Origin of the sequence: Pseudomonas sp. PDM30 (assembly GCF_019218985.1) — a bacterium.
Taxonomy (GTDB): domain Bacteria; phylum Pseudomonadota; class Gammaproteobacteria; order Pseudomonadales; family Pseudomonadaceae; genus Aquipseudomonas; species Aquipseudomonas jessenii.
In genome coordinates this window covers 169,210-398,214 of record NZ_JAHUWM010000002.1, presented here as the reverse complement: position 1 = coordinate 398,214, position 229,005 = coordinate 169,210, and the positions used below count along the sequence as shown (strand labels likewise).

Here is a 229,005-nt window from a genome sequence, read left to right as displayed (position 1 = left end):
CAACGCACGGCCGGGGCTGTGCAGGCGTTCGACATCATTGGCCAGCAAATGCCGGAGCCAGGCTTTTGCCTGGGCGCCACCGACATCGATTACGGTCATGTGGGATACATCGAAGACACCGCAATCGCGGCGCACCTGATGGTGTTCCTCGACCTGCGATCCATAATGCAGAGGCATGTCCCAACCGCCAAAATCGACCATCTTCGCGCCGAGTGCGAGATGAAGGTCATACAGAGGCGTACGCTGTCCCATGGGTTTCTCCTTCCGGGCGTGGCGAAGGTGCGGGCTGGTGCTGCACGGACTGAATGCCTTGAAATAAAGGGCCTTCAACCGATTTCAGCTACCTGGTCTGTCAGACGGACCGCACCGAATGCCGCGCATTGTAGCCGCAAGGTGTAGGACTGACACCTAGCTGTTTCGATGTGCTGAGCGTCGGATCAATCCGATGACCGGTAACAGCCCGACCAGTACCAGAGTCAATGCCGGCAAAGACGCCCGCGCCCATTCGCCTTCGCTGGTCATTTCGAAGATTCGCACCGCCAGCGTGTCCCAGCCAAACGGGCGCATCAGCAAGGTTGCGGGCATTTCCTTGAGCACATCGACGAACACCAGCAGCGCGGCGCTCAACGTGCCGGGTAGCAATAATGGCAGATACACTTTGAAAAACAGTCGTGGCCCACTGACGCCAAGGCTACGTGCCGCTTCGGGCAAAGATGGCCGTATACGCGCCAGGCTGCTTTCCAGCGGTCCGTAAGCCACCGCAATGAAGCGCACCAGATAGGCCAGCAACAATGCCGACAGGCTGCCCAGCAGCAGCGGCTTGCCCGCGCCACCGAGCCAGCTCGAGAGCGGGATCACCAGTTCGCGGTCCAGGTAACTGAACGCGAGCATGATCGACACCGCCAGCACCGAACCGGGCAAGGCGTAGCCCAGGTTGGCCAGACTGACCCCGGAACGAATGATCCGGGTGGGCGCCAGTCGTCGGGCAAACGCCAGTAACAAGGCGACGCTGACGGTGATCAACGCCGCCATACCCCCAAGGTACAAGGTATGGACGATCAACCCGGTGTAGCGCTCGTCAAGATCGAAGCGCCCACGCAGCCAGAACCACACCACCAATTGCAGCATCGGGATAACGAAAGCACAGGCGAACACCAGGCAGCACCACGTCGTGGCCGCCAGTGCCTTGACGCCTCGCAGGTGATACAGCGCCTTGACCCGTGGTCGCTCGTTACTCGCCCGGTTCGCCCCACGGGCACGCCGTTCGCCGTAGAGAACGAGCATCACCACTAGCAGCAACAAGCTGGCCAGTTGCGCGGCGGACGACAGGCTGAAAAAACCGTACCAGGTCTTGTAGATGGCCGTGGTGAAGGTATCGAAGTTGAACACCGACACTGCGCCGAAGTCCGCCAGGGTTTCCATCAGTGCCAATGCCACGCCCGCACCGATGGCTGGCCGCGCCATGGGCAATGCCACCCGCCAGAACGCTTGCCAGGGCGATTGGCCAAGGACCCGCGCGGCTTCCATCAGGCCTTTGCCCTGGGCGAGGAAGGCGGTGCGCGCCAGCAGGTAAACATAGGGATAAAAGACCAGCACGAGCACGACGATCACGCCACCCGTGGAGCGCACGCGCGGCAGCCGCAGGCCACTGCCAAACCACTCGCGCAGCAAGGTTTGCACGGGCCCGGCAAAATCCAGCAGGCCAACGAAGACGAAGGCCAGCACATAGGCCGGGATCGCGAATGGCAGCATCAATGCCCAGTCCAGCCAGCGCCGACCGGGGAATTCGCAAAGGCTGGTAAGCCAGGCCAGGCTGACACCCAGGACTGTCACGCCGACACCGACGCCTAGCACCAGGGTCAGGGTATTGCCCAGCAAACGCGGCATCTGCGTGTCCCAGAGATGAGACCAGATCTGTTGATCGATAGTTTGCCAGGACAGCAGCAGCACGCTCAGGGGCAACAGGACCAGCGCAGCAATGGCGAAGACGACTGGATACCAGCGGCGTTGGGCGGGATGGGCCACAGGCTTGGTTCTCTACTATCTAATGGATGAGATCGACACTGGTAGGAGCGAGCGAGCTCGCGAAAAACGTCAACGATAACGCGGGAAGCCTGACGGTCCGCGGCGCCCTGACGTTCATCGCGAGCAAGCTCGCTCCTACAGCGTCAGGGGTGCGTAACGCAAAAACAAACGCCCCGCCTAGGCGGGGCGCAGCATAACAGCTGGCTCAGTTCCAGCCAGCCTTGTCCATCATGCGAATCGCCTCAGCCTGGCGCTTGCCGGCGATTTCCACAGGCAAGGTATCAGCAATGAACTTGCCCCATGCGGCGACTTCAGCCGATGGCTGCACGGCCGGATTCGCCGGGAACTCCTGGTTCACGTCGGCAAAGATTTTCTGCGCTTCAGGGGTGGTCATCCACTCCACCAGAGCCTTGGCCGCTTCTGGGTGTGGCGCGTGTTGTGTCAGGCCGATACCCGACAGGTTGATGTGTACGCCACGGTCAGCCTGGTTCGGCCAGAACAGTTTCACCGGCAGGTCTGGCTTCTGCTTGTGCAGGCGGCCGTAGTAGTAGGTGTTGACGATACCGACGTCGCACTGACCGGCGTTGATCGCTTCCAGCACGGCGGTGTCGTCGGAGAACACGTCGGTGGACAGGTTCCTGACCCAGCCCTTGAGGATTTCCTCGGTCTTCCCGGCGCCGTGCACTTCGATCATGGTCGCGGTCAGGGACTGGTTGTAGACCTTCTTCGCCGTGCGCAGGCACAGGCGGCCTTCCCATTGCTTGTCGGCCAGCGCTTCGTAGGTGGTCAGTTCACCCGGCTTCACCCGATCTGTGGAGTAGGCAATGGTCCGCGCCCGCAGGCTCAGGCCGGTCCAGGCGTGGGAGGCTGCCCGGTATTGCAGCGGAATATTGGTGTCGATGGTTTTCGAGGTGAACGGCTGGAGGATGCCCATCTGCTCGGCTTGCCAGAGGTTGCCGGCATCGACGGTGAGCAGCAGGTCGGCCGGCGTATTCGCGCCCTCGGCCTTGAGCCGCTGCATCAGCGGCGCTTCCTTGTCGGTGATGAACTTCACCTTCACGCCGGTCTTGGCGGTGTAGGCATCGAATACTGGCTTGATCAGCTCGTCGATTCGCGAGGAGTAGACCACCACTTCGTCAGCGGCCTGGGCGGCGGTGCTGCCGATCAGGGTCAAGGCCAGTGCAGTCAGTAGACGCTTCGGTGCCAACATGGGAGCGGTCTCTCGATTGAAAAATGAGGACAAATGATAAGGACTCACATTTAGCTTCTCAATCGAACCCGCTTGCGGAGGAGTTACCAGATGTTGCACAAGCTGGAATATTGGCTGGCTGAACTGCCGCCATCGCGAGCAAGCTCGCTCCCACAGGGTTCTCCAGCGTTCACACAAATTGCATTAACACCTGAATTCCTGTGGGAGCGAGCTTGCTCGCGATGGGGCCTTTAACCTCAACAAAAATCTCAGGCCTTGGCGAGTGCCGGTAAATCCCCGATCAACCCCAGCGCTTCACGCACGAACAACGCCTTGGCTTCCGGCATTTTCTCCACCACTTTCAACCCGGTATTACGCAACCAGCGCACCGGCAACGGATCGGCCTGGAACAACCGCTCGAAGCCTTCCATCGCCGCCATCAACGCCAGGTTGTGGGGCATGCGCCGACGCTCGTAACGGCTGAGGACTTTCACATCCGCCAGGCGTTCGCCACGTGTTGCCGCTTGCAGCAACACTTCGGCCAGCACGGCGGCATCGAGGAATCCGAGATTCACCCCCTGCCCGGCCAACGGGTGAATGGTGTGGGCCGCGTCGCCGATCAATGCCAGGCCTTCGGCCACATACCGCTTGGCATGCCGCTGACGCAGGGGCACACACAGGCGCGGATCGGCGCTCAGTACTTCGCCGAGCCGACCTTCAAAGGCCCGCTCCAATGCCTTGCAGAAACCTTGCTCATCCATCGCCATCAGACGTTCGGCTTCGCCGGGGGTGGTCGACCAGACGATCGAACACCAATCCTGTTGGCCGTTCCGCTCAAGGGGTAGAAACGCCAACGGGCCGGTGTCGGTGAAACGCTGCCAGGCCGTCATTTGATGCGGTTTGGCGCAACGCACGCTGGTGACGATGGCATGGTGCATATAATCCCATTCGCGGGTCGCCACTCCGGCCAGGCGTCGCACCGCCGAGTTGGCGCCATCTGCCGCGATCACCAGCGGCGCGCGCAGGGTGCGGCCATCGGCCAGGGTCAGCAGCCAGTCATCGCCGGAGCGGCGCATCTGCTCCAGGCGAGCATTGGCCAGCAACCCCAGGTCGCAATCGTGCAAGCGCTCGAGCAAGGCATCCTGGACCACGCGGTTCTCGACGATATGCCCCAGCACCTCGGCATGCACGCTGGGCGCCGAGAAGTGGATTTGCCCGGTGCCGCTGCCATCCCAGACCTGCATGTCGGTGTAGGGGCTGCTGCGCCGCCCGGCGATGCCGTCCCACACGCCCAGGCGCTCGAGAATCCGCTGGCTGGCGGCCGACAAGGCGCTCACCCGTGGCTCAAACGCTGCCTGAGCGTTGAACGGTTTGACGCTCATGGGGCTGCCGTCCAGCAGCAGGACTTCCAGCCCGCTGTCCTGCAACGCCAGCGCCAGGGCGCTACCGACCATTCCGGCCCCGACAATCAGTAGATCTGCGCGCATTTCCATGCTTTAAGCCTGTCTCTCTTGCGGCTTGAGCCGCTCGTAAAGGGTTTTCCCGACCCGCGCCACCAAGTGGCCGGCGCTGTCATGAATGTCGAACCTGCAAGGCAGGTATTTTATCAATCGCGCCTTGCCGAATCGGCGGATCAGCCAGTTACGCATCTGGACGCGTACCCAGCCCCATCGCCTGCCGGGCAAACCAGCGTTTGGCCGGTGGCAGAAGATCGAGGCCGAGCAAGCCGATGTTGCGCCCCAGGGACACCAGCGGCTGGGTACTGCCGAACAGGCGCGTAACCTGATCGGAGAAACCCACGGTGAGGTCCTGATCGAGACGCTGGTGTTCGCGATAGGCCTGCAACGTGGCGAAGTCGCCCAATGGTTTTTCACTGGCGAGCAAGGCATTGGCCAGGGCCTGAGCGTCGCGCAGGGACAGGTTGAATCCCTGGCCGGCAATCGGATGCAGGCTGTGCGCCGCGTTGCCGAGCACCGCCAGATGCGGGCGCACCTGTTCTTCGGCCTCGACCAGTGTCAGCGGATACAGATGCCGCGCACCCACCTGCTTCAATGTGCCAAGGCGATAACCGAACACACCCTGCAACTCGCTGAGGAAGCTGCGCTCGTCGAGGGCTGCCAGGCGTTGCGCGTCCATGCCCAGGCGGGTCCAGACCAATGCGCAGCGATTATCCGGAAGCGGCAGCAACGCCATCGGGCCTTCGTCGGTGAAGCGCTCGAAAGCCATGCCGTTGTGGGCTTCGCTCGGGGTGATGTTGGCGATCAGCGCGCTCTGGTTGTACGGACGCTTGCGGATGCCGATCCCAAGTTGCTCGCGCAGGCCAGAGCGGCCACCATCGGCGAGCACCGCGAGGTCGCATTCCAGGGTGGTTTCATCATTGAGGGTCAGGCGGTAGCCGTCGGTCAGCGGCTCCATGCGGGTGACTTCTGCCGGGCAGTGCCATCTGATCACGTCCTTGTCCAGGCCTTGCCACAGGCATTGGCCGAGCCAGGCGTTTTCAACGACATAACCCAGCGCTGGAACACCCTCTTCCATCGCCGACAACCGCGCCGTCGAGAATCGACCACGGTCGGAAACATGAATCTGCTTGATCGGCTCGGCTCGGCGCGAGACTTCCTGCCAGACACCCAACCGTTGATAGATTTGCCGCGAGCCGAAGGACAACGCCGAGGAGCGGGCATCGTAACTCGGTTGCCAGGTGTCGCCAGGAGCAAACGGTTCGATCAACACGATCTTCCAGCCTCGGGCCTTGGCCCCGGCCTGAAGCGCCAATGCCAGGCTTGCACCGACCAGCCCGCCACCGATGATTGCCAGATTGACTCGACTCATGCTGCCTGTGCCCGCGCGGCGGCCATCAGGGCCTCTATCTCGGCGACGGTTTTCGGCACGCCGCTCGTCAATATTTCACAGCCGGTTCTGGTGACCACTACGTCGTCCTCGATGCGCACGCCGATGCCGCGCCATTTCTTCGCAACATTCTGGTTGTCCGGGGCGATATAGATCCCCGGTTCCACGGTCAACGCCATGCCGACTTCCAGCACGCGCCACTCGCCGCCGACCTTGTATTCGCCGACGTCATGCACATCCATGCCCAGCCAATGGCCGGCGCGGTGCATGTAAAACGCCTTGTAGGCTTCGCTGGCGATCAGTTCGTCAACGTCACCACGCAGCAGACCCAGCTTGACCAGCCCGGCCGTGATGACCCGGACCGTGGCCTCGTGCGCCTGATTCCAGTGCTTGTTCGGGGCGATTTCGGCAAAGGCGGCTTCCTGGGAGGCCAGCACCAATTCGTAGATCGCTTTCTGTTCCGCTGAATATTTGCCGCTGACCGGAAAGGTCCGGGTGATGTCGCTGGCGTAGCAGTCGATCTCGCAACCGGCATCGATCAGCACCAGATCCCCGTCCTTGAGCAGCGCGTCATTCTGCTGGTAATGCAGGATGCAGCTGTTGCGCCCCGCCGCGACGATCGACCCGTAGGCCGGCATCTTCGCCCCGCCCTTGCGGAACTCGTAATCGAGCTCGGCTTCCAGGCTGAATTCGTGCAATCCGGCGCGACAGGCCTGCATTGCCCGTACATGCGCCTGGGCGGAAATCCGCGCCGCCTCGCGCATCACTTTCACTTCTGCCGCCGATTTATACAGGCGCATGTCGTGCAGCAGATGATCCAGGGCAACGAATTCGTTCGGCGGCTGGGCACCGAGGTTGGCCTTGGAGCGGATCACGTTGATCCACTCCATCAGGTGGCGATCGAATTCGGGGTTGCTGCCCATGGCCGAATATACCCGGTCACGGCCTTCGATCAGGCCCGGCAGGATGTCGTCGATATCAGTGATCGGAAAGGCATCGTCGGCACCGAAGTCGCGAATCGCGCCTTCCTGCCCGGCACGCAGGCCATCCCACAGCTCGCGCTCGGCATTGCGTTCGCGGCAGAACAGGATGTATTCGCCATGCACGCGCCCCGGCATCAACACCAATACGGCCTGGGGCTCGGGAAAGCCGCTGAGGTACTGGAAGTCACTGTCCTGGCGGTAGACGTGCTCGACGTCGCGGTTACGAATGGCCACCGCGGCGGCGGGCAGGATGGCGATGCTGTTGGGTTCCATCTGCGCCATCAGGGCCTTGCGGCGACGGCTGTATTCCGATTTCGGGATATGGATCATGGGCAGATGGCGTTCCCTGGCAAACGATTAGTGCAGCGACGGTTTGGCGGCGGCCGGTACGTCTTTTTTGGTCTCGGAGAACAGCAGCAGCGGTGCGACGCGCAGGTACTCCATGACTTCCATGTAGTCGTTTTCGCCGTCGTCGGACTCTTCCAGGGCATCCTGCACCTGGGAAATGGCCGCCAGATCCTGCAGCACCTCGGTGGCCTCGGTACTCAGGGCGCTGCTGTCACGGCAGTTCAGGCCGAAGCCGCTGAGGAAACCCTGGCACCACTGGCCCAGTGCGACGGCACGGTCGGTGAGGGGGGCGTCATCGGTCGGCAACAGCAGAACGACGGTCACGTCATCGCCCGTTAGCTCGCCCTTGACCATCTCTTGCAAGCCGATCAAGGCGTTGCGAACGTTGTCCTGCGGCTCGCTTTCGAGCAGTTCGGCGGCGTCGATCAACCACTCTTCGGCATTGAAACCGGCGCCGGCACAGCTGCGGCCGAGCAGCAGGCCATGCAGTTCGGCAGGCGAGACGTTATGACCGCTGGAAGTCAGCAGGGTGGCGAAGGCTTGGTACGGGGAATTCTGAATGGTCATGGGCAGCTAGGCGCCAGACGGCGCTATGTCTAGAATGAAGGCCTTGTATCCTACATCGACTACCCCTGTAGGAGCGAGCTTGCTCGCGATGGTCGTCAATGATAACGCTGGGTACCTGACACCCCGCGGCGTTCTCGGGTTCATCTCGAGCAAGCTCGCTCCTTCAGTCCGACACCCATCAGACAGTGAAGACAATGGAAGACACCGACCTGCAAGCGCTGATGGCCAGACTCGAACTGCTGATTACCCGAGTCGAGCAACTTAAGAGTCAAAACGGACTCTTACTAGCTCAGGAAAAGACCTGGCGCGAGGAACGCGCGCACCTCATTGAAAAAAACGAAATCGCCCGGCGTAAGGTCGAATCGATGATTTCGCGCCTCAAGGCCCTGGAGCAAGACTCATGAGTTCAAGCAATAGCGTCACCGTGCAGATCCTCGACAAAGAGTATTCGATCATCTGCCCACAGGAAGAGCGCAGTAATTTGATCAGCGCCGCCCGTTATCTGGACGGCAAGATGCGCGAGATCCGCAGCAGCGGCAAAGTCATCGGCGCCGACCGTATCGCCGTGATGGCCGCGCTGAACATCACCCACGACCTGTTGCACAAGGAAGAACGGCCGGATATCCAGGCCAGCGGCTCGACCCGCGAACAAGTGCGTGACCTGCTCGATCGCGTCGATCTGGCGCTCGCCACCGATCCGGATGTCACCAAAGGCTGATTCGCGCCGCCGCTTGCGGTATAATCCCCTCACTCCCTGGGGTGCTTGCCAGTTGGCGATGTCCCTGAGCCGATTTGCTATACCCTGGAGGTTGCACGTTGGGCTGGTGTGCATGTCCGCTAGACGGAAAGCCTTAAAGCCTACTGCATCTTCCACCTTGAACTTTCGGGTTCAAGGGCTAAGTCGACAGCGGCACATTCGGGGAGCCTGATTTCAGTCCAATGCCGGTTTTGATACCGGCATTGGCGTTTTTACGGGTACGCTTCACGTATCCGCATTGTTGAAGCCCGAATACATGACCGAACCTGCGCTGCTCCCCCGCCCGCAACTTCGACGCATGCTGCGCAAGGCCCGCCGCGCACTGACACCCAGTCAGCAACGCCAGGCCGCTCGCGGGCTGTACAAGCAATTGGCCCAGCAACCGCTGTTCCGCCGCGCCCGGCACATCTCCCTCTACCTGCCCACCGACGGTGAAATCGATCCGCGTCTGTTGCTGCGCGCCGCGCAACGCCGGGGCAAAGCCACCTATCTACCGGTGCTGAGCGCCTGGCCGCGAACCAAAATGGTGTTCCAGCGCATCCGTCCCGGGGAAAAACTCAAACCCAACCGCTTCCGTATTCTCGAACCACGGGCCAACCTCGCCCGACAGCGCAAGATCTGGGCGCTGGATCTGGTGCTGTTGCCATTGGTGGGTTTTGACGATGTCGGCGGACGCCTGGGAATGGGCGGTGGTTTCTACGACCGGAGCCTGGCCTACCTGGCGCGACGAAATGACTGGCGCAAGCCGACGCTGTTGGGGCTGGCCCATGAATGTCAGAAAGTGGCGCGATTGGCTCAGGCGAGCTGGGATGTGCCGCTGCAAGGAACGGTGACGGACAAGGCCTGGTATTACGCAGGCTAGGCGCCAGTTCGATCAGTGGCGCCGAGGCAACAGGATCAGCGCTTGAAGGCTGTCGACTGTTGCTGCAACTGGGCGAGCTCGACCGGCGCATCGGTCTTGTTGGCCCATAGGCTTTGGGCATAGCCAGTGGTCACGACGCCAAGGCCAAACAAAATGACCAAAATCCATAGTAAATCCGGTTTGCGTTTCATCGATTGCCCCCCAAAGGCACATCAACACGATGACAGCAGCGGTTTCCGTTTGTAGGCCGTGCAGCAGCGTCAAGCTTTAAAGGCCGGCATTTTGCGACAACGTGAACCGCTGCGCAAATGCTGACGTCAACCGACTGTCGGTTTGTCATAAAATCGCCAACAAGCTGCTCAATCACCACGCAAGGAGCAAAAGACATGGCCTATTGGCTGATGAAATCCGAGCCCGACGAACTCTCGATCAAAGGGCTGGAAAAGCTCGGCAAAGCGCGCTGGGACGGGGTTCGCAACTATCAGGCACGCAATTTCCTGCGGGCCATGGCGGTGGGGGATGAGTTCTTTTTCTATCATTCCAGCTGCCCCGAGCCGGGGATTGCCGGAATCGGCAAGATTGTCGAAGCTGCGTATCCGGACCCGACGGCGCTGGAGCCAGAGAGCCATTATTTTGACCCGAAGGCCACTCCGGAGAAAAACGCCTGGAGTGCGATCGATGTCGCGCATGTCGAGACGTTTGCCCGGGTGCTGAAACTGGATTATCTGAAACAGCAGACGGCGCTGGCCGAGTTGCCACTGGTGCAGAAAGGCTCGCGGTTATCGGTGATGCCGGTGACGCCGGAGCAATGGGCGACGGTGATTGCCTTAAAGCCTTGAGCCATTTGTCGCCTGGACTGGCGTCATCGCGAGCAAGCTCGCTCCCACAGGGGGCTGTGGTGGACATGTGATTGCGCTTCAACACCAATCCACTGTGGGAGCTTGCTCGCGATGACGCCAGCTCAAGCAATAGAAGTCTTACTGAATGATCAGGTTGTTGAACAACAAATCCTCAACCACCGGCTTACCGGTTTCATCGCTCATGATCTGCCGGGTTTGCTTCAGCGCTTCCTGACGCAGCTTTTCCTTGGCCTCGACGTTGTTCATCGTCTCGGTGGTCTGCTGGGCGAACAGTGCGACCAATTGATTGCGGATCAAGGGTTCATTGGCCTTCACCGCCTTGGCGGCCTCGTCACCGGTCACCCGCAACGCCACATCGGCCTTGTAGACCTTGAGTTTCGGCGTGCCGTCCAGCCCGTAGTTACCCACGAACGGCGGGCTCAGGGTGATGTAACTGACCTTCGGAGCTGCATCTTCTTTGGCTTCTTCGGCCACCGCTGCCACAGGCAGAGACAGGGCCAGCATCAACATGATCCACGCTTTCAAAATTCGCTCCTTATCCGGTTTGCGGCCTAGCATAACGACCCGCTGCGCAAGCACAAGCTTATGGCTGACTATCAGGGCCGGGCATGCTCGTTGACCCATCGACCCACACACCTACACTTATCGGCCATCACTCCCAAAGGAATAGCCCTGATGAAAGCCGTGCTGTGCAAAGCCTTCGGCCCTGCCGAATCGCTGGTGCTGGAAGACGTCGCCAGTCCTGTCGCGAAGAAGAATGAAATCCTGCTGGACGTGCACGCCGCCGGGGTGAACTTCCCCGACACGTTGATCATCGAAGGCAAATACCAGTTCAAGCCGCCCTTCCCGTTTTCGCCGGGTGGTGAAGCGGCTGGCGTGGTCAGCGCAGTGGGTGAAAAAGTCAGCCACTTGAAAGTCGGTGACCGGGTCATGGCCCTGACCGGCTGGGGCAGCTTTGCCGAGCAGGTCGCCGTGCCGAGCTACAACGCACTGCCGATCCCGCCATCGATGGACTTCAACACCGCCGCCGCCTTCAGCATGACCTACGGCACCTCGATGCATGCCCTCAAGCAACGCGGCAACCTGCAACCGGGTGAAACCCTGCTGGTACTGGGTGCTTCCGGCGGCGTCGGCCTGGCGGCGGTGGAAATCGGCAAAGCCATGGGCGCCCGGGTGATCGCGGCGGCCAGCAGCGCAGAGAAACTCGCCGTGGCCAAGGCCGCCGGCGCCGACGAACTGATCAACTACAGCGAAACCAGCCTGAAGGACGAAATCAAGCGTCTGACCGACGGCCAGGGTGCCGACGTGATCTACGACCCGGTCGGCGGCGACCTGTTCGACCAGGCCATCCGTGCCATCGCTTGGAACGGCCGCTTGCTGGTGGTCGGCTTCGCCAGCGGTCGCATTCCCGAATTGCCGGTCAACCTGGCCTTGCTTAAAGGTGCGGCAGTGCTCGGCGTGTTCTGGGGCTCGTTCGCCCAACGCCAGCCGCAGGACAACGCGGCGAACTTCCAGCAGTTGTTCGGCTGGTTTGCCGAAGGCAAGCTCAAGCCTCTGGTGTCCCAGGTGTATCCGCTGAGCAATGCGGCGCAGGCGATCAATGACCTTGGCCAGCGTAAAGCGGTGGGGAAAGTGGTGGTGCAGGTTCGCTGAATCTCTCTGCAAAAAAGCGCGGCCATGTAGCCGCGCTTTTATTGCCGTCAAAGCAACACCCGAATCTCCTCCGGCAAAAACCGCACATACCGACTCGCCGGATGTGCGCTACACCGCTGCACAATCGAACGGACGCTGGCATTGAGCTTGGCAATCAGAGCCAGACGTTTCTCTTCCGGCAATTGACTCGGTGAAAGCGAGTGGGTCAGGTAACTGCGGGTCCAGCTGAAAACCGGCAGGTCCACCCACGAGGAAGTGGCGATGCTCAACGATGCCCGTGCGATAGCACTGCATTTCAGCCGCTCCAGCTCCTTGTTGACGTGGAAGGGATGTTCGCTGTCTAGCCTGTATTCCATGGGTGCGACCACGAGGATTTGCGCAGGTTGATCCTTGGTAATTGTCCACGGCTTGAATCGCCATTGGTTGACTGCGGCCAATGACGCCTCTTCGAGTTCCGGATGTGCACTTTGCGCAATCACGGCATTACTGACTGATCCATCGGCCTTCACAGTCATGCTGACACGCACCATGCCAGTGACACCCGCCCGATGCAGCGCCTTCGGATAAATCGGCTTTGGGTTGTTCTCGGGTATCAGAAATACCTCCCCGGCCCTGATATCCGCAGAGACCAGCAACAAAATTCCAACCAACCACCACCGCATGTCCCTCTCCCTTTGTCTGCAACGCCAGACTTGGCAACAGCACAAAGGTTAAGGCGCCGGGCCATTCGACATAACGCCATGACTTCTGCTTTAAACGAAGGATCTTTCCTAAAGTCCTGCCCCATTCCGGGCAGATCAAATGCCCCAAACGAAAACAGGTAACGCTTCCTACAACGCCCTTCACTTACATCTGAGCGACATGTTCATAAAGGAATGCGCGACTTCCAACATTTCCGCTGTTTTGCCGATGAGAACCGGTGCTATTTTCGGTAACGAAACTGTAACATTCGTATCCGCAGTCAAAACAAGAAATCTGGAGCTCTTGAATGTTTGCTTTCTTTCGTCCTGCCGCACATCAGGCTCCATTGCCTGAAGAAAAAATAGACAGTACCTACCGACGCCTTCGCTGGCAGATTTTCGCCGGCATTTTCATTGGCTATGCCGGTTACTACCTGCTGCGCAAGAACTTCTCCCTGGCCATGCCGTACCTGATCGATGAGGGCTACTCCCGTGGCCAACTGGGTCTGGCGATGTCCGCCATCGCGATTGCCTACGGTCTGTCGAAGTTTCTCATGGGCCTGGTGTCCGACCGTTCCAACCCGCGCTTCTTCCTGCCATTCGGCCTTCTGGTGTCGGCTGGGGTGATGTTCATTTTCGGTTTCGCGCCCTGGGCGACGTCCAGCGTGACCATGATGTTCATTTTGCTGTTCATCAACGGCTGGGCGCAGGGCATGGGTTGGCCGCCGAGTGGCCGGACCATGGTGCACTGGTGGTCGCAGAAGGAACGTGGCGGCGTGGTGTCCGTCTGGAACGTGGCGCACAACGTCGGCGGTGGCCTGATCGGCCCGTTGTTCCTGATCGGCATGGGGCTGTTCAATGACTGGCACGCCGCGTTCTACGTACCGGCAGCCGTGGCGCTGGCAGTAGCGGTGTTTGCCTTTGTGACCATGCGCGACACCCCGCAATCGGTTGGCCTGCCGCCGATCGAGCAATACAAGAACGACTACCCGGAAGGCTACGACGCCAGCCACGAAGAGGAATTCAGCGCCAAGGAAATCTTCGTCAAATACGTGCTGCGCAACAAAATGCTCTGGTACATCGCCTTGGCCAACGTCTTTGTCTATCTGCTGCGTTACGGCGTGCTGGACTGGGCACCGACTTACCTCAAGGAAGCCAAGGGTTTCACTGTGGATAAAACCTCGTGGGCGTACTTCTTCTACGAGTGGGCAGGTATCCCGGGCACGCTGCTGTGCGGCTGGATGTCGGACAAGATCTTCCGTGGCAACCGTGGCCTGACCGGCATGGTGTTCATGGCGTTGGTGACGGTCGCGACGCTGGTTTACTGGCTCAACCCGGCCGGCAATCCGATGGTCGACATGATCGCGCTGCTTTCCATTGGCTTCCTGATCTACGGCCCGGTGATGCTGATCGGCCTGCAGGCGCTGGAACTGGCACCGAAGAAAGCTGCCGGTACGGCGGCGGGCTTTACCGGTCTGTTCGGTTACTTGGGCGGGTCGGTCGCGGCCAGTGCAGCGATGGGCTACACCGTGGACCATTTCGGTTGGGACGGCGGTTTCGTGCTGCTGGTCGGTGCCTGCCTGTTGGCGATGGCCTTCCTGGCCCCGACACTACGGCACAAACAAATCGCCAGTCAGGGCCGCGAAGCACTCGCTTGATCGGCCTTTGATTTACAGCGCTTGAGCCGCGCCTCCAGATTCCGGTCTGGCATGGCGTGGCTGCGCAGGGCGTGCGCGGTCTGCTCGACATAATCGCGAGTGGTACCGTAGCGCCCGCAAGCGTTTTCGAACACATGGCTCAGCACATGGTCCGGCAAGTTGCCGGCATAGCTGGGCAGGTGTCGTTCCAGCACAAAACCCAATGCCTGAACCTGGCTGCCATCGTCGAGGCGGCAGTTGAGCCAGTGCGGGCGGTAGGAAGGGAAAGGCATCTCGCGCTGCCAAAGTGCGTAGAGCGAGGCTTCGAGTTGCTCTTCGGGCAAGCGATAGGCGAAACCGCTGCAAGAACCGCCGCGATCCAGGCCAAACACCAGGCCGGGCATTTCCGGGGTGCCGCGATGTTCGTGGGACCACAGGTACAACCCGCGATGGTAGCCATGCACCCGGCCGCGAACCCGCTCAACCGCCGTGCATTCAGGGCGCCAGATCAGCGAGCCATACGCAAACAGCCACACCGGCCCGCCCTTGTGGCGCGCCATGGTCGATTGCATCGAGCTGAGCAGTTGTTCGTGAGTGAGCTGCGGCCCCAGATCGAGCCGCGGAGGGTAAGCCAGATTCAAAAAAGCAGATTCAATGGCGCTCATGGCGAATAGCGTTCAGCTCCCCGCGGGTGAAGAATTACTTAATAGAACGCACGGCTGTAACAATAAGGCACATAAGTTTTAAGGCAATTTAAATGCCATGGCACAGTTCTTAATGAATTGCCTGGACAACATATAACCTACCGATATTTATAAAAATTTATAAATGCCGATTGGCTATATGTGGAGATATATACCTGTAGGAGCGAGCTTGCTCGCGATGGAGTCAAGAACGCTGCGGGCAGCCTGACTTCCCGCGTAATCGTTAACGACCATCGCGAGCAAGCTCGCTCCTACAGGGTGTGCAGCATCAGGATCTAGGTGCGTAGGCAAATACGTCGGCACGCATCTGGTGGGCATCCATTCCCGCTTCCACCAGAGCATCCAGCGTGCCGTAGACCATGGCCGGAGAGCCACTGGCGTACACGTGTAGCGGCTTGAGGTCAGGGAAGTCTTCACAGACCGCTTCATGCAACATGCCGCACCGCCCTTCCCAACCGCATTGATCGCTGACGACCTTGTGCAGGAACAGGTTGGGCAACTTCAGCCATTCGTCCCAATGCTCGATCTGATAAAAATCTTCAGGACGACGCACGCCCCAATACAGATGCACCGGGTGCTTGAAACCCGAGGCCCGGCAATGCTCGATCAGACTGTGGATCTGGCCCATGCCGGTACCCGCGGCGATCAGCACGAGAGAACCTTCCGGCAACTCCTCCAGGTGGGTATCGCCGAACGGCAATTCGACCCGCACCATACTGTTGCGCTGGAGCTGTTCGATCAGGCTCAGCGCACTGGATTCGCGCGCCAGTACGTGGATTTCCAGGTCGCGTCCCGCATGCGGTGCCGAGGCGAGGGAGAATGCGGACTTTTCGCCGTTCTCCCGTTCGATCATCAGGTACTGGCCAGCGTGGTAGCGCGGCGGTTTGCCGGCCGGAGCCCGCAGACGCACGCGCCAGGTGTCGCCGCCCACCTCCTTGCACTCAATGACCTGACACGACACGCTGCGCACCGGCAGTTCTCCCAGCGCGAGCACGCCATCCCACAGCACGATGCAGTCTTCCAGCGGCTCCGCTATGCAAGTGTAGAACTCGCCATGGTCACGCACATTGCCAGCCTGCTCGACCCGGCCTTCTACCAGCAGCGCCGCGCAGACGTGGCAATTGCCGTTGCGGCAGCTTTGCGGGCATTCGTAGCCCAGACGTCGTGCGCCATCGAGAATCCGCTCGCCGGGCAATATCTCAAGTACTGCTCCGGAGGGCTGCAAGGTTACACGCATCAATCTATTCCTAACTGATTCCAGATGGCATCGATCCGCTGGGTCACGGCATCGTCCTTGACGATGACCCGGCCCCATTCGCGAGTAGTTTCGCCCGGCCATTTATGCGTGGCATCGAGGCCCATTTTCGACCCCAGGCCGGAAACCGGCGAGGCGAAGTCGAGGTAGTCGATCGGCGTGTTATCGATCATCACGGTGTCGCGCTTGGGGTCCATGCGCGTGGTGATGGCCCAGATCACGTCGTTCCAGTCCCGAGCGTTGATATCGTCGTCGGTGACGATAACGAACTTGGTGTACATGAACTGTCGCAAAAACGACCAGACACCCAGCATTACCCGCTTGGCGTGGCCCGGATACGACTTTTTCATGGTCACGATGGCCATGCGGTACGAGCAACCTTCCGGCGGCAGGTAGAAATCGGTGATCTCCGGGAACTGCTTCTGCAGGATCGGCACGAACACTTCGTTCAATGCCACGCCGAGGATCGCCGGCTCATCCGGCGGACGGCCGGTGTAGGTACTGTGGTAGATCGGCTTGATCCGATGGGTAATGCGCTCGACGGTGAACACCGGGAAGCTGTCGACTTCGTTGTAGTAACCGGTGTGGTCGCCGTATGGGCCTTCATCGGCCATCTCGCCCGGATGGATCACGCCTTCGAGGATGATTTCGGCGGTGGCCGGCACTTGCAGGTCGTTGTCGCGACACTTCACCAACTCAGTGCGGTTACCGCGCAAGAGGCCTGCGAAGGCGTATTCGGAAAGGCTGTCGGGCACCGGGGTCACGGCACCGAGGATGGTCGCCGGGTCAGCGCCCAGGGCCACGGAAACCGGGAACGGCTGGCCCGGATGCTTTTCGCACCACTCGCGGTAATCCAGCGCGCCGCCACGGTGGCTCAGCCAGCGCATGATGACCTTGTTGCGACCGATCACTTGCTGACGGTAGATACCGAGGTTCTGGCGATCCTTGTTCGGGCCTTTGGTGACGGTCAGGCCCCAGGTGATCAGCGGACCGACGTCGCCCGGCCAGCAGGTTTGCACCGGCAGCATGGCCAGGTCGACGTCGTCGCCTTCGATGACCACTTCCTGGCACACCGCGTCCTTGACGACTTTCGGCGCCATCGAAATGATCTTGCGGAAGATCGGCAGCTTGGACCAGGCATCCTTCAGGCCTTTGGGCGGCTCGGGTTCCTTTAGGAACGCCAGCAGCTTGCCGATCTCGCGCAGCTCGCTGACCGACTCGGCACCCATGCCCATGGCGACCCGCTCGGGGGTACCGAACAGGTTGCCGAGCACCGGGATGTCATAGCCTGTCGGCTTTTCGAACAACAGCGCCGGGCCTTTGGCACGCAGCGTGCGATCACACACCTCGGTCATCTCCAGCACTGGAGAGACGGGGATCTGGATGCGTTTCAACTCTCCGCGCTGCTCAAGCTGCTGCACGAAATCCCGAAGATCCTTGAATTTCATTGATGATGGCACCCGAAAAATAGGCGTACATCCTACCTGCTCTGCCGGCCGCTGGCAGCTTATCGCTGCTTATCTGGATGCATTCACCTGCGGTTTCCCCGGGTTTGCCCTGGCTTGCAGGCTGACAAACAGCGGTTCGAGGATCGGCGCCACGAACCGCGCACCGACTTCCGAGAGGTGATTGTCATCGGTGTACAACGAGTAGCCGCCGCGTTCGGCGCGGCACAGGCCGCTGGCATCACACAGTCTTGGCGCCGGGTCCACCACCTGTACCGCCGGGTCCTGCGCCAGTTGTGCGAACAATTGGCTGATGAATGCCTGGCGCTTGTGATGCTCTGCGAGCGCCAGCCCGACATCGTCGACCGGACGGGCCAGCATTGCCAGACGGGTGAGGCGATACGGTGGGCTGAAGGCCTGCAACGGCGCCTCTTTTACCAGCCAGACCCGATGCCCGCCGGCACGCAATTGCGCGACTCGGGTACGCAAGCCATCGGCCAGACGTTGTTCGGCAATTGCGCGGTCGTAATGCCCGTCAGGGCTTTTCAGAACGTGGCCCAGATCACCTTTGGCATCGCCGTAGAGGTATAGGCTCCAGTGCGCAACCAGCACCACATCGCTGACAGCTTGCGGCTTCAGGGCCTGCTCAACGCGTTGATTGAACCGCGCACAACGCGCATCGTGCTCCAGGCCTTCGACAGGCAAACAGCCAGCAGAACTGGCGAGCATCACATTGACGCCATGGGCCTTGGCACCCTCGTCGAAAACCGGAATCAACGCCGTGGCATGGCTATCGCCCCAGACAAGCGCTGGGGGCAGGCGGTTTTGCGCGCCATAACGGCAGAACAACTTGTCATCCGGCGTCTTGTCATCGGCCAGGCAGGCCATCAGCTCTGGCCGCCATTCGCGACCCTTGGCGTATTGCAGGGCCTGGTCAGACAGACGCCATGGCAAGCCGTCGGTCCATCGCAAGGCTTGTCCGGCCAGGCCGAGCACCAGGACGCCGCAGGCGCCAGCGAGCAGAATCTGCCGGCGCCCGGCGAGCAGGCGACGCTCACGAAACGGGGTTTCGACGAATTTCCAAGACAGATAACCCAGCAACAGCGTCAGTAAAATCAACCCGGCACTGTCGAAAACACTCGTTTCACCGACGCTGGCATAGCTGGAGAATACGAACACCGGCCAGTGCCACAGGTACCAGGAATATGAAATCAGACCGAGGCCGACAATTATCCGACTGCTCAAAAACTGACCAACCCAGGTTTCACGATGACCGTTGGCCAGAATCAGCAGCACCACACCTGACACCGGCAGCAACGCCGCGACACCCGGGAATGGCGTGGCCTTGTCATAACCGAACACCGCCAACAGGATCAGCAACATACCGAGCAGACTCAGCCACTGCGCTGCCATCGGCTTGAGACGCCATGCAGACTTGGGCGCTACCGCCAGCATCGCACCGGCCAATAGCTCCCACGCACGCATAGGCAACAGGAAGAAAGCTTTTTCCGGATGATGGGCGACAGCCCACACGCTCAAACCAAAGGACAGCAGCAATACGCTGAACAGTGCCAGTCGCCAATACTTGAGACGGCTCGACAGCAGTGTCAGCAGCAACGGGAAGACGATGTAAAACTGCTCCTCCACCGCCAGCGACCAGGTGTGCAGCAGAGGCTTGAGATCGGAGGCGACATCGAAATAGCCGTCCTGGCGCATGAACAGGATGTTGGAGACGAACATCACCTGGTAACGCACCGATCGCCCAAGCTCTTCGTAATCCTTCGGTGCCAGCAAAAACCAGCCGACCGCCAGCACCGCAATGATCATCGCGAACAACGCCGGCAAAATCCGCCGCGCACGCCGGGCCCAGAAATCGACGAAGCTGAATTGCCCGGCCTGGCGCTGATTCCAGATGATCGACGTGATCAGGTAACCGGAAATCACGAAAAACACGTCCACGCCGACAAAGCCGCCGGTAAACCCAGGAACGCCAAAGTGAAACAGCACGACGGCGATCACCGCCACTGCGCGCAAGCCGTCGATATCCCTTCGATAAGCCAGTGAGCTCATAAGCATTAAACCAGTCAGATCGTTATTTTCAGCGCGCTTGAGCATCGCCCCCGGAGATGACTGCAAACGCGGCTGGTTGAAGTGCTAACCAACTGACCTTGGCCAATCAAAAACCTCCCATGGCCCAGGCAAAAAAAAGGCGCCCCACCGGGGCGCCATTCTCTTGAACTCAACGGGCGATGTTACTTGCGCTTCATCGACAGGAAGAATTCGTCGTTGGTCTTGGTCGTTTTCAGCTTGTCGACCAGGAACTCGATGGCAGCAATTTCATCCATCGGGTGCAGCAGTTTGCGCAGAATCCACATGCGCTGCAGTTCGTCGTCGGCGGTCAGCAACTCTTCGCGGCGGGTGCCGGAACGATTGATGTTGATGGCCGGGAACACGCGTTTTTCAGCGATGCGGCGATCCAGAGGCAGCTCCATGTTGCCGGTGCCTTTGAATTCCTCGTAGATCACTTCGTCCATCTTCGAGCCGGTTTCAACCAGCGCCGTGGCGATGATGGTCAGCGAGCCGCCTTCTTCGATGTTCCGCGCGGCGCCGAAGAAACGCTTCGGCTTCTCCAGGGCGTGGGCATCGACACCACCAGTCAGTACCTTGCCGGAGCTCGGGATCACGGTGTTGTAGGCGCGAGCCAGACGAGTGATGGAGTCGAGCAGGATCACCACGTCTTTCTTGTGCTCGACCAGGCGCTTGGCCTTCTCGATCACCATTTCGGCAACCTGCACGTGACGGGTTGGCGGCTCGTCGAACGTCGAGGCAACCACTTCACCGCGCACGGTGCGCTGCATTTCGGTTACTTCTTCCGGACGTTCGTCGATCAGCAGCACGATCAGGTGAACTTCAGGGTTGTTACGCGCGATGTTCGCGGCAATGTTCTGCAGCATGATCGTCTTGCCGGCTTTCGGCGGTGCAACGATCAGACCGCGCTGGCCTTTACCGATCGGGGCGCACAGGTCGATGACACGACCGGTCAAGTCTTCGGTGGAACCGTTACCGGCTTCCATCTTCATGCGCACGGTCGGGAACAGCGGGGTCAGGTTCTCGAAGAGAATCTTGTTCTTCGCGTTTTCCGGACGGTCGAAGTTGATCGTGTCGACCTTGAGCAGCGCGAAATAACGCTCGCCTTCCTTTGGAGGGCGGATCTTGCCAACGATGGTGTCACCGGTGCGCAAGTTGAAACGGCGGATCTGGCTCGGCGAGACGTAGATATCGTCTGGACCTGCGAGATAGGAAGCGTCAGCGGAGCGCAGGAAGCCGAAGCCGTCCTGGAGAATCTCCAGCACGCCATCACCGGAGATTTCCTCACCGCTTTTCGCGTGCTTCTTGAGCAGGGAGAAAATCACGTCCTGCTTGCGCGAACGGGCCATATTTTCTATGCCCATCTGTTCGGCCAATTCGAGCAGTTCGGTAATCGGCTTTTGCTTGAGTTCAGTCAGATTCATATAGGAATGACGTAATCATTTATGGAGGGGGGAAATTAAGCTTTTGGCTTAATGAGGCCGCGCCGCGGAGAAGGCGACAGGATCGCGTACTTATTCGAAAAGGAGTGCGTCGGCGACGGCTAGCAGGGGGCAATGGAGAAACCAGTGCGGGGCCGAATGTACCACCTGAGTTTAGGAGCGTCTAGCCCTGAATACGCAAAAAGCCCCGCTATTTGCGGGGCTTTTTCAGGACACTTTGCAACGACGCTTAGATGTTGGCGTCGAGGAAGGCAGCCAGTTGCGACTTCGACAGTGCGCCGACCTTGGTCGCTTCAACGTTGCCGTTCTTGAACAGCATCAGGGTCGGGATACCGCGCACGCCGTGCTTGGCCGGGGTTTCCTGGTTTTCATCGATGTTCAGCTTGGCAACGGTCAGCTTGCCTTTGTAAGTCTCGGCAATCTCGTCCAGAACAGGAGCGATCATTTTGCAAGGGCCGCACCATTCAGCCCAGTAATCGACCAGTACAGCGCCTTCGGCCTTGAGTACGTCGGCCTCGAAGCTAGCGTCGCTAACGTGTTTGATAAGATCGCTGCTCATGGAATTCTCCAGGTTGTAAGCAAAAAAACGTGGCCCATCATAGCGGTCCTTCCCCCGTTCAGGAAGGTGCAGATGATTGAGTCTCGCTATGGTGATCCATGAGTTTGGGTATAGCTCAGGTCATGAAGTGGCGGGAGCGATGAACGCAATTCCGGTGCGCAACGCGGCGTTACGTACGTGCTCTTGCATGGCCTTTTGCGCGGCGCCAGACGCTCGGCGAGCCAGCGCACGAAGGATTTTGCGGTGTTCCTGCCAGGTTTCCATGGCCCGCTCGACCCGGATGAACGGTAGCTTCTGGCTTTCCAGGAAGATGTCGGCGCTGGCGGTCAGGATGCTCAGCATCGCCTGATTGCCGCTGGCCAGCAGGATGCGGCGGTGGAATTCGAAATCCAGGCGGGCCGCGGCTTCGAAGTCGCCGGACTTCAGCTCATTGCGCATGGCGGCGACATTGTCTTCCAGCGCATCGAGTTCGTCGGTGCTCAAGGTTACGGCCGCCAACCCCGCAGCAAAACCTTCCAGCGCATAGCGCAACTGAAAGATATCCAACGGCGAAGCCTTCGCCGCGAACGGCCAGCCAGGCGCCGCATCGCCCCGCGGTAGCTCCACGGGCGATTGCACGAATACGCCTTTGCCCGGCTGGATACTGATGACCCCCAGCGCACTCAGCGATGACAACGCCTCGCGCAACGACGCCCGACTGACTCCCAATTGCACCGCCAGGTCCCGTTGCGAGGGCAAGGCATCCCCCGGCCCGAAGCCCTGTTCGGTAATCAGTTTGCGGATGGCTTGCAGCGCCACTTCAGGTACGGCGCGGGAGATCGAGTTCATGGTTTTCCAGACGAACCAGCCAATGTGCGCTCAGTTGTAAAGCTATTCGCGACGTCCGGCAAGTCGTGCCCCATGGGGGTTCGGAGATTTTCACGGCTGCGCCATCGGGGTGCGAAAAGCAACCTGACTGTTCAGACCAGTAAGACCGTGCGACGCCAGTAAAACCGTGCCCTGGCGCCCTCAAAACCCCATGTTGGCATGGCCCATGCTCTGTCGATCCGCAGAAATCACTTCTTGCCGATCCGGAGATTTGCCATGACCCAGCGTTACAGCGCCCTCCTCGCAGCCTTGTTCGCCAGCCTGATGCTGAGCCAGGCACCCGCCCACGCCGATGGTCTGGAGGATGTGGTCAAGCGCGGCGTCCTCAAGGTGGCCGTGCCGCAGGACTTCCCGCCATTCGGCTCGGTCGGCCCGGACATGAAACCCCGCGGCCTCGATATCGACACCGCGAAACTGCTGGCCGACCAGCTCAAGGTCAAACTCGAACTGACGCCGGTCAACAGCACCAACCGCATCCCGTTCCTCACCACCGGCAAGGTCGACCTGGTGATCTCCAGCCTCGGCAAGAACCCGGAGCGCGAAAAAGTCATCGACTTCTCCCGCGCCTACGCGCCGTTCTACCTCGCCGTGTTCGGTCCGCCAGACGCCGACATCAAGGGCCTGGACGATCTCAAGGGCAAGACCATCAGCGTCACCCGAGGTGCCATCGAAGATATCGAGCTGACCAAGGTCGCCCCCGAAGGCGTGACCATCAAGCGTTTCGAAGACAACAACTCGACCATTGCCGCGTACCTGGCCGGGCAAGTCGACCTGATCGCCAGCGGCAACGTGGTGATGGTCGCCATCAGCGAGAAGAGCCCGAAACGCGTGCCGGCGCTGAAAGTGAAGCTCAAGGACTCACCGGTCTACGTCGGCGTGAACAAGAACGAGTCGGCGCTGCTGGACAAGGTCAACCAGATTCTGGTGACCGCCAAGAGCGACGGCGCGCTGGAAAAGAACGCCCTGACCTGGCTGAAAGAACCGCTGCCGGCCGATCTCTGATTCGGCGCGCTGGAGACGTTTTATGGCTTATCAGTTCGATTTCCTGCCGGTGGTGAACAACACCGATCTGTTGCTGCGCGGTGCGCTGTTCACCCTTGAGCTGACCGCCATCGGCGCTGTGCTCGGCGTGGGGCTGGGCATCGTCGGGGCGCTGGTGCGGGCGTGGAACATCCGGCCTTTCGCGGGGATTTTCGCGGTCTACGTCGAGTTGATCCGCAACACGCCATTTCTGGTGCAGTTGTTTTTCATCTTCTTCGGCTTGCCGTCCCTGGGCGTGCAGATTTCCGAATGGCAGGCGGCGGTGCTGGCGATGGTCATCAACCTGGGCGCCTATTCTACCGAGATCATCCGCGCCGGCATCCAGGCGATCCCTCGGGGTCAGCTGGAAGCCGCAGCGGCACTGGCGATGACGCGCTTCGAAGCGTTCCGTCATGTGGTGCTGCTGCCGGCACTGGGCAAAGTCTGGCCGGCCCTGAGCAGCCAGATCATCATCGTGATGCTCGGCTCGGCGGTGTGTTCGCAAATCGCGACGGAGGAACTGAGCTTCGCCGCCAACTTCATTCAGTCGCGCAACTTCCGCGCCTTTGAAACCTATGCACTGACCACCTTGCTCTATCTGTGCATGGCGCTGCTGATCCGTCAGTTGCTGAACTGGCTTGGCCACCGCTTCATCGCAAGGAGCAGCCGATGAGCGACTTCACTTTCTGGGACATCGTGCGCAACCTGCTCACGGGCCTGCAATGGACGCTGGCGCTGTCGCTGGTGGCGTTCATTGGCGGCGGACTGATTGGCTTGCTGATCATGGTCATGCGCATCTCGAAAAAATCCCTGCCGCGCAGTTTCGCCCGCACTTACATCGAACTGTTTCAGGGCACACCGCTATTGATGCAGCTGTTCCTGGTGTTTTTCGGCGTGGCATTGGCCGGGATCGAGATTTCGCCGTGGATGGCCGCGGCGATTGCACTGACGTTGTTCACCAGTGCTTATCTGGCGGAGATCTGGCGCGGTTGCGTCGATTCGATTCCCAACGGTCAGTGGGAAGCCTCATCGAGCCTGGCGCTGAACCCGCTGGAACAATTGCGCCATGTGATCCTGCCCCAGGCCCTGCGCATCGCCGTGGCGCCGACAGTGGGGTTTTCGGTGCAAGTGGTCAAAGGCACCGCCGTCACCTCGATCATCGGCTTCACCGAGCTGACCAAGACCGGCGGCATGCTCGCCAACGCCACCTTCGAACCGTTCATGGTCTACGGCCTCGTCGCCCTCGGCTACTTCCTGCTCTGCTACCCCTTGTCGCTCAGTGCGCGATACCTGGAAAGGAGACTGCATGCCTCTGCTTAGAATTTCCGCCCTGCATAAATACTATGGCGATCACCATGTGCTCAAAGGCATCGACCTGAGCATCGAGGAAGGCCAGGTGGTGGCGATCATCGGCCGTAGTGGCTCGGGCAAGTCCACCTTGCTGCGCACCCTCAATGGCCTGGAGTCAATCAACGACGGAGTGATCGAAGTCGACGGCGAGTACCTCGACGCCGCCCGCGCCGACCTGCGCAGCCTGCGGCAGAAAGTCGGCATGGTGTTCCAACAGTTCAATCTGTTCCCGCACCTGACCGTGGGCGAAAACGTCATGCTCGCGCCGCAAGTGGTGCAAAAAGTGCCGAAAGCCAAGGCCGCCGAACTGGCGCGGCAGATGCTGGAAAGGGTCGGACTGGGGGAAAAGTTCGATGCATTCCCTGATCGGCTGTCGGGCGGGCAGCAACAGCGGGTAGCGATTGCCCGGGCACTGGCGATGTCGCCGAAGGTTTTGCTATGTGACGAAATCACCTCGGCACTGGACCCGGAACTGGTCAACGAAGTGTTGAGCGTGGTCCGGCAACTGGCCAGGGAAGGCATGACGCTGATCATGGTCACCCACGAAATGCGCTTCGCCCGGGAGGTTGGGGATAAGTTGGTGTTCATGCACCAGGGCAAGGTGCATGAGGTTGGGGATCCGAAGATTCTGTTCGCGAATCCGCAGACGGCGGAGCTGGCGAATTTCATCGGGACGGTTGAGGCTGTGGGCTGACAGAGCTTCAGCACCAGCGAGACCGTCATCGCGAGCAAGCTCGCTCCCACAGAGGGCCTGCGTCGGTCGCGGGATTAGAAACACCCTGGAACCCTGTGGGAGCGAGCTTGCTCGCGATTGACCGCGAAGCGGTCACCGGTTTTCATGCACTGGATCAAGGCTTTGAACACTGCGCGTTGGCGCCAGCCTTTGATCGTGGCACGATGTCGAGGTTATCGACCGAGACCCCTGACCATGCCGCAATCCAAAGCCAAGAATCTGTCCCTGATCGCCGCAATCGACCTGGGCTCCAACAGTTTTCACATGGTCGTGGCCAAGGCCCAGAACGGCGAGATCCGTATTCTCGAGCGTCTCGGGGAGAAGGTTCAGCTGGCCGCCGGCATCGACGAAGAGCGCCACCTCAATGAAGAATCGATGCAACGCGGGCTCGATTGTCTCAAGCGTTTCGCCCAACTGATCAGCGGTATGCCCACCGGCGCCGTGCGAATCGTGGGCACCAACGCCTTGCGTGAAGCCCGCAACCGTGCCGAATTCATCCGTCGCGCCGAAGAAATTCTCGGCCACCCGGTGGAAGTCATTTCCGGCCGTGAAGAAGCGCGCCTGATCTATCTCGGAGTGTCCCACACCCTCGCCGACACCCCGGGCAAGCGCCTGGTGGCCGACATCGGTGGCGGCAGTACCGAGTTCATCATTGGCCAGCGCTTCGAACCGCTGCTGCGCGAAAGCCTGCAGATGGGTTGCGTCAGCTACACCCAGCGCTATTTCAAGGACGGCAAGATCACCCCGGCCCGTTACGCCCAGGCGTACACGGCAGCACGGCTGGAGATCATGAGCATCGAGCATGCCCTGCATCGCCTGACCTGGGATGAAGCCATCGGCTCCTCGGGCACCATCCGCGCCATCGGCCTGGCGCTGAAGGCTGGCGGCTACGGCACCGGTGAGGTCAACGCCGAGGGTCTGGCCTGGCTCAAGCGCAAACTGATCAAGCTGGGCGACGTCGAAAAAATCGATTTCGAAGGTATCAAGCCGGATCGCCGGGCGATCTTTCCGGCGGGCCTGGCGATCCTCGAAGCGATCTTCGACTCCCTGGAACTGCAACGCATGGATCACTGCGAAGGTGCCCTGCGCGAAGGCGTGCTCTATGACCTGCTGGGCCGCCATCATCACGAAGACGTGCGCGAACGCACCCTCACTTCGCTGATGGAACGCTACCACGTCGATCAGGAACAGGCGGTACGAGTCGAACGCAAGGCACTGCATGCGTTCGACCAGGTGGCCGCGGACTGGGATCTGGAAGACGGCGTCTGGCGCGAACTGCTCGGCTGGGCGGCCAAGGTCCATGAAGTTGGCCTGGACATCGCTCACTACCAGTACCACAAGCACGGCGCCTACCTGATTGAGCACTCGGACCTCGCCGGGTTCTCCCGCGAAGACCAGTTGATGCTCGCGCTGCTGGTACGCGGTCACCGACGCAACATTCCCAAGGACAAGTTCGCCGAGTTCGGCGATGACGGCACCAAGCTGATTCGCCTGTGCGTGTTGCTGCGCTTTGCGATCCTGTTCCACCACATCCGTGGCACCCAGCAAATGCCCCAGGTGGAACTGAATGCCAATGGCAACAGCCTGGAAGTGGTGTTCCCGGAGAACTGGCTGGACGAAAACCAACTGACCCAGGCCGACTTCGAAATCGAAGCGCAATGGCTGACCCGGGTCGACATTGTGTTGAGCGCTCGCTGAAATTGAAAAAAGGCCTTCTTCGGAAGGCCTTTTTTTGTCTGCGATTCTGCAAACGCCACTATCCCCTGTGGGAGCGAGCTTGCTCGCGATGGCGGATGGTCAATCAACACATCGTTGCCTGACACACCGTCATCGCGAGCAAGCTCGCTCCCACAGGTTGCAGTCGTTACCGAACAGCCAGGATCGGACTGCCCAAACGCTCCAGCAATGTCGCCTGGGCGCTGCGCGGGTTCTGGTTGCCGGTCGGAGTGTTACGGATGTAACGGCCGTCCGACTGCAGGCTCCAACTGTGGGTGTTATCGGTCAGATACAACTCCAGCTCTTTCTTGACCCGCATGATCAGCTTCTTGCCCTCCACCGGGAAGCAAGTCTCGACGCGCTTGTCGAGGTTGCGCTCCATCCAGTCGGCACTGGACAGGAACATCTGCTCGTCGCCACCGTTGAGGAAATAGAAGACCCGGGTGTGTTCCAGGAAGCGGCCGATGATCGAACGCACGTGGATGTTGTGGGAAACCCCGGCGATGCCCGGTCGCAGGCAGCACATGCCACGCACCACCAGATCGATGCGCACGCCCGACTGGCTGGCCTTGTACAGTGCGCGGATGATCTTCGGATCGGTCAGCGAGTTGAACTTGGCAATGATGTGCGCCGGCTTGCCATCGAGGGCGAACTGGGTTTCGCGGGCAATCATGTCGAGCATGCCCTTTTTCAGGGTGAACGGCGCATGCAGCAGTTTTTTCATGCGCAGCGTCTTACCCATGCCGATCAACTGACTGAACAGTTTGCCGACGTCTTCGCACAAGGCGTCGTCGGAGGTCAGCAGGCTGTAGTCGGTATACAGGCGGGCGTTGCCGGCGTGGTAGTTACCCGTACCGAGGTGCGCATAACGCACGATTTCACCCGCTTCGCGCCGCAAAATCAGCATCATCTTGGCGTGGGTCTTGAAGCCGACCACACCATAGATCACCACCGCACCGGCCGCTTGCAGACGGCTGGCCAGTTGCAGGTTGGACTCTTCGTCGAACCGTGCGCGCAGTTCGATCACCGCGGTGACCTCTTTGCCGTTACGCGCCGCATCCACCAGCGCATCGACGATTTCCGAGTTCGCGCCGGAGCGGTACAGGGTCTGGCGCACAGCCAGCACGTGCGGGTCCTTGGCGGCCTGGCGCAGCAGGTCGACCACCGGAGTGAACGACTCAAACGGGTGCAGCAACAGGATGTCCTGCTTGCTGATCACGCTGAAAATGTTCTCGCTGTTCTGCAGCAGTTTTGGAATCTGCGGGGTGAACGGCAGATATTGCAGCTCGCGCTGGCTGTCCAGGCCGGTAATGCTGAACAGCCGCGTCAGGTTCACCGGACCGTTGACCTGATACAACTCCGTCTCGCTCAGGTTGAATTGCTTGAGCAGGTAGTCGGACAGGTGTTTCGGGCAGGTGTCGGCCACTTCCAGACGCACCGCATCGCCATAGCGACGGGAGAACAGTTCGCCGCGCAAGGCACGGGCCAGGTCTTCGACGTCTTCGGAGTCCAGCGCCAGGTCGGCGTTACGGGTCAGGCGGAACTGGTAGCAGCCCTTGACCTTCATCCCCTGGAACAGGTCATCGGCGTGGGCGTGGATCATCGACGACAGGAAGACATAGTTGTCGCCGGCGCCGCCGACTTCTTCCGGCACCTTGATGATGCGCGGCAACAGGCGTGGCGCCGGGATGATCGCCAGACCGGAATCGCGGCCAAAGGCGTCGATGCCTTCGAGCTCGACGATGAAGTTCAGGCTCTTGTTCACCAGCAACGGGAACGGGTGCGTCGGGTCGAGGCCGATCGGGGTGATGATCGGCGCGATCTCGTCACGGAAATAGCGACGGACCCAGGTCTTGAGCTTGGCCGTCCAGTTACGGCGACGGATGAAGCGGACCTGATGCTTTTCCAGTTCCGGCAACAGGATGTCGTTGAGGATCGCGTACTGGCGATCGACGTGACCATGGACCAGTTCGCTGATGCGGGCCAGGGCCTGATGCGGTTGCAGACCATCGGCGCCGGCCTGTTCACGGGCGAAGGTGATCTGCTTCTTGAGGCCGGCGACACGAATTTCGAAGAACTCGTCCAGGTTGCTGGAGAAGATCAACAGAAACTTCAGCCGCTCCAGCAATGGATAGGACTCGTCCAGCGCCTGCTCCAGCACGCGGATGTTGAACTGCAGTTGCGAGAGCTCGCGGTGGATGTACAGGCTGCTGTCATCCAGGCCGGGAATGGCCAGCACTGGCGCCGGCGCTGTCACGGCGGTTTCGACGACCGCCGCGGGCGGAGCTGGCTCCAGCTCCGGCGGGGTCTCGTCGACTTGCTCCACCACAGGTTGAGCGTCTTTTACGGCAACTTCAGTGAGCACTTCGGTATTCATCGAATGTTCCTGGGAGGGCTATTTTTGCTCTCGTAACAATTGAGCGGCACGAACGGCGAAATACGTCAGGATGCCATCAGCCCCTGCACGTTTGAAAGCGGTCAGGGACTCGAGGATAACCCCTTCGCTCAACCAGCCATTCTGGATCGCCGCCATGTGCATGGCGTATTCGCCGCTGACTTGATAAACAAAAGTCGGCACTTTGAATTCTTCTTTTACCCGGCACAGGATGTCCAGGTACGGCATGCCTGGCTTGACCATGACCATGTCTGCACCTTCTGACAAGTCCGCCGCCACTTCGTGCAGGGCTTCGTTGCTGTTGGCCGGGTCCATCTGATAGGAGGCCTTGTTGGCCTTGCCCAGATTCAGCGCCGAACCGACCGCATCACGGAACGGGCCGTAATAGGCACTGGCGTACTTGGCCGAGTAGGCCATGATCCGCACATTGACGTGACCGGCCACTTCGAGAGCTTCGCGGATCGCCTGGATGCGACCGTCCATCATGTCCGATGGAGCCACGACCTGAGCGCCGGCTTCAGCGTGGGACAGGGCTTGCCTGACCAGTGCGTCGACGGTGATGTCGTTCTGCACGTAGCCTTCTTCATCAAGAATGCCGTCCTGGCCGTGGGTGGTGAACGGGTCCAGGGCAACGTCGGTGATCACGCCCAGCTCAGGGAATTGCGCACGCAGCGCACGGGTTGCGCGCTGGGCGATGCCTTGCGGGTTCCACGCTTCGGCGGCGTCCAGGGACTTGAGTTCCGCTGGCGTCACCGGGAACAGTGCCAGCGCCGGTATCCCCAGTTCGACCCACTTGGCCGCCTCTTCCAGCAACAAATCGATGGTCAGGCGTTCGACACCCGGCATCGAAGCCACCGCTTCGCGACGGTTTTCACCGTCCAGTACGAACACCGGCAGGATCAGGTCATCGACGGTCAGGACGTTTTCACGGACCAGACGACGCGAGAAGTCGTCACGACGATTGCGGCGCAGGCGGGTTGCTGGGAACAAACGGTTGGCGGGGGTAAAGCTCACGGCAGACTCCTGAGCCCGCAGGCGTGCGAGCGTGACAGTTATAAGCGGCCATTATGACGAACGTATTACAGTTGTGTGCACCCCTGTGACAGGTAGCCGCATTCCATTGTCGTTGTAGGAAATGTTCACGTCGAGACACATTTGGACACTTTCCTGAATGTGTCCGAAGGGTTAGGCTGCGCGTTCATTTCGCCAGCACCCAGACAATGCTCCAACAATTTCTGCATGACTTCGGCTATTTTGCCCTTTTTCTAGGCACGTTCTTCGAAGGCGAAACCATCCTGGTACTCGCGGGCTTCCTCGCGTTCCGCGGATACATGGACATCAACCTGGTGGTGGTCGTGGCCTTCTTCGGCAGCTATGCCGGCGACCAACTGTGGTATTTCCTGGGACGCAAACACGGCCGCAAGCTGCTGGCGCGCAAACCCCGCTGGCAAATGATGGGTGACCGGGCGCTGGAACACATTCGCAAGCATCCGGACATCTGGGTATTGAGCTTCCGCTTCGTCTACGGTTTGCGCACGGTCATGCCGGTGGCCATCGGGCTGTCGGGCTATCCGCCGGGCCGTTACCTGCTGCTCAACGGCATTGGCGCAGCGATCTGGGCCACAGCCCTGGCGGCCGCCGCGTACCATTTCGGCGCGGTGCTCGAAGGCATGCTCGGCAGTGTGAAGAAGTATGAACTCTGGGTGCTCGGTGCGCTGCTGGTCCTGGGCTTCGTGCTGTGGCTGCGTCGGCGCTTCAAGAATGCCCGCCTGGCCAAGCAGGTCTACGCCGACGAACAAGCCCTGAAGGCCGAACGAACCAAAGCCGAAGGCCCTACTACGCCAGCCGAGTGATGCGGTTTCTGCAACAGTAGAGACCGATACCGCTCAACAGACTGTAACTGAACAGGCCGACCCAGCCCACAGCGCTGGCCGGCCACAGCCCCACCATCGGGGCCAGCCATACCAATGGCAGATTCGACGCCAGCCGCAGCAGCTCCAGCTTCAACGCCCACGGGCGATTCTCCAGAGCCACGCCCAGCACAAACAGACCGAACGCCACCGCTCCCCAGCCCAACGCCAGGGCGACGACGGACAGCTTCGGCTCAAGATTCATCAAGTAACTGCCCAGCGCGATATAGACGCAGAACTGCAGGAGGACGTAGAGCTGCTGACGCCCGTCCAGCGCCACCTCGAATTTGCGAAACTGGCTCAGGTCCGGCTTGTTCATCGGGTATCTGGCAGCCACCTCCGCCGGGCGCCAGCCGGTGCGCATGAACCAGATCCGCAGCTTGTCCCAGGTGCTTTCGGCACGACGCGCATCTGCCCACAACTGCGCGTAGAACTGCACGTTCGCCCACACGGGGTTCCAGCTCGCCAGTGGCGTGGTCACGCCGAAAATCACCGGCTCGTTGTCGTCTTCTTCCTGGAACGAGCCGAACAGACGGTCCCAAATAATGAACACGCCGCCATAGTTGCGATCCATGTAGAGAGCGTTCTGTGCATGGTGAGCCCGATGATTGGACGGCGTGACAAAGAACCATTCGAACCAGCCAAGCTTGGGAATGTGCCGCGTGTGCACCCAGAACTGGTACAGCAGGTTCAGCGCCGCGACGCTGACGAACACCAGCAGCGGCACGCCGGACACTGCCATCGGCAGATAGAAGATCCAGCCCAGCAGGAAGCCGGTACTGGTCTGGCGCAAGGCCGTGGACAGGTTGTAGTCCTCGCTCTGGTGATGCACCGAATGGGCGGCCCAGAGGATGTTGCGCTCGTGACCCATGCGATGCAGCCAGTAGTAGCAGAAATCGTAGAAGACAAAGGCAAACACCCAGGTCCAGATGCTGTCGGCCGACAACTCGAACAACGCCAAGTGCTTGAGGGCAAAGGCGTAGGTCACCAGCCCCACCCCCTTGGTCAACAGACCCGTGGTGGTCGACAGCACGCCGGTGCTGATGCTGTTGATCGCGTCTGCCACCCGATAATTGCTCACCCCGCGCCAACGGTCGGCCAGCAGCTCGGCGGCGATCAGCACAAAGAAAAACGGCACCGCATACAGAATGAAGTCCATGACGCGCCCTGATCGGAATCTTGAGGACAGATGCTATGTGCAGCCGTGAATTAACCCTATGGCAACGCGGGACAAATTAGTGGACATTTAACGCCATGAATCTGGAGAAAAGCCCATGAGCAAAAAAGTTGCAGTGATCCTTTCCGGTTGTGGCGTGTACGACGGCGCCGAGCTCCACGAGAGCGTTATCACCCTGCTGCGCCTGGACCAGCGCGGGGCCCAGGTGCAGTGTTTCGCACCTGACATCGCGCAGTTGCATGTGATCAACCACCTGACCGGCGAAGAAATGCCCGAATCGCGCAACGTGCTGGTGGAGTCGGCGCGGATTGCCCGGGGCAACATCAAGGATATCCGAGACGCGAACGTCGATGAGTTCGATGCGCTGATCGTGCCCGGCGGCTTCGGCTCGGCCAAGAACCTGTCCAGCTTCGCCATCGAAGGTGCCGCCTGCACCGTTCAACCGGATGTCCTGGCACTGACCGAAGCCTTTGCCGAGGCCGGCAAACCGGTGGGGTTGATGTGCATCTCCCCTGCCCTGGCGGCAAAGATCTACGGCCCTGGCGTCACCTGCACCATAGGCAACGACACCGACACGGCAGCTGCGATGAACAAGATGGGCGCGACCCATACCGATTGCGCGGTCAGTGACATCGTCGAGGACAAGGCGCGCAAACTGGTGAGCACACCGGCTTACATGCTGGCGCAATCGATCAGTGAAGCGGCTTCAGGCATCAACAAACTGGTAGACCGGGTACTGGAACTGACCCACGAAAACGACGCCTGACACCCTCCAAAACTGTGGGAGCGAGCTTGCTCGCGATGGGGCCAGCACATTCAACATCGATGTTGTCTGTAAGTCCGCTATCGCGAGCAAGCTCGCTCCCACAGGGTTCGCCACTGGTCTTAAGAACTGCGCGTCAGACGAGTGAGAATCCGGTCCAGCGCATTGGCAAACGCCTGCTTCTCACGGTCGCCAAACGGCGCTGGCCCTCCGCCCATTTGCCCTTGTTCGCGCAAATCGGTGAACAGGTTGCGAACCGCCAGCCGCTCGCCCATGTTCTGCGCATCAAACTCCTTGCCCCGTGGGTCGAGCGCTGCCACGCCCTTCTTCACCAGACGATCGGCCAGCGGTACATCGCTGCAGATCACCAGCTCACCAGGCACCGCGTGTTCCACCAGGTAGTCATCGGCCGCATCCGGGCCGCTCGGCACCACGATCAGCTTGACCAGTGCCAGCCCCGGTTTGGTCTGCGGCTGCCCGGCCACCAGCACCACTTCGAACTGGCGCTTGAGAGCGAACTTCACCACCAGATCCTTGGCTGCCCGAGGACAGGCGTCGGCATCGATCCACACACGCATTGAATTTTCCTCTGTTGAAAAGCATCGCGGGCAAGCCACGCTCCCACAGGTTAACGCGAAACCTGTGGGAGCGTGGCTTGCCCGCGAAAGTGAGCGAAGCGAATGCCGTTTAAGAAACCTGCACCCGCTGCCTCTCAACTACCCGGCTACGACCGTACAACACGACAATCGAAATGATCGCCACAGCCTGGGCGCTCAACGAATAGGCATCGGCATGGATCCCCAACCATTCAAAGTCAAAGAACGGCACCGGCCGCGTACCGAAGATCCCGGCTTCCTGCAGCGCTTTCACGCCGTGCCCGGCAAACACCACCGACAAGGCGCACAAAAGACCGGCGTTGATGCTGAAGAACAACGCCAGCGGCAACTTCGCCGAACCGCGCAAAATCACCCAGGCCAGGCCGATCAGCAACACCAGCGCCGTGGCCCCACCGGCCAGCACCGCGTTGTGCCCCGCGGGACCTGCCTGCAACCACAGGGTTTCGTAGAACAGGATCACTTCGAACAGTTCGCGATACACCGAGAAGAACGCCAGGGTCGCAAAACCGAAACGCCCGCCACCGCCCACCAGGCTGGTCTTGATGTAATCCTGCCAGGCCGCGGCGTGACGACGGTCATGCATCCACACGCCCAGCCACAGCACCATGACGCTGGCAAACAACGCCGTCGCACCTTCCAGCAATTCGCGTTGGGAACCGCTGACATCAATCACATAGGCTGCCAGCGCCCAGGTGCCCAGCCCCGCCACAAACGCCAGGCCCCAGCCGACGTTAACGCTGCGCACCGCCGCCTGTTGATCCGTGTTACGCAGGAAAGCAAGGATCGCCGCCAGCACCAGAATCGCTTCCAGACCTTCGCGCAGCAGAATCAGCAGGCCGGAAATGTAACTCAGCGACCAGCTCAAACCCTCGTTGCCCAACAGGCCGGCCGATGCCTTCAACTTGTCCTTGGCCACGTCCAGGCGCTGCTCGACCTCGCTCACCGGCAAGCCGTCCTGCAACGACTGACGGTAGGCCATCAGGGATTTTTCAGTGTCTTTACGCACGTTGGCGTCAATGTTATCCAGCGAGCTCTCAACCAGCTCGAAGCCTTCCAGATACGCCGCTACCGATAAGTCATAAGCCTGATCATGCTCACCGGCACGATACGCCGCGATGCTCTTGTCCAAAGTGGCCGCAGTGTAGTCGAGCAGTTGCGCCGGGCCACGCTTGACCTGTGGCGGTTGCGCCCGCTGGGCACGGAAGGTCGCGGCGGCTTGCGGGCCTTCGACGGCCTGTACTTCGGCCGGGGTCTGACGAGCGAGGTCGGCGATGTTGTAGGTCTTTTCAGCCTTGGCCGCCGCCGGGTCGACACTGAAGCTGGCGATATAGGTGGCCAGGTCCCAACGCTGACGATCATCCAGTTGATCGGCAAAGGCCGGCATGTCGGTCCCTTCGACCCCCAGGCCCAGGGTGCTGTAGATCGCGTAGAGGCTCAGTCGGTCCAGTCGTGTGGTATCACGCAGATTGGATGGCGGCGGCGTCATGCCGACACCTGCCGGGCCGTCGCCGGCCCCTGTATCGCCATGGCAGACCGAGCAATGCTGAGCGTACAGCGGCGCACCACGCACCGGGTCCGGCGTAATGACCGGGGCCTGGCTGACTTCATAGGCCACGGCCAGCTTCGCACCCAGTTGCCGGGCCTGGCGCGCGACGTCGGCACCGTCCTGATGGGTGTCAATGGAATTTCCCAGCGCGGCCAGGCTTTGCTCCAGAGCGGCTTTTTCCGGCTTGGCCGGCATGGCTGCAATCAGACTTCCCAGCGTCTTGACCGAGTCTTGCTGCGCGCGAAATCCGGACGGGTCCGTGATGCTGCCCGCCTGCACCGTGTCCGGGTAATCCGCGCCGACGTAATCGAGCAAGTGCAGCGCCTGCGGCGCACCTTCGGCGGGAGCGGCCAGTAGCTGAAAACTGCACGCAGCCAACAGCGGCAGCAACAGCCAGGCCAGGAAACGGGAGGGGGCAATCATGAATGAATCTCAATTGGAAATACGAAGTTACATATTGTTAACGCCAGACGGGTTTCGCTCAAGCTTTGTTGATATCTCTTCGTAATTGCATCAGTTTCGAGAGCGGCTCCTTCAAACAAAAAAGGCGACCTCCAGGGTCGCCTTTTTTGTATATCGCCGATTTACACAGCAGCTTTGCGCAACGTCGCCATGAACGCCGCCGCCCCGATGAACAGCCCGGCAAAGGTCCGGTTCATGCGCTTTTGCTGTTTCGGTGTGCGCAACAGACGCAGCACTTTGGACGCCAGACCGGTGTAGCCGGCCATGACGATCAGGTCGACGCAAACCATGGTCACACCGATTATCAGATACTGAATCAGCAGTGGCGCATGGGGGTCGATGAACTGCGGCAACACCGCCAGCATGAACACCAGCGCCTTGGGGTTGCTGATGTTCACCAGAAAACCACGGAACACCAGGGCCATCGGCTTGCCGATCTGGCGCAGCGCCGCGTCATCGCTCATATCGCTGGGCAGCGCACGCCATTGCTTGATCGCGAGGTAAACCAGATACGCCACGCCAAACCATTTGATGGCGTAGAAGGCCGTGGCCGACGCCGTGAGAATGGCGCCGACACCGGCGCCGACGATGGCGATCTGCAAAGCCAGGCCCAGTTGCAGGCCCAGGGCGTTCCAGTAGCCGCGCCAGAAACCGTATTGCAAGCCGCTGGACATCGACGCAATGGCGCCGGCGCCGGGGGACAGGCTGATCACCCAGCAGGCGGCAAAAAACGCCAGCCATGTTTGAAGCTCCATTGCACACCTCGACTCAGACTCGTGACAGATGTCTAAGCTAATGCGGCTTTGATTGGATGACTACCGATTTTTTGTAGGACATGACGACTGCTGACTTGAGGCTCCCATCGCGAGCAAGTTCGCTCCCACAGAGAAGTCTCTGGTGCTCACAAGATTTGTGCTCACTGAAGATCGACTGTGGGAGCGAGCTTGCTCGCGATGGCGATATGTCAGGCGACAAAAAACTTACTTTTCAAACCCGCTGGAAGGAAACACATCCTTCCCGCGCCAGCGCCGTACCGAACGCTGGAAGAACAAACTGTTGGGCACCTGCACCATGGCGCTGCCAGTGCCGACTTCTTCGGCCTCGATCAGCGTGGTGTAAAGAAGATTGATCGCCACTACCCGGCCTTTGACGCCGGGCTTGTCGGTGGTGTCCACCAACTCGACTACGTCACCTATGCGAAACGGGCCGACGGTAAAGATCAGGATCGCGCACAGCAGGTTCGAGAGCACGCTCCACATGGCGAAAAACGCCACCGCCGCGACTGCGACGAAACCGGACAACGCGGTCCAGAGCACCGTGGCCGAAACACCGAGGCGCTCCAGCACGAAAATCAATGCACTGCCCATGATGAGCCAGCGCAGACCACCGCGCAGCGGCATCAGCAACTGCGGCGGAAACGGGTAGCGCTCGCCGAGACGGGTCAGGCATTTGGCGACGAAACGCTGGGCGATGTATCCGGCCAACAGGATCAGCAGGATTTGCACGCCGAGCCAGATCGGCTCGACCCACACCGCCGGCAGCGGCAGCTTGAAGGCGTCCATCAGGACAGCTCCTCCAGCTCCGCCTGCATGTTTTCCAGCAACTCCAGGGCTTCCATCCAGGCTTCTTCCAGCTCCGCCTCACGCACCTTCAGCTTGGCCTGTTCGGCCAGCAGATCCCGCAATTCGTTCTTGCGCGCCGGCTCGTAGATGTCGCTGTCGCCGAGGCTGGCATCGATCTTCGCCAGCTTTTCGTGGAGCTTGCCGAGTTCGGCTTCTAGCTTGTCAGCTTCGCGCTTGTGTGGCGCCAGTTGCTGACGCAACGCTGCCGCAGCCTGACGCTGGGCTTTTTTGTCGGTCTTGTCCGGGTTGACCGGCGTGTTGCTGACCGGGGCGTTGCGCTGGCGATACTCCACCAGCCAGCGGGTGTAGTCCTCCAGGTCGCCGTCGAACTCCTCGACCTTGCCGTCCGCCACCAGATAGAAATTGTCGGTGGTGCTTTTGAGCAAGTGGCGATCGTGAGAGACCACCAATACCGCACCACTGAATTCCTGCAGGGCCATGGTCAGCGCCAGACGCATTTCCAGGTCCAGGTGGTTGGTCGGTTCGTCGAGCAGCAACAGGTTCGGTCGGTCCCAGGCGATCAAGGCCAACGCCAGGCGCGCCTTTTCGCCACCGGAGAAATTCAGTACCGGCTCGTCGATTCGCGCACCACGGAAGTCGAACCCGCCGAGGAAGTCGCGCAGGGTCTGCTCACGCTCGGTCGGTGCCAGGCGTTGCAGGTGCAGCAACGGGCTGGCCTTGGAGTCCAGCGAATCCAGCTGATGCTGGGCGAAGTAACCGACAACGGTGTTCTCGCCACGGGTCAAGCGGCCGGCCAATGGCGAGAGCTCACCGGCAAGGTTCTTGATCAGGGTCGATTTACCGGCGCCATTCGGGCCGAGCAGACCGATTCGCGCACCCGGGGTCAGTTGCAGCTTGACCTTCTCCAGCACGGCCTTGTCGCCGTAGCCCAGGCGGGCATCGGACAGGTCGATCAGCGGGCTGGAAATCTTCTGCGATTCACGGAAGACAAAGTCGAACGGCGAATCGACGTGGGCGGCGGTCAGCTCTTCCATCCGCTCCAGTGCCTTGATCCGGCTCTGGGCCTGACGGGCCTTGGTAGCCTGGGCCTTGAAGCGGGCGATGTAGCTTTCCATGTGCGCACGTTGCACCTGCTGCTTCTCGTACGCCTGCTGTTGCTGGGCCAGGCGTTCGGCACGGGCACGCTCGAAGGCGCTGTAGCCACCGCGGTACAGGGTGATCTTGCGCTGATCGACGTGGGCCACGTGGTCGACCACGGCATCGAGGAAGTCCCGGTCGTGGGAAATCAGCATCAAGGTGCCGGGATAACTCTTGAGCCACTCTTCGAGCCAGATGATGGCGTCGAGGTCCAGGTGGTTGGTCGGTTCGTCGAGCAGCAGCAGGTCCGATGGGCACATCAAGGCCTGCGCCAGGTTCAGGCGCATCCGCCAGCCACCGGAGAAATCCCCGACCTGGCGATCCATCTGCTCGTTGGTGAATCCAAGCCCGGCCAGCAGCTTGCGCGCCCGGGCATCGGCGGTGTAACCGTCGGCGCTGTCGAGTTCCGAGTGCAGTCGGGCCTGAGCGGCACCGTCATGGGCCGCTTCGGCTGCCGCCAGGTCGCGTTGCACCTGGCGCAGGCGCAGGTCGCCATCGAGCACGTAGTCGACCGCCAGGCGTTCGAGGGTGTCGACCTCTTGGCGCATGTGGGCGATACGCCAGTCGGCCGGCAGGAAGCAATCACCCGAGTCCGGGTGCAGCTCACCCCGAAGCAAGGCGAACAGGCTCGATTTGCCGGCGCCGTTGGCACCGATGAGGCCGGCTTTCTGGCCGGCGTGCAGGGTCAGCTCGGCGTCTTCTAGCAGACGTTGCGGGCCACGCTGTAAAGTCAGGTTCTGAAGTCGAATCATAATGGCGGCGGAGTCTACCAGCTTCGCTCGCAACTGGCGCGAGTAGCACTATGTCCTCTGACCTGTGGAGCTTTTCCCTAAGTACTTATGCCCAGCCCGGCGTTGAACCCGCATGCCTGCAATTGCAGTCGGCGGGCATCAATGTGTGCTTGCTCCTCTGCGGACTGTGGTTGGGAGAACGTGGCGTCGCCTTTAACGAACACCGATTGCAGCAACTGCGTAGCGTGGCCGAGCCGTGGGACGCAGACGTGGTGCGACCGTTGCGAGCCTTGCGGGTGAATTGGAAAGTCGTTGCCGCCGACGATGGCGAACTGAATGCTTTGCGCGAGCAAGTGAAGGCACTCGAACTGGAAGCCGAGCGACATCTGTTGGTACGACTGGAACGAACGGCGTTGAGTTGGCCGCAAGGTGAGGCGACCGATCTATCGGCCTGGCTCAATGGTGTGGCGGCAGGCGCCGCCCACCTGGACCGCGACGCGCTGCATCAGCTGCGCGTCGCGGTAACCGGCACTTAGGAAGCGCTGGTTGGGGTGGTTGCTGCGATCGATGCGGCGGCCGGCGTTGGCGCTGGCGTGCCTGTCGAGGTGGCTGCTGCTAAAGCAGACGGTGCACCCGGAGCCGGATTGGCTGGCTTGGCAACTGGCGCGGCGGCCGGCTTGGCGGCTACAGGTTTCACTGCTGGTTTTGCAGCTGGCTTCGCCGCCGCTGGCTTGGCAGCGGGCTTGGCGGTGGCCGGTTTGGCAGCAGCGGCTGGTTTAGCCGCAGCAGGTTTAGCCGCAGCAGGTTTGGCTGCCGGTTTAGCGGCTGGTTTAGCGGCCGGCTTGGCCGCTGCTTTTACAGCGGGTTTGGCCGCAGTTTTCGCAGCTGGTTTTGCAGCGGTTTTAGCCGCGACAGATTTGGCGGCCGGCTTCGCAGCAGGTTTCGCTGCTGCAGTTTTGGCTGCTGGTTTTGCTGCGGGTTTAGCGGCTGGTTTTGCAGCCGGTTTCGCGGCGGCGGTTTTAGCCACGGCTGGTTTGGCAGCAGCGGCTCTTGCAGCGGTAGGTCGTGCGGCGGCTGGTTTGGCAGCCGTGGTTTTAGCCGCAGGTTTTGCAGCGCTGGCAGCAGCCGGTTTTCTCGCAGCCGGTTTGGCTGCAGGTTTGGCTGCGGCAGTTTTAGCTGCTGGCTTGGCAGCTGCAGGTTTTGCGGCAGGTTTGGCCGGTGCTTTTGCAGCAGCCGGTTTGGCAGCGGCTTTCTTCGCAGGTGCCGCAGCAGGCTTGGCCGCACGCAAGGACAACACCTTGCCGACAGCCTCTTGTACACGACCGACGCCCTGGGCCAGTTTCAGGCTTTCCTGAGCATCGCGCTTGAGTTGCAGAATGTAGCCGCGGGTTTCCGATTGACGATCCTTGAGGGCATCAAGCAGCTCCTCAAGATCGGCCACTGCGCCCTTGGCCTTGGCTTGTGCCTTGGCTTTTCCGGCCGCCGCAGCGTCCTGCAATTTGGTGCGGGATTTGTGCAGTTTTTCTTGCGCTTTTCCGCGCTGCTTTTCCAGCTTGGCGAGCAGTTTTTCAGCATCAGCCAAGGCTTCGGAACAAGCGGTTTCCAGATGCTCGAGCAGGCTGCTCGAGAGTTGTTGGAGCAAGTGCAACGGAGTGTTTACTGGCTTCTTGGTGGCCGACATGGTTTACCTCCTGGCTGAAGTGAGTGCGGCTCATACTAGACCTCTGCTGCAACCGCCGCTAGGGCATGTTGACACTATCGAAAGCGCTGTGTTGCAAAGGATTGAAAAACTTCTACCTCGGCGCAAAAGCAGTTCACCGTTGCGCGCATTCTCGCTGGCATAATCGCCCGCAATTCAGGTCGGAGAGTGCCCATGTCGCGCTACCTTTTTTTATCGCTGTGCGTGTTTTTTTCGGTGGCCCAGGCCGGCGAAACAACGCAGGAAAATGAAGCCCACGATCTCGCTTACAGCCTGGGTGCAAGCCTTGGCGAACGCTTGCGCCAGGAGGTTCCCGACCTGCAACTCCAGGCATTGGTCGAAGGATTGCAGCAGGCCTATCAGGGCAAACCGCTGGCGCTGAAGGACGAGCAGATCCAACAGATACTGACCGAGCATGAAGCCCACATCGCCATGCAGTCCGACGAGCCGCAAAGCGAAATGGCACTGGAAAAAGAACAGCGTTTTCTCACCACAGAAAAAGCCAGGCCCGGCGTGCGCGAACTGGCTGATGGCGTGTTGCTGACCGAGTTGACGCCAGGTACCGGCGCCAAGGCCGGACCGAACGGCAAGGTGCAGGTGCTGTATATCGGTCGATTGCCCGACGGCACTGTGTTCGATCAGAACAGTCAGCCACAGTGGTTCAGTCTCGACAGCGTGATCGCCGGATGGCGCAGTGCACTGCAAAACATGCCGGTCGGGGCGAAATGGCGACTGGTGATTCCATCGGCTCAGGCCTATGGCGCCGACGGTGCCGGTGACGTGATCGCACCATTCACACCACTGGTGTTCGAAGTCGAACTGCGCGGTGCCACCAGCTGACGATGTAAACGAAAAACGGCGTGCCTTGGCACGCCGTTTCCGGATCTTGCAGAGAAGTGCTTCAGGCCTGAACCGAGTCGGCTTCCTTGTGGGCGGTGTGCAGCACTTCGATCAGGCAGTCTTCCAGCTCAAAGCGCTCATGCAACAGTCCGCCGAGTGTCTTGAACTCTTCGGCGACACACTTACCTGCGTCACACAGGTCATTGAAGGCGAGCAGCTTTTCGGTGATGACGTCGATCCGCGGGTAGATGGTCTCGGCGAGCTCCAGGCCACGCTTGTCGTTGAAGGCCTTGGCCTCCCCCGTCAGCTGCTCGTAGATCTCGAAGTGCCCGGCCGATACATAATCGACCAGCACGCCGCAGAATTCCTGCAAGGGCTTGCGGTTCTCACCCAGCGCCTCAGGCTTTGCGCCGAGAGCGTCATAGGCCCCGATCAGTTCGTGTCGTTCCTGCAACCAGCGATCGATCAGCAGGTGCACTCCGCCCCAGCGTTCCTGAGCATTCTGACAACTTTCGAGCATGGTGATCTCTCTTCCCTTGTGGGTCAGCTGCTCTATGCCCGCTCGCCTCTTGTAACGTCGGTGGGCGGTCAGGCAGAGCGTCATCGAGCAACATAATTCCAATGACACGTGCGGGCCAGATTATGCCCGCACGACACTGGCTTCAAGGTACGCAGGCGATAAAGTTCATACAAGTGTTTAATCACCCGCAAAGGCCCGGTGCGACGACTCGCCGCTGAGTGGTCGCTGATAGCCGGTCCAGACCAGTCGCAGCGACTGGTAAACGGCCAGAATCATCATCGCGACGAAGAGCAGCAGGCTCCACTCGGTGAGACTCAGATCGAACAGCGTCCAGGAAATTTCCACACAATCGGCAGCGCCCTTGAACATTTGCTGTACGACCGAAAGCCACGGAGAATTGGCCAACAGGTCCGCCAGATGAGTCGAGCACGCCGCTACCTGTTCCGCTGGAAGGCTTTGCAGCAGGACCTGTCGCCATGCAGTGACAGTGCCGGCCAGGCTGCAACAAAGACTGAACAGCCAATAGAGAACGTTTCCGATGCGACCGGGGCCATGAACCGAAGCCATCAGGCAGACGCCGGTAAGGAGCGCCAGGCAAAACCGCTGCACAAGACACAAGCCACAAGGCCGCAGGCCGACTGCATATTCCAGGTAGTAGGAAACACCCATCGCCAGGGCACCCGCAATGAAAGCCATGAAAAACAAGGAGCGTGAGCAGGCCAAAGACATGGCTTTTCCGTAAAAGTAGTGACAGACCATTACGGTAGAGGAAAGCGCGACAGCCTTTCAAGGCAAGTGCCCACAGAGACTTCAGCGCAGGTGTAGGGAAATCCCGACGCAGACGAGAGGATAAAATGTAGTCCTCTGTAGGACTTTGTCTGCGATGAGATTTCGCGACTGAATTTCAACTAATCATCGCACTGCGGCGAGGGTGATTGCCCCCTCGTCGCAGGTCATCGCTCAGGCGCCGGAGCCCGGTGCCTGCGAGTGGGTCAAGCGCCGACTGGCGTTGGCAGAGGGGCCGCGAGCAAGCGCTCATCCAACAACCCCAGGCCTTCCTGAAACAGCTGGTTGCTGCGCTCCGCATCGCCCATTTGCGCCAGCAAGCGTGCCAGCTCGGCACAGGCTTCCGGATTGCGCTGTACACGCAGGCTGCTTTCCAGATAGTCCCGGGCCTTGCCCCACAAACTGTTTTGCAGGCATAGACGACCCAGTGTCAGCAGCAGGCCCGGATCGGCCGGGTGGTCCTTGAGCCAGCCTTCGGCGGCCTGCAACTGGCGGGCCGGATCATTGCCGCGAACCAGTCCGTAGAGACGTGCCAGATGACTGTCGTAGCTGCGCTTGAGCGCGGTGCGCAGCACTTCTTCGGCCTCGACCTGAGCCCCCAGTTGCCGCAACTGCTCGGCATACGCCAGCACCAGTTGCGGCTCCTGACGCTGTGCCGAAGTCAGTTGCTGCCAGGCACGTTCCAGCGATTGCAGCCCCACCGTTCCGTCTTCTTCCCGTTGCGCCGCCAGGGACAGGTTCGCCCCCCAGGCCCGACGCTCCAGCTCGGCGAGCTCCGCCGCCGGCAGGATTTTGTCCTTACGCAGCTCCGGCAGCAGGCGAATCACTGCCGACCAGTCACCACGTTGCTGAAGCAGGCGCTGCAATTGACGCAGGGTCTGTGCGTTATGAGGATGGCGTTCACGCATGGCTTGCAGGGTGGCCAGGGCGCCTGCGGTATCACCGCGATCGGTCTGTAACTGGGCGTGGCTCAAGGCGATCGCCAACTCGGCCTGGGGCTGACGCTCGAGGGCGCGCTCCAGCAAGTTGTCGCTTTCTTCGTGATTGCCGAGTTCGTTCGCTGCACGGGCAGCGCCGAGGTAGTAAAGCAGCGGCTGACGCTCGGCTTCGGCAGCCCGATGCAAGTGACGTTGCGCGCTGGCCCAGCGACCCTCGGCCAGGTCCAGCTGACCGTGCTCGATCGCCACCTGCACTCGACGGCTGCGGTTACGCCGTGACCACGGATTGACCACGCCACTGGAAGCCATCACCAGTTCGACCAGCGACCTGATGCCCCAGATCACCAGCCAGAGCACAGCCACCAGCGCCAAAGTAGCCCACAGGCTCGACTCATAACGGAAGGTCTTGTAGGCAATCAGCACGTAGCCGGAATGCTCGGCAATCGCCAGCCCCAGCGCAGCGGCAGCGGCGATCACGAGGAACACGATCACATAGAGGCGTCTCATGGCGTGGCCTCCGGCGCGGCGCTCGCGGCAGGCCTGGCCAGTGGCTTGACCGAATCCTCGGCGTTGACGTTGCGCCGCTCCAGGTACCCCTGCACCGCGCTCAGGGTGCCGGTCATATCCGGCGTGACGACGGTGACAGGTTGCACGCTCAACTCGGCCACCTGTTCAAGCATGACTTTGCTTTGTACGTTGTCCGGATTGAAGTTGCCCTTGAGGATGTCCCGCGCCTCGTCCAGCACTTGGGAGTAAACCGCCGGCTGGCCATTGAGTGCGGCCCACTGTGCCTGCTCCAGCGCCAGGCTCAGGGCCAGGCGTACCTGGCTCAGGCTCTGGCCGGCCAGCAATGGGCGAACGTTCTTGTCGGCATTGAAGTCGATGCGGATGTAGCGCGAAATCTGATCCCACCATTGCGCCCAGCGACTGGCACCGTCGCCATCGGCAGTCAGGCCCAGCAGCGAATCGCCACGGTCCTTGTACTCCGGTGCCAGCTCGGTGAGGCTGGCCACTTGATCGCGCAGCGCACCCAGACGCAGAAACAGCCCGGTGCGATCCGGTTGTTCGGTGCTGCGCAAGGCGATCAGGGTCTTGGCCACCTGCTCGCGAGCGGCAAAGGAGCCCGGATCGTTTTGCTCACGCAGTATCTCGTCGGCACCCTGGACCAGTGCCTGGGCACTGCTGATGTCCTGCAAGGCGGACAGTCGCAGGCTGGCCAGACGCAGCAGGTGCTCGGCCTCGGCCAGACGCCAGTCTTTGCGGCTGGCACCGAGAACGGTTTCCAGCCGTTGGTTCAACCGCTGCTGATCACCTTGCAGCTGAATCACCAGACGACTGCGTGCTTCCAGTTCATCGGCGGGAGGCAATTGCGCCAAGCGTGCGCTCAGGCGCTCCTCATTGAGCTTGAGGTTTTGCGCCTGGTCATTCAGCGCCTGCACCTGGCTCAGTTGCTGCTGATTATTGGCCTGCAGGTGACGCACCTGCCAGACACCCCAACCGCCCACCGCTACACCGGCCGCGCCCAACAGCAGCGCGATGATTGCCAGACCATTGCCTCGACGCTGCTCGGCAGCAGGTGGCGGCGGCGGCATTTCATCAACAGGTGCATCAACAGGTGCATCAAGCACCGGTCGCGAGTCATCTTTAGGCAAGGCTGTTTCGCTCACGTATCCATCCTTTGCATTAGAAAACGGGTACGGGATGCTCCCGTAACGCCGTCAGCAAGGCCGCGGCACTGGCGCCACGACAATCCACAACTGTTTTGGCCCCGGCGGCACGCGCCAGCTCGGCAACCCTGGGGCTCGGTACAAACAACGGCAACCGCGCCAACTGCGGCCAGGCATCGCCGGCCAGTTGATGCAGGTGCTCAAAACCTTGTCCACTGCTGACCACCAGCCCGTTCAGGCGTTCCGCCTGGATCCGTTGCGGCAGTAGCGTCGGCGGGTAAATCGGCAATCCCCGGCGGTACAGTTCCAGATACTCGACACTAGCACCAAGCTCACGCAAACGCTCAGCCAGCAACTCGCGCCCGCCCTCCCCGCGCAGGATCAGCACTCGTGCATCGGGTTGTGCAATAGCCTCGCGCAGTCGGGAAAGTTCGAGCAAGGCTTCACTGTCATCGCCTTCTGCCGGGAAGCTCACGTCCAGCCCGTGATCCCCGAGGATCTGCGCGGTCGCCGCGCCGACGCTGAACCACTTCACACCGGGCGGTGTTGGCCAATACCGCTCGAGCAGTTCGACGCCGATCCGGGCGGCCGGCTTGCTGACCACGATGACGGCGCAGAACTGATCCAGCGCCAGAATCACCTGGCGCATTGTGTCAGTGGCCTCAATGGGCATGATGTCCAAAAGCGGCAGACTGTTACTGAATATCCCCTGCTCGGCCAAAAAACTGCTCAGCGCCGCCGCTTCTTCGGCGGGACGCGTCAGCAGCAAGCGCCAGCCGATCACTCGTGACCAGCCTCGCCATAGACCGCTTTGAGGATGGCGTCGGCACCCTGGCTGAGCAGGTCTTCGGCGACTCGCACACCCAGTGCCTCGGCATCGCCGCGAGGGGCGCGGGCTTGTGCGCTGAGCAGCAGGCCACCGCCTGGATCGCCCACCAGCCCGCGCAACCAGACCTGGTCACCCTCCAGCACGGCGTAGCAGGCAATCGGCACCTGGCAGCCGCCATTGAGGTGCTTGTTGAGGGCTCGTTCGGCGGTCACGCGGGTGGCGGTGTCCTGGTGATGCAGGGGTGTCAGCAACGCATGGATTTCACTGTCGGCGCTGCGGCATTCGATACCCACCGCGCCCTGGCCACCGGCCGGAAGGCTGTCGTCGACGCTGATGGCCGAGGTGATGCGGTCTTCGAATCCCAGGCGGATCAGGCCGGCAGCGGCGAGGATGATGGCGTCGTATTCGCCGGCATCGAGCTTGGCCAGGCGGGTGTTGACGTTGCCGCGCAGGAAGCGGATTTCCAAATCCGGGCGACGGGTCAGCAATTGAGCCTGGCGGCGCAGGCTGGAGGTACCGACGATGCTGCCCTGTGGCAACTCATCCAGGTTGGTGTAAGTGTTGGAAACGAAGGCATCGCGCGGGTCTTCCCGCTCGCAGATACAGAACAGACCGAGGCCTTCGGGGAAGTCCATCGGCACATCCTTCATGGAGTGCACGGCGATGTCGGCTTCATTTTCCAGCAGCGCGGTTTCGAGTTCCTTGACGAACAGGCCCTTGCCGCCGATTTTCGACAGCGGAGAGTCAAGCAGCTTGTCACCACGGCTGACCATGGGGACGAGGGTCACCAGCAGGCCCGGATGGGCTGCTTCAAGACGGGCCTTAACGTATTCGGCCTGCCACAGGGCGAGAGCGCTTTTGCGGGTGGCGATGCGGATCTGGCGAGAGGACATGGATCAATCCGTACTGAATAGATATGACGGATAATAACAGCTCAGCCAAATCCACTTTGACTTGTATCAGATACTACTCGGCCTCCCTGGCCCCGGATGTCCGGCAATCGGGTGTGAAATTGGCCTGCGAACAGCTTTTTAAAGCTGTTGCATCATTTTGCGTACCCCAGCCACATGACGACGGCTGACGATCAGCGCATCACCGTTGAGGCCTTTGAGGAACAGCTGAAAATGCCCCAGGGGTGTGCGTTGCAATCGCTCGATACGCTCGCGGGCAACCAGTGCATTGCGATGGATACGCACGAAACGGTCACCGAATTCATCTTCGAGGGCCTTGAGCGGCTCATCGAGCAACACTTCGCCGCTTTCGTGGCGCAAGGTCACGTATTTGTGGTCGGCAATGAAATACACCACCTGATCCAGCGGAATCAGCTCAATCCCTTTACGGGTTCGGGCGCTGATATGGCTGCGCGGGCCGTTGCCGCTTTCGGCAGCAGGGCGGGTCAGGGCGGAGAGCTGGGCACGATTGGGGCGCTCGGCTCTCTTTAATGCGTCATGTAATTGTTCAGTTCTCACAGGTTTCACCAGATAGCCTACGGCGCTGGCCTGTAAGGCTTCCACGGCAAATTCATCGGGCCCGGCGCAGAACACCACGGCGGGGGGAGTTTCGCGTTCACACAACCGAGCAGCCACTTGCAGGCCATCCAGGCCGGGCATGCGGATATCGAGCAGCACGATATCCGGCTTGTGGCTGTCGATCAGTGCCAACGCCTCTTCGCCATTCGTGGCACTAGGCTCCAGGACACTGTACCCCTCGAGTTCGCCAACCATTCGGCTCAGGCGCTCGCGGGCCAAGGGTTCGTCATCAACGATCAGGACATTCATATTGCGCTGGATTCCTGCGTGAGTCTCGCACAAGGATAGCGTAGACAGGTGAAGTGACGTCCGTCACCGCGATCCACGCTAAGACTAGCGCGAGCGTCAAAAAGTGCCGCTGGTCCGACGGCTAAATTTTCATCTGCCGGGCGATTGGCGGCCCAGGCCCGCGTTGGCGATGCATCGCCACAGGGTTTGCTGATACGCAATATGAACACCCCACTCTTCTTATAGTCAGCGGCTGCACCGAGAAATGCGCTGATCCTACTGTCCAACTGTAGACGGTTGCCGGGACGATATTGCTCAATTGGAAAATATCGTTCGGCAAAAATGCGCGGCTCTTGCCCCGGCCCGGACTTTCCCTCCCCCAAAAAAACGTATCGACCAGTGTCAGCGACAGGATTGGCAACCCTGTTATTATCCGCGCCAGCGTTCCACGCCTTCTTACTTCAAGCCGATACGAGCGAATTCATGAGCACTGACAAGACCAATCAGTCCTGGGGCGGCCGCTTCAGTGAACCCGTCGACGCCTTCGTCGCCCGCTTCACCGCCTCCGTCACCTTCGACCAGCGCCTGTATCGCCACGACATCATGGGCTCAATCGCCCACGCCACCATGCTGGCCAAGGTCGGCGTGCTGACCGATGCCGAGCGCGACAGCATCATCGATGGCCTGAACACCATCCAGGGTGAAATCGAGGCCGGTCAGTTCGACTGGCGCATCGACCTCGAAGACGTCCACATGAACATCGAGGCGCGCCTGACCGACCGCATCGGCGTGACCGGTAAAAAACTGCACACCGGCCGCAGCCGTAACGATCAGGTCGCCACCGACATCCGTCTGTGGCTGCGTGACGAGATCGACCTGATCCTGGCCGAAATCACCCGCCTGCAAAAAGGCCTGCTGGAGCAGGCCGAGCGCGAAGCCGCCAGCATCATGCCGGGGTTCACCCACCTGCAGACCGCACAACCGGTGACGTTCGGGCACCACATGCTGGCTTGGTTCGAAATGCTCAGCCGCGACTACGAACGCCTGGTCGACTGCCGCAAGCGCACCAACCGCATGCCACTGGGCAGCGCGGCACTGGCCGGCACCACCTACCCGATCGATCGCGAATACACCGCCCAACTCCTGGGTTTCGACGCGGTTGGCGGCAATTCGCTGGACAACGTCTCCGATCGTGATTTCGCCATCGAATTCTGCTCGGCGGCCAGTATCGCGATGATGCACCTGTCGCGTTTCTCCGAAGAGCTGGTGCTGTGGACCAGCGCGCAGTTCCAGTTCATCGATCTGCCCGACCGTTTCTGCACCGGCAGCTCGATCATGCCGCAAAAGAAAAACCCGGACGTGCCTGAGCTCGTGCGTGGCAAGACCGGTCGCGTGTTCGGCGCGCTGATGGGCCTGCTGACCCTGATGAAAGGCCAGCCTTTGGCCTACAACAAGGACAACCAGGAAGACAAGGAACCGCTGTTCGACGCCGCCGACACCCTGCGCGATTCGCTGCGGGCCTTTGCCGACATGGTCCCGGCGATCAAGCCCAAGCACGCGATGATGCGCGAAGCGGCCCTGCGCGGCTTCTCCACCGCCACCGACCTGGCCGACTACCTGGTGCGTCGCGGCCTGCCATTCCGTGATTGCCACGAAATCGTCGGCCATGCCGTGAAGTACGGCGTGGACAGCGGCAAGGACCTGGCGGAAATGAGCCTGGAAGAACTGCGCAAGTTCAGCGACCAGATCGACCAGGACGTGTTCGCCGTGCTGACCCTGGAAGGCTCGGTCAATGCCCGTAACCACATCGGCGGCACCGCGCCGGCGCAGGTGAAGGCTGCAGTGGCTCGCGGTCAGGCGCTCCTCGCCAGCCGCTAAAAGCTTCGCGGGCAAGCCCGCTCCCACAAGGATCCAGTACTTGCCAAAAATCCATGGCAAACAAAGAAACCTGTGGGAGCGGGCTTGCCCGTGATGACTGACCTCAAAACGCTACGAAACTTATCTCTTGGACGCGATCATCGCCATAAACGCAGGCATCGCCGCGTCCTTGTCCGCCGCAATCCGCTGCACGTTCGGATTGTCCCCCAGACGCTCCAGTAGCGCCTTGGCCGCCGGCAATTGCGCCAACAGATCGATATCAAACAGCTTCTTCGCCACACCACACGCCAACGGCACGCTGTACAGGAAGTACAGATCCGCCACGCTCAAGCTGTCGCCGGCCACATACGGGCTGAATTTGCCGTGCCGGCCCAGCGCCGCCATCCCCAGCAACAATTCGGCTTTGGTTTTTTCCTTGATCGAATCCGGCAGGGTCATGCCGAAAAAGGCTTCGGGATAGCAGGCCCGGCCTGGCAATTCGATGTACAGCTCGATTTCCTTGGCCAGTGCCAGCACCTGCGCGCGCTCGAACGGATCGCTCGGCAGCAGCGGCGTGCCTTCCTGGCTTTGCTCGATGTATTCGAGGATCACGCTGGTTTCATTGATGAAGCCCTGCTCTACCTGCAGCACCGGGACCTTTCCGCGAGGGCTGATGGCCAGTGCCTCGGGGCTGGTGCCAGCGTAAAACGGTACTTCTTCGAAGGGCAGGCCTTTTTCCAGCAGCGCCAGTTTGACCATGTTGTAGTAGTTACTGACGGAGAATCCATAAAGCTTGATCATCACAAAGCCTCCAGGCCATGCGGGGTGGGCAGTGCCTGTTTATAGAACGCTGCCGGGATTCTTGCCAGCAGCATCACGCCGCTGAATGCGGGTAAACTGGCCGCCTTTCCCTGAGGAGCCTGCCATGAGCGAGCCAACCGATATCGACAACGACGAAGAAGAGTTCGCCGAAACCACCCTGATCCAGGCCATCGAAAACCAGATCGAAAGCGACAACCCGCCGGCTGCCAAGGCGACGTTCAACAAGCTGACGCTGGTGGGTTACGAGCGGGAAGAAATCCTCAACCTGATGGCCCACGTTTTGGCGGTAGAAATCGACGCGATCCTCGAAGAAGACCGCGCGTTCAACACCGAATGGTACGAAGCTGCCCTGCGCGCCTTGCCCGAGTTGCCGCCGGAAAAGCAGTAAGCCCACACCTCCCTGTAGGAGCGAGCCCGCTCGCGAAAAACCCGAGAGCGCCACGGGGCATCTGGTTTTACGCGTCATCGTTGACGACCTTCGCGAGCAAGCTCGCTCCTACAGAGTAAAAAAACCCTGTCGCGAGCACTGGACATGCCGGACAAGCGGGTTCACCTTAGGGGCGCTGTCGTCCAATTCCTAGAAAGTCTGGAGTCCTTATGTCGCTTACCCCTGAGTTGGTTGCCGAACTGGAAGTCCTCGCACTCTTCAACCTGGACAGTTCCCAGGAAGGTCTGAAAATTCATCAGACCGCTGCCCCGAAACACATTGCCGCCGCCAAACGCCTCTTTGAAAAAGAACTGACCGACCAGCCTGATGGCGGTTACCTGACCAGCCTGGGTCGTGACGCCGCGCAAAATGTGCAAACCGTGCTGACCATTCTTAACGCCGAAGTAACAGCCTGAATTCTGCCGCATCGCCCACGGAGACCCCGACCCAGGGATTTCCGCGGGCACATCCCCCTGATTTCTGTCTGCAGCCGATAGAAATCTGACGCCAGAAAAACAAAATCAGCTTAAAAGTCCTCGCCTCAAGGCGCTAAACTGCCCCTCATCCGAAGCCCCACGTCCGAGCCCTGCGAGCCGGTTTGAGCTGACATGACGCGCACCCACGAAATCCGCCCCGATCTGGACGAGGGAATCGACCGCAAGGTTCTCAGCCAGCTGCGCGCACGTTTTCTGAAACTCAACGAAGGACGCATGGCTCGCGCCATGGAAGGGTTGTCGACCCGCCAGCAAGGGGTCCTGACCTTGCTGCCGCTGTTTTTCCACGTTAACCATCCGCTGTTGCCCGGTTACGTTTCCGGCAGTACGCCGGCCGGGCTGTCGAATTTCGAGCCGGATGCCAATGTCCTCGCTGAAGCCCAGCGCCTGACCCGCTCGTTTTCCTACAAGCCGCGCCACGGCAGCAACCCGCCGAGGCCGATTCACGGACTGTTCCTGATGGGCAGCCTCGGCACCCTGGCCCAGGCCGACCAGAGCGACATGGATGTGTGGGTCTGCCATGGACCGGACCTGACCGAAAACGAACTCGCCGAGCTGCGCAAGAAATGCCAGTTGCTGGAAGCCTGGGCTGCCAGCCAGGGCGCCGAAGCGCATTTTTTCCTGATCGACCCGAGCCGTTTCGTCCGCGGTGAGCGCGATACCCAGCTGAGTTCGGAAGATTGCGGCACCACCCAGCACTACCTGTTGCTGGACGAGTTTTACCGCACCGCGATCTGGCTCGCCGGGCGCACACCGATCTGGTGGCTGGTGCCGGTCTACGAAGAGTCGAGCTACGACCGCTACACCCATGCCTTGATCTCCAAACGCTTCATCCGTGCCGATGAAACCCTCGACCTCGGCAACCTGGCCTACATCCCGCCCGGCGAATTTATCGGTGCCGGGCTCTGGCAGTTGTTCAAGGGCATCGAGTCGCCCTACAAGTCGGTACTCAAGCTGCTGCTGACAGAGGTTTACGCCAGTGAACACCCCAGGGTCCATTGCCTGAGCCTGCGCTTCAAGCAAGCGGTGTTCGCCAACCGCCTCGACCTCGACGAACTGGATCCGTATGTCGTGGTGTATCGGCGTATCGAGGAATACCTGATCGCCCGCAACGAACCGGAACGGCTGGAACTGGTGCGGCGCGCGCTGTACCTGAAGGTCAATCGCAAACTCACCGGCAACAGCCGCGCCCAGAGCTGGCAGCGCTCCTTGCTCGAACGCCTGACCCATGAATGGCACTGGGACCAGCGCCAACTGACCCTGCTCGACAGCCGCAGCCAGTGGAAAGTCCGCCAGGTCAGCTCCGAGCGGCGGGCACTGGTCAACGAGCTGAACTACAGCTACCGCTTCCTCACGCAGTTTGCCCGTCACGAACAAACGGTCAGCCGCATCAACAAGCGCGACCTGAATGTCCTCGGCCGCCGCCTGTACGCCGCTTTCGAGCGCAAGGCCGGTAAAGTCGAATTCATCAATCCCGGCATCGCCCCGGACCTGGCTGAAGACACCCTGACGCTGGTGTACGCACCGAACAGGAAAGAGCCGGGGCAAAGCCAGTGGGGCTTGTACAACGGCAGCCTGACGGCACTGGAGTGGGAGCATTTCGCGCCGATCAAACGCAGCCGTCACTTGCTCGAACTGCTGACTTGGTGCCACCGCAATGGCGTGATCGACAGCAGTACCCGCCTGGCCTTGCACCCCGGCACCAGCGACTTGAGCGAATTCGAACTGTTCAACCTGCTCGGCAGCCTGCAACAGACCATCGCCCTGCCCTTGCCCACCGTCGCCGAGGAACCTCTGTTGCGCGCCAGCGTGCCGAGTGAAGTGCTGATCCTGGTGAATGTCGGCATCGATCCGCTCAAGCACCATCGCGACCTGAACATCCTCATGACCACCGAGCGCACCGACTCCCTGAGCTACGCCGGTGTCCGGGAAAATCTGGTGCTGACTCTGGACCAGGTGACGCTCAATAGCTGGAACGAAGTGTTGGTCGGCCGCTACGACGGCCCCCACGCCCTGCTCGACTGCATCCGCGACTACCTCAACAACCTGCCGGCCGGACCACAACAGCCGAAGCTGCGGGTGCGTTGCTTCTGCCATAACCGCGCGCAGTTCATTGCCCAACGGGTGGAAGAAATCCTCGATACCGCGCAGAACCTTCTGCTCAGCCGGCTCAATCATCGCTACCTGATCCAGGTCCAGCAGCACTACCACGTGCTGGAGTTGGTGCCGGGCCAGGTCCAGCACATCGCGCTGGCCACTCTGCCGGCGCTGATCGATTACCTGGGCGAAGAAATGGCGAGCTACAGCCCGTTGCACCTCGATCCGAAGGCACTGGAAGACCACGACCTTGCGCTGTTCCTGCCAACGGGCCAACCGGACTGCATTCAAGTGTTCTATAGGGTCAACGAAGATCAGGCTGATCTGTACGTGCTCGATGAGTTCAACGCCCTGTGGCAGCAACGCCTGCCCTGGCACGATGAGCAAAGCCTGCTGGTGCCGCTGCAGCGTTTCCTGCAATCGATCCAGTACCGTCGCGATGCCTTGTTGCCGATGGACGCAGCCCACCCGCTGAACCTCGACACCCTGTACTGCCAGTTGCTACCGTCAGGCCCTGGCCGCGCACGCCGCATCGAAGCCCGGCCGGTGCCGCAGACGCCAGTGAACAAGCCGTTCTACGACGTGCAGGCGATCGTCGGCAAAGCCGCACCGGGTCAGGTGCAGGTGACGCTGTATTGCAATCAACGGGAATTTTCCGAGCTGGAACATGGCGACCAGTTGTTCCGCGTTGTCGCCCGGGAAATCGTCGGGCAGCGCCGGGAAACCGAACGCTACCGCTGCTACATCACCGACCTCGACCTGTCAGGCCTGCTCGGCGAAGGTCAGAGTTCCACCCATCTGTACCTGCGCTACAAAGCCGACCTGGAGCACGCATTGAACGAGGCGCTCGATCAGGTCTGAGGGGGAGTCACTCCGGGAACGCGCCGCCATTGGCCGGCTGCGATTCGACTTCCAGCAGTGTCAGCTTCAGGGTCTTGCCGCCCGGAGCTGGCCAATCGATGTGCTGGCCAGCCTTCAGGCCGAGCAGCGCACTGCCCACCGGCGCCAGGATCGAGACCTTGCCTTCGTCGGCATTCGCATCCTTGGGGTACACCAGGGTCAGGTGGTAGTCCTTGCCACTGCCTTCTTCGCGGCAATGCACTCGGGAATTCATGGTCACGACATCCGCCGGCACTTCATCGTGACCGACCACGGTATCGGCGCGATCCAGTTCGGTTTGCAGCGCAATAACGCCCGGCAGCGTGTCGTCCAGGCTGTCGATCAGACGCTCCAGACGCTGGACGTCCAGACGGGTAAGGGTGATGGAAGGTGAGGTCATGATCTGGGCAGACTCCTTTCTTCTGCACGAAAAAAGCAAAACCCCGCCAGAAAAAGGCGGGGTTTTCACAAGCCTCGATGGGTTGAGGCGTTTCTGGACACTATCACAGCTCAAAAAATATACAAGTCATGGCCAAACCGACGCTATGGACTTGTAGAGAACTCCTGTGGCGAGGGGGCTTGCCCCCGTTCGGCGGCGCAGTAGCCGTAAAAACTTGGGCCCGCTACGCGACCCAACGGGGGCAAGCCCCCTCGCCACAATGACTCACTAGGCTGAAGCTTTGCGGTGGGCAGCCTGCTCGCAAATGACGCGCCGACGCTGATCATCGGCCGAACGCCACTCACGAATATCTTCGACATGACGGAAGCAGCCCAGACACACTTTTTGCTCGTCCAGCCGGCACACACCGCTGCAGGGCGACGGTACCGCCGGGCTGACATTGCTGTAGAGCGGTTTGGGCGCACGGACAGGCGCAGGCTGGGTCACGATCTCACAGGCCTTCGAAATCGAGTTCGACACCGGCCTGCTGCTGGACGATACGCTCAAGCATTTCACCCAACTGCTCTTCGCTCTTGTCGCACATCCAGCGCTCGCTTTCTTCGTCGTAGTCGAAGTGGAAACCACCGGATACCGCCGCCAGCCACAGCTGGCGCAGCGGCTCCTGGCGACTGAAGATCAACTGGCTGCCGTTCTCGAACTTGACCGTCAGCACGCCGGCCGAGCTTTCGAGGTCGATATCCAGGTCGCTTTCGTCAAAGATGTCCTCCAGGGATTGCTGGGTGGCATCGACCAGGTCATGGAAACGCGCTTCGGACAAACTCATTACGGCAACCTCAAAAAGTGTCTGATCAGGCTCAAGCGCCGCAAGATACGACCGAGCTCCGTCGATTGCAAAGGATAACGACCTGTGGGATTGCATGATACCGACCGGCATCGGGCCGAGCCCCGCCGGACGGGCGGTCCGTTGCATAGGCAAGCTGCCGGGTGGCCGGTATACTCCGGCGCAATTAATGCATTTTCAAGGATTTCGCCATGAAGCGCCTGATCTCTTCCCTTGCTGCGCTCCTCGCGGTTGCCTGCCTTGTGTCGGCCTGCGGTCAAAAAGGCCCGCTGTACCTGCCCGATGAAGACCAGGACCCTGTGGAGCAAGCCAAGTCGTCGCAGCAGCAGCCTGCCTCCAAAGCACACAAGCACGACGTCTACCAATAATAAGGGAACCTCATGGACGCTTTTAACTACCGTGACGGTGAACTGTTCGCGGAAGGTGTTGCCCTGTCTGCCATCGCCGAGCGCTTTGGTACACCCACCTACGTTTACTCGCGCGCGCACATCGAAGCCCAATACCTGGCTTACGCCGATGCGCTGGTCGGCACACCGCACCTGGTGTGCTACGCGGTCAAGGCCAACTCCAACCTGGGTGTCCTGAATGTCCTGGCGCGTCTTGGCGCCGGTTTCGACATCGTCTCCCGTGGCGAGCTGGAACGCGTACTGGCCGCTGGCGGCAGCGCCGACAAGATTGTGTTCTCCGGCGTCGGCAAAACCCGCGACGACATGCGTCGCGCCCTGGAAGTCGGCGTGCACTGCTTCAACGTCGAATCCACCGACGAGCTGGAACGCCTGCAGGTGGTCGCCGCCGAACTGGGCGTTCGCGCGCCGATTTCGCTGCGCGTGAACCCGGACGTCGATGCCGGCACCCACCCGTACATTTCCACCGGTCTCAAAGAGAACAAGTTCGGCATCGCCATCGCCGACGCCGAAGACGTGTACGTGCGTGCCGCGCAGCTGCCGAACCTGGAAGTGGTCGGCGTCGATTGCCACATCGGCTCGCAACTGACCACCCTGCCGCCGTTCATCGACGCTCTCGACCGCCTGCTGGGCCTGGTCGATCGCCTTGGCGATTGCGGCATCTACCTGCGCCACATCGATCTCGGTGGTGGCCTGGGCGTGCGATACAAGGACGAGGAGCCGCCACTGGCTGCCGACTACATCAAGGCCGTGCGCGAGCGTCTCGACGGCCGTGACCTGGCGCTGGTGTTCGAGCCGGGCCGCTTCATCGTCGCCAACGCCGGCGTGCTGCTGACTCAGGTCGAGTACCTCAAGCACACCGAACACAAAGACTTCGCCATCGTCGACGCCGCCATGAACGACCTGATCCGCCCAGCGCTGTATCAGGCCTGGATGGACGTCACTGCCGTGAGCCCGCGCACCTCCGCTGCCCGCGCCTACGACATCGTCGGCCCGATCTGCGAGACCGGCGACTTCCTGGCCAAGGATCGTCAGCTGGCGCTGGAGGAAGGCGACCTGCTGGCCGTGCATTCGGCCGGTGCCTACGGGTTTGTCATGAGTTCCAACTACAACACCCGCGGCCGTGCCGCAGAAGTGTTGGTGGACGGTGATCAGGCATTTGAAGTGCGTCGCCGTGAAACGGTAGCCGAGTTGTATGCTGGCGAAAGCCTGCTGCCGGAGTAAAACCATGCTGCTGCGTTTTACCAAGATGCACGGCCTGGGCAATGATTTCATGGTCCTCGACCTGGTCAGCCAGCACGCGCACATTCTGCCCAAGCATGCCAAGCAATGGGGTGACCGGCACACCGGCATCGGTTTCGACCAGTTGCTGATCGTTGAAGCGCCGAGCAACCCGGACGTGGATTTCCGCTATCGGATCTTCAACTCCGACGGTTCCGAAGTGGAACAGTGCGGCAACGGTGCGCGCTGCTTCGCCCGTTTCGTGCTCGACAAGCGCCTGACTGCAAAACGTGTGATTCGCGTCGAGACCAAAAGCGGCGTCATCGAGCTCGACGTGCGTAACGACGGCCAGATCAGCGTCAACATGGGCGCCCCGCGCCTGGTACCGGCGGATATTCCGTTCCAGGCACCGGAGCAGGCCAAGAGTTATCAGGTCGACGTCGACGGCACCCCGGTCGATCTGGCCGCCGTGTCCATGGGCAACCCCCATGCCGTGCTGCGGGTCAGCGATATCAACAACGCGCCGGTGCATGAGCTGGGCCCGAAAATCGAACATCACCCGCGCTTCCCGGCACGGGTCAATGTCGGTTTTCTCCAGGTCATCGACCGGAGCCGCGCGCAATTGCGCGTCTGGGAACGTGGAGCCGGGGAAACCCAGGCTTGCGGAACCGGCGCCTGTGCCGCCGCAGTGGCCGCGATCAGCCAGGGGTGGATGGATTCGCCGCTATTGATCGACCTGCCTGGCGGGCGCTTGTCCATCGAATGGGCAGGCCCTGGCCAACCGGTGATGATGACCGGCCCGGCAGTGCGCGTATATGAAGGACAAGTGCGTCTTTGAGTGAGCGAAATCCATGACCGACAAGCCTCAGGTACCCGCACGACAAGCTGACGAATCACCGTCCGAAAGCCTCGAGGCGGCGGCTGTAGCCGCGTACCTGGAGGCTCATCCGGACTTCTTCGTCGAGCACGAAGAACTGCTCCCGTCCCTGCGTATCCCCCATCGGCGCGGCGATACCGTGTCGCTGGTCGAGCGTCAGATGACCATCCTGCGCGACCGCAACATTGAACTGCGTCATCGCCTGTCGCATTTGATGGACGTGGCCCGGGACAACGACCGCCTGTTCGAAAAGACCCGTCGCCTGATCCTGGCATTGATGGATGCTGCCAGCCTGGAAGACGTGGTGATGTGCGTCGATGACAGCCTGCGCCAGGAATTCCAGGTGCCCTTCGTCAGCCTCATCCTGCTCGGCGACAACGCCATGCCGGTGGGCCGCTGGGTCACCCACGCCGAAGCTCAAGTGGCCATCGGCGGTTTGCTCTCGGAAGACAAAAGCGTCAGCGGCAGCCTGCGCGAGCATGAACTGGACTTCCTGTTCGGCGAAGAACAGCGCAAGCAGATCGGCTCCACCGCGGTTGTCGCCATCAGCCACCAGGGCATCCACGGCATCCTGGCCATCGCCAGCCGTGATCCGCAGCACTACAAAAGCTCGGTGGGCACCTTGTTCCTGAGTTACATCGCTGAAGTCATGGGTCGCGTGCTGCCACGGGTCAACAATTCCCTGCGCTCGGTACGCTGAACATGGAACGACAACTGGACGCTTACTGCGAACACCTGCGCAGTGAGCGGCAGGTGTCGCCGCACACACTGTCGGCTTACCGCCGCGACCTCGATAAAGTGCTGGGCTGGTGCGTCAAACAGAATATCGGCAGCTGGACGGCGCTGGACATCCAGCGCCTGCGTAGCCTGGTTGCCCGTCTGCACGCCCAAGGCCAATCGTCCCGCAGCCTGGCGCGATTACTGTCAGCCGTTCGCGGGCTCTATCACTACCTGAACCGCGAAGGCCTGTGCGACCACGATCCGGCCAATGGCCTCGCACCGCCCAAAGGCGAACGCCGCCTGCCGAAAACCCTCGACACCGACCGCGCCCTGCAACTGCTGGAAGGCGGGGTCGAGGATGACTTTCTGGCACGTCGGGACCAAGCGATTCTCGAGCTGTTCTATTCCTCCGGCTTGCGGCTTTCGGAGCTGACGGGGCTCAATCTCGATCAGCTCGATCTGGCTGACGGCATGGTCCAGGTGCTCGGCAAAGGCAGCAAGACCCGCCTGCTGCCTGTAGGAAAAAAGGCCCGCGAAGCGCTGGAGCAGTGGCTGCCATTGCGAGCCATGGCCAACCCGACGGACGATGCGGTGTTCGTCAGCCAGCAAGGCCGCCGCCTCGGCCCCCGGGCGATCCAGGTGCGGGTCAAGGCTGCCGGCGAGCGCGAACTGGGGCAGAACCTGCATCCGCACATGTTGCGACACTCCTTCGCCAGCCATTTGCTGGAATCGTCCCAGGACCTGCGCGCGGTGCAGGAACTGCTCGGGCACTCGGACATCAAGACCACACAGATCTACACCCACCTGGACTTCCAGCATCTGGCAGCCGTCTACGACAGCGCCCACCCACGGGCCAAACGCATGAAAGGCGACGATACATGAGTATTCAGTTGATCACCTTCGACCTCGACGACACCCTGTGGGACACCGCCCCGGTGATCGTCAGCGCCGAAGCCGTTTTGCGTGAATGGCTGACCGAGCACGCGCCCAACCTGGGGGCAGTGCCGGTGGAACATTTGTGGGCCATTCGTGAGCGCGTATTGAGCAACGAGCCCAGCCTCAAGCACCGCATCAGCGCCCTGCGTCGGCGAGTGCTGTTCCACGCACTGGAAGAGTCCGGTTATGGGCATGACGAAGCCTCGGACCTGGCGGACAAGAGTTTTGAAGTATTCCTGCATGCCCGGCATCAGATCGAAGTGTTTCCGGAGGTCGAACCGACCCTGGAAATCCTCGCCAATCATTACGCCCTCGGCGTGGTCACCAATGGCAATGCCGATGTGCGTCGGCTGGGCCTGGCGGATTACTTCAAGTTTGCGCTTTGCGCCGAAGACATCGGCATTGCCAAACCCGATGCGCGATTGTTCCAGGAGGCCTTGCAACGCGGTGGCGCGACCGCTGAATCGGCGGTGCACATTGGCGATCATCCAGGTGATGACATTGCCGGTGCGCAGCAGGCGGGAATGCGGGCGATCTGGTTCAACCCGGCGGGCAAGGCTTGGGAAGCCGAACGGTTGCCGGATGCGGAGATTCGCAGCCTGAGCGATTTGCCGGCATTGCTGGCGCGGTGGAATTCGGTATCGAACTGACAAAAAAACCGTGGGAGCGAGCTTGCTCGCGATGAGGGCTTAACATTCAAAATAAATGTTGCCTGACACTCCGCCATTGCGAGCAAGCTCGCTCCCACAGGGATCACCACAGGTTTCATGTTTTTGTTTCAGGCATGAAAAAGCCCGCAGCGACGGCGGGCTTTTTCAGTAAGCGGGTAGCAGGCTCAAATAGGCCGGCTGCCGTACTTGTTGTCCGGCTTCTTGGGCGGATCGGCGACCACATTGGCCTCCACTTCCTGCACCTTGCCACCCTTGGCCAAAAACTCCTCCATGGCCCGCGCGAGAGCATCGCGTTCCTTGTTCTTGGCTTCGACACTCGGCAGCTCATCGACCGATACCGCTGCCTTGGCCTTGCCTTTGGCGGTCGGAACCGGCGCATCACCACCGTCGTCTTCAGCGACGTCTTCCGCCGCTGCTTCCAGACCTTCTTCGGTTTCGTCGTCGTCGCCTACTTCGAGGTCGTCGTTTTCCAGATCATCGTCGCTCATGTTCTACCTCATGACTTGCGAAAAGCAGATTAGTTATAGCCCAGCTTTGCCCTCTGTCGAAGGCTGCCGGAAAAAAATCAACAGCCGCTGCTGACCAGCGGTTATGCCCCTTCACCGTGCACGGTGGCGAGGACTTTACGGGCACCGCCATGATCACGGTGCTCGCCCAGATAAACGCCTTGCCAGGTCCCCAACGCCAACCGGCCTGCCGCAATCGGCAAACTGAGCTGACAGCCAAGCACGCTGGCCTTGAAGTGCGCCGGGAGGTCGTCCAGGCCTTCGTCGTTATGCTCATAGCCGTCTGTTCCTTGTGGGATCAGACGATTGAAAAATCGTTCGAAGTCGCGACGTACCGCCGGATCGGCGTTCTCGTTGATGGTCAACGACGCCGAGGTATGCTGCAGCCACAAGTGCAACAGACCGACCCGACACGCCTTGAGTTCAGGCAGGCCGGCGAGTAACTCGTCCGTTACCAGATGAAAGCCCCGGGGCCTCGCCCGCAAGGTAATCAGAGTCTGTTGCCACATACAGTTCTCCGCACGTTCGGGGCGCATTCTAGCGCGCTCTGTGAAAAAACAAAGGCCCTAATATTCCTTCAATCCTGTAAGCCTTTGGCTGCACAAAAACACCCGACGTAAACATCATAAAACCTGTAGGAAAAAACCTTTCAGCTCGGCCTTCAACGACAAATTCCAGACAAAAAAATGCCCGGCAAGCCGGGCAGTTTTTTACGCGCCTGCTTACAAGTTGTAGCCGCGTTCGTTGTGAAGCGCCAGATCGATGCCGACCGCTTCTTCTTCTTCGTTGATCCGCAGGCCCATGACCGCATCCAGCACCTTGAGGATGATGTATGTAGCGATCGCGGTGTAGATCACCGTGAAGCCCACGCCTTTGCACTGAATCCACACTTGTGCGGCGATGTCGGTCACGGTGCCGAAGCCACCCAGGGACGGAGCAGCGAACACACCGGTCAGGATTGCGCCGAGGATACCGCCGATACCGTGCACGCCGAAGGCATCCAGGGAATCGTCATAGCCGAGCTTGCGCTTGAGGGTGGTAGCGCAGAAGAAGCACACCACGCCAGCCGCCAGACCGATTACCAACGCGCCCATCGGGCCAACGGTGCCGGCAGCCGGGGTGATTGCCACCAGACCGGCAACCACGCCCGAAGCGATGCCCAGTGCGCTAGGCTTGCCGTGGGTGAGCCACTCGGCAAACATCCAGCCCAGTGCAGCAGCAGCGGTAGCGATTTGCGTCACCAGCATCGCCATGCCGGCGGTGCCGTTGGCCGCAGCGGCGGAACCGGCGTTGAAACCGAACCAGCCAACCCACAGCATGGCCGCGCCCATCAGGGTGTAACCGAGGTTGTGCGGCGCCATCGGCGTGGTCGGGAAACCCTTGCGCTTGCCCAGCACCAGGCAAGCAACCAGGCCTGCTACACCGGCGTTGATGTGCACCACGGTGCCGCCAGCGAAATCGAGCACGCCCCAGTCCCACATCAGGCCACCGTTGCCGGACCAGACCATGTGCGCAATCGGCGCATACACCAGGGTGAACCAGATGCCCATGAAAATCAGCATCGCGGAGAACTTCATCCGCTCGGCGAACGCACCGACGATCAGCGCCGGGGTGATGATCGCGAAGGTCATCTGGAAGGTGATGAACACCGCCTCGGGGAACAGCGCTGCCGGGCCGGTCAGGCTCGCTGGCGTGACACCCGCAAGGAACGCCTTGCCCATGCCGCCGAAGAACGAGTTGAAGTTGACGACGCCCTGCTCCATGCCCGTGGTGTCGAACGCGATGCTGTAGCCATAAATGACCCACAGGACGCTGATCAGACCGGTAATGGCGAAGCACTGCATCATCACGGAAAGAATGTTTTTCGACCGAACCATGCCGCCGTAGAACAGCGCGAGGCCGGGAATGGTCATGAACAGCACGAGAGCTGTCGAGGTCAACATCCAGGCGGTGTCGCCGGAGTTGAGGACTGGGGCCGCCACTTCGTCTGCCGCCAGAGCAAGGCTGGGCATTACGATGGACAACAGGGCTCCTAGCCCTGCGAATTTACGCAGAGTCATATTGTTTTCTCCTGGGGCGTTGGGTTTGTGGCGGCTTAGATCGCGTCGGTATCGGTTTCGCCGGTACGGATGCGAATCGCCTGTTCCAGATTGACCACGAAGATCTTGCCGTCACCGATCTTGCCGGTGTTGGCAGCCTTGGTGATGGCCTCGATTACCCGGTCCAGATCCTTGTCGTCGATGGCGACGTCGATCTTCACCTTGGGCAGGAAATCGACCACGTATTCCGCGCCGCGATACAGCTCGGTGTGACCCTTCTGCCGACCAAAGCCTTTGACTTCAGTGACGGTAATGCCCTGCACGCCGATCTCGGACAGCGACTCGCGTACGTCGTCCAGCTTGAACGGCTTGATGATGGCAGTGACTAGCTTCATGAAAACTCTCTCCCGAATTTGGTGGACTTGCCCCAGGAAAACAAACCCGTCTCAAGTCTAAGCGCAGTGCCTGGCTTTGTAACGCATCGTCGGCCTTACCTGCCCGTTCGACGCCAGCTAACCGCTCCTCACGAAACACTCCCCCGCGTTCCGTTTGGCGCACTGCATTCGTCACAGCGACTGCATCAGTGCATGGGTCACCAGCATCTAAGCAGAAAGCTTGCCATCTCCACAAAACCGACTGTTTTCAAGCCATTACAGGTGGATGGTGGATACTTCGCGACAAGACCCCGCACGTTACGCACAACAACGGTGCAACGCCGCCTGTCCCAATGCGCGAAAATCGTGCATCCCTTGCCCGCGCAAATGACTATAGACACTGCGTGATACACTGCCCGTCATTGTTTCCAGGACATTGCCCATGCTCGCGCCAAAAGACTTCCTCGACGCCCTCACCGGCACCGCCTCCCGCCTTTTCAGCGGCGACACGCCTCTGCCGAAAGCCGAAATCGAAAGCCAATTCAAAATGTTGCTGCAGAGCGGCTTCAGTAAACTGGATCTGGTGAGTCGGGAAGAGTTCGATAGCCAGATGGTCGTACTGGCACGCACCCGCGCCCGCCTCGAAAGCCTCGAAGCGAAAGTGGCCGAGCTGGAAGCGAAACTGAACCCACCAACCGAATAACACCGCAAATGCTCACTGTGAAACCCAATCCACTGTGGGAGCGAGCCTGCTCGCGAAAAGGTCGAAACGACCTTCAGATTGACCTGTAGGAATTGCCGCAGGCTGCGGTATTCAAGCCCGCAAGAATCCCGGCAACTTCCTACGAAGATCTCATTCCCCGTCCGATTGCGCCGCAAAGCTCCGGTTCCTAAGCTCACTCCCAGCTGATTAGTCAGCAATGGGTTTGACGACTCGAACAGCACCCGACGCACCGTGACGACGTTCGAACCAGAGATTTATTCCTTTCTCGAATTATGGCCGTGCATGGGAGACCTTCGGGCCTGCCGGTATTTCCGCAGGCTCCGGTTCGCAAATCCGCTCGAAAAAGTTTAAGCCCATATTACATGGCTTAGATAATAGTTTGTGATGAGCACAACTTTTTAAATGGAATACTGTTACCAACACCACAAGGAGCAACACCCATGAAAATATCCAAGTCTTTAATTGCCGTTTTCGCATTGACTGCATTTCACATAAGTTCAGCGGTCGCTGGGCCGTCCGTTACAGTCACATTCAAGAACCTTGGAACACAGACTGCTACGTATACCCCCATAACAAACAACGAAGCTATAACGAAAGCAAACGCATCACCTACTCCACAAGCGTCCGTGATTGCAAATGACTCAGATACGTACGTCATACAAAGCCAGATATCACCTGATTACAATCATGCTAATTTGCGATATCAAATTGGTAACAAGAAATGTATTTATTTAGCTACATTTGTGACTACTCCTGGCTTTGGCGCGAGTAAAATTCCAAAGTGGAATAATACGGCCACGCCTAGTGGTGGGGCCACCTGCACCATCAAAGTAACTAAAGCAAATCCGTCCACCTATGCCTGGTCAGTAGTACTCACCATGAAATAAAGCATGTAGCGATATTTAATGGGCTTGTAAGATCTTGATAAAGCATCAACATTTATTAGGCGATGCATCATATTTTAGTCATCGAACAGGGAGCAGAAAAGAATGGTTAATTCACTAAACAATTTTGCAGCTAACAGCGGCCAAGCGCTCGCTGGAACAAAAAAATTGACAGCGACTCCCGGCAAAAACCCAGGCATCAACCAAAGCACACCCCAAGGCCCACTTGGCAACGCACGAGATAGTAGTACCGTTTCCACCCTAGCGAGCCAATTGAGCGAAGCCTCAGTACGCGCACAGGCCCGGGATGCACGCCTAACTAGAACGGAACTGAGTTCGATGGCTAATAACACATTCAACGAGTTAGTGAGTGCTAATTATACTGCCAATAAATCAACATACGACTCTGAAGTTCCTGACACAGATAATGCCACATTACTAGCGCGCGCCAAAAGTGCGACACAGTATACAAACGGACTCGGCAAAAATCCGTTTTCGGGGATGCCCATGGATCAGCTTGCCTTAATTACTTACGATGACAGCGGCACCTTTACCATCAATGAAAGACGGGCAGCACTGGAAGAGTCAGCCAAACAAGAATTTGCATGGCGACAGAAAGTGGTGGCCGAAGCAGAGTTTGAATACAACAACACTGGAAAACTCACAAACTTCTCCAAAAGTGTCCTTGACCATTACAAGGGCTTGCCCCCAGTTCAGCAAGCACAGTATCCAAACAACTACGAAGCCAAACTTAAGCACTGGATAGATTTAGACTTCAACTATTTTACGAATGTCGCAGAAGGTAAAAAGAAGATGGATGCCGAGAGCTTCGCCGGCAAAATCCTGAACGGCGATAATAGCTTGTTTGACGACACAACTTCTTCCAAACAAGCTGCCTCAACATAAGTTGCTTGATTTACACGCGAAATAAATGCGCAGGGGCGTGTCAGGCTGGCTTTGTCAGCAGGTTTTACGACAGCTGTGCAGCCAAACTCAGCGTTTGGCTGCTGTTACAGAGCGTGGCTTCAGCAACATTCTGCGAAAGTTTCCCTCCTCTCCGACCGGACTCCACGACTACCCTTCAAAAACCCGCAGGAAGCGGCTCCCGTCATCTCAAGGAACGACCATGTCCCTCTCCATCGTCCACAGCCGCGCCCAGATTGGCGTGGATGCGCCCGCTGTCTCCGTTGAAGTCCACCTGGCCAATGGTTTGCCGTCGCTGACGATGGTCGGTCTGCCCGAGGCGGCGGTTAAGGAAAGCAAGGACCGGGTGCGTAGCGCGATCATCAATTCGGGGCTGCAGTTTCCGGCGCGGCGGATCACGTTGAATCTGGCGCCGGCCGATTTACCCAAGGATGGAGGGCGGTTCGATCTGGCGATTGCCCTGGGGATTCTCTCGGCCAGTGTGCAGGTGCCTACGTTGACGCTCGATGATGCGGAATGCCTTGGGGAGTTGGCGTTATCAGGTGCCGTGCGGGCGGTTCGTGGGGTCTTGCCAGCGGCGCTGGCAGCGCGCAAGGCCGGGCGCTGGTTGATGGTGCCGCGAGCGAACGCCGAGGAAGCGTGCCTGGCCTCGGGACTGAAAGTAATTGCGGTGGATCATCTGCTTGAGGCCGTTGCGCATTTCAATGGGCATACACCGATTGAGCCTTATGTCTCCAATGGCCTGCTCTACGCCAGCAAACCCTACCCCGACTTGAATGAAGTGCAGGGGCAACTCGCGGCCAAGCGTGCGCTGCTGATCGCTGCCGCTGGTGCTCACAACCTGTTGTTCAGCGGGCCGCCGGGAACGGGAAAAACCCTGTTGGCGAGCCGCTTGCCGGGATTGCTGCCGCCCCTGGCCGAAAATGAAGCGTTGGAAGTGGCGGCGATTCAGTCGGTCGTCAGTTGCTCGCCGTTGAGCCATTGGCCGCAGCGGCCGTTTCGCCAACCGCATCACTCGGCGTCCGGCCCCGCGCTGGTGGGGGGCGGCTCGAAGCCGCAGCCCGGCGAAATCACCCTCGCCCACCACGGCGTCCTGTTTCTGGACGAACTACCGGAGTTTGATCGCAAGGTTTTGGAGGTGCTCCGGGAGCCACTGGAATCCGGCCACATCGTGATCTCCCGTGCCAAGGACCGCGTACGCTTCCCGGCGCGCTTTCAACTGGTCGCCGCGATGAATCCCTGCCCCTGTGGATATCTTGGCGAACCGAGCGGCCGTTGCTCCTGTACGCCGGACATGGTTCAGCGCTATCGCAACAAATTGTCGGGGCCGCTGCTGGATCGTATCGATCTGCACCTTACGGTTGCTCGCGAAGCCACGGCGCTGAATCCTGCGTTGAAACCCGGCGACGATACTGCCACCGCCGCCGAGTTGGTTGCCGATGCACGAGAACGGCAACAAAAGCGCCAAGGCTGCGCCAATGCATTCCTCGATTTGCCGGGCCTGCGCAGACACTGCAAGTTATCCACAGTTGACGAAACCTGGCTGGAAACGGCGTGTGAACGGCTGACCTTGTCGCTGCGAGCGGCCCATCGACTGCTCAAGGTTGCTCGCACCTTGGCGGACCTTGAGCAAGTCGATGGCATCACCCGTGAACACTTGGCCGAGGCGCTGCAATATCGGCCGACAACACTCTAGTCAGCATCACCCCTTGTTGAGGTCAACCAACGGCGTCTGCCGCACCTCAGTCTCCCGCCCACCCTGAATTTCGCTCACCTGCTTCAAGGCCTTATCCACAGCCGCCTTATCCGCCAACAAGCTGTAGTTGATGCGGAACTGCTTGTGTTCCTTCGGGCCAATCGTCGGCACCAGGTTCAATGGCCGCTGATACCGGCGGTTGTAGGAAAAACTCGTCCCCGGTTCCAGCCCTGTGACATAGCCCTGCCCCTGGGTATCGGTGTTTTTCCACAGGGAGAACACGGGCAGTGTTTGAGTATTGAAGCCGACCGAAACCCCCAGGCTGCCGGCCTTGTTATGTAACACGGTCAACGTATCGCCCTTGGCATCGGCATACGGCACCACGTTGTAAACCGTCTCGTCGTAGTCCTTGGTCGGTGCACGGTAGGTTTGCCAGTCCGGCAGATCGCCTTTGGCTTTGTCGTTGAACGGTGAGACCTGTTTCACCGGCGCGGCGAAGCGGGCGCCCTGTTCCAGGAACGGCGTGCTGAAGTTGCTGTGATACAGCGCCTGGTATTCCTTCGGATAGTCGCCGTTGTTGGTCAGGGTGTCGTTGAGGGCGAACGTTACGCTGCCGGGTTCGGTGACCAGTTCGGTCGCCACGGAGAAGTCGACTTTCTTGAACGCCTGCTCTTTCAGCTCGCCACGCAGGCTGATGGCGTATGGCGGTTTTTCATCGATGTGCAGGGTGACTTTGTTGGCCGGAATGTTGGCGGCGCGGCCGTGCAGGGTCAGCAGTTCACCGTTGTCCATGCCGGGATGGCCGACCCATTCGTAGCCGCAACGGGTGACCAGCTCATTGAAACCTTCCAGCCAGCCCAAGCCACCGCGGCCATTGAGTTCGATGAAGGACGGGTTGACCACTTCCTTGACCGGCGAATCCCAGCCCATGCGCACATTGCCGACCGAGGCCTGCAAGACGTTCATGCCGCGAGTCGGCACCACCGAGAGTTTCATCGTGCCGTTATCGATGTCGACGATGCTGACGCCCTCCTGCCGACCGCCGTGCAAGGTGCGCAGGGTCACGGAGAAGGGTTTGTCGGTTTTCACCCCGAGTTGCTGGCTGGTGATCTGCCAGCTCTGGGCGGCTTTGTCGGTGTCGAGCAGGACGTAATCCCAGGCCATGGCGTGGGAGGCAGCGGACAGCGCGCTGAGGGCAACGAAGAGTTTGAGCGGGGACATGGGGAAAGCCTTTCTTGGAGTTGTGCATTTTTTATAGCGCTGATGAAACGATTCAGCAAGCATAAAAAAGCTTACGCCCGAGCCTTCCCAAGCTAATTAAATTTGACCTTATGCAACCTCCGCACGCTTACGTTAGTCTCATAAGGTTTAAACCTCCGGCAGATTGACGGCGATATCATTATGACACTAATGTCGCCCGCTAAATGCAGGAGCAAGTACAGACACATTTGTCTGTCATTTTTGCGCAACGGATCGTATGGAGTTTGAATGCGCGGGGCACTATTACGCAGCGGTAAGAGCGGGTCATTCACTGCCCTCGGCGAAACAGGTCAACCGGTCTACCGAGCAGCCCTGCAATTGCGCGAAGCCATTCGCCGCAAGAACCCCGAGTTGGTCGATCATCTGGCCATCCCTCAAAGCGATGAACTCGGGAACCAGATCGATTGGTACAGCGCTCTCGACGGCGATGTGATTCCGTGGAGCAGCGCGACCGAAGAAGAACGTGCCCCTGCCCGCCGCCAGCTTGAAGCGCTGAAGACCGCGCTCGAAGAATTGAGCCAGCGTTTCCTGAGTACGGACTCCGCCGAACAGCCGCAAGGCGACAAAGCCGTGTTCGGTAAGCTGCTCAAGCGCGTGATTCATTTCCCGGACGAAAACTTCGTCTACCTGGTGCAAGGCAAACCGGTGCTGACTTTCTGGGGTTTCGAGCATGCCGGCACCGGCAATGGCGATCCCCTGCACTGCCTCTATCAGGTACCACCCGCGTTCACGCTGCCACCCGAGGTCGAAGCGCCTGTTGTTCCGCCCGTTGTGCCGGTGGTTGCTCGTCCGTGGTGGCGTCGTTGGTGGTGGCTGTTGCTGCTGCCGCTCCTGCTGCTGCTTTTGTGGCTGTTGCTCGGCCTCCGAGGGTGCGTACCGATTCCGTTGGTGGCGGTAGATTTGCTGCCTGACGGCGTTGTGCCAGTAGAAAAACAACTGGAAGAGCCGCCACTGTCCGGAAATGTCACGACACTCAACAACGTTCCGGTGACAGGCACCGTTATAGGCTCGACCACTGGAACCGGCACCGCCGTGACTGGAACGCATGGTGTGGAAACGCCGGCCGTCGAGGGTAACGAGGCTGACATGGCACCCGCCGACTTGACCAAAGACCCGGCCATAGACCCGGCAGCTGAAAACAAAACTGCGCCACCCGAAAACAAAACTGAGCCACCAGAAAACAAAACCGCGCCGCCGGATGTCACATCGCCCGAGGCAGAAAAACCCGCCGCTGCCAAACCCGGCCCGCCCCTGAGCATCCCGCCAGACGCCGCCGACGGTGCCGCCAAGTTTCTCGATGGACAGTACAGCGCAGGCGCCGGGATTCAGGATCGCCGAACCGGCAAACCGCTACGTCTGGAGTACCAACTCAAGGACGGTAAGGGCCAAGTCACCGTACATCAGGCCGACGGCTCGAAATGCAGCGGGCCGGTGAGCGCTACTATGAAGGGTGGCAGCCTGGCCATCGACAGCCAGGGCCAGGCCGTTTGCGGCGATGGCAGCACTTACGACATGCCCAAGGTCAGCTGCCGCCCAGGGGCGACCACGATCGCAGACTGCACCGGTGGTTACGGAAAAGAACAATTCCCCATGTCCATGCGGCAAGTGGCCGAATAAAAACGGAATAACCCGACATGTTGCCTGAAGTCACTCAATTCGAAGACACCGTCACACTGGTCAGCGACACCGGCATCCAGTTCATGGATTTCGCCCTGCGCCTGGATCCCCGCAAGGAACCGGCGGGCGAGTTCGCACCGATGATCAGCGGGCTGATCTGCCGCCTGGCGTACAACGAAGAGAAAGACTTCTTTTTCTACGAACCCGAACCGGAAAAGGTCGAAAAAGCCAAACCTGCGTTCAGCGTCGACATGAAAAGCAGCCTCGATTTGCTCGACGGTATCTGGCTACCGATCCCGTTTTTCCGCTTCATGCCGCCGCATCGCTTCGACGAAGGTCCGACCAACTGGTCGCGCATGCGTTTGGTGAAATTGGCAACTCCTGACATCGACGGTAATACCCACCGCCTGACGATGGCGTTCGACAGCCGTGTGATGCCCAAACGTGACGGCACTGCCTATCTGGCGCCGAACGATGAAGACATCAGCTCCGGCGTGTCTTTCAAACTGGCGACCAAGGCTAGCGAAACCCGCTGGTTCCTGGCGCAGCCGTGGGTCAACGAGTGGTTGCTGGAAGTGTTCAATGAGGGCAATGCCCACCGTTCGCGCGCAGAGCTGGACATCGATATTCGCGCTAACCATCACCTGGCGCACTACCTCAACTTGCTCAGCCTGTTGAGCAAACCGTCAGCCGCCCAGGAGTCGAAGGCCCGGGCGAAAGTTGAAATCCCCGAGCTGAAAGTGGTCGCCAACGACAGCAATGGCCTGGTCAAACCCATACCGGTGGACCTGGTGCTGGACGTCGGCAACTCGCGCACCTGCGGCATCCTGATCGAAAACCACGGTCAGGCCGGCTCCGGCCTGAAGCAGAATTATGTGCTGGAACTGCGTGACCTGATCACCCCGGAACACACCTATAACCTGCCGTTTGAAAGCCGCGTGGAGTTCTCCCAGGCGTACTTCGGCAAGGACCACTGCTCGGTCAAGAGCGGTCGCCACGATGCGTTCCAATGGGCGACGATTGCCCGTGTCGGCAATGAGGCCAGTCGTCTGGCCAGTCGTCGTCGCGGCACCGAAGGCTCCACTGGCCTGTCCAGCCCGAAACGCTATCTGTGGGACGAAAACGCCTATGGCCACGGCTGGCGTTTCAACTGCTCGTATATAAAGACCGACAATGAGCCGTACGCCACCGCCGCGCCGTTCTCGCACCTGATCAACGAAACCGGCGAGGCGCTTTACAGCCTCGAAGAAGACGATCGTCTGCCGGTGTTCATGCCGCGTTACTCACGCAGCTCGCTAATGACCTTCATGCTCGCCGAAGTACTGGCCCAGGCGCTGTCGCAAATCAACAGCCCGGCCCAGCGTTCGCGCCAGGGTCACACCCGCGTGCCGCGCCAGCTCAACAGCATTACCCTGACTGTGCCACCGGGCATGCCACAGGCCGAGCGCAGCATCCTCAACGAACGCATGCTGCAAGCCATCGGCCTGGTGTGGAAAAGCCTCGGCTGGCATGCCGGCGAGGAAGATCCACATCAGGATCAGGCCGTCAGTCCGCGCACGCCGATCCCGAGTATCCGCGTGGAATGGGACGAAGCGTCCTGCGGCCAGTTGGTGTACCTGTACACTGAGGTCAACGAGAACTTCGCCGGTCACCCGGAAGAGTTTTTTGACACCATCGCCCGGCCGGACAAGGTCGACCGCCAACGCATCACCCTCGCGACCATCGACATCGGCGGTGGCACCACCGACCTGGTGATCACCGACTATCGCCTCGACCGTGCGGGCAATACCGGCAGCGGCAGCAACGTGCACATCGTGCCGGAACAGCGTTTTCGCGATGGCTTCAAAGTGGCCGGCGACGACATCCTGCTGGACGTGATCCAGGACTTCATCCTGCCGAGTTTCGAAAAAGCCTTGCAGAACGCCGGCGTAAAGGCCCCGAACTCACTGATGTCACGGCTGTGTGGCGATGAATCGGTCAGCGCCCAGGACATGATCTTGCGTCAACAATTGAACCTCCAGGTGTTCGCCCCGCTGGGCCTGGCGCTGCTCAAGGCGTATGAGCATTACGATCCGCAGGTCCCGCAAGAAGTCATCCCGCAAAGCTACCGCCAATTGCTCGGTGACAATGCCATCAGCCAGACCGTGCTCGACTACGTCAATGTCGCCGTGCGTCGCGATGTCGGCGCTCAGAGCGGTTTCGACCTGTATGACGCGCCGATCAGCTTCGACCTGCAAAAGCTCCATGCCGCGTTTCTCAACGACCAGATCAACATCACCAAGATCCTTGGTGCGCTGTGTGAAGTGGTCGCGCATTACCCCTGTGATGTCTTGCTGCTGACCGGCCGCCCTTCGCGCCTGCCCGGCATCCAGGCGTTCATTCGCAAGCTGTTGCCGCTGCCACCGGGGCGTATTCTGGCGCTGCAAAACTACCGCACCGGCGGCTGGTATCCGTTTCACAAGAACGGCCGGATCGACGACCCGAAAAGCACCGCCTCGGTCGGCGCCATGCTCTGCCTGTTGTGCGCCAACCACAGCGTGCCGAACTTCTACTTCCGGGCATCGGCGCTCAAGCCGTATTCAACGGTCAAGCACATCGGCGTCATCGATCTGAACAACGTGATCAAGGATGCCGACGTGCTGTACCGCAACATCCAGTCCGAAGACTACAAAATCAAGCTACCGGAAATTGGCGTTGGCGACGCCGCCGACACGCCGCAGCTGGAGATGCGCGGCGACCTGCGCCTCGGTTTCCGCCAGTTGGCCGCTGACCGCTGGGCTGCTTCGCCGTTGTATACCTTGCGGTTCACCAAGGCGGGTCGGGAGAAGTTTTCCCGGGCAACCGGTGAAAACGGCAGCGCCCCGCTGCTCAAGGTGCGGTTCGAGGTCAAACCGGCGGACAAATACACGCGCAAGCAGGATCTGGTCAGCGACCGCCTCTCGGTTCGCGACATCGAATCCAACAGTAACAACGTCAACTTCAACCCGCGCAGCGACCTCGAGCTGGAACTCAACACCATGCTCGACGCCGGCCTGAGCGAGACCAAGTACTGGCTCGACAGTGGAAGTGTGAAACGCAAATGAAAGACCTGACCCCCGATCAAACTCAGCTCTCTGCCAGTTGGGCCGCTGTTTATGAAGGCGCCGGTCAGGCGCTGGACTGGATTGACCAGACGCGCGGCAATGCGCCGCGCCTGGACAGCGAAGCCGACAACCTGAACATCCGCCTGCACCGCGCCCGCAACCTGGCTCAAAGCCTCGGTCGCGTGGCCTGCACGCCGATGACCATTGGCTTTTTCGGCTTGTCCCAGGCCGGCAAGTCCTACCTGATTTCGGCCCTCGCCGCCGGTCAGAACGGTAAGCTGGAAACCGAGTTCGGCGATCATCGCCTGGACTTCATCAAGCACATCAACCCGGTGGGTGGTGGCAAGGAAGCCACCGGCCTGGTAACGCGCTTCAGCCGTCGGGCGACGGAAAGTCAGGACAAGGACTTCCCGGTAGAACTTACGTTGTTCAAGGAAATCGAGCTGGCGAAGATTCTCGCCAACGCCTGGTTCAAGGATTTCGACCTTGAGCGGATTTCCTACGAGATCGACGAGGAGCGCATCCAGCGCGTGCTCAAACCGTTCGAAGGTCGCGAAACCGGGCCGCTGCAAACGGGCGTCAACGCCGACGATCTAGTGTCGCTGTGGGATTACCTGCGCGACAATTTTCGCAACTCGGTGAAGAAGCTTGAGCACCTGTTCTGGCCCAAAGCGTTGCAGCTGGCGCCACACCTGAATTTCCAGGAACGGGCCGAGCTGTTTTCGATCCTCTGGGGTGAGCAAAGCGAGTTGACACGCGTGTACCAGAAACTGGCCGGCGCGCTGCACAAGCTGGGGCTGCCCGAGACCGTGTTCGCACCGTTGAAGGCCTTGGTGAGTTTCGACAACGACACCTACAGCCAGCGCGACAGCATCATGAACGTCGACATCCTCGAACGCTTCGGCAGCCCGCTGGACTTACCGATCGAGGTTCGACCGCTGGTTGGCGATCGCCTGCAAAACAGTCAGGCGATTGCGGTCGCGCAACTGGCGGCACTGACCGCCGAAATGACCTTCCGCCTGATCGAAGCGCCGGTGGATGACATCGTCAATCAGGTCGACCTGCTGGATTTCCCCGGTTATCGCGGGCGCCAGAAACTGCACGAGATCGCCGATTCCAACGACCCGCAATCCAGTACCAAGGACAACTCCGTTTCCCAGCTGATCCTGCGCGGCAAGGTCGCCTACCTGTTCGAACGCTACACCGACAACCAGGAAATGAACGCACTGGTGGTCTGCACCAGTTCGACCAAGCAGAGCGACGTCAACGACGTGGGTCCGGTGCTGACCCGCTGGATCGAAAAAACCCAGGGCGCCGACTCGGCTGCTCGCAGCAAGCGCGATACCGGCCTGATCTGGGCGCTGACCATGCTCGACCTGCGCATTACCAACTCCCTGAGTCTGACACCCGATCAGTACGACGAGAGCTGGAACGGCATGGTCAAGCTGACCATGCTGGAGCGTTTCGGTAGCCTGAGCTGGATGAACGACTGGGCCGGTACACCGTTCCAGAACACCTACCTGGTGCGCAAGCCGCGTATGGATGCGGCGTTCATCGGGCAAGACGCAACCGGTGCGGAAACCGGCCTCAATGCCATTTATCAGGAACGTGTCAGCGCGCTGGGCACCAGCTTCGCCAGCAACGCTCTGGTGTGCAAACACATCAAGAATCCGGTCAACGCCTGGACAGAAATGCTGCGCAACGATGACGGTGGCATCAGCCACTTCAGCGGCAGTTTCAAAGGCGTGGCCAATATCGAATTTAAATTGCAGCGTATCCGCGAGCAATTGAGCGAATGCCTCGAAGGCCTGACCACTCACGGTCTGAGCACCTGGTACCACGCTGACGACGACGGCGCCGCAGCCGCCAAGAAAGCCAAAGCGCAAATGATTCTGACGAGCTTGGGCCGTCGCCCGGCGGTACTTGGCGAATTGATCGATCAACTCGACATACCGAGCGAAGAGGTGCGCGACCTGTACCTCAGCGGCGTGTACGAAACCGATGACGAGCCGGCCGTGAACGACGAGCCGGTCACCCCGACACCGAGCCAGAGCCTCTACGGTAATGACACCGGTTTCAATTTCGATTTCAGTGACGACCCGGGCCACGACGCGCCAGTCAGCAGCAAAACCGGCACCCCGGCGCCCGAACCGCAAAGCAACGAGCACCGTTTCGCCAAAGCAGCGTTCAAGGCCTGGATCGCGCACTTGCGTGAACTGACCACCCGGCAAAGCCTGCTCAACCTGCTGGGGCTGGAAAAGGCCTTGCTGGAAGCGGTGGTCGATGAACTGATCACCGCCGGCTATCGCCAGGATTTGCCGGGGCAACTGAGCCGCGCCGTCCTCAAGCGCGCACAAAGTGGCGCGCGGCGCGATCAACTGGTTGAGCGCCAGGTGCTGGAAGTGCAGCGCGTGCTGCGCGATTTCGTGTCCTGGTTCGGCTACCTCCAGAAACCGGTAAGCGAGCGTCCGAACAGCCGCGCCGGTGCCAAGGAGCCCTTGTTTTCGTTCTACACCGACATTGGCCCTGGACAAGTGCCTGTACTGCCGGCGCAACCGGCGAATCAGGCGCAACGGTATCTAGGCGACTGGCTTTCGGGCCTGGCCTACATCACGCAGGACAATGCTGGCCATGGTGCTGGACGTGAAATCACCCCTGAACAGAACGAACGGCTGGGCCAAGTGCTCACAGCCTTCGCAGCGAGATAAGCAATGCCAATTCGTGTCGACCTGCTCGCGTTAGAGCCCAATGTGCCTGGCCAGGCTCGCCTCACTGTGAAGAAATGGCAGGGTGACGAGGAACAGCTGGAGTTTTCCATTCAGCGCAACCAGGACGGTTTTTACCTTCAGGACCACAAGGCCTGGAGCAACAATCCATTCTGGTTCAAGGTCTCGCGTTTCAACCTCGCGGCCAACGGCGAAGCTTTGGAAACCCAGGTCGGACCGGACGTGGTTGACCCACTGCTGGAAGGCGGCGCCAACTCGCAATTCCAGATCGAACTGCGTGAACAGAGCCAAGGCCACGCCGACAAAGGCGTGGTTCGGCCAGGCGTCGGCTTGCTGCCGTCCACGGCCGGCGGCCAGACACGCTCGACTTACGGCGGTGCCGAACTGACGGCGCCGAGCGCACCGGCACCGGAGATCCCGGAGATCCCGGATTTGCCTGAACTGACCCTGTCCACCGCCGAGCCAGAAGTGGAGTTGGAATCGGTACTCACCGAGCGCGCCTATACGCCGCCTCCCGCACCGGTGAAGAAAAGCAACAAAGGTCTGATCGGCCTGTTGATTGTGGTGTTGTTGCTGGCGGCGGGCGCCGGATTCTGGTTCTACAAACGCACCCCAGCGCCTGCGGTTGCAGCCACTGCCAGCGCACCTGCCGGCGCCAATGCTCAAGCCTGCACCCTCGACAGTATGAACAGCCTGCCCGAGTTGACCTTCGTCCAGACCTGCATCAAGGCGGCACCCGACAGTGCCAGGTTGTTGGAGATCATCGACCAGGCCAAGGCCAGTAAACACTGCGGCGTCGCCCAGCGCCTGTACGCCAACCGTGCCCAGGCTGGTGACGTGCTGATCGCCAACGCCTATGCCCGTGAATACGACCCTAAATACCTGAAGGCCAGCGAGTGCTTCCCGGCTGCGGACAACGCCACCGCCGCCTACTGGTATGAAACCATCCTCACCCAGGACCCGAACAATGCCGAAGCCAAGCAGCGTTTCGAGGAGTTGCAGAAGTGATGCGTTCACCCATGAGTCGACTCCTGCTGAGCGGTGCCGCCTTGCTCGCGCTGTGCATCAGCCCACTGTCCCAGGCCGATGACAAACCGCTGATCCAGGCCGGTAAAAAGACCCTGTTCCAACGCGTGCTGACCACACCGGGCTGCAAAATCAGCTCGACGGCGGGCGGTGCCGAAGGTGAAGCACAACCGGTCTTCAGCCGCTTCTATGTGTACGAACGTGCGCAAGCGAACAATGCCGAATGGCTGAAAGTCGGTCCCGACAGTTATGGCAAAACCATTGGCTGGCTGCCTGCCAGCTGCACCACCGACTGGAAGATGCAGCTGACGCTGGCCTTCACTAACCCGGCCAACCGCGACCGGCTGCTGTTCTTCAAGGACCGCGCCACCGTCGAAGGCATCCTCGATGCACCGGACCCGGTCAGCAAAGTCGCGCCGCTGCGGGCCACGCTGAAAAAGGGCCTGCAAGCACCGGGCGTACTGGCTGAAGAACCTGAATACTTCGTCGACCTGCAAAAGCAGTTCTACCTGCTGCCGGTGCTCAGTGGCGAAGAAGTCATGACCGAAAGCGGTTTCCGCACGCGCCTGCTCAATGTGGCCTCCGTCAGCAAGCCGGATGACAAGAACGCCAAGGGCGGGGCTGCAAACAGCCCTGCCGGCAGCAAGGAAGCCGAAGAGAAAAAGGCCAACCAGCTGAAGGAATTCAGCGCGGCCGTGGTATTTGTCATCGACTCGACGATCTCGATGGACCCCTATATCGACCGCACCCGCGAGGCGATCCGCAAGGTTTACCAGAAGATCGAAGCGCAGAACCTCGGTAAGCAGGTCAAGTTCGGCCTGGTGGCTTTCCGCTCCAACACCCAGGCAGTACCGGGGCTGGAATACACCACCAAGATGTACGCCGACCCTACCAAGGTGAAAGACAGCGCCGACTTTTTCGCCAGGATCAAAGACCTCAAACAGGCTAACGTGTCGAGCAGCAGCTTCGATGAAGACTCGTTTGCCGGGGTCATGGAGAGCATCGACAAGGTCGACTGGAGCCAGTTCGGCGCACGCTACGTGGTGCTGATCACCGATGCGGGCGCCATCGAAGGCGACGACAAGCTGTCGAAGACCGGCTTGAGCGCTGCACAGGTACGTATCGAAGCCGCCAACCCGGGTGTGGCGATTTACACGCTGCACCTGAAAACCCCGGCCGGTGCCAAGGACCATGCCAAGGCCGAGGCGCAATACCGGAATCTGTCGACCTACCCGGGTACCAACACTTCGCTGTACTACCCGGTAAACGCAGGCGATGTGCAAGAATTCGGGCGCAAGGTCGACACACTGGCCGCAGCGATCACTACACAAGTCAAAGCCGCCTACATGGGCGAAGACGCCATCGGCAGCGCGGCGAACGCCAAGCAGGACCCGGCCGAGAAAAAAATGCTCGAAGACGCGGCGCTGATCGGCCACGCCATGCAACTCGCCTATCTCGGCGAGAGGACCAACAGCAAGGCCCCGCCAGTGTTCAAGGCATGGATCACCGACCGCGACCTGATCAAGCAGAACATTCCGACCACCGACGTGCGGGTGCTGCTGACCAAGTCACAGCTCAGCGACTTGAGCGACGTGATGAAGCAGATTCTCGATGCCGCCAACGAGGGCCTGATTTCGCCAACGGACATGTTCAATCGCCTGCGCTCGGTGGCGGCGACCATGGGCGCCGATCCCAATCAGCTCAAACAGAACAGCAACGCCAAACTGGCGGACATGGGCGTGCTCGGTGAATACCTTGAAGACCTGCCTTATCAGAGTGAAGTGCTGAACCTGGATGAAGAGACCTGGAAGAGCTGGGATGGTCTGGCACAAGAAAAATTCATCCGCACGCTGAACACCAAACTGCGGCATTACCAGCGTTACAACGCCGATGTCGACCGTTGGGTAGCCTTAGCCAAAGACAGCGATGCGCGGGACAACGTCTACCCCGTCCCGCTGGAAATGATGCCCTGACGAGACGCCGATGCTCGAAATCAAGAATCTGCTGGTGCGCCGTGGAGAAGGCGCACAGGCTCATCACGTGCGACTGCCGCACCTGCGGATCGGCGCCGGAGAAATCCTCGCCGTCACGGGTGAGAGCGGCAGCGGCAAAAGCACGTTACTCGAAGCCATCGGTCTGTTGCTCGCACCGGTAGAACTCGAGCGCTTCCGGCTGGGCCCGACGCACGCTCAGGATATCGCCCAACTGCTGGCCACTGACGATCAGCCTGCGCTTGCAGCGGTGCGTTCACGGCACTTGGGATTCATTTTGCAGAGCGGCGGCTTGCTGCCGTTCCTGAGCGTGAGAGACAACATCAACCTGCCGCGCCGTTTGCTCGGGATGCAGGCGAAGAGCGATCACATCGACCACGCCGTTGACGTATTGCGCCTGCAAGGCTTGTTGGACAAACAACCCCAGGCCTTGTCGATTGGCGAGCGCCAGCGCGTCGCCTGCGTTCGGGCAATTGCCCATGAACCGCTGCTGCTGTTGGCCGACGAGCCGACCGCCGCGCTCGACCCTCACAGTGCCCGGCGATTGTTTGAGTTACTCCTGAGCCTGGTGTCGAGCATGGGCCTGAGTGCGCTCGTTGTATCCCATGACTGGGCCCTGCTGAAGGATTTCGGGTTGCCGCGACTCGGTGCTATCAACCATCTGGGAGAGACTCTGTTTGAACCGATGGACTGATCGCTTGCGCCTGCTGGGCTCACTGGCACTGCAAGACCTCTGGCACGACCGCAAGGTCTCGCTGTGTATCGCCGCTTCCCTGGTGGCGGTGATCGCGCCGTTGTTGTTGCTGTTCGGGCTCAAACACGGGGTGGTCAGCCAGCTGCAGGACGAACTGCTGCGCGACCCGCGCAACCTTGAAGTGAAGATGCTCAGCAACGGTAACTACGACGCAGCCTGGATCGAGCGTTTGCGCCTGCGCCCCGAGACCGGCTTTGCCCTCGGCCAGACCCGCTCGCTCAATACCCAGGCGGACCTGCTGATCGGCATGCAACGCTTTGTCGAAGGCGCGGAAATCATCGCCACCGAGCCCGGCGACCCACAGCTGAATCTGGCGTCCCTCAACCCCGTCGGCAATCAGGTGATCCTCAGCGCCAGCGCAGCGCAACGCTTGCAGGCCAAGGCCGGCGACAGCGTGCAGCTACGGGCCTTGCGCCGCCTGGAAGGTGTCAATGAACGCGGCGAGATGACGCTGACGGTACTGGCCGTGCTCGACGGTGCCCGCTTCGGTCGCGCGGCCGGGTTCGTCGCCCCGCCGCTGTTACTGGATCTGGAGCGCTTTCGCGACGGTTATCAGGTCAGTGAGTTCGGCGTTACCACCGGCAAGCCTCAGGGGAATCTACAACCGCTGTATGCCCGCGCCCGCGTGTATGCGCGCGACATCGACCAGGTCGCGCCGCTGGAACACTGGCTCAACGAACAACACATCGAAACGTCGAGCCGACTGGCCGACATCGACAACGTCAAAGCCATCAACCATGTGCTGGGGTTGATCTTCGGTGTGATCGCCATGGCGGCACTGATCGGCTGCGTGGCGTCCATGGTTGGCGCGTTCCTGGCCAACATAGACCGTAAACGCAAAAGCCTGGCGGTCCTGCGTCTGCTGGGCTTCAAGCGCAGGTCCGTCGGCGGTTTCGTGGTCCTGCAAGCGCTGGTGCTGAGTTTGGTCGGCTACGTGGGCGGGCTGGGGTTTTATACCGTGGGCAGTCATTTGTTCGACTCCCTGCTCGGCAGCAGCCAGGCCACCGGTACCTTCGTTTGCCACATCACGGTCTGGCACGGCGTTGCCGCCCTGCTCCTGACCTTTCTGGTCGCTGCCCTGGTGGCCATGATCGGCGCGCTGAGAGCCATCAACATCCAACCTGCGGAGAGTCTGCGTGAGCTATAAACGTTTTGGCTTGCTGTTACCCCTGAGCCTCGGCTACTTGCTCGACGCCTCGGCGGCGGGCTGGGAAGAGAAGTATTACAACCCGATGCCCGAGGCTGGCGACGTCGTGCTGCCGATGCCCTGCGAAGGTTCGATGGTGTTTCGCAAAGTGTTCATTCCGGTCGCAGGTCCCTTGGATGACTACCCGATCAACATCGGTCAGGACGGCGCGGAATACGGCTATGTCGAGCAGACCCGCCCGACCTTTATCGCCGGCAGTTTTACCGGGGCCAGGAACGACAAGTCCCGCTACTACCTGATGGCCAAGTACGAGATGAGTCAGTTGCAATACGCCGCGCTGACCGAAGCGACCTGCCCCACCGCTGCCACCAAAATGCGCTTGCCGCAAACGGCGGTGAGCTGGGTGCAAGCCATCGACGCCGCCGACAAGTACAACCTGTGGCTGCGCAAAAACGCCGCCGGCAAGCTGCCAAAGGAAGACGGCGCCCTGGGATTCCTGCGCCTGCCGACCGAGGTCGAGTGGGAGTTCGCCGCGCGCGGCGGGCTGGAAGTCGGTGCTGCTGAATTCCGCGACACGCACTACCCGATGCCAGAAGGCATCAACGCCTACGAGTGGTTCGCCGGGGCGCAATCGTCCAACGGCAAAGTGCAATTGACCGGCCTGCAAAAGCCCAACCCGCTGGGCCTGCATGACATGCTCGGTAACGTCGACGAAATGATGTTCGAGCCGTTTCGCCTGAACAAACTCGACCGCCAGCACGGTCAGGCCGGCGGCTATGTCGTCCGTGGCGGCAACTACCTGACCGCCCAGGCCGACCTGCGTACGGCATTGCGTAAGGAAGAGCCGTATTACAACGCCGAAGGCCAGGTGAAAAACAAGACCACCGGCCTGCGACTGGTGCTGGTCTCCCCGACCCTAACCTCTCGCGAACGGGTCGCCAGCATCGAAAGCAGCTGGAAGAAACTCGGCACCGGCAGCAAGGAAACCGAATCCGCCGACAAAGGCACCGTACAATCGCTGAACAGCCTCGCCTCGGGTGTCGAAGACAAAGCGCTCAAGGAAAAGCTCCAGGCCCTGGAGAACCAGCTGCGCGCCAGCAACCAGCAGCAGGAAGAAACCCGCGACCAGGCGATCCGCGCCAGCCTCAACCTGGGTGCGTTCCTGTGCACCAAGATGCTCGACGACGGCCAGTACGTCGACTTCCTGCAAAAGAACTACAAGCTCAACTGCGAAAGCGCAGACAAAGATGCCAGTTGCGACATGCGTAAAGGCAAGCTCAACGAGCAAAAGGATCGCCTGCACAAACTCAGCCGCTACTACGCCAGCAGCCTGGTGGAATCGGCTACCTTGTACGGCCAGCCACTGCTTGAATCGCAAGTCCCGGTGATGGAAGAAATCATCACCCGCAACAAACAGCTGCAAGACCTCAAACCTTACTTGCGCACCCACTGGGCCAATCAGAAGGCGTTCCTGCAAAAGCAGAAAATCGACACTGAAGCCTGGCTGACCAGCTGCAAAACCGTCACTCAATAACAACGCGTCAACACCGTTACGTAGGAGTTTCACCATGTCGCGCAGCCTTTGGACTCGCTTCAAGCTACAGATCGCTTTCGTAGTCGCCGGCAGCCTGCTAATGAGCGGTTGCGCCAACACCGGCAGCTCCATGTTGGGCGAAGGCGAAGGCGACGGTGCCGACCCGCGCCTGACCCAGGGCAATGACGCAGAGTTCTTCAGCAAGTCCGGTTACCAGGCCTGCGCCGTCGGCGCCGGTGTCGGCATCCTCGCTTGCGCGCTGTCCAACAGCAGCAACAAAACCGTGTGCGTCATCGCCGCCGGTATTACCGCGTGTGGCGTGGCCATGGGTGCGAACTATTACCTGGATCAACGTCGCGCCCAATACGCCGACACCACCACCCGCTTGGCGAAGATGAACAGCGACGTCGAACAAGACACGCAGAACGTGATCGCCCGGACTGCGACCGCTCAGCAAGTGATCAATGATGACAATGCGCAAATTGCCCAGATCAAAAAGGACATCGCCAACAAGAAAGTCGACAAGAGCAGGGCTCAGGCGCAAATCGCCGGGATCGACTCGGACATCGCACGCCTGCGCAAAGACCTTGCCAACATGCGTACCAAGGTCACCGAGTACAGAAAAGTGGCAGACGCCGAGCGTTCGCAAGGCACCAGCGCCGAGATCCGACAGGTGGACATGAACATTCAGAGAATGAACCAGAAAGTCGTCAGCCTGCAGAAGGAAGTCGACGCTCTGTACAGCCAACGCTCCGCAATCACCCTGGGTTAAGCACATGACGCTACGACAACTAATGGTCATCACTGCCGTCCTGGCCCTGAGCGGTTGCGCGACCCAGCCCGGCGAATGCGATGCAACCAATCGCGACAGCAGCATGCTGACCAAGATGAACTGTGACTACTCCGGTGGTTACAGCGATCAGGTCAAGCAGAAGGAACTGGCCCTGAGCGAGTCCCGACAGCAAAACGCAATGTTCCGTCAGGTGTACGAGAACATTCAGGCCCAGCAGCTCAGCACCAAGACCGATCTGGCCAGCCAGCAGAAATCCCAGGCGGCGCTGAATCAGTCGCTGGCGCAACTGCTGACCTCGCTCAAGGCTCGGCGTGGCAATGAGGCCCAGGTGCAGAAGCAGATTGCCGACCTCGAGAAGCAGCTCAAGGCTTCGCAATCGGCGCCAACGGCCAAATCAACACCCGCAACACTCGCGGCCAAGCAGCAAGAGCTGAAAACGTTGCAGAAGAAGGTCAATCAGCTGCAATTCAGCCTCGGCTACGAAGAGTAACTTTTCACCCCGCAAGCGTCCCGATGGATGCCTGCACTTTTTCAGGAATCGTCGTCATGCAGCGGGTCATCAGGGATGCGCAAGCCACATCGGAGGGGATGAGTGCGCTGCAAGCCAAAGTCGCCCTCATCCAGAAACACTTTCCGCCGACCGTCGCCAGTCTGTTTGCTATCCCGCGGATGGGCAGCGGCGACGTGCTGGAATGGTGGACCGAACTGGGTGGCCAACCCACGCCTTATGCCGATCTCAACGAGGACGCGCAACGACGTTTGCTGGAAACCTATGAAGTGCGTCAGACGTCCCTCGGACAGCTGGCGGATGAACTGCAAAAACGCGGTCAAACGACGGAAGCGAATGACCTGCGCAGCCTGCTCGGTACGCCTGAGCTGGACAAACTCTACAGCCTCAACGGTGAGCCTTTGGTGGTGCGGTGGAACCAGCGTCCGCCCAAACCGATCGTGCCGCCAGTGGTGCCCGTCCTACCGCCGTCGCGTCGTGGCTGGTGGATCGCGGCAGCCTTGCTCGCGCTGCTGTTGCTGCTTCTGGCGCTCTGGCTCTGGTGGTTCCTGCACCGTGAGCCGGTTGTCGTGGTTCCGCCTGTAGCGCCTGTGGCACCGGTAGTGACGCCTGTTGAGAAACCGGTTGAACCTGTCCCCGAGCCTGTCGTGGAACCGGAACCGAAACCTGTTCCGGCACCAGAACCCACGCCAGAGCCGGTAGCGGAACCCAAGCCGGTCCCGCCACCAAAGCCGGCACCGGCACCGGAACCCAAGCCGACCCCGCCACCCAAACCGGTTCCACCACCAAAACCGGTAGTGGCTGCCCCGCCACCCGCCCCGACGCTGGACAACTTCGCATGCCGCAAAACAGCGCCGAAGTCAGAGGTCCCGCAGTTCGTGGTGGTGCTCGACACCTCGGGTTCGATGGATTTGAACATCAAGTCAGTGAAATCCGACGAGGACTGGTTCTTCGGTCCTGACATCAACAAGCTCCTGGACCCGAACCGCACCATGCGGCTTACCGCCAAACCCAGCCGCATGGACGTCGCCAAGGACTCGCTGGCCGGCATGATCAACGGGCTGGACCCGAAGATCGACACACGCCTGATCACCTTCGCCGGCTGCGAAAGAACACCGGACCAGGGTTTGTTCAAGTTCGGCGACCGCCCGCGGCTGATCAACGGGATTCGAGGCCTGGTTCCCGACGACGGCACACCGCTGGCCGACAGCCTGGCCCACGCGGCGAGTACCGTCGACGGGCGCAATAACGATGCGGTTATCGTGATGTTCGTCGACGGAGAAGACGGTTGCGGGCAGGACGTTTGCGCGGTATCCCGTCAAATCGCCAGGGAACAACCGCGCCTGCGGGTCAACGTGGTGAAAATCGGTGCTGGCGGCCCGTCACGCTGTATCGCTGAAAACACCGGAGGTCGGGTTTACAACAGCACCAATGCGGCTGAGTTGGGTAACCTGTTGAAACAGGCGAGCAAGGAAGTATCCAGCAATGCCAAGTGCGATTAGCTTGGGGACTGATCCGACTTGCCTGCGATGATTCAACTCAGGTGCTTGACCGCCGGTAACTCCATGGCCCGAACCTCACCCAAAAGAAAATCGCTGAGGCGGCGCAAACGCTCGCCTCCGGGGCGGGTTTTTGGCCAGACCAGGAAATAATTCTCACCGCTGGCGACGGCTGTCGGCCACGGCAAACTCAGACGTCCCTGCGCGACATCCTCCGCGACCATCAGCAAATCGCCCATGGACACGCCGTAGCCACGGGCGGCTGCAATCATGCCCAGTTCCAGCGTGTCGAACACCTGACCGCCCTTGAGCGAGACCTGATCGGTCAGGCCCATGCGCTCCAGCCAGTTGCGCCAGTCACGGCGGTCCGGTGTCGGGTGCAGCAGCTCGGTACTGGCCAGGCGCGCGACGTCCCATGGTTGATCCTTCAGAAGATTCGGCGCGCCCACCGGAATCAGCTCTTCGGGGAACAGGAGAGTCGCCTCCCAGTCCGGTGGAAAATGCCCATTGCTGAGGATGACGGCACAGTCGAACGGTTCGTCATTGAAATCCACTGAGTCGACGTCCATCCAGGCACTGGTCAATTGCACTTCGTTGCCCGGCTGCAGATGACGGAAGCGGCTGAGGCGCGCCAGCAACCAACGCATGGTCAGGGTCGACGGAGCTTTCATGCGCAGGATGTCGTCTTCGGCGCGCAAGGTATTGCAGGCCCGCTCCAGGGCGGTGAAGCCTTCGCGAATGCCCGGCAACAGCAAACGGGCCGACTCGGTCAGTTGCAGGTTGCGCCCACTGCGATGAAACAAGCGGCAGGCAAAATGCTCTTCGAGCGTACGAATATGCCGGCTGACCGCACTTTGGGTAATCGACAGCTCTTCGGCCGCGCGGGTAAACGAACTGTGCCGCGCCGCCGCTTCGAATGCGCGCAGGGCATACAAGGGAGGAAGACGACGGGACATTGGGAAAGCTCCTACTGCGGGGTTCGCCTACCCTAGCAGAAACTCTCCAGCATGAGTTTGAATCATGCTATCCATCCTTTTTATCCCTTTGTGAAAACCGTGCAGAGCGCCGAGAATCGGTGCTTTCCTGTTCCCTTTGATAATCGAGCGTGATGACCATGCAGCATCCAGCACGTACTGAACTCTGGGCCATCCTGCGGCTGGCGGGGCCGTTGATTGCCTCGCAGTTGGCGCACATGCTGATGGTCCTCACCGACACCCTGATGATGGCGCGCCTGAGTCCCGAGGCCCTGGCCGGTGGCGGGCTCGGTGCGGCGACCTATTCGTTCGTGTCGATTTTCTGCATCGGCGTGATTGCGGCGGTCGGCACCCTGGTGGCGATCCGTCAGGGTGCCGGCGATATTGTCGGGGCCACTCGACTGACCCAGGCCGGGTTGTGGCTGGCGTGGCTGATGGCGCTGGTCGCCGGTTTGCTGTTGTGGAACCTCAAACCGGTGCTGCTGCTGTTCGGCCAGACTGAAAGCAACGTCAACGCAGCCGGGCAGTTTTTGATCTTCCTGCCGTTCGCCCTGCCCGGCTACCTGAGCTTCATGGCCCTGCGCGGGTTCACCAGCGCCATTGGCCGTGCAACGCCAGTGATGGTCATCAGTGTTGGCGGTACGGTCGCCAACTTCCTGCTCAACTATGCGCTGATTACCGGCATGTTCGGCCTGCCGAAACTGGGGCTGACGGGCATCGGGCTGGTCACGGCGATTGTCGCCAACCTGATGGCACTTGCGCTGGCGTGGCACATTCGCCGGCATCCGGCTTATGAGGCCTATCCGCTGCGCCAGGGCCTGTCGCGGCTGAACCGCCAGTACCTGAAGGAGCTGTGGCGTCTGGGCCTGCCGATTGGCGGCACCTACGCGGTGGAAGTCGGGCTGTTTGCCTTCGCCGCGCTGTGCATGGGCACCATGGGCAGCACGCAGCTGGGGGCTCATCAGATTGCCCTGCAAATCGTTTCGGTGGCGTTCATGGTCCCGGCGGGGATTTCTTATGCGATCACCATGCGCATCGGCCAGCACTACGGTGCCGGGCAATTGCTGGATGCGCGGCTGGCCGGGCGGGTCGGCATTGCCTTCGGGGCAGCGGCGATGCTGTGTTTCGCCATGGTCTTCTGGCTATTGCCAAACCAGTTGGTCGGTTTGTTTCTCGACCACAACGACCCGGCGTTTCGCGATGTCATCAACCTTGCCGTGAGCCTGTTGGCGGTGGCGGCATGGTTCGAACTGTTCGACGGCACGCAAACCATTGCCATGGGCTGCATCCGCGGACTCAAGGATGCCAAGACCACTTTCCTGGTCGGCCTGGGTTGCTATTGGCTGATTGGCGCACCGGCGGCGTGGTGGATGGCGTTCCACCTGGACTGGGGGCCAACGGGCGTCTGGTGGGGCCTGGCGCTGGGGCTGGCGTGTGCGGCGGTGAGCCTGACGCTGGGATTTGAGTGGAAGATGAAGCGGATGATCAAGCGCGACACGACGTCAGTGCAGCGTTTCGAGGTTGCTCAGCCTGACTGAGCCCCCTGTAGGAGCAAGCTCGCTCGCGATGGTCGTCAACGATAACACTGGTTGGCAGGTGCCCCGCGGCGTTCTCAGGTTTATCGCGAGCAAGCTCGCTCCTACAAGGCTCTGTGGCAACCTCAGCCCACGATTTCCAGCATCGGCTGCTGATTGCTGCCAAACGTCAGATACTCCACCAGTTCGGCCAGCGGCAATGGCCTGCTGATCAAATACCCCTGTACCTGATCGCATTCAAACCCACGCAGCAGCTCCAGTTGCTCCGGCGTCTCCACACCTTCGGCGACCACCTCGAGGTTGAGGTTGTGCGCCAGGTTGATCATCGCGTGGACCAGCTTTCGGTTTTCCTCACGCTGCTCCATGCCGCCGACAAAGCTCTTGTCGATCTTCAGCAAGGTGATCGGCAGGCTGTTGAGGTGCACGAACGACGAGAACCCGGTGCCGAAGTCGTCGAGGGAGAAGCGCACACCGAGGCGCCCGAGGGCGTCCATGGTCTGCTTGACCAGATCACTGCGACGCATCACGGCGGTTTCGGTCAGTTCGAACTCCAGCCACTGCGCCTCGACACCGCGCTCGGCAATCAGGCGACTGAGGGTCGAAAGCAACTGGCTGTCCTGGAACTGCCGGAATGACAGGTTGATCGCCATGTGCAACGGTGGCAAACCCAGCTCAAGCAGCGCCTGCATGTCGCGCAAGGCCCGAGAAATCACCCAGTAGCCCAGCGGGACAATCAGACCGCTTTGCTCAGCCAGCGGCACGAATTCACTCGGTGGAAGCAAGCCGCGCTCGGCATGCCGCCAACGCACCAAAGCTTCGAGGCCGACGATCTGCCCGTCTTCGAGGTTCAGCCGTGGCTGGTAATGCAGCTCCAGCTCATCGCGGCGCAGTGCCCGACGCAGCTCGGTTTCGAGGTCGGCGATGCTGCGGGCATTGCGGTTGATGCGTTCGTTGAAAATGTGAAAGGTGCAGCCCTGGGTGCTTTTGGCCTGCTGCATCGCGATGTGCGCATGCCACATCAGCGGATCCGCACCGGCCTGGGCCCGGGCGTAGGCAATGCCCAGGCTGGAACCGATCAACAGGCTTTCGCCATCGACCCAATAAGGCTCGGCCAGTACTTCGCTGATGCGCTCGGCCATCCACTCGGCACGCTGGGGAGCACGACGGGTGTCGATCAGCAGAGCGAATTCATCACTGCCCAGGCGCGCCAGTTGATCGCCGGCCTCAAGCTGACTCTTGAGCCGCGCCACCACTTGCAGGATCAGGCGATCACCGGCCTGATGGCCGAGGGCGTCGTTGGCATAACGAAAGTTGTCGAGGTCGAGATGACCGAGGGCCAGGCCGCGACCGTCGTTTTCCGCCAGGCGCGCCGTCAGCAGAGTCTGGAAGCCCTGGCGGTTAGCGATGCCGGTCAGCGGATCTTGCTCGGCCAGACGTTGAAGGGTGTTTTCCAGAACGCCACGTTCGCGCACATGGCGTAGGCAACGGCGCAACATGCCGGGATCGAGATGATCGCGCACCAACCAGTCACTCACACCGTCGGGCGGGATCAGCGGCTCATGGTCGAGCAACAACACCGTCGGCAGGCTGCAACGGCCCGGCGCCGGCTGAAGTTGCGGGATGGTCAATAACACCGCGCTGCGGTTGTCATCGAACAGGCTGCTGACCGACTCCCAACTCGGCGCGCTGATGAGCACGACCGAGCTCCCCATAGGAGCCAGACACTCGCGCAACAACGCTGCCCACGCTGGCTCTTCGGCCAGTAGCAGCAAACGCAAGGGTTCGACAGGCGTAGACAAGCTAGCTCCCTAGACTCTGCAAAGATGTAGGCGACGGGCATTATGCCGTTCCGATGACCAATGACAATGACATCGGTGAGCAAAACGAGACCTTTGTATCCGGAATTACGAACATTAGCCGCAAATTCGTTGCGCATCCTGCGTGAAAGTAACAAAACCGGCAATTACAGATAGCGTGGTACGTCACAAGTCGGACAGAGCAGCACAATTCGCTGAGCCTGTTAAAATGCCGGCCCATTTCGTGACTGACTCCTGAATTTACCTATGTCCCGACTCAATCCCCGGCAGCAAGAAGCCGTGAGCTACGTCGGCGGCCCTCTTTTGGTGCTCGCCGGTGCTGGCTCCGGCAAGACCAGCGTGATCACGCGCAAAATCGCGCACCTGATCCAGAACTGCGGCATCCGCGCCCAGTACATCGTCGCCATGACCTTTACCAACAAGGCCGCCCGCGAGATGAAGGAACGGGTCGGCACCCTGCTGCGCGCCGGCGAAGGTCGTGGCCTGACGGTCTGCACCTTCCACAACCTGGGCCTGAACATCATCCGCAAGGAACACGTGCGGCTGGGCTACAAACCGGGCTTCTCGATCTTCGACGAGACCGACGTCAAGGCCCTGATGACCGACATCATGCAGAAGGAATACTCGGGCGACGACGGCGTCGACGAGATCAAGAACATGATCGGCGCCTGGAAAAACGACCTGATCCTGCCGGCCCAGGCCCTGGAAAACGCGCGCAACCCCAAGGAGCAGACCGCTGCCATCGTCTACACCCACTACCAGCGCACGCTCAAGGCGTTCAACGCGGTGGATTTCGACGACCTGATCCTGCTCCCGGTGAAGCTGTTCGAAGAACACGCCGACATCCTGGAAAAGTGGCAGAACAAGGTGCGCTACCTGCTGGTCGATGAATACCAGGACACCAACGCCAGCCAGTACCTGCTGGTGAAAATGCTCATCGGCAAACGCAACCAGTTCACCGTGGTGGGCGACGACGACCAGTCGATCTACGCCTGGCGCGGCGCGCGCCCGGAAAACCTGATGCTGCTCAAGGACGACTACCCCTCCTTGAAGGTGGTGATGCTGGAGCAGAACTATCGCTCCACCAGCCGCATCCTGCGCTGCGCCAACGTGCTGATCTCGAACAACCCCCACGAATTCGAAAAACAGTTGTGGAGTGAAATGGGCCACGGCGACGAGATCCGCGTGATCCGGTGCCGCAACGAGGACGCCGAAGCCGAGCGCGTGGCCATGGAAATCCTCAGCCTGCACTTGCGCACCGACCGCCCGTACAGCGATTTCGCGATCCTGTATCGCGGCAACTACCAGGCCAAGCTGATCGAGCTGAAGTTGCAGCACCACCAGGTGCCGTATCGCCTGTCCGGCGGCAACAGCTTTTTCGGACGTCAGGAAGTGAAAGACCTGATGGCCTACTTCCGCCTGATCGTGAACCCGGACGACGACAACGCCTTCCTGCGGGTGATCAACGTGCCGCGCCGCGAGATCGGCTCGACCACGCTGGAGAAGCTGGGCAACTACGCCACCGAACGCAAGATCTCGATGTACGCCGCCACCGACGAAATCGGCCTGGGCGAGCATCTCGACAGCCGCTTCACCGATCGCCTGTCGCGTTTCAAGCGCTTCATGGACAGGGTGCGCGAGCAGTGCGCCGGCGAAGACCCGATCTCGGCCCTGCGCAGCATGGTCATGGACATCGACTACGAGAACTGGCTGCGCACCAACAGCTCCAGCGACAAGGCCGCCGATTACCGCATGGGTAACGTCTGGTTCCTGATCGAGGCGCTGAAGAACACCCTGGAAAAAGACGAAGAAGGCGAGATGACCGTCGAGGACGCCATCGGCAAACTCGTCCTGCGCGACATGCTCGAGCGCCAGCAGGAAGAGGAAGACGGCGCCGAAGGCGTGCAGATGATGACTTTGCATGCGTCCAAGGGCCTGGAATTCCCCTACGTGTTCATCATGGGCATGGAGGAGGAAATCCTTCCGCACCGCTCCAGCATCGAAGCCGACACCATCGAAGAAGAACGTCGCCTGGCCTATGTGGGCATTACCCGTGCGCGCCAGACCCTGGCCTTCACCTTCGCCGCCAAGCGCAAGCAGTACGGCGAGATCATCGATTGCGCGCCGAGCCGCTTCCTCGATGAGTTGCCGCCGGACGACCTGGCCTGGGAAGGCAACGACGACACACCGACCGAAGTCAAAGCCGTGCGAGGCAACAACGCATTGGCGGATATACGCGCGATGTTAAAGCGCTAGAATTGACCACTTTTTTAAAACCTTAGGGCGCACAAGGCGCCAACAGAGGACAGCTTCATGGAAGCCCTGCACAAGAAAATTCGCGAAGAAGGCATCGTGCTTTCCGACCAGGTCCTGAAAGTCGACGCCTTTCTGAACCACCAGATCGACCCGGCCCTGATGAAGCTGATCGGCGACGAATTCGCCACGCTGTTCAAGGATTCGGGCATCACCAAGATCGTCACCATCGAAGCCTCGGGCATCGCTCCGGCGATCATGACCGGTCTGAACCTGGGCGTGCCGGTGATCTTCGCCCGCAAGCACCAGTCCCTGACCCTGACCGAAAACCTGCTGTCGGCGACCGTGTACTCGTTCACCAAGCAGACCGAAAGCACCGTGGCCATCTCTCCGCGCCACCTGACCAGCAGCGACCGCGTGCTGATCATCGATGACTTCCTGGCCAACGGTAAGGCGTCCCAGGCACTGATTTCGATCATCAAGCAGGCCGGCGCCACCGTGGCAGGCCTGGGTATCGTGATCGAGAAATCGTTCCAGGGCGGCCGTGCAGAGCTGGATTCGCAGGGTTATCGCGTAGAGTCCCTGGCGCGTGTGAAGTCGCTGGCCGGTGGCGTCGTAACCTTCATCGAATAAAGGCCACACTGCACATCCCCCTGTGGGAGCGAGCTTGCTCGCGATTGCATAGTGTCAGTCGACATCTTCGTTGACTGATACACCGCTATCGCGAGCAAGCTCGCTCCCACAGTTGTTTTGGGGGGGGCAGTTACTGCGCAGTCGCCTTGAGGCCCGTGAGCAACAGCCGCTGAAACAAATCTTCCTTGAGGCCTTCCGGATCGGTCAATTGCATCCGCTCCAGATGTTCTGGAAACAACGCAGGCTCCGGCGCATCCAATGCTGCCTTGCCCAACTCCAGCACCTCGCTCAGCTTGAACTTGCTCTTGAGCCAGTTCAGCGCCCGCAACACATCCCGCTCAACCTCGGTGAAATCACAACCCAGCGGATACTCTGGAAACAACTGCGGATGCCGCGCCTGAATCTCCTGCAAACGCTGCGGGCTGTTATCGGTAAAGCGCGGATCGAGACGGAAGTCCTTGGGCAGTTTGCCGACTTTCTGTGCCTGCGCGATCAGCCCCGACTGGAAACGTGAGTCGCTGATATTTAACAGTGCTTCAATCACCGCCGCATCGGTCTTGCCCCGCAGGTCGGCGATGCCGTACTCGGTGACCACGATGTCCCGCAGATGCCGCGGAATCGTGCAGTGACCATACTCCCAGACGATGTTCGAGCTGACGTCGCCTCCAGACTCTCGCCAACTGCGCAGCAGCAACACCGAACGCGCGTCTTGCAACGCATGCCCCTGCACCACGAAGTTGTATTGCCCGCCTACGCCGCTGAGCACACGTCCGTCTTCGAGCTGATCCGCCACCGCGGCACCGAGCAAGGTCACGGTGAACGCGGTGTTGATGAACCTCGCATCGAGACGTTGAAAGCGCTTGAGTTCTTCCTGGCCGTAGAGCTCGTTGATGTAGCTGATGCGGGTCATGTTGAATTCAAGCCGCTTGCTCTGCGGCAACTCACGCAAGCGTTCATAGAAGCTGCGCGGCCCGAGGAAGAATCCGCCATGCACCGAGATGCCATCGGTTTGCGCAGCCTCGTCGAGGGTGCCGGCATTGGCCTGCTGTTGGGTCGCCGCGTCCGGATAAACCTTACGCCGCACGATCCCGGCATCGGCCAGCACCAACAAGCCGTTGACGAACATTTCGCTGCAGCCATACAGGCCTTTGGCGAAGGGCTCGATGCCGCCTTCGCGCTCAATCAGTTGCGCCCAGTGGCTGAGGTTTACGTCTGCCAGCAAAGCCCTGTATCCGTCGTTGTCGGCTTGCCGCGCCAGCAGCGCCGCCGTCAGCGCATCACCCATGGAACCGATGCCGATCTGCAAGGTGCCGCCGTCACGCACCAGAGTGCTGGCGTGCAGGCCGATGAAATGGTCCTGAAAGCCCACCGGCATGTTTGGCGTGGAAAACAGCGTGGTGTTGTCCTTCTCATCGATCAGCAGGTCAAAGGTGTCGATGCCCAGTTCCGCATCGCCGGGCATGTAAGGCAGATCGTTGTGTACTTGGCCGACCATCAGGATGGTTTCTCCGGCGGCGCGGCGCTTGGCGATCATCGGCAATAGGTCGAGGGTGATGTCCGGGTTGCAGCTGAGGCTCAAGCGGTCGGGATGCTCGGCATGGCTGGCCACCAGTTGCGCCACCAGATTCAACCCGGCGGTGTTGATGTCCCGGGCCGCATGGCTGTAGTTGCTGCTGACGTAATCCTGTTGCGCCGTAGCACTGTTGAGCAGGCTGCCAGGCTGCATGAAGAACTGCTGGATGTGGATGTTGCCCGGTAAACCGTCGCGACGCAGGTCGGCGAGAAATTCCAGCTCCGGATAATCGCCGAACACCCGTTCGACAAAGGGTTCGAGAAATCGCTTTTGCAAACCATCGCCCAAGGGTGGGCGCCCCAGACACAACGCGGTGTAGATCGTCAGTCGTCGCTCGGGCGACTGTGCGATTCGTCGATACAGCGCGTTGACGAAGTGATTGGGTTTGCCCAACCCCAGAGGCAGGCCCATGTGGATATGCGTCGGCAACCGTGCCAAGACGTCATCGACTGCCTGTTCGATAGAGCACAGCTGAACCATCGGATCACCCCTCGCTTTCCATGACTTGAGCCTGGACCGAGCTTGCCGGGTCTTTGCTGCAATGAACAGTCCGTTAATGCCAATCGGCCGCCACAAAGACCTTGTAGGAGCGAGCTCGCTCGCGAAGAACCTGAGAGCACCGCGGGGTGCCAGGTTTCCAGCGTTATCGTTGACGACCATCGCGAGCGAGCTCGCTCCTACAAGGGTCAGCGCGGAATTGCAGGCACAAAAAAACCGTCCTGGGACGGTTTTTTGCGAACGATGCGGCGCCTTATTTCAGGCCGGACATCTTCTGGATGGCGCCTTTGAGCTCGGCGTCTGCACAATCGGCGCAGGTGCCTTTTGGCGGCATCGCGTTGATGCCGGAGATCGCCTTGGCGAGCAAGCCGTCAACACCACCTTCTTTCTTGGCACGTTCGCCCCAAGCGGCGGCATCACCGACTTTCGGCGCGCCCAACAGGCCTGTACCGTGGCAAGCGTTGCAATGCTTTGCAATCACTTCATCCGGGGTTTTCGCACCACCACCGCCGCCAGCGGAAGCGGCCACTTCCATGCCCTTGCACTCTTTACCCTGAACACAAACCTGGCCGACTGGCTCAAGGCGTTTGGCAATATCGTCGTTGGTCGCAGCCTGAGCGCTGACACTGACAGCCCATAGGGCCAATACGGTTGCTGGTGCAGCCAGCATTTTCATAATTAGGTTCACGCGTTCACCCTCAATGGTGGCTAGTCACGCCTACGGCCACGGTTCGCAGGCGGGCGCAAGTATAGCGGTAAGCCCGCCGCACTGAAACAACCCCAAAGTCGGAGGGGTCTTAGGCCGCGACGGAAAAACAGCCCGGGCGCCTCTGCGATGCTGGCAGGACGCCTCTTTTCTTAGAAATTCGCTGGTGTGGCTGCGCTGATTAGTCGCGCTGGCACATCGAACGGATTACGGAAACGGTGTGGCTTGGTACTTTCAAAGTAGTAGCTATCGCCGGCTTCGAGGACAAAAGTTTCGAGACCGACCACCAGTTCCAATTTTCCTTCGACCAGGATGCCGGTTTCCTCGCCCTCATGGGTGAGCATCTCGTCACCGGTATCGGCGCCTGGCGGATAGATTTCATTGAGGAATGCGATGGCCCGGCTCGGGTGCGCCCGACCGACCAGCTTCATGGTCACGGCACCATCGGAAATATCGATCAGCTCGTTGGCCTTGTAGACGATCTGGGTCGGTTTTTCCTGCAGGATTTCTTCGGAAAAGAACTCGACCATGGACATGGGAATCCCGCCCAACACCTTGCGCAGCGAACTGATCGAAGGGCTCACGCTGTTCTTCTCGATCATCGAAATCGTGCTGTTGGTGACCCCCGCCCGTTTGGCGAGCTCACGCTGGGAAAGGCCTTTGAGCCTACGGATGGATTGCAGTCGTTCACCGACGTCCAAAGCTTGCGCCTCCAGGATTCAGATTGTTGGAATATTGAGCGTTATCATGGCGACAGCGTTCAGTATTTACAACACCTTGACCTGAATCCTGCTCAGCGAGGCGACTTCCGGTCTGGAGCCCTGCTCACTAAGCCCCGGAATAGAGCAGTGGCACTCGGCGCAGGTTGCAGAAGATCTGGTAAGGAATCGTGCCGGCAGCCATGGCCACATCACTGGCGAGGATGTTTTTGCCCCACAACTCGACGGTCGAACCGAGACCGGCCTGCGGCACATCGGTCAGGTCGATACAGAGCATGTCCATCGATACCCGGCCGATCAACTGGCTGCGCTGCCCGGCAACCAGCACTGGCGTGCCGGTCGGTGCCAGACGTGGGTAGCCGTCGGCGTAACCCATGGCCACCACGCCAATGCGCATCGGTTTGGGGGTGATGAATTTGGCGCCGTAACCGACGGGCTCGCCAGCCGGCAACTCGCGCACACTGATCACCTTCGATTCCAGGGTCATGACCGGTTGCAGCCGCGATGCTACTTCGTTGGCCTCTTCGAACGGCGTGGCGCCATAGAGCATGATGCCTGGGCGCACCCAGTCACTCGGTATCTGCGGCCAACCGAGCACCGCCGGCGAGTTACGCAGGCTGACCTCGGCGGACAAGCCCTTGCGCGCCGCTTCAAATACTGCCACCTGCTCCGCGCTGGCCTGTTCGTGCAGTTCATCGGCACGCGCAAAGTGGCTCATCAGCACCACTTTCGCGACCTTGCCGCTGGCCAGCAGCCGTTGATAGGCCGCTTGATAATCCGTCGGGTGCAGCCCCACGCGATGCATGCCCGAGTCGAGCTTCAGCCACACGGTGATCGGCTTGCTCAACGCGGCGTTTTCGATGGCTTCGAGCTGCCACAGCGAATGCACCACGCACCAGAAATCATGCTCGACGATCAGCGCCAGCTCGTCGGCTTCGAAAAAGCCTTCCAACAGCAGGACCGGCGCACGAATGCCCGCCGCCCGCAGCTCCAACGCCTCTTCGATGCAGGCCACGGCAAACCCGTCCGCCTCGGCTTCCAGCGCCTGGGCGCAACGCACCGCGCCATGGCCATAGGCATCGGCCTTGATCACCGCGAGGGCACGAGCCCCCGTGAGTTCACGGGCGATCCGGTAGTTGTGACGCAGGGCTTGAAGGTCGATCAGGGCACGGGCAGGACGCATGGCGGCAGACTTCTGGTCGGGTTATCGGGAAGAAAAACCGGTGCTGGCTGACAGCGTTAACCACCAACAGCACCGGGAGAGGGATCTTTTCTGACAGGCTTATGGCAGAGCGGCGACAACCGACAACTCGACCAGGATTTCCGGTTCGCACAATTTCGCTTCAACGGTGGCTCGGGCGGGAGCGACGCCTTTTGGCAGCCACTTGTCCCACACCGCGTTCATGCCTTCGAAATGCGCGTCGATGTCCTTCAGGTAAATCGTCACCGACAGCAGATTGTGCTTGTCGGTGCCGGCCAGATCGAGCAACCGCTCGATGTTGGCGAGAGTTTCACGGGTCTGCTGTTCAATCCCGGAGTTCATGTCGTCGCCCACCTGTCCGGCCAGGTAAACCGTGCCGTTATGGGTGACGATCTGACTCATGCGCTCATTGGTGAGCTGGCGCTGGACTGACATGCTTAGCAGACTCCTGGGTTTTGTTGCCGTAACGGGAAATATCGAGACCTTCGGCGCTGATCTGCGGCTTTCTCTTGGCCATCAAGTCAGCAAGCAAGCGACCGGAGCCACAGGCCATGGTCCAGCCGAGCGTGCCGTGACCGGTGTTCAGGAACAGGTTCTTGAACGGTGTGGCGCCTACGATTGGCGTGCCATCTGGAGTGGTCGGGCGCAGGCCGGTCCAAAAGCTCGCTTCGGCCAGATTGCCGCCCTGAGGATAAAGGTCGTTGACGATCATCTCCAGGGTTTCGCGCCGGCGCGGATTCAGCGACAGGTCAAAACCGGCGATCTCCGCCATGCCGCCAACGCGGATGCGGTTGTCAAAACGGGTGATCGCGACCTTGTAGGTCTCGTCGAGAATGGTCGAAGTCGGGGCCATTGCCGGGTTGGTGATCGGCACGGTCAGGGAGTAGCCCTTGAGCGGGTACACCGGCGCCTTGATCCCCAGTGGTTTGAGCAGTTGCGGCGAGTAGCTGCCAAGCGCCAACACGTAGCGGTCGGCGGTTTCCAGCTTGCCGTCGATCCATACGCCGTTGATGCGGTCACCGGCGAAGTCGAGGCGCTGAATGTCCTGGTCGAAACGGAATTGCACACCGAGGTTCGCGGCCATCTCGGCGAGCTTGGTGGTGAACATCTGGCAGTCGCCGGTCTGGTCGTTCGGCAGGCGCAAGGCACCGGCGAGAATGTCAGTGACGCTGGCCAGCGCCGGCTCAACGCGGGCAATACCTTCACGGTCGAGCAATTCGAACGGCACGCCGGACTCTTTCAGCACGGCGATGTCTTTCGCGGCGCCGTCCAGTTGAGCCTGGGTGCGGAACAGTTGGGTGGTACCGAGGCTACGGCCTTCGTAGGCAATGCCGGTTTCGGCACGCAGTTCATCGAGGCAGTCACGGCTGTACTCGGACAGACGGACCATGCGCTCCTTGTTCACCGCGTAACGGCTGGCGGTGCAGTTGCGCAGCATCTGTGCCATCCACAGGTACTGGTCGATGTCGGCCGTGGCCTTGATCGCCAGTGGCGCGTGGCGCTGCAACAGCCACTTGATGGCCTTGAGCGGCACGCCCGGCGCGGCCCACGGCGAAGCATAACCCGGCGAGACCTGCCCGGCATTGGCGAAACTGGTCTCCATGGCAGCGGCCGGCTGCCGGTCCACAACCACCACTTCAAACCCGGCACGGGCCAGATAATAAGCACTGGTGGTACCGATGACGCCGCTACCCAAGACCATGACGCGCATTTTCATATCCCTCATCGCGGCTAACCGCTGACGTTTGTTATTCAGAGCTTCAGATGTGCGCAGTGTAAAAAAGATTTGCCAGTGCATTTCACTATATAAGCGCCTATATTTGGCGACAATTCTCGGCAAAAACCCTTTTCACGGAGGCGCATCCCCTATGCGTACCAACACTCAGACCAAACGTGAGCTGGACAAGATCGACCGCAACATCCTGCGGATCCTGCAAGCGGACGGGCGGATTTCCTTTACCGAGCTTGGGGAAAAGGTCGGGCTCTCGACCACGCCCTGTACCGAGCGGGTCCGGCGTCTGGAGCGCGAAGGGATCATCATGGGCTACAACGCCAGGCTCAATCCGCAGCATCTGAAGGGTAGTCTGCTGGTGTTCGTCGAGATCAGCCTGGACTACAAATCCGGCGATACTTTCGAAGAGTTTCGACGTGCGGTGCTGAAGTTGCCCCATGTGCTGGAGTGCCACCTGGTGTCAGGGGATTTCGACTACCTGGTGAAGGCGCGGATTTCCGAGATGGCCTCGTACCGCAAATTGCTGGGCGACATCCTGCTCAAGCTGCCCCACGTGCGCGAGTCCAAGAGTTACATCGTGATGGAAGAGGTGAAAGAGAGCCTGACTCTGCCGATTCCGGATTGAAGATTTTCCGGTGTCTGTTCCGACCCCATCGCGAGCAAGCTCGCTCCCACAATGAACCGGTTTTGAACACAAAATTCAGGCAGACTCAAATACCTGTGGGAGCGAGCTTGCTCGCGATTGAGGCAACTCGGTCCACCTGAAGACCCGCTGTTTTAAACCAACACCTGCCGGGTACTGGCCATGTACTCGAACACCTGCTTCTCCACCCGCGGATGAATCAACTCCACTGGCCCACGTCCATTGGGGCACGGCAAGGTCTTGGTGGTACCGAACAACCGGCAGATCAGCGGCCGCTCGTCATACACCGTGCAACCATTGGGCCCCAGGTGCACACAGTTGAGTTCTTCCATGGCGGCATCCTGCTCGGCGCGGGTCTTGCGCGGCAGGCGTGACATTTCTTCCGGCGAGGTGGTCACCGGCCCGCAGCAGTCATGGCAGCCGGGAACGCACTCGAACGAGGGAATCTGCTGTCGCAATGTGCGGATTGTCTGACTGTTGCAGCTCATTGAAGCGGTGACCAATAGCGGAATAGAGCGCGATTCTGACGCAAAAGCCCCGATCCAGACAGCACCAGCCGACCAATGTTGCCCGTCCGGGAAGGTCCGGCTTATGCTCCGTCAAGCTTTCTAAACGCAAGCATCAGGAACACGCACATGAATGCCCGTGCTCAACAGCCTGCAATGAACCACACCGCGTCCTACTACGCCGCCAGCAGCCTGCCGCAACCCGAACTTCCGGCGCTCCAAGGCGAAGTGCTGGCCGATGTCTGTGTGGTGGGCGGTGGGTTTTCGGGGTTGAACACGGCGCTTGAGCTGGCCGAACGCGGCCTCAGCGTAGTGTTGCTTGAAGCCCATCGAATCGGCTGGGGCGCCAGTGGACGCAATGGCGGGCAACTGATTCGCGGCGTCGGCCACGGCCTCGATCAGTTCACCAACGTCATCGGTGTCGAAGGTGTTCGGCAAATGAAACTCATGGGCCTGGAAGCCGTGGAAATCGTCCGGCAACGGGTCGAGCACTTCCAGATCCCCTGTGACCTGACCTGGGGATACTGCGACCTCGCCAACAAGCCCCGTGACCTTGAAGGTTTCGCCGAGGATGCCGAAGAGCTGCGCAGCCTCGGTTATCGCTACGAGACCCGTTTGCTGCAAGCCAACGAGATGCACACCGTGGTCGGCTCTACGCGTTACGTCGGCGGCCTGATCGACATGGGCTCGGGGCACCTGCATCCACTGAACCTGGCCCTGGGCGAAGCATCCGCGGCACAACGATTGGGGGTCCAGTTGTTCGAGCACTCGGCCGTGACCCGCATCGACTATAGCCCAGAGGTCAAGGTCCATGCCGCCGAGGGCTCGGTGCGCGCCAAGACCCTGGTACTGGGTTGCAATGCCTACCTCAATGACCTCAACCCGGAACTCAGCGGCAAAGTCCTGCCTGCCGGCAGCTACATCATCGCCACCGAACCATTGAGCGAAGAACGGGCCCACGCCCTTCTGCCGCAGAACATGGCGGTCTGTGACCAGCGCGTGGCGCTGGACTACTACCGACTCTCGGCGGACCGGCGCCTGCTGTTTGGTGGTGCCTGCCATTACTCCGGCCGCGACCCCAAAGACATCGCTGCGTACATGCGTCCGAAAATGCTGGAGGTCTTCCCGCAACTGAGTGCGGTGAAGATCGATTACCAATGGGGCGGCATGATCGGTATCGGCGCCAACCGCCTGCCGCAGATCGGGCGACTCAAGGACCAGCCGAATGTGTATTACGCCCAGGCCTATTCCGGTCATGGCGTGAACGCCACGCACCTGGCCGGCAAGCTGTTGGCCGAAGCCATCAGCGGCCAGCACAGCGGCGGCTTCGATCTGTTTGCCAAGGTGCCGCACATCACATTCCCGGGTGGCAAGCATTTGCGTTCGCCGTTGCTGGCATTGGGAATGTTGTGGCATCGGTTTAAAGAGTTGGTCTGAAGGTTTAGCTGAGCCTGTACCGACGCCATCGCGCGCAAGCTCGCTCCCACAGTGTTTGGCGGTGTTCACAAAATTTGTGTTCACCACCGTTCCTTGTGGGAGCGAGCTTGCTCGCGATGAGGCCCTGAAGAACACTGCAAAACTCAGATCCGCCAGAAGGGCTTCAGCCCCTCCTCTCGCGCCTGCTCCCGCGTCAGCCCGATATCCTGGAGCTGGTCAGCCGTCAGGGCCAGCAACGCCTTGCGCGTGTGCAGGCGACGCCAGAACCGGTCCCAGCGATTCAGGCCGGACGACGCATTGCCCATGCCCCCCTCCCGCGTGCCGTTGTTCTGCCCGGTCGCCAGCTCCTGACTGTGTAACGTCAGCCGCACATCGCTCAAACCGTTCATCTTGGATGCTCCTGTTTACTTGGGTAGCCAGAGGTTCCATGATGCGTGGGCGCGCAAGAGCATTACAGATTCAAAACAACTGTATTAACTCCATACAGTTTTGCCGATTCCGCCACTGAATCCCGATTTTTCGCCCGATCTGTACTGGTTAACCGAATCACCCTTATCGAGGCTGCACCATGACCCTTTACGTCAACCTCGCCGAATTGCTCGGCACACGTATCGAACAGGGCTTCTATCGCCCCGGTGACCGGCTGCCTTCGGTTCGGGCGCTGAGCGTCGAGCACGGCGTCAGCCTGAGCACAGTGCAGCAGGCCTATCGGGTGCTGGAGGACAGCGGGCTGGCCATGCCTCGGCCCAAGTCGGGGTACTTCGTCCCGGCCAGCCGCGAACTGCCGGATTTGCCGGCAGTCGGCCGCCCGGCCCAACGGCCGGTGGACATTTCCCAATGGGATCAAGTGCTGGAGTTGATTCGCGCCGTTCCGCGCAAAGACGTGGTGCAACTGGGTCGCGGCATGCCGGACATCACCAGTGCGACCATGAAACCGCTGCTGCGTGACCTGGCGCGAATCAGCCGTCGGCAGGACATGCCCGGCCTGTATTACGACAACATCCACGGCAACCTTGAACTGCGCGAACAGATCGCTCGCCTGATGCTCGATTCCGGCTGCCAGTTGAGTGCCAGCGAACTGGTGGTGACCACTGGATGCCATGAAGCGCTGTCCACCAGTATTCGCGCGATCTGCGAGCCCGGCGACATTGTCGCGGTGGACTCGCCGAGCTTTCACGGCGCGATGCAGACCCTCAAGGGCCTGGGCATGAAGGCCCTGGAAATCCCCACCGATCCACTGACCGGCATCAGCCTCGAAGCGCTGGAACTGGCCCTGGAACAGTGGCCGATCAAGGTCATACAGTTGACCCCCAACTGCAACAACCCGTTGGGCTACATCATGCCGGAGTCGCGCAAACGCGCGTTGTTGACGCTTGCGCAGCGCTATGACGTGGCGATCATCGAGGACGATGTGTATGGCGAACTGGCCTACACCTACCCGCGTCCGCGCACGATCAAGTCCTTCGACGAGGACGGTCGCGTCCTATTGTGCAGTTCGTTTTCCAAGACCCTGGCACCCGGCCTGCGCATCGGCTGGGTCGCGCCCGGTCGCTATCTGGAACGGGTACTGCATATGAAATACATCAGCACCGGATCCACCGCGCCACAACCGCAGATCGCCATCGCCGAATTCCTTAAAGGTGGCCACTTCGAACCGCATTTGCGGCGGATGCGTACGCAATACCAGCGCAATCGCGACATGATGATTGATTGGGTGACCCGCTACTTCCCGGCCGGCACCCGCGCCAGTCGCCCACAGGGTAGCTTCATGCTGTGGGTCGAATTACCGGAAGGTTTCGACACCCTGAAACTGAATCGTGCATTGCACGACCAGGGCGTACAGATTGCCGTGGGCAGTATTTTTTCCGCCTCGGGCAAGTACCGCAATTGCCTGCGCATGAACTACGCTGCCAAGCCAACACCGCAGATCGAAGACGCAGTACGCAAGGTCGGTACGACAGCGATCAGACTGCTGGCGGAAAACGATCAGCTCAGCGACTGAGCTTTCTTCGGGAATCAGCATCCATATACCTATCTGCGCCGCCAAACGGAGTTGGCGGCGGCGTTTCAATGCCTGGCTGAGCAATTCGGTTGGCTGAGGAAGATGTTGTAAGACTCGACCGCCACAGTTCTGCGATGCTCATCAGGCTGGCTGAGCGGCGCCAAACGCCCCTTGCCTCGACACCACAATCAGCACGCCCAAGGCCCCCACTGCCATCAGCAACGGCAACGCATGGCCGTTGATCCACTGGCTGCCGGCACCCGCCAGCAGCGGCCCGACCAAGCAACCAATCCCCCACAGCTGTGCAATATGCGCGTTGGCCCGCACCAGTGCATCGTCGCGATAACGCTCGCCGATCAGGATCAGTGACAAGGTGAACAAGCCACCGGCACTGGCGCCAAACAAGACCCACAGCGGCCAGATCAGCAGTGTGTCGATCAGCATCGGAATCGCCAGGCTCGACACCAGCAAGACGACTGCGCAGCCGGTAAACAACGCCCGGCGCGACAAACGATCGGCCAACGCACCAATCGGCAATTGCAGCACCGCATCGCCGACGACCACCGTACTGACCATCGCCAGAGCGATCTCCGTGGTGAAGCCCTGGCGCAGGCAGTAGACCGGCAACAGCGTCAAAATCATCGCCTCGAACGCGGCGAACAGCGACACCGCCCAGGCAATCGCCGGCAGGCCACGACAAAACTCAAGCAAATCACGCAGGGTCACGCTGCTGGCTTCACTGCTCGGCGCGCCACTGCGGCCCAGCAACAGGAACGGAGCCGCCATCAGCAAACCGACGCCCACCCAAAAGCCATAGTCATGCTCGGTACCGAGGAAGCCCAACAACACCGGCCCCGCCAGCTGACTCAATGCGTAGCTGCTGCCATACAGCGCCACCAGCCGCCCGCGCCATTGCTCGACCACCAGTTGATTGATCCAGCTTTCACCGATGATGAATACAAGGGTCAGGATCACCCCGATCATCAGCCGCAGCACCAACCAGATCGGATAGCTCGGCAACAGCGCCAGCAAACCGATCGAAATCGCCCCGGCCCACAGGCACAGGCGCATCAGATTGGCCGTGCCGAATCGCGCCGCCAGATGGCTGGAGATTTTCGCCCCCAGCAGGACGCCGATGGCTGGCATCGCGGCCATCACGCCAATGGCAAACGAGCCGTAGCCCCAGCTTTCCAGGCGAAACGACACCAGCGGCATGCTGACACCCAAGGCCAGGCCGACACTCAGGACAGATGCCAAAACGGCGAAATAAGTCGCCCAACGCATGTTCCACGCTCCTGTGGATACTTTTATGTACAACACAAAACATTGTGGGAGCGAGCTTGCTCGCGATGACGGAACAACATTCAACATTGAAGTCGACTGTTACACCGCTATCGCGAGCAAGCTCGCTCCCACAAGGGATCTGTGTCGTTCGGGAGGCCTGCTCTACAACAGACCTCCCTTAACGGCTTACAACTTGATCCAGGTCGCCTTCAGCTCGGTGTATTTGTCGAACGCGTGCAGGGACTTGTCGCGGCCGTTGCCGGATTGCTTGAAGCCACCGAACGGAGCAGTCATGTCGCCGCCATCGTACTGGTTGACCCACACGCTACCGGCACGCAGTGCGCGGGCGGTGAGGTGGGCCCTGGAAATGTCGGCCGTCCAGACCGCAGCGGCCAGGCCGTACGGTGTGTCGTTGGCGATCGCGATGGCTTCTTCGGCGCTGTCGAATTCGATGACCGACAGTACCGGGCCGAAGATTTCTTCCTGGGCGATTTTCATCGCATTGCTCACACCATCGAAAATCGTCGGCTCAACGTAAGTACCGCCAGTTTCCTGGAGCGTACGCTTGCCACCGGCCACCAACCTGGCGCCGTCGGCATGACCGGACTCGATGTAGGACAGTACGGCGTTCATCTGCTGGGTATCGACCAGCGCGCCAACATTGGTCGCCGGATCCAGCGGATTGCCCGGCTTCCAGGCCTTCAGCGCCTCGATCACCAGCGGCAGGAATTTGTCCTTGATCGAACGCTCCACCAGCAGGCGCGAACCGGCGGTGCAGACTTCGCCCTGGTTGAAGGCGATGGCGCCAGCAGCGGCTTCGGCAGCATCCTGCAGATTCGGCGCATCGGCGAACACGATGTTCGGGCTCTTGCCGCCGGCTTCGAGCCAGACTCGCTTCATGTTCGACTCGCCGGAGTAGATCAGCAATTGCTTGGCGATTTTGGTCGAGCCGGTGAATACCAGGGTGTCGACGTCGTTGTGCAGGGCCAAGGCCTTGCCGACGGTGTGACCGTAACCCGGCAGCACGTTCAGCACGCCTTTCGGGATGCCGGCTTCGACAGCCAGTTCAGCGATGCGGATGGCGGTCAGCGGGGATTTTTCGGACGGCTTGAGGATCACCGAGTTGCCGGTGGACAGCGCAGGACCGAGTTTCCAGCACGCCATCATCAGCGGGAAGTTCCACGGCACGATGGCGCCCACAACACCCACCGGCTCACGGGTCACAAGACCCAACTGATCGTGCGGAGTGGCTGCCACTTCGTCGTAGATCTTGTCGATGGCTTCGCCGCTCCAGCTCAAGGCTTGTGCCGCGCCGGGAACGTCGATGTACAGGGAATCGCTGATCGGCTTGCCCATGTCCAGGGTTTCAAGCAGGGCCAGCTCTTCGGCGTGCTGTTTGAGCAGGCCGGCAAAACGGATCATGGTGGACTTGCGTTTGGTCGGCGCCAGACGCGACCAGACACCAGAATTGAACGTGGCGCGAGCGTTTTCCACGGCGCGCTGGGCATCGGCGGCGTCACAACTGGCAATCTTGCCGAGCAGACGGCCATCGACCGGGCTGATGCACTCGAATGTCTCGCCGGAAACGGCGTCGGTGTATTCGCCATTGATATAGGCGCGGCCTTCGATTTTCAGGTCGCGGGCACGTTGTTCCCAGTCGGCACGGGTCAGGGTGGTCATGCGAGTGTCCTCCTCTTATTGATACGACACCCGCGTTCTTCGCGGGCGCTGTCAGGAATTCTGCCCGGCCAGCCTGCTTTTCGGCCCAAGGCATCCACCACCCTAAACCAGCGGCAGGTGAAGTTTCAATATATTTGACATAACACCGGCAAACGGCCTTGCGATGTTCATTTTAATAAACATAGACTTTGGCGATACCCGTGTCCGGTATGACCGGACACCCACCACTCGCACCGCAATGACGGGGGAATACAACAATGAGCATCCAGAATATCGTCGACTTCAGCCAGGCCACCACCGCCGCCGAACGCTATCGCCCGGATCCGACCAAAGTACTGAAGGGTGATCCCGAGCAAGCGGTGTACAACCACTACAACAGCCCTTGCGGCCAATTGAACGCCGGCGTGTGGGAAGGGGCTGTCGGCCAGTGGACGGTAAACTTCACCGAACACGAATACTGCGAAATCGTGCAGGGGGTTTCCGTGATACGTGACCTCGACGGCAACGCCAAGACGCTGCGTGTGGGTGATCGCTTCGTGATCCCGGCAGGCTTTCGCGGCACCTGGGAAGTGCTGGAGCCATGCCGCAAGATCTATGTGGCGTTTGAACAGAAGGCTTGAAGCAAGATCATCGAAATACCCCAAAGCCCGTCCCCGGTGACGGGCTTTTTCACGGGCGGGCCCCGGCAAACATCGCGACACAGTACAACAGGTGATAAATGACCGGAGCTGCTCCAGTATTTCTTCACGGCATCCAAGACGGATGACGGGAGCAATTTCGCTCACTCACCAATTGCAAGGAAGCGGTAAATGACCATTGATTTGAAACAACACCTGGATACAGCCATTCAGTACATCGGCCGACAATACTCCGAAGAGCTGCGTGGAGAGCTCGCCAACAAGACCGGGCTGGCGGTACGTCCGAGGGGCATCGGGTTCATCATGACCAAAGACTACAATCCCGCACGGATCAATCTGCTGGTTGAAAACGAAATCATCACCCATGTCACCATGGGCAATTGATTTGCGCCAAACCATGCATCGCTCTACTCAGCACTGAAGCGCAATGACTTGATCAGGCTGAAAAGCTGTCCGTTTTTTCAAGCACAACAAAAAAGGCCCGTATCTCGCGATACGGGCCTTTTTCGTAAGAGGGAAAAATCAATTACTTGATTTTGCCTTCTTTGTAGATCACGTGCTTGCGAACAACCGGATCATATTTCTTGATCTCGATTTTGTCCGGAGTAGTACGCTTGTTCTTGTCGGTAGTGTAAAAGTGACCAGTACCGGCGCTCGAAATCAAACGAATCAATTCACGCATGATTAGCTCCCTTAAACCTTGCCATCGCGGCGAAGTTCGGCCAGCACGACAGTGATGCCACGCTTGTCGATGATACGCATGCCTTTGGCAGATACGCGCAGACGCACAAAACGTTTCTCTTCTTCAACCCAGAAGCGGTGATGCTGCAGGTTCGGCAGGAAACGACGACGGGTTTTGTTGTTTGCGTGGGAAATGTTATTCCCAGTCACCGGACCCTTACCGGTAACTTGACAGACTCTAGACATGCCTCAGCCCTCTAAAACCACATGCCCAACCCGGCATGGGTTGGCCGCTTAATCTCTCAGTCATTTGGCGCCAGGCGCCGCGTTTCTTTAGAGGTCTTACCGGCTACACCTACAGTGAAGGAACCGGGCCCCTAGAAAAGAGCGCTGCTTTATACCAGAAAGACTAGAGAGCAACAACATTCAGTGTGCGTTGAATTCACAAAAACCCCGTTTTTCTGGCTCCGAGCGCCTTGGACAAAGGCTATCGTCGATGGCGACCGCTCGTCGCAGAAAATCGTTCAGCGAGCCATCCAGGGGGTTTGCTCAACCGCTGCACAGCAAAATCAGTCGCCTATAGTCCCCTTAAAATGAAAAAGGGGATAGTCATTTGCAAAAGAGCCCACTAGGGTAAGCCTTTTCCAGACTGCACTTGCAGATGGGCCTTCGACCTGTATAGGAAGCCGACCATGCGCCTTGCTGCCCTACCGCTGTTGCTCGCCCCGCTTCTGCTGAGCCCACAGGCATTTGCCGCCGCCCTGAGCGTCTGCACCGAGGCCAGCCCTGAAGGGTTCGACGTGGTGCAGTACAACTCGCTGACCACCACTAATGCCTCGGCCGATGTGTTGATGAATCGCCTGGTGGACTTTGACACGGCCAGTGGCAAGGTGGTCGCCAGCCTCGCCGACAGCTGGGAAGTCAGCCCCGACGGCCTGACCTACGTTTTCAAGTTGCACCCGCTGGTGAAATTCCATCGCACCGAGTACTTCACTCCAACGCGCGACCTTAACGCCGAAGACGTGATTTTCAGCTTCGACCGTATGCTCGACCCGGTCAATGCGTGGCACAAAGTCGCCCAGAGCGGCTTCCCGCATGCGCAATCGATGCAATTGCCTGCATTGATCAAGAAGATCGACGCCCTCGATCCGCAGACCGTGCGCTTCACACTCGACCACCCGGATTCGACCTTCCTGGCGACCCTGAGCATGGGTTTCGCCTCGATCTATTCGGCCGAATACGCCGACAAACTGATGAAGGCCGGCACACCCGAGAAGCTCAACAGCCAGCCGATCGGCACAGGGCCGTTCGTTTTCACTCGCTTCCAGAAGGACGCCTCGGTTCGCTACAAAGCCAACCCCGACTACTTCGGCGGCAAACCCTCTGTAGATCCGCTGATCTTTGCCATCACCCCGGACGCCAACGTGCGCCTGCAGAAATTGCGCCGCAACGAATGCCAGATCGCCCTGTCGCCCAAGCCTCTGGACGTACAGGAAGCGCTGAAAGAGCCGACGCTGAAAGTCGAAAAGACTGACGCGTTCATGACCGCATTCGTCGGCATCAACAGTCAGCATCCGCCACTGGACAAGCCTGAAGTCCGCCAGGCCATCAACCTTGCCTTCGACAAGGCCAACTATGTCAAAGCCGTGTTCGAAGACACTGCCGAGGCGGCCAACGGTCCGTATCCGCCCAACACCTGGAGCTACGCGAAAGGCCTGCCGGGTTACCCTCACGACATCGCCAAGGCCAAGGCCTTGATGGCCAAGGCCGGACTCAAGGACGGCTTCCAGACCACCATCTGGACCCGCCCTTCCGGCAGCCTGCTTAACCCCAACCCAAGCCTTGGTGCCCAACTGCTGCAGTCTGACCTCGCGGAAATCGGCATTCAGGCCGAAATTCGCGTGATCGAATGGGGCGAACTGATCCGCCGCGCCAAGGCCGGTGAGCACGACTTGCTGTTCATGGGCTGGGCCGGTGACAACGGTGACCCGGACAACTTCCTCACGCCGCAGTTTTCCTGCGCGGGGGTCAAGTCTGGCACCAACTTCGCCCGCTACTGCAATCAGGACCTGGACAAGCTGATCAGCGCCGGCAAGACCACCGGCGAGCAAGGTGTGCGTAGCAAACTCTACGAACAGGCCCAGGCGCAGATCCAGCAGCAGGCGCTGTGGCTACCACTGGCTCACCCGACGGCCTTCGCGCTGACGCGCAAGGATGTCGAGGGGTATTCGGTCAGCCCGTTCGGCCGGCAGGACTACTCCAAGGTCAACCTCAAATAATCTGACACAACACAAAACCTGTGGGAGCGAGCTTGCTCGCGATAGCGGACTTTCAGGCAACATCAATGCTGAATGTGCCGACGCCATCGCGAGCAAGCTCGCTCCCACATGGAAAGCGTGCTTCTCACATCCTGCCTACATCCAGCCATACTCCGCCATCGACAACGGGTCGCCATCACCGATGATGAAATGGTCGAGCACCCGCACGTCAATCAACTCCAGCGCCTTTTGCAGGCGCTTGGTCAGCACCCGGTCGGACTGACTTGGGTCGGTGTTGCCCGAAGGATGGTTGTGACAGAGGATCAATGCCGCTGCGTTGTTGGCCAGGGCGCGCTTGACCACCTCTCGCGGATGAACGCTGGTGTTGTCGATGGAGCCGCGGAACAGCGTCTCGAACGCCAGTACCTGATGCCTGGAATCGAGAAACAGGCAACCAAACACCTCGTGTGGCTCGTGGCGCAACATCGATTTCAGATACTCGCGAACCGCGTGCGGACTCTCCAGTGCCGACTTATGGCGCGCACGCTCGGCCAGATGACGCCTGCTCATTTCTTGCGCAGCCTGCAACTGCGCAAATTTCGCCGGCCCAAGTCCCAACTGCTTGCTGAACGCTTCCTGATCGGCTTCAAGCAACAAACGCAGGCTGCCAAACTGATTCAACAGGTGTCGCGCCAGATCTACTGCACTTTTACCCACCACGCCGGTGCGTAAAAAGATCGCCAGCAATTCGGCATCCGAAAGGCTTCCCGCGCCCCGCTCAAGCAACCTCTCCCGCGGCCGTTCCGCCGCCGGCCAATCGCGAATACTCATAGCACCTCCCTGTCTGTGGGCACCGCTGTTCCGTAGCGGTCGCTGTGATATCGTAGCCCATCTTTTTTGCGGGCGAATTCACCCTGGGGAGGGGGTTTCGCCACGTATGTCACCAACGAATTGAAAGGCAGGCCTATGCAGCGGCTGTATCGGAAACGCATTGTTCTGGGCGTCGGCGGCGGTATCGCTGCCTACAAGAGCGCCGACCTGGTTCGCCGCCTGATCGATCAGGGCGCCGAAGTGCGCGTGGTCATGACCCGTGGCGGCGCAGAGTTCATCACCCCGTTGACCATGCAGGCCCTGTCCGGGCACCCGGTCCACCTGGACCTGCTGGACCCGGCGGCCGAGGCGGCCATGGGCCACATCGAACTGGCCAAATGGGCCGATCTGGTGCTGATCGCCCCCGCCACGGCGGACCTGATCGCCCGCCTGGCCCAAGGCATCGCCGATGATCTGCTGACCACGCTAGTGCTGGCCACCGACGCAGTGGTCGCCGTCGCGCCGGCAATGAACCAGGCGATGTGGCGCGATCCGGCGACCCAAGCCAACCTGCAAACCCTCGAAAGCCGCGACATCAGGGCTTTCGGCCCGGCCTCCGGCAGCCAGGCCTGCGGCGACGTCGGCCTGGGACGCATGCTCGAAGCCCTTGAACTGGCCCAGTGCGCTGCCGACTGCTTCCAGCGTCAGGCACTGACCGGCAAACACGTGCTGATTACGGCCGGCCCGACCCAGGAAAACATCGACCCGGTGCGCTACATCACCAACCACAGCTCCGGAAAAATGGGTTTTGCCCTGGCCGAAGCCGCTGTGGAGGCTGGTGCCCGCGTAACCCTGATCACCGGCCCCGTGCACCTGCCGACTCCGGATCGCGTCAACCGCATCGACGTGGTCAGCGCCCGCGACATGCTGGCCGCGTGTGAAGCGGCGATCCCTTGCGACCTGTTCATCGCCTCGGCAGCGGTCGCGGATTACCGTCCGGAAGTCGTCGCCCCGCAGAAACTCAAGAAAGATCCTACGAACGGCGACGGCTTGTTGCTACAGATGGTGCGTAACCCGGACATCCTGGCCACCATCGCCACCCGCCCCGACCGCCCGTTCAGTGTCGGTTTTGCCGCCGAGACCGAACACCTGCTCGATTACGCTGCACGCAAGTTGAAAGACAAGAACCTCGATCTGATCGTCGCCAACGACGTCGCCAACCCGAGCATTGGCTTCAACAGCGAAGAAAACGCCTGCAGCGTCATCGACCGTGAGCTTCACGCCACACTTTTCGCCCAGACCAGCAAGAGCAAGATTGCTCGCCAGCTGATCACTTTTATCGCCGAACGTCTGAACCAGGTTTAATTTACATGCACGCTTTGCAAGCCAAGATTCTCGACCCCCGCATCGGTACCGAATTCCCGCTGCCACAATACGCCACACCGGGCTCCGCCGGCCTCGACCTGCGCGCCATGCTGGAACAGGACACCGTGATCAAGCCGGGTGAAACCGTGCTGATCCCCACCGGCCTTTCGGTCTATATCGGCGACCCGAACCTGGCGGCGCTGATTCTGCCGCGCTCGGGGATGGGCCATAAGCACGGCATCGTGCTGGGCAACCTGGTGGGGCTGATCGACTCCGACTACCAAGGCCCATTGATGGTTTCCTGCTGGAACCGTGGTCAGACCGAGTTCACCATGCCGGTTGGCGAGCGCCTGGCGCAACTGGTGCTGGTACCGGTGGTGCAGGCTCACTTCGAGATGGTTGAAGAGTTTGTTGAAACCGAGCGCGGCACCGGCGGCTTCGGCCATACCGGCACCCGCTGATCCAGTCTTGCTCTTCTTGTGGCGGGGGATCTGGCTCCCTCGCCACAAAATTCAAATTGTCATCTGCAAGGTTTAGCTCCGGAAATCAAGGCATTGCCCGGTCAAACCCTTGTCGTCAGGGGCGTCATGGCCCTTTCACACCACGAACTCTCTGTGGAAAACGCCGTCATACCCTTCAGTTTGAACCTGCCGCCGAGTGAATCGGCGGCCTGTCCAGCCACTTTCGAGATGGAGCATTTCCACAGATGAACACCCCGGCCAACATCGCACCCAAGTTCCCTGACAGCATCTTCCGCGCCTACGACATCCGCGGTACCGTCCCGGAATTCCTGAACGCCGAAACCGCTTACTGGATCGGCCGCGCCGTCGGCTCCCAAAGCCTGGCCCAGGGCGAGCCAAACGTGTCCGTCGGTCGCGATGGCCGTCTGTCCGGCCCGGAGCTGGTCGCGCAACTGATCAAAGGCATCGCCGACAGCGGCTGCCACGTCAGTGATGTCGGCCTGGTCCCGACTCCGGCGCTTTACTACGCCGCCAACGTACTGGCCGGCAAATCCGGCGTGATGCTCACCGGCAGCCACAACCCGTCGAACTACAACGGTTTCAAGATCGTCATCGCCGGTGACACCCTGGCCAACGAACAGATCCAGGCCCTGCACGACCGCCTCAAGACCAACAACCTGAGCAGCGGCCAGGGCAGCATCACCCAGGTCGAGATCCTCGACCGCTACACCACCGAAATCGTCCAGGACATCAAGCTGGCCCGTCGCCTGAAAGTGGTCGTCGATTGCGGTAACGGCGCGGCCGGTGTGATCGCTCCGCAACTGATCGAAGCGCTGAACTGCGAAGTCATCCCGCTGTTCTGCGAAGTGGACGGCAACTTCCCGAACCACCACCCGGACCCGGGCAAGCCTGAAAACCTCGTGGACCTGATCGCCAAGGTCAAGGAAACCAACGCTGACATCGGCCTGGCCTTCGACGGCGATGGCGACCGCGTCGGCGTGGTGACCAACACCGGCAGCATCGTCTACCCAGACCGGTTGCTGATGCTGTTCGCCCGCGACGTTGTGGCGCGCAACCCGGGCGCCGAAATCATCTTCGACGTCAAATGCACCCGCCGCCTGATTCCGCTGATCAAGGAATACGGTGGCCGGTCGTTAATGTGGAAGACCGGTCACTCGTTGATCAAAAAGAAAATGAAACAATCCGGCGCCCTGCTGGCTGGCGAAATGAGCGGGCACATCTTCTTCAAGGAGCGCTGGTTCGGTTTCGACGACGGCATTTACAGCGCCGCGCGGTTGCTGGAGATCCTCAGCAAGGAAAAATCCTCGGCCGAAGAGTTGTTCGCGACCTTCCCGAACGATATTTCTACGCCGGAAATCAATATCCATGTGACCGAAGAGAGCAAATTCAGCATCATTGATGCATTGCACGATGCGCAGTGGGGCGAAGGCGCCGACCTGACCACCATTGACGGCGTGCGAGTCGACTATGCCAAAGGCTGGGGCCTGGTACGCGCATCCAACACCACACCGGTGCTGGTGCTGCGTTTCGAGGCCGATGACGAGGCTGAATTGCAGCGCATCAAGGACGTTTTCCACGCCCAGTTGAAGCGTGTTGCACCTGATCTCCAACTACCGTTCTGATTCACCCGGAGCCCTGAATGACCCTCGAACGCGAAGCCGCCGCCAACACCGCCAAGGTCCTGTCCGAAGCGCTACCTTACATCCGCCGTTATGTCGGCAAGACACTGGTGATCAAATACGGCGGCAACGCGATGGAAAGCGAGGAGCTGAAAACCGGCTTCGCCCGCGACATCGTGCTGATGAAGGCCGTGGGCATCAACCCGGTGGTGGTTCACGGTGGCGGCCCGCAAATCGGTGACCTGCTCAAGCGCCTGTCGATCGAGAGCCATTTCGTCGACGGCATGCGCGTCACCGACGCCGCGACCATGGACGTAGTTGAAATGGTCCTCGGCGGCCAGGTCAACAAGGACATCGTCAACCTGATCAACCGTCATGGCGGCAGCGCCATCGGCCTGACCGGTAAAGACGCCGAGCTGATTCGCGCGAAGAAACTCACCGTTACCCGTCAGACGCCGGAAATGACCACCCCGGAAATCATCGACATCGGCCACGTGGGCGAAGTAGTCGGCATCAATACCGACCTGCTGAACCTGTTGGTCAAGGGCGATTTCATCCCGGTGATCGCGCCCATCGGCGTCGGCGCCAACGGCGAGTCGTACAACATCAACGCTGACCTGGTGGCCGGTAAAGTCGCCGAGGCATTGAAAGCCGAGAAGTTGATGCTGCTGACCAACATCGCCGGCCTGATGGACAAGTCGGGCACGGTCCTGACCGGCCTGACAACCCAGCAAGTCGACGACCTGATCGCCGATGGCACCATCTATGGCGGCATGCTGCCGAAGATCCGTTGCGCACTGGAAGCGGTCCAGGGCGGTGTGGGCAGCTCGCTGATCATCGACGGTCGCGTGCCGAACGCGATCCTGCTGGAAATTTTCACCGATACCGGCGTGGGCACCCTGATCAGCAATCGCAAGCGTCACTGATTCAAGAACGTCATAAAGATCGCAACCTTCAGCGGCACCTACGGAAGTATGAATTTTCCGTAGGTGCTGACGAAGTCTGCGATCTTTTTTATGCGTGCAGGAAATGCCTCACTTCAGATAACGAAACGTCCGACATCATTAAGGAATCAATCTGCATAGGATCTTCCCTGCATCCACAGGAGATCTACCCATGCAAAAAGACCATGTTCCATACGGCAGTGACATTTCAGCAGGCACCTACGCCTGCGTAGACTGCGGATTTGAGTATTCAGGCCCGTCGCAAACATCAATGCCACCCTGCCCTGATTTCAAAAAGACCCCTCACACGCGCAAAGCCTGGAAAGTATTGACCGGCCAGGGCGACGCCCCGAATGACCCGTATCCGGAAAAAACCGACAAATCCGTCGAGAACAAAAAGGCCGAGACAACCAGCCCTGCGAGCAAAAGATAGCCACGGAGGCACTGAGCCATGCAGATCTCGTTCACGATCGACGCCCAGGCTTTCGAGCAGGAGCAGAAGGAACCGGTCAAGAAAACCCTGAAGATTTCCGACACGGAAATTGCTCATGCCTTACAGCGTATAGCCAAGGCGAGCCTGACTGAATACTTGAAAATGCTGGTTGAGGGCGGCATGCCGAGCCGGGCCGATGAAGCAAAACAGGACCGTTTGCTGTATCTGATTCAAAGCTACTTCGGGCAGACCCTGCCAACCGAATCGCAGATATCGACGATTTTCCAGCTGACTCAGAGCCAAAGCAAAACCTTGCTGAAAAACACGGTTTCACGCTTCCGCAATCAATTGGACGAGATCCTGCAGCACAGCATGCGAGCCGTGATCGAGTCTGCGGAGCACGCGCAGACCGTGTATCTGGTGGTGATCAGCTCGGACGTCATCCGCGATGAACTGAACATGCTGATCACCCAGAACGAGCCGACTTTCAAACCCATCATCAAACGCAAAGGCAGTGCCGGGCAGTTCGAAATCAGCGAGGATTCCCACGCGCTGCTGTGCCGGACACTGGGCCTGAATGCCGTTCAGTGACATCGTCGCGGTCAGTGGTTTGCTGCTGACCCTGACCACCTTCATGTTCAACCTGGCATGGCCAAAATTGCATGAAGCGTTGGAACTGGATGAAAAACAACCAGGCCCACTGGCCAGAAAACGTAGCCGAGAGAAGGTTTCAGGCGTTCTGCTCGGTTGCGCCCTGCCCCTGACCTGCGCCTTCACAGCACTTTTTTACGTCAACCTGCCGGCCGCCGCTCGAATCATGCGTGGCAGCAGACTGGATCTGTGGGATTTCGATGTGGACCGCACGCTTTACGTTCTAGTCGTCGTGGCACTGCTGGTGTTCGCGCTATTCAATCTGGGATTGGCACTAAAACTGATAGGAAAATGGCGAAGACTGCACTGACAGCACAAACAAAAAGCCCCTTGTAGGAGCGAGCTTGCTCGCGATGGGCGCCAGAGCAACGCGGGCTGCCAGGCACTCCGCATTATCGTTGACGTTTTTCGCGAGCAAGCTCGCTCCTACAGGGTCGGTGTGTCAGACACCGAACTGGGCGCGGTAGGCTTCCACAGCTGGCAGATGCTGCTTGAGCTGCGGATCGTCCGCCAGGAATTCCAGCACCTGGTTCAGCGAAACGATGCTGATGACCGGGATGCCGAAGTCACGCTCGACTTCCTGGATCGCCGACAACTCGCCGTTGCCACGCTCCTGACGGTTCAGGGCGATCAGCACGCCAGCGGCCTTGGCGCCGTCCTGGGAGGCGATGATCTGCATCACTTCACGGATGGCGGTGCCGGCGGTGATCACGTCGTCGATGATCAGCACTTCACCGGTCAGCGGTGCGCCAACCAGGCTGCCGCCTTCGCCGTGGGCCTTGGCTTCCTTGCGGTTGAAGCACCATGGCAGGTCACGGTCGTGATGCTCGGCCAGGGCCACGGCGGTAGTCGCCGCCAGCGGAATGCCTTTGTAGGCCGGGCCAAACAGCACGTCGAACGAAATGCCGCTCTCGGCAATGGCGGCGGCGTAGAAACGACCCAGCTGCGCCAAGGCCGAACCCGAGTTGAACAGGCCGGCATTGAAGAAGTAAGGACTGGTGCGCCCGGACTTCAGGGTGAACTCACCGAAGCGCAAAACGCCGCGATCGATGGCAAAACGGATGAAATCGCGCTGATACGCTTGCATGAAAAAACCCCAAATACCACGGATTTAGCTAATTAGCTTGACGCCGTGTATCATACACGCACGCGATTTTTGGGGCCATTTATGCGGATCATCAGTGTGAACGTCAATGGTATTCAGGCTGCAGTCGAGCGTGGTTTGCTCAGTTGGCTGCAAGCACAGAATGCCGACGTCATCTGCCTGCAGGACACCCGTGCCTCCGCCTTTGAACTGGATGACCCAGCCTTCCAACTGGATGGCTACTTCCTTTATGCCTGCGATGCTGAAGTCCCTGCCCAAGGCGGCGTGGCTTTGTATTCGCGGTTGCAACCGAAGGCTGTCATCAGCGGTCTCGGTTTCGAGACGGCCGACCGCTACGGGCGCTACCTGCAAGCAGATTTCGACAAAGTCAGTATTGCCACCTTGCTGCTTCCTTCGGGGATGAACGGCGATGAGGATTTGAACCAGAAGTTCAAGCTCATGGACGACTTCGGCAAGTACCTGGACAAGCAGCGGCGCAAACGCCGCGAGTACATTTATTGTGGCTCGCTGTACGTGGCGCAGCAGAAGCTCGACATCAAGAACTGGCGCGACAGCCAGCAATCTCCGGGCTTCCTGGCACCTGAACGTGCCTGGATGGACGAGATTGTCGGCAACATGGGTTATGTCGACGCCCTGCGGGAAGTCAGCCGGGAAGGTGACCAGTACAGCTGGTGGCCGGACAACGAACAGGCGGAGATGCTCAACCTCGGTTGGCGCTTCGACTATCAGTTGCTGACCCCTGGCCTGCGCCGCTTCGTACGCAGCGCACGCCTGCCACGCCAGCCGCGGTTCTCGCAACACGCGCCGCTGATCGTGGACTACGACTGGACGCTGACCATTTAAGCGTCGTTTCGCAGACACAAAAAAGCCGACTTCAGGGTCGGCTTTTTTGTGGGCGACGCTGGCGCCGCCCTCTGTAGGAGCGAGCTTGCTCGCGATGGTGTGTCAGTTGACACCAATGTGGCTGACACATCTTCGCGAGCAAGCTCGCTCCTACAAGGGGATCCTGCTGATCGTTATTTGATCAACCGCCATGTGAACGGATACCGATAAGGCTGCCCTTCATTGGCCTTCACCCCGGCAATGATCGTTAGCACCAGCGCACCGATCGCGATCAGGCCAAACAGGAAGAACCCGATAATCACCAGCATCAGCAAGAAGCAGATAGCCGAAGCGATCGCCACGGTTATCTGAAAATTCAGTGCTTCCTTGCCCTGGGCATCGATGAACGGGTCCATCTCGCGCTTGATCTGCCAGAGAATCAGCGGACCGATGATCGTACCGAACGGAATCCAGATCCCCAGCAAGGCGGACAAGTGGCAAAACATGGCCCACTGACGCGCCTCTTGGCTCGGCGTGGGCAGCGGCAGTTGCTCGTCACTCATGGTGTCCTCCTTGTCTGGAGCAGCCCGGTCAGTCGGCCAGGGCGGCCTTTTGCAGTTCGAAGATCTCGTTCATGCCTTTCTTGGCCAGTTCGAGCATGGCGTTCAGCTCTTCAGGCTGGAACGGCGCGCCTTCGGCAGTGCCCTGGACTTCGATGAAGCCGCCAGCGCTGGTCATTACCACGTTCAGGTCAGTCTCGGCGGCCGAGTCTTCCAGGTAATCGAGGTCGAGCACCGGTTCACCCTTGTACATGCCCACGGATACAGCGGCGATCATCTGTTTGACCGGGTCGCCGCCCTTCAGGCCACCACGCTTCTTGATGACTTTCAAGGCATCGATCAGCGCAACCATGGAACCGGTAATCGAAGCCGTGCGGGTGCCGCCATCGGCCTGGATCACATCGCAGTCGACGTACAGGGTGACGTCACCCAGCTTGGACATGTCCAGAGCAGCGCGCAGGGAGCGACCGATCAGACGCTGGATTTCCAGGGTGCGGCCGCCTTGCTTGCCACGGCTGGCTTCACGCTGGTTACGCTCGCCGGTAGCACGCGGCAGCATGCCGTACTCGGCAGTCAACCAACCCTGGCCCTGGCCTTTCAGGAAACGCGGTACGCCCGGTTCAACGCTGACGGTGCAGATGACCTTGGTATCACCGAACTCGACCAGCACAGAACCCTCGGCGTGTTTGGTGTAGTTGCGGGTGATGCGGATCGAGCGGAGCTGATCGGCAGCGCGACCACTTGGACGTATCATAGGGAGTACCTGTACTGGGGACGGAAAACTGCGGAGCATTATAGAGCCGACGGCCGCCACTGGGCACTTCTAAAAAAATCCGCCGACGACCGAGGGCTCTGTACCGCGCGCCGGTGCAGGCCTGCCGCTCTTTGTCACACTGTGTGTTTGGGCGCATCCGCGCCACTGCGCTACAATCCTGCGCCTTTGCTGCCAGTCGGCTTTAATTCATTGATATCGGATTCCCGGAACCTCGGTTCTGTGCCGATCTGCCTTGCGAGGTACCTCCATGGTGCACAGCATGACCGCCTTCGCCCGCGTCGAGAAAGCCGGCGTCCAGGGCACCCTGAGCTGGGAACTGCGCTCGGTCAACAGCCGCTACCTGGAACCCCACCTGCGCCTGCCGGAGTCCTTTCGCGACCTCGAGGGCGCTGTTCGTGAAGCCCTGCGCCAGGGTGTATCGCGGGGCAAGCTTGAATGCACCCTGCGCTTCACCGAAGAAAACACCGGCAAGGCGCTGCAAATCGATCAGGAGCGCGCCGCGCAACTGGTCGCCGCCGCCGAGACCATCGCCAGCCTGATCAAGAACCCGGCAGCGCTGAACCCGCTGGAAGTCCTTGCCTGGCCCGGCGTACTGGTAGGCGACGCCACCGACCCGCAAGCCTTGAACGCCGAAGCGCTGGCACTGTTCAATCAGGGCCTCAAGGAGCTGAAGGCCGGCCGCGAGCGCGAAGGCGCGGAGCTGGCGCGACTGATCAACGAGCGCCTGAGCGCCATCGAAGAAGACGTGGTGACTTTGCGCGAACTGGTCCCGCAAATGCTCGCCACCCAGCGCCAGAAAGTCCTCGACCGTTTCGCCGACATGAAGGCCGAGATGGATCCGCAGCGCCTGGAGCAGGAAATGGTCATGCTCGCGCAAAAAAGTGACGTCGCCGAAGAACTGGATCGCCTGAGCACTCACATCATCGAAGTTCGCCGGGTGCTCAAATCCGGCGGTGCCGCCGGTCGGCGCCTGGACTTCCTGATGCAGGAACTCAACCGCGAAGCCAATACACTGGGCTCCAAAGCCTTCGACCCGCGCAGCACCCAGGCTGCGGTCAACCTCAAGGTGTTGATCGAACAGATGCGCGAACAAGTGCAGAATATTGAGTAAGGCTACCCCGACATGACACACAGCACCGGCACCCTGTACATCATTTCCGCTCCTTCGGGCGCGGGCAAGAGCAGTCTGGTCAAGGCTCTGACCGACGCAAATCCGGAGATCCGCGTCTCGGTCTCCCACACCACCCGCGCCATGCGCCCCGGTGAAGTGAATGGCGTGAACTATCACTTCGTCGACCGCAGCGAGTTCGTGAAGATGATCGAGCACGGGGACTTCCTCGAGCGCGCCGAAGTGTTCGGCAACCTCTACGGCACCTCGCAAAGCCACCTGCAGCAAACCCTGGACGAAGGCCACGACCTGATTCTGGAAATCGACTGGCAAGGTGCCGAGCAAGTGCGCAAGCTGATGCCTCAGGCCCGCTCGATCTTCATTCTGCCGCCGTCATTGCAGGCCCTGCACCAGCGCCTGACCAATCGCGGCCAGGACAGTGACGAAGTCATTGACGGCCGGATGCGCGAAGCCGTCAGCGAAATGAGCCACTACGTCGACTACGACTACCTGATCATCAACGACGATTTCGCCCACGCGCTGCACGACCTGAAGGCGATTTTCCGCGCCAATCAGCTGATTCAAAAGCGTCAGCAACAGCGTCACGGCAAATTGCTGGCTGAATTGCTCGGTTAATCAGCTCTTCCCAAAACCGCTGCAAGGGCTTTACATTGGTACTTGCAGCGCGTTGAAGGGCTTGGTCAAAAAATCAGCGCTTCCCTAATCGCTGGTGATTTTTTAAACTGTTGAGTCCGCTCGCCCATCCGGGCAGCGCGCATATTGCATTTGCTACGAGGAAGACCATGGCCCGCGTAACCGTTGAAGACTGCCTAGAACACGTGGATAACCGCTTTGAGCTGGTCATGCTCTCTACCAAGCGTGCCCGTCAACTGGCCACCGGCGGCAAAGAGCCGAAAGTAGCATGGGAAAACGACAAACCTACCGTCGTTGCCCTGCGCGAAATCGCTGAAGGCCTGATCGACTACGCAGCTATCGCCGAAGCCGAAATCGTTGAAGATGAACCGCTTTTTGCTGCATTCGAGGACGAGTCCAACGAGGCCGTCTAAGCCTATGCCTGGTCGACGTAGCACGGCGCGGGATAAAAGCTTACGGCAGGAGACATCATGCCGAGCATAGACGCCCTCGCCGATCGCTTATCGACCTACCTCGGCAAGGACCAGGTCAACCTGGTCCGCCGAGCGTATTTCTACGCCGAACAAGCCCACGACGGCCAACGCCGCCGTAGCGGTGAGGCGTACGTCACGCACCCACTCGCGGTTGCGAATATTCTTGCCGACATGCACATGGACCATCAGAGCCTGATGGCCGCGATGCTGCATGACGTGATCGAAGACACCGGTATTGCCAAGGAAGCGCTGCAAGCGCAGTTCGGCGAAACCGTGGCCGAACTGGTCGACGGGGTCAGCAAACTGACCCAGATGAATTTCGAGACCAAGGCCGAAGCACAAGCCGAAAACTTCCAGAAAATGGCCATGGCCATGGCCCGCGACATTCGCGTGATCCTGGTCAAGCTGGCCGACCGCCTGCACAACATGCGCACGCTGGAAGTGCTGTCCGGCGAAAAACGCCGGCGCATCGCCAAGGAAACCCTGGAAATCTATGCGCCCATCGCCAACCGGCTGGGCATGCATGCCATCCGCATAGAGTTCGAAGACCTCGGTTTCAAGGCCATGCACCCGATGCGTTCCGCGCGGATCTACCAGGCCGTCAAACGCGCCCGGGGCAACCGCAAGGAAATCGTCAACAAGATCGAAGAATCCTTAAGCCACTGCCTGGCCATCGATGGCATTCAGGGCGAGGTCAGCGGTCGCCAGAAACACCTCTACGGCATCTACAAGAAAATGCGCGGCAAGCGTCGGGCCTTCAACGAGATCATGGACGTCTACGCGTTCCGGATCATCGTCGACAAGGTCGATACCTGCTACCGCGTGCTGGGCGCTGTACATAACTTATATAAACCATTGCCGGGGCGCTTCAAGGATTACATCGCGATCCCCAAGGCCAACGGCTATCAGTCACTGCACACCACGCTATTCGGCATGCACGGTGTTCCGATCGAGATCCAGATCCGAACCCGTGAAATGGAAGAGATGGCCAACAACGGCATCGCCGCCCATTGGCTGTACAAATCCAGCGGCGACGAGCAGCCAAAAGGCACCCATGCCCGCGCCCGCCAGTGGGTCAAGGGCGTGCTGGAAATGCAGCAACGCGCCGGCAACTCGCTGGAATTCATCGAAAGCGTGAAGATCGACCTGTTCCCGGACGAGGTCTACGTGTTCACGCCCAAAGGCCGGATCATGGAGCTGCCCAAGGGCTCCACGGCGGTCGACTTCGCTTACGCGGTGCACACCGACGTCGGCAACAGCTGCATCGCCTGCCGGATCAACCGTCGACTCGCGCCGCTGTCCGAACCGCTGCAAAGCGGCTCCACGGTCGAGATCGTCAGCGCTCCCGGCGCACGGCCGAACCCGGCCTGGCTCAACTTCGTGGTCACTGGCAAGGCGCGCACGCACATACGCCACGCACTAAAGCTGCAACGCCGCTCCGAATCCATCAGCCTCGGCGAGCGCCTGCTGAACAAGGTCCTCAACGGCTTCGACAGCTCGCTGGAGAAAATCCCGGCCGAGCGCGTCAAGGCCATGCTGGTCGAGTACCGCCTGGAACTGATCGAAGACCTGCTGGAAGATATCGGCCTGGGCAATCGCATGGCCTATGTAGTGGCCCGCCGGTTGCTGGGCGAAGGCGAACAGTTGCCAAGCCCTGAAGGTCCGCTGGCGATTCGCGGCACCGAAGGCCTGGTGCTCAGCTACGCCAAGTGTTGCACCCCGATCCCGGGCGACCCGATTGTCGGCCACCTGTCCGCCGGCAAGGGCATGGTCGTGCACCTGGACAACTGCCGAAATATCAGCGAAATCCGCCACAACCCGGAAAAATGCATCCAGCTCTCGTGGGCCAAGGATGTCACCGGCGAATTCAACGTCGAACTGCGCGTCGAGCTGGAGCACCAGCGCGGCCTGATCGCCCTGCTGGCCAGCAGCGTCAACGCCGCCGACGGCAACATCGAGAAAATCAGCATGGATGAACGCGATGGTCGCATCAGCGTGGTCCAGTTGGTGGTCAGCGTGCACGACCGCGTGCACCTGGCCCGCGTGATCAAGAAACTGCGCGCCTTGACCGGGGTGATTCGCATCACCCGCATGCGCGCCTAAGCCCCTAATTACAAGGAGTCCTACATGACCAAGACTGTTATCACCAGCGACAAGGCCCCGGCCGCCATCGGTACTTACTCCCAGGCGATCAAGGCTGGCAACACCGTTTACATGTCGGGTCAGATTCCCCTGGACCCAAAAACCATGGAACTGGTTGAAGGCTTCGAAGCCCAGACCGTCCAGGTATTCGAGAACCTCAAGGCCGTGGCTGAAGCTGCCGGCGGTTCGTTTAAGGACATCGTCAAGCTGAACATCTTCCTCACCGACCTGAGCCACTTCGCCAAGGTCAACGAGATCATGGGCAAGTACTTCGACCAGCCTTACCCTGCACGCGCCGCCATCGGCGTAGCCGCCCTGCCAAAGGGTTCGCAGGTCGAAATGGATGCCATCCTGGTCATCGAGTAATGCGTACGGCGCAGCCTCGGGCTGCGCCGACTGCTCTGCTGTAAAGAAAGCTTGAAAGGATTCCACCATGCGCAACGCGCTTGTTCTCTCGCTGCTTGCCCTGTTCCTGGGCGGATGTGCCAGCAACCCTGCCGACCGCGACATCAGCGGCACCTGGATCAACCAGGTGGCGATCGATGCTGCCGCCAAAGGCGTCCCCCTGCGTGAAGCGCTCCAGGCCTATGGCCCGAACCTGGAATGGGACATCAACACCAAGGCCGGTCAGGCCCGCTACACCAACGGTTTTGAAAATGTCGATGGCAAGCTGCTGGGTGAAGAGTCCGGCGCCTGGAAAGTCGACTTTTATGGCAGCTCGGCCAGTGAACTGAAGCGTGACGGCAAGCAACTGAGCCAGTCCGCCAGCGACAATGAGCCTGAGCAAGTCTTCGACCGCGTACAGATCCAGGTACCGGATGGCGCACCGATGGGTGCCACCTTCGAGCGCGCCCTGTATTCAGCCTACATGGGCGGCGGCTGGACAATCGTCAACGGCCCGGGCGAAGGCAACACGGTTCAATTCCAGGCCGACGGCCAGGTGACCGGCCTGCCGGGCAGCGACCGCTATGCGTTGTGCCTGGCCGGCGATTGCGCATCCATGAGCGGCGGCAATGACAACATGTGGCTGCAACTCAATGGCCAGGGCAACGCCTGGATCTTTGCGCGCAAGGGCAAAGAGCTGGAGATTTTCCAGACCGTGAACACAGCGCAGGCGGACGAGATGCCTCAGTACACGCCGGGTGATCGCAAGTGGTTGCTGGAGAAGCAATAAGCGTCCCTTGAAAGCACCACGAAACACTGTGGGAGCGAGCTTGCTCGCGATGAGGCCATAACATCCAACATTATCGTTGACTGTTATGCCGCCATCGCGAGCAAGCTCGCTCCCACAGGTGTTTACGGTGCCTGGAAGTCAGCAGCGCCCTTCAATGATCGCCGCATACCCCTCGCGAAAACTCGGATACTTCGGCGTCCAGCCCAACGCTTTGGCCCGCGCATTACTGCAGCGCTTGCTGCCAGTGCGACGCACGCTGTCGTCATCGGCCCATTCGGTCACACCCAGATATTCGCGCAACCAGCCCACCACATCGGCCAGCGCTGCCGGCGCATCATCGACGCCGATGTAGACATCATCCAGCGCCACCCCACGCCGATCCGCCTCAAGCAGGCACGCGATCAACCCTGCGGCATCGTCGGCATGAATCCGATTGGCATACAACGGTGGCTCGACCGCCACACGATAACCCCGGCGCACCTGGGTCAGCAGCCATTCACGGCCGGGACCGTAAATGCCGGTCAGGCGCACGATACTGGCCGGAATGCCGCTCTTGAGGGCAAGTTGCTCGGCTTCGAGCATCACACGTCCGGAGTAGCCCGCCGCCACGGCCGGTGAAGCCTCGTCGACCCATTCGCCATTCTGCTGACCGTAGACACTGCTGCTGGAAACGAACAACAGGCGATTGGGCATCTGCCCGTAGTCGTCCAGCCACTCCAGCACATGCTCCAGCCCCTGAACATACGCAGCGCGGTAACCGGCTTCGTCGTGATCTGTGGCCGCCGCGCAATACACCAGGTAATCCACGGCGCCGATTGGCCAAGTGTCCGGGCAGTCTTTGTTGAACAGGTCACCGGCCACGCCGATGACGCCCTTGGGCAGGCGTGAAACGTCGCGTCGCAGGCCATGGACCTCCCACCCCGCCGCCAGCAATTGCGTGGCCAGGCGGCTGCCGACATCACCGCAGCCGGCGATCAAAACAGTAGGCGCAGACATCAGAAAACTCCCATCGGAAAGCCACAGACTAGCGCCGGCAACAGACAGGCGGCTAGTAATGCAGGAAAAAAAGAGACGCTATTACTTCTGTTAACAAGAATTACTTGCAATAATGCCTCCCCACTTTTGTTCTCGGCCTTCGAGGCCTGGAAGAACATCACCCGTTTTTTCTCTCAGGTCCGGCCAGCATGACACGCAATCAATTCTCCGCTTCGCCAACCAAACGACCTCGCGCCTGGAGCGCGGTGGCCGCCCTGTTCTTCAGCCTGATGCTCGCGCCAGTTGCCGCTTTCGCCGATGCCCAGGCACCAGCCACACCAGCCGCCACCGCGCCCGCTCCGGCCGATCACGCCGCCCCGGCCGTTGCTCCGATCGCGACCGATCCTGCCCAGGCCGCACCGACAGAAGCGTTGGGCGAAGACGTCCCTGAAGTCCTCGAAGCCGACAACACCCTGGGCATGGCCCACGACCTGTCGCCGTGGGGCATGTACAAGAATGCCGACATCATCGTGAAAATCGTGATGATCGGCCTGGCCATCGCCTCGATCATCACCTGGACCATCTGGATCGCCAAGGGCCTTGAGCTGATGGGCGCCAAGCGTCGTCTGCGCGGTGAAATCGCCCAACTGAAAAAATCCGCCTCCCTCAAGGAAGCCAGCGCCACCGCGGCGAAGGAAGGCACCCTGGCCAACCTGCTGGTACATGACGCCCTTGAAGAGATGCGCCTGTCGGTCAACAGCCGCGAGAAAGAAGGCATCAAGGAACGCGTCAGCTTCCGTCTTGAGCGCCTGGTCGCGGCCTGCGGTCGCAACATGAGCAGCGGCACCGGCGTGCTGGCCACCATCGGTTCCACCGCGCCGTTCGTCGGCCTGTTCGGTACCGTGTGGGGCATCATGAACAGCTTCATCGGCATCGCCAAGACCCAGACCACCAACCTCGCCGTCGTCGCCCCCGGTATCGCCGAAGCCCTGCTGGCTACCGCGCTGGGCCTGGTTGCAGCTATCCCTGCGGTCGTGATCTACAACGTCTTTGCCCGCTCCATCGCCGGTTACAAGGCTCAGGTGTCCGATGCGTCGGCACAGGTCCTGCTGTTGGTCAGCCGCGACCTCGACCACCAGCCTGAGCGCAGCTCGCAACCGCACATGGTGAAAGTGGGGTAATCGGCCATGGGCCTGCATTTGAAAGAAGGGGCAGACGACGATCTGTCCGAAAACCACGAAATCAACGTTACGCCGTTCATTGACGTGATGTTGGTGCTGTTGATCATTTTCATGGTGGCGGCCCCGCTGGCCACCGTGGACATCAAGGTCGACCTGCCCGCCTCGACCGCCAAGCCGGCTCCGCGGCCAGAGAAACCGGTGTTCCTCAGTGTCAAGGCTGACCAGCGCCTGTTCCTTGGTGAAGACGAAGTGAAGGCCGACGCACTCGGCGCCACCCTCGACGCCAAGACCCAGGGCAAGAAAGAAACGACAATCTTCTTCCAGGCCGACAAAGGCGTGGATTACGGCGATCTGATGAGCGTGATGGACAACCTGCGTTCCGCCGGTTACCTGAAGGTAGGTCTGGTCGGACTCGAGACGGCAGCCAAGAAATGATCACGACGCGCCATAAGCTGACGCGTTACAGCGGTAGCCTGGCCGTGGTGCTGGGCGTTCACGCGCTGGCCATCGCGCTGGCGTTGAACTGGTCCGCCCGTCCGCCCATCGAATTGCCCCCTCAGGCAATGATGGTCGAACTGGCACCGGTTCCTGCCCCGCCACCGCCTGCTCCGCCGAAGGTCGTCACCCCGCCGCAGCCACCGGCTCCGGTTGAAGAACTGCCGATACCCAAGCTCGCTGAAGCGCCGAAAGCTGAAATTGCCGTGCCCAAGCCGGTCAAGCCAAAGCCAAAGCCGCAGCCACCCAAGCCGGTAGAGAAAAAACCCGAACCGCCGAAGGAAAAACCGGCCGAGGAAAAGCCTGCCGAAACGCAACAGACTCAGGCACCAACGGAGAAATCCGCCCAGCCTGCGCCGGGCCCATCGCCTGCTCAATTGGCAGCCAAGGCCAGTTGGCAAGGCACGCTGTTGGCACACCTGCAGAAGTACAAAAAGTACCCTGCAAGTGCCCAGGCGCGGGGCAAGGAAGGCATGAACCGTCTGCGCTTCGTCGTGGATGCCGAAGGCAATGTGTTGTCGTTTGAGCTGGTAGGAGCCTCGGGCACTGCCGATCTGGACCGGGCCACTCTGGAAATGATCCGCCGCGCCCAACCGCTGCCCAAGCCACCGGCCGACATGCTGACCAATGGCTCCATCGAAATCGTTGCACCGTTTGTTTATTCGCTGGAAAAACGCCGCCGTTAAAACAGTACTGCCCCTGTGGGAGCGAGCTTGCTCGCGATAGCGGTCTAACATTCAACGCAGATGTCGAATGCTGGGCCCTCATCGCGAGCAAGCTCGCTCCCACAGAGATTTCTGCCAGCAGGAAGCTCGCGTTCCAAGCCCAAAAGGCACCGAAAGGTGCCTTTTGCATATCTGCCAGCGGCAAACTGGGATTACCCGGTGTCACTCGACACACTCAGTCTGATAACGTGCGTCTATCGATTGCAGCCGGTATGCTTGGCCCGCAACTACATGGACGCTTGCTATGACCCTCACAGAATTACGCTACATCGTTACCCTCGCCCAAGAGCAGCACTTCGGCCACGCGGCCGAGCGTTGCCACGTCAGCCAGCCGACCCTGTCGGTGGGTGTGAAAAAGCTTGAAGACGAACTCGGTGTGCTGATTTTCGAGCGCAGCAAAAGCGCCGTGCGCCTGACGCCGGTCGGCGAAGGCATCGTGGCCCAGGCCCAAAAGGTATTGGAACAAGCCCAAGGCATCCGCGAACTGGCCCAGGCCGGCAAGAACCAGCTGACCGCCCCACTCAAAGTCGGCGCGATCTACACCGTCGGGCCGTACCTGTTTCCGCACCTGATTCCACAACTGCACCGGGTCGCCCCGCAGATGCCGTTGTACATCGAAGAAAACTTCACCCACGTGCTGCGCGACAAACTGCGCAACGGCGAGCTCGACGCGATCATCATCGCCCTGCCGTTCAATGAAGCCGACGTTCTGACCCTGCAGCTCTACGACGAGCCGTTCTACGTGCTGATGCCGGCGCAGCACCCGTGGACCCAAAAGGAATCCATCGACGCCAGCCTGCTCAATGACAAGAGCCTGTTGCTGCTCGGCGAAGGCCACTGCTTCCGCGATCAGGTATTGGAAGCCTGCCCGACCCTGACCAAAGGCAACGACGGCGCCAAGCACACCACCGTGGAATCCAGCTCCCTGGAAACCATTCGCCACATGGTCGCCTCGGGTCTCGGGATTTCGATCCTGCCGTTGTCGGCGGTCGACAGCCATCACTACGCCCCCGGCGTGATCGAGGTGCGTCCGTTGTCGGCACCCGTACCGTTCCGCACTGTGGCCATTGCCTGGCGCGCCAGCTTCCCGCGCCCGAAAGCGATTGAAATCCTCGCCGACTCCATTCGCCTGTGCTCGGTGGCCAAGCCAGCGGCGCAAGTCGCTGCGGGCTAAGCAACGGTCATGAGCGAGTTGTCGCAAGTGTCGGTGACGGCACTCAAGGGTGTCGGTGAAGCCATGGCCGAGAAACTGGCCAAGGTCGGCCTGGAAAACCTCCAGGACGTGTTGTTTCACCTGCCCCTGCGTTATCAGGACCGCACTCGCGTGGTGCCAATCGGCGCACTGCGGCCAGGTCAGGATGCGGTCATCGAAGGCACTGTCAGCGGTGCCGATGTGGTCATGGGCCGGCGGCGCAGCCTTGTAGTTCGGTTGCAGGATGGCACCGGCGGACTCAGCCTGCGCTTCTACCATTTCAGCAACGCGCAAAAGGAAGGCCTCAAACGCGGCACACGGATTCGCTGCTACGGCGAAGCGCGGCCCGGTGCTTCGGGGCTGGAGATCTACCACCCGGAATACCGCGCCATCACCGGCGACGAACCGCCGCCGGTGGATGAAACCCTGACCCCGGTCTACCCGCTCACCGAAGGCCTGACCCAACAGCGCTTGCGCCAGTTGTGCATGCAGACCCTCACCCTGCTAGGCCCCAGCAGCCTGCCCGACTGGCTGCCGAGCGAACTGGCCCGCGACTACCAACTGGCACCGCTGGCCGATGCGATCCGCTACCTGCACAACCCGCCCGCCGATGCCGACGTCGATGAACTGGCCCTCGGTCACCACTGGGCGCAGCACCGTCTGGCTTTCGAAGAACTGCTGACCCATCAACTGTCGCAACAGCGCCTTCGTGAAAGCATGCGCGCCCTGCGTGCGCCCGCGATGCCCAAAGCGACCAAGCTGCCGGCCAAATACCTGGCCAACCTCGGCTTCAGCCCGACCGGTGCCCAGCAGCGGGTCGGCAACGAAATCGCCTATGACCTCAGCCAGCACGAACCGATGCTACGGCTGATCCAGGGCGATGTCGGCGCCGGCAAAACCGTGGTCGCCGCCCTTGCCGCACTGCAAGGGCTGGAGGCCGGTTATCAGGTCGCGCTGATGGCGCCCACCGAGATTCTCGCCGAGCAGCACTTCATCACCTTCAAGCGCTGGCTCGAACCGCTGGGCATCGAAGTTGCGTGGCTGGCCGGCAAGCTCAAGGGCAAGAACCGCGTCGCCGCGCTGGAGCAAATCGCCAACGGCACGCCGATGGTGGTCGGCACCCACGCGCTGTTCCAGGACGAAGTGCAATTCAAGAACCTGGCACTGGTGATCATCGACGAACAGCACCGTTTCGGCGTACAGCAGCGTCTGGCCCTGCGGCAGAAAGGCGTCGGCGGGCGCATGTGCCCGCATCAGCTGATCATGACCGCCACGCCGATTCCGCGCACGCTGGCCATGAGTGCCTACGCCGACCTCGACACCTCGATCCTCGACGAACTGCCCCCCGGCCGATCCCCGGTCAACACCGTGCTTATCACCGACACCCGGCGGGTCGAAGTCATCGAGCGAGTACGCAGCGCTTGCGCCGAAGGGCGTCAGGCCTATTGGGTGTGCACGCTGATCGAAGAGTCGGAAGAGCTGACCTGCCAGGCAGCGGAAACCACTTTTGAGGACCTCACCGCCGCCCTCGGCGAACTGAAGGTCGGGCTGATCCACGGCCGCATGAAGCCTGCGGAAAAAGCCGCGGTGATGGCCGAATTCAAGGCCGGCAACTTGCAATTGCTGGTCGCGACCACGGTGATCGAAGTCGGCGTGGACGTGCCCAACGCCAGCCTGATGATCATCGAGAATCCTGAACGCCTGGGCCTGGCGCAATTGCACCAGTTGCGCGGCCGCGTCGGCCGGGGCAGCGCCGTCAGCCATTGCGTGCTGCTCTACCATCCGCCGCTGTCGCAGATCGGCCGCCAGCGCCTGGGCATCATGCGTGAAACCAACGATGGTTTCGTCATCGCCGAAAAGGATCTGGAACTGCGCGGCCCCGGCGAAATGCTCGGCACCCGGCAGACAGGTTTACTTCAATTCAAGGTCGCCGACCTGATGCGCGATGCCGATTTGCTGCCCGCCGTGCGGGATGCCGCCCAGGCATTGCTCGAGCGCTGGCCGACCCACGTCAGCCCGCTACTCGATCGATGGCTGCGTCATGGCCAACAATACGGCCAAGTGTGACAACCGTCACGGTTTCTGAGGCGTGGCCCCAAGCAAGCTGGTTATACTCCTGCAATTGTTTAAGTCCGGATACAGACCATGACCGACGTTGCCTTCGCACCCGACACCCCGCACGCTCCGTCGGTTATTCGGCTGATGCTGGGCAAGTTGGGCATTGCCTACGAAGAAGTGCTGGACCGTCACGGTCTCAATGCCGCGCGCAAAGTGCAGGCTGTTCTCCTGGATGACAGCATTGGCGTATTGATGGTGCTGTTCCCGCAGAGCCAATTGCTGGACCTCAATCGCCTGACCGAACTCACCGGTCGCCGCCTCGCCGCCGTACCCACCGAACGCCTGACAAAAATGCTCGGCAAGCACAATCTCAGCTTGCTGCCGGGCTTGCCGGCGCTGACCAGTTCACCGTGCCTGTATGACGAAAGCCTGCTGCGCGAGCCGAAGTTGCTGATCAACTCCGGTGAGCCGGGCGTGCTGCTGGAAATCACCAGCGAAGACTTCAAGGCGACCATGCTGACCAAGGCCAGCGCCGCCAACTTCGGCGAAAACCTGACCAGCATCCGTCCCAACCTCGACCGCCCCGATGACGACCGCGAGGAAATCACCCAGGCCGTCCAGGCGTTCACCGCACGGCGTATCCAGCAGCGTCTGGAAGCGACCATCGAAATTCCGCCGCTGGCCGAAACCGCGCAAAAAATCATCAAGCTGCGCGTCGACCCCAACGCCACTATCGACGACATCACCGGCGTGGTCGAAACCGACCCGGCGCTGGCCGCACAAGTGGTGAGCTGGGCGGCATCGCCCTACTACGCGTCGCCGGGAAAGATCCGCTCCGTTGAAGACGCCATCGTGCGCGTGCTGGGCTTCGACCTGGTGATCAACCTGGCGCTGGGCCTGGCCCTGGGCAAAACCCTGAGCCTGCCCAAGGACCACCCGCAACACTCCACCCCGTACTGGCAGCAATCGATCTACACCGCCGCCGTCATCGAAGGCCTGACCCGCGCCATGCCGCGCGCCCAGCGTCCGGAAGCCGGCCTGACCTACCTCGCCGGCCTGCTGCACAACTTCGGCTACCTGCTGCTGGCCCATGTGTTCCCGCCGCACTTCTCGCTGATCTGCCGTCACTTGGAGGTCAACCCGCACCTGTGCCACAGCTACATCGAGCAACACCTGCTGGGCATCAGCCGCGAACAAATCGGCGCATGGCTGATGCGCCACTGGGACATGCCCGAAGAACTGTCCACAGCGCTGCGCTTCCAGCACGACCCAGCCTACGACGGCGCCTACGCCGAGTACCCGAACCTGGTCTGCCTGGCCGTGCGCCTGCTGCGCAGCCGTAACATCGGCTCCGGCCCCGACGAAGACATCCCCGACGCGCTGCTTGAGCGCCTAGGCCTGAGCCGCGCCAAGGCCGAAGATGTGGTCAGCAAAGTCCTCGAGGCCGAAGTGCTGCTGCGCGAACTGGCTTCGCAATTCACTCAAGGCTGAAAAGCATCGCGAGCAAGCTCGCTCCCACAAGGATCACCAAAACCTTGTAGGAGCGAGCTTGCTCGCGAAAGTCGTCAACGATGACGCGTGCATCCTGGATAACCGCGGGGGCCTTGAGTTTCTCGCGAGCAAGCTCGCTCCTACACCTTCTTCGGCTTCAAATACTTCGTCAGCCCCTGGAGCCAGATCACCAGCGCCGGGTTGCCCTTGATCTGAATCGACTTGTCCTGGATCCCCGTCATGAACGCCAGCTGCTTGTTCTTCGCCTGCATCGTGGCAAAGCCATACGCGGCGTCTTTAAAGGCAATCGCAAACGCAGGCTCGGCATGCACACCCGATTGACTGGTGATGCGCTGGTCCTTCACGCGGAAATGCCGCGCCACTTTCCCGTCCAGGGTCTGCAGCTGAAACACCAGGTCCTTGTCACCCAACTGCTGCTGAAACGCCGGATTGGTCCGGCTGGCCTTACCCATCAACAAACCCAGCATCCACAGCAGAAAACGAAATTTCATGCGCACAGCCTCAGAAGGAAAATGAACGGCTGGGGCAGTTTAACGGCTTCGAACGAGAACGCCACTATTGTGTATCGTTAGCGGGAGATGATGTTATTTTTGACGCTGATGACTACCAAGTCACGGAACAAATAGAGTGATGCCGTCACTCCCGGCAGGATGCTTCTACCGGCAGAATTTGGCCGATTGCTGCCTGCCACGCAGGGCAGCAAATGACCATAGCGGACATGCTGAACGGCGATTACGGTGTCGGCAATCCTAGTCGATGTGCTTCTTCGCGCACATTCATCCTTGCGCCCTTGAGCGCCGGCTGGTGGCCGAGCAGGCGGGTGGCAGGTTCCAGGCTATCATCCGCAGGCACGAGCAACGCCTGCAAGCTCTCTGGATCGATAACACCCCAGTTTGTTAAATCGAAACAACCGCTACCGCTGCATACCGCTTGGTAGACGATTCGTGGGGCGCTGCTCGCGTCTGTGTCACACGTGCCTCCAATGAAATCGACGTTGCTGTACCGTAGAAGTGTCGAACGCGGACCTCGCTCTACACGCAGTATGACGTCAGCGCCTTCAGTCGATCGTAATGGCAGGGTCGTGTCGACGCTCATAGTGACTGTGGCTTCACCACACTGGAAAACCTGTTCGGCCAAAACCGATTGAGAAGTCATTGTGAGCAGGAGGGAACAGGCGGCGATCCGTAGCATGCTGGTAGCTCAGAAATAGACAAAAAACTGGATGCTAGCAGACCTGTCTGCGAACCAGACGGAATCCACACACGCCCGGGGTTTCAGGTCCGCTCCGGGCCGTTTGCTGCCTGTTTATATCACTGCAGCAGTGTGAAGTTCATTGTCGAACAAGAATACGGAGCATGACGGTCGAACTCGATTTGATTCCCCGCGATGGGTGTTTAAGGAAAGTGCGACTTCGCCCTTAATCCCCTCAACCTTCTCAGACATTTCCTTCGAAATGCCGAGCCCTCCATGAACCGGGCACCCTCCACAGGATCATCTGGATGAGCCGGAAATGGCGGCGATTCTCGCCAAGCAACAAAGCGGGCTCGGCTGATTCGTCACCCACAAAAAATGGGCACCCAACCCTGGTTGGCGTGCCCATTTTTTATTCCACTCCCCCGCTACGCGGGAGGTGAAAACGGATTACGGATTAACGCTGTCTTTCAACGATTTCCCAGGCTTGAAAGCAACGGTGTTGCTGGCCTTGATTTTGACGGGTTCACCGGTTTGCGGGTTTTTGCCGGTGCGGGCACCGCGATGGCGTTGCAGGAAGGTGCCGAAGCCCACCAGCGTCACGCTGTCTTTGCGGTGCAGGGCACCGGTGATTTCTTCAAGAACGGCGTTGAGAACGCGGTTGGCTTGTTCTTTGGTGAGGTCTGCTTTTTCAGCAATGGCTGCAGCGAGGTCTGGTTTACGCATGTGAGTGAAGCCCCTTTGACGGTTTGTTGTTGTTATGTCCGTGCTGCTCTCTACGGAGCAGCGCCCAAAGCGCCGCAGATGCTCTACTCTGCGGCAGACGGGAGTGAGGATGGCACGCAGTGAGGCCCCGCGCCAGTATCGGCGCGGCCATTGTTAGGGCAAAAGGGGGGGTGATTCCGACAGAACGACCGGTATTTATGCCAACAGGGCCGGAAGCTCTTTGTTCAGGGCCAGTTTTTCCATCACGGCGGCACCGGTGAGGGCGTAACCGAGCAGCTTGCCCGCGGCATCGCGGCATAAAACCTTGATGTCGGCGCCCTGCCCTTCGACTGTCCAGATGCCCTCTGCGCCCCGTGGCGGCGGGGACACCACCAACGGGCAAACCGGGGTCTTGACGGTGATCGGCATCGGGCCATAGGTGACGGCGGTCGGGTTGCCGGCCAGGGTTTGCGCCAGCGCTCGCGCACAGCTCATCAGGGGCATCACGTACAGCAGGTTCAACCCGTCGACCTCGGCGCAGTCGCCCAGGGCGTAGATGTTGGCGTGGGAAGTCTTCAGGTGCCGGTCGACCATGATGCCGCGGTTGACCTGCAGACCGGCCGCAGCCGCCAGGTCGACGCGCGGTCGCAGGCCAATGGCCGAGACCACCACGTCGCACGGGATCACCTGGCCATCGGACAGGTGCGCTTCCAGGCCGTCAGCAACGCGCTGCAGGCGGTTGAGCACCGGCCCGAGGTGGAAGCGAGCGCCAAGGCTTTCGAGGCCTGCCTGCACCGCAGCGGCGGCGGCCGGGTGCAAAAGGGTCGGCATGACCTGTTCGCACGGCGCAACCAGCTGCACTTCGTAGCCACCCAAGGTCAGGTCGTTGGCGAACTCGCAGCCGATCAGGCCGGCGCCGAGCAGCAGCACGCGGCGCTTGCCGGCTGCCGCCGCACGGAAGCGTGCGTAGTCTTCCAGGTCGTTGATCGGGAACACGCAGTCTGCCGCGTCGCCTTCAATGGGTACACGCACGGTTTCGGCGCCCCAGGCCAGGATCAGGTCGCGGTAGATCACCGCTTCTTCACCGATCCACAAGCGCTTGTGGCCCGGGTCGATACCGCTGATGCGCGTGTGGGTGCGTATTTCAGCCTTGAGCTGTTCGGCCATGGCGCCGGGTTCGGCCATGCTCAGGCCGTCGGCATCCTTGTTTTTGCCGAAGCCGGTGGAGAGCATCGGCTTGGAGTAGGAGCGCCCGTCATCGGCGGTAATCAGCAGCAGCGGGGTTTCGCTATCGAGTTTGCGAAACTCGCGGGCCACGTTGTAGCCAGCCAGGCCGGTGCCAATGATTACGACAGGTGCGTTCATTCCTTACTCCTCAATTATTCAGGCAGCGATTTCGATCATTTCAAAATCCATTTTGCCCACACCGCAGTCCGGGCACAGCCAGTCTGCCGGGACGTCTTCCCAACGGGTGCCCGGCGCAATGCCGTCATCCGGCCAACCGTCGGCTTCGTTGTAGATCAGGCCGCAGACGATACATTGCCACTTTTTCATCAGGTACTTCCTCAGGGTTCAGGCGTTTTGCCGGCCGGACGGTCGATGGTTGTAGCACTGCCGTCCAACTCAGCGCGTTTTGTACTGATCGGAGCCATCGGATGCAAGCCTGTTCGGCGCAACGGCAGGCCATTTCAATCGATATCGGCGGCTGACATGTTAAGCTCGCCGCCTCATTTGCTGCCAATAATGACTCATTGTGCATCACACAGAATCCCCCTCTCCAGCTCCTCTCTGGCTCTCGCGCAGCGAACTGGCGCCCCTCCCCGATGCCTCCACCCTCGACTGGCTGTTCGACGAAGGCTCGCTGACCAGACGTCTGATTCATCTGTCGAATGACGCCTTCAGCGTCTCGCCGATGTTCGAAGGCTGGCAGCCCCTGCGTGCCGACGAATGCGCAGCACTGGACCTGGCCGATGGCAGTGAGGGCTGGGTCCGCGAGGTGTATTTGCGTGGTCATGGCCAGGCGTGGGTGTTTGCGCGCAGCGTGGCGTCACGCAGTGCATTGCAAGGCGACGGCTTGCACATGGACGAACTGGGCAGCCGCTCGCTGGGCGAATTGCTGTTTTGCGATCAGGCCTTCCAGCGCCGGGCCATCGAGGTTTGCCATTATCCGCAAGCGTGGCTGCCCGCCGAGGTGCAATCGCCTGGACTGTGGGGCCGCCGCTCGCGCTTCGACCGCGGCGCCTTGAGCGTTTTGGTGGCCGAAATTTTCCTGCCTTCCCTGTGGGACGCCGCCTGCGCCCAATCGGAGAACCGTTGATGTACCAAAGCCTGCTCAAGTCCTTGAACCGCTTGAACCCTCGGGCCTGGGATTTCATTCAGCTGACCCGCATGGACAAGCCGATCGGCATTTACCTGCTGCTCTGGCCTACGCTGTGGGCGCTGTGGATTGCCGGCAAGGGTTCGCCCTCCTTGGCCAACATTGTGATTTTCGTCCTTGGCGTGGTACTGACTCGCGCTGGCGGCTGCGTGATCAACGACTGGGCGGACCGCAAGGTCGATGGTCATGTGAAGCGTACCGAGCAGCGGCCGCTGGTGAGCGGCAAGATCAGCTCCAAAGAGGCACTGGTATTCTTCGCACTGCTGATGGGCGTGAGTTTCCTGCTGGTGCTGTGCACCAATGCCGCGACCATTTGGCTGTCGTTGGGCGGCCTGGCGCTGGCGTTCAGTTACCCGTTCATGAAGCGCTACACCTATTACCCGCAAGTGGTGCTGGGCGCTGCATTTTCGTGGGGGATGCCGATGGCGTTCACCGCAGAAACCGGTGAGCTGCCGGCTGTCGCGTGGCTGCTGTGGATCGCCAACCTGATGTGGACCGTGGGTTACGACACGTATTACGCGATGACCGACCGCGATGACGACCTGAAGATCGGCGTGAAATCCACGGCGATTCTGTTCGGCGACGCGGACCGGGCGATCATCCTGACCCTGCAAGGGCTGGCGCTGGGTTGCCTGTTGCTGGCGGGTTCGAAGTTCGATCTAGGTGGCTGGTTCCACCTTGGATTACTAGCGGCGGCGGGCTGCTTTGCCTGGGAGTTCTGGTACACCCGCGACAGGGACCGCATGCGTTGCTTCAAGGCGTTTTTACACAACCATTGGGCGGGGTTGGCGATTTTTGTGGGGATTGTTTTGGATTACGCGGTGCGTTGACGCCATATCGTGTGTAGGGGCGAGCCCGCTCGCGATGAATTTGAAGACGACGCGGTTATCCAGACGGCCCGCATAATCGTTCACGCTCATCGCGAGCAAGCTCGCTCCTACATGAGATGTCTTACATCTTCGGCCCTTGGAGGACGTGCCAGACCTTGTTCTTCATGTCGCCCGTCTTGTCTCCGGGTTTCTTGTCGTCGTCGTAGTAGTACAGCGGCTTGCCGTCGTAGGCCCATTGCATCGTGCCATCGTCACGCTGGACGACTGTCCATTTACCTTCAGCCTTGGCACCCGCTTCAGCCTTGAGCGGCGGCCAGTGTTTTGCACACTCACCGGTGCATACCGACGTGCCGCCAGTGTCCTTGTCGAACGTGTACAAGGTCATGCCCTTATGGTCGACCATCATGCCGTCTTTCATCATCGCCGGCTCAGCTGCGAAGGCCATGGTCGGCAAGGAAAACGCCGCAACCAGTAGCAGAGCCTTGAAGGATTGCGAGATTTGCTTCATGGAAACCTTCCTTTTGTGGTTGTCAGGATTCGGACTTAAAGCTTAGCCCAGGATCCAGCCAATCGCCGACCGACTAAAATACTGTCACACGACTGCAATAATTCCGTTATCTAATGCGGCGCAAGACAGTTAAATGACAAGAGGATTAAGGGCATGGTTGGCAGGAGCATTCTGATCGTCGACGACGAAGCGCCTATTCGCGAAATGATCGCCGTTGCGTTGGAAATGGCCGGCTATGACTGCCTGGAGGCTGAAAACTCCCAGCAGGCCCACGCCATTATCGTCGACCGCAAACCGGACCTGATCCTGCTCGACTGGATGCTGCCCGGCACGTCCGGCATCGAGCTGGCCCGTCGTCTCAAGCGTGATGAATTGACCGGGGACATCCCGATCATCATGCTCACTGCCAAAGGTGAAGAGGACAACAAGATCCAGGGCCTGGAAGTCGGCGCCGACGACTACATCACCAAGCCGTTTTCCCCCCGTGAGCTGGTAGCGCGCCTGAAGGCCGTGCTGCGCCGTGCCGGCCCGACCGATGGCGAGGCGCCAATCGAAGTCGGCGGCCTGCTGCTGGACCCGATCAGCCACCGCGTGACCATCGACGGCCGTCCTGCCGAGATGGGCCCGACCGAATACCGCCTGCTGCAATTTTTCATGACCCACCAGGAGCGCGCCTACACGCGTGGCCAGTTGCTGGATCAGGTCTGGGGCGGCAACGTCTACGTTGAAGAGCGTACCGTCGACGTGCACATTCGTCGCCTGCGCAAAGCCCTCGGCGATGCTTACGAAAATCTGGTACAAACCGTGCGCGGCACCGGTTACCGCTTTTCTACCAAAGCCTGACCCGGACCTTTACCGCCCGACAAGCTGACAAGGACGCGCGTCAAGTGAACCAAAACTGGCATGGCACCCTGATTCGCCACATGCTGCTGCTGGTCACCGCCTGCCTGGTGATCGGCCTGATTACCGGCTATTACGGCTGGAGCCTCGCCGCAGGCCTGGGTCTTTACCTGGCCTGGACCCTCAAGCAATTGCTGCGTCTGCACGAGTGGCTGCGCCTGCACAAACCCGATGAAGCGCCACCCGACGGCTACGGCCTGTGGGGCGAGGTGTTCGACAGCATCTACCACCTGCAACGCCGCGACCAACGGGTACGCGGGCGCCTGCAAGCGGTGATCGACCGGGTTCAGGAGTCCACCGCCGCGCTCAAGGATGCGGTGATCATGCTCGACACCGACGGCAACCTGGAATGGTGGAACCGCGCCGCCGAAACTCTGCTGGGCCTCAAGACGCCACAGGACAGCGGCCAACCGGTGACCAACCTGGTGCGCCATCCGCGCTTCAAGGAATACTTCGAGCAAGACAGCTACGCTGAGCCGCTGGAAATCCCTTCGCCAACCAACGACCGCGTGCGCATTCAGCTGTACATCACCCGTTACGGCAACAACGAACACTTGATGCTGGTGCGCGATGTGACGCGCATCCATCAGCTTGAGCAAATGCGCAAAGACTTCATCGCCAACGTTTCCCATGAACTGCGCACACCGTTGACGGTGATCTGCGGTTACCTGGAAACCTTGCTCGACAACGTCGACGAGGTGAACCCGCGCTGGGGCCGTGCCTTGCAGCAGATGCAGCAACAAGGCGGACGCATGCAGACCCTGCTCAACGACCTGTTGTTGCTGGCCAAGCTGGAAGCCACCGATTATCCGTCGGACAACCAGCCGGTACCGATCGACGGCTTGCTGCAATCGATCAAGAGTGACGCGCAGCAGTTGTCCGGCCAGAAAAACCAGAACATCACCCTGGAAGCCGACCCGACGATTCTGCTCAAGGGCAGCGAAGCGGAGTTGCGCAGCGCGTTTTCCAACCTGGTGTTCAACGCGGTGAAATACACCCCGGCCGAAGGCAATATCCGTATTCGCTGGTGGGGCGATGACCAGGGGGCGCACCTGAGCGTGCAGGATTCCGGGATCGGCATCGATAACAAACACCTGCCGCGCCTGACCGAACGCTTCTATCGCGTCGACTCCAGCCGCAACTCCAACACCGGGGGCACCGGCCTGGGGCTGGCGATCGTCAAACACGTCTTGTTACGACATCGGGCACGCATGGAAATCAGCAGCGTGCCGGGCCACGGCAGTACCTTTACCTGCCACTTTGCCCCGGCCCAGGTCACCAAATCACGGGTTATCAGCACCGCTGACTGATACCGGCCAGCACGCACCACTAGGCAACTGACCGGTCAGCCGCTACATTGGCTGACTTGTGCCTGCCTTTCAGGCGCGGTTTTTTACTTCCCACTCGAATATACGGAACCCGCAAAACTCCATCATGGACCCTTCCCCTGGCTTGACCCTCGCTACAATTTTCGCCGACTTCGGCATGATTCTTTTTGCTCTGATCCTGGTTTTGCTCAACGGATTTTTCGTTGCGGCGGAATTTGCCATGGTCAAACTGCGCTCGACCCGGGTCGAGGCCATCGCTGACAAAAACGGCTGGCGCGGGCACATCCTGCGCACCGTGCACAGTCAGCTCGATGCTTACCTGTCGGCTTGCCAATTGGGTATCACCCTCGCCTCCCTGGGCCTAGGCTGGGTCGGTGAACCCGCGTTTGCCCACATTCTTGAGCCGGTGTTGAGCGCAGTCGGCGTCGAGTCGGCCGAAGTGGTCAAAGGCATCTCGTTCTTCACCGCCTTCTTCATCATTTCGTACCTGCACATCGTGGTCGGCGAACTGGCCCCCAAATCCTGGGCCATCCGCAAACCCGAGTTGCTGTCGCTGTGGACCGCCGTGCCGCTGTACCTGTTCTATTGGGCCATGTACCCGGCCATCTACCTGCTCAACGCCAGCGCCAACACTATCCTGCGCATTGCGGGGCAAGGTGAACCCGGCCCGCATCACGAGCATCACTACAGCCGTGAAGAACTGAAACTGATCCTGCACTCCAGCCGCGGCCAGGACCCGAGCGACCAAGGCATGCGCGTGCTGGCCTCGGCAGTGGAAATGGGTGAACTGGAAGTGGTCGACTGGGCCAACTCCCGCGAAGACCTGGTGACCCTGGAGTTCAACGCGCCGCTCAAACAGATCCTGGCGATGTTCCGTCGCCACAAGTTCAGCCGCTACCCGGTGTACGACAGCGAGCGCCAGGAGTTCGTCGGCCTGCTGCACATCAAGGATCTGCTGCTGGAACTGGCGGCGCTGGACCACATTCCCGAGTCGTTCAACCTGGCCGAACTGACCCGTCCGCTGGAGCGCGTGTCGCGGCACATGCCGCTGTCGCAGTTGCTGGAGCAGTTCCGCAAGGGCGGCTCGCACTTCGCCGTGGTCGAAGAGGCCGACGGCAACATCATCGGCTACCTGACCATGGAAGACGTGCTGGAAGTGCTGGTCGGCGACATCCAGGACGAACACCGCAAGGCCGAACGCGGGATCCTCGCGTATCAGCCGGGCAAGCTGCTGGTGCGGGGCGATACGCCACTTTTCAAGGTTGAAAGGTTGCTGGGCATCGACCTCGACCACGTCGAAGCCGAAACCCTTGCCGGGCTGGTCTATGAGAGCCTCAAGCGCGTTCCGGAAGAGGAAGAAGTGCTGGAAGTCGAAGGCCTGCGGATCATCATCAAGAAGATGAAAGGGCCGAAGATCGTTCTGGCCAAGGTGTTGATGCTGGATTGATCTGCGGCTGAAGGGCATTTTGTGGCGAGGGGGCTTGCCCCCTCGCCACAGTTGATCACCGAAAACTTCACTTCCCGCCCAACGCAAAGTTGGGCAGCGCACCCACCGGCTGGTTGAACTGGTACGGAATCGAGACCAGCCCCAGCCCGGTATTGCGCTGCACCACGAAGTGCAAATGCGGCCCGGTGCTGTTGCCGGTGTTGCCGGACAACGCCAACGCACTGCCTACCGTTACCCGCTGACCTTCCCGAACGCAGACCGAACCTTTCTTCAGGTGCAGGTAAACACCCATGGTCCCGTCATCGTGCAGCACCCGCACGAAATTGCCGGAAGCGTCGGTGCCGCGCCCGCTCTGCCTGTTCTCGGTTTTCACCACCACCCCGCCTCGCGCGGCAATGATCGGCGTGCCCTCAGGCATTGCGATGTCTATGGCATATCGGCTCTTGGGCCCGAAGTGGCTGTAGGGGCCATTGGCGCCCTGACTGATCCGGAATGGTCCACCACGCCAGGGCAACGGGTACCGATAGCCCACCGTGGGCCCAGAGGGGTCGCCCAGGGAGTATTTGAACTTCGGGACGTATGCGAGGGGCCTCCCGCCTTTAGTCGCCGTGAGCCGCGCCAGACGAACGCTGCTGCGTAGCGGTATCACCCGCCGAATCGTCCCGCCCGGTACGCCGCTGGCGTTCTTCACCCCGGCAAAACTCAATTCGACTTCTACCGGCGCATACAGGTCATTGCGCACGTACACGCTGTGCACGCCGTTCTTCTTCATGATGATGAGGCGCACCTGACGCTCAAGGTGCTCGACCATGCCATCGCGAAATACGAACACATGGGCGCCCTTGCTGGGGCGGTCGCTGTAGGAAACCACGCCATAGGCGTCCTTGGACTTGTAGATGGTCATGGCCACGGCCGAGGTGGCGACCATGAACAAGCCACATAAAAACAGCAGGCGCGTGAACATGAGCAAGGATTCTGTCGAGTGAGATCTGGGATTGAGCCTAGCAGCTGCAATGGACCCGGGTAGTCGGCAGTTGTTTCAGAAAAGGTGTTCAGCAGATGTGCGGTAACAGTGATGGCCCCTTCGCGAGCAGGCTCGCTCCCACAAGAGAACGCATTACAAATGTGGGAGCGAGCCTGCTCGCGAAAGCGGACTGTCAGGCGGCCCTATATCAAGCGCCAGGAATAAAGTGCTTCTGCGCCGTACCACGCGCAATCAGGCGGGAGATGTAATCGAGCTTCTGCGCATCCTGGTCGACAAAGCGGAAGGTCAGTTGCAGCCAGTCGCTGTCGGGCTTCGGTTCGTGGGCCACGACGGCGTGCAGGTAACCGTTGAGGCGGGCGATTTCGGCGTTGTCGCCCTGCTCAAGGTCCAGCACGGCGCTGTCGAGGATCTGCGGCAGGGTCTCGGTGCGTTTGACCACCAACAGGGCTTCCTTGAGGCTCAAGGCCTTGATCACACATTGCGCGATGCCGTTAGGCAAACGCAGTTGACCCTGGCCACGGCCACTGGTGGGTGCCGAGGAGGTCGCAGGCGTCTTGACCGGTGGACTGTTGAGCAAGCCTTTGGACGGTGCGGGTGCGACCGTTGGGGTCGCTACGGGTGCCTTGCCACCGGTCAAGGCGGCAAGGGAGTCGTTACCGAAGGCAGGGCTGGTTTTGGTTGCGGCTACGTTGATCAAGGCGTCGAGTTTGCCGACCTTGTGCAGCGCCTGCTTGACCTTAGTGATCAGTTGCTCGTTGGTGAACGGCTTGCTGACGTAACCGGAAACTCCGGCCTGGATCGCCTGGACAACGTTCTCCTTGTCGCCACGGCTGGTGACCATCACGAAGGGCATTGTTTTGAGGGTGTCTTGCTCGCGGCACCAGGTCAGCAGTTCCAGGCCGGACATTTCCGGCATTTCCCAGTCGCACAGGACCAGGTCGAAGGCTTCCTTGGCCAGCATGGCCTGGGCCTTTCTGCCGTTGATCGCGTCTTCAATCCGCATGCCCGGGAAATAGTTGCGCAGGCACTTCTTCACCAGGTCACGAATGAACGACGCGTCGTCCACGACCAACACATTGACCTTACTCATCCAAAACCCCTTTAAAAAATCCCGGCCAGCATACCGCCTTGCTGATGGCACATTGCCAAAAACCTTCAGTCACGCCGGACTTTTCGTTCGCGGGGTGCTGCTTTTCGAATTCGTGAAGCTCAAACAAAAACGCCCGGCCAAAAGGCCGGGCGCTTTACTTGGGCAACCTTACTTATCGTCAGTTTTGCCCGGAACATTAGCGCTTTCGCCGGTTGTTCCTTCGACTTCTTCCTTCATGCGCTTGAGACCCAGGTGCCGCACGTCGGTGCCGCGTACCAGGTAGATCACCAGCTCCGAGATATTGCGCGCGTGGTCGCCGATACGCTCCAGCGAACGCAGCACCCAGATAATGCTCAGAACCCGCGAAATGGAACGCGGATCTTCCATCATGTAGGTAGCCAGCTCACGCAGGGCAGTCTTGTATTCGCGGTCGATGATCTTGTCGTACTGCGCCACCGACAAGGCCAGTTCGGCGTCGAAACGGGCAAAGGCGTCCAGTGCATCGCGGACCATGTTGCGCACCTGGTCGCCGATGTGACGCACTTCGACGTAACCGCGCGGCGCTTCGCCTTCTTCGCACAGCTGGATGGCACGACGGGCGATCTTGGTCGCTTCGTCACCGATGCGCTCCAGGTCGATCACCGACTTGGAAATGCTGATGATCAGGCGCAGGTCGGACGCTGCCGGCTGACGACGGGCCAGAATGCGCAGGCATTCTTCGTCGATGTTGCGTTCCATCTGGTTGATCTGGTCGTCGATCTCGCGCACCTGCTGGGCCAGGCCGGAGTCGGCCTCGATCAGCGCGGTCACCGCGTCGTTGACTTGCTTTTCCACCAGCCCGCCCATGGCCAGGAGGTGGCTGCGCACTTCCTCAAGCTCGGCGTTGAATTGCGCGGAAATGTGGTGGGTAAGGCCTTCTTTACTAATCATCTTTTTCGCTCCGCGAAAGTTGCAAGCTTCAAGCTGCAAGCTTCAAGCAGTTATGTACAAGTCCTGGAATCGCACCGCTTCTTTCTTGCCGCTTGCAGCTTGTAGCTCGCGGCCGCCTCAACTAGCCATACCGACCAGTGATGTAGTCTTCGGTCTGCTTCTTCGCCGGATTGGTGAACAGGGTATCGGTGTCGCCAAACTCGACCAGCTTGCCCATGTACATGAACGCGGTGTAGTCGGACACCCGCGCGGCCTGTTGCATGTTGTGGGTCACGATCACGATGGTGAACTTGGATTTCAGTTCGTAGATCAGCTCTTCGACTTTCAGCGTAGAGATCGGGTCGAGTGCCGAGCACGGTTCGTCGAGCAACAGTACTTCCGGTTCCACGGCAATGGTGCGGGCGATCACCAGACGTTGCTGCTGACCACCGGACAGACCCAGTGCCGACTCGTGCAGACGGTCCTTGACCTCGTCCCACAGTGCCGCGCCTTTCAAAGCCCACTCGACGGCTTCGTCGAGGACGCGCTTCTTGTTGATGCCCTGGATACGCAGGCCGTAAACCACGTTTTCGTAGATGGTTTTCGGGAACGGGTTGGGCTTCTGGAACACCATGCCGACGCGACGACGCAGTTCGGCCACGTCTTCGCCCTTGCGATAGATGTTGTTGCCGTACAGGTTGATCTCGCCTTCAACGCGGCAGCCGTCAACCAGATCGTTCATGCGGTTGAAGGTACGCAGCAGCGTGGACTTGCCACAGCCGGACGGGCCGATGAAGGCGGTCACGCGCTGTTTCGGGATGTTCATGCTGACGTCGTACAGCGCTTGTTTTTCGCCGTAGAACAGGCTCAGGCCCGGCACTTCGATGGCTACGGTTTCCTGCTCGAGGTTCAGGCTCTGTTTGTCGCGACCCAGCGCCGACATGTTGATGCCGTGGGTATGTGCTTCGTGCTGCATGGGAGGCTCCCTGTGCTAACAAATTCGGTTCGGTTGCCACTGGCCAAGGCCCGCGGTTACACAATTCTTTCTGTAGGAGCGAGCCTGCTCGCGATGGTCGTTCAGACACAGAAAATGTGTCGGATGTACCTTCTTCGCGAGCAGGCTCGCTCCTACAGGGTGTTATCAGCTATCCAGCGCCTTGTACTTCTCGCGCAGGTGGTTACGGATGTACACCGCCGACAGGTTCAATGTCGCGATCACCAGCACCAGCAGCAGCGCCGTGGCGTACACCAGCGGTCGCGCGGCTTCGACGTTCGGGCTCTGGAAGCCGACGTCATAGATGTGGAAGCCCAGGTGCATGATCTTCTGGTCCAGATGCAGGTACGGGTAGTTACCGTCCACCGGCAGCGACGGCGCCAGTTTCACTACACCCACCAGCATCAGCGGCGCCACTTCACCCGCGGCGCGAGCCACGGCGAGGATCATGCCGGTCATCATCGCCGGGCTGGCCATCGGCAGCACGATCTTCCACAAGGTTTCAGCCTTGGTCGCGCCGAGGGCCAACGAGCCTTCACGCACGGTGCGAGGAATCCGCGCCAGGCCTTCTTCGGTGGCCACGATCACCACAGGCACCGCCAGCAGCGCCAAGGTCAGCGAGGCCCAGAGCAGACCCGGCGTACCGAAGGTCGGTGCCGGCAGTGCTTCCGGGAAGAACAGACGGTCGAGCGAGCCGCCCAGCACATAGACGAAGAAGCCCAGGCCGAACACGCCGTAAACGATCGCAGGAACGCCCGCCAGGTTGTTCACCGCGATGCGGATGATTCGGGTCAGCGCGTTCTGCTTGGCATATTCACGCAAGTAAACCGCTGCCAACACGCCGAACGGAGTCACGATCATCGCCATGATCAGGGTCATCATCACGGTGCCGAAAATCGCCGGGAAAATCCCGCCTTCGGTGTTTGCTTCACGCGGGTCGTCGGACAGGAACTCCCAGATCTTGCTGAAATAGAAACCGATCTTGGTGAAGGTGCTCATGGCGTTCGGCTGGTAGGCGTGAACCACTTTGCCCAGACCGATTTCGATTTCTTTGCCATTGGCGTCGCGGGCTGTCAAAGCGTCGCGGTTGAACTGTGCATGCAAGTCAGTCAGACGTGCTTCGATATCCTGATAGCGGGCGTTCAGCTCAGCGCGCTCGGATTCCATGTCCGCTTGTGCGGTTGCGTCGAGTTTACCTTCCAGCTCCAGCTTGCGGCCGTGCAGACGGATGCGCTCCAGACCTGCGTTGATCGCACCAATATCACTCTTTTCCAGTGACTTCAGTTGCGCAGCAAGCTTGTTGACGCGGTCGACACGGGCCTGCAACTCAGGCCATGCAGCTTCGCCTTCAGCGATGACTTTGCCATCCTGTTTGACGTTGACCAGGTAACCGTAGAAGTTACCCCACTCACGACGCTCGATGGCCATCAACTCCGGCGGCGTCGTTTGCTGGGTCAGCCACTCGCCGACGATCCAGGTGAAGTCGTTGCCGTTCAGATCACGGTTGCCGACCTTGATCAGCTCGCGGGTCATGAACTCCGGGCCTTCGTCAGGCACCGGCAGGCCGGCGCTCTTCAGTCGGGCACGTGGCACTTCTTCTTTCTGCACCACTTCGCCAATGACCAGGTGTTGGCCCTGGCCCGGCACGTCATAGCTGGCGTGGATCAGATCCGCCGGCCAGAAGTGACCCAGGCCACGCACGGCAATCACTGCCAGCAGGCCAATGGTCATGATGACCGCGATGGACACCGCGCCACCGCTGATCCAGACGCCGGGGGCGCCGCTCTTGAACCATCCTTTCAGGGAGTTCTGTTTCACAGACTTCTACCTTTCTTAAAGCGACGAGTATTTCTTGCGCAGACGCTGACGAATCAGTTCTGCGAGGGTGTTCATGACGAAGGTGAACAACAGCAGCACCAGCGCCGAGAGGAACAGCACGCGGTAGTGGCTGCCGCCGACTTCCGATTCGGGCATTTCCACTGCAACGTTGGCTGCCAGGGTGCGCAGGCCTTCGAACAGGTTCATTTCCATGACCGGGGTGTTACCGGTGGCCATCAACACGATCATGGTTTCACCGACCGCACGGCCCATGCCGATCATCAGCGCCGAGAAGATGCCCGGGCTCGCGGTGAGGATCACCACGCGGGTCATGGTCTGCCACGGCGTGGCACCGAGGGCCAGGGAGCCGAGGGTCAGGCCACGTGGCACGCTGAACACGGCGTCTTCGGCAATGGAGTAGATGTTCGGGATGACCGCGAAACCCATGGCCAGACCGACCACCAGGGCGTTGCGCTGGTCGTAGGTGATGCCCAGGTCGTGGGAGATCCACATGCGCATGTCGCCGCCGAAGAACCAGTTCTCCATGAACGGGCTCATGTACAACGACAACCAGCCTACGAACAGGATCACCGGAATCAGCAGCGCACTTTCCCAGCCATCCGGGACTTTCAGGCGGATCGACTCAGGCAGGCGGCTGAAGGTGAAACCGGCGACCAGGATGCCGATCGGCAGCAACATCAGCAGGCTGAAGATGCCCGGCAAATGCCCTTCCACATAGGGCGCGAGGAACAGGCCGGCGAAGAAACCGAGGATCACCGTCGGCATCGCTTCCATCAGCTCGATCACCGGCTTGACCTTGCGGCGCATGCCCGGAGCCATGAAGTACGCGGTGTAGATCGCAGCGGCAACGGCCAGTGGAGCGGCCAGCAGCATGGCGTAGAACGCGGCTTTCAGGGTACCGAAGGTCAGCGGTGACAGGCTCAGCTTGGGTTCGAAGTCGGTGTTGGCGGCAGTCGATTGCCAGACGTATTTAGGCTCGTCGTAGTTCTCGTACCAGACCTTGCTCCACAGCGCGCTCCACGAGACTTCCGGGTGCGGGTTGTCGAGCAGCAGCGGGTGCAACTTGCCGCCAGCTTCCACGATCACACGGTTGGCGCGCGGCGACAGACCGAAAATGCCCTGGCCTTCAGCGACCGGTTCCACCAGCAAAGTGCGGTGGGCAGTGCTGTGGAACACGCCGAACTTGCCGGAAGCGTCGAGGGCGACGAAGCCCTTGCGGCGCTCTTCGGCTGTGATTTCAACGATAGGCGTGGTGCCCATCTGGAAGGTGCGGATCTGCTTCAGGCGTTGCTCGCCATCGGGGTCGCGCGCCATGAACCACTGGGCCAGGCCGCCTTTGGAGTCACCGATGATCAGCGAGATGCCGCCCACCAGTTGGGTGCTGGCGGTGACTTGAGCCTCACCGTCTTCAAGCAGTTTGTAGCGACCGTTGAGGCTCTTGTCGCGCAGGCTGAACACGTCGGCCTGGGCACGCCCGTTGACCACGTAAAGCCACTGCTGACGCGGGTCGACGAAAATATTCTTCACCGGCTCGGTCATTTGCGGCAGTTCGATGCGTTTCTGCTCGTTGGTGACTTCGCCGGTCATCATGTTCTCTTCGCTGGTCAGCGACAGAACATTGAGTTGCGAACCGGTGGAGCCGACCAGCATCAGGGTCGAATCATTGGCGTTGAGGCTGACGTGTTCCAGCGCACCGCCGGCTTCGTTGACCGCGATTGGCGTTTCGCCGTACGGGTACTCGACGGCCGGGGTGATGGTTTTCTTGCCTTCCGGGTAGCTGACTTTATAGGTGTGACGGAACACCAGGGCCTGACCGTTGGACAGACCTACGGCCACCAGCGGGTGACCTGGCTGGTCTTCACCGATGGAGGTCACGGTGGTGCCGGCCGGGATCGACAGATCGACGCGCTTCAATTCAGCGCCACTGTCGATATCGAAGAACAACGCCTGGCCCTTGTCGGAAACGCGCATGGCCACCTGATTCTGCTCTTCGAGCGAGATCATCAGTGGCTTGCCAGCGTCCTGCATCCAGGCCGGGGTAATGGACTCTTTCGCGGTCAGGTCGGCACCCTGGAACAGCGGCGCAACAACATAGGCGAGGAAGAAGAAGATCAGGGTGATGGCTGCCAGCACCGCCAGGCCGCCGATGAGGACGTACCAACGGGTGAAGCGATCTTTGAGCGCGCGAATGCGGCGCTTGCGTTGCAGCTCAGGCGTATTGAAGTCAATTCGCTTGGGGGGATTAGTAGTCATGTTGGAATTGGCCAGATCATTCATGCGCTCACCCTAGCGATCCTGTATGACAGAAAGATGACAATGCAGTGACGCACCAAATCCACCGCCAGCGGGACTGGCAGAGGATCGAAAATTTGAGGTGTGTAAAAGGCCGGCCTGCAAGCAGATCCGGCCTTTTACTTGAGTCCGGAAGGATTCACCCCGGACTCAATTTGTTACTTTTTTACGACTGCAGTGCCGCCTTCCGCCAGACCCAGGTCAGCCAGTGCTTTTGCAGCAACCTTGGCTGGCAGTGGGATGTAGCCGTCTTTCACCACAACTTCCTGGCCCTGTTTGGACAGAACCAGCTTCACGAACTCAGCTTCCAGCGGAGCCAAAGGCTTGTTCGGGGCTTTGTTGACGTACACGTACAGGAAGCGCGACAGCGGGTACTTGCCGTTCAGGGCGTTTTCTTCAGTGTCTTCAACAAACTCGGTGCTGCCTTTCTTGGCCAGGGCCACCGTCTTCACGCTGGCAGTCTTGTAACCGATACCCGAGTAACCGATGCCGTTCAGCGAGGAGCTGATCGACTGCACAACCGAAGCCGAGCCTGGCTGTTCGTTGACGTTTGGCTTGAAGTCACCTTTGCACAGGGCTTCTTCCTTGAAGTAGCCATAAGTGCCGGATACCGAGTTACGACCGAACAGCTGAACCGGCTTGTTGGCCAGGTCGCCGGTCACACCCAGGTCACCCCAGGTTTTGACGTCGGCTTTGCCGCCGCACAGACGGGTGGACGAGAAGACCGCATCGACCTGTTCCATGGTCATATGCTTGATCGGGTTGTCCTTGTGCACAAATACGGCCAAGGCATCCACGGCAACCGGAATAGCGGTTGGCTTGTAACCGTATTTGGTTTCGAAGGCCTGCAGCTCGTTGTCCTTCATTTTGCGGCTCATCGGACCCAGGTTAGCGGTGCCTTCGGTCAGCGCAGGTGGCGCGGTAGAAGAACCGGCGGCCTGAATCTGGATGTTTACGTTCGGATATTCTTTTTTGTAGTTCTCAGCCCAGAGGGTCATGAGGTTGGCCAGGGTATCGGAGCCGACGCTGGACAGGTTGCCCGACACACCAGTGGTCTTGGTGTAGCTCGGGATAGCAGGGTCAACAGCGGCAACCGCGTTGGCAGTCGCAACGCCAGCAGCGACAAAAGTCATTGCCGCCATCAAACGCTTCAGTTTCATGCCTTACTCCTAGCAGATAGGGTGTGTTAAGTCGGGGCCAAGTATCAGCAGGCCGTGTGAACACTCTATGGCTGAAATATGACAATTGGATGAAAGGCCAGCATTCCGCTCGGAAGGCTGGCCTTTCAGTTGTAACTGTAAATGTTGGAATTGGCTGGATTTAGCCGAGAGCGCAGTGCCCGCCGTTGCCACTACTAACGGATCAACGGCCTTTCTTCCATAGCCAGGCGCCGACCAGGATCCCCACCCCGCACAGCACCGCCACATAATAGGCAGGCCCCATCGCACTTTCCTTGAGCAACAGGCTGACGATCATCGGCGTCAGACCACCGAAAATCGCGTAGGCGACGTTGTAGGAGAACGACAGGCCGCTGAAACGCACCACCGGCGGGAACGCCTTGACCATCACATACGGCACCGCGCCGATGGTGCCGACCAGCAGACCGGTCAGGGCATACATCGGGAATAGCCAGTCGGGATGATCGGCCAGGCTGTGGTAGAAGGTCCAGGAACTGGCCAGCAATGCGGTACAGCCGATCACGAAGACTCGTCCCGCACCGAAGCGATCGGCCAGTGCGCCGGCAATGATGCAACCAAAACTCAGGAACACGATCGCCACGCTGTTCGCCTGCAGGGACGTGGTTGGCGAGAAGTGATAGACCGTCTGCAACACAGTCGGTGTCATCAGGATCAACACCACGATGGCGGCCGACAGCAGCCAGGTCAGCAGCATCGAAATGGCGATGGCGCCACGATGGTCACGCAACACCGCACGCAGCGGCACTTCTTCGGCCAGGGCCTTGCGCTGTTGCAGCTCGGCGAACACCGGAGTTTCGTGCAGCCAGCGGCGCAGGTACACAGAGAACAGACCGAACACGCCACCCAGCAGGAACGGAATTCGCCAGGCGTAATCCGCTACTTCCACCGGGGTGTAGATACTGTTGATCGCCGTGGCGACCAGCGAACCGAGCAGGATGCCCGCCGTCAGGCCGCTGGTCAGGGTCCCGCAGGCATAGCCGATATGCCGTTGCGGCACGTGTTCGGAAACGAAGACCCATGCACCCGGCACTTCACCGCCAATGGCCGCGCCCTGGATCACCCGCATCAACAGCAGCAGGATAGGCGCCCACATGCCGATCTGCGCATAAGTCGGCAGCAAACCCATGATCAAGGTCGGCACCGCCATCATGAAAATGCTCAGAGTGAACATTTTCTTGCGGCCCAGCAGGTCACCGAAGTGCGCCATCACGATGCCGCCCAGCGGCCGCGCCAGGTAGCCGGCGGCGAAGATGCCGAAGGTCTGCATCAGGCGTAGCCACTCAGGCATGTCCGCCGGGAAGAACAACTTGCCCACCACCGTAGCGAAGAACACGAAGATGATGAAATCGTAGAACTCCAGCGCGCCGCCCAGGGCCGACAGCGATAGAGTCTTGTAGTCGTTGCGGGTCAGCGGACGTGCGGGTTGGTCTGGCTGCGCGATGCTCGAGGGCGCTGTGGTCATGGCAAGGGCTTCTCTTATAGTCGGATCTGCTACCTCAACAACGCTGGCTGAGGTTTGGGCAGGTCCGGCACGATAGCAAATTGTTCGAAAAAGCACATAGAGGTGCGTTTTTGACAGTCAAAATGAGAACCGGACGGTCGTCGCGGAGTCTACCGACCGATATACTCAAAGCCTGCTCCGGTTTTTGAGGGGTTGCTGTGCGAAAGCGCCTGTCAGGTTCATAGGCGATTTCGCAGAGTTTCCCTTTAGGCGCCTGATGGAAAACGTGACGAACGTAGTATGTTCGGTGCTGAATCGTTTTTCCCGAAGACGGCTACCACCAGCAATACCAACGAAGAGTCACGGGTCAGAGGCCCCCCGGCATGATAGAACTCGAACAAGAAGATCCGATCCCGCAAGGCGACCTGGCCTTGCAAATCACCGCGCTCCCACGCGAAACCAACGGCTTTGGCGATATTTTCGGCGGCTGGCTGGTGGCGCAGATGGATTTGGCAGGCACCGCGATGGCCAGCAAGGTCGCCGGCGGACGCGTTGCCACCGTTGCAATCGACCGCATGGCGTTTCTGGTTCCGGTGGCGGTGGGCGCTCAGCTCTCCTTTTATACCCAGGCCCTGGAAATCGGCCGCAGCTCGATCAAGATGATGGTCGAGGTCTGGAGCGACGACCCACTGTCCAGCGAGTGGCGTAAAGTAACCGAAGCGGTGTTTGTGTTCGTTGCCATCGACGGCAGCGGTCGCACCCGTTCGGTTCCGCCCCGGGCTCGCTGAAAGAACTTCTAAACCTGGTAGCCGTTTTGCGGTCGATAGTCGTCCACGTTACTGATCGAGAGCTGTCCCATGAGCACGCCCAATGTTGAAGCCGTAAAACTGGATGAACTGAACTGCTGGCGAATTCGCCACGGTCAGGCTGAATTACTGGTGGCCCAGCAAGGCGCGCACATCCTCAGTTATCAACTGGCCGGCCAGCCGCCGCTGATCTGGCTCAATGACGAGGCTGTGTTCAAGACCGGCAAGAGCATCCGTGCCGGCGTGCCGGTGTGCTGGCCGTGGTTCGGCGTCTTCGACCGTAACCCGCAAAGCGTGCAGGCGATGCGCGTCAGCAATGAAGCGCCGTCGGCTCACGGCTTCGTGCGAGCAATGGATTGGGAGCTGGGCGGCATCGAAGCCGAAGGCGAAAGCCTGAAAGTCGAATTCCTCCTGCCCTACCCCGACGGCGGCTTTCCTGGTTGGCCGCACCAGGTGGACTTGACGCTGAGCATTCGCCTCGACGAGCAGTTGCACATCCACCTGACCAGCCATAACCGGGGCGCTGAAACCGTCAGCATCAGCCAGGCGCTGCACAGCTATTTTGCCGTCAGCGATGTGCGCGAGGTGCATGTCGAAGGTGTGGGCGGTCTCAAGTACATCGAAACCCTAGATAACTGGAAAACCGTAACCCAGACCGGTGATCTGCGTTTTACCGGCGAAACCGACCGCATCTATCTCGATGCCCCGCCACTGCTGAGCATCGTCGATCCGGCCTGGGAGCGACGCATCGAACTGACCAGCATAGGCTCGCGCACCGCGGTGATCTGGAACCCATGGATCGACCGCGCCGCCGCGTTCAGCGACATGGCCGACGACGGTTGGCAGCGCATGCTGTGCATCGAGACAGCGAACGTGATGGACGATGTGGTGAACCTGAAACCAGGGGCCAGCCATACCCTGGGTGTGAGCGTCGGTAGCAAGCCGCTCTAAGCAACACCACAAAACCAATGTGGGAGCGAGCTTGCTCGCGATGGCGGCGTAACAGGCAACATGAATGTTGAATGTTATGGCCTCATCGCGAGCAATCTCGCTCCCACAGTTTTTTGTGCCATGCCATCTGACGGCGCGTTACAAATCCGACTCTTTCACCACCCGTACCGTCGCCGCATCCAGCGCATACGCCGCATCCGCCAAGTCATTGCTGACCTTCTCGACCTTCAGCGTGCCGGTGACCCACAGCGGCGTGTAGATATCGTTCAGTTTCAGGCCCTTTGGATAGCGCACCAGCACCAGTTGGTTGGGCGGCGGCGGCGGCACGTGGATGCACGCGCCCGGGTATGGCACCAGGAAGAACAACGTACTGCGGCCCTTGGCATCGGACTCCAGCGGCACGGGGTAACCGCCAATGCGGATGTTCTTGTCGTTCATCGACGCAACGGTCTTGGTCGAGTACATCACCGCCGGCAAGCCTTTGGCCTGCTTCATCCCACCCTTGTCGGTGAAAGTGCCATTGGCTTCAGGGGAGTTGTGGTCGATTTCAGGCATGGCCTCGAGGGCCTTCTGGTCCGACTTGGGCATCAATTCGAGCCAGTCGGTTTCCGGCAGTTCACCGGCATGGGCAAGGCCCGTTCCCAATAAAAGTAGAGTCAGCAGAAGACGGCGCATGAAGGTGCTCGGTATAGGAAGGATCAGGAAACGCCGAGCATTCTAGCCCTCCCGGCTTGTGCGGCCGAGAGGACTTTGTCGCCTGGATCAGTTCTTTTTGACCAGGCCGTAGATCACGAGCAACACAACGGCGCCCACCAGCGCACCGATGAAGCCTGCGCCTTGGCCGGCCTGATAGATGCCCAGGGCTTGACCGCCGTAAGTGGCCGCCAGCGAACCGCCGATGCCGAGCAGGATCGTCATGATCCAGCCCATGCTGTCATCGCCCGGTTTCAGGAACCGTGCCAGCAGACCGACGATCAAGCCGATAAAGATGGTTCCGATAATTCCCATGGCATTCCCCTCTCAATGAAGTCGCTATTGGAAAGCCTAGTCAGACTTTCGTGACCTGCCATGAGAGAACGGTGCAACCTGAAGGTTCCACCGTTGCACATAAATACTATTCGGCTATCAGTGCTTCAACCTTGAGAATCTGGGCCGTCAGCGTCTCTCGGTCTGCACAACGAAGGTTGGCGTGACCGACCTTGCGACCGACCTTGAACGCCTTGCCATAGTGATGCAGATGGCAATCGGCGATGCTCAGGACCTTCTCGGTCTCAGGCACTTTGCCGATGAAGTTGAGCATCGCGCTTTCGCCGACCTTGGCCGTCGAACCCAACGGCAGACCGGCAACGGCCCGCAGGTGGTTTTCGAACTGGCTGCACTCGGCGCCTTCGGTGGTCCAGTGCCCGGAGTTGTGCACTCGCGGGGCGATTTCGTTGGCCTTGAGGCCACCGTCGACTTCAAAGAACTCGAACGCCATCACGCCCACGTAATCCAGTTGCTTGAGCACACGGCTGGAGTAGTCTTCGGCCAAGGCTTGCAGCGGGTGATCGGTGCTGGCCACGGACAGCTTGAGGATGCCGCTGTCGTGGGTGTTGTGTACCAGCGGATAGAAGCGGGTTTCACCGTCGCGGGCACGCACGGCGATCAGCGAGACTTCACCGGTGAACGGCACGAAGCCTTCCAGCAGACAGGCCACGCTGCCCAGCTCGGCAAAGGTGCCAACCACATCTTCTGGCGTGCGCAGGACTTTCTGACCCTTGCCGTCGTAACCCAAAGTACGGGTCTTCAGCACTGCCGGCAGGCCGATGGAAGCCACGGCGGCGTCCAGGTCAGCCTGGGACTGAATGTCGGCGAACGCCGGGGTAGGAATCCCCAGGTCCTTGAACATGCTCTTCTCGAACCAACGATCGCGGGCGATGCGCAGCGCTTCGGCGCTCGGATAGACCGGGACGAATTGCGACAGGAAAGCCACGGTCTCGGCCGGAACGCTTTCGAACTCGAAGGTCACCAGATCGACTTCATCGGCCAGCTGGCGCAGGTGATCCTGATCGCCGTAATCGGCTCGCAGGTGTTCGCCCAACGCGGCTGCGCAAGCATCCGGAGCCGGGTCCAGGAAAGCGAAGTTCATGCCCAGCGGAGTGCCCGCCAGCGCCAACATGCGACCCAACTGGCCGCCACCGATTACACCGATCTTCATCGTCAACAACCTCAGGCGATGCGTGGGTCTGGATTGTCCAGGACGCTGTCTGTCTGCTCAGCACGGAAGGTTTTCAGCACCGCGTGGAACTGCGGGTGCTTGGCGCCAAGGATACTCGCCGACAGCAGCGCCGCGTTGATCGCGCCCGCCTTGCCGATGGCCAGGGTGGCGACCGGAATGCCCGCCGGCATCTGCACAATGGATAGCAGCGAATCAACGCCCGACAGCATTGCCGATTGTACTGGTACGCCCAGCACCGGCAGGTGGGTCTTGGCCGCACACATGCCAGGCAAATGGGCCGCGCCACCGGCACCGGCGATGATCACCTCGATGCCACGCGCCTCGGCTTCTTCAGCGTACTGGAACAGCAGGTCCGGGGTGCGGTGGGCAGAAACCACTTTCACCTCGTAGGGGATGCCGAGCTTTTCCAGCATATCGGCGGTGTGGCTAAGGGTGGACCAATCGGACTTGGAGCCCATGATCACGCCAACCAGTGCACTCATCGTCGTGCCTCTTCTCTCTGGGCGCCCGCAGGCGCATCAAAAAACAACAAGCCACGCAAAATGCGTGGCTTGATTGTACGAATTATGGCCGGTCGTAACCGGCCGAAGGCCGCGCAGTATACCGCAATACGACAGATAAACAGCCCCTGTCGCGACCATCTGTCATTCACCTTGCCGGAGTTATTAACTGACTCAAAAGTCAGCCGAGACAGCTATTTCAGATGACGACTTGATTACTCGCAATAAGATCCAAAACTTCCAGTGCCTAAAATTCTATAAATATTAATTCCATGCAATAGAACGCAACAATCCCCAACTCGCAAAAACAAAACACCGCCATTAGATTAAACTTATAGAAACCTCAAAACAAACCAAACCTGCAACAACCCCAAGACAACTAAAGGATTCACGGATGAACCCAATTAGCGCTCCCACTGAGAAAAAAGCAATTACTATTTTCGTGATCATTCATGATGACGTACCGGAATCAACACGAAAAAACCTTTATGCCGACCATTTCCAGCCATTCACAACCGAACTGCAAAGTTTTATCGAGCGAAAAGTCCACGTAGTTTTTGGCCGACTCGCGCCCTACAGCAACTTTGATTATAAGAACGAAAACGAGCAAATGACCTCGTCGCGCTGGGAAAACATGTGCTTCGGCTATTTAGAGGAAAGGCGTGCAGAAGGGTTCAAAACGGACCGACTGACCAAAGTGCTTTTAGTCACCAACGAAAGCTTGAACAGCAGGATAGCGGGCATCGCTCGTGTTTACCCACCGTTTTTTTCCGGAAATAGCGCAATTGCATCACTGATCAACTACATAAATGTCGCCCATGAAATTGGACACTTACTGGGTGCAAGGCATGAGGACTATGAAACTCAATTCAACGGCTGGTGGTGTGAAACTTATATGACACCAAAGCCCGGAGGTATTACATCAAACTGTTATATATTCAGTCCTGCCAACCGACAGAACATAAAAAATTATTTGGCGAGCGTAAACTGATAACTCCTGAATTATCCATCAAGAAAACCCCTGAAAGTTTTGCGCACTTCGTCGCCCGCAGGCGCGTCAAAAAACCTGCAAGCTACGTATTATGCATGTCTTGAGTACGAATGATGGATGGAAATAATCAGCTTCTAGCCAAAAGCTATAAATTCCGACAACAACTCTGCACCGATCCAAAGTCCTTTGAAAGACAACTGCTCAATACCATCCTGAATATAAACCTTGAAAAACAACCACACATACGTAAATCATGATTCGCCACAAGTGATGATGCCTTCAGCATCGTCGAACTGAGAACAAAATTATTCTGTATTATTTAATTCACACTGAACTAACACCTTATTAATCGACTACCTCACCAACTTCAATTCAGCCACTTATGTCTTGATAAACCCAATGGAACCCATTATGTCAAAACGACCGATCAAGCTTAACGTCTTCCTGCACGAAGATCTGAAAGGCATTAACGAAGACTTGCTCCACCAAGATTATTTCGACTGGCTGGCAGATACGGTCTCCCGAATCTCAGGCCGCACAATGGACGTTATTTTAATACAACCTTCAGACGCCCCAACATTAAGTAACTTCAACTATAAATCCGAAAATATGGAGCTCTTGATAAGTCAATTTCAAGACACCCTCCTTACCCATCTGGAAAATCAAGAGAGCGACACTAACGATGCCACTATCAACAAGTATTTGCTATTAACGCGCGACGACATCAATAAAAGTACGCTGGGTGTTGCTCGAAGACAAGGTGCGCTAGGAATTGCCTCGATCACATCGAAATTAACTGCATCCCATGAGGTTGGGCATATGCTCGATGCCGTTCATGAAGATAGCGATGAAAACGTTTCCACCTACTACGGAACCTACAAATCGATAATGTACAAAACCACAGGAAAGTCGGCGTTTGTCTTCAGCAAGAAAAACCAAGAGAACATTCGCAATTACCTCAATCAGTACCCTTGATCTGATTGGCGCCGTTTTCGACAGATCAAGGCCAACTCGATTGGCCTTGATCACGCTTCGCCCTCAGGAAGCAGAACCCGCCGCTCCGCCTTCCAGTTTGCGCCACAACAACCGCACATTGGCCTTGCGCACAAGGGCGCAGCGGTAGAGACGAATTTCCAGCGGCACATGCCATTGCGGCCCTCCGCAGACCACCAGTTCACCGCGCGCCAGTTCGGCACGCACGCTCAGTTGTGGCACCCAGGCAATGCCCAAGCCTTCAAGAGCCATGCTTTTCAGGCTGTCGGCCATCGCAGTTTCGTAGATGGTGGTGAAGCGCAGCGCCCGTTGGCGCAGCAACATGTTCACCGAACGACCGAGGAACGCACCGGCGCTGTAGGCCAACAGCGGCACGCTGCCCTCGCCTTCCAGATCGAACAGCGGCTTGCCCTCGGCGTCTGCCGCGCAGACCGGCAGCATCTCGGTGTGGCCAAGGTGTAGTGAGGGGAAGATTTCGGGGTCCATCTGCATGGCCGCGTCCGGGTCATAGAACGCCAGCATCAGATCGCAGCCGCCTTCGCGCAAGGCATGCACGGCATCACCGACGTTGGTCGCCACCAGTCGCGTGGCGATGTTCAAACCTTCGTTGCGCAACTGCGCGATCCAACGCGGAAAGAAACCGAGCGCCAGGGAGTGCGCGGCAGCGACCTGCATCACTTCGCCCTGCCCGCCCTCCAGGTGATGCAGATGGCGCAATACTTCGCCCAGCTGTTCGACCACGGTGCGCGCGGTGACCAGAAACAATTGCCCTGCCGCCGTCAGCTCCACCGGCGTGCGCGAACGGTTCACCAGGGTCAGCCCCAACGCGGCTTCAAGGCTGCGGATTCGCCGACTGAACGCCGGCTGCGTCACAAAACGCCGCTCGGCGGCCTGGGAGAAACTGCGGGTGGCGGCCAGGGCACTGAAGTCCTCCAGCCATTTGCTTTCCAGATTCATCACGTCCTCCCGGACACGCACCAATTTAGGTCACACGTTCGCCGTCAAGCCGGCGTCACACGGGCATTATGCCGAATGTGCATAGGCTAGTGCTTAACAGCATTGGCCCAAAATTCTACACAAGCCTAGCATTCACAGCGTTCCGGCACAGACCGGGTCCATATTGAGATGATTTCTATCATGTCCTCCGCTGCATCATTCCGCACAGAAAATGACCTGCTTGGCGCCCTCGAAGTACCGGCTCAAGCGTATTACGGTATCCAGACCCTGCGAGCGGTGAATAACTTCCGCCTTTCGGGCGTTCCGATTTCGCACTACCCGAAACTGGTTGTCGGTCTGGCCATGGTTAAACAGGCCGCTGCTGACGCCAACCGTGAGTTGGGTCACCTGAGCGAAGCCAAGCACGCCGCCATCAGCGAAGCCTGTGCCCGATTGATCCGCGGTGATTTCCACGAAGAGTTCGTGGTCGACATGATTCAAGGTGGCGCCGGTACCTCCACCAACATGAACGCCAACGAAGTGATCGCCAACGTTGCTCTGGAAGCAATGGGTCACCAGAAAGGCGAGTACCAGTACCTGCATCCGAACGACGACGTCAACATGGCGCAGTCGACCAACGACGCTTACCCAACGGCGATCCGCCTGGGTCTGCTGCTCGGTCACGACACCCTGCTGGCCAGCCTCGACAGCCTGATTCAGGCGTTTGCGGCCAAGGGCAAAGAATTCGATCACGTCCTGAAAATGGGCCGTACTCAACTGCAAGACGCCGTGCCAATGACCCTCGGCCAGGAATTCCGTGCCTTCGCCACCACCATGGGCGAAGACCTGGCCCGTCTGAAGACGCTGGCCCCGGAACTGCTGACTGAAGTGAACCTGGGTGGCACCGCGATCGGTACCGGCATCAACGCCGACCCACGTTATCAAGCACTGGCGGTACAGCGCCTGGCACTGATCAGCGGTCAACCGCTGGTGCCAGCGGCCGACCTGATCGAAGCGACTTCCGACATGGGCGCCTTCGTGCTGTTCTCCGGCATGCTCAAGCGCACCGCGGTCAAGCTGTCGAAGATCTGTAACGACCTGCGCCTGCTGTCCAGCGGCCCACGCACCGGCATCAACGAAATCAACCTGCCGGCGCGTCAGCCAGGCAGCTCGATCATGCCCGGCAAGGTCAACCCGGTCATCCCGGAAGCTGTGAACCAGGTAGCGTTCCAGGTCATCGGTAACGACTTGGCACTGACCATGGCAGCCGAAGGCGGCCAACTGCAGCTGAACGTGATGGAGCCGCTGATCGCCTTCAAGATCTTCGACTCGATCCGCCTGCTGCAACGCGCCATGGACATGCTGCGCGAGCACTGCATCGTCGGCATCACCGCCAACGAAGCACGCTGCCGTGAACTGGTCGAGCACTCGATCGGCCTGGTCACCGCGCTGAACCCGTACATCGGCTACAAAAATGCCACCCGCATCGCCGGCCTCGCCCTTGAAAGCGGCCGTGGCGTGCTGGAACTGGTGCGCGAAGAAGGTCTGCTCGACGAAGCCATGCTCGCCGACATCCTGCGCCCGGAAAACATGATTGCGCCGCGTCTGGTGCCTCTGAAGGCATAACCCGACGCGTTACTTGTAGCACCGCTCACCAGGTCGAGGGACTAGACACCTCTCACCTTTTGAGGGCTTGGAGATCAATCTCCAGGCCCTTTTTTTTAACCATTTGCCAGTGAAAACCGTATGTCTGGGGACTGACCAATGTGGGAGCGGGCTTGCTCGCGAAGGCGGTGGCACATTCAACAATGACGTGTCTGATACACCGCTTTCGCGAGCAAGCCCGCTCCCACCAAGAGCAGTTCCCACATAGCCTGACAGCAAAAATGTCAGGTGTTTCAAAGGCTTCGTTTCACCGCATGCACCACAACCGTGCAGACGGACGGCACTGTCATCGGTATAGTGCCGCCCCTCTTCGCATGAGCGGTCGTCGGTAGCGAGGCCACAACCCATGCGAAACCCGAACTAATAACAAACCCGCGATATGAAACCGGGACGAACTTCGTACCGCCCATTGTGCCGTGCGCCAAGGGGTGTAACTCGATGTGTCTGTCCGGCCAGCATTGTTGCCTACACAAAAAACAGCGAGGAATAATCCATGCTCGAAGTCATTAACGACTTCCTCTCAGGGAAAGTACTGATCGTGCTCATTGTCGGGCTCGGTAGCTACTTCACGATCCGCTCGCGTTTCGTTCAATTGCGTCACTTCTTCCACATGTTCGCGGTGTTCCGCGACAGCCTCAAAAGCAGCGCCGGGCAACTGAGCTCGTTCCAGGCCCTGATGCTCAGCCTCGCCGGCCGCGTCGGTGCGGGCAACATCGCCGGTGTCGGCATTGCCGTGACCCTCGGTGGCCCAGGTGCGGTGTTCTGGATGTGGGTGACCGCGCTGGTCGGCATGTCCAGCAGCTTCTTCGAATGCTCCCTCGGCCAGCTCTACAAGCGCTGCGATTCCGAAGGCCAGTTCCGCGGTGGCCCGTCCTATTACATCCAGCACGGTTTGCAAAAACGCTGGTTGGGCATGCTGATGGCGTTCCTGTTGCTGGTGACGTTCGGCTTCGCCTTCAACGGCCTGCAAGCCCACGCTGTGACGCACTCGCTGAACAACGCGTTCGGCCTCGACACCACTTACACCGGCATCGGCCTGGCCGTACTGCTGGGCCTGGTGTTCATCGGCGGGATCAAGCGCATCGCCAAGGTCGCCGACCTGTTGGTGCCGGTGAAAACCCTGGCGTACATCGGCGTGACCATCTACGTGATCGTGCTGCAGTTCGACCAGGTGCCGGACATGCTGATGACCATCGTCAAGAGCGCCTTCGGTCTGGACCAGGCTTTCGGTGGCCTGATCGGCAGCGCCATTATCATGGGCGTGAAGCGTGGCGTGTTCGCCAACGAAGCAGGTCTGGGCAGTGCACCTAACGTGGCGGCGGTTGCAGCGGTCGAACACCCGGTGGCGCAAGGCGTGGTCCAGGCGTTCAGCGTATTCCTCGATACCTTCGTGATCTGCACCTGCACCGCGTTGCTGATTCTGCTCTCCGGTTTCTACACCCCTGGCTTCGAAGGCGACGGCATTGCCCTGACCCAGAACTCGCTGGCCGCCGTGGTCGGTGACTGGGGCCGGATGTTCATCTCCGTAGCCCTGGCGTTGTTCGTGTTCACCTCGATCCTCTACAACTACTACCTGGGTGAGAACAACCTGCGCTTTTTGATCGGTGAAAACCGCAAAGCGCTGATGGGCTATCGCGCGCTGGTACTGGTGCTGATTTTCTGGGGAGCCATCGAAAACCTCGGCACCGTGTTCGCTTTCGCCGACATCACTATGACCATGCTCGCGTTCGTCAACCTGATCGCGCTCTTCCTGCTGTTCAAGGTCGGCATGCGCATCCTGCGTGACTACGATGACCAACGCGCCGCCGGGATCAAGACTCCGGTGTTCGACTCCGCCAAGTTCCCGGATCTGGATCTGGATCGCCAGGCGTGGCCGGCCAACCCGCCTGCCGCTGTCGGCAAGACTGAAGTTGAGCCGCAAGGCGTACCCGCAGCGCAACGCTGACAGGTAAATGACGGGCGCATCGCGTGCGCCCGTCAGTTAAAGTTCGAAAAACTGTGGGAGCGAGCTTGCTCGCGATGGCGCACTGTCAGTCAACATAGCGATGTCTGACATACCGCTATCGCGAGCAAGCTCGCTCCCACAGGAACTCTTCCTTTCGGAGAATCTTCATGAATTCGTCGACCTACCCCGCCGCCCAGCACGTCATGGTGCTCTACACCGGTGGCACCATCGGCATGCAGGCCAGCGCCAACGGCCTGGCCCCGGCGTCCGGTTTCGAAGCGCGGATGCGCGACTATCTGCACAGCCAGCCTGAACTGGTGGTACCGCAATGGCGTTTCCGTGAAATGTCGCCGCTGATCGACAGTGCCAACATGACCCCGACGTACTGGCAGCAGTTGCGTGAAGCGGTGGTCGATGCGGTGGATGTTCAGGGCTGCGACAGCGTGCTGATCCTGCATGGCACCGACACCCTGGCCTACAGCGCGGCCGCGATGAGTTTCCAGTTGCTCGGCCTGCATGCCCGCGTGTGTTTCACCGGCTCGATGCTGCCGGCAGGTGTAACGGACAGCGACGCCTGGGAAAACCTCGGCGGCGCGCTGGTTGCGATGGGCCAAGGCTTGGCGCCGGGCGTGCATCTGTACTTCCATGGCGAACTGCTGGACCCGACCCGTTGCGCCAAGGTGCGCAGTTTTGGCCGTCATCCCTTCAAGCGACTGGTGCGTCAGGGCGGCGGTGTGAAAGCGGCCTCGATTCCGGCACAACTGAACTACAACCAGCCGAAGCAATTGGCGAAGGTCGCGGTATTGCCGCTGTTTCCCGGCATTAGCGCCGAGGTGCTGGATGGTTTGCTCGACAGCGGCATTCAAGGTCTGGTGCTGGAGTGCTACGGCAGCGGCACCGGGCCGAGCGACAATCCAGAGTTCCTCGCCAGCCTCGGCCGTGCACGGGACAACGGCGTGGTGGTGGTTGCCGTTACCCAATGCCATGAAGGTGGCGTGAAGCTCGACGTGTATGAGGCAGGCAGCCGCCTGCGTGGCGTTGGCGTGCTGTCCGGTGGCGGCATGACCCGTGAGGCGGCGTTTGGCAAGTTGCATGGTTTGCTGGGAGCCGGACTCGAAGCTGCCGAGGTTCGCCGTCTCGTTGAACTCGACCTCTGCGGCGAATTGAGCTGACACACCACGTGTAGGAGCGAGCTCGCTCGCGATGGTCGTTAACGATAACGCCGGGAGCCTGACACCCCGCGGCGCTCTCAGGCTTTTCGCGAGCGGGCTCGCTCCTACAGTTTCCAGCGCTCGGCATATAACTTGCTGTGTTCCAGCTATCCCAAGGCTGGAAGTCCTTATGCTCCACTCCCACCTCACCACCCTCAATGCCGTCTCCCTGGTACTCGATGCCTTCAAGGCACAAGGCTTGTCCAGCGAAGCACTGCTGGCCGGAAGCGGCATCAGTGCGGCGGATCTGAACCGTGCCGACACGCGCATCACCACCAATCAGGAAATGCAGGTCTGCGCCAACGCTGTCGCGCTCAAGCGTGACATCGGCCTGGAACTGGGCCGGCGGATGCACGTCTCCTGCTACGGCATGCTCGGTTACGCCTTGCTCACCAGTGCCACCTTCGGTGACGCTTTGCGTCTGGCGATGCGTTATCCGGCGCTGCTGGGAACACTTTTCGAACTGAGCCTTGAAGACGATGGAGAACGCATCTGGTTCGCCGCCGCCGATTACCGCGAGAGCCCGACCATGGCGGTGTTCAACGCCGAGTTCTGCCTGGTGTCGCTGAAAGTCACCTGCGACGACCTGCTCGGCCATCCTTTGCCCTTGCTCGGCGCACGCTTCGAACATGCCGCGCCCGACTACGAGACAAGCTACGCCGAACACTTCGATTGCCCTGTGCACTTCGGCGCGCGCAACAATGCCTTCGCCTTTGACAAGCGCTGGCTCGACCAGCCGTTGCCGCTGGCCGATGTGATCACCCATCAGGCCATGGCCGAACGTTGTCGCAAACAGAACATCGAGTTCACCGGGCGACAGGCCTGGTTGGGACGGATCCGCCAATTGCTCAGCGCGCAACTGAATGCCGCGCCCGGGCTGGAGGGGCTGGCCGAGCAAATGAACTGTTCGGCGCGGACCTTGCGCCGGCATCTCAAGGACATGGGTTGCAGCTACCAGGAGCTGCTCGACGAACTGCGCTTCGAGCAGGCCAAGCAAATGCTTTGCGAGGATCAATTGCCGATCTATCAGATTGCCGAAGCGTTGGGCTTCAGCGAGACCGCGAGTTTTCGCCATGCCTTTGTGCGCTGGAGTGGTGTGGCGCCGAGTCAGTTCCGGCCCTGAGGGCTGTAGTGACCGATCTGCCGCCATCGCGAGCAAGCTCGCTCCCACAAGGGGTATGCGTCTTGCAAAAAATCGCGGACGCTGAGGCTCACCTGTGGGAGCGAGCTTGCTCGCGATGGCGGCCGCGAGAGCTCCGCATTATAAAGGGGCGAATTTCGGTCAAATGTTTTGGCCATATCGATCCCCTTTTGGCCTTTCCTGCCGTTCTCCGATTCGCCGTGCGCCGCAACACTGGGGGCAACCGAATCAGCCCTGCGGAGAACAACAAATGCTGACGATCTACTCTGACGATCACCACCTGCACCATGGCCGCTGCGAACTCATCGACGGCCAGCTCAAGCCGTGCTTCGAGATGCCATCGCGCGCCGATCATGTGCTGCAACGCGTGCAGAACCAGAACCTTGGCCCAGTCGAAGCGCCAAAGGATTTCGGTCTTGAGCCCATCGCGCGCATTCACAGCCGCGACTACCTCAACTTCTTCAAAGGTGCCTGGGCACGCTGGACCGAGTTCAACACCGACGGTGACCTGCTGCCCTACACCTGGCCTGCACGCACCTTGCGTGCGATCAAACCGACCAGCCTGCACGGCCAACTCGGCTATTACAGCTTCGACGGCGGCGCCCCGATCACCGCCGGCACCTGGCAAGCGGCGTACAGCGCAGCACAAGTCGCGCTCACCGCCCAAGCTGAAATCCAGCGCGGCGCCCGTTCTGCTTTCGCCCTGTGCCGTCCACCGGGACACCACGCCGCCAGCGATTTGATGGGTGGTTATTGCTACCTCAACAACGCCGCCATCGCTGCCCAGGCGTTCCTCGATCAGGGCCACAAAAAAGTCGCGATCCTCGACGTCGATTACCACCACGGCAACGGCACCCAGTCGATTTTCTACGAGCGAAGCGATGTGCTGTTCACCTCGATCCACGGTCACCCGGAAGCCGAGTTCCCGTTCTTCCTAGGCTATGAAGACGAACTGGGCGAAGGCGCCGGTGAAGGCTTCAACTTCAACTACCCGTTGGCCGCCGGTTCAGGCTGGGATACCTGGAGCGCAGCGCTGGAACAAGCCTGCAAAGAGATCGAAAGCTATGGCGCCGACATCGTCGTGGTGTCCCTTGGCGTCGATACCTTCAAGGATGATCCGATCTCGCAATTCAAACTCGACAGCCCGGATTACCTGGCCATGGGCAAGCGCATCGCGGCGCTCGGCAAACCCACGCTGTTCGTCATGGAAGGCGGCTATGCCGTGGAAGAAATCGGCATCAATGCCGTGAACGTTCTCGAAGGTTTTGAAAGCGCTTAATGAGGAAGTAGAAGAATGAAAAGTCTTAAGCGTTTTATTTTTCCAGCGCTATGCGCCACGGTGCTCAGTGGCGCCGCCCACGCTGAAGAGCGAACCCTGCGCGTCTACAACTGGTTCGACTACATCACCCCCAAGGCCCTGGAAGACTTCAAGGCTCAGAACGCCCAGACCAAACTGGTCTACGACATCTTCGACACCAACGAAGCACTGGAAGCCAAGCTGCTGACCGGCAACTCCGGCTACGACGTGGTGGTGCCGTCCAACGTGTTCCTCGCCAAACAAATCGAAGCCGGCGTATTCCAGCCCCTAGACCGCAGCAAGCTGCCGAACTGGAACCACCTCGATCCCAAGCTGATGAAGCTGATCGAAGCCAACGACCCGAGCAACAAATTTGCCGTGCCGTACATGTACGGGACCATCCTGATCGGCTTCAACCCGGACAAGGTCAAGGCAGCCCTGGGCGCCGACGCGCCGGTAGACAGCTGGGACCTGATCTTCAAGGAAGAGAACATCAGCAAGCTCAAGCAGTGCGGTGTCGCCCTGCTCGACTCGCCCTCGGAGATCCTGCCGCTGGCCCTGCAACACCTCGGCCTGGACCCCAACAGCAAGAAGCCTGCGGACTATGACAAGGCTGAAGCACTGCTGATGAAGATCCGTCCGTACATCACCTACTTCCACTCGTCCAAGTACATGGCTGACATTGCCAACGGTGACATCTGTGTCGCAGTCGGCTATTCCGGCAGCTTCTCGCAAGCCGCCAATCGCGCCAAGGAAGCCAAGAATGGGGTGGTCGTCGACATGCGTTTGCCGAAGGAAGGCGCGCCGATCTGGTTCGACATGCTGGCGATTCCGAAGGGGGCGAAAAACCCCGAAGACGCCTACACCTTCATCAACTACCTGCTACAGCCGCAGGTGATTGCACCGGTCAGTGACTTTGTCGGTTACCCGAACCCGAACAAGGACGCCACGGAGCTGGTCGACCCGGCAATCCGCAACAACCCGAACCTGTACCCGACCGATGCGGCGATGGGTACGCTCTACACCCTGCAACCGCTGCCGCGCGATGCCGAGCGCGCGCGGACCCGGGCCTGGACCAAGATCAAGTCGGGCACCTGATAACCGACGCGGGTTTATCCTGACCTGCGCTTGCGCAGGTCTTTTTTTTGCCCGCGATATTTATTTACCGCCAACGCCGCTATACCCGTCGCTACTTTGCAATGGACCGCGCACCGAACCTTCCACGGTGCCTGCTACCCTCACAAAGGATGTGACCATGACAAGTACCTCCAGCCCTTCGTCTGAAACCAGCCTCCCCTCTGATCAAGATGCCCTTCTCACCCAATTGGTAACCGGCCCCTCGATCAGGGAAGTCGCCACACATGCGCTGCAACCAGCCCTGAAAGCGCTGTACCCGAATTTGCAAATCGATCCCCGCCTGGCCATGGTGGTGACGCCGACCTGGATCTTGCACAATGGCAGTGTCGAGCCTGGGTCAAGGCGCTTCGAGTCGCTGACAGACGCACTGGTGCGCCATGGCGTAGCGCGAACGCCCGTGGTCTACCTCGACGGCGAGCACTACCTAACGTTGCAACCCCAGGTGCAGACACCGGCGCAACTGCCCGTCAGCATCGATGCCATTGGGCGCCTGCTCAATGAGTTGGCGCCACTGCTGTTTGTCGCGTTTCAAGAGCAACAAGTCGATTACTGGAACCAGTTCACCCCCGCATCGGCTCCACGCTGGCAGGCACTGTCCAAATCCTTGCGCGACCTATGGAACATCGAAGCCAACCCGGACTGGGACAGCAACCAGCACGCCATGGCCGGCAAGCTTTTCGCCTACCCGGACAAAAACGCACGTCGTGCGCATGACCCTTATCAGTCACGCGCCTGCCTGATTGACCTGGACGGCCAAAGCGGCGCGGCTTCGACGCACATTAACATCGTCGATACGGCAGTACTGATCGGGACGCTGGGTAGCCGTACCCTTGTTCTCACTCACACCATCACCCGTGGCTTCCAGGCGTTTGACTCCTTGCAGGAACTGGGCGCGTCGTTGCTGGCGGACACCGATGGGCAAGTACCGGGAAATGTCCTGCATTGGCGCCTGATCGAACCGCCGGGCAATTATTTCGACCGCCTGGCGTGCAACCTGATAGCCTTGCAGGCCGATGCAATCGGTGCGCTGGCCAACGAACCCGCGGCGGCAAACCCGGACCTGGCGCCCCACGTCAGCCGTACGACCAACGAGCTCGACCCGACGGACAAACAGTCATCCTCGCGATTCAATCAGGTCGAGCAATCGCTGCCAGACTGGATGGCCGATGCGTCATCCACCGATCTCACCGCTTACAGCCGTCATCTGATGGATCTGGTGACGGTGCGCAATCAGAACGCCGGGAAGTCCTTTCTGGACGGGCTCAAACCGATCCGCGAATTTGCGCTGGATCGACTGCGCGAAGCCATGCTCGCGCAACATGCCGATGCCGCACATCTGAACCTGGCGGACATCGAAATCGTGGTCGACAGCGTGGTGGTCTGGGGCAGCTTTGTGCCAACGGTGGACCCTGAGCGCACCACCCTGAGCCTGGTCGACCTGGCGCTGCAAAACCTGATTGCCCTGCCGCAAGGCAACAAATTCGTACGCAGTTCCAGCGCCGCCGCGCTGCCGCAGTGGATGACGGTGAGCTATCTGGAGGAGCTGATTACACGCGTCGACATCGGCCAGCACTACCCGGCGCTGATCAAAAGCAAGCTGCTCGCCGAACCCGTGGACAGCCTGCGGCGTCAGAACCTGTTCACCAGCCATTTGCGCGTCGAGTTACCGCTGCTGGCCTTACAGCTGAAGATTCGCAAGCAGCACGGCATCGACGAGACCGGTTACCGCTATGTCGCCGCCGTGGTGCAAGTGCTCGACGCCAATCGCTGGGTGGATGGCCAGGAGATCGTGATTCGCCCACTGGCATTCGCGCCCGGCTGGCGCATCGGTGGCGCCACCGATGAAGTGACCAACATGTTCGTGATCGGGCCCCGCCAGATGGACAAGGGGCCTTGCCTGCTTTACCGGCCAATGCTTGAACAACCGCTGAGCCAGTATCCAACGCCGGCCAACCTGGTCTACACCATCAAACACTCGCCGACGTTGCGCCAGTCCGTACTCGCCTGGCTGCCGGACGGTGCCCGCGCCAACTATGCCAACTATGTGTTCACCGGTGACCGACCTTCGGTCTGGAGCATTTCTCAACTGTTGGCCGACCCGCTGACCTCCCTGCAAATGAGCGGCCCGATTTCCCTCGGCTCTCGGGTTCTCAGCGGCAATTACCTGGCCGTCCTGTACAAGGCCAACGTCAATGCGCTGGTCGAACTGGCGCAACGGCAATCGCTGTCCAACGCGCAAAATCGCTGGGCGACTTTCAAGCGTACAGCCTGGACGCTGCTCAATGCGGCGCTGCCCTTTCTTGGTCGAACCGTCGGGACGGCCGCCTGGATCTGGCAAGTGCTGGATGACTTGCAGCAAACCCTCGATGCTGCCGACAGTGGCGACCATCAGCAGCAGAAATCCGCCATGACCGACCTGTTGCTGACCCTGGCCATGGTGCTTGCCCATCACGCCAGTACGCGTAATCCGCCTGCGCGCAGGGTCCAGGAAAAGCCCATTGCAAAAGCGATCGAGCAACAGGAAAAACCGGCCCGGCAACCTGTGACCGTCGTGCAATTACCCGACATCGTCAGCGAGCCCCCTCCTGTGCAACATCGCCAGACAGTGGCAACCGATGCGGCCTTGGACCTGACAAAAACCCTGGATCAGTTCAAGGTCACTCCCCCCGAACAGCTCACACCGCCCGATAGTGGCAACGGCGTCTATCGCCACCTCTACCGAAAAGAAAAGAGCTTTTATGCGCCGGTGGGCGAGCGCTGGTTCGAGGTGGCCGTCGAGGACACGGGCGAAGTGTCGATCATCGACTCTCGACAGCAGCCCGTGCGCAGCGGTCCGGCACTGATCAGCAACCAACGCGGTGACTGGTTCGTCGACACGCGCCTGCGCCTGCGCGGCGGCGGTCTGTCGAGCCGACGCAAGGCACTGAAGCAACAAAACCGTGCACGCATCGCCGAACTCAAGAAGCAACTGGCCGAGTTTGACAATGAACGCGAGCGGGCACGTACAGAGCTGACGGACGCCCACAACGCCATGAAAAAATCAGTCGGTGACGAAGCACTGTCGGCCGCGCAAACGCAGTTCCTCGAGAAGCTCGAGCACCGCACCCAGGAATACGCCGCCCCTATCGAGCAGTTGAAGTCGCTGAACCTGCTCGAAACGGTGCCCAACTACCGAACCGCCATGGTCGAGATGCTCGGCACTCAATTGTTCTTCAACCAGACGTGGCTCGATCAGCACAATGCAACGTTTACGCAGACCTTGAGGGAAACCCTGGCGCTGCTCGATGCCGAGGAAACGACAGGCGGGACCGGTAATTCTGCAACCTACCGGAAAATGGTCGACCTGACCGAGGGTGTGATCGGCAAAATAGAGTTTGCCCAATCGCGGCTCCATGACTTGAGTCGACTCGGTAGAAATGCTGCTGAAGTGGCCAGTACCTACCGGGCAAAACTGCCCGCTTTCAGTGTTAACGATCTCAAGGCGCTCCAGGTTTCGCTGGCTCGCGACGTCTGCTTGAAAGAAGGAAACAGTGCCGCGCTGATCGACGCCCGGGGCGCATTCGAGCGCTTGCTCGATACCACCAACCTGGTCATACAGACCTCGCAAGAACTGATGCTGCAAAACAGTGCCTGGGCGGCAGGCGAACGTATCGAAGGCCTCAACGGCATGCTCGAACAGTTTGCCGCTATCGACCAGGCCTTTGAAGACTTCAGCCTCACCCACAAGGACGCGGTTCTGGAGCAACCGTTCAAACACGTACGTACACGGATCAGTGAATTCCAGCAGGACACCGAAGCCAATCTGGCGCAACTGCTGCGCGAACAACGGCCGGTAGAACCCCGGCCCGGTCCGTCAAAGCCCGCATCGGCATCGCGTAAACGAGTGGTCAAGACACGCTTCAAGGGTACGGTTGTGGGCGAAGTGCGTCCCTCGGCATCGGGAGAGCCGGTTCTGCTGGATGTGAAATCGCCCTTGACCGGCAAAGTGATCGCCACCTTTCACGAAAAAACACCCGGCGTCTGGATTGAGCGCGTGCAACCCAGACGTCGCCGCCCAGCGGTACAACTACCGGACCTCGCCACACAAATCACTCAAGGTCAGGAGCTGCTCGATGGCGTGGAAAGCTTCATCCAGAAAACCGAAGCGAGTGCAAAAAAACCCGGCCGCATCCCGGTGGAAATCGAAGAGTTGTTCCAGCACAAAGCCGAACAGCTCGACAAAAGCGCGAAGACACTCGAGCAAACTCTGACCGCTTCGAATACGACCGACGCTGCGACAGCACTGGGTGCGGACTTGAACGCGGCGCGTGTTCGACTGTACGCCGAGGGCTACCGGATTCGCGTCCAGATGATCAAGCAACAGCCGCCCACGGCCGCCCGCATCGAATGGCTATCGAGCAAAAATGAAATCGATATCGTGCGCAGTGGTGATCGACGCCGACTCAAAGGCCCGCGCAAGGATTACCTGCAGGAATACGAAGTTCGCGAGCGAGGCACCGGGCAACCGTTGTGGTACGCCCATTTTCACTACACCGGCCCCGACACGCCCGTCGAGGCGTTTACCGCCGCCCATTTGAAACTGCGTGATCAACGGATGATGGCCGGAAGGGACGACCTTAATTCCGCCTCCAGCAGCCAGGTGATCGCCATTTATCGCAGCGCGATCAGCCCGCAACTGGCGGGCTCGCTGTTCTTTTCGTAAGCCGCCACGTCAAAAAGGAAAATGACGATGACAGACCACCCAGAGAATACCCAAACCCCCGGCTTGCTAAAAAAGAGCCAAGTGAATTACCAGACCAGCAGGGGTCCCACTGTCGATAGCGTCGCCGCCCTTCTACTGCGCCAAGCGCTGAAGGCGCTGCAACCCGAGCGCAAGATCGACCCTGACCAAACCATGATCGGCACGCCTCAATGGTGGGTCCGCGACGGCACGCTCGTGGCCATGCCCACACAGTTCGAATCGCTGACCCAGGCGCTGGTCCGAGCTCGGAGCTCAATGGTGCCGCCGTCCAGCTACGCGCTCAAGGCATCGGTATTCGCGCCAGCCTGCTCAAGGATCGACAGCCCCGACAGGCGTACTTGCAGTGGCTGCTGGACAACGACCAGGTCCGTATCGTCCGCAACGAACAGGGACGAATCAAGACCAAAAAGCGCAGGGATTATTTCCAGGAGTACCAGGTGCTAGACACCACCAACAAGGATCAGCCTCTGCGGCTTGCGCACTTTCACTACGATTCGCTTGATGCGCCGATGGAGCAGTTCACGACCGAACGCCGCCAGGTACTCACGACTCTGGCGCCAATCGACTACGTGCTGCGGCGTATCAGCGACCCGAATCTGTTCCTCAAACTCGAAACTCAACCCTGATGAACGACTGCGGGCGGACTGCTGGTCCGCCCGCTTCATCGACCGCGCCACGCCTCTCGCAATCGCTCCAGCGCCGCCTCGACCGACTTTTCGGGCACCGCCGCAAAGCCCAGTACCAACCCGGCGCGTTGATCGAAGGGCGTGGTGGATTCCGGCAGCCAATAGCTGCTCAAACCGTTGATCTCGACATCGACACTGCGCGCCAATTCGATCAGTTCCTGTTCGCGCGCCACGCTTTCGACTGACACGGTCATGTGCAGCCCGGCAGCGACTGTGGGCAACGGGCCAACGCCGGGGATATCCAGCGGCCAACCACTGAGCAGCGTATTGCGCCGACTCAGTGCCGCACGGCGCATGCGGCGGATATGCCGCTGGAAGTGTCCGGCCGCCATGAACTCGGCCATGACTGCCTGCGTGCTGACCTCGGAGTGGCGCACATCCACGGCACGACGCTGGGAAAACGCGTCCACCAGCCCCATTGGCAACACCAGATAACCCAGGCGCAACGCCGGAAACGCGACCTTGCCGAACGTGCCGACATACAACACTCGCCCGTGACGATCGAGTGCCGCCAAAGGCGCCAATGGCGCACCGCTGTAGCGGTACTCGCCATCGTAATCATCCTCGACAATCCAGCCTTGAGTGCGCTCGGCCCAGGCCAGCAACTCCAGACGGCGAGCGAGGCTCATCACCACGCCAGTCGGGTATTGATGTGACGGCGTGACATAGGTCAGGCGGCAATCACTGAGCCCCGCCAGCTCACCGCAGTCGATACCCTCGCTATCCACCGCTACCCCGTGCAAGCGCGCCCCGGCCACGGCGAAGGCATGACCCGCCGCGCGGTAGCCAGGATTTTCGATCGCCACCCCATCGCCCGGCTCCACCAGCAGCTGTGCACAAAGGCTGATTCCCTGCTGCGCGCCACTGGTGATCACAATTTGTTCAGCCGTGCACTGCATGCCCCGCGAGCTGCGTAGATACGCCGCGATCATCCCCCGCAAGCGCGCATCACCTGCAGGGTCGCCGTAACACAGCTGCTGGAAATCCGGTTTACGCCAGAAAGCCGCATTCAGCTTGGCCCAGACCTCGAACGGAAACAGATCGAACGCCGGAACACCAACCCGAAAAGCCTTGGGCGGACCACTGGGCGGCATGGGTAAATGGTTCTTTTCGACGCGAGTCAATGCACCACTGTGGATAACTTTGCTGGATGAATCCACAGGTAAATCGAGCCGATTTGTGGATAAGGTTGTGGGTAACCCTGTTGAAAACCCTGTGGATACTTTTGTGGATAGTTTTTTTGCCGGCACGGTTGCCTGGGGCAGTTGCGCGACATAAGTCCCATCGCCTACCCGCCCTTCGATAAACCCTTCGGCGTACAACTGATCGTAGGCGCGCACCACGCTGTTACGGGAAATCGCCAGCGCGGCTGCCAGATCACGACTGGCAGGCAGACGCGTACCGCTGGCCAGTCGCCCGTCCAACACACGCGTGCGCAATGCCTGGTAGAGCTGACGACTCAGCCCCTGGCGACGATCAAGTTCGATACCTGCCGGGTTGAAGGTCAGGGACAGTGGTTCGCTAGTCATCACAATGGACCTATGAAATTGGTCATTAATGGCTCTTACAACAGACCAATAGCCTGCCTAGGATGCAGACATTCGCCAAGGAAAATATCTCCATGTACACGCCACGTGCTTTTGCCATCGACGAGTTGCCCCAACTGCATGAACTGATCCTCGCCACCCGTCTCGCCATATTGGTGACCCACGGTGAAAGCGGCCTGCAAGCCAGCCATGTACCAGTGCTGCTGCATTGCGAGCAAGGCTCGAACGGCACGTTGTACGGGCATCTGGCCAAAGCCAATCCACAGTGGAAAGACCTGCGCGACGGCGCCGAAGCCCTGCTGATTTTTGCCGGTGCCGACGCCTACGTCAGCCCTGGCTTCTACCCGAGCAAGGCCGAACACGGCAAAGTCGTACCAACCTGGAATTACGTCGCCGTACACGCCTATGGCCGAGCCGAAACCTTCAGTGATGGCGGGCGGCTGCTCGACATCGTCAGCACCCTCACCGATCGTCATGAAGCTGGCCGCGCCCAACCGTGGTCAGTGGCCGATGCCCCCGCCGATTACATCGACGGCATGCTCAAGGCCATCGTCGGTTTCGCCATTCCCATCGACCGTCTGGAAGGCAAGCGCAAGCTCAGCCAGAACCGCAGCCCCGCCGACATCGCCGGCGTGCGCAAAGGCCTGGCCGCCAGCCCCGACGTCAACGACCAAACCCTCGCCCAATTGATGCGCTAAGGAAATCACCATGAGTCAGATCGACATTCGCCAAGTCACCGCCGGTGATCACGCGGCATGGTTGCCGCTGTGGCAAGCCTACCTGCGCTTCTACAACACCGAACTTGCGGATACCGTCACTCAAAGCACCTGGCAGCGCATGCTCGACCCGAGCGAACCGACCCACGCCGCCCTCGCCTGGGCCGATGACAAAGCGGTGGGGATGGTGCACTTCATCTACCATCGTTCGAACTGGGCCATCGAAAACTCCTGCTACCTGCAAGACTTGTTGGTGGTCCCGCAAACCCGTGGTACCGGCGTCGGCCGCCAGTTGATCGAGTTCGTCTACACCACAGCCAAGGCCGACGGTTGCAACAAGGTCCACTGGCTGACCCACGAAACCAATGCCACCGCGATCCAGCTCTACGAGCGCATCGCCGAACGCCCCGGTTTCATCCAGTTTCGCAAAGCCATCTAGGTTCAAGGAGAACAGCATGTCGATTTCACTCGCCGACTGGAAAGGCGTTCCGCCCCCCACGACTCAACTGATCGAAGGGCGTTACATCCGCCTGGAAAGACTCGACCCGGCGCGCCACGGCGACGACCTGTTCAAGGCCCTGCAAGGCCCGGGCGCTGACCCGAAGTTGTGGGACTACCTGCCTTACGGCCCCTTCCCGGAGCGCAGCGTCTTCAACGACTGGCTGAACAACCACGCGACCAGCAGCGATCCGTATTTCTTCAGCGTGATCGACCGCGTCAGCGGCGAGGTCCAGGGCATTCTCAGCCTGATGTCCATCGTCCCGGCCCAGGGCCGCATCGAAATCGGCCACGTCACCTTCGGCGCCCCGATGCAGCGGTCGCCGAAAAGCACCGAGGCGGTTTATCTGCTGGCCAGGGAATCCTTCGCCCTCGGCTACCGTCGCCTGGAATGGAAGTGCAACAACGGCAACGCCCGCTCCAAATACGCGGCTGAGCGACTGGGTTTCAGTTTTGAAGGGGTGTTCCGCCAGCACATGGTGGTCAAGGGGCAGAACCGGGATACGGCGTGGTATTCGATCCTGGATTCGGAGTGGCCGGCGATTGGTGCGGGGTTTGAAAAGTGGCTGAGCGATGAGAACCAGACCGGTTCGGGGCAGGTGAAGTCGTTGGTGGAGTGTCGCGGGTAATCGTCAGCGCCTGGAATTACGCCATCGCGAGCGAGCACTTGATCAATTAACACCCGCTTCACTGATGGGACACAGCACCTGTGGGAGCGAGCTTGCTCGCGATGGCGGCATCACATTCAGCAATTGTTGAGACTGATGCTCCGCTATCGCGAGCAAGCTCGCTCCCACAGGGTTTCAGGCACGGATTTGCAGGCATAAAAAAAGGGGAGCACATGCCCCCCCGAGGTATAAAGCGTTGTATCGAGGCTGTTAACTCAGCCTTCGATCTCGATCAGGATCTCGCCCGGGTTTACCCGGTCGCCCTTGGCCACGTGAATGGCGGTGACTTTACCGGCGATGGCTGCCTGGACTTCTGTTTCCATCTTCATCGCTTCGGTGATCAACACGGCCTGGCCTGCCTTGACGGTGTCGCCCTCCTTGACCAGCACGTCGACGATGTTGCCCGGCATGGTGGTGCTGACGTGACCCGGTGCAGTGGCTTGCTTGCGCTTGCTGCTGCCGCCGCCGACAAATTCGTTGAGCGGCTCGAACACCACTTCTTCCGGCATGCCGTCGATGGACAGGTAGAAGTGACGCTTGCCTTCGGCCTTGACGCCAACACCGGTGATGTCGACGCGGTAGGTTTCACCGTGCACGTCGATGACGAACTCGGTCGGCACACCTTCGCCACCGGCAGAGGCCACGCCACCCGCTTCAGGAATCGGCAGCAGAATCTCTGGCGTGAGGGTGCCAGCGGCGCGTTCCTCGAGGAACTTGCGACCGATGTCCGGGAACATGGCGTAGGTCAGTACGTCTTCTTCAGACTTGGCCAGTGCGCCGATGTCGGCACGCAGCTTGGCCATTTCCGGCTTGAGCAAGTCGGCCGGGCGAACGTCGATAACCTCTTCGCTGCCGATGGCCTGGCGACGCAGTTGTTCGTTCACGGTGCCCGGCGCCTTGCCGTAGCCGCCTTGCAGGTACAGCTTCACTTCGTTGGTGATGGTCTTGTAGCGCTCGCCGGCCAGCACGTTGAAGAACGCCTGGGTACCAACGATCTGCGAAGTCGGGGTCACCAGCGGCGGGAAGCCGAGGTCTTCACGAACGCGCGGGATTTCGGCCAGCACTTCGCTCATGCGGTTGAGCGCGCCCTGCTCTTTCAACTGGTTGGCCAGGTTGGAAATCATCCCGCCCGGTACCTGGTTGACTTGAACACGGGTGTCGACGGCGGTGAACTCGCTTTCGAACTGGTGGTACTTCTTGCGCACCGCGTAGAAGTACAGACCGATCTCTTGCAGCAGTTCCAGGTTCAGGCCGGTGTCGAACTCGCTGCCTTTAAGGGCGGCGACCATCGACTCGGTACCCGGGTGGCTGGTGCCCCAGGCGAAACTGGAGATCGCGGTGTCGATGTGATCGGCGCCGTTTTCGATGGCCTTCATTTGGCACATCGCGGCCAGGCCAGCAGTGTCGTGGGAGTGAATGAACACTGGCAACGATTGCTCGGCTTTCAGAGCCTTGACCAGTTCGCCGGTGGCGTACGGGGTCAGCAGGCCGGCCATGTCCTTGATCGCCACCGAGTCGCAACCCATGGCTTCCATTTGCTTGGCCTGGTTCACGAACGCCTCGATGGTGTGCACCGGGCTGGTGGTGTAGGCGATGGTGCCCTGGGCGTGTTTGCCGGCGGCTTTCACCGCTTCGATGGCCACGCGCAGGTTACGCACGTCGTTCATGGCGTCGAAGATGCGGAACACGTCGATGCCGTTGACCGCTGCCTTGGCCACGAAAGCTTTGACCACGTCGTCGCTGTAGTGGCGGTAGCCCAGCAGGTTCTGGCCGCGCAACAACATTTGCAGGCGGGTGTTAGGCAGCGCGGCGCGCAGTTGGCGCAGACGCTCCCACGGATCTTCTTTCAGGAAACGTACGCAGGCGTCGAACGTCGCGCCGCCCCAGCACTCCAGCGACCAGTAGCCGACTTTGTCGAGCTTGTCGCAGATCGGCAACATGTCTTCGGTGCGCATGCGGGTGGCGAGCAGCGATTGGTGGGCGTCGCGCAGGATAGTGTCGGTAACGTGGATTTGTTTGCTCATTGTTCTATTCCTCACAGGCCTGCGTGGGCGGCGATGGCGGCGGCGATGGCCAGGGCCAGCTCTTCGGGTTTGCGCTTGATCGAGTAGTTGGTCAGTTCAGGGTGGCTTTCAACGAAGCTGGTGTTGAACTGACCGCTACGGAATTCCGGGTTACGCAGGATTTCCTGGTAGTACGCGGCGGTGGTCTTGACCCCTTGCAGACGCATGTCATCCAGGGCGCGCAAGCCACGGTCCATCGCCTCTTCCCAGGTCAGCGCCCACACCACCAGTTTCAGGCACATGGAGTCGTAGAACGGTGGAATGGTGTAGCCGGTATAGATCGCCGTGTCGGTTCGCACGCCGGGGCCGCCGGGAGCGTAGTAACGGGTGATCTTGCCGAAGCTCGGCAGGAAGTTGTTCTTCGGGTCTTCGGCGTTGATCCGGAATTGCAGGGCGAAGCCGCGGTGCTGGATATCTTCCTGTTTCACCGAAAGCGGCAGGCCGGAGGCAATGCGAATCTGCTCGCGGACAATGTCGATGCCGGTGATTTCTTCGGTGATGGTGTGTTCCACCTGCACCCGGGTATTCATCTCCATGAAGTACACCTCGCCCTCGGCGAGCAGGAACTCCACGGTGCCGGCGTTCTCGTATCCCACGGCCTTGGCTGCGCGCACCGACAGGTCGCCGATATAGGCGCGCTGTTCCGGGGTCAGCTGTGGGCTTGGGGCGATTTCGATCAGCTTCTGGTTGCGGCGCTGGATCGAGCAGTCACGTTCGAACAGGTGCACCACGTTGCCGAAGCTGTCGCCAAGAATTTGCGCTTCAATGTGCTTCGGATTGACGATACATTTTTCCAGGAACACTTCCGCCGAACCAAATGCCTTGGTGGCTTCGGAAATGACCCGCGGGAAAGCCTGTTCGAGCTCTTCACGGCTGTTGCAGCGACGAATGCCGCGACCGCCACCACCGGAAGTGGCCTTGAGCATCACCGGGTAACCGATGCGATCGCCTTCGGTCAGGGCTTCTTCGATGCCCGACACGTTGCCTTCAGTGCCCGGGGTCACTGGTACACCGGCCTTGATCATGCTGCGACGGGCTTCGGTCTTGTCGCCCATGCGGCGAATCACTTCAGCCGACGGGCCAATGAACTTGATCCCGCGTTCGGCGCAGATCTCCGCCAGCTCGGCGTTTTCCGAAAGGAAGCCGTAGCCTGGGTGCAGTGCATCGCAACCGGTTTCCACAGCCAGGTTCACCAGCTTGCGCGGGTTCAGGTAACCGGCCAGTGGCTCGGCACCAATGCTGTGGGCCTCGTCCGCTCGCTTGACGTGCAAGGCATGACGGTCGGCATCGGAGTAGATCGCGACCGAGCGAATGCCCATTTCGGCGCAGGCACGTACGATTCGTACGGCAATCTCACCACGGTTGGCGATCAGGATCTTTGTTATCACTTGGAAATTCCCTTGAGCCGGTGGTACCCACGACCTGCTAGACCAGGTCGACGCGTGACCAAATGTTTCAATTTGGTCGCAGGTCCACACTAGCGCTCACAAGGGATTAACAAAAATGAATAATTATTGGGTCATGCATAAGTAAAGACTTATAGTTGATTCACCTGTTAGCGACGAGAGTGATCACATTATGCGTAAGTCATTGATGCGTATGACTTTACGGCAATTGCAGATCTTCAACGAGGTCTGTGATTTGCGGTCGTACAGTCGCGCGGCCGAGGAAATGTCGCTCACACAACCTGCCGTCAGCCTGCAGATTCGTCAACTTGAGGAGCTGATTGGCCAGCCTTTGTTCGATTACGTCGGCAAAAAACTCTACATGACCGAAGCGGCTGAAGCGTTACAGCGGGCCAGCCGGGATATTTTCGGACGCCTGGAAAACCTCGACATGCAGCTGTCGGACATGCAGGGTTCGTTGCAGGGGCAGCTGAAACTGGCGGTGGAATCCAGCGCCAAATATTTCGTGCCGCACTTGTTTGCCGCCTTCAAACGCCAGCACCCGGAGGTGAACCTGCAACTGACGGTGGTCAATCGCGGCCAGGTCATTCGGCGTTTGTCGGACAACCGCGACGACCTGGTGATCATGTCCATGGTGCCTCAGGACATGGGCCTGGAATTCCTGCCGTTCCTGAACAACCCGATCGTCGCCGTGGCGCCACCGGATCACCCGCTGTGTCATATGGGGCCGCTGCGCTTGCAGGATCTCGAACCCTACACACTGCTGCTGCGTGAGCCAGGCTCCGGGACGCGGCTGGCGTGCGAAGAATACTTCAAAGAGAAACGCGTGCACTTCAACCAGACTCAGGAAGTCTCGTCTGCCGAAGCCCAGCGAGAATGTGTACTGGCAGGCCTGGGCGTTGCGCTGTTGACGCGCCACGCCCTGAACCTTGAGCTGGCAACCGGTGGGCTGATCGAATTGCCGGTCGAAGAACTGCCGCTATTCCGTAGCTGGTGCCTGGTGCAGGCCAAGGCAAAGCGCCTGTCACCGGTGGCTCATGCCTTCCTGGCGTTTATCCGCAGCGAACGGATTCAGATCAGCGCGCTGGTTGAGCGTTTCGACGGGAAGCTACGGGAGACGTCTGCCAGAAGTTAAGTTCCAGCTCTGGAAAATCGCCAATCTCGGCCAGAAGCTGACGGCGTTCGCAGCGATCTTCGATGGCGCGACGGAATTCCATGCGGCGCTGATCTTCTTGCTGACGACGGGTTTTGACAGCGCTGTTGCGTTCTTCGTAGGGCATGGCCATTTCGAGTCTCCCAAGGCGAGTACGGGAGTTTCAAGATAGGCGCGGGGGATGACGGTTTGGCGGCTTGGGGGTTACAAACTGATGAAAATTGCGGTGCATTCGAGGCCGCCATCGCGAGCGACCTCGCTCCCACAGGTTCTGCGGCGTGCATGATCAAATGTGGGAGCGAGCTTGCTCGCGATAAGGTCGGAACGACCTTCATGCAATCTCAGGCCTGGCTCAATCGTCCAGCGCTTTCACCGACTTGGGCGACAACCGCAAGCTGCGCAGGCTGCGCTTGACGCTCTTGAGGTGGTTGACCAGGCTCGGGCCACGCGCCATGGCCACGCCCATCGCCAGCACGTCGATCACCACCAGGTGGGCAATACGCGAAGTCAGCGGCGTATAGATTTCAGTGTCTTCATGCACATCGATCGCCAGATTGACCGTAGACAGTTCGGCCAACGGCGTCTGGCTCGGGCACAAGGTGATCAACGAGGCACCGCTTTCACGCACCAGGTTGGCAGTGATCAGCAGGTCCTTGGAACGCCCGGACTGGGAAATGCAGATCGCCACGTCGGTTGGCTTGAGCGTCACGGCCGACATCGCCTGCATGTGCGGGTCGGAATACGCCGCAGCGGTGAGCAGCAAGCGGAAGAACTTGTGCTGGGCGTCCGCCGCGACCGCACCCGAGGCACCAAAGCCATAGAACTCGACACGCTGGGCCTGGGACATCAGCGTCACCGCCCGCTGCAATTCCAGCGGATCGAGTTTCTCGCGAACCTCCATCAGCGTATGCAGGGTGGTGTCGAAGATTTTCAGGCTGTAGTCAGCGACCGAATCATCCTCATGGATCGCAAACTGGCCGAAACTCGCACCTGCCGCCAGGCTCTGGGCCAGCTTCAGCTTCAGGTCCTGAAAGCCGGAACAACCGATGGCACGGCAAAAGCGCACGATGGTCGGCTCACTGATGCCCACGCTGTGGGCCAGGTCGGCCATGGAGCTGTGCATCACGGCCGCAGGATCAAGCAGCACATGGTCGGCGACCTTGAGCTCCGACTTGCGTAACAGGTGGCGAGACTGGGCGATGTGTTGCAGCAGATTCAAAGGGCTGGACTCTTTGTTATTGGCAGGTGCCGGGGATGTAGCACGCTTGTAGTTATACTACATGAATCGGCTTTTTGCCTGCTCAATGCGTTACCGAATCCCTCGATTTCAGGTGCCCGCGCTTCATGTAGCACTCATGGCGCCTGTCCAGGTGTGCCGGGTGCACGTTTTAAAGGACAAAAGCTACTTACGTATCCTCGTCAGCTTGCGGCTTGCGCGTGCAGCAAACCTGCCAACGTCTCAGCCTCAACCGGGCGGCTGATCAAATAGCCCTGAACCTCATCGCAGCGCTCGGCTTTCAGGAACTCAAGCTGTTCTCCGCGCTCCACTCCTTCCGCCACGACCTTAAGCTTCAGGCCGTGGGCCATGGCAATGATTGCCCGGGTAATCGCCGCGTCTTCGCTGCCCTCACCCAAGCCACGGATAAAGGCCTGATCAATCTTCACGTAATCCACCGGGATCCGCTTGAGATAGCTCAGGGATGAGTAACCAGTGCCAAAATCGTCAATGGCCAGTTTCACCCCGAGATCACGCAACTGCTGGAAGGTTGCGATGATGTGTTCGACGCTGTCCAGCAACTGGCTTTCGGTGAGTTCCAGCTCCAGCAGTTGCGGCGCCAGCCCGGTCTCTTCCAGCACCTGCCGCACCAGACTGACCAGCTTGCCTTGGCGCAATTGATGCACCGACAGATTGACCGACACCCGAATTGCTTCGAGTCCCTGCCGTTGCCACTCACAGGCTTGCCAGCAGGCCTGACGCAGCACGAACTCACCGATCGGGCCGATCAATCCGGTTTCTTCAGCCAGGCCAATGAAATCCCCCGGCGGCACTCGGCCCATGGTCGGATGATCCCAACGCACCAAGGCTTCGGCGGCATTCAACCTGCCAGTGGCCAGGCACAGTTTCGGTTGGTAAAACACCTTCAGTTGTTTGTCTTCGATGGCTTTGCGCAAGTGGTTTTCCAGCTGTAAACGCTCCAACGTGCTGGCTTGCAAGCTGTCGGTGTAAAACTGGAAATTATCGCCACCCAGGTGTTTGGCGTGCTGCATTGCCATGTTCGACTGACTGACCAGTGCCGATATTTCCCGCGCGCTGTCCGGCAACAAGCTGATGCCCATCGACGCGCTGAGCACCAGCTCATGCCCGTCAATGGTCACCGGCAAACGCAACTTGTTCGCCAGACGAGTCGCCACCCTCGCCAGGCTCGAAAGGTTGCCGTAGGAATTGAACAGTACGGCAAACTCATCACCGGAAAGGCGCGCGATGGTGTCTGCTTCAGGCAATGCATTCACCAGTCGCCGGGCCATTTTCTGCAATAACTGATCGGCGACTTCATGCCCCAGGCTGTCGTTGAGTTGCTTGAACCGATCGAGATTGATGTGCAGCAACGCCAGGCTGCGATAACCGCCCTGCCGCACTCGTTGATGAGCCTCGTTGAGTCGTTCGCGAAACATCGCGCGGTTGGCCAGACCGGTAAGTTCGTCGTAATGGGTCAGATAGCGCATACGCTGTTCGGACTCTCGACGAGCCGAGAGATCAGCGAAGAAGCCCACAATATGGCTCACACTTCCCCGGGCATCGCGCACGGCATTCAGTTGCAGCCATTGCGGATACATCTCGCCGTTCTTGCGGGTTTCCACCAATTCGCCCTGCCAGCTGCCTTGCTGCTCCAGCGCCTGATGTATCGCGGCGTAATGCCTACGCGCATCGCGACTGCATGGCAACTCAACGACATTGCGTCCGATCATGTCGTCAATGTCATAACCGGTCACCCGACTGAAGGCTTGATTGATCGCGATCAGGACGTAGTTCGGATCGAAAATCACGATCCCTTCGCTGGCCGCCTCGAACACGGTCGCCGCCAATTGCCGCTGCTCTTCCAGACTTTTGCTGGCGCTGATATCGCGGCGAGTGCCGACCATGCGAATCACCCGGCCGTTGTCGGCACGCTCGACTGCCCGCCCGCGGTCCTCGATCCAGACCCAGTGGCCGTCGCCATGCCGCACGCGATACTCGATTTGATAGTCCTCGGTGCGGCCCTTCAAATGCTCGACCAGCGCCCTTTTCAGCGCAGGAAGATCCTCGGGGTGAAGGCGCGGCTTGAGGTGACGCAATATCGCCGTGACCTGTTCCGGCTCCAGGCCGAACAATTCCTGAATTTGTGTGTGATGGACTTCGTCGGTTTGCAGATTCCAGTCCCACAACCCCAACTCGCTGGCCTTCAATGCCAGCGCCAGGCGCGCCTCACTCTTGCTCAGTGCCTGATTGGCGGCGTCCAGTTCCAGGCTGCGCTGAGCGACTCGGTTTTCCAGGTCGACCTGGATCTCTCGCAATTCGTCCTCGGCACGTCGGCGCTGTTCTATCTCCTTGGCCAGCTTCTGATTGAGCTGATCACTGCAGCTTTGCGCCTGCTGCAGATGCTCGATCAGTGCCTGGTTCTGAAAGCGTCGCATCAAGCCCCGATCGATCAATCGATTGACTTGCCAGGCAACCACGCTCAACGCACCGAGCAGGATCAGCCCGAACCAGCCCCAACCTTGCTGCTGTTCGTCAGCCCCCCAAAACATATAGGCGATGGCCGGCAACAGGCAGGGCAAGGTGAATGACAGGAAGGCCGGCAAGCTGACCGCATAAGCCACGCTGGCCGAGAGCGCTGCGGCACCGATGAGGCCGAAGACCCAGGCTTGCTGAATGAAGTTATCGGCGGGAACCAGGGCGATGCCGGCACCGGCCAGGGTCAGACCGGTGAGGCCGGAGCCCAGCAAAAACATCCGCCGCCAGATGGGATGGGCCTGACGGTTGGGAATGGCCGAATCAAAGGCTGCGACCTGAATCACCCGCAATGCCACCAATGACAACAACCACACCAGCCAGACACTGACCAGGAAATAGCGCTGCGGGCTCCAGAGCAAACCGGCACAGACCAGGCCATTGATCAGCATGAACAACGTGGGCAGCAGCGAGCCTTGATACAACAGGCGCGTGCGTTCGACCGCCATTTCCATGGCGTACTGTTTACGGATCACCCGGGGTTCCACAGTGGGGCCCGACAGGTCGAAGCTGAGGGTCATAGGCGATGTTCTTGTTCTTATAATGATGAGCATGTGCCCGAAACTGCTCGGAGCATACACAAGCAATTGCCCGGACCAAACTGCTGCTGATCAATAAATCGCCAAATTTTTCGGACGCCGATGCCACTGAAAATGCTGAAGGCACGTCCCGCCAATGCCTGCAGCCGATGACTGACCGGTCGTCCTTCGCATAACTTTCATCGGTTAAAGCGAAGCGGGGTTTGCCCGGTGTGTCGCGGCCCCCTAGAATGCCCCGATGCGCGATGATCTCTCCCTTCTGCTGAACTCCCTCAACGATGCCCAACGCCAGGCCGTAGCGGCCCCCGTGGGTCGTCAGTTGGTCCTGGCCGGTGCTGGTTCCGGTAAAACCCGAGTGCTGGTGCACCGTATCGCCTGGTTGATCCAGGTCGAAAACGCCTCGCCCCACTCCATCCTGTCGGTGACCTTCACCAACAAGGCCGCTGCCGAGATGCGCCAGCGCATCGAGCAGTTGATGGGTATCAACCCGGCCGGCATGTGGGTTGGCACCTTCCACGGCCTGGCGCACCGCCTTTTGCGGGCACACTGGCAGGAAGCGGGCTTAAGCCAGACCTTCCAGATTCTCGACAGCGATGACCAGCAGCGGTTGGTCAAGCGGGTGATCCGCGAGCTCGGCCTGGACGAACAGCGTTGGCCGGCCCGTCAGGCCCAATGGTTCATCAACGGCCAGAAAGACGAAGGCCTGCGCCCGCAACACATTCAAGCCAGCGGCGACCTGTTCCTGGCAACCATGCGCGGTATCTATGAGGCCTACGAGGCCGCCTGCCTGCGTGCCGGTGTCATCGACTTCTCCGAATTGCTGCTGCGCGCACTCGATCTGTGGCGCGATCACCCAGGCCTGCTCGCTCACTATCAAAAGCGCTTCCGGCACATTCTGGTGGACGAGTTCCAGGACACCAACGCCGTGCAATACGCCTGGTTGCGCATGTTGGCCAAGGGTGGCGACAGCCTGATGGTGGTGGGCGACGACGACCAGTCGATCTACGGCTGGCGCGGCGCCAAAATCGAGAACATCTACCAGTATTCCGAAGACTTCCCGGACGCCGAAACCATTCGCCTGGAGCAGAACTATCGCTCCACCGCCGGCATCCTGAAGGCTGCCAACGCCTTGATCGCCAACAACACCGGGCGCTTGGGCAAAGAGCTGTGGACTGACGGCGGCGACGGCGAAGCGATCAACCTGTACGCCGCCTTCAACGAGCACGATGAAGCACGCTACGTTGTCGAAACCATCGAAAGCGCGCTGAAAACCGGCTTGTCTCGCAGCGATATCGCGATTCTGTATCGCTCCAACGCCCAATCGCGGGTTCTGGAAGAGGCCTTGCTGCGCGAGCGCATTCCCTACCGCATCTATGGCGGTCAGCGCTTCTTCGAACGCGCCGAAATCAAGAACGCCATGGCCTACATGCGCTTGCTCGAAGGCCGCGGTAACGATGCTGCGCTGGAAAGGGTCATCAACGTGCCGGCCCGTGGCATCGGTGAGAAAACCGTCGAAGCGATCCGCGACCATGCGCGCCACAGCGATGTGTCGATGTGGGAAGCGATGCGCCAACTGGTCGCCAACAAGGGCCTGACCGGTCGTGCGGCCGGCGCTCTGGGCGCGTTTATCGAGCTGATCGAGAACCTCGCCGCCAAGTGCATGGAAATGCCACTGCACCTGATGACCCAGACCGTCATCGAGCAGTCGGGGCTGATCGCCTATCACGAAGCGGAAAAAGGCGAGAAAGGCCAGGCCCGGGTAGAAAACCTTGAGGAACTGGTCAGCGCCGCGCGCAACTTCGAAAACAGCGAAGAAGACGAAGACCTGACGCCATTGGCGGCGTTCCTTGGTCACGCATCGCTGGAGGCCGGCGACACGCAGGCCGACGAGCACGAAGACAGCATTCAACTGATGACCCTGCACAGCGCCAAAGGCCTGGAGTTCCCTTACGTGTTCCTGGTGGGCATGGAAGAAGGCCTGTTCCCGCACAAGATGAGCCTGGAAGAACCCGGCCGCCTGGAGGAAGAGCGTCGTCTGGCCTACGTAGGCATCACCCGGGCCATGCAGAATCTGGTGATGACCTTCGCCGAAACCCGGCGCCTTTATGGCAGCGAGACCTACAACAAGGTGTCGCGCTTCGTACGCGAAGTTCCGAAAGGCCTGATTCAGGAGGTGCGGCTGTCCAACAGCGTCAGCCGTCCGTTCGGTGGCAACCAGTCGATGAGTGGCAGCAACCTGTTCAGCGGCAGCGAAATTCCGCAGACCGGCTTCAGCCTGGGCCAGACTGTGCGCCACTCGATCTTCGGTGACGGCGTGATCCTCAACTTCGAAGGCGCCGGGGCTCAGGCCCGGGTGCAGGTGAACTTCAGCGAAGGCAGCAAGTGGCTGATGCTGGGGTATGCCAAACTGGAAGCAATCTAGCCTTTCTGTGGGAGCGAGCTTGCTCGCGATAGCGGTAGATCAGTCGACATTATTTCTGGTTGTCAGTCCGTCATCGCGAGCAAGCTCACTCCCACAGGGTTCTGCGCTGGCCTTGACTGATCCGGGAGACGCAAACACATGGGCTCAGGCTTTTTTTCCTCCTGGACATTCTGGGCCCTGTTATCCGCGGCATTCGCGGCAATGACCGCCATTTTCGCGAAAGTCGGCATCGAAAACGTCAACTCCGACTTCGCCACCCTGCTGCGTACGATGGTGGTATTGGTCAGCCTGGCCTTGATTTTGTACGCCACGGGCCAATATCAGTCCTTGGGATCGATCTCTGCGAAGAGCTACCTGTTCCTGCTGTTGTCGGGCCTTGCCACCGGTGCATCGTGGATCTGCTATTTCCGCGCACTCAAGGTCGGTCCGGCGTCACTGGTTGCTCCAGTGGACAAACTCAGCGTGGTGCTGGTGGCTGTCCTTGGCGTTGTCCTGCTGGGTGAAAAACTCGACTTGCGCCAATGGGGCGGAATAGGCCTGATCACGGCCGGGGTGGTCATGCTTGCCCTGCGACGCTAGGCAAGCGTCCTACAAGCCCTGTCCACTCATCTGACAGATCAAAGTCAAAAGGCCTTATTGCACGGACTGGAGCTGAACACGACCTGTCAGGCAAAAGCCCGAAACACTCTGCCGCTAGCCAGCAACACTTCACCTGTGCAACATGGCGCGCGTGCCTTCCACAAATGGGAATTCCCTTTATGAAACGTTTTCTTAGCATCGCCATGGCGTTGTGCATCGGCCTGACGATGAGTCTCGACGTCAATGCCGCCAAGCGCTTCGGTGGTGGCAAAAGCGCAGGCGCTGCGCCGACTCACCAGACCAGCCAGATGGCTCCTTCTTCTCCAGGCATGGGCGGCGCTGCGGCGACCGCTGGTGCTGCCGGTGCCGCTGGCGCTGCTGCCAAGGCCGGTGGCGCTTCGCGCTGGCTCGGCCCACTGGCCGGTATCGCTGCCGGTGGCCTGCTCGCATCCATGTTCATGGGTGACGGCTTCCAGGGCATGCAGATCTTCGACATCCTGATCATGGCCGTCATTGCGTTCCTGGTCTTCCGCTTTATCGCCGCCCGTCGTCGCAAGCAGCAGGAGCAGTACGCTCCGGCCGGCCACGCGCCGATGCAACGTGAGGCGTTCGAACAAAAGCCTGCCGGCGGTTCGATCTTCGGTGGTTCGGCAGCGCCTGTTGCCGCTCGCCCGGTGATCAACGCGCCAGCCTGGTTCAACGAAGGAAACTTCGTCGAAGCGGCACGCAATCACTTCCAGTCCCTGCAACAGCACTGGGACGCCAACGAAATGGACAAGATCGCCGAGTTCGTGACTCCGCAAATGCTGGAGTTCCTCAAGCGTGAGCGTGCTGACCTGGGCGACGGCTTCCAGTCCACCTACATCGATAACCTCAATGTACAACTGGACGGTGTGGACGATCGCGCCGACAAGACCATCGCCACCCTGACCTTCACTGGCCTGTCGAAAACCTCGCGTTTCGACCAGGGCGAAGTCTTCAGCGAAAGCTGGAACATGGAACGTGCACAGGGCGAAAACCAGCCTTGGCTGGTGGCAGGTATCCGCCAGAACGGCTGATTACCCTCCGCGTTTCACTTGTTGTAAACAAAACCCCGGCCCAGGCCGGGGTTTTCTATTTCGCGGTTGCATCTATAGCAAGCTACTGTATAAACCGCCCCATATAAACCGCGCCATACAAGCAAGAGGATCCCGGACGTGGAAGAAATCATCGAACAACTGCGTGAAGCCAACGAACCGGTACCGGTCCCCTTGGAGTTGCCCGACGAAGACCTGCTGGTCGAAATCGAAGAACAACTGTTCATCGACATTCCGTTCGTCTTCAGAGAGTTTCTGCTGACCGTCAGCGATGTGGTCTACGGCAGCCTGGAACCGGTCACCGTGACCGACCCGCAATCCCACACCTACCTGCCCGACGTTGCCGCCAACGCCTGGGACGCCGGCGTCGATCGCAGCCTGATCCCGATCTGCCAGGACGGTGATGACTACTATTGTGTCGAAGAAGACGGCACCGTGGTGCTTTGGCAGGCCGAAGAAGAACTGATCGCCGAAGAGACCTGGGAGTCTGTCTGGCACTGGGCACGGGACGTCTGGCTGGAAAGCTGATCCAGTCAACGCCGCGGGGTGGTCAATGCCCGGACGACTCCTTGTGATTGTCGAGGGTTTCCAGCAACGCCACCTGCATCCGCGTATGCACACGAATGAACCAGCGCCACAACAGCGCCGCCACGGCGGCCGCGACCACGGCGATCAGTACCAGCAACTTGTTGGTCGGCAGAATACTGGCCGACAAGGCTGCCAGCAGAAAAAAGATCACCAGCAGCGACAGGATCGGGATCACTTCGGCGATCACCCGGCGCACTCGCTGCGTGTGGCGCCCGGCCATCTCCGGCTTCACGCCCATTTCCGCGAGCAACATCGACAGCGCCTTTAGCTTGCGGTACGCCGCAATCAAAAAAGGCAGCGATAACAACAGCGCCCCGCCCCAGATCAACGCCTTTTGCCAGCTCAGATCGCTGATCCAGCCTTGCAGGTAAGCCGACATGCGTTCGGCGAAGTAAGCGCCCGAAAAGAAGATCGCGATCACCAGCGCCAGATTGACGCCCACCTGCAGCAAGATCCTGCGAATCATGGATGCCAGTAACGCACCCTCACCCTGCGGCTGGATGCTGCGCAGCCATTCGCCATACATCCCCAGCACCCGCCCCAAGCGTTCTGGCATCGCGCTGGCGAGCTTGATCGACAATGGATCGGCCGCACGGATCAGATAAGGCGTCAGCAGGGTCGTGATCACCGAAACCGCCACAGCCACGGGGTATAAAAAGTTACTGGTGACCTGCAACGTCATGCCCAGTGCCGCGATGATGAAAGAGAATTCGCCAATCTGTGAAAGACCCATCCCGACTCGCAGCGAGGTACGTCCGTCATTGCCGGCGATAAATGCACCAAGGCCGCAGGACAACATCTTGCCGAGCACCACGGCTACGGTGATTACCGCGATTGGCCAGGCGTACTGAAGCAGGATCGCCGGATCGAGCATCAGCCCGATGGCCACAAAGAAAATCGCACTGAAAAGATCGCGAACCGGTTCAATCAAACGCTCGATTTTCAGCAGTTGCCGGGATTCCGCCATGATCGCGCCGATCAGGAATGCACCGAGGACCATGCTGTATTCAAGCTTGACCACCAGCAGGCAGAAACCAAAACACAGGCCCAGCACCGTGATCAGCAGCATTTCGTTGCTTTCGAATCTGGCGACGTAGGCCAGCAACCGCGGCACCATCAGGATGCCAATGACCAAGGCGACGATCATGAACAGCGACAGCTTGCCGACCGTGGAAAACACTTCGCCGGAGCTGACCGTACCGCTGACCGCGATGCTGGACAGCAACGCGATGATGCCGATGCCCAGAATGTCTTCGACGATCAGCACTCCGAATATCAACTGGGCAAACCGCTCGTTCTTCAGCTTCAGATCATTGAGCGCCTTGACGATGATGGTGGTCGAGGAAATCGCCAGGATCGCGCCGAGGAATAGTGAATCCATGGTGTTCCAGTCGAACCAGCGACCAATCTCATAGCCGATCCAGATCATCAACACGATTTCCAGGAATGCCGCGATGAATGCCGTGGCACCGACCTTGAACAACTTGCGCAGGCTGAACTCCAGGCCCAGGCAGAACATCAGGAATATCACACCGAGCTCGGCCAGGGTCTTGATGGTTTCTTCGTCGTGGATCAGGCCGAATGGCGGGGTGTGCGGGCCAATGATGAAACCGGCGACGATGTATCCCAGTACCACCGGTTGTTTCAGGCGATGGAAGACCACGGTGACCACGCCTGCGATCAACATGATCACTGCCAGATCCTGAATGAAACTGATGGCATGCATGGCGTGAGACTCCCTGGGTGGTATTGCTCGATCCCCGGACGTAGGAAAAGCCTGATCGAGCAGAACAAAAATCGGAATTGCACGTAGGAAATGCCCTTGAGGCGGGGCTTTTTTGCAGGGTAACACCGCGACTTCTGGCAGAAAGGCGGTGCAATATATGGAAACAGATCGATCCGGCGTGACGGCGACCCGGCACCCGGCGTCCCGATAACTGTTGGTTTGAAAAAAAACCGCCGAGGCACCCGCAGAGGTGCATCCCTCAAACCTGGCCTTGACCCGTGAGAATGCTATGGAACCCGGAAACGCCCAGCTGTCGATGACGGTATTGATGACCCCCGACATGGCCAATTTCTCTGGCAATGTTCACGGCGGCACCCTGCTCAAATACCTCGACGAAGTGGCCTACGCCTGCGCCAGCCGTTATGCCGGCCGCTATGTGGTGACCTTGTCGGTGGATCAGGTCATTTTCCGTGAGCCGATCCATGTCGGCGAACTGGTGACCTTCCTGGCCTCGGTCAACTACACCGGCAACACCTCCATGGAGGTGGGCATCAAAGTGGTGACCGAGAACATCCGCGAACGCTCGGTGCGCCATACCAACAGTTGCTTCTTCACCATGGTCGCGGTGGATGAGCAGCGTAAACCTGCATCGGTACCACCGCTGCAACCGCAGAACAGCGAAGACAAGCGCCGCTATATGCAGGCCCAGCAGCGCCGGCAGATTCGTCAGGAGCTGGAAAAGCGCTATCAGGAAATCAAGGGCGACGCCTGAGCTGGTCTGTCAGGCTGATGGTGTTCGTTAGATAGCCATTCGCGAGCAAGCCCGCTCCCACACTGGATCTATGCAATACCGAAGATCAAATGTGGGAGCCTGCTCGCGAATGGGGGCAACGCAGAATCAAAGGCTGATCGAGGTCGCCTCGAACCGCACCCGCGGATGGGCAATCCGGTCCTGAGCCCGAACCAGTTCCAACTCGTAGCTGGCACAAGCCTGGGTTTCCAGCAGCACTTCATGCACCGCCGATGCCGTGAACTCGAACGCGGCCACCAGGCTGTCGCCCAGCAGCACACGCGCCAGGAACAGGCCGGACGTCAAATCGCCCACGCCCACCGGCTGACGCGGGAACGCCAGCAACGGGCGCTGCAAATGCCAGCTGCCTTCGGCCGTCACCAGCAGCATCTCGAAGACCTCAGCAGACTTGCCTGGGTAGTCCAGATGCTTGACCAGCACCGCTTTCGGACCGCGCACCAACAATGCACGCGCCATTGCCAGGCAATCGAACAGCGACTGCGGCTTGCGTCCGGAGAAGCTGTCCAGCTCCAGCTGGTTCGGGCACATGAAGTCCGCCACGGCGGCGGCCTCCTCCAGCAGAAAATCACTGACCTCCGCCGGAACACTGCAGCCCTTCTCCGGATGCCCCATGACCGGGTCACACAGGTACAGCGCCTTGGGGTTCATCGACTTGATCCGCTCCACCCCCGTCAGGATCGCCCGGCCCTGGGCCGCACTGCCGAGGTAACCGGAGAGCACCGCATCGCAGTTGCCCAGCTCGCCAATCGCCGCGATGCCTTCGACCAGGTCAGGTATCTGGTGCGGCGCCAACACTTCACCGGCCCACTGACCGTACTGGGTGTGATTGGAGAACTGCACGGTGTTGAGCGGCCAGACATTCACCCCGACCCGTTGCATCGGGAAAACCGCGGCACTGTTGCCGGCGTGACCGAATACCACGTGGGACTGGATAGCGAGCAAATGCGGTGTACGTTTCATGCGGTGGATTTCCGTAAAACGATTGAAATTCTAGCCGCGCAGTATGCGACTAAACGCAGCCTGTACGACAGACCAGCGACACAGTTAAGCTGACACTATCTTGTTGGAGCACCCTGTTGATGCTGACCCTTGGAAATATATTCGTGCTGATGCTGTTCGCCACTGCCGGCGCATGGCTATGGCACAACCACGGCTTGCGCGAGCGCGCGCTGGAGCGGGTCAAGCAGCATTGCGGCAAACTCGGGATCGAATTGCTCGACGGCAACGTGGCCTTGAAAAGAATCGCGTTCATCAGGGATGCCAGTGGTCGGCGACGCCTGGCCCGTGTGTATAACTTCGAGTTCACCGTGACGGGCGAAACCCGCCACAACGGTACCATCACCCAGTTCGGCGCTCACAGCGCACAGATTGAGCTCGCGCCCTACCCGGTCCCGTTCGACGAAACCGAACCGGTGGTCGAAGTGGCGAAACCTCGCGCTGAAGTGATCGAGCTGAGCCAATGGCGTCAGGAACACACCAAGTGGCGACCTTGAGCCATTAACCCGATCCGGATCGACACGCTGCCAGCTCACGCTGCAGTCGTTCTGCATTCTGCGTTTCACTGAAAATCAGCTCGATACGCGAATCCTGCCGCCATTCACTGGGCTGCCAGTCCAGCACCGAGTTATCCACAGCGTTCGCCGAGACCCACTCGTGGGCGCTGTGGATAACCAGCTTCGCCCGCTTCCAGCCAAGGCATTCAAGCCACCGGCCAACCAGAGCGGCATCAAACACCTGGCTTGGGTGCCAACGCCATCCGATGCTCCAGCCTCCGTCCTGTTCCTGACTCAAGCAAATGGGCAACGCGGGATCACTCCAGACCGCCGGCAGTTGCGCCAACCCCTTGGGCAAGACGAAGTTATCCACACCTGCCAGCGCTTTGGCATGCAGCCCCGGCAACTCGCTCAAGGGTAAAGCCGCCTGTTGCGTCCAGCACAGGGGGAGCGGCGGCAATTGCCCGGTGATTCGCTGGCGGCTTTCTTCTTCGAGTCCTTCAGACTTGTTCAACAGTAATAATCCCGCATGGCCCAGCGCTTGCTGTTGAACATCCGGCAGCGGTTTGCCAGCGGCGAGCGCCTGGGCATCCAACACCAGCACACAAGGCTGGACAGCCAACACGTCTTGCCACGGCGCTTCGCTCAATTGCCTGAGCAGCTGCGCCGGATGCCCCAGCCCCGAGGGTTCGATGAACAGCCGATCCGGTTGTGCCTTGCGCAACAAGCGCCCAAGACCAATCTGAAACGGCGCACCGTTGACGCAACACAAGCAGCCCCCGGCCACTTCCCCCAGTGCGATACCATCGGCGTCCTGGGTCAGTAGCGCAGCGTCGAGACCGATCTGGCCAAACTCGTTGATCAACACCGCCCACCGCTCGCCAGCCGGGCGCTGGGCCAGCAGGTGCTTGATCAGGCTGGTCTTGCCGGCACCCAAGGGGCCGGCAATGACATGAGTGGGGATATTCTGCAGCATGGTTGATGATTTCTGAGGAGGTGATGGATGCGGTTGATTGGCTTGGCGTTGCTCCTGGCACTCGTTTCAGGCGAAGCGCTGGCCCAGGCTTGTGTGGTTCATAGCCAGGGCGAGCGACTTGATGTCCAGGTTTGCCAGCAGAACCGCAACATCCCGCCAAAACTCTTCGCCGATGGTTTCTGCCAACCGAACCTGACTGGGCAGAAAGTCGATGTGCAGTATGTCGATCAATGTCCCGGCGGCGCATTTGGTATCTGCAGCAACGCCCAAGTCGCCAATATGCCCTACCGACAGGATATTCACTATTACGGCGTTGCCACCGACGCGGCGTATTTGCAGCCGTACTGCGAGGCCCAGAACCAGGGCACCTGGATCAGGCCCTGAAGCACCAGCAGAGAATCAGGCAGCCTCTTCGTACCAAGGGCCGAATGGATCAGGCAGCAAATGCCAGCCCTCTACGCCCAGCGCCATTTCCTCATCGGTCAGCAGACATGCGTCCAGCTCGGCCGCAAGCTGCGTGAAGTCGATGTTCTGGCCGATGAAAACCAGTTCCTGACGACAGTCCCCGCTGTCAGCGGTCCAGTTTTTCATGATCCCGGCGGTACTTTCTTCGTCTTGCGGCCATTGGTTTTTCGGTACGAAACGCCACCAGCGTCCGGCGAAGCCATAGCGCATCAAACCACCGGCCTGAGACCAGCTGCCGGCATCCATGTGCTTGCTCGCCAGCCAGAAAAAGCCCTTGGAGCGCAGCAGTTTGCCGTTGTCCCAAGGGCCGTCGATGAAGTTGAAGAAACGCTGTGGATGGAACGGTCGGCGAGCCCGGTAAGCACTGGAAGCAATGCCGTATTCTTCGGTTTCCGGCACATGTTCGCCGCGCAGCTCCTGCAACCATCCCGGTGCCTGGGCAGCCTTTTCGAAGTCAAAACGACCGGTGTTGAGAATCTTGTTCAAGGGGATTTCACCCATCGACATCGCAATGATTTCCGCCCTGGCATTGAGCCGTTCAAGTATGGCGATCAACTCCTCACGCTGGTGGCTGCTGATCAAGTCGATCTTGCTGAGCAAAATCACATCGGCGAACTCGACCTGCTCAATCAACAGATCGGTAATCGAACGTTCGTCTTCCTCCCCTAAGGTTTCTCCTCGGGAAGCCAGGCTTTCGGCAGCCTGGTAATCGAGCAGGAAGTTCATGCCATCGACCACCGTGACCATGGTGTCCAGACGTGCGATGTCGTTGAGGCTCTGGCCGTTTTCATCGCGGAAGGTGAAGGTTTCCGCCACCGGCAGCGGTTCGGAAATACCGGTGGACTCGATCAGCAGATAGTCGAAGCGACCCTCCCTGGCGAGTTGGCTCACTTCCTCCAGCAAATCTTCACGTAACGTACAGCAAATACACCCGTTACTCATTTCCACCAACCGTTCTTCAGCCCGATTAAGGCTGACATCGCGCTGGACTTCGGTGCCATCAACGTTGATTTCGCTCATATCGTTGACGATGACTGCAACCCGCAAGCCATCGCGATTACGTAGTATGTAATTAAGAAGTGTACTTTTTCCGGCACCAAGAAAGCCGGAGAGAACGGTCACGGGGAGTCGATTGGACATCTGCATATTCCTCACAGGGATGCCCGGTCGCTGTGTCGGGCTTACATAATGTTATACTGTAACAACACAAATAAACCATCCCCTCTTGCTCAGCAGGGCTGAACGACAGGATGCTGAACGCCGCTGCCTTCGTGAGAAAGCCCATGTGCAACGCCCTTAAACCCGTATTGATCATGCTGTCCCTGCTGGTGGCTGCCGACGCGATGGCACAGGTCCCGAGCCTGGCCAAGTGCACTCGCAGCGCCAACCTGCTGGCCTGCGTGGATGCGGATGGCAACGCCTACAGCGTCAATACCGCCGGAAGCACGATCTATTTGCGGGGTTTTGAAGTGGCCGGAAAACGCTATTGGGCACAGACCAACAGCCGCTACGGCCAGCTTACGTTTTTCACCGGTATCGCTTCCGACGGCGAGACCTGGGTTGGCTACAACCGGCGCGTCGGCTGGACCACGATCAACCGGTTTTCCAGCTCCGGCGGCAGCAGCGCCAGGTTCACCTGCAGCCGGATCGCTGGCTGTTAGGCCGGCTTGTTTTTCTGCTCTTGCTGCCAGGAAAATGACGTCTGTGCATGATGAAAACCTGCTCATGAAAAAGGCATCGTCGATTTTGTTGTTATGATATAACATTATAAATCAACTCCCACGATGGACCTGCTCATGAATGCGCTGACTCTGCCTGATATCGCCGCGCAGGCCTCACGCAAAGCCCTGCCACTGGAGTGGGTGGGCATGTGCGGCATTGCTCTTCCCGTTTTGTTTGAGGGCCAACGACTGAATGCAAAGGCCGATGCCGGCGTGAGCCTCGACGATGGCAACGCGCGTGGCATTCACATGTCACGGCTCTATCTGGCGCTTGAATTGTTGGAACAGGAAAGCCTTTCAGCGGCTTTATTGCGGCGGGTTTTGCAGCGTTTTCTTGAGAGCCATGAAGGGCTTTCCAGCAGCGCCCACTTGACCCTTCACGCCGATTTGTTGCTGAAAAGGCCCGCACTAATCAGTCCATTGGCTGGCTGGAAAAGCTATCCGGTCAGCATCGAAGCACGTTTGAAAAACGCAATGTTCCACGTGGAACTAAAAATCGAGGTGCCTTATTCCTCAACCTGCCCGTGTTCTGCTGCTCTTTCTCGACAGTTGATTCAGCAGCAGTTCGTCGATGATTTCGCCAACAAGCCACTGCAACACGCCGACGTTTTAGCGTGGCTCGGCTCCACGAATGGCATCGTCGCCACACCTCACAGCCAACGCAGCAGCGCAAAGTTGCGCGTACGGCTGGCTGACTTTTTGGACGAGTTGCCTCTGATCGCCGTCATCAATGACGCCGAAGCCGCACTCGGCACAGCCGTTCAAACAGCGGTAAAACGCGCCGACGAACAGGCCTTCGCCCTCGCCAATGGTCAGAACCTGATGTTCTGCGAGGACGCCGCACGCCGCTTGAATCTGGCCCTGAAGCGCTCCACGGGCATTAACGCCTTCCACATTCGTGTGATCCACGCCGAAAGCCTGCACGCCCACGACGTCGTAGCCGAAAGCCGATTCAACTGGGAGGTCGCATGATCGGTTGCCACTCCTTGCGCTGGGGCGCACCGGGGCAGCCACTGACACCAGCGCTGGACTTCGAACTGTCGAAGGGCAGCCTGACCGCCATCATCGGTGCGAACGGCTCCGGGAAAAGCAGCCTGCTGAAGGTCATCGCAGGCTTGCAAAAACCGTTGGCCGGAAAAGTGCGACTGAGTGTTCCACTCAAGGGCGGCGTGTCGTTCCTGCCCCAGCAACAACACCTGGACAGGCAATTTCCGATCAGCCTTCAGGCATTGGTCGCCGCCGGTTTCTGGGGCAACAAACAGTCACCGCAGATCCGTAGCCAACGACTGAATACTGTCCTCGAAAACTGGTGCCTGAACGGTCTGGAAGATCGACCCTTGATGGCCCTCTCCGGCGGTGAATTGCAACGTGCCCTGCTCGCCCGACTGAGCCTGACCGACGCACCGTTGCTGCTGCTCGATGAACCCCACGCGGCCCTCGACGAACTGGGTCAAGCGTTACTCTGGAAGCACCTGCACGAGTGGCACCACGAAGGCCGGACACTGATGGTCGTGTGCCATGACCTCGCCGCTGTGCGCGAGCACATCCCACACACATTGCTGATCAAACACAGCGGTTGTGTATTCGGCCCGAGCCTCGAACTGATCCGCCAACAGCCACAAGCGCAGGTGGCCTGATGATCACTGCCGCGCATCTTTGGCAACCGTTCCACGAATTCGTATTCATGCGCCGAGCGCTTCTCGGTGGATTGGTCCTGGCATGCAGCACGGCGCCCCTGGGGGTATTTCTGATCCTCAGACGCATGAGCCTGATCGGTGATGCCGTCGCCCACGGCATCCTCCCCGGTGCGGCGTTAGGTTTCTGGTTTGCCGGGTTGAGCCTCCCTGCGCTGACCATCGGTGGCCTCGGCGCGGGCCTGAGCATGGCAGGCCTCGCAGCCTGGATTACGCGACGCACCGGCCTGCGAGAGGACGCCAGCCTTGCGGCGATCTACCCGATTTCCCTGGCCGGTGGCGTGCTGATTCTCGGCATCGCCGGCAAACGCCTGGACCTGTTGCACCTGCTGTTTGGTTCCGCGCTGGCAGTCGACGGCCCGACCTTGACCGGCATGCTTTGGGTCTCGGGCCTGAGCCTGATGGCCATGGCACTGATCTACAAACCACTGCTGCTCGACACCCTCGACCCGCTTTTTCTGCAAACCGTCAGCCGGCTCGGCCCACTGGCCCACGGCGTATTCCTGACGCTGGTGGTGTTGAATCTGGTCATCGGCTTCCAGGCGATCGGCGCGTTGATGGTAGTCGGCCTGATGATGTTGCCTGCCGCCGCGGCACGTTTCTGGAGTCGCCGCCTGCCAATACTGATCGTCGTCGCCACCGTGCTCGGCAGCGTCTCGGTATGGCTCGGTTTATTGATCTCATTCTATTACTCGCTGCCCAGTGGCCCGGCAATCGTGCTGGTGGCCGGCGGTGGATATCTGTTGTCCGTGGTGTTTGGGCCGGTGCACGGCTTGCTGCGCCGCCCGCCTTTGCTCACATCCCAATGAGGTGTTAACCGATGCGCGCTTTACTTGTGCTGTTCAGCTTGATGGTGTCGATGTCACTATCTGCCGCCGAAAAACTTCAGGTGGTCACCAGCTTCAGCATCCTTGCCGACATGACCCGGCAGGTTGGCAAGGATCATATCCAGATCACCAACATGGTCGGCCCGGACGCGGATGCCCACACCTACGAGCCGACACCGGACGATGCCAAAGCGCTGCTCAAGGCCAGGCTCATCATCAAGAACGGCCTGGGTTTCGAGCCCTGGCTGGATCGCCTGGTGACGAGTACGGAGACTCGGGCGGCGGTCATCAGCGCAAGCCACGGTGTCATACCCCGTAGCCTGGATGAAGACGGTAAAACCGTTCCCGACCCGCACGCCTGGCATAACCTGGCGAACACCGAGCTGTACATCACCAACATCACCAAAGCGCTGATCGCCGCTGACCCAGCGAACACCGCCGACTATGAGCGCAACAGCAAGCTGTACCTGAAACAGGTCTACGCCCTGCTCGCCGAAGCCAAGGCCAAACTCGGCTCACTGCCACCGGGCAACCGCAAGGTCGTGACGTCCCATGATGCCTTCGGTTATCTCGGCCAAGCCTACGGCATCGAGTTCATGGCGCCTCAAGGCCTGTCCACCGAGCGCGAGCCTTCAGCCGCCGAAGTGGCCGCACTGATTACCCAGATTCGTCAGGCCAAGGTCAAGGCGGTGTTCATGGAAAACATCAAGGACGCCCGCCTGCTCAAGCAGATCGCGGATGAAAGCGGCGCTCAGATCGGCGGCACGCTGTACTCCGATGCCCTGGCGGCGAGTGGTCCGGCCAGCACCTTCACAGGGTTGTTCGAGTACAACCTCAACACCCTTTACAACGCGTTGAGCAAGCCATGATCCGCAAGAACCCCTCTGGAGATTTACCGCTGATTGCCGAATCGGCCTACGTCGACAAGACGGCAATCATCTGCGGCAAAGTGGTGATCGGGGAGAACGTGTTCGTCGGCCCCTACGCGGTGATACGTGCTGACGAAGTCGATGACTCGGGCGACATGCAGCCGATCACCATCGGCGCCAACTCGAACATCCAGGACGGCGTGGTGATCCACTCCAAATCCGGTGCGGCGGTGACCATCGGCGAATTCAGTTCCATCGCCCACCGATCGATCGTGCATGGCCCCTGCACCGTGGGCAATCGAGTGTTCATCGGCTTCAACAGCGTGCTGTTCAACTGCGTGGTCGGTGACGGTTGCGTGGTGCGGCACAACTCGGTGGTCGATGGTCGTGACCTGCCTGAAGCTTTCTACGTACCTTCCACCACGCGGATCGGCCCAAACACCGACCTCTCGCAATACCCGCCGGTGAGCGTCAGTGCTTCGGAATTTTCCGAAGATGTGGCGCGCACCAACGTCGACTTGGTACGCGGCTACAAAGCCCTGCAAAACGAGTTCTGAGCATGAGTAGCGTGCTGATTCGCAATGCCCGCGTTGCAGGAACCGGTCGCGGAACAGATTTTGCCGATCAGCACACTGGCGGCCAGAACCAGCCATCGTGTCAGGACAAATTGCCTGGCACGACAAACGTCTTAATGAAGCACCCCTACGGTTTATGCGATAACGCTCGTTAGAAGCACCAGAGTACGCCGACCATGATCCAGATCACCCTGCCCGATGGTTCATTGCGTGAGTACGACCAGCCGCTGTCCGTGCACGAGGTGGCCGCCAGCATCGGCCCCGAACTGGCCATCGCGGCCGTAGCGGGAAGGGTCAATGGTGTACTGGTGGACTGCGAATACCTTATCGAGGCGGATGCCCGGGTCAGCATTGTCACCCCCCGGGAGCCGGACGGCCTGGAGATCCTGCGTCGCTCCTGTGCATTGATGCTGGCCATGGCGGTCAAGCAACTCCACCCTCATGCGCAATTGCGTGCGGGAAAGGAACTGGGTGACGGTTTCTATTACGAGTTTGCAGTCGAGCAACCGCTGACCCCCGCAGACCTGCCTCTAATCGAAGCGCGCATGCAGTCATTGGCAGCAACCAATCACTCGATCCGTCGTCGGCCGGCGCGCGAAGCCGTGTCGCTGTACCGTCTGGGGGACGCCGAGTACCAGAGCCATGGACCGCACGTCCCAACCACCAAAGTCTTGCAGGCGTTTGCCCTCGATCACATCAGCGGCACGTTGCAACAACGGATCTACGGCACCTGCTGGTCCAGCCATCAGGAGCTGCAACACTGGCGCGTTCCACCCCATGTGGTCGTCGTGAGCATGGATGAACGCCAGGCGACTTATGCACAAGCGGTGACCGAGTCCTTGCGCCAAAAAGGCGTGCATGCAAAGGCCGACCTGCGAAACGAAAAGGTCCGCTACAAGATTCGCCAGCACAGCCAGACCGTGCCGTTCCTGGTCGTGGTTGGCGAAATGGAACAGGCTGGGGGGTTCGTCAGTGTGCGCAGTCGCACGGGGGAGGATTTTGGCCGGATGGCTGTCGAGGCGGCGTGTGAGTGGTTAAGTCGGCCGGGGATTCAGGGCGGCTGAACGGACGCTTTCGCGAGCAGGCTCGCTCCCACAGGGGATTTGTGTTCGACACATAACCAAGGTGAGAGCGAGCCTGTTCGCGAAGCTTTTTAAGCTCTTGGCTTCACCGTGCCACAATCCTGCCCCAACCAGACGGCGCGGGATTCGAGGCTGCCCTTCTGCTGAATGCCGGTGGCGTTGAACGTCCCGTTGACCTTGGTGGTGAATTCGCGATCACTGAGGAACGTCGCCACGCCGGCTCCCTGGGCTTTCGGGCAGCTGAAACGGAATTTCCACTGATTGCCGGAGCGGTCGGTGATTTCCTGTTTGCAGCCCGACTGCGGATCGGTCAGCGGAATGTTGTCGGTCTTGACCTGTTCAGGGGTCAGGCACGCCCGGATCCCTTTGCCGCCCATGGTGATGCCCTGCTTTTCCAGCTGCGCACGCTGCTCGGGAGTCATCTGGTTCTGGATCTGGCCGAGGATCAATTGCAGGTCCGGCATATTCTGCTCGTCGACCTTCATGTTGCTCGTGGTCAGCTCCCACAATCCTGGTTGCAGCATTTGCGCGTGAGCCGCCACAGGAAGTGCCAAACCCAGTGCCATGGCCAAACCCAGCAGACGAACGTTCATCGAGTAACTCCTGATCAGTAGTGGCCGTTAGACGTCAGCCGCGGGCTTCGGTTCATGGTCGAATTAATTAGCGACATTCTGCACGGAACATGGTCTGTTAAGCACTGAATCTTCAGGAGCAAGGCAGCCCCCATGGATTACTTCGGACCACATATTTTCGGTTATACCATCGCCCTGTTGCACTCGTTGGGCATGATTGCGGCCATACACGCCGTGTTGACCGTCCGTACCGCCCAAGGCTCGATCGCCTGGGCCCTGTCGCTGTTTTTCATCCCTTACCTGACGCTGATCCCTTACCTGATGTTCGGCCGCAGCACCTTTGATGGCTACATCAAGGCCCGGCGGCAGGCCAACGACGAGATGCGCAAGGCTGTTTCCGAACTCAACTGGCGACCCTGGGTAGAAGAAGCCCTCACCGCCCGCGCTTCGTCTGCCTACGCCTCACTCAGAGCGATGCCCAAGCTCGGACACATGCCCTGCCTGGCCAATAACCAGATGCGGTTGCTGATCAACGGCCAGTCGACGTTCGAGGCCATTTTCGATGCCATCGGCCAGGCGAAAGAGGCCGTGCTGATCCAGTTTTTCATCGTCCACGACGACCGTCTCGGTCAACGCCTGCAGACTTTGCTGTTGAAGAAAGCCGCCGAAGGCGTAGCGATCTATCTGTTGTATGACCGAATCGGCAGCCATTCCCTACCCAACGGCTACGTGCAGGCCTTGCGTGATGGCGGGGTCGAGGTCAAGGCTTTTGGCCCTCGTAATGGCTGGTTCAATCGCTTTCAGGTGAACTTCCGTAACCATCGCAAAATTGTGGTGGTGGACGGCATTCTCGGCTTCGTTGGCGGGCACAACGTCGGTGATGAATACATGGGCGAGAAACCGCCCCTGGCCCCTTGGCGCGATACCCACGTGCAAGTGCGCGGGCCAGTGGTGGCGTGCATGCAGGAGTCTTTCGCTGAAGACTGGTTCTGGGTGGCTCATGCCCTGCCGCCACTGATCCTGCCCGAGGTTTATCCGGAAGACGGCGTGCTGTGCCAGTTGCTCGCCAGCGGGCCGGCAGACGCCTACGAAACCTGTTCTCTGTTCTTTGTCGAAGCGATCCATGCAGCGACGGAACGAATCTGGATCACCAGCCCGTACTTCATCCCCGATGAAGCCGTATTCGCAGCGTTGCGTCTGGCGGTCCTGCGGGGTGTGGATGTGCGGCTGCTGTTGCCGTCTCGACCCGACCATCGAATCGTCTACGCCGCCTCCAGCCTCTACGCCTTCGAAGCCGTGCGCGCCGGTGTTCGGGTGTTCCGTTACGAGCCCGGTTTCCTGCACCAGAAAGTGGTGTTGATCGACTACGAAATCAGCGCCATCGGCAGCGCCAACCTGGACAACCGTTCGTTCCGGCTGAATTTCGAAGTGATGTTGCTGACCGTCGACAGCGCCTTTGCCGCAGAGGTGGAACAGATGCTCAACGATGATTTCGCCAACGCCCACGAAATCGCCAAAGGAGAAGGCCGGGAGACTCACCGCCTGCAGCAGGTCGGCATGCGGGTCGCCCGGCTTATTTCGCCGGTTCTCTAGAGGTAGATATCGTCACGGGTCCATGGCAGTTCATGACTGCCATCGGCGTGGGCCTTCACCGCGAGAATCTGGTGCAGGTTGATCCAGCCCCGGGCAAACGCGTAAGCGCAACCGGCCAGGTACAGTCGCCAGATACGCAGGGCTTGTTCCGGTACGAGTCTGGAGGCCGCTTCGAGGTTGTCTTCCAGGCGTTCGCTCCAGTGATCGAGCGTACGTGCGTAGTGCAGACGCAAGCTCTCGACGTCGACGATTTCCAGCCCTGCCTCACTGATCTCGGCAGAGATCATCGACAGGTGCGGCAGCTCGCCGTTGGGGAACACATATTTTCCAATGAATTCACCGGCACCGCGTCCCACCGGACGGCCATCGGTGTATTTGGCGGTGATCCCGTGGTTCATCACCAGGCCACCGTCTTTCACCGCGCCGAACAGGGTCTTGCAGTACTCGGCAAGATTGGCGTGACCGACGTGTTCGAACATGCCGACGCTGACAACCTTGTCGAAACGGCCATCCTGCGGCAGATCGCGATAGTCGAGCAGTTGCAGTTCGACCAGGTCCTCCAGGCCCTCCGCTTTTACGCGCTCCCGGGCCAGGGCCAACTGCTCCTTGCTGAGGGTGATACCGAACACTTTCGCGCCAAATTCTCGCGCAGCAAAACGCGCCAATCCGCCCCAACCACAACCCACATCCAGCAGATACTCGCCGGGCTGCAGGCGCAGCTTGCGACACAAATGACGGAACTTGGCTTGTTGGGCTTGTTCCAGGGATTCGCTGCCGGTCTCGAAATAGGCGCAGGAATATGCCATGTCGCTGTCGAGCCACAGCTGATAGAACGCGTTGGAAAGGTCGTAGTGGTAGGAAATCGCCTTGGCGTCCATCTCTTTGTCGTGGGCGTTACGAACCGGCTGATTGTCGTCGCCTTCATCCAGCAACGCCTGGCTCCATTCATCGCAGACGCGGATCACATCGCTGATGGAGCCTTCAAGCTCAAGTTTGCCTTCGACAAATGCAGCACCAAGGGCGTCCAGGCTTGGATGGGTAAACTGGGTGACCATTTGTGGGTCCTTGACCACAATCGTGACACTGGGCGTCGGCCCCAGATTGAATTCATGGCCATCCCAGAGTCTCAGGCGAAGCGGCAATTGCAGATTCTGTAAGGCCGGTGGAAGATGCGCGAGCATGGAGAAGCCCCCTTGTTTCAGACGTCTAAACAGAGGGTAGACCATCTTTGAAAAATAGCTGGCTATCGAATTAATAGCCGTTTTCAATGATTCGCGACGCCAGAACCGGCCGCCGCGAACGCACAAAATGATGTGCCCTCATCTTCAAAGACTACGAACCGGGCGCACAGTTCTAAAAAGTTGAAGCCCCGTGATTACCCGGTTTAGAGAATTCGCCTTCAGGCTTCATCCTTGAGCTTGAGCAGTGGCTCCTGGAACCGCAGCAAACGACCGGCATTGCCCAACACCAGCAAGGTGCTGAGGTTGTGCAGCAACGCCGCAATCATCGCCCCGGCAGCGCCAAGCCAGCCGAACGCGGCGAAGGCCACGATCGCCAGGGTCCAACCTAGCCCGATGATCACATTCACCTGTAACGTCTGGCGGCACTGACGACTCAGGCGCACGCAAGTACCGAGGCGGCGCAGGTCACTGCCGATCAGCACGATATCCGCCGATGCCAGGGCGATGTCCGCACCGCCCGCGCCCATGGCGACACCCACCACGCCAGCCTTGAGGGCCAGGGAATCGTTGATCCCATCGCCGACCACCATCGGCCGGAAACCGCTGTCGATTTCCTTGAGCACACGCTTCAGTTTGTCTTCGGGCAGGGCCTGCGCTTCGACATCACTGATCCCGACCTCCCGGGCGAGCGTTTGTGCGACGCTGTGCCGGTCACCGGTGAGCAACACCTGGCGACCCAACCCGAGGTCGCGCAACTCACCCAAGGCAAATTGCGCCTCGGGTTTGACGCTGTCGGCCAACAACAACCAGGCGAGAAATTCACCGTTGAGCGCCAGCCCGGCAATCGGACCGTCGTGATCGGGAACCTCCGTTGTACTGATGCCCAATTGCGCGAACAGCTCCGGCCGGCCGAGCGCCGCTTCGCCCTGCCCGGTCATCGCCACCACGCCCAGGCCCTGGCGCTCATGGATGTCAGTAAGCAGCAGGAAATGCTCCTGGGTCACCAACCCCGCCAGCGCACGGCTGACCGGGTGACTGCTGGCCGAACCTAGGCTGGCAGCCAGTTTCAGGACATGGCTGCGATCCTCAAGCGGACTGTCAATGGATTGCAGGCGCAAGGTGCCGAAGGTCAGCGTCCCGGTCTTGTCGACCACCAGCGAAGTCAGGTCCGCCAACTCTTCAAGGAACGCAGAACTGCGAATCAGAATCCCGTGGCGTGCCGCTACCGCAACCCCGGCAATCGCCGTGGCCGGCGCCGACAACACCAGCGCACAAGGACAGGCCGCCACCAACACCGCAAGCATCGCTTGAGCGTTGTTGGTGATGAACCAGGTCACCGCCGCCAGCAGCAACACCAGCACCATATAGCTGCCCGCGTAACGCTCCAGCAGACGAGTGATCGGCGGTTTCGAGCGCTCGGCGTTTTGCATCAGGGCGATGACTTTGCCGAGGGTCGATTCCTGGCCGGTGCGGGTCACTTCGATCCGTAGCAGACCGTCGAGGTTGATCGCGCCGCCGAACACCGACATGCCGACGCCCGCCTCCATCGGTACCGATTCGCCGGTAATGGAGGCGGTGTCCAGGCTGGCCTGGCCGGACAACACCCGGCCATCTGCGGGCACCCTGTCCCCGGCACGTACCTCGACCAGGTCGCCCGCCTTGAGCGTGCCGTTGTCGACTTCGATGATGGAGCCGTCCGCCTGAACCTTGCGTGCGTGGCTGCGGGTCAGTTTGCCGAGGGCATGAATCGCCTCCTGGGAACCGATCACGCTACGCTCTTCCAGCACGTGGCCAAAGATCATGATGATCGGCAACAGGGCCGCCGTCAGCAGATCCCCGGTGGCCCAGGCACCCAGCATGGCCAGGGCGATCAATTGATCGGTGATGCCGTGCAGGCTTGGATAACGCAGGCTGTACCAGGCTGAACGCATGACCGGAACGGCGACCAGCAACGAAGCAAAACCCAGCAGCAGTTGACTGACACCAGTCTGCTCCGGCGCCAGCCAACGCCAGATCAAGCCCAGCGCGAGCAGGCCCAACGCGAGCATGGCCAGGGTCAACTGGCGCGCGGCGCGGCGCTGTTCGGCCGATGACAACAGGCTCGGTACGGCGGCGGTTTGAGCGGTCATTGTGCAGCTCCCTGAATGATCAGGCGGGAATCGTCTTTAGGGTCGACCGTCGTGACGGAGCCGGCCTGGCCGAGGATCTTCGGCATCCGCTCGCGATAGATGCGCAGCAGCATTTGCGGGTCAGTCCCCTGCTGCTGAGCCTTGGCCAGGCTCAATACTGTGGCGGTATCTGCCGAGGCTTTGGCCAGTCGTTCGCTCGCCTGGGCATGGGCCACTTGCAGCGTACGGTCGGCTTGCTCGTTGGCGGTCTGCGTCAACCTCTCGGCTTCGGTGCGCGCATTGGCGACGGCCTTATCGGCTTGCTGGCTGGCCGTCAGTACCGCGTTGAAAGCGTTCACCGCAGGGCTGGGCAGACTCGATTGCACATCGACCCGCGCCACTTCGATCCCCAAGCCCTGCCCCGTTGCGGTGAGTTCGGCCAGCCGTTGATTGATACCCTGCACCAGATCGCCACGCAAGCGCTCGCGCCGTTCCGCCGCCTGGCTATCAGCGCCGATCAATTCCGGGCGAGCGACCAGGATAGTGTCCAGATCCCGTGCGGCCGTGAGCGCGACCGCACTGCGGGTCACCAGACGATCCAGTGCCGGCAACACGTGTTCGCCTTGAAGCACGAATGCATAGGGCTCGGTGACTTTGTAGAAAACCCGCACATCGAGTTGCACCACTCCGGCATCCCCCGTTAACAAATAGCCGGAACCTGCGAGGGCATCGCTGATGGGTGTGGCAAAACTGGCCACGCGATCTGCCTGCATCGCGGCACCACTGCGCAACAAGCCTTCCACTCGGCGCTCGATCACCCGATCCGCCGCCGGCAACAAAATCACCTGCTCGAACGGTTGCGGCCAGGCCAATAACAATCCGGCATTCTGAATGCGATCCAGCGCGCCGAAATGCAAAACCACCGCGCGATTCTGCGGATCAATCTGCCGCACATTGGAAAACGCCCACGCCAATGCCGCCAACACCGTCACCGCGTAGAGGGCGAGAAACGCCAAGCGCCCGGCCTGAATCCAGGGACTGCTCAACTCATTTGTTCCACGTGGAACCAAACTCATGGCTGCGATCCGGACTTGTTGTCGAGGCTCGGCGGACCGTCAACCAAGACCCGGAACGGTGCGGCGTCGGTACGCAGAATCAGCTTGGTTCCTGGCGTCACCACCGTGCCCAAGGTGTCGAGCGAGCGCAGCAGGTTGTAGAGCTGCGGCGATTGCGCGTAGGCGCGGCCATAAATCTGCGCCGCTTCGACGCGCGATTGCGCTTCGATATCTGCTGCTTTCACTGTGGCATCGGCCTGCACAATTCGCGCATCACGCTCGGCGGCGGAACGAATTTGCGCGGCTTCACGCTTGCCGATGGCCGTGCGCTCAGTAGCGATGGTTTCGCGCTCGGCACGCATCCGGTCGACTGTCGCGGTGAGCGTCACCGAAGGCAGCGTCAATCGCTCGATACCGACCTGCAACACGCGCACACCATAAGTGGTGAGCAACTGCTGATCTATTTGCTTGCGCAGTTGTGTTTCGAAATCGGCGATGCGTACCTGGCTGGCATCTGTATTGACCAGGTTCGCCAGATCAAAACTGCTGGCGGTGGTTTCCAGCGCGGAGCCGACAAAGGTGCGAATCTGCCGCGCGGCTTCATCGGGCTGGTTCTGCACCGCGCGCATGAAACGTTGCACATTGTCCGGATCGCCCTGCACCTGCCACGCCACGTAGGCCTGAACGATGATGCGCAGACCGTCCCGTGTGCCGACATCCTGCAAACCGCTGGACGTGGTACGCAGCCGCAGATCCACAGGGATCGCTGCTTCGAACGGTGCCGGCCAGCGCCAGCCCAGTCCCGGCTCCAGCAAGACCCGTGAGGGGTTGCCGAAGCGCGTGATCACCGTGGCCTCACCCGAGCGCACCTGCACCAGGCTCGCGGCAGCGACCGCAAACGCCACCAGCAATGCCGCCCACCCCATCCGACGCCATGGGAATGGACCGGCCTCCTGCGGATCGCCGTGATGATGATGGCCGTGGTGATGGTGCCCGCCATGGCCGTGATCGTGGCCGCCGTGGTCATCGTGATCGTGATCGTGAGTATGGGACTGGCTCAATTGGCAGCTCCTGGCTGAGCGGTTTTACGCGACGGCGCAGGGTCAACCGGCAGCGCGAACGTACGGAGGTCGATGGTCGGCGCATTGCTGCTGCCACCCAGACGATGATCGAGAACCAGCAATCTGGCGTTGGCCAAACCCTGGGACAACTGACTGAAATACTGTTCCAGCACAAAGGCCTGACCGGCGCTGGCATAGGCTTTTTGTTCGGCGTTGAATTTCAGGTCCGCTGCCTGGGCGCCAGCATTGATTTCGCGGGCGCTGGCCGTCGCCTGATCGCGGGCGATGCTGGCTTGCAACTGCGCCTGATTGGTAGCTTCGGCAGCGGCACCACGTTCACGGGCGATCAAGGCTTGCGCGCCAATCTGCGCCGCTTGCACGCCGTGATAGGCGTTGGCTGCACCGGCCGGGGGGTGAATCGCCTCGACCACCGTGGCGAGAATTTCCACGCCGCTGTCGAGTTTTTGCAGGTCCACCTGAACCGCGCGGCCGATCTCTTCAGCCAGCCCTACCCTGTCCTCGCCAAGCAATCCGTCGAGAGTGCGCGAGGCGAAGTCGTGAACCAGGATTCGGCTGGCGGTGCTGCGAATCAACATCGGTACATCGGCACTGTTATAGGTCGCGGCCAACGCCGCCTCATCGCTCAAACCAATGCGATAGACGAAACGCACGTCCATGTTGACGATCTGAAAGCTCTGCTTGTCGGCTCGGCTGCTGGCGATCACCTGGGACTTGTCGTTCACATGGCTGGCGTCCCACAGACGATTGGCAACTGCCGGGGCCGGGCCTTCGGCGGGGTCGGCCTGAGCGGGGGCCGAGGATTCGCCGACACTGGTGGCCAACTCGTGTACCACGCCATTCTCGACGCTCAACACCCGGCCCAATGGCCAAGGCAATCCCATATGCAAACCCGGGCCAAACACCTCCACTGGCTTACCGAATCGTTCATAGATGCCACGCTCTTGCAGGGCAATTTCGTGAATGCCCGTCAGCGACCAGCCAACAAGTGCAACCACCGCCAACACCGGCAGGAAGGCCCGACGCATGTAAGTGAAGGCCCAGATCTGCCGCAGGTCGATGCCGAAGCGGTTATGCAATTCGTGCTGCAACGCCAGCAATGGCTGTGGTGGCCAGCGCAACATGTCAGCGATAAAACTGCGCGCCAGTAGCTCTGGCTCAAGACGTTCACGGCGCGGGCTGAACAATGACAACACCGCGCGCAGCAACAGTTCTGCCGCCACCAGCCCCGGCAGCAGTCCAATCAACACCGCCAGGCGTACGGGCCATACCGAGGTTTCATCGGCAAACAACAGGCAAAAAGCACCGAGTGCCAGGCTGATGATCACCACACGGATCAATTGCGCCAACGTAGCGGCTTCAGGCCATTGCGCGGTGTTTTCCTGCGCCAGATGACGCTCCATCACCAACAGGCCGAACGCCAACAGCAAGAAGCACGCTGCCCCGACAGTGGCTGCCAGCCCCAGCGCTGCCGGGGGCAATGTGAGGTTCCAGGCCTGTTCGACGCCCAATACCGCCAACAATGCCCAGCTACCAAGCCACAGCGTTGGCGCGCCGATTTGCCCGAGCAGGTGCTGCGATTGCAGGCTGATCCGGTCCAGCAAACGCTCATACCACCCCGAAGGCGCGACAGACTCGTCGACAACAAATGGCACTGCGGGATTCATGGCGCGGGCACGCCACTGGGTTATCCACCAGGCCGATTGCAAACCGGCCATCAACACCACAGACGCCGCGCTCAGGTTCTGCAGCAACGCCGGCCACAGTGTTTGCGAAGAAAACAGCCCGGCAAAAAACGCCAGCAGCACACCTACCGTCGCGAGCACGCCCGCACCGATGGCGAACTGGCGCAAACGCCGCCCTTGAATGAACGCCTGCTGAAAGCGCGGCAACCCGGCTAACGGCGTTTCATCAACATCGAGATCGACTTGCATACCACCCCAGAATGTCTTCGCTTGCATGGCAATTCGTTACGATATAACGAAAATGGTGAAATTTTCGTACTCGAGCGCGCTATCTAAAGATGCCCAACCTGTCACTTGGCTGAAGCCTTGACCGAAATGCGACAGAACGCACATATTACGTTCGTAATTTTACTCAGGAACTACTTTTACCCATCCCTTCCCCATTCGATCCAGGAGTACATCCATGAGCACTTATGACGTCGTGATACTCGGCGGTGGCCCCGGCGGTTACAACGCGGCGATCCGCGCCGGACAACTGGGTCTGAAAGCTGCCTGCGTGGAAGGACGCGCCACACTCGGCGGCACCTGCCTGAACGTCGGTTGCATGCCATCCAAGGCGTTGCTGCATGCCTCCGAACTGTACGACGCGGCCAAGGGCGCGGAATTCGCCAATCTGGGGATCGAAGTCAAACCCGTGCTCAACCTCAACCAGATGATGAAGCAAAAGGATGAAAGCGTTACCGGGCTGACCAAGGGCATCGAGTTTCTTTTCCGCAAGAACAAGGTCGACTGGATCAGAGGCTGGGGCCACATCGACGGGCCGGGCAAAGTCACGGTGACCGATAGCGCCGGCGGCAAGACCGAACTGAGTGCCAGGGACATCATCATCGCCACCGGTTCCGAGCCTACGCCCCTGCCCGGCGTGGATATCGATAACAAACGCATCCTCGACTCCACCGGTGCCCTGGCGCTGACCGAGGTGCCCAAGCATCTGGTAGTGATCGGCGCCGGCGTGATCGGCCTGGAGCTGGGTTCGGTCTGGCGACGCCTTGGGGCACAGGTAACGGTGGTCGAGTTTCTCGACCGGATCTGCCCCGGTGTGGACATCGAAGCCGGCAAAACCCTGCAGCGCTCCCTGAGCAAACAAGGCTTGAGTTTCAAATTGAGTTCAAAAGTGACCAGCGCCACCTCCTCCGCCACCGGCGTGCAGCTCAGCATCGAGCCTGCCGCAGGCGGTGCCGCCGAGCTACTGGAAGCGGATTACGTATTGGTGGCCATCGGGCGCCGACCTTATACACAGGGCCTGGGCCTGGAGAACGTCGGCCTCGCCACGGACAAGCGCGGCATGCTCGCCAACAAAGGACATCGCACCGAAGCCGCCGGGATCTGGGTGATTGGTGACGTGACCTCCGGCCCCATGCTCGCCCACAAGGCCGAGGACGAAGCCATGGCCTGCGTCGAGCAGATGGTCGGCAAGGCTGGCGAGGTCAATTACAACCTGATCCCCAGTGTGGTCTACACCAAACCGGAGCTGGCCAGCGTCGGCAAAACCGAAGAGCAGCTCAAGGCTGAAGGTCGGGCGTACAAGGTCGGCAAGTTTCCCTTTACCGCCAACAGCCGGGCGAAGATCAACCACGAGACCGAAGGCTTCGCCAAAGTGCTGGCCGATGAACGCACGGACGAAGTCCTCGGCGTGCATCTGGTTGGTCCGAGCGTCAGTGAAATGATTGGCGAGTATTGCGTGGCCATGGAGTTCAGCGCCTCGGCCGAGGACATCGCCCTGACCTGCCATCCACACCCGACTCGCTCCGAGGCCTTGCGCCAGGCGGCGATGAATGTGGAGGGGATGGCGACGCAGATGTAAGACCCAGAGGACTTGGGTGACAGATCGATCGCCTTCGCGAGCAGGCTCGCTCCCACATGGTTTGCGCTGTACCTGTGGGAGCGAGCTTGCTCGCGATGGCAGGCAACTCGGTCTACAGCGGCAAATGCTCCAACGGCAACGCCCCCGGCGCCTTCACCGTGTGAATCGCAAAGTTGCTGCGGATGTCGCTCACACCCGGCAACTTCAGCAAACGCCCGGTGAGAAACCGGTCATAGGCACGCAAGTCCGGCACCACTACCTGCAGCAGAAAATCCGACTCTCCCGACACCAGAAACGCCGAAATCACCTCCGGCAATGCCGTCACCGCCAGGCGGAAGGCTTCTGCTTGCTCATCGTTATGACGCTCGACCTTGACCCCGACAAACACCGTCAGCCCCAACCCCACTTCGTCGCGATCCAGATTGGCCTGGTAGCCGCGAATCACCCCCGCCTCTTCAAGCATCCGAACCCGGCGCAAGCAAGGCGATGCCGACAGGCCGATCTCGTCTGCCAGTTGCACATTGCTCAAGCGGCCATCCCGTTGCAGTGCGGCGAGAATCTTGCGGTCGTAGGCGTCGAGTTTCATGGTTTGGCAGATCCTGATGGTTCAATCTTGATTAAGTGGCAGATTATGCCAATACATGACCCGATAGAAGCTGACAACGCAAGCACCTGCCCCGCCCTTCAGCCCTAGACTGGCACGACCAAATCGACAACGAATGGGGTGCAACATGCAAGGTCTCTGGCTGTTTTTCATGGCACTAGCGGTGGTCTACCTGTTGCCGGGGCCCGACATGATCCTGCTGTTGCAGACCGGTGCCCGCCAAGGCAAAGGCGCTGCGCTGGCCACGGCCGTGGGCCTGGGCATTGCCCGGGGTTGCCATGTGGCATTGGCGGCGCTGGGGCTGGCGGCACTGTTCAAGGCAGCACCCTGGACCTTCGACGTGGTACGCCTGGCCGGTGCCGCGTACCTGCTGTGGATCGGCATTCAGTGCCTGCGAACCACGATGCTGCCGAGCCTCACCAGCGCCGACACAACCGGCGAAAAACCGCGCTGGGGCGCAGCCATCCGACGCGGACTGCTGACCAACCTGCTCAATCCCAAGGCACTGCTGTTCTGCTCGGTGCTGCTACCGCAATTCATCGACCCACAGTCTGGGCCGGTGCTCGGGCAATTTGCGACCTTGGGCGTGGTGCTGGTTAGTGTCGGGTTGCTGTTCGACAGCGCATACGCCCTGGTCGGCGCCGCACTCGGCCGTTGGCTGCAAAGCAGCCCCTCAGCCCAGCGCCTGCAACAATGGTTGTTCGGCAGCCTGTTGATCGGTTTCGCTGTGCGGCTGACCTTTGTGCAACAGGCTTGAACCTCACTGCGCCTTGCGGCGGCGGCGTTTGAACATCAACAGCGCCGCTGCCGCGAACACCACTACGCTACCAACCTGTAAAGGCATCTTGTACGGTCGCAAGGCCGAACGCGCAGCGTCGGTCACTTGGGTCACGTAGCGTTTGTCGGCGTTTTCGAAGTCGGGGTACGGGCACTGGTGGCCGAAATCGGCGGCCCATTCCACGTAAGGCCCTTCTTTGACATAACGCTGATATATCGCACTTTGCTCTTCGAGGCTGCTGTTCCACCCCGACGCCTCGCACAGCACCGCCGCAAACGCCTGACTGGTGTGAGGCAAGTTATCCGCCGCCTTGCTCGCCAGCGCGGTGGCCACGAAGCGATAGTGATAACGCTGATCAGGCTGGGCAGCGCTGGCCTGCTGGCGCTTCACTTCGTCCTCGGCCACCAAAGGACCGACCTTGAGTTCGGTGTTTTCGAGAATGTAGTTACCGCCGAACGTGGCGTAATCCGGCGCCATTTCATAGCCCAGAATGTCCATGCCCCACTCGCGTGCCGTCCAGGCCGCATTGAACAGAGCAGCGGCGCGACGGGTCGGCCACCAGGCTGAATCAGCCGCCAGACGTTGCTCGCTATACAGCTTTGCCTTGTGCCGCAAGCCGTCATTGTCGAAGTACGCCGGCGCCTGCTCGTAATGTCCCTCGCGCAACAGCCGACGGCCCAGCAGATTGCGCAGGCTCGCCGCCACCGGCAAGGGCACGTAGTTGTCGCGGTCCTGTTGGCTGAGCAGCGGCGGGGCCGGCACTTGAGTGTCTACGTAGTGCTTGAGTTCTTCGAGGGTCAACACGCGCTCGGCAACGGTGGCGGCGTCGAACCAGTAGATGCTCTGGCTGCGATACAGCTGATCGAAGGCTTGCAGGTAATCCCCGCGTTGCAGGGCCAGGATCGCACTTTCACCCTCGACCCGGCATTTGGGCTGGAGCGTTTCGTAATCGAAGTCCGGTGTGCGGCGCTCGCCCCAGGATTCATTCTGCGGGAAGGCCTGCGCCGCTTTGGCATAGGCTGCGGCGGCCGCGCTCTTATCGCCCTCGCGCACCGCCAGTTTCGCCCGCAACCACCAGGCCAACCCACCATCGCCAGCCTGTTCGAGGAAAGCCTTGGCGCTGGCGTAATCACCCTGTTGATAATTCATCGCCGCCAGGCGGTCGGCGTTTTCGAGACTGCCACGGGTACTGTTTTGCAGCAGCTTGATCATTTTCTGTTCGTTGGGCGGTTGATCACCGAACGACCACCCCAACCGACTGATCAGCGATGCTGTCACCAATTGCTGCACTGGCTGGCCCTTGAGCAATTCGGCCACTTGATCATCCGGCAGCGTCATCAGGTCCGCCATCAACAGCTTCAACGAGGTGTAGCCCACCGCGGAGCCGTGCAGATTCTGCGTGGCGTACAACTCGATGGCGCGGTTCCAGTCGCCAGCGGTGCGCACCACCCGGGCTTCTTCACCGAGGCTCGCGACACCCAGTTCCAGTGGATCACTGAAGCCGTCGATGCTCAGTTGCCGGGTTTGCTCGAAGGCGTCGCGGGATTGTTCGAGCAGATCCGGAGCCGCATTGGCTTCGGCGCTCATGACGAACAACGCTCGACCCAACGAGTAAGCCGCCCAGGTACTGCGCGAGGCCCGTTGCTCTGCGGGCAGGGCCAGCACTTTCTTGAAATACCCGGCGGCCAAGGCAGGATCACCCGCGGCAAATGCCACAGCGCCGGCCAGGTACAACCTGAGCTCAGGCGGCAGTTGCGCGCCCTCGCTTTCAACCTGGCGGGCATCGGTCAGGCTGCGCAAGTGTTTCACCAGCACCTGTTGCTCGGCGGAAAGTCCCGCCTGCTCGGCTTGATCGCGCAGCGCTACAGCGTCAGGTACATCCGTGTAGTCAACGCCAGCGGTGACGTTCTTCAACCCGTTGATGGCGTGGCCGAGGCGGCTGATTTCGAAGCTGAAGTTGCCTTCCGGCAGTTCCGCCAGCGACTGGCCGCGGTTATCCAGCAGGCGCATGGGGAAGTCCGGGCCGCAGGCCAGTGCCGAACCCAGCGGCAGGCTGAGGCTCAGGCAAAGCAAATGACGCGGCCAGTTACGGGTGAACATTCGAACCTCCTTGATCAATGTGTGCGCAGCGAGCCCAACCAACGGCACGCTGCCCGCCGGCCGGTATTCGGCCATCACGCAGGCGGGTGAAGGTAAGCAGATCCGGACGCTGTTGCAACGCGTAACCGGCCAAGGCATCGGCCCCCTCACAACCGCTGACCGCCAGTGTCAGGCGTTCGGGCCAGGCGCTGTCGAGATTGCCCTGGTTGCTGATGCCGATGTCATAGAGGCCATTGTCGGCCGAGAGTTTCAGTTTCAATTGACTGTCGAGGACATCACCACGCGCCACGGCGAGCAAAGTGGTCAAGCTCCAGGCCCGACGGTCGTTGGCCAATGGCAGGCGAAACCAGATCAGGCCCGCCAGATGTTTCGGTGGATCGGCACGCAACTCGGTGCCGAGGGTGTGCAATGACTGAGGGTCGGCAAGTAATTCCCGACGCAGTCCTTCACGCTCCACCGTCACTTCGCTTTCCACAACGGGCGCGCCACCCGCCGAGGGCAGCAACGCCACGCCATAGGCCGGCAGCGCCAGATAGAACGGTTTCGTCGTGATACGGCTCCAGGCCTTCGCCCATTGCCGAGCCTGATCCGCATCGAACAAGCCACGACGCGGATCGCTCACCGCGTGCACCTGCAACACACTGCTGTCGACTGTGGATAACAGCGCCGGCAGTTCGCGGCTGTCGAGCCAGGATGGCAACGCGGTGATGCTCAGTACCAGCGAAGTCGGCAATGCTCCGCGCAACTGCGCGAGAAATTGGCGGTAGGCCGGTAGTCGGGCATTACCGGCATCGTGGTCGATTTCCACCCCGGCGAGGTTCAGCCCCTGTCCCTGCCAGTCGCCGATCACCTGCCGGATTTGCGCTGTGATCTCATCCTGATCCAGCGCCTTGAGCTGCCCATCCAGGCGAATCACCGCAATCACCGGCCGGCCATCGCGCTTGAGCAGTGCCGGGTCAATCCGGGCCCGACTCCAGCCCGCGTTTGGAAAGGCCTGCAAGGCCAGCACCCGCAACGTCGAAAAGTCGGCGCGGCTATCCCTGAGGGCAGCGTCGTGGGCCGGCGTCCACTGCCGCTGCCAGACGTAAAGCTGTTGATCCAGCGGCGGTGCATCCTGTCTTTCGCAACCGGTGGTGAGCGCCAGCGCCATCAGCAAGACCATCGAGCGAGTGAAAAAAACCATTGAAACGCCTGTTCCTGAAATGCAGAAAGGGCCTCTGCGGCCCTTTTTCGTTCTGCTCACTACCCTACCCAGCCATCGACCGGCGGGCAATGTTCGCCTGAAATGATATTCAGATATCGAGTACCAGCGGTTGCGCGCCCTGCGCCGGAATCGCACAGCAAATCAGCACCTGTCCATCATCCGGCACCTCCGCTGGCGGCAGTGGGTAATGCACCTGACCGCTGATCAAGCGCGTTTTGCAGGTGCCGCAGGAGCCGCCGCGACAACTGAATTCCGGGCGCAGGCCACGGCTTTCCGCCAACTCCAGCAAACTGCCGCCGTCTGGCTGCCAGCGCGCCTCCTTGGCCGAACGCTGGAACACCACGGGCACGGACGTGGTGGCGGCTGGCGGTTGTTCGATGACCACCGCATCGGGGTCCGGTCGCCGGCGCAAGGTGGACGGGCCGAAGGTTTCGGCGTGAATCCGCGAATCGCGAATGTCCAACTCGCGCAAGCCGTCGTACAACGCCTGGGTAAAACTCCCGGGACCGCAGACCACAAAATCCGGCTGATCGTAGTCCTCGACTGTCAGCAGATCCTTGAGCAGCGCGACGTCGATCCGTCCACTGAGGTCGAAGTCCTCTCCTTGTATCGCCTCGGCTTCCGGTTGACTGAGCAAACGCACTACCCGCACCGCGTCACCGGCATCCTCGAGCAAGCGATCCAGTTCGCGGCGAAATGGCTGGTCAGCCAGCGTGCGCGAACTCTGGATGAACCATATCGGCCGGATACGGCGGGTGCGTAACCCTTGGTAAACCACTTCCCGCAGCATCGATAACAGCGGCGTGATGCCGACCCCGGCCGCCAACAACACCAAGGGTCGACGCTCATGGGGCGCCACGGTGAGATGCCCTTGCGGCGCCCGCGCCTCCAGCAGGTCGCCGACACGAATCTGCTCATGCAAATGCGTAGACACCCGTCCGTCACGCTTCACGCTGATGCGGAAAAAATCATCGGACGGTGCGCTCGATAAACTGTACGTGCGGATATGCACATCGCCATCAATGTTGAAGCGCAAAGGCAAATGCTGCCCGGCCTGGAACAGTGGCAACCCCGCTCCGTCGGCGGGCTCCAGGTAAAGCGAGCGAATGCTGTGGCTTTGCGCTTCAATCCGCGTCACCCGCAACGGCCGCCACTGATCGCCCAGGGCCTTGGCCTGCAAACGCGCCTTGGCCTGCTCCCAGGTACCGGTGAGCAAACTGGTGGGTGAAACGCCGTCGAAGCGCCAGCGCAACGACAGGGCAGCCGGACGACGTACCACTTGCTCGACATCGATCGTCCACAGGCGCTCGGCCCCCTGGAACGCCTCGACCTGAGGACCGTCCAGGATGATTTCGGTGCGCCCACTGAGTTGCAGCAAATCACCGGTATTGAAATCGATGAACAACAACCCGGCCCGGGGATTGAGCAGCAGGTTGCCCAAGGTGTTGAAATGCAGGTTGCCGGCGAAATCCGGAATGGTCAGGCGATTGCCTTCCACCTGTACGAAACCGGCCTGACCGCCGCGGTGAGAAACATCCACCGAACGTTCACCGTCGACGTCCACATAACTGGCAACGAAAAAGGTGTCCGCCTCGGCGATCATGGCTTTGCTCGCGTCATCCAGTTCGCCGAAATGCTGGGCGGCACGGGTCGCAGGATAGGTCAGCGGCACCGAGCGAAACTGGCGCAACTGAATGTACTGCGGGCAATTGCCGAAGGACTGGTCCACCGTCACCGCGAAACCATCCATGGTCATGGCACTGACATGCCCATTGATGCGGTTGCGGCGGCGGGTGTGCAACTCGATGCCCAGCAGTCCGATGGCCGAGCCTTCGCTCAACTGCGCGGGATCATCAAAGGCCGGCAGACTGCGAAATTGCAGCAAACCAGGTTCTGGCGAGTGTGCGAAACCGGGCTGGCCTTCAAGGACACTGGCCCAGGGATGACCGTCGGCATCCACCGCTGCGTACAGCATGAACGGCAATTGTTGATAGAAGGTGCGGTGCTGGTCCGGCATCTCGCTGCGAATCACCTTACGACCGAACGCCTCCATTCGTTCGGCAACGCCCACATGCGCCTGCAATTGTTTCTCGCCGGCATGCCAGGGTGAACGGTCCATACGGCTGCTCCCTTGCGCCTGTGGCGCAGAACGGGGCGGCCCGGCAACACCGGGCCACCAGCATCAGGCGGTTTTTTGCAGGCCGGCGACGGTGCGCGGCATGCCGACAAAACCCGGCAAGGCTTCGATGCGGGCCAGCCAGGCACGAATGTTGGTGTACTCGTCCAGCGACACATTGCCCTCAGGCGCATGGGCGATGTAGCTGTAGGCGGCGACGTCGGCAATCGTCGGATCAGTGCCGGCAAGATACGGCGTATCGGCCAATTCGTGATCGATTACCTTGAGTACGGTATGGGCATAGGCAATCACTTCTGCAGCGTTGTAAGGCGCGCCGAACACAGTAATCAATCTTGCCCGGGCAGGGCCGAAGGCAATCGGACCGGCAGCCACCGACAACCAGCGTTGGACCTTGGCGGCCCCTACCGGATCAGCCGGTAGCCAGCGACCGTTGCCGTACTTTTGCGCCAGGTAAACCAGAATCGCGTTGGAATCGGCCAACACCACGCCCTGATCATCAATCACCGGCACCTGACCGAAAGCATTGAGCGCGAGGAACGCCGGTTGCTTGTGTTCGCCTTTGGCGAGGTCAACGAAGATCAATTCGGTCGGCAGTTTCAGCAGGGACAGCATCAATTCGACACGATGAGCGTGGCCGGAACGTGGGAAGTTGTAGAGTTTGATCGCTTGCATGGTCGACACCTCGGGTGAGTGGTGCTGTTCAGGGGAGAGATGGGTCGTATCTTCTACCCTCGACCAAAACAACAGAATCACCAGCAAACGCAATCAATTATTTCACCGGATGAAATAACTCAACGCCTGAGCGCCGGATGCTCGCGCAGCGTGTTCACCGCGAAATCAACAAAACTGCGCACCCGGGCCGGTGCTTTACGTCCGCCCTGATAGACCACATGGATGGGCAACGGCGGCAGTTCGAAGTCCGCCAGAATGATTTCCAGCTCTCCGGCAGCCACCTTGTTCGCGACTTGATAAGACAGCACCCGCGTGAAGCCTAACCCCAAACTGGCCGCCGTGATGGCTGCCTGATTCGCCGTCACCACCAGTCGCGGTTCAGCCCGCACGCTCAAGGTTTCGCCGTCTTCGATGAATGGCCAACTCCGCAACTGGCCTATGGCCGATGTCGCAATGATTGGCGCCTGGGCCAGTTCCCGGGGATGTCGGGGCCGACCATGGCTGGCGAGAAACTGTGGCGAGGCGCAGATCACCCGCCGCACGTCCCCCACGCGGATCGCATGCTGGTTGCTGTCAGGGAGTTCGCCAATGCGGATGGCCACATCGACGCCCTCCTCGACCACGCTCACCACCCGGTCCACCAACAGCGCGTTGATGCAGACCTCGGGGAATTGCGTCAGATAATTCACCATCAACGGCGTGACAAACAGCTCGCCAAACAAGACCGGTGCGGTGATGGTCAGTTGCCCACGGGGATGGATATGGCTGCCCGCTGCCGAGTCCTCGGCTTCCTGCACCTCGGCGAGAATTCTCCGACAATCCTCCAGATATCGCTGACCAGCCTCGCTCAAATAAACGCTGCGCGTCGTACGCGTGAGCAGTTGTGTGCCTATTCGCTTCTCCAGCGCCGCGACCGCTCGGGTGACGCTGGCCGCCGACAGACCCAAACCCCGCGCCGCCGCCGAAAAACCCTGCTCCTTGGCGACAGCAGCGAAGACCTGCATTTCCTGGAAGCGGTCCATGGGACTGTCCTCATTTCAGATAGATAAACCGCAACCGAAGGCCGGAATGTTAAGCGCAAATGTTCAACAACATAGTTGGGCGCCAGACCATCAGGTAAATCAATGGGCTACTGCACTGTAGCGCCTGCACCGTAAAAACCAAGCGTGTCACAAACCTCAAAAAGCGGACCGGGGATTATTGATAATTAATGACGATTATTTTCTTGCGAGGGGTGCGACTGTTGGCAATTATTCTGATCAGCCCGCTGCAACGGCAAATGCCCGGTAGAGAAAAAGGAGCCATTGGCTCAGCTTCCAAACCGCTTCAGTCAAGGGCTCGCAGCGGACTCCATCAACTGCAGCAGGATTCCAGCCTGTATAAACAGGCGGAATATACGACTGCTCCTATACTACAAACCACCTGTTACCTATTGGGTTTTTGGTAGGTACCTCATTGAAGTTTTCTCTACTTAAAGTAAGGCGTTATCGGTTTTTAACGCTTTGACGGCTGCCCGTCGATCCTGCTTTATGGATTCACTTAGTAGGGAAGAGTTGAACTTCAACGGCCTGGCTAACCTGTGTGACACAGCAAGGAGTTCGACAATGTTGCGCACTAACATTTCCGCTAGAGCACTGTCCGGTGGTTTGCTCGATGTACTGATTCGCGCCGGGTTGATTACGGTGCTGGTACTGTTCTGCTTCCAGATCTTCCACCCCTTCCTCAACCTGATGCTCTGGGCAATGATTCTGGCCATCACCCTGTATCCACTGCATGCGCTCATCAAGCGCAAGCTGGTCAACAAGGACGGTCGTGCCGCCACCCTGATCGTGGTGGTCGCCCTGGCTTTGCTGATGGTACCGATCTACCTGCTGGGCACCTCGATCAGTGAATCGGTCCAGGGCACCCTGGCGGTCCTCAAGTCCGATACGTTGCAGATTCCGCTCCCCAGCGAAAAAATCGCTTCCCTGCCGCTCATAGGCGAGCCGCTCTATGGCTACTGGATGCAGGCCGCCACCGACATGAGCAGCGTGCTCATGAAGCTGATGCCTTATATCAAGTCCGTCGGCCTGACCTTGTTGGGCAAAATGGCCGATGTTGGCGTGGGCTTTCTGTTGTTCATTGGCGCCCTGATCATTGCCGGCGTGTTCATGGCCTATGGCGAAAACGGCGAAAGAAGCGCCCTGGCCATCACCTCGCGTCTTTCCGGACCAGAGCGTGGGCCACGCATTACCGTGCTCTGCACTGCAACCATCCGCGCAGTCGCCCAGGGCGTAGTGGGCATCGCGTTCATTCAGATGTTGCTGGTCGGCGTGGGCTTCGTGCTCATGGGTGTCCCCGGTGCCGGGCTACTGGCCATGGTGGCGCTGTTGATGGGGATCATGCAATTGCCGGTACTGCTGGTGACCCTTCCGGTGATCGCTTTTGTCTTCGCCACCGAAGGGACCAGCCTGGCCACCGTCGTGTTTGGCATCTACAGCCTGATTGCCGGGATGGCCGACAACGTCCTCAAACCGTTGATGCTGGGTCGTGGCGTCGATGTCCCGATGCCGGTGATTCTGATTGGCGCCCTGGGCGGCATGGTAAGCGGCGGCTTCATCGGTTTGTTCATCGGGCCGGTGGCGCTGGCGGTGGGCTACCAATTGTTCTGGCAATGGGTCCAGGACCAACCGTCTGCCGAGCTAATGAATGAGACACCCGAGATCGAGGCGTTGAACGATCAGCGTCCTGTCTGAGGAGTTTGCGCTTGATGCCACGCCCTGCTCGCATCAGCCGGCTTCTGCTCTGTGGCACCGTCGTCCTGGGGGGCTGTGTACAACTGGGCCCGGATTTCCAGTCGCCGGCCCAGCCCTGGGTCGACCACTGGAACAGCCCGGCCCTGGAGGTCGCCGGCCAACAACACGCGCAACCTGACAGCCGCCAATGGTGGCGCGTGTTCAACGACCCGGTGCTGGACCATTTGATGGCCGAAGCCGATGCCCACAACGCCGACCTGCACCTCGCTGGCTTGCGGGTCATGGAGTCCCGGGCGCAATTGGGTATCGCCCTGAGTGGACGCTACCCGCAATTGCAGCAGGCCAGCGCCGACAGCCTGTACCTGAACCGTCGACAATCGGGCGGCGCCAACCCTCAGGACACGCATTTCTGGCAATACAGCGCTGGTTTCGATATCGGCTGGGAGCTGGATTTCTGGGGGCGTTTCAGCCGTGCCATCGAGTCGGCGGACGCATCCTGGTTTGCCGCCCAGGCCAACTATGAAAATGCCTTGGTGCTGTTGCACGCGCAACTGGCGCAAAACTACTACGCCTTGCGCACCGCCGAGGCACGCCTGGCCATCGCCCGCAGTAACGCCAAATTGCAAAAACGCAGCTACGAGATCACCGAGCGCCTGTTCAACAGCGGGGCCGAAGCCGAACTTGATCTGCAACAAGCCAAGACCCAGTACCTGGGCACACTCAGTACCATCCCGGATTTCGAGAGCCAGGTGGCGAGCTTGCGCAATGCGTTGTCCACCCTGATCGGCCAGCCACCCGGCTCGATCCCTGACCTCAATCGCAACACCGGCTTAGTGCCGCTGCTCGATACTGCGGTCTTGCAGGATGTGCCGGCCAACCTGCTGGTGCGGCGCCCCGATGTTCGTGCTGCCGAGTTGCAAGTGGCGGCGCAGTCGGCGTTGATCGGTGTGGCCGAGACTGACCTGTACCCCTCCATCAGCCTGCTGGGCAGCATCGTCTGGTCTGCCAGCTCGCTCAGCGGTGCATCCAACACCCTGGACATGGTGGCCGGCCCCAGTTTGCGCTGGGACATCTTCGACCACGGCCGGATCACCAACAACGTCCGCGTGCAGGATGCGCGCTTGCAGCAACTGATCGTTATCTACCAGGACAGCGTGCGCCAGGCGGCACGCGAGGCGGACGACGCCGCGACCGGCTTGATCAAAGCACTGGAGCGCGACCGGATCCTCAGCGATGCATCGGTGGCCGCCGAACGTTCGGTGACCCTGGCCAATGCCCAATACCGCGAAGGCTATTCCGATTTCCAGCGCGTGCTGGATGCCCAGCGGGCCCTGTTTGCCCAACAGGATATCTACCTGGTCAACCGTGGCACCGCGGTCAACAGCCTGATCGCCCTATACAAGGCTCTGGGCGGAGGCTGGTACAGCGACCAGCCGATGATCGACCCGGCCACCCGCAAACAAATGCAAGAACGGACCGATTGGGGCGATCTGCTCGACGAACCGAAGGAAAGTGCCAATGACTGACAGCCAACAACCGGCCGCCGAGAAAGCCCCGACACCTGCCGCCGACCCTGCGAAAAAAGCGATCAACTGGGTGGTGCTGCTGATCATCCTGAGTCTGGTCTGGTACCTGATGGCCGACCGTTACACCCCCTACACGCAACAGGCACGGGTGCAGGCCTTCATTGTACCGGTGGCCGCCGAGGTATCCGGCCGGGTGACCAAGGTGCATGTACGCAACAACCAGGACGTAAAGGCTGGCGAATTGCTGTTTGAAGTCAACCCGGAGCAGTACCAGATTGCCGTCGATCGCGCTCGCGCCGACCTTGAGTCGACCCGTCGCCAGGTGGGCGCCAACACCGCCGGTGTCGACTCCAAGCAAGCATCACTGCGTGCATCCCAGGCCAACGAGCTCAAGGCACGCCAGGACATCCAGCGGCTTGAACGCCTGTACAGAGAAGACCCGGGCACCATCTCGCTGCGACGCCTGGAGATATCCCGCGCCACCCTGGAAGAATCCATCAGCCAGGTCGCCGCGGCCAAGGCCGAAGTGCAACGTGCGCGCGAACAACAGGGCGGTAACGAAGACGAAAACGCCCAGTTGCTCAGCGCCGCCAGCAACCTTGAAAAAGCCGAGCTGGACTTGAGCAATACGAAGGTCCACGCGCGCTCGGCCGGCCTGATTACCGATTTGCGCACCGACGTCGGCCAGTTTGCTTCCGCCGGTGCGCCGGTGATGACCCAGATCGCCATCCACGATGTGTGGATCAGCGCCGACATGACCGAAAACAATCTGGGAAGTGTCCAGCCCGGGACGCCGGTGTCCATCGTCCTCGACTCCCTGCCGGGGAGAATTTTCAAAGGCCATGTGCGTAGCGTCGGCTATGGCGTCGATATCGGCCAGACCACCCAGCCGGGCA

At 60.1% G+C, this 229,005-nt stretch carries 210 protein-coding genes, 1 other RNA gene and 3 pseudogenes (2 of these 214 cut by a window edge); 111 read left to right on the top strand and 103 right to left on the bottom strand.

Translation table 11 applies throughout. The features are described 5' to 3' along the window. The 8 genes and pseudogenes from gcvT to KW840_RS05800 form a co-directional block, all read right to left on the bottom strand. A protein-coding gene (gcvT, locus tag KW840_RS05830; RefSeq protein ID WP_057712828.1) for a glycine cleavage system aminomethyltransferase GcvT crosses the window boundary here: on the bottom strand, positions 1-252 show its 5' end (the start). Its footprint begins 831 nt before the window's first position; the window shows 252 of its 1,083 coding nt (coding positions 1-252); its start codon is at positions 250-252; its stop codon lies beyond the left edge, outside the window. Positions 253-408: 156 nt separating this feature from the next. Further along, a complete protein-coding gene (locus tag KW840_RS05825) occupies positions 409-2,025 on the bottom strand; it encodes an iron ABC transporter permease (RefSeq protein WP_218494659.1) in 1,617 nt (538 codons plus the stop codon). 205 nt (positions 2,026-2,230) lie between these two features. Further along, the gene (locus tag KW840_RS05820) at positions 2,231-3,235 is read right to left on the bottom strand and encodes an extracellular solute-binding protein (RefSeq protein ID WP_057712826.1); all 1,005 of its coding nucleotides are present in this window, start codon (positions 3,233-3,235) and stop codon (positions 2,231-2,233) included. Between the two features lie 248 nt (positions 3,236-3,483). Continuing rightward, positions 3,484-4,701, bottom strand: coding sequence for a 2-octaprenyl-3-methyl-6-methoxy-1,4-benzoquinol hydroxylase (locus KW840_RS05815; RefSeq protein ID WP_218494816.1), 1,218 nt, complete (start codon positions 4,699-4,701; stop codon positions 3,484-3,486). A 9-nt stretch (positions 4,702-4,710) separates the two neighbouring features. After that, a pseudogene (locus KW840_RS28440) lies at positions 4,711-4,818 on the bottom strand (tetrameric acyl-CoA thioesterase); the annotation flags it as partial. A gap of 37 nt (positions 4,819-4,855) precedes the next feature. Then, positions 4,856-6,043 carry a 2-octaprenyl-6-methoxyphenyl hydroxylase gene (gene ubiH, locus KW840_RS05810; RefSeq protein ID WP_150813740.1) on the bottom strand — a complete coding sequence of 396 codons (1,188 nt, stop codon included), beginning with the start codon at positions 6,041-6,043 and terminating at the stop codon, positions 4,856-4,858. Next, positions 6,040-7,374, bottom strand: a complete 1,335-nt coding sequence (gene pepP, locus KW840_RS05805; RefSeq protein ID WP_218494658.1) for a Xaa-Pro aminopeptidase — start codon at positions 7,372-7,374, stop codon at positions 6,040-6,042. Before pepP ends, ubiH begins: the two co-directional genes overlap by 4 nt. A 27-nt stretch (positions 7,375-7,401) precedes the next feature. After that, a complete protein-coding gene (locus KW840_RS05800) occupies positions 7,402-7,959 on the bottom strand; it encodes a YecA family protein (protein WP_057712822.1) in 558 nt (185 codons plus the stop codon). A gap of 194 nt (positions 7,960-8,153) precedes the next feature. On the opposite strand from KW840_RS05800, the gene KW840_RS05795 reads away from it, so the two are divergent. The 4 genes from KW840_RS05795 (at position 8,154) to KW840_RS05780 (ending at position 9,578) form a co-directional block, all read left to right on the top strand. Continuing rightward, positions 8,154-8,363 carry a TIGR02449 family protein gene (locus KW840_RS05795; RefSeq protein WP_007982902.1) on the top strand — a complete coding sequence of 70 codons (210 nt, stop codon included), beginning with the start codon at positions 8,154-8,156 and terminating at the stop codon, positions 8,361-8,363. Beyond that, a complete protein-coding gene (locus tag KW840_RS05790) occupies positions 8,360-8,677 on the top strand; it encodes a cell division protein ZapA (protein ID WP_057712821.1) in 318 nt (105 codons plus the stop codon). The genes KW840_RS05795 and KW840_RS05790 overlap by 4 nt, the downstream gene beginning before the upstream one ends. A gap of 30 nt (positions 8,678-8,707) precedes the next feature. After that, positions 8,708-8,886: non-coding RNA, 6S RNA (ssrS, locus tag KW840_RS05785), on the top strand. 86 nt (positions 8,887-8,972) lie between these two features. Further along, positions 8,973-9,578 carry a 5-formyltetrahydrofolate cyclo-ligase gene (locus tag KW840_RS05780; RefSeq protein WP_008048703.1) on the top strand — a complete coding sequence of 202 codons (606 nt, stop codon included), beginning with the start codon at positions 8,973-8,975 and terminating at the stop codon, positions 9,576-9,578. 35 nt (positions 9,579-9,613) lie between these two features. Here the strand turns inward: KW840_RS05780 and KW840_RS05775 are convergent, their stop codons facing one another. Continuing rightward, the gene (locus KW840_RS05775) at positions 9,614-9,769 is read right to left on the bottom strand and encodes a hypothetical protein (RefSeq protein ID WP_007982896.1); all 156 of its coding nucleotides are present in this window, start codon (positions 9,767-9,769) and stop codon (positions 9,614-9,616) included. Between the two features lie 195 nt (positions 9,770-9,964). On the opposite strand from KW840_RS05775, the gene KW840_RS05770 reads away from it, so the two are divergent. Continuing rightward, the gene (locus tag KW840_RS05770) at positions 9,965-10,417 is read left to right on the top strand and encodes an EVE domain-containing protein (RefSeq protein ID WP_218494657.1); all 453 of its coding nucleotides are present in this window, start codon (positions 9,965-9,967) and stop codon (positions 10,415-10,417) included. A 138-nt stretch (positions 10,418-10,555) separates the two neighbouring features. Here KW840_RS05770 and KW840_RS05765 read toward each other — a convergent pair whose 3' ends face one another. Beyond that, positions 10,556-10,963 carry a flagellar basal body-associated protein FliL gene (locus KW840_RS05765; RefSeq protein ID WP_218494656.1) on the bottom strand — a complete coding sequence of 136 codons (408 nt, stop codon included), beginning with the start codon at positions 10,961-10,963 and terminating at the stop codon, positions 10,556-10,558. 150 nt (positions 10,964-11,113) lie between these two features. Between KW840_RS05765 and KW840_RS05760 the strand changes: the two genes are divergently transcribed. Then, positions 11,114-12,091: an NADPH:quinone oxidoreductase family protein gene (locus KW840_RS05760; protein ID WP_218494655.1), complete on the top strand. Its 978-nt coding sequence runs from the start codon at positions 11,114-11,116 to the stop codon at positions 12,089-12,091. Positions 12,092-12,138: 47 nt separating this feature from the next. Here the strand turns inward: KW840_RS05760 and KW840_RS05755 are convergent, their stop codons facing one another. Beyond that, the gene (locus tag KW840_RS05755) at positions 12,139-12,753 is read right to left on the bottom strand and encodes an energy transducer TonB (RefSeq protein WP_218494654.1); all 615 of its coding nucleotides are present in this window, start codon (positions 12,751-12,753) and stop codon (positions 12,139-12,141) included. 326 nt (positions 12,754-13,079) lie between these two features. On the opposite strand from KW840_RS05755, the gene glpT reads away from it, so the two are divergent. Further along, positions 13,080-14,429, top strand: coding sequence for a glycerol-3-phosphate transporter (glpT, locus tag KW840_RS05750; protein WP_008048696.1), 1,350 nt, complete (start codon positions 13,080-13,082; stop codon positions 14,427-14,429). Here the strand turns inward: glpT and KW840_RS05745 are convergent. The 7 genes from KW840_RS05745 to KW840_RS05715 form a co-directional block, all read right to left on the bottom strand. Beyond that, a complete protein-coding gene (locus KW840_RS05745) occupies positions 14,405-15,073 on the bottom strand; it encodes a gamma-glutamylcyclotransferase (protein ID WP_090452075.1) in 669 nt (222 codons plus the stop codon). The genes glpT and KW840_RS05745 overlap by 25 nt on opposite strands. Before the next feature lie 307 nt (positions 15,074-15,380). Beyond that, positions 15,381-16,349, bottom strand: a complete 969-nt coding sequence (locus KW840_RS05740) for a CDP-6-deoxy-delta-3,4-glucoseen reductase (protein ID WP_090452076.1) — start codon at positions 16,347-16,349, stop codon at positions 15,381-15,383. Further along, on the bottom strand, positions 16,349-17,815 hold the full coding sequence (gene ubiD, locus KW840_RS05735; protein ID WP_218494653.1) for a 4-hydroxy-3-polyprenylbenzoate decarboxylase: 1,467 nt from the start codon (positions 17,813-17,815) through the stop codon (positions 16,349-16,351). Before ubiD ends, KW840_RS05740 begins: the two co-directional genes overlap by 1 nt. A 69-nt stretch (positions 17,816-17,884) precedes the next feature. After that, positions 17,885-19,882, bottom strand: coding sequence for an acyltransferase family protein (locus KW840_RS05730; RefSeq protein ID WP_218494652.1), 1,998 nt, complete (start codon positions 19,880-19,882; stop codon positions 17,885-17,887). 182 nt (positions 19,883-20,064) lie between these two features. Beyond that, on the bottom strand, positions 20,065-21,324 hold the full coding sequence (gene rho / locus KW840_RS05725; protein ID WP_057712815.1) for a transcription termination factor Rho: 1,260 nt from the start codon (positions 21,322-21,324) through the stop codon (positions 20,065-20,067). Positions 21,325-21,571: 247 nt separating this feature from the next. Further along, positions 21,572-21,901: a thioredoxin TrxA gene (gene trxA / locus KW840_RS05720; RefSeq protein ID WP_003206727.1), complete on the bottom strand. Its 330-nt coding sequence runs from the start codon at positions 21,899-21,901 to the stop codon at positions 21,572-21,574. Between the two features lie 120 nt (positions 21,902-22,021). Then, complete coding sequence (locus KW840_RS05715; protein ID WP_218494651.1) at positions 22,022-22,729, bottom strand: FadR/GntR family transcriptional regulator; 708 nt, start codon at positions 22,727-22,729, stop codon at positions 22,022-22,024. Positions 22,730-22,984: 255 nt separating this feature from the next. On the opposite strand from KW840_RS05715, the gene KW840_RS05710 reads away from it, so the two are divergent. The 5 genes from KW840_RS05710 to ppx all read left to right on the top strand — a co-directional run bounded on the left by KW840_RS05710 (position 22,985) and on the right by ppx (position 27,569). Next, positions 22,985-23,770 carry a transporter substrate-binding domain-containing protein gene (locus KW840_RS05710; protein WP_057712813.1) on the top strand — a complete coding sequence of 262 codons (786 nt, stop codon included), beginning with the start codon at positions 22,985-22,987 and terminating at the stop codon, positions 23,768-23,770. Between the two features lie 22 nt (positions 23,771-23,792). Then, positions 23,793-24,461, top strand: a complete 669-nt coding sequence (locus KW840_RS05705; RefSeq protein WP_057712812.1) for an amino acid ABC transporter permease — start codon at positions 23,793-23,795, stop codon at positions 24,459-24,461. After that, positions 24,458-25,108: an amino acid ABC transporter permease gene (locus tag KW840_RS05700; RefSeq protein WP_057712811.1), complete on the top strand. Its 651-nt coding sequence runs from the start codon at positions 24,458-24,460 to the stop codon at positions 25,106-25,108. The genes KW840_RS05705 and KW840_RS05700 overlap by 4 nt, the downstream gene beginning before the upstream one ends. Continuing rightward, complete coding sequence (locus KW840_RS05695) at positions 25,095-25,832, top strand: amino acid ABC transporter ATP-binding protein (RefSeq protein ID WP_090452085.1); 738 nt, start codon at positions 25,095-25,097, stop codon at positions 25,830-25,832. Before KW840_RS05700 ends, KW840_RS05695 begins: the two co-directional genes overlap by 14 nt. A gap of 234 nt (positions 25,833-26,066) precedes the next feature. Next, entirely contained in the window at positions 26,067-27,569 is a 1,503-nt protein-coding gene (ppx, locus tag KW840_RS05690; protein ID WP_218494650.1) for an exopolyphosphatase, read from the top strand. Between the two features lie 166 nt (positions 27,570-27,735). Here ppx and ppk1 read toward each other — a convergent pair whose 3' ends face one another. Both ppk1 and hemB read right to left on the bottom strand, forming a co-directional pair. Then, entirely contained in the window at positions 27,736-29,964 is a 2,229-nt protein-coding gene (gene ppk1 / locus KW840_RS05685) for a polyphosphate kinase 1 (protein WP_057712808.1), read from the bottom strand. 18 nt (positions 29,965-29,982) lie between these two features. Beyond that, the gene (hemB, locus tag KW840_RS05680) at positions 29,983-30,996 is read right to left on the bottom strand and encodes a porphobilinogen synthase (protein ID WP_007982864.1); all 1,014 of its coding nucleotides are present in this window, start codon (positions 30,994-30,996) and stop codon (positions 29,983-29,985) included. A gap of 206 nt (positions 30,997-31,202) precedes the next feature. Here hemB and KW840_RS05675 point away from each other — a divergent pair, with 206 nt between their 5' ends. Next, on the top strand, positions 31,203-31,835 hold the full coding sequence (locus tag KW840_RS05675; protein ID WP_057712806.1) for a DedA family protein: 633 nt from the start codon (positions 31,203-31,205) through the stop codon (positions 31,833-31,835). Here the strand turns inward: KW840_RS05675 and KW840_RS05670 are convergent. Further along, positions 31,819-33,051, bottom strand: coding sequence for a sterol desaturase family protein (locus KW840_RS05670; protein WP_090452089.1), 1,233 nt, complete (start codon positions 33,049-33,051; stop codon positions 31,819-31,821). The genes KW840_RS05675 and KW840_RS05670 overlap by 17 nt on opposite strands. Positions 33,052-33,166: 115 nt before the next feature. On the opposite strand from KW840_RS05670, the gene elbB reads away from it, so the two are divergent. Beyond that, on the top strand, positions 33,167-33,835 hold the full coding sequence (elbB, locus tag KW840_RS05665; protein ID WP_057712804.1) for an isoprenoid biosynthesis glyoxalase ElbB: 669 nt from the start codon (positions 33,167-33,169) through the stop codon (positions 33,833-33,835). A gap of 119 nt (positions 33,836-33,954) precedes the next feature. Here elbB and KW840_RS05660 read toward each other — a convergent pair whose 3' ends face one another. The 5 genes from KW840_RS05660 to KW840_RS05640 all read right to left on the bottom strand — a co-directional run bounded on the left by KW840_RS05660 (position 33,955) and on the right by KW840_RS05640 (position 39,929). After that, entirely contained in the window at positions 33,955-34,410 is a 456-nt protein-coding gene (locus tag KW840_RS05660) for a YaiI/YqxD family protein (RefSeq protein ID WP_057712803.1), read from the bottom strand. A 109-nt stretch (positions 34,411-34,519) separates the two neighbouring features. Further along, positions 34,520-36,418 carry a cytochrome c/FTR1 family iron permease gene (locus KW840_RS05655; RefSeq protein WP_218494649.1) on the bottom strand — a complete coding sequence of 633 codons (1,899 nt, stop codon included), beginning with the start codon at positions 36,416-36,418 and terminating at the stop codon, positions 34,520-34,522. A gap of 161 nt (positions 36,419-36,579) precedes the next feature. After that, on the bottom strand, positions 36,580-37,212 hold the full coding sequence (gene rhtB / locus KW840_RS05650; RefSeq protein ID WP_057712801.1) for a homoserine/homoserine lactone efflux protein: 633 nt from the start codon (positions 37,210-37,212) through the stop codon (positions 36,580-36,582). A gap of 225 nt (positions 37,213-37,437) precedes the next feature. Then, the gene (locus KW840_RS05645) at positions 37,438-38,019 is read right to left on the bottom strand and encodes a mechanosensitive ion channel family protein (protein WP_218494648.1); all 582 of its coding nucleotides are present in this window, start codon (positions 38,017-38,019) and stop codon (positions 37,438-37,440) included. Then, positions 38,019-39,929 carry an ATP-binding cassette domain-containing protein gene (locus tag KW840_RS05640; RefSeq protein WP_090452095.1) on the bottom strand — a complete coding sequence of 637 codons (1,911 nt, stop codon included), beginning with the start codon at positions 39,927-39,929 and terminating at the stop codon, positions 38,019-38,021. The genes KW840_RS05645 and KW840_RS05640 overlap by 1 nt, the downstream gene beginning before the upstream one ends. A 50-nt stretch (positions 39,930-39,979) precedes the next feature. Here KW840_RS05640 and KW840_RS05635 point away from each other — a divergent pair, with 50 nt between their 5' ends. Next, positions 39,980-40,444: a TIGR02444 family protein gene (locus KW840_RS05635; RefSeq protein ID WP_150814553.1), complete on the top strand. Its 465-nt coding sequence runs from the start codon at positions 39,980-39,982 to the stop codon at positions 40,442-40,444. Here the strand turns inward: KW840_RS05635 and KW840_RS05630 are convergent. Beyond that, positions 40,441-41,589, bottom strand: a complete 1,149-nt coding sequence (locus KW840_RS05630) for an AlgP family protein (protein ID WP_218494647.1) — start codon at positions 41,587-41,589, stop codon at positions 40,441-40,443. The genes KW840_RS05635 and KW840_RS05630 overlap by 4 nt on opposite strands. Before the next feature lie 192 nt (positions 41,590-41,781). On the opposite strand from KW840_RS05630, the gene KW840_RS05625 reads away from it, so the two are divergent. Beyond that, a complete protein-coding gene (locus KW840_RS05625; protein ID WP_218494646.1) occupies positions 41,782-42,447 on the top strand; it encodes an FKBP-type peptidyl-prolyl cis-trans isomerase in 666 nt (221 codons plus the stop codon). Between the two features lie 61 nt (positions 42,448-42,508). Here KW840_RS05625 and KW840_RS05620 read toward each other — a convergent pair whose 3' ends face one another. From KW840_RS05620 to KW840_RS28930, 8 genes and pseudogenes are all read right to left on the bottom strand, one after another. Beyond that, positions 42,509-42,967, bottom strand: coding sequence for an Rsd/AlgQ family anti-sigma factor (locus tag KW840_RS05620; RefSeq protein ID WP_057712794.1), 459 nt, complete (start codon positions 42,965-42,967; stop codon positions 42,509-42,511). Between the two features lie 177 nt (positions 42,968-43,144). Then, entirely contained in the window at positions 43,145-43,696 is a 552-nt protein-coding gene (locus tag KW840_RS05615; protein WP_057712793.1) for a disulfide bond formation protein B, read from the bottom strand. 263 nt (positions 43,697-43,959) lie between these two features. Then, a complete protein-coding gene (locus KW840_RS05610) occupies positions 43,960-45,198 on the bottom strand; it encodes a heme biosynthesis protein HemY (RefSeq protein ID WP_218494645.1) in 1,239 nt (412 codons plus the stop codon). After that, positions 45,195-46,358 carry a uroporphyrinogen-III C-methyltransferase gene (locus KW840_RS05605; protein WP_218494644.1) on the bottom strand — a complete coding sequence of 388 codons (1,164 nt, stop codon included), beginning with the start codon at positions 46,356-46,358 and terminating at the stop codon, positions 45,195-45,197. The genes KW840_RS05610 and KW840_RS05605 overlap by 4 nt, the downstream gene beginning before the upstream one ends. A 16-nt stretch (positions 46,359-46,374) precedes the next feature. Beyond that, entirely contained in the window at positions 46,375-47,142 is a 768-nt protein-coding gene (locus KW840_RS05600; protein WP_218494643.1) for a uroporphyrinogen-III synthase, read from the bottom strand. Further along, positions 47,139-48,080, bottom strand: coding sequence for a hydroxymethylbilane synthase (hemC, locus tag KW840_RS05595; RefSeq protein ID WP_057712789.1), 942 nt, complete (start codon positions 48,078-48,080; stop codon positions 47,139-47,141). Before hemC ends, KW840_RS05600 begins: the two co-directional genes overlap by 4 nt. Before the next feature lie 138 nt (positions 48,081-48,218). Then, positions 48,219-48,965 (bottom strand): LytTR family DNA-binding domain-containing protein, encoded by a 747-nt coding sequence (locus tag KW840_RS05590; protein WP_057712788.1) that lies wholly within the window; start codon positions 48,963-48,965, stop codon positions 48,219-48,221. After that, positions 48,962-49,078, bottom strand: a pseudogene (locus tag KW840_RS28930) (sensor histidine kinase); the annotation flags it as partial. The gene KW840_RS05590 and the pseudogene KW840_RS28930, both read right to left, overlap by 4 nt. A gap of 349 nt (positions 49,079-49,427) precedes the next feature. Between KW840_RS28930 and argH the strand changes: the two are divergent. Then, complete coding sequence (gene argH, locus KW840_RS05585; protein WP_008001478.1) at positions 49,428-50,822, top strand: argininosuccinate lyase; 1,395 nt, start codon at positions 49,428-49,430, stop codon at positions 50,820-50,822. A gap of 120 nt (positions 50,823-50,942) precedes the next feature. Here argH and KW840_RS05580 read toward each other — a convergent pair whose 3' ends face one another. Next, positions 50,943-51,602, bottom strand: a complete 660-nt coding sequence (locus KW840_RS05580) for a glutathione S-transferase family protein (protein ID WP_218494642.1) — start codon at positions 51,600-51,602, stop codon at positions 50,943-50,945. A gap of 124 nt (positions 51,603-51,726) precedes the next feature. Here KW840_RS05580 and KW840_RS05575 point away from each other — a divergent pair, with 124 nt between their 5' ends. The 3 genes from KW840_RS05575 (at position 51,727) to KW840_RS05565 (ending at position 55,502) form a co-directional block, all read left to right on the top strand. Next, entirely contained in the window at positions 51,727-52,011 is a 285-nt protein-coding gene (locus tag KW840_RS05575; RefSeq protein WP_057712786.1) for a hypothetical protein, read from the top strand. 209 nt (positions 52,012-52,220) lie between these two features. Next, entirely contained in the window at positions 52,221-52,466 is a 246-nt protein-coding gene (locus KW840_RS05570; protein ID WP_057712785.1) for a TIGR02647 family protein, read from the top strand. Positions 52,467-52,658: 192 nt separating this feature from the next. Then, positions 52,659-55,502, top strand: a complete 2,844-nt coding sequence (locus tag KW840_RS05565; RefSeq protein WP_218494641.1) for a class I adenylate cyclase — start codon at positions 52,659-52,661, stop codon at positions 55,500-55,502. Positions 55,503-55,509: 7 nt separating this feature from the next. Here the strand turns inward: KW840_RS05565 and rnk are convergent, their stop codons facing one another. The 3 genes from rnk to cyaY all read right to left on the bottom strand — a co-directional run bounded on the left by rnk (position 55,510) and on the right by cyaY (position 56,743). Then, positions 55,510-55,920, bottom strand: a complete 411-nt coding sequence (gene rnk / locus KW840_RS05560; RefSeq protein WP_218494640.1) for a nucleoside diphosphate kinase regulator — start codon at positions 55,918-55,920, stop codon at positions 55,510-55,512. A 267-nt stretch (positions 55,921-56,187) separates the two neighbouring features. Continuing rightward, positions 56,188-56,406 carry a DUF1289 domain-containing protein gene (locus KW840_RS05555; RefSeq protein WP_090457714.1) on the bottom strand — a complete coding sequence of 73 codons (219 nt, stop codon included), beginning with the start codon at positions 56,404-56,406 and terminating at the stop codon, positions 56,188-56,190. Positions 56,407-56,410: 4 nt separating this feature from the next. Next, the gene (gene cyaY, locus KW840_RS05550; protein WP_057712782.1) at positions 56,411-56,743 is read right to left on the bottom strand and encodes an iron donor protein CyaY; all 333 of its coding nucleotides are present in this window, start codon (positions 56,741-56,743) and stop codon (positions 56,411-56,413) included. A 209-nt stretch (positions 56,744-56,952) separates the two neighbouring features. Here cyaY and KW840_RS05545 point away from each other — a divergent pair, with 209 nt between their 5' ends. The 6 genes from KW840_RS05545 to KW840_RS05520 are packed head-to-tail and all read left to right on the top strand — an operon-like array spanning position 56,953 to position 61,569. Continuing rightward, positions 56,953-57,129 (top strand): lipoprotein, encoded by a 177-nt coding sequence (locus KW840_RS05545; protein ID WP_007980804.1) that lies wholly within the window; start codon positions 56,953-56,955, stop codon positions 57,127-57,129. 12 nt (positions 57,130-57,141) lie between these two features. After that, on the top strand, positions 57,142-58,389 hold the full coding sequence (gene lysA / locus KW840_RS05540; protein ID WP_057712781.1) for a diaminopimelate decarboxylase: 1,248 nt from the start codon (positions 57,142-57,144) through the stop codon (positions 58,387-58,389). Between the two features lie 4 nt (positions 58,390-58,393). Next, positions 58,394-59,224: a diaminopimelate epimerase gene (gene dapF, locus KW840_RS05535; protein ID WP_057712780.1), complete on the top strand. Its 831-nt coding sequence runs from the start codon at positions 58,394-58,396 to the stop codon at positions 59,222-59,224. A gap of 13 nt (positions 59,225-59,237) precedes the next feature. Continuing rightward, positions 59,238-59,963: a DUF484 family protein gene (locus tag KW840_RS05530; RefSeq protein ID WP_218494639.1), complete on the top strand. Its 726-nt coding sequence runs from the start codon at positions 59,238-59,240 to the stop codon at positions 59,961-59,963. Between the two features lie 2 nt (positions 59,964-59,965). Continuing rightward, the gene (gene xerC / locus KW840_RS05525) at positions 59,966-60,865 is read left to right on the top strand and encodes a tyrosine recombinase XerC (RefSeq protein ID WP_218494638.1); all 900 of its coding nucleotides are present in this window, start codon (positions 59,966-59,968) and stop codon (positions 60,863-60,865) included. Then, positions 60,862-61,569 (top strand): HAD family hydrolase, encoded by a 708-nt coding sequence (locus tag KW840_RS05520; RefSeq protein ID WP_218494637.1) that lies wholly within the window; start codon positions 60,862-60,864, stop codon positions 61,567-61,569. Before xerC ends, KW840_RS05520 begins: the two co-directional genes overlap by 4 nt. A gap of 185 nt (positions 61,570-61,754) precedes the next feature. On the opposite strand, the gene sutA is transcribed toward KW840_RS05520, so the two are convergent. From sutA to glnK, 4 genes are all read right to left on the bottom strand, one after another. After that, a complete protein-coding gene (gene sutA / locus KW840_RS05515) occupies positions 61,755-62,078 on the bottom strand; it encodes a transcriptional regulator SutA (protein ID WP_008050867.1) in 324 nt (107 codons plus the stop codon). Between the two features lie 101 nt (positions 62,079-62,179). Beyond that, positions 62,180-62,605 (bottom strand): secondary thiamine-phosphate synthase enzyme YjbQ, encoded by a 426-nt coding sequence (locus tag KW840_RS05510; protein ID WP_057712777.1) that lies wholly within the window; start codon positions 62,603-62,605, stop codon positions 62,180-62,182. A gap of 213 nt (positions 62,606-62,818) precedes the next feature. Then, complete coding sequence (locus KW840_RS05505; protein WP_057712776.1) at positions 62,819-64,156, bottom strand: ammonium transporter; 1,338 nt, start codon at positions 64,154-64,156, stop codon at positions 62,819-62,821. 35 nt (positions 64,157-64,191) lie between these two features. After that, positions 64,192-64,530: a P-II family nitrogen regulator gene (glnK, locus tag KW840_RS05500; RefSeq protein ID WP_002555808.1), complete on the bottom strand. Its 339-nt coding sequence runs from the start codon at positions 64,528-64,530 to the stop codon at positions 64,192-64,194. 421 nt (positions 64,531-64,951) lie between these two features. Between glnK and KW840_RS05495 the strand changes: the two genes are divergently transcribed. The 4 genes from KW840_RS05495 to KW840_RS05480 all read left to right on the top strand — a co-directional run bounded on the left by KW840_RS05495 (position 64,952) and on the right by KW840_RS05480 (position 68,737). Then, the gene (locus tag KW840_RS05495; RefSeq protein WP_046038993.1) at positions 64,952-65,212 is read left to right on the top strand and encodes an accessory factor UbiK family protein; all 261 of its coding nucleotides are present in this window, start codon (positions 64,952-64,954) and stop codon (positions 65,210-65,212) included. A gap of 461 nt (positions 65,213-65,673) precedes the next feature. Continuing rightward, a complete protein-coding gene (locus KW840_RS05490; RefSeq protein WP_218494636.1) occupies positions 65,674-66,120 on the top strand; it encodes a hypothetical protein in 447 nt (148 codons plus the stop codon). 102 nt (positions 66,121-66,222) lie between these two features. Continuing rightward, on the top strand, positions 66,223-67,023 hold the full coding sequence (locus tag KW840_RS05485) for a hypothetical protein (RefSeq protein ID WP_256353200.1): 801 nt from the start codon (positions 66,223-66,225) through the stop codon (positions 67,021-67,023). Positions 67,024-67,243: 220 nt separating this feature from the next. After that, positions 67,244-68,737: a YifB family Mg chelatase-like AAA ATPase gene (locus tag KW840_RS05480; RefSeq protein WP_218494635.1), complete on the top strand. Its 1,494-nt coding sequence runs from the start codon at positions 67,244-67,246 to the stop codon at positions 68,735-68,737. A 6-nt stretch (positions 68,738-68,743) separates the two neighbouring features. Here KW840_RS05480 and KW840_RS05475 read toward each other — a convergent pair whose 3' ends face one another. Further along, on the bottom strand, positions 68,744-69,958 hold the full coding sequence (locus KW840_RS05475; protein WP_090452124.1) for an aldose 1-epimerase family protein: 1,215 nt from the start codon (positions 69,956-69,958) through the stop codon (positions 68,744-68,746). Positions 69,959-70,225: 267 nt separating this feature from the next. On the opposite strand from KW840_RS05475, the gene KW840_RS05470 reads away from it, so the two are divergent. Genes KW840_RS05470 through KW840_RS05420 form a run of 11 tightly spaced genes read left to right on the top strand, consistent with a single transcriptional unit; the run spans position 70,226 to position 86,678 of the window. Continuing rightward, the gene (locus KW840_RS05470; RefSeq protein WP_218494634.1) at positions 70,226-71,614 is read left to right on the top strand and encodes an SrfA family protein; all 1,389 of its coding nucleotides are present in this window, start codon (positions 70,226-70,228) and stop codon (positions 71,612-71,614) included. Positions 71,615-71,631: 17 nt separating this feature from the next. Continuing rightward, a complete protein-coding gene (locus tag KW840_RS05465; protein WP_057712771.1) occupies positions 71,632-74,697 on the top strand; it encodes a virulence factor SrfB in 3,066 nt (1,021 codons plus the stop codon). Further along, on the top strand, positions 74,694-77,405 hold the full coding sequence (locus KW840_RS05460) for a putative virulence factor (RefSeq protein ID WP_218494633.1): 2,712 nt from the start codon (positions 74,694-74,696) through the stop codon (positions 77,403-77,405). Before KW840_RS05465 ends, KW840_RS05460 begins: the two co-directional genes overlap by 4 nt. Before the next feature lie 3 nt (positions 77,406-77,408). Further along, positions 77,409-78,431, top strand: coding sequence for a hypothetical protein (locus tag KW840_RS05455; protein ID WP_154909803.1), 1,023 nt, complete (start codon positions 77,409-77,411; stop codon positions 78,429-78,431). Positions 78,432-78,442: 11 nt separating this feature from the next. After that, positions 78,443-80,422: a vWA domain-containing protein gene (locus KW840_RS05450; RefSeq protein WP_057716539.1), complete on the top strand. Its 1,980-nt coding sequence runs from the start codon at positions 78,443-78,445 to the stop codon at positions 80,420-80,422. Between the two features lie 10 nt (positions 80,423-80,432). After that, entirely contained in the window at positions 80,433-81,134 is a 702-nt protein-coding gene (locus KW840_RS05445) for an ABC transporter ATP-binding protein (protein WP_218494632.1), read from the top strand. Beyond that, positions 81,118-82,341, top strand: coding sequence for an ABC transporter permease (locus tag KW840_RS05440; RefSeq protein WP_218494631.1), 1,224 nt, complete (start codon positions 81,118-81,120; stop codon positions 82,339-82,341). Before KW840_RS05445 ends, KW840_RS05440 begins: the two co-directional genes overlap by 17 nt. Next, positions 82,331-83,875 (top strand): SUMF1/EgtB/PvdO family nonheme iron enzyme, encoded by a 1,545-nt coding sequence (locus KW840_RS05435; RefSeq protein ID WP_154860898.1) that lies wholly within the window; start codon positions 82,331-82,333, stop codon positions 83,873-83,875. Before KW840_RS05440 ends, KW840_RS05435 begins: the two co-directional genes overlap by 11 nt. Positions 83,876-83,909: 34 nt before the next feature. After that, complete coding sequence (locus KW840_RS05430) at positions 83,910-84,647, top strand: hypothetical protein (protein WP_057712765.1); 738 nt, start codon at positions 83,910-83,912, stop codon at positions 84,645-84,647. Between the two features lie 4 nt (positions 84,648-84,651). Continuing rightward, on the top strand, positions 84,652-85,158 hold the full coding sequence (locus KW840_RS05425; protein WP_218494630.1) for a hypothetical protein: 507 nt from the start codon (positions 84,652-84,654) through the stop codon (positions 85,156-85,158). Between the two features lie 56 nt (positions 85,159-85,214). Next, complete coding sequence (locus KW840_RS05420; RefSeq protein ID WP_218494629.1) at positions 85,215-86,678, top strand: VWA domain-containing protein; 1,464 nt, start codon at positions 85,215-85,217, stop codon at positions 86,676-86,678. 32 nt (positions 86,679-86,710) lie between these two features. On the opposite strand, the gene KW840_RS05415 is transcribed toward KW840_RS05420, so the two are convergent. Continuing rightward, complete coding sequence (locus KW840_RS05415) at positions 86,711-87,631, bottom strand: LysR substrate-binding domain-containing protein (RefSeq protein WP_218494628.1); 921 nt, start codon at positions 87,629-87,631, stop codon at positions 86,711-86,713. A 158-nt stretch (positions 87,632-87,789) separates the two neighbouring features. On the opposite strand from KW840_RS05415, the gene KW840_RS05410 reads away from it, so the two are divergent. After that, on the top strand, positions 87,790-89,187 hold the full coding sequence (locus KW840_RS05410) for a NorM family multidrug efflux MATE transporter (RefSeq protein WP_057716538.1): 1,398 nt from the start codon (positions 87,790-87,792) through the stop codon (positions 89,185-89,187). Positions 89,188-89,309: 122 nt separating this feature from the next. On the opposite strand, the gene KW840_RS05405 is transcribed toward KW840_RS05410, so the two are convergent. Then, a complete protein-coding gene (locus KW840_RS05405) occupies positions 89,310-90,983 on the bottom strand; it encodes a bifunctional diguanylate cyclase/phosphodiesterase (protein WP_218494627.1) in 1,674 nt (557 codons plus the stop codon). Between the two features lie 264 nt (positions 90,984-91,247). Between KW840_RS05405 and rep the strand changes: the two genes are divergently transcribed. Both rep and KW840_RS05395 read left to right on the top strand, forming a co-directional pair. Beyond that, a complete protein-coding gene (gene rep, locus KW840_RS05400) occupies positions 91,248-93,257 on the top strand; it encodes a DNA helicase Rep (RefSeq protein ID WP_007989511.1) in 2,010 nt (669 codons plus the stop codon). A gap of 57 nt (positions 93,258-93,314) precedes the next feature. Continuing rightward, positions 93,315-93,887: a xanthine phosphoribosyltransferase gene (locus KW840_RS05395; RefSeq protein ID WP_057712760.1), complete on the top strand. Its 573-nt coding sequence runs from the start codon at positions 93,315-93,317 to the stop codon at positions 93,885-93,887. Positions 93,888-94,017: 130 nt separating this feature from the next. On the opposite strand, the gene KW840_RS05390 is transcribed toward KW840_RS05395, so the two are convergent. The 6 genes from KW840_RS05390 to dadA form a co-directional block, all read right to left on the bottom strand. Beyond that, positions 94,018-95,940, bottom strand: a complete 1,923-nt coding sequence (locus KW840_RS05390; protein ID WP_218494626.1) for an acetyl-CoA hydrolase/transferase C-terminal domain-containing protein — start codon at positions 95,938-95,940, stop codon at positions 94,018-94,020. A 271-nt stretch (positions 95,941-96,211) separates the two neighbouring features. Further along, positions 96,212-96,634, bottom strand: coding sequence for a cytochrome c5 family protein (locus KW840_RS05385; protein ID WP_057712758.1), 423 nt, complete (start codon positions 96,632-96,634; stop codon positions 96,212-96,214). Between the two features lie 182 nt (positions 96,635-96,816). Beyond that, complete coding sequence (locus KW840_RS05380; RefSeq protein WP_008023455.1) at positions 96,817-97,365, bottom strand: cupin domain-containing protein; 549 nt, start codon at positions 97,363-97,365, stop codon at positions 96,817-96,819. Positions 97,366-97,492: 127 nt separating this feature from the next. Next, complete coding sequence (alr, locus tag KW840_RS05375; RefSeq protein ID WP_218494625.1) at positions 97,493-98,566, bottom strand: alanine racemase; 1,074 nt, start codon at positions 98,564-98,566, stop codon at positions 97,493-97,495. Between the two features lie 99 nt (positions 98,567-98,665). Next, complete coding sequence (locus tag KW840_RS05370; RefSeq protein ID WP_218494624.1) at positions 98,666-99,019, bottom strand: RidA family protein; 354 nt, start codon at positions 99,017-99,019, stop codon at positions 98,666-98,668. Next, complete coding sequence (gene dadA, locus KW840_RS05365; protein ID WP_218494623.1) at positions 98,991-100,295, bottom strand: D-amino acid dehydrogenase; 1,305 nt, start codon at positions 100,293-100,295, stop codon at positions 98,991-98,993. The genes KW840_RS05370 and dadA overlap by 29 nt, the downstream gene beginning before the upstream one ends. A 157-nt stretch (positions 100,296-100,452) precedes the next feature. Between dadA and KW840_RS05360 the strand changes: the two genes are divergently transcribed. Beyond that, on the top strand, positions 100,453-100,941 hold the full coding sequence (locus tag KW840_RS05360; protein WP_007975155.1) for an Lrp/AsnC ligand binding domain-containing protein: 489 nt from the start codon (positions 100,453-100,455) through the stop codon (positions 100,939-100,941). Positions 100,942-101,093: 152 nt separating this feature from the next. On the opposite strand, the gene KW840_RS05355 is transcribed toward KW840_RS05360, so the two are convergent. Next, on the bottom strand, positions 101,094-101,447 hold the full coding sequence (locus tag KW840_RS05355; RefSeq protein WP_007975156.1) for a YkgJ family cysteine cluster protein: 354 nt from the start codon (positions 101,445-101,447) through the stop codon (positions 101,094-101,096). A gap of 147 nt (positions 101,448-101,594) precedes the next feature. Here KW840_RS05355 and KW840_RS05350 point away from each other — a divergent pair, with 147 nt between their 5' ends. Beyond that, positions 101,595-102,902, top strand: coding sequence for an FAD-binding oxidoreductase (locus tag KW840_RS05350; RefSeq protein ID WP_218494622.1), 1,308 nt, complete (start codon positions 101,595-101,597; stop codon positions 102,900-102,902). A gap of 143 nt (positions 102,903-103,045) precedes the next feature. On the opposite strand, the gene KW840_RS05345 is transcribed toward KW840_RS05350, so the two are convergent. Beyond that, positions 103,046-103,291: a DUF1127 domain-containing protein gene (locus tag KW840_RS05345; RefSeq protein WP_218494621.1), complete on the bottom strand. Its 246-nt coding sequence runs from the start codon at positions 103,289-103,291 to the stop codon at positions 103,046-103,048. A gap of 179 nt (positions 103,292-103,470) precedes the next feature. Here KW840_RS05345 and KW840_RS05340 point away from each other — a divergent pair, with 179 nt between their 5' ends. Further along, positions 103,471-104,904 (top strand): PLP-dependent aminotransferase family protein, encoded by a 1,434-nt coding sequence (locus KW840_RS05340; RefSeq protein WP_218494620.1) that lies wholly within the window; start codon positions 103,471-103,473, stop codon positions 104,902-104,904. Between the two features lie 141 nt (positions 104,905-105,045). Here KW840_RS05340 and KW840_RS05335 read toward each other — a convergent pair whose 3' ends face one another. Continuing rightward, a complete protein-coding gene (locus tag KW840_RS05335; RefSeq protein ID WP_057712752.1) occupies positions 105,046-106,188 on the bottom strand; it encodes an MFS transporter in 1,143 nt (380 codons plus the stop codon). Between the two features lie 186 nt (positions 106,189-106,374). Further along, positions 106,375-107,868: an aldehyde dehydrogenase gene (locus tag KW840_RS05330; RefSeq protein WP_218494619.1), complete on the bottom strand. Its 1,494-nt coding sequence runs from the start codon at positions 107,866-107,868 to the stop codon at positions 106,375-106,377. Positions 107,869-108,125: 257 nt separating this feature from the next. Between KW840_RS05330 and KW840_RS05325 the strand changes: the two genes are divergently transcribed. Both KW840_RS05325 and KW840_RS05320 read left to right on the top strand, forming a co-directional pair. Then, positions 108,126-108,488, top strand: a complete 363-nt coding sequence (locus tag KW840_RS05325; RefSeq protein WP_057712750.1) for a cupin domain-containing protein — start codon at positions 108,126-108,128, stop codon at positions 108,486-108,488. 189 nt (positions 108,489-108,677) lie between these two features. Beyond that, on the top strand, positions 108,678-108,890 hold the full coding sequence (locus KW840_RS05320; protein ID WP_057712749.1) for a hypothetical protein: 213 nt from the start codon (positions 108,678-108,680) through the stop codon (positions 108,888-108,890). 142 nt (positions 108,891-109,032) lie between these two features. On the opposite strand, the gene rpmG is transcribed toward KW840_RS05320, so the two are convergent. Further along, positions 109,033-109,188: a 50S ribosomal protein L33 gene (gene rpmG, locus KW840_RS05315; RefSeq protein ID WP_003177274.1), complete on the bottom strand. Its 156-nt coding sequence runs from the start codon at positions 109,186-109,188 to the stop codon at positions 109,033-109,035. A gap of 11 nt (positions 109,189-109,199) precedes the next feature. Beyond that, a complete protein-coding gene (gene rpmB / locus KW840_RS05310) occupies positions 109,200-109,433 on the bottom strand; it encodes a 50S ribosomal protein L28 (RefSeq protein ID WP_007975166.1) in 234 nt (77 codons plus the stop codon). Between the two features lie 446 nt (positions 109,434-109,879). On the opposite strand from rpmB, the gene KW840_RS05305 reads away from it, so the two are divergent. Then, positions 109,880-111,466 (top strand): ABC transporter substrate-binding protein, encoded by a 1,587-nt coding sequence (locus KW840_RS05305; protein WP_218494618.1) that lies wholly within the window; start codon positions 109,880-109,882, stop codon positions 111,464-111,466. A 135-nt stretch (positions 111,467-111,601) separates the two neighbouring features. Here the strand turns inward: KW840_RS05305 and radC are convergent, their stop codons facing one another. Further along, complete coding sequence (radC, locus tag KW840_RS05300; protein WP_057712747.1) at positions 111,602-112,276, bottom strand: DNA repair protein RadC; 675 nt, start codon at positions 112,274-112,276, stop codon at positions 111,602-111,604. A 135-nt stretch (positions 112,277-112,411) separates the two neighbouring features. Here radC and coaBC point away from each other — a divergent pair, with 135 nt between their 5' ends. The 7 genes and pseudogenes from coaBC (at position 112,412) to KW840_RS05265 (ending at position 118,059) form a co-directional block, all read left to right on the top strand. Further along, positions 112,412-113,620: a bifunctional phosphopantothenoylcysteine decarboxylase/phosphopantothenate--cysteine ligase CoaBC gene (gene coaBC / locus KW840_RS05295; RefSeq protein ID WP_218494617.1), complete on the top strand. Its 1,209-nt coding sequence runs from the start codon at positions 112,412-112,414 to the stop codon at positions 113,618-113,620. Between the two features lie 5 nt (positions 113,621-113,625). After that, positions 113,626-114,081 (top strand): dUTP diphosphatase, encoded by a 456-nt coding sequence (dut, locus tag KW840_RS05290; protein WP_007975171.1) that lies wholly within the window; start codon positions 113,626-113,628, stop codon positions 114,079-114,081. A 266-nt stretch (positions 114,082-114,347) separates the two neighbouring features. Beyond that, positions 114,348-115,724, top strand: a pseudogene (locus KW840_RS05285) (phosphomannomutase/phosphoglucomutase); the annotation flags it as partial. Between the two features lie 17 nt (positions 115,725-115,741). Further along, the gene (gene argB / locus KW840_RS05280) at positions 115,742-116,647 is read left to right on the top strand and encodes an acetylglutamate kinase (RefSeq protein WP_053163877.1); all 906 of its coding nucleotides are present in this window, start codon (positions 115,742-115,744) and stop codon (positions 116,645-116,647) included. A gap of 190 nt (positions 116,648-116,837) precedes the next feature. Next, positions 116,838-117,098, top strand: a complete 261-nt coding sequence (locus KW840_RS05275) for a hypothetical protein (RefSeq protein WP_218494616.1) — start codon at positions 116,838-116,840, stop codon at positions 117,096-117,098. Positions 117,099-117,116: 18 nt separating this feature from the next. After that, positions 117,117-117,689 (top strand): hypothetical protein, encoded by a 573-nt coding sequence (locus KW840_RS05270; RefSeq protein WP_057712743.1) that lies wholly within the window; start codon positions 117,117-117,119, stop codon positions 117,687-117,689. Beyond that, entirely contained in the window at positions 117,676-118,059 is a 384-nt protein-coding gene (locus KW840_RS05265) for a hypothetical protein (RefSeq protein WP_150812730.1), read from the top strand. Before KW840_RS05270 ends, KW840_RS05265 begins: the two co-directional genes overlap by 14 nt. Positions 118,060-118,191: 132 nt before the next feature. On the opposite strand, the gene pyrE is transcribed toward KW840_RS05265, so the two are convergent. After that, entirely contained in the window at positions 118,192-118,836 is a 645-nt protein-coding gene (gene pyrE / locus KW840_RS05260; protein ID WP_027616815.1) for an orotate phosphoribosyltransferase, read from the bottom strand. A gap of 81 nt (positions 118,837-118,917) precedes the next feature. On the opposite strand from pyrE, the gene KW840_RS05255 reads away from it, so the two are divergent. After that, positions 118,918-119,697 (top strand): exodeoxyribonuclease III, encoded by a 780-nt coding sequence (locus KW840_RS05255; RefSeq protein ID WP_003229491.1) that lies wholly within the window; start codon positions 118,918-118,920, stop codon positions 119,695-119,697. 173 nt (positions 119,698-119,870) lie between these two features. Here KW840_RS05255 and KW840_RS05250 read toward each other — a convergent pair whose 3' ends face one another. Both KW840_RS05250 and rph read right to left on the bottom strand, forming a co-directional pair. Continuing rightward, positions 119,871-120,239 (bottom strand): DUF4870 domain-containing protein, encoded by a 369-nt coding sequence (locus KW840_RS05250; RefSeq protein ID WP_057712740.1) that lies wholly within the window; start codon positions 120,237-120,239, stop codon positions 119,871-119,873. A gap of 28 nt (positions 120,240-120,267) precedes the next feature. After that, positions 120,268-120,990: a ribonuclease PH gene (rph, locus tag KW840_RS05245; RefSeq protein WP_007989575.1), complete on the bottom strand. Its 723-nt coding sequence runs from the start codon at positions 120,988-120,990 to the stop codon at positions 120,268-120,270. A gap of 268 nt (positions 120,991-121,258) precedes the next feature. Here rph and KW840_RS05240 point away from each other — a divergent pair, with 268 nt between their 5' ends. The 6 genes from KW840_RS05240 to KW840_RS05215 all read left to right on the top strand — a co-directional run bounded on the left by KW840_RS05240 (position 121,259) and on the right by KW840_RS05215 (position 126,562). After that, positions 121,259-122,122, top strand: a complete 864-nt coding sequence (locus KW840_RS05240) for a YicC/YloC family endoribonuclease (RefSeq protein WP_057712739.1) — start codon at positions 121,259-121,261, stop codon at positions 122,120-122,122. A gap of 12 nt (positions 122,123-122,134) precedes the next feature. Then, a complete protein-coding gene (gene gmk, locus KW840_RS05235; protein WP_046038947.1) occupies positions 122,135-122,755 on the top strand; it encodes a guanylate kinase in 621 nt (206 codons plus the stop codon). 167 nt (positions 122,756-122,922) lie between these two features. Further along, positions 122,923-123,186, top strand: a complete 264-nt coding sequence (rpoZ, locus tag KW840_RS05230; protein WP_007921129.1) for a DNA-directed RNA polymerase subunit omega — start codon at positions 122,923-122,925, stop codon at positions 123,184-123,186. A 57-nt stretch (positions 123,187-123,243) separates the two neighbouring features. Further along, positions 123,244-125,349, top strand: a complete 2,106-nt coding sequence (gene spoT, locus KW840_RS05225) for a bifunctional GTP diphosphokinase/guanosine-3',5'-bis pyrophosphate 3'-pyrophosphohydrolase (protein ID WP_008047084.1) — start codon at positions 123,244-123,246, stop codon at positions 125,347-125,349. A 24-nt stretch (positions 125,350-125,373) separates the two neighbouring features. Further along, positions 125,374-125,754, top strand: coding sequence for a RidA family protein (locus KW840_RS05220; RefSeq protein ID WP_003229509.1), 381 nt, complete (start codon positions 125,374-125,376; stop codon positions 125,752-125,754). A 67-nt stretch (positions 125,755-125,821) separates the two neighbouring features. Continuing rightward, a complete protein-coding gene (locus KW840_RS05215; RefSeq protein ID WP_057712738.1) occupies positions 125,822-126,562 on the top strand; it encodes a hypothetical protein in 741 nt (246 codons plus the stop codon). Between the two features lie 138 nt (positions 126,563-126,700). On the opposite strand, the gene KW840_RS05210 is transcribed toward KW840_RS05215, so the two are convergent. After that, positions 126,701-127,558, bottom strand: a complete 858-nt coding sequence (locus KW840_RS05210) for an SDR family oxidoreductase (RefSeq protein WP_150812725.1) — start codon at positions 127,556-127,558, stop codon at positions 126,701-126,703. 188 nt (positions 127,559-127,746) lie between these two features. Between KW840_RS05210 and exbB the strand changes: the two genes are divergently transcribed. The 6 genes from exbB (at position 127,747) to KW840_RS05180 (ending at position 134,679) form a co-directional block, all read left to right on the top strand. Then, entirely contained in the window at positions 127,747-128,718 is a 972-nt protein-coding gene (exbB, locus tag KW840_RS05205; RefSeq protein ID WP_218494615.1) for a tonB-system energizer ExbB, read from the top strand. Positions 128,719-128,724: 6 nt separating this feature from the next. After that, positions 128,725-129,153 carry a TonB system transport protein ExbD gene (gene exbD, locus KW840_RS05200; RefSeq protein ID WP_218494614.1) on the top strand — a complete coding sequence of 143 codons (429 nt, stop codon included), beginning with the start codon at positions 128,725-128,727 and terminating at the stop codon, positions 129,151-129,153. After that, on the top strand, positions 129,150-129,899 hold the full coding sequence (locus KW840_RS05195; protein ID WP_015097375.1) for an energy transducer TonB: 750 nt from the start codon (positions 129,150-129,152) through the stop codon (positions 129,897-129,899). The genes exbD and KW840_RS05195 overlap by 4 nt, the downstream gene beginning before the upstream one ends. Positions 129,900-130,182: 283 nt before the next feature. Further along, positions 130,183-131,112 carry a hydrogen peroxide-inducible genes activator gene (locus tag KW840_RS05190; RefSeq protein WP_008047093.1) on the top strand — a complete coding sequence of 310 codons (930 nt, stop codon included), beginning with the start codon at positions 130,183-130,185 and terminating at the stop codon, positions 131,110-131,112. Between the two features lie 9 nt (positions 131,113-131,121). Then, the gene (gene recG / locus KW840_RS05185) at positions 131,122-133,197 is read left to right on the top strand and encodes an ATP-dependent DNA helicase RecG (protein ID WP_218494613.1); all 2,076 of its coding nucleotides are present in this window, start codon (positions 131,122-131,124) and stop codon (positions 133,195-133,197) included. A gap of 78 nt (positions 133,198-133,275) precedes the next feature. Beyond that, the gene (locus KW840_RS05180) at positions 133,276-134,679 is read left to right on the top strand and encodes an aminoacyl-tRNA deacylase and HDOD domain-containing protein (protein ID WP_218494612.1); all 1,404 of its coding nucleotides are present in this window, start codon (positions 133,276-133,278) and stop codon (positions 134,677-134,679) included. 140 nt (positions 134,680-134,819) lie between these two features. Here the strand turns inward: KW840_RS05180 and KW840_RS05175 are convergent, their stop codons facing one another. The 4 genes from KW840_RS05175 to KW840_RS05160 all read right to left on the bottom strand — a co-directional run bounded on the left by KW840_RS05175 (position 134,820) and on the right by KW840_RS05160 (position 138,150). Next, complete coding sequence (locus tag KW840_RS05175) at positions 134,820-135,191, bottom strand: helicase (protein ID WP_218494611.1); 372 nt, start codon at positions 135,189-135,191, stop codon at positions 134,820-134,822. Between the two features lie 1,150 nt (positions 135,192-136,341). Beyond that, positions 136,342-136,617: an HU family DNA-binding protein gene (locus KW840_RS05170; RefSeq protein WP_003195589.1), complete on the bottom strand. Its 276-nt coding sequence runs from the start codon at positions 136,615-136,617 to the stop codon at positions 136,342-136,344. 195 nt (positions 136,618-136,812) lie between these two features. Next, positions 136,813-137,961, bottom strand: coding sequence for an NAD(P)/FAD-dependent oxidoreductase (locus tag KW840_RS05165; RefSeq protein WP_008045504.1), 1,149 nt, complete (start codon positions 137,959-137,961; stop codon positions 136,813-136,815). Between the two features lie 18 nt (positions 137,962-137,979). Then, on the bottom strand, positions 137,980-138,150 hold the full coding sequence (locus tag KW840_RS05160; protein ID WP_007995385.1) for a rubredoxin: 171 nt from the start codon (positions 138,148-138,150) through the stop codon (positions 137,980-137,982). 199 nt (positions 138,151-138,349) lie between these two features. Here KW840_RS05160 and KW840_RS05155 point away from each other — a divergent pair, with 199 nt between their 5' ends. Both KW840_RS05155 and ubiA read left to right on the top strand, forming a co-directional pair. Beyond that, positions 138,350-138,913: a chorismate lyase gene (locus tag KW840_RS05155; protein WP_057712730.1), complete on the top strand. Its 564-nt coding sequence runs from the start codon at positions 138,350-138,352 to the stop codon at positions 138,911-138,913. Beyond that, a complete protein-coding gene (ubiA, locus tag KW840_RS05150; RefSeq protein WP_057712729.1) occupies positions 138,913-139,803 on the top strand; it encodes a 4-hydroxybenzoate octaprenyltransferase in 891 nt (296 codons plus the stop codon). Before KW840_RS05155 ends, ubiA begins: the two co-directional genes overlap by 1 nt. A 121-nt stretch (positions 139,804-139,924) precedes the next feature. Here ubiA and KW840_RS05145 read toward each other — a convergent pair whose 3' ends face one another. Beyond that, positions 139,925-140,311 carry a hypothetical protein gene (locus KW840_RS05145; protein WP_090452175.1) on the bottom strand — a complete coding sequence of 129 codons (387 nt, stop codon included), beginning with the start codon at positions 140,309-140,311 and terminating at the stop codon, positions 139,925-139,927. A 153-nt stretch (positions 140,312-140,464) separates the two neighbouring features. On the opposite strand from KW840_RS05145, the gene phoB reads away from it, so the two are divergent. The 3 genes from phoB to KW840_RS05130 all read left to right on the top strand — a co-directional run bounded on the left by phoB (position 140,465) and on the right by KW840_RS05130 (position 143,986). After that, positions 140,465-141,154, top strand: a complete 690-nt coding sequence (phoB, locus tag KW840_RS05140; protein WP_003229608.1) for a phosphate regulon transcriptional regulator PhoB — start codon at positions 140,465-140,467, stop codon at positions 141,152-141,154. An 80-nt stretch (positions 141,155-141,234) separates the two neighbouring features. Continuing rightward, complete coding sequence (gene phoR, locus KW840_RS05135; RefSeq protein ID WP_219733298.1) at positions 141,235-142,521, top strand: phosphate regulon sensor histidine kinase PhoR; 1,287 nt, start codon at positions 141,235-141,237, stop codon at positions 142,519-142,521. A 124-nt stretch (positions 142,522-142,645) separates the two neighbouring features. Next, positions 142,646-143,986, top strand: coding sequence for a hemolysin family protein (locus KW840_RS05130; RefSeq protein ID WP_007975205.1), 1,341 nt, complete (start codon positions 142,646-142,648; stop codon positions 143,984-143,986). Between the two features lie 67 nt (positions 143,987-144,053). Here KW840_RS05130 and KW840_RS05125 read toward each other — a convergent pair whose 3' ends face one another. The 8 genes from KW840_RS05125 to KW840_RS05090 form a co-directional block, all read right to left on the bottom strand. Then, positions 144,054-144,950: a M23 family metallopeptidase gene (locus KW840_RS05125; RefSeq protein ID WP_090452177.1), complete on the bottom strand. Its 897-nt coding sequence runs from the start codon at positions 144,948-144,950 to the stop codon at positions 144,054-144,056. A gap of 208 nt (positions 144,951-145,158) precedes the next feature. Beyond that, a complete protein-coding gene (locus tag KW840_RS05120) occupies positions 145,159-146,061 on the bottom strand; it encodes a response regulator (RefSeq protein ID WP_090452179.1) in 903 nt (300 codons plus the stop codon). Between the two features lie 168 nt (positions 146,062-146,229). Next, positions 146,230-146,991 (bottom strand): phosphate signaling complex protein PhoU, encoded by a 762-nt coding sequence (gene phoU / locus KW840_RS05115; RefSeq protein WP_057712724.1) that lies wholly within the window; start codon positions 146,989-146,991, stop codon positions 146,230-146,232. A gap of 121 nt (positions 146,992-147,112) precedes the next feature. Further along, on the bottom strand, positions 147,113-147,946 hold the full coding sequence (pstB, locus tag KW840_RS05110; protein WP_007971742.1) for a phosphate ABC transporter ATP-binding protein PstB: 834 nt from the start codon (positions 147,944-147,946) through the stop codon (positions 147,113-147,115). A 165-nt stretch (positions 147,947-148,111) separates the two neighbouring features. After that, positions 148,112-149,782: a phosphate ABC transporter permease PstA gene (gene pstA / locus KW840_RS05105; RefSeq protein ID WP_057712723.1), complete on the bottom strand. Its 1,671-nt coding sequence runs from the start codon at positions 149,780-149,782 to the stop codon at positions 148,112-148,114. Between the two features lie 15 nt (positions 149,783-149,797). Then, a complete protein-coding gene (locus tag KW840_RS05100; RefSeq protein WP_218494810.1) occupies positions 149,798-151,831 on the bottom strand; it encodes an ABC transporter permease subunit in 2,034 nt (677 codons plus the stop codon). Between the two features lie 422 nt (positions 151,832-152,253). Beyond that, entirely contained in the window at positions 152,254-153,255 is a 1,002-nt protein-coding gene (locus tag KW840_RS05095; RefSeq protein WP_057712721.1) for a phosphate ABC transporter substrate-binding protein PstS, read from the bottom strand. Positions 153,256-153,457: 202 nt separating this feature from the next. Continuing rightward, entirely contained in the window at positions 153,458-154,756 is a 1,299-nt protein-coding gene (locus KW840_RS05090) for an MFS transporter (protein WP_057712720.1), read from the bottom strand. A gap of 362 nt (positions 154,757-155,118) precedes the next feature. On the opposite strand from KW840_RS05090, the gene KW840_RS05085 reads away from it, so the two are divergent. Beyond that, entirely contained in the window at positions 155,119-155,523 is a 405-nt protein-coding gene (locus tag KW840_RS05085; protein ID WP_007942704.1) for an acyl-CoA thioesterase, read from the top strand. A 69-nt stretch (positions 155,524-155,592) separates the two neighbouring features. Further along, entirely contained in the window at positions 155,593-156,492 is a 900-nt protein-coding gene (locus tag KW840_RS05080; protein WP_218494610.1) for a D-hexose-6-phosphate mutarotase, read from the top strand. A 138-nt stretch (positions 156,493-156,630) separates the two neighbouring features. Here KW840_RS05080 and KW840_RS05075 read toward each other — a convergent pair whose 3' ends face one another. The 4 genes from KW840_RS05075 to purE form a co-directional block, all read right to left on the bottom strand. Further along, positions 156,631-157,167, bottom strand: a complete 537-nt coding sequence (locus KW840_RS05075; protein ID WP_090452186.1) for a DUF3299 domain-containing protein — start codon at positions 157,165-157,167, stop codon at positions 156,631-156,633. A gap of 87 nt (positions 157,168-157,254) precedes the next feature. Then, positions 157,255-157,500, bottom strand: coding sequence for a GlsB/YeaQ/YmgE family stress response membrane protein (locus KW840_RS05070; protein ID WP_007928514.1), 246 nt, complete (start codon positions 157,498-157,500; stop codon positions 157,255-157,257). Positions 157,501-157,606: 106 nt separating this feature from the next. Continuing rightward, complete coding sequence (locus KW840_RS05065) at positions 157,607-158,689, bottom strand: 5-(carboxyamino)imidazole ribonucleotide synthase (RefSeq protein ID WP_057712717.1); 1,083 nt, start codon at positions 158,687-158,689, stop codon at positions 157,607-157,609. An 11-nt stretch (positions 158,690-158,700) separates the two neighbouring features. After that, positions 158,701-159,192 (bottom strand): 5-(carboxyamino)imidazole ribonucleotide mutase, encoded by a 492-nt coding sequence (gene purE, locus KW840_RS05060; RefSeq protein ID WP_046038893.1) that lies wholly within the window; start codon positions 159,190-159,192, stop codon positions 158,701-158,703. Between the two features lie 412 nt (positions 159,193-159,604). On the opposite strand from purE, the gene KW840_RS05055 reads away from it, so the two are divergent. Continuing rightward, on the top strand, positions 159,605-160,201 hold the full coding sequence (locus tag KW840_RS05055) for a hypothetical protein (protein ID WP_218494609.1): 597 nt from the start codon (positions 159,605-159,607) through the stop codon (positions 160,199-160,201). Between the two features lie 411 nt (positions 160,202-160,612). Next, the gene (locus tag KW840_RS05050) at positions 160,613-161,176 is read left to right on the top strand and encodes a hypothetical protein (RefSeq protein ID WP_218494608.1); all 564 of its coding nucleotides are present in this window, start codon (positions 160,613-160,615) and stop codon (positions 161,174-161,176) included. Positions 161,177-161,239: 63 nt separating this feature from the next. Here KW840_RS05050 and KW840_RS05045 read toward each other — a convergent pair whose 3' ends face one another. Continuing rightward, entirely contained in the window at positions 161,240-162,151 is a 912-nt protein-coding gene (locus KW840_RS05045) for a LysR substrate-binding domain-containing protein (RefSeq protein WP_090452193.1), read from the bottom strand. A gap of 180 nt (positions 162,152-162,331) precedes the next feature. Between KW840_RS05045 and KW840_RS05040 the strand changes: the two genes are divergently transcribed. The 8 genes from KW840_RS05040 (at position 162,332) to KW840_RS05005 (ending at position 175,893) form a co-directional block, all read left to right on the top strand. After that, positions 162,332-163,756 (top strand): aspartate ammonia-lyase, encoded by a 1,425-nt coding sequence (locus tag KW840_RS05040; RefSeq protein ID WP_034152112.1) that lies wholly within the window; start codon positions 162,332-162,334, stop codon positions 163,754-163,756. Between the two features lie 532 nt (positions 163,757-164,288). Further along, positions 164,289-165,740 (top strand): sodium:alanine symporter family protein, encoded by a 1,452-nt coding sequence (locus KW840_RS05035; RefSeq protein ID WP_090452195.1) that lies wholly within the window; start codon positions 164,289-164,291, stop codon positions 165,738-165,740. A 167-nt stretch (positions 165,741-165,907) separates the two neighbouring features. Next, the gene (locus tag KW840_RS05030) at positions 165,908-166,912 is read left to right on the top strand and encodes an asparaginase (RefSeq protein ID WP_057712712.1); all 1,005 of its coding nucleotides are present in this window, start codon (positions 165,908-165,910) and stop codon (positions 166,910-166,912) included. A gap of 169 nt (positions 166,913-167,081) precedes the next feature. Then, positions 167,082-168,074, top strand: coding sequence for an AraC family transcriptional regulator (locus tag KW840_RS05025; RefSeq protein WP_090452197.1), 993 nt, complete (start codon positions 167,082-167,084; stop codon positions 168,072-168,074). A gap of 268 nt (positions 168,075-168,342) precedes the next feature. After that, complete coding sequence (locus KW840_RS05020; protein ID WP_218494607.1) at positions 168,343-169,371, top strand: histone deacetylase family protein; 1,029 nt, start codon at positions 168,343-168,345, stop codon at positions 169,369-169,371. Positions 169,372-169,386: 15 nt separating this feature from the next. Beyond that, positions 169,387-170,487, top strand: coding sequence for a polyamine ABC transporter substrate-binding protein (locus tag KW840_RS05015; RefSeq protein WP_090452201.1), 1,101 nt, complete (start codon positions 169,387-169,389; stop codon positions 170,485-170,487). Positions 170,488-170,644: 157 nt separating this feature from the next. Then, positions 170,645-175,228 (top strand): dermonecrotic toxin domain-containing protein, encoded by a 4,584-nt coding sequence (locus KW840_RS05010; RefSeq protein WP_218494606.1) that lies wholly within the window; start codon positions 170,645-170,647, stop codon positions 175,226-175,228. Positions 175,229-175,437: 209 nt separating this feature from the next. Continuing rightward, the gene (locus tag KW840_RS05005) at positions 175,438-175,893 is read left to right on the top strand and encodes a hypothetical protein (protein WP_218494605.1); all 456 of its coding nucleotides are present in this window, start codon (positions 175,438-175,440) and stop codon (positions 175,891-175,893) included. 35 nt (positions 175,894-175,928) lie between these two features. Here the strand turns inward: KW840_RS05005 and KW840_RS05000 are convergent, their stop codons facing one another. Continuing rightward, entirely contained in the window at positions 175,929-177,482 is a 1,554-nt protein-coding gene (locus KW840_RS05000; RefSeq protein WP_090452207.1) for a PLP-dependent aminotransferase family protein, read from the bottom strand. Between the two features lie 92 nt (positions 177,483-177,574). On the opposite strand from KW840_RS05000, the gene KW840_RS04995 reads away from it, so the two are divergent. Genes KW840_RS04995 through KW840_RS04985 form a run of 3 tightly spaced genes read left to right on the top strand, consistent with a single transcriptional unit; the run spans position 177,575 to position 179,343 of the window. After that, on the top strand, positions 177,575-178,198 hold the full coding sequence (locus KW840_RS04995) for an FMN-binding negative transcriptional regulator (protein ID WP_218494604.1): 624 nt from the start codon (positions 177,575-177,577) through the stop codon (positions 178,196-178,198). A gap of 10 nt (positions 178,199-178,208) precedes the next feature. After that, the gene (locus tag KW840_RS04990; RefSeq protein ID WP_154860866.1) at positions 178,209-178,655 is read left to right on the top strand and encodes a GNAT family N-acetyltransferase; all 447 of its coding nucleotides are present in this window, start codon (positions 178,209-178,211) and stop codon (positions 178,653-178,655) included. Between the two features lie 16 nt (positions 178,656-178,671). Then, positions 178,672-179,343, top strand: coding sequence for a GNAT family N-acetyltransferase (locus KW840_RS04985; protein ID WP_090452212.1), 672 nt, complete (start codon positions 178,672-178,674; stop codon positions 179,341-179,343). A gap of 254 nt (positions 179,344-179,597) precedes the next feature. Here the strand turns inward: KW840_RS04985 and oadA are convergent, their stop codons facing one another. Continuing rightward, positions 179,598-181,406 (bottom strand): sodium-extruding oxaloacetate decarboxylase subunit alpha, encoded by a 1,809-nt coding sequence (gene oadA / locus KW840_RS04980; RefSeq protein ID WP_218494603.1) that lies wholly within the window; start codon positions 181,404-181,406, stop codon positions 179,598-179,600. A gap of 11 nt (positions 181,407-181,417) precedes the next feature. After that, entirely contained in the window at positions 181,418-182,833 is a 1,416-nt protein-coding gene (locus tag KW840_RS04975) for an acetyl-CoA carboxylase biotin carboxylase subunit (protein WP_007971702.1), read from the bottom strand. Between the two features lie 190 nt (positions 182,834-183,023). Between KW840_RS04975 and KW840_RS04970 the strand changes: the two genes are divergently transcribed. Further along, positions 183,024-183,986 (top strand): LysR family transcriptional regulator, encoded by a 963-nt coding sequence (locus KW840_RS04970; protein WP_218494602.1) that lies wholly within the window; start codon positions 183,024-183,026, stop codon positions 183,984-183,986. On the opposite strand, the gene KW840_RS04965 is transcribed toward KW840_RS04970, so the two are convergent. The 3 genes from KW840_RS04965 to KW840_RS04955 all read right to left on the bottom strand — a co-directional run bounded on the left by KW840_RS04965 (position 183,928) and on the right by KW840_RS04955 (position 188,294). Then, on the bottom strand, positions 183,928-184,137 hold the full coding sequence (locus tag KW840_RS04965) for a PA3496 family putative envelope integrity protein (protein WP_085723603.1): 210 nt from the start codon (positions 184,135-184,137) through the stop codon (positions 183,928-183,930). The two genes, KW840_RS04970 and KW840_RS04965, sit on opposite strands and share 59 nt — an antisense overlap. Positions 184,138-184,356: 219 nt before the next feature. Next, on the bottom strand, positions 184,357-185,223 hold the full coding sequence (hexR, locus tag KW840_RS04960) for a transcriptional regulator HexR (RefSeq protein WP_007954250.1): 867 nt from the start codon (positions 185,221-185,223) through the stop codon (positions 184,357-184,359). Positions 185,224-185,423: 200 nt separating this feature from the next. Next, entirely contained in the window at positions 185,424-188,294 is a 2,871-nt protein-coding gene (locus tag KW840_RS04955) for an EAL domain-containing protein (protein WP_218494601.1), read from the bottom strand. A gap of 256 nt (positions 188,295-188,550) precedes the next feature. Between KW840_RS04955 and uvrD the strand changes: the two genes are divergently transcribed. The 4 genes from uvrD (at position 188,551) to KW840_RS04935 (ending at position 192,917) form a co-directional block, all read left to right on the top strand. After that, positions 188,551-190,734 carry a DNA helicase II gene (uvrD, locus tag KW840_RS04950; RefSeq protein ID WP_218494600.1) on the top strand — a complete coding sequence of 728 codons (2,184 nt, stop codon included), beginning with the start codon at positions 188,551-188,553 and terminating at the stop codon, positions 190,732-190,734. A 138-nt stretch (positions 190,735-190,872) separates the two neighbouring features. Then, positions 190,873-191,313, top strand: a complete 441-nt coding sequence (locus tag KW840_RS04945; RefSeq protein WP_218494599.1) for an EamA family transporter — start codon at positions 190,873-190,875, stop codon at positions 191,311-191,313. Positions 191,314-191,492: 179 nt separating this feature from the next. Next, positions 191,493-192,371 carry a Tim44 domain-containing protein gene (locus tag KW840_RS04940; protein WP_057712698.1) on the top strand — a complete coding sequence of 293 codons (879 nt, stop codon included), beginning with the start codon at positions 191,493-191,495 and terminating at the stop codon, positions 192,369-192,371. A gap of 138 nt (positions 192,372-192,509) precedes the next feature. Continuing rightward, entirely contained in the window at positions 192,510-192,917 is a 408-nt protein-coding gene (locus KW840_RS04935) for an SMI1/KNR4 family protein (RefSeq protein ID WP_003187120.1), read from the top strand. Positions 192,918-192,939: 22 nt separating this feature from the next. Here the strand turns inward: KW840_RS04935 and KW840_RS04930 are convergent, their stop codons facing one another. Then, complete coding sequence (locus KW840_RS04930) at positions 192,940-194,703, bottom strand: cation:proton antiporter (RefSeq protein ID WP_218494598.1); 1,764 nt, start codon at positions 194,701-194,703, stop codon at positions 192,940-192,942. Positions 194,704-194,992: 289 nt separating this feature from the next. Between KW840_RS04930 and KW840_RS04925 the strand changes: the two genes are divergently transcribed. Then, positions 194,993-195,475 carry an acyl-CoA thioesterase gene (locus KW840_RS04925; protein WP_057712696.1) on the top strand — a complete coding sequence of 161 codons (483 nt, stop codon included), beginning with the start codon at positions 194,993-194,995 and terminating at the stop codon, positions 195,473-195,475. A gap of 126 nt (positions 195,476-195,601) precedes the next feature. Here the strand turns inward: KW840_RS04925 and pdxY are convergent, their stop codons facing one another. Further along, positions 195,602-196,474, bottom strand: a complete 873-nt coding sequence (gene pdxY, locus KW840_RS04920) for a pyridoxal kinase PdxY (RefSeq protein ID WP_057712695.1) — start codon at positions 196,472-196,474, stop codon at positions 195,602-195,604. Positions 196,475-196,593: 119 nt separating this feature from the next. Here pdxY and KW840_RS04915 point away from each other — a divergent pair, with 119 nt between their 5' ends. Then, on the top strand, positions 196,594-197,007 hold the full coding sequence (locus KW840_RS04915; RefSeq protein WP_057712694.1) for a DUF3301 domain-containing protein: 414 nt from the start codon (positions 196,594-196,596) through the stop codon (positions 197,005-197,007). Positions 197,008-197,011: 4 nt separating this feature from the next. On the opposite strand, the gene KW840_RS04910 is transcribed toward KW840_RS04915, so the two are convergent. After that, a complete protein-coding gene (locus KW840_RS04910) occupies positions 197,012-197,983 on the bottom strand; it encodes a GTP-binding protein (RefSeq protein ID WP_218494597.1) in 972 nt (323 codons plus the stop codon). A 27-nt stretch (positions 197,984-198,010) separates the two neighbouring features. Here KW840_RS04910 and KW840_RS04905 point away from each other — a divergent pair, with 27 nt between their 5' ends. Then, a complete protein-coding gene (locus tag KW840_RS04905) occupies positions 198,011-198,367 on the top strand; it encodes an NADH:ubiquinone oxidoreductase (protein WP_218494596.1) in 357 nt (118 codons plus the stop codon). Between the two features lie 15 nt (positions 198,368-198,382). Here the strand turns inward: KW840_RS04905 and zigA are convergent, their stop codons facing one another. After that, a complete protein-coding gene (zigA, locus tag KW840_RS04900) occupies positions 198,383-199,588 on the bottom strand; it encodes a zinc metallochaperone GTPase ZigA (RefSeq protein ID WP_218494595.1) in 1,206 nt (401 codons plus the stop codon). A gap of 143 nt (positions 199,589-199,731) precedes the next feature. Here zigA and KW840_RS04895 point away from each other — a divergent pair, with 143 nt between their 5' ends. The 7 genes from KW840_RS04895 to KW840_RS04865 all read left to right on the top strand — a co-directional run bounded on the left by KW840_RS04895 (position 199,732) and on the right by KW840_RS04865 (position 205,198). Continuing rightward, on the top strand, positions 199,732-200,109 hold the full coding sequence (locus KW840_RS04895; protein WP_218494594.1) for a glutamine synthetase: 378 nt from the start codon (positions 199,732-199,734) through the stop codon (positions 200,107-200,109). A gap of 135 nt (positions 200,110-200,244) precedes the next feature. Next, on the top strand, positions 200,245-201,141 hold the full coding sequence (folE2, locus tag KW840_RS04890; RefSeq protein ID WP_218494593.1) for a GTP cyclohydrolase FolE2: 897 nt from the start codon (positions 200,245-200,247) through the stop codon (positions 201,139-201,141). Continuing rightward, a complete protein-coding gene (locus tag KW840_RS04885) occupies positions 201,138-201,806 on the top strand; it encodes a metal ABC transporter ATP-binding protein (RefSeq protein WP_218494592.1) in 669 nt (222 codons plus the stop codon). The genes folE2 and KW840_RS04885 overlap by 4 nt, the downstream gene beginning before the upstream one ends. Beyond that, positions 201,806-202,672 carry a metal ABC transporter permease gene (locus tag KW840_RS04880; protein WP_218494591.1) on the top strand — a complete coding sequence of 289 codons (867 nt, stop codon included), beginning with the start codon at positions 201,806-201,808 and terminating at the stop codon, positions 202,670-202,672. The genes KW840_RS04885 and KW840_RS04880 overlap by 1 nt, the downstream gene beginning before the upstream one ends. Positions 202,673-202,683: 11 nt before the next feature. Continuing rightward, complete coding sequence (locus KW840_RS04875) at positions 202,684-203,559, top strand: metal ABC transporter substrate-binding protein (protein ID WP_218494590.1); 876 nt, start codon at positions 202,684-202,686, stop codon at positions 203,557-203,559. Then, complete coding sequence (locus KW840_RS04870) at positions 203,556-204,116, top strand: carbonate dehydratase (RefSeq protein ID WP_057712685.1); 561 nt, start codon at positions 203,556-203,558, stop codon at positions 204,114-204,116. Before KW840_RS04875 ends, KW840_RS04870 begins: the two co-directional genes overlap by 4 nt. 194 nt (positions 204,117-204,310) lie before the next feature. Beyond that, positions 204,311-205,198 (top strand): His/Gly/Thr/Pro-type tRNA ligase C-terminal domain-containing protein, encoded by an 888-nt coding sequence (locus KW840_RS04865; protein ID WP_057712684.1) that lies wholly within the window; start codon positions 204,311-204,313, stop codon positions 205,196-205,198. Positions 205,199-205,287: 89 nt separating this feature from the next. Here the strand turns inward: KW840_RS04865 and KW840_RS04860 are convergent, their stop codons facing one another. Beyond that, positions 205,288-205,809: a DUF3617 domain-containing protein gene (locus KW840_RS04860; RefSeq protein ID WP_057712683.1), complete on the bottom strand. Its 522-nt coding sequence runs from the start codon at positions 205,807-205,809 to the stop codon at positions 205,288-205,290. A gap of 132 nt (positions 205,810-205,941) precedes the next feature. Between KW840_RS04860 and cls the strand changes: the two genes are divergently transcribed. Then, positions 205,942-207,381: a cardiolipin synthase gene (gene cls, locus KW840_RS04855; RefSeq protein WP_093999533.1), complete on the top strand. Its 1,440-nt coding sequence runs from the start codon at positions 205,942-205,944 to the stop codon at positions 207,379-207,381. On the opposite strand, the gene cfaB is transcribed toward cls, so the two are convergent. The 5 genes from cfaB to hflK (KW840_RS04830) all read right to left on the bottom strand — a co-directional run bounded on the left by cfaB (position 207,378) and on the right by hflK (KW840_RS04830) (position 214,738). Further along, a complete protein-coding gene (gene cfaB / locus KW840_RS04850; protein WP_057712681.1) occupies positions 207,378-208,562 on the bottom strand; it encodes a C17 cyclopropane fatty acid synthase CfaB in 1,185 nt (394 codons plus the stop codon). The two genes, cls and cfaB, sit on opposite strands and share 4 nt — an antisense overlap. 218 nt (positions 208,563-208,780) lie before the next feature. Beyond that, positions 208,781-210,691, bottom strand: a complete 1,911-nt coding sequence (locus tag KW840_RS04845) for a cation-translocating P-type ATPase (RefSeq protein ID WP_218494589.1) — start codon at positions 210,689-210,691, stop codon at positions 208,781-208,783. Continuing rightward, entirely contained in the window at positions 210,688-211,746 is a 1,059-nt protein-coding gene (hflK, locus tag KW840_RS04840; RefSeq protein ID WP_218494588.1) for a protease modulator HflK, read from the bottom strand. The genes KW840_RS04845 and hflK (KW840_RS04840) overlap by 4 nt, the downstream gene beginning before the upstream one ends. After that, on the bottom strand, positions 211,743-212,786 hold the full coding sequence (hflC, locus tag KW840_RS04835) for a protease modulator HflC (RefSeq protein WP_218494587.1): 1,044 nt from the start codon (positions 212,784-212,786) through the stop codon (positions 211,743-211,745). The genes hflK (KW840_RS04840) and hflC overlap by 4 nt, the downstream gene beginning before the upstream one ends. Continuing rightward, complete coding sequence (gene hflK, locus KW840_RS04830) at positions 212,783-214,738, bottom strand: protease modulator HflK (protein ID WP_218494808.1); 1,956 nt, start codon at positions 214,736-214,738, stop codon at positions 212,783-212,785. The genes hflC and hflK (KW840_RS04830) overlap by 4 nt, the downstream gene beginning before the upstream one ends. 214 nt (positions 214,739-214,952) lie before the next feature. Between hflK (KW840_RS04830) and lpdA the strand changes: the two genes are divergently transcribed. Continuing rightward, the gene (lpdA, locus tag KW840_RS04825; protein WP_218494586.1) at positions 214,953-216,353 is read left to right on the top strand and encodes a dihydrolipoyl dehydrogenase; all 1,401 of its coding nucleotides are present in this window, start codon (positions 214,953-214,955) and stop codon (positions 216,351-216,353) included. A 112-nt stretch (positions 216,354-216,465) separates the two neighbouring features. On the opposite strand, the gene KW840_RS04820 is transcribed toward lpdA, so the two are convergent. After that, the gene (locus KW840_RS04820; protein WP_007969928.1) at positions 216,466-216,939 is read right to left on the bottom strand and encodes an Lrp/AsnC family transcriptional regulator; all 474 of its coding nucleotides are present in this window, start codon (positions 216,937-216,939) and stop codon (positions 216,466-216,468) included. 145 nt (positions 216,940-217,084) lie between these two features. On the opposite strand from KW840_RS04820, the gene KW840_RS04815 reads away from it, so the two are divergent. After that, positions 217,085-217,714 carry a LysE family translocator gene (locus KW840_RS04815; RefSeq protein ID WP_090452245.1) on the top strand — a complete coding sequence of 210 codons (630 nt, stop codon included), beginning with the start codon at positions 217,085-217,087 and terminating at the stop codon, positions 217,712-217,714. Positions 217,715-217,717: 3 nt separating this feature from the next. On the opposite strand, the gene KW840_RS04810 is transcribed toward KW840_RS04815, so the two are convergent. The 5 genes from KW840_RS04810 to KW840_RS04790 form a co-directional block, all read right to left on the bottom strand. Next, positions 217,718-219,835 (bottom strand): hypothetical protein, encoded by a 2,118-nt coding sequence (locus tag KW840_RS04810; protein WP_218494585.1) that lies wholly within the window; start codon positions 219,833-219,835, stop codon positions 217,718-217,720. Further along, complete coding sequence (locus tag KW840_RS04805; RefSeq protein ID WP_218494584.1) at positions 219,822-221,018, bottom strand: DUF3142 domain-containing protein; 1,197 nt, start codon at positions 221,016-221,018, stop codon at positions 219,822-219,824. Before KW840_RS04805 ends, KW840_RS04810 begins: the two co-directional genes overlap by 14 nt. A 109-nt stretch (positions 221,019-221,127) precedes the next feature. Beyond that, positions 221,128-223,158 carry a pyridoxamine 5'-phosphate oxidase family protein gene (locus KW840_RS04800; protein ID WP_218494583.1) on the bottom strand — a complete coding sequence of 677 codons (2,031 nt, stop codon included), beginning with the start codon at positions 223,156-223,158 and terminating at the stop codon, positions 221,128-221,130. Positions 223,159-223,221: 63 nt separating this feature from the next. Beyond that, positions 223,222-223,848, bottom strand: coding sequence for a glutathione S-transferase family protein (locus KW840_RS04795; protein WP_090452253.1), 627 nt, complete (start codon positions 223,846-223,848; stop codon positions 223,222-223,224). Between the two features lie 119 nt (positions 223,849-223,967). Next, complete coding sequence (locus tag KW840_RS04790) at positions 223,968-224,870, bottom strand: LysR family transcriptional regulator (protein WP_218494582.1); 903 nt, start codon at positions 224,868-224,870, stop codon at positions 223,968-223,970. Between the two features lie 582 nt (positions 224,871-225,452). Between KW840_RS04790 and KW840_RS04785 the strand changes: the two genes are divergently transcribed. The 3 genes in view from KW840_RS04785 to KW840_RS04775 are tightly spaced (at most 14 nt apart) and all read left to right on the top strand, a layout consistent with a single transcriptional unit that may run on beyond the window. Beyond that, entirely contained in the window at positions 225,453-226,583 is a 1,131-nt protein-coding gene (locus KW840_RS04785; protein WP_057712669.1) for an AI-2E family transporter, read from the top strand. Positions 226,584-226,597: 14 nt separating this feature from the next. Further along, positions 226,598-228,109: an efflux transporter outer membrane subunit gene (locus KW840_RS04780; protein WP_218494581.1), complete on the top strand. Its 1,512-nt coding sequence runs from the start codon at positions 226,598-226,600 to the stop codon at positions 228,107-228,109. Next, on the top strand, positions 228,102-229,005 hold the 5' portion of the coding sequence (locus KW840_RS04775; protein WP_218494580.1) for an HlyD family secretion protein. 215 nt of this gene lie beyond the right edge of the window; only the first 904 of its 1,119 coding nucleotides appear in the window; its start codon is at positions 228,102-228,104; its stop codon lies beyond the right edge, outside the window. The genes KW840_RS04780 and KW840_RS04775 overlap by 8 nt, the downstream gene beginning before the upstream one ends.

What these genes read in the sequence shown, in the direction of transcription:
- phoU (WP_057712724.1), bottom strand. Translation starts at nt 146,991, where the DNA reads ATGATTAGTAAAGAAGGCCTTACCCACCACATTTCCGCGCAATTCAAC.
- KW840_RS05475 (WP_090452124.1), bottom strand. Translation starts at nt 69,958, where the DNA reads ATGTCCCCGCTCAAACTCTTCGTTGCCCTCAGCGCGCTGTCCGCTGCC.
- KW840_RS05615 (WP_057712793.1), bottom strand. Translation starts at nt 43,696, where the DNA reads ATGTCTTTGGCCTGCTCACGCTCCTTGTTTTTCATGGCTTTCATTGCG.
- KW840_RS05625 (WP_218494646.1), top strand. Translation starts at nt 41,782, where the DNA reads ATGTCGCGCTACCTTTTTTTATCGCTGTGCGTGTTTTTTTCGGTGGCC.
- KW840_RS05015 (WP_090452201.1), top strand. Translation starts at nt 169,387, where the DNA reads ATGAAAAGTCTTAAGCGTTTTATTTTTCCAGCGCTATGCGCCACGGTG.
- rep (WP_007989511.1), top strand. Translation starts at nt 91,248, where the DNA reads ATGTCCCGACTCAATCCCCGGCAGCAAGAAGCCGTGAGCTACGTCGGC.
- KW840_RS05120 (WP_090452179.1), bottom strand. Translation starts at nt 146,061, where the DNA reads ATGAGTAAGGTCAATGTGTTGGTCGTGGACGACGCGTCGTTCATTCGT.
- KW840_RS05580 (WP_218494642.1), bottom strand. Translation starts at nt 51,602, where the DNA reads ATGATCAAGCTTTATGGATTCTCCGTCAGTAACTACTACAACATGGTC.
- rnk (WP_218494640.1), bottom strand. Translation starts at nt 55,920, where the DNA reads ATGACCTCACCTTCCATCACCCTTACCCGTCTGGACGTCCAGCGTCTG.
- KW840_RS04805 (WP_218494584.1), bottom strand. Translation starts at nt 221,018, where the DNA reads ATGGTTTTTTTCACTCGCTCGATGGTCTTGCTGATGGCGCTGGCGCTC.
- KW840_RS05165 (WP_008045504.1), bottom strand. Translation starts at nt 137,961, where the DNA reads ATGAACGCACCTGTCGTAATCATTGGCACCGGCCTGGCTGGCTACAAC.
- ubiD (WP_218494653.1), bottom strand. Translation starts at nt 17,815, where the DNA reads ATGAAATTCAAGGATCTTCGGGATTTCGTGCAGCAGCTTGAGCAGCGC.
- KW840_RS05635 (WP_150814553.1), top strand. Translation starts at nt 39,980, where the DNA reads ATGTCCTCTGACCTGTGGAGCTTTTCCCTAAGTACTTATGCCCAGCCC.
- hflK (WP_218494808.1), bottom strand. Translation starts at nt 214,738, where the DNA reads ATGCAAGTCGATCTCGATGTTGATGAAACGCCGTTAGCCGGGTTGCCG.
- KW840_RS04870 (WP_057712685.1), top strand. Translation starts at nt 203,556, where the DNA reads ATGATCCGCAAGAACCCCTCTGGAGATTTACCGCTGATTGCCGAATCG.
- oadA (WP_218494603.1), bottom strand. Translation starts at nt 181,406, where the DNA reads ATGAGCAAACAAATCCACGTTACCGACACTATCCTGCGCGACGCCCAC.
- KW840_RS05055 (WP_218494609.1), top strand. Translation starts at nt 159,605, where the DNA reads ATGAACCCAATTAGCGCTCCCACTGAGAAAAAAGCAATTACTATTTTC.
- KW840_RS05350 (WP_218494622.1), top strand. Translation starts at nt 101,595, where the DNA reads ATGAATGCCCGTGCTCAACAGCCTGCAATGAACCACACCGCGTCCTAC.
- phoB (WP_003229608.1), top strand. Translation starts at nt 140,465, where the DNA reads ATGGTTGGCAGGAGCATTCTGATCGTCGACGACGAAGCGCCTATTCGC.
- KW840_RS05265 (WP_150812730.1), top strand. Translation starts at nt 117,676, where the DNA reads ATGCCGTTCAGTGACATCGTCGCGGTCAGTGGTTTGCTGCTGACCCTG.
- KW840_RS05790 (WP_057712821.1), top strand. Translation starts at nt 8,360, where the DNA reads ATGAGTTCAAGCAATAGCGTCACCGTGCAGATCCTCGACAAAGAGTAT.
- KW840_RS04905 (WP_218494596.1), top strand. Translation starts at nt 198,011, where the DNA reads ATGCGGTTGATTGGCTTGGCGTTGCTCCTGGCACTCGTTTCAGGCGAA.
- KW840_RS05025 (WP_090452197.1), top strand. Translation starts at nt 167,082, where the DNA reads ATGCTCCACTCCCACCTCACCACCCTCAATGCCGTCTCCCTGGTACTC.
- KW840_RS05410 (WP_057716538.1), top strand. Translation starts at nt 87,790, where the DNA reads ATGCAGCATCCAGCACGTACTGAACTCTGGGCCATCCTGCGGCTGGCG.
- KW840_RS05770 (WP_218494657.1), top strand. Translation starts at nt 9,965, where the DNA reads ATGGCCTATTGGCTGATGAAATCCGAGCCCGACGAACTCTCGATCAAA.
- KW840_RS05355 (WP_007975156.1), bottom strand. Translation starts at nt 101,447, where the DNA reads ATGAGCTGCAACAGTCAGACAATCCGCACATTGCGACAGCAGATTCCC.
- elbB (WP_057712804.1), top strand. Translation starts at nt 33,167, where the DNA reads ATGAGCAAAAAAGTTGCAGTGATCCTTTCCGGTTGTGGCGTGTACGAC.
- KW840_RS05570 (WP_057712785.1), top strand. Translation starts at nt 52,221, where the DNA reads ATGTCGCTTACCCCTGAGTTGGTTGCCGAACTGGAAGTCCTCGCACTC.
- KW840_RS05715 (WP_218494651.1), bottom strand. Translation starts at nt 22,729, where the DNA reads ATGAACTCGATCTCCCGCGCCGTACCTGAAGTGGCGCTGCAAGCCATC.
- KW840_RS04795 (WP_090452253.1), bottom strand. Translation starts at nt 223,848, where the DNA reads ATGCAAGCGATCAAACTCTACAACTTCCCACGTTCCGGCCACGCTCAT.
- KW840_RS05130 (WP_007975205.1), top strand. Translation starts at nt 142,646, where the DNA reads ATGGACCCTTCCCCTGGCTTGACCCTCGCTACAATTTTCGCCGACTTC.
- KW840_RS05320 (WP_057712749.1), top strand. Translation starts at nt 108,678, where the DNA reads ATGACCATTGATTTGAAACAACACCTGGATACAGCCATTCAGTACATC.
- KW840_RS05045 (WP_090452193.1), bottom strand. Translation starts at nt 162,151, where the DNA reads ATGAATCTGGAAAGCAAATGGCTGGAGGACTTCAGTGCCCTGGCCGCC.
- recG (WP_218494613.1), top strand. Translation starts at nt 131,122, where the DNA reads ATGAGCGAGTTGTCGCAAGTGTCGGTGACGGCACTCAAGGGTGTCGGT.
- KW840_RS05630 (WP_218494647.1), bottom strand. Translation starts at nt 41,589, where the DNA reads ATGTCGGCCACCAAGAAGCCAGTAAACACTCCGTTGCACTTGCTCCAA.
- KW840_RS05255 (WP_003229491.1), top strand. Translation starts at nt 118,918, where the DNA reads ATGCGGATCATCAGTGTGAACGTCAATGGTATTCAGGCTGCAGTCGAG.
- spoT (WP_008047084.1), top strand. Translation starts at nt 123,244, where the DNA reads ATGCCGAGCATAGACGCCCTCGCCGATCGCTTATCGACCTACCTCGGC.
- phoR (WP_219733298.1), top strand. Translation starts at nt 141,235, where the DNA reads ATGCTGCTGCTGGTCACCGCCTGCCTGGTGATCGGCCTGATTACCGGC.
- KW840_RS05000 (WP_090452207.1), bottom strand. Translation starts at nt 177,482, where the DNA reads ATGACTAGCGAACCACTGTCCCTGACCTTCAACCCGGCAGGTATCGAA.
- KW840_RS05190 (WP_008047093.1), top strand. Translation starts at nt 130,183, where the DNA reads ATGACCCTCACAGAATTACGCTACATCGTTACCCTCGCCCAAGAGCAG.
- KW840_RS05755 (WP_218494654.1), bottom strand. Translation starts at nt 12,753, where the DNA reads ATGCGGTGGTGGTTGGTTGGAATTTTGTTGCTGGTCTCTGCGGATATC.
- ubiH (WP_150813740.1), bottom strand. Translation starts at nt 6,043, where the DNA reads ATGAGTCGAGTCAATCTGGCAATCATCGGTGGCGGGCTGGTCGGTGCA.
- KW840_RS05425 (WP_218494630.1), top strand. Translation starts at nt 84,652, where the DNA reads ATGACGCTACGACAACTAATGGTCATCACTGCCGTCCTGGCCCTGAGC.
- lysA (WP_057712781.1), top strand. Translation starts at nt 57,142, where the DNA reads ATGGACGCTTTTAACTACCGTGACGGTGAACTGTTCGCGGAAGGTGTT.
- dadA (WP_218494623.1), bottom strand. Translation starts at nt 100,295, where the DNA reads ATGCGCGTCATGGTCTTGGGTAGCGGCGTCATCGGTACCACCAGTGCT.
- KW840_RS05705 (WP_057712812.1), top strand. Translation starts at nt 23,793, where the DNA reads ATGGCTTATCAGTTCGATTTCCTGCCGGTGGTGAACAACACCGATCTG.
- KW840_RS04780 (WP_218494581.1), top strand. Translation starts at nt 226,598, where the DNA reads ATGCCACGCCCTGCTCGCATCAGCCGGCTTCTGCTCTGTGGCACCGTC.
- rpmB (WP_007975166.1), bottom strand. Translation starts at nt 109,433, where the DNA reads ATGTCTAGAGTCTGTCAAGTTACCGGTAAGGGTCCGGTGACTGGGAAT.
- glpT (WP_008048696.1), top strand. Translation starts at nt 13,080, where the DNA reads ATGTTTGCTTTCTTTCGTCCTGCCGCACATCAGGCTCCATTGCCTGAA.
- KW840_RS04865 (WP_057712684.1), top strand. Translation starts at nt 204,311, where the DNA reads ATGATCCAGATCACCCTGCCCGATGGTTCATTGCGTGAGTACGACCAG.
- gmk (WP_046038947.1), top strand. Translation starts at nt 122,135, where the DNA reads ATGACACACAGCACCGGCACCCTGTACATCATTTCCGCTCCTTCGGGC.
- KW840_RS05445 (WP_218494632.1), top strand. Translation starts at nt 80,433, where the DNA reads ATGCTCGAAATCAAGAATCTGCTGGTGCGCCGTGGAGAAGGCGCACAG.
- lpdA (WP_218494586.1), top strand. Translation starts at nt 214,953, where the DNA reads ATGAGCACTTATGACGTCGTGATACTCGGCGGTGGCCCCGGCGGTTAC.
- cyaY (WP_057712782.1), bottom strand. Translation starts at nt 56,743, where the DNA reads ATGAGTTTGTCCGAAGCGCGTTTCCATGACCTGGTCGATGCCACCCAG.
- KW840_RS05145 (WP_090452175.1), bottom strand. Translation starts at nt 140,311, where the DNA reads ATGAAGCAAATCTCGCAATCCTTCAAGGCTCTGCTACTGGTTGCGGCG.
- KW840_RS05175 (WP_218494611.1), bottom strand. Translation starts at nt 135,191, where the DNA reads ATGAAATTTCGTTTTCTGCTGTGGATGCTGGGTTTGTTGATGGGTAAG.
- KW840_RS05710 (WP_057712813.1), top strand. Translation starts at nt 22,985, where the DNA reads ATGACCCAGCGTTACAGCGCCCTCCTCGCAGCCTTGTTCGCCAGCCTG.
- argB (WP_053163877.1), top strand. Translation starts at nt 115,742, where the DNA reads ATGACCCTCGAACGCGAAGCCGCCGCCAACACCGCCAAGGTCCTGTCC.
- KW840_RS05530 (WP_218494639.1), top strand. Translation starts at nt 59,238, where the DNA reads ATGACCGACAAGCCTCAGGTACCCGCACGACAAGCTGACGAATCACCG.
- dut (WP_007975171.1), top strand. Translation starts at nt 113,626, where the DNA reads ATGCACGCTTTGCAAGCCAAGATTCTCGACCCCCGCATCGGTACCGAA.
- trxA (WP_003206727.1), bottom strand. Translation starts at nt 21,901, where the DNA reads ATGAGCAGCGATCTTATCAAACACGTTAGCGACGCTAGCTTCGAGGCC.
- rpmG (WP_003177274.1), bottom strand. Translation starts at nt 109,188, where the DNA reads ATGCGTGAATTGATTCGTTTGATTTCGAGCGCCGGTACTGGTCACTTT.
- KW840_RS04915 (WP_057712694.1), top strand. Translation starts at nt 196,594, where the DNA reads ATGCTGACCCTTGGAAATATATTCGTGCTGATGCTGTTCGCCACTGCC.
- KW840_RS04820 (WP_007969928.1), bottom strand. Translation starts at nt 216,939, where the DNA reads ATGAAACTCGACGCCTACGACCGCAAGATTCTCGCCGCACTGCAACGG.
- KW840_RS04930 (WP_218494598.1), bottom strand. Translation starts at nt 194,703, where the DNA reads ATGCATGCCATCAGTTTCATTCAGGATCTGGCAGTGATCATGTTGATC.
- exbD (WP_218494614.1), top strand. Translation starts at nt 128,725, where the DNA reads ATGGGCCTGCATTTGAAAGAAGGGGCAGACGACGATCTGTCCGAAAAC.
- KW840_RS05655 (WP_218494649.1), bottom strand. Translation starts at nt 36,418, where the DNA reads ATGATTGCCCCCTCCCGTTTCCTGGCCTGGCTGTTGCTGCCGCTGTTG.
- KW840_RS04860 (WP_057712683.1), bottom strand. Translation starts at nt 205,809, where the DNA reads ATGAACGTTCGTCTGCTGGGTTTGGCCATGGCACTGGGTTTGGCACTT.
- KW840_RS05005 (WP_218494605.1), top strand. Translation starts at nt 175,438, where the DNA reads ATGGTGGGTCCGCGACGGCACGCTCGTGGCCATGCCCACACAGTTCGA.
- cfaB (WP_057712681.1), bottom strand. Translation starts at nt 208,562, where the DNA reads ATGCTCGCGCATCTTCCACCGGCCTTACAGAATCTGCAATTGCCGCTT.
- hflK (WP_218494588.1), bottom strand. Translation starts at nt 211,746, where the DNA reads ATGAGTTTGGTTCCACGTGGAACAAATGAGTTGAGCAGTCCCTGGATT.
- rph (WP_007989575.1), bottom strand. Translation starts at nt 120,990, where the DNA reads ATGATACGTCCAAGTGGTCGCGCTGCCGATCAGCTCCGCTCGATCCGC.
- KW840_RS05095 (WP_057712721.1), bottom strand. Translation starts at nt 153,255, where the DNA reads ATGAAACTGAAGCGTTTGATGGCGGCAATGACTTTTGTCGCTGCTGGC.
- KW840_RS05195 (WP_015097375.1), top strand. Translation starts at nt 129,150, where the DNA reads ATGATCACGACGCGCCATAAGCTGACGCGTTACAGCGGTAGCCTGGCC.
- KW840_RS05470 (WP_218494634.1), top strand. Translation starts at nt 70,226, where the DNA reads ATGCGCGGGGCACTATTACGCAGCGGTAAGAGCGGGTCATTCACTGCC.
- exbB (WP_218494615.1), top strand. Translation starts at nt 127,747, where the DNA reads ATGACACGCAATCAATTCTCCGCTTCGCCAACCAAACGACCTCGCGCC.
- pepP (WP_218494658.1), bottom strand. Translation starts at nt 7,374, where the DNA reads ATGATCCATATCCCGAAATCGGAATACAGCCGTCGCCGCAAGGCCCTG.
- ubiA (WP_057712729.1), top strand. Translation starts at nt 138,913, where the DNA reads ATGTACCAAAGCCTGCTCAAGTCCTTGAACCGCTTGAACCCTCGGGCC.
- KW840_RS04945 (WP_218494599.1), top strand. Translation starts at nt 190,873, where the DNA reads ATGGGCTCAGGCTTTTTTTCCTCCTGGACATTCTGGGCCCTGTTATCC.
- ppk1 (WP_057712808.1), bottom strand. Translation starts at nt 29,964, where the DNA reads ATGAATACCGAAGTGCTCACTGAAGTTGCCGTAAAAGACGCTCAACCT.
- rhtB (WP_057712801.1), bottom strand. Translation starts at nt 37,212, where the DNA reads ATGGAGCTTCAAACATGGCTGGCGTTTTTTGCCGCCTGCTGGGTGATC.
- KW840_RS05520 (WP_218494637.1), top strand. Translation starts at nt 60,862, where the DNA reads ATGAGTATTCAGTTGATCACCTTCGACCTCGACGACACCCTGTGGGAC.
- uvrD (WP_218494600.1), top strand. Translation starts at nt 188,551, where the DNA reads ATGCGCGATGATCTCTCCCTTCTGCTGAACTCCCTCAACGATGCCCAA.
- KW840_RS05455 (WP_154909803.1), top strand. Translation starts at nt 77,409, where the DNA reads ATGCCAATTCGTGTCGACCTGCTCGCGTTAGAGCCCAATGTGCCTGGC.
- KW840_RS05335 (WP_057712752.1), bottom strand. Translation starts at nt 106,188, where the DNA reads ATGCGTTGGGCGACTTATTTCGCCGTTTTGGCATCTGTCCTGAGTGTC.
- KW840_RS05430 (WP_057712765.1), top strand. Translation starts at nt 83,910, where the DNA reads ATGTCGCGCAGCCTTTGGACTCGCTTCAAGCTACAGATCGCTTTCGTA.
- KW840_RS04815 (WP_090452245.1), top strand. Translation starts at nt 217,085, where the DNA reads ATGCAAGGTCTCTGGCTGTTTTTCATGGCACTAGCGGTGGTCTACCTG.
- rpoZ (WP_007921129.1), top strand. Translation starts at nt 122,923, where the DNA reads ATGGCCCGCGTAACCGTTGAAGACTGCCTAGAACACGTGGATAACCGC.
- KW840_RS04990 (WP_154860866.1), top strand. Translation starts at nt 178,209, where the DNA reads ATGAGTCAGATCGACATTCGCCAAGTCACCGCCGGTGATCACGCGGCA.
- KW840_RS05370 (WP_218494624.1), bottom strand. Translation starts at nt 99,019, where the DNA reads ATGTCAGTCCAGCGCCAGCTCACCAATGAGCGCATGAGTCAGATCGTC.
- KW840_RS05080 (WP_218494610.1), top strand. Translation starts at nt 155,593, where the DNA reads ATGAGCACGCCCAATGTTGAAGCCGTAAAACTGGATGAACTGAACTGC.
- alr (WP_218494625.1), bottom strand. Translation starts at nt 98,566, where the DNA reads ATGCGTCCTGCCCGTGCCCTGATCGACCTTCAAGCCCTGCGTCACAAC.
- KW840_RS05070 (WP_007928514.1), bottom strand. Translation starts at nt 157,500, where the DNA reads ATGGGAATTATCGGAACCATCTTTATCGGCTTGATCGTCGGTCTGCTG.
- KW840_RS05075 (WP_090452186.1), bottom strand. Translation starts at nt 157,167, where the DNA reads ATGCGCCGTCTTCTGCTGACTCTACTTTTATTGGGAACGGGCCTTGCC.
- pstB (WP_007971742.1), bottom strand. Translation starts at nt 147,946, where the DNA reads ATGCAGCACGAAGCACATACCCACGGCATCAACATGTCGGCGCTGGGT.
- KW840_RS05745 (WP_090452075.1), bottom strand. Translation starts at nt 15,073, where the DNA reads ATGAGCGCCATTGAATCTGCTTTTTTGAATCTGGCTTACCCTCCGCGG.
- KW840_RS04790 (WP_218494582.1), bottom strand. Translation starts at nt 224,870, where the DNA reads ATGGACCGCTTCCAGGAAATGCAGGTCTTCGCTGCTGTCGCCAAGGAG.
- KW840_RS05305 (WP_218494618.1), top strand. Translation starts at nt 109,880, where the DNA reads ATGCGCCTTGCTGCCCTACCGCTGTTGCTCGCCCCGCTTCTGCTGAGC.
- KW840_RS05090 (WP_057712720.1), bottom strand. Translation starts at nt 154,756, where the DNA reads ATGACCACAGCGCCCTCGAGCATCGCGCAGCCAGACCAACCCGCACGT.
- KW840_RS05795 (WP_007982902.1), top strand. Translation starts at nt 8,154, where the DNA reads ATGGAAGACACCGACCTGCAAGCGCTGATGGCCAGACTCGAACTGCTG.
- radC (WP_057712747.1), bottom strand. Translation starts at nt 112,276, where the DNA reads ATGAGTATTCGCGATTGGCCGGCGGCGGAACGGCCGCGGGAGAGGTTG.
- KW840_RS05780 (WP_008048703.1), top strand. Translation starts at nt 8,973, where the DNA reads ATGACCGAACCTGCGCTGCTCCCCCGCCCGCAACTTCGACGCATGCTG.
- KW840_RS05385 (WP_057712758.1), bottom strand. Translation starts at nt 96,634, where the DNA reads ATGAAAATGCTGGCTGCACCAGCAACCGTATTGGCCCTATGGGCTGTC.
- KW840_RS05065 (WP_057712717.1), bottom strand. Translation starts at nt 158,689, where the DNA reads ATGAAGATCGGTGTAATCGGTGGCGGCCAGTTGGGTCGCATGTTGGCG.
- KW840_RS05660 (WP_057712803.1), bottom strand. Translation starts at nt 34,410, where the DNA reads ATGCGTGTGTGGATCGATGCCGACGCCTGTCCTCGGGCAGCCAAGGAT.
- KW840_RS05215 (WP_057712738.1), top strand. Translation starts at nt 125,822, where the DNA reads ATGCGCAACGCGCTTGTTCTCTCGCTGCTTGCCCTGTTCCTGGGCGGA.
- KW840_RS04875 (WP_218494590.1), top strand. Translation starts at nt 202,684, where the DNA reads ATGCGCGCTTTACTTGTGCTGTTCAGCTTGATGGTGTCGATGTCACTA.
- KW840_RS05575 (WP_057712786.1), top strand. Translation starts at nt 51,727, where the DNA reads ATGAGCGAGCCAACCGATATCGACAACGACGAAGAAGAGTTCGCCGAA.
- KW840_RS05565 (WP_218494641.1), top strand. Translation starts at nt 52,659, where the DNA reads ATGACGCGCACCCACGAAATCCGCCCCGATCTGGACGAGGGAATCGAC.
- KW840_RS05610 (WP_218494645.1), bottom strand. Translation starts at nt 45,198, where the DNA reads ATGAGACGCCTCTATGTGATCGTGTTCCTCGTGATCGCCGCTGCCGCT.
- KW840_RS05180 (WP_218494612.1), top strand. Translation starts at nt 133,276, where the DNA reads ATGACCGACGTTGCCTTCGCACCCGACACCCCGCACGCTCCGTCGGTT.
- argH (WP_008001478.1), top strand. Translation starts at nt 49,428, where the DNA reads ATGAGCACTGACAAGACCAATCAGTCCTGGGGCGGCCGCTTCAGTGAA.
- KW840_RS05170 (WP_003195589.1), bottom strand. Translation starts at nt 136,617, where the DNA reads ATGCGTAAACCAGACCTCGCTGCAGCCATTGCTGAAAAAGCAGACCTC.
- KW840_RS05415 (WP_218494628.1), bottom strand. Translation starts at nt 87,631, where the DNA reads ATGTCCCGTCGTCTTCCTCCCTTGTATGCCCTGCGCGCATTCGAAGCG.
- KW840_RS05345 (WP_218494621.1), bottom strand. Translation starts at nt 103,291, where the DNA reads ATGAACGGTTTGAGCGATGTGCGGCTGACGTTACACAGTCAGGAGCTG.
- KW840_RS05160 (WP_007995385.1), bottom strand. Translation starts at nt 138,150, where the DNA reads ATGAAAAAGTGGCAATGTATCGTCTGCGGCCTGATCTACAACGAAGCC.
- hemC (WP_057712789.1), bottom strand. Translation starts at nt 48,080, where the DNA reads ATGTCCTCTCGCCAGATCCGCATCGCCACCCGCAAAAGCGCTCTCGCC.
- KW840_RS05325 (WP_057712750.1), top strand. Translation starts at nt 108,126, where the DNA reads ATGAGCATCCAGAATATCGTCGACTTCAGCCAGGCCACCACCGCCGCC.
- KW840_RS05250 (WP_057712740.1), bottom strand. Translation starts at nt 120,239, where the DNA reads ATGAGTGACGAGCAACTGCCGCTGCCCACGCCGAGCCAAGAGGCGCGT.
- KW840_RS05020 (WP_218494607.1), top strand. Translation starts at nt 168,343, where the DNA reads ATGCTGACGATCTACTCTGACGATCACCACCTGCACCATGGCCGCTGC.
- KW840_RS05695 (WP_090452085.1), top strand. Translation starts at nt 25,095, where the DNA reads ATGCCTCTGCTTAGAATTTCCGCCCTGCATAAATACTATGGCGATCAC.
- KW840_RS05620 (WP_057712794.1), bottom strand. Translation starts at nt 42,967, where the DNA reads ATGCTCGAAAGTTGTCAGAATGCTCAGGAACGCTGGGGCGGAGTGCAC.
- KW840_RS05035 (WP_090452195.1), top strand. Translation starts at nt 164,289, where the DNA reads ATGCTCGAAGTCATTAACGACTTCCTCTCAGGGAAAGTACTGATCGTG.
- cls (WP_093999533.1), top strand. Translation starts at nt 205,942, where the DNA reads ATGGATTACTTCGGACCACATATTTTCGGTTATACCATCGCCCTGTTG.
- KW840_RS05730 (WP_218494652.1), bottom strand. Translation starts at nt 19,882, where the DNA reads ATGAGCTCACTGGCTTATCGAAGGGATATCGACGGCTTGCGCGCAGTG.
- KW840_RS05450 (WP_057716539.1), top strand. Translation starts at nt 78,443, where the DNA reads ATGAGTCGACTCCTGCTGAGCGGTGCCGCCTTGCTCGCGCTGTGCATC.
- KW840_RS05815 (WP_218494816.1), bottom strand. Translation starts at nt 4,701, where the DNA reads ATGCGCGCAGATCTACTGATTGTCGGGGCCGGAATGGTCGGTAGCGCC.
- folE2 (WP_218494593.1), top strand. Translation starts at nt 200,245, where the DNA reads ATGAATGCGCTGACTCTGCCTGATATCGCCGCGCAGGCCTCACGCAAA.
- rho (WP_057712815.1), bottom strand. Translation starts at nt 21,324, where the DNA reads ATGAATCTGACTGAACTCAAGCAAAAGCCGATTACCGAACTGCTCGAA.
- KW840_RS05740 (WP_090452076.1), bottom strand. Translation starts at nt 16,349, where the DNA reads ATGCGTGTAACCTTGCAGCCCTCCGGAGCAGTACTTGAGATATTGCCC.
- KW840_RS04910 (WP_218494597.1), bottom strand. Translation starts at nt 197,983, where the DNA reads ATGCTGCAGAATATCCCCACTCATGTCATTGCCGGCCCCTTGGGTGCC.
- KW840_RS04895 (WP_218494594.1), top strand. Translation starts at nt 199,732, where the DNA reads ATGTGCAACGCCCTTAAACCCGTATTGATCATGCTGTCCCTGCTGGTG.
- KW840_RS05050 (WP_218494608.1), top strand. Translation starts at nt 160,613, where the DNA reads ATGTCAAAACGACCGATCAAGCTTAACGTCTTCCTGCACGAAGATCTG.
- KW840_RS05340 (WP_218494620.1), top strand. Translation starts at nt 103,471, where the DNA reads ATGACCCTTTACGTCAACCTCGCCGAATTGCTCGGCACACGTATCGAA.
- KW840_RS04925 (WP_057712696.1), top strand. Translation starts at nt 194,993, where the DNA reads ATGGAACCCGGAAACGCCCAGCTGTCGATGACGGTATTGATGACCCCC.
- KW840_RS04845 (WP_218494589.1), bottom strand. Translation starts at nt 210,691, where the DNA reads ATGACCGCTCAAACCGCCGCCGTACCGAGCCTGTTGTCATCGGCCGAA.
- KW840_RS04810 (WP_218494585.1), bottom strand. Translation starts at nt 219,835, where the DNA reads ATGTTCACCCGTAACTGGCCGCGTCATTTGCTTTGCCTGAGCCTCAGC.
- KW840_RS05775 (WP_007982896.1), bottom strand. Translation starts at nt 9,769, where the DNA reads ATGAAACGCAAACCGGATTTACTATGGATTTTGGTCATTTTGTTTGGC.
- dapF (WP_057712780.1), top strand. Translation starts at nt 58,394, where the DNA reads ATGCTGCTGCGTTTTACCAAGATGCACGGCCTGGGCAATGATTTCATG.
- KW840_RS05010 (WP_218494606.1), top strand. Translation starts at nt 170,645, where the DNA reads ATGACAAGTACCTCCAGCCCTTCGTCTGAAACCAGCCTCCCCTCTGAT.
- KW840_RS05590 (WP_057712788.1), bottom strand. Translation starts at nt 48,965, where the DNA reads ATGAATGTCCTGATCGTTGATGACGAACCCTTGGCCCGCGAGCGCCTG.
- glnK (WP_002555808.1), bottom strand. Translation starts at nt 64,530, where the DNA reads ATGAAGCTAGTCACTGCCATCATCAAGCCGTTCAAGCTGGACGACGTA.
- KW840_RS04965 (WP_085723603.1), bottom strand. Translation starts at nt 184,137, where the DNA reads ATGGCCATGCCCTACGAAGAACGCAACAGCGCTGTCAAAACCCGTCGT.
- KW840_RS05700 (WP_057712811.1), top strand. Translation starts at nt 24,458, where the DNA reads ATGAGCGACTTCACTTTCTGGGACATCGTGCGCAACCTGCTCACGGGC.
- KW840_RS05800 (WP_057712822.1), bottom strand. Translation starts at nt 7,959, where the DNA reads ATGACCATTCAGAATTCCCCGTACCAAGCCTTCGCCACCCTGCTGACT.
- KW840_RS05460 (WP_218494633.1), top strand. Translation starts at nt 74,694, where the DNA reads ATGAAAGACCTGACCCCCGATCAAACTCAGCTCTCTGCCAGTTGGGCC.
- KW840_RS05030 (WP_057712712.1), top strand. Translation starts at nt 165,908, where the DNA reads ATGAATTCGTCGACCTACCCCGCCGCCCAGCACGTCATGGTGCTCTAC.
- KW840_RS04800 (WP_218494583.1), bottom strand. Translation starts at nt 223,158, where the DNA reads ATGGACCGTTCACCCTGGCATGCCGGCGAGAAACAATTGCAGGCGCAT.
- KW840_RS05240 (WP_057712739.1), top strand. Translation starts at nt 121,259, where the DNA reads ATGGTGCACAGCATGACCGCCTTCGCCCGCGTCGAGAAAGCCGGCGTC.
- KW840_RS05125 (WP_090452177.1), bottom strand. Translation starts at nt 144,950, where the DNA reads ATGTTCACGCGCCTGCTGTTTTTATGTGGCTTGTTCATGGTCGCCACC.
- pdxY (WP_057712695.1), bottom strand. Translation starts at nt 196,474, where the DNA reads ATGAAACGTACACCGCATTTGCTCGCTATCCAGTCCCACGTGGTATTC.
- KW840_RS04955 (WP_218494601.1), bottom strand. Translation starts at nt 188,294, where the DNA reads ATGACCCTCAGCTTCGACCTGTCGGGCCCCACTGTGGAACCCCGGGTG.
- pyrE (WP_027616815.1), bottom strand. Translation starts at nt 118,836, where the DNA reads ATGCAAGCGTATCAGCGCGATTTCATCCGTTTTGCCATCGATCGCGGC.
- KW840_RS05495 (WP_046038993.1), top strand. Translation starts at nt 64,952, where the DNA reads ATGCTCGCGCCAAAAGACTTCCTCGACGCCCTCACCGGCACCGCCTCC.
- KW840_RS05220 (WP_003229509.1), top strand. Translation starts at nt 125,374, where the DNA reads ATGACCAAGACTGTTATCACCAGCGACAAGGCCCCGGCCGCCATCGGT.
- KW840_RS05485 (WP_256353200.1), top strand. Translation starts at nt 66,223, where the DNA reads ATGGTTAATTCACTAAACAATTTTGCAGCTAACAGCGGCCAAGCGCTC.
- KW840_RS05670 (WP_090452089.1), bottom strand. Translation starts at nt 33,051, where the DNA reads ATGGACTTCATTCTGTATGCGGTGCCGTTTTTCTTTGTGCTGATCGCC.
- KW840_RS05760 (WP_218494655.1), top strand. Translation starts at nt 11,114, where the DNA reads ATGAAAGCCGTGCTGTGCAAAGCCTTCGGCCCTGCCGAATCGCTGGTG.
- KW840_RS04985 (WP_090452212.1), top strand. Translation starts at nt 178,672, where the DNA reads ATGTCGATTTCACTCGCCGACTGGAAAGGCGTTCCGCCCCCCACGACT.
- KW840_RS05510 (WP_057712777.1), bottom strand. Translation starts at nt 62,605, where the DNA reads ATGTGGCAACAGACTCTGATTACCTTGCGGGCGAGGCCCCGGGGCTTT.
- KW840_RS05040 (WP_034152112.1), top strand. Translation starts at nt 162,332, where the DNA reads ATGTCCTCCGCTGCATCATTCCGCACAGAAAATGACCTGCTTGGCGCC.
- ppx (WP_218494650.1), top strand. Translation starts at nt 26,067, where the DNA reads ATGCCGCAATCCAAAGCCAAGAATCTGTCCCTGATCGCCGCAATCGAC.
- coaBC (WP_218494617.1), top strand. Translation starts at nt 112,412, where the DNA reads ATGCAGCGGCTGTATCGGAAACGCATTGTTCTGGGCGTCGGCGGCGGT.
- KW840_RS05675 (WP_057712806.1), top strand. Translation starts at nt 31,203, where the DNA reads ATGCTCCAACAATTTCTGCATGACTTCGGCTATTTTGCCCTTTTTCTA.
- KW840_RS04995 (WP_218494604.1), top strand. Translation starts at nt 177,575, where the DNA reads ATGTACACGCCACGTGCTTTTGCCATCGACGAGTTGCCCCAACTGCAT.
- KW840_RS04880 (WP_218494591.1), top strand. Translation starts at nt 201,806, where the DNA reads ATGATCACTGCCGCGCATCTTTGGCAACCGTTCCACGAATTCGTATTC.
- KW840_RS04970 (WP_218494602.1), top strand. Translation starts at nt 183,024, where the DNA reads ATGCGTAAGTCATTGATGCGTATGACTTTACGGCAATTGCAGATCTTC.
- KW840_RS05490 (WP_218494636.1), top strand. Translation starts at nt 65,674, where the DNA reads ATGAAAATATCCAAGTCTTTAATTGCCGTTTTCGCATTGACTGCATTT.
- xerC (WP_218494638.1), top strand. Translation starts at nt 59,966, where the DNA reads ATGGAACGACAACTGGACGCTTACTGCGAACACCTGCGCAGTGAGCGG.
- KW840_RS05420 (WP_218494629.1), top strand. Translation starts at nt 85,215, where the DNA reads ATGCAGCGGGTCATCAGGGATGCGCAAGCCACATCGGAGGGGATGAGT.
- KW840_RS05270 (WP_057712743.1), top strand. Translation starts at nt 117,117, where the DNA reads ATGCAGATCTCGTTCACGATCGACGCCCAGGCTTTCGAGCAGGAGCAG.
- KW840_RS05330 (WP_218494619.1), bottom strand. Translation starts at nt 107,868, where the DNA reads ATGACCACCCTGACCCGTGCCGACTGGGAACAACGTGCCCGCGACCTG.
- KW840_RS04940 (WP_057712698.1), top strand. Translation starts at nt 191,493, where the DNA reads ATGAAACGTTTTCTTAGCATCGCCATGGCGTTGTGCATCGGCCTGACG.
- KW840_RS05100 (WP_218494810.1), bottom strand. Translation starts at nt 151,831, where the DNA reads ATGCAGGACGCTGGCAAGCCACTGATGATCTCGCTCGAAGAGCAGAAT.
- KW840_RS04885 (WP_218494592.1), top strand. Translation starts at nt 201,138, where the DNA reads ATGATCGGTTGCCACTCCTTGCGCTGGGGCGCACCGGGGCAGCCACTG.
- KW840_RS05360 (WP_007975155.1), top strand. Translation starts at nt 100,453, where the DNA reads ATGCGTACCAACACTCAGACCAAACGTGAGCTGGACAAGATCGACCGC.
- zigA (WP_218494595.1), bottom strand. Translation starts at nt 199,588, where the DNA reads ATGTCCAATCGACTCCCCGTGACCGTTCTCTCCGGCTTTCTTGGTGCC.
- KW840_RS05085 (WP_007942704.1), top strand. Translation starts at nt 155,119, where the DNA reads ATGATAGAACTCGAACAAGAAGATCCGATCCCGCAAGGCGACCTGGCC.
- KW840_RS05390 (WP_218494626.1), bottom strand. Translation starts at nt 95,940, where the DNA reads ATGGTTCAGCTGTGCTCTATCGAACAGGCAGTCGATGACGTCTTGGCA.
- KW840_RS05480 (WP_218494635.1), top strand. Translation starts at nt 67,244, where the DNA reads ATGTCCCTCTCCATCGTCCACAGCCGCGCCCAGATTGGCGTGGATGCG.
- KW840_RS05505 (WP_057712776.1), bottom strand. Translation starts at nt 64,156, where the DNA reads ATGACTCTGCGTAAATTCGCAGGGCTAGGAGCCCTGTTGTCCATCGTA.
- KW840_RS04785 (WP_057712669.1), top strand. Translation starts at nt 225,453, where the DNA reads ATGTTGCGCACTAACATTTCCGCTAGAGCACTGTCCGGTGGTTTGCTC.
- KW840_RS05820 (WP_057712826.1), bottom strand. Translation starts at nt 3,235, where the DNA reads ATGTTGGCACCGAAGCGTCTACTGACTGCACTGGCCTTGACCCTGATC.
- KW840_RS05645 (WP_218494648.1), bottom strand. Translation starts at nt 38,019, where the DNA reads ATGGACGCCTTCAAGCTGCCGCTGCCGGCGGTGTGGGTCGAGCCGATC.
- sutA (WP_008050867.1), bottom strand. Translation starts at nt 62,078, where the DNA reads ATGAGCGACGATGATCTGGAAAACGACGACCTCGAAGTAGGCGACGAC.
- KW840_RS05545 (WP_007980804.1), top strand. Translation starts at nt 56,953, where the DNA reads ATGAAGCGCCTGATCTCTTCCCTTGCTGCGCTCCTCGCGGTTGCCTGC.
- KW840_RS05210 (WP_150812725.1), bottom strand. Translation starts at nt 127,558, where the DNA reads ATGTCTGCGCCTACTGTTTTGATCGCCGGCTGCGGTGATGTCGGCAGC.
- KW840_RS05640 (WP_090452095.1), bottom strand. Translation starts at nt 39,929, where the DNA reads ATGATTCGACTTCAGAACCTGACTTTACAGCGTGGCCCGCAACGTCTG.
- KW840_RS05275 (WP_218494616.1), top strand. Translation starts at nt 116,838, where the DNA reads ATGCAAAAAGACCATGTTCCATACGGCAGTGACATTTCAGCAGGCACC.
- KW840_RS05465 (WP_057712771.1), top strand. Translation starts at nt 71,632, where the DNA reads ATGTTGCCTGAAGTCACTCAATTCGAAGACACCGTCACACTGGTCAGC.
- KW840_RS05395 (WP_057712760.1), top strand. Translation starts at nt 93,315, where the DNA reads ATGGAAGCCCTGCACAAGAAAATTCGCGAAGAAGGCATCGTGCTTTCC.
- purE (WP_046038893.1), bottom strand. Translation starts at nt 159,192, where the DNA reads ATGAGTGCACTGGTTGGCGTGATCATGGGCTCCAAGTCCGATTGGTCC.